Origin of the sequence: Leptolyngbya sp. Heron Island J (assembly GCF_000482245.1) — a bacterium.
Taxonomy (GTDB): domain Bacteria; phylum Cyanobacteriota; class Cyanobacteriia; order Phormidesmidales; family Phormidesmidaceae; genus Leptothoe.
Genome location: NZ_AWNH01000115.1, coordinates 115,344 through 346,029, shown reverse-complemented (window position 1 = coordinate 346,029; position 230,686 = coordinate 115,344). Strand labels below are relative to the sequence as shown.

Annotated in this window: 200 protein-coding genes, 1 tRNA gene, 1 pseudogene, 1 CRISPR repeat array and 1 riboswitch; of the genes and pseudogenes, 89 read left to right on the top strand and 113 right to left on the bottom strand. The window is 48.8% G+C overall.

Features of this window, described 5'->3' with window-relative positions; all coding sequences use genetic code 11:
• The first annotated feature begins 215 nt into the window (after positions 1-215).
• Positions 216-572, top strand: coding sequence for a hypothetical protein (locus N836_RS71835; protein WP_023076997.1), 357 nt, complete (start codon positions 216-218; stop codon positions 570-572).
• Between the two features lie 106 nt (positions 573-678).
• Here N836_RS71835 and N836_RS71830 read toward each other — a convergent pair whose 3' ends face one another.
• The 4 genes from N836_RS71830 to N836_RS71815 form a co-directional block, all read right to left on the bottom strand.
• The gene (locus N836_RS71830) at positions 679-1,158 is read right to left on the bottom strand and encodes a carboxypeptidase-like regulatory domain-containing protein (protein WP_023076996.1); all 480 of its coding nucleotides are present in this window, start codon (positions 1,156-1,158) and stop codon (positions 679-681) included.
• Between the two features lie 113 nt (positions 1,159-1,271).
• Entirely contained in the window at positions 1,272-3,065 is a 1,794-nt protein-coding gene (locus tag N836_RS71825) for a serine/threonine protein kinase (protein ID WP_023076995.1), read from the bottom strand.
• A 183-nt stretch (positions 3,066-3,248) separates the two neighbouring features.
• On the bottom strand, positions 3,249-4,589 hold the full coding sequence (locus N836_RS71820; protein ID WP_023076994.1) for a TldD/PmbA family protein: 1,341 nt from the start codon (positions 4,587-4,589) through the stop codon (positions 3,249-3,251).
• A 148-nt stretch (positions 4,590-4,737) separates the two neighbouring features.
• Positions 4,738-6,216 carry a TldD/PmbA family protein gene (locus N836_RS71815; protein WP_023076993.1) on the bottom strand — a complete coding sequence of 493 codons (1,479 nt, stop codon included), beginning with the start codon at positions 6,214-6,216 and terminating at the stop codon, positions 4,738-4,740.
• A 265-nt stretch (positions 6,217-6,481) separates the two neighbouring features.
• On the opposite strand from N836_RS71815, the gene N836_RS71810 reads away from it, so the two are divergent.
• The gene (locus tag N836_RS71810) at positions 6,482-7,969 is read left to right on the top strand and encodes an adenylate/guanylate cyclase domain-containing protein (protein WP_023076992.1); all 1,488 of its coding nucleotides are present in this window, start codon (positions 6,482-6,484) and stop codon (positions 7,967-7,969) included.
• Positions 7,970-8,189: 220 nt separating this feature from the next.
• On the opposite strand, the gene N836_RS71805 is transcribed toward N836_RS71810, so the two are convergent.
• Positions 8,190-9,014 (bottom strand): M15 family metallopeptidase, encoded by an 825-nt coding sequence (locus N836_RS71805; RefSeq protein WP_023076991.1) that lies wholly within the window; start codon positions 9,012-9,014, stop codon positions 8,190-8,192.
• A 356-nt stretch (positions 9,015-9,370) separates the two neighbouring features.
• Here N836_RS71805 and gcvH point away from each other — a divergent pair, with 356 nt between their 5' ends.
• The 8 genes from gcvH to N836_RS71760 all read left to right on the top strand — a co-directional run bounded on the left by gcvH (position 9,371) and on the right by N836_RS71760 (position 19,582).
• Positions 9,371-9,763, top strand: a complete 393-nt coding sequence (gene gcvH, locus N836_RS71795; RefSeq protein ID WP_023076989.1) for a glycine cleavage system protein GcvH — start codon at positions 9,371-9,373, stop codon at positions 9,761-9,763.
• 193 nt (positions 9,764-9,956) lie between these two features.
• Positions 9,957-12,869, top strand: a complete 2,913-nt coding sequence (gene gcvP / locus N836_RS71790) for an aminomethyl-transferring glycine dehydrogenase (RefSeq protein ID WP_023076988.1) — start codon at positions 9,957-9,959, stop codon at positions 12,867-12,869.
• A gap of 233 nt (positions 12,870-13,102) precedes the next feature.
• Positions 13,103-13,897 (top strand): class I SAM-dependent methyltransferase, encoded by a 795-nt coding sequence (locus tag N836_RS71785; protein WP_023076987.1) that lies wholly within the window; start codon positions 13,103-13,105, stop codon positions 13,895-13,897.
• 70 nt (positions 13,898-13,967) lie between these two features.
• On the top strand, positions 13,968-14,528 hold the full coding sequence (locus tag N836_RS71780; protein WP_023076986.1) for a Uma2 family endonuclease: 561 nt from the start codon (positions 13,968-13,970) through the stop codon (positions 14,526-14,528).
• A gap of 38 nt (positions 14,529-14,566) precedes the next feature.
• Positions 14,567-17,497 carry a GUN4 domain-containing protein gene (locus tag N836_RS71775; protein WP_023076985.1) on the top strand — a complete coding sequence of 977 codons (2,931 nt, stop codon included), beginning with the start codon at positions 14,567-14,569 and terminating at the stop codon, positions 17,495-17,497.
• A 208-nt stretch (positions 17,498-17,705) separates the two neighbouring features.
• Positions 17,706-18,830, top strand: coding sequence for a hypothetical protein (locus N836_RS71770; RefSeq protein ID WP_023076984.1), 1,125 nt, complete (start codon positions 17,706-17,708; stop codon positions 18,828-18,830).
• A gap of 109 nt (positions 18,831-18,939) precedes the next feature.
• Positions 18,940-19,242: a nucleotidyltransferase family protein gene (locus tag N836_RS71765; RefSeq protein WP_235071197.1), complete on the top strand. Its 303-nt coding sequence runs from the start codon at positions 18,940-18,942 to the stop codon at positions 19,240-19,242.
• Positions 19,232-19,582: a HepT-like ribonuclease domain-containing protein gene (locus tag N836_RS71760; RefSeq protein WP_023076982.1), complete on the top strand. Its 351-nt coding sequence runs from the start codon at positions 19,232-19,234 to the stop codon at positions 19,580-19,582. The genes N836_RS71765 and N836_RS71760 overlap by 11 nt, the downstream gene beginning before the upstream one ends.
• 239 nt (positions 19,583-19,821) lie before the next feature.
• Here N836_RS71760 and N836_RS71755 read toward each other — a convergent pair whose 3' ends face one another.
• Positions 19,822-20,472 (bottom strand): hypothetical protein, encoded by a 651-nt coding sequence (locus N836_RS71755; RefSeq protein WP_023076981.1) that lies wholly within the window; start codon positions 20,470-20,472, stop codon positions 19,822-19,824.
• A 685-nt stretch (positions 20,473-21,157) separates the two neighbouring features.
• On the opposite strand from N836_RS71755, the gene N836_RS71750 reads away from it, so the two are divergent.
• Positions 21,158-21,706, top strand: a complete 549-nt coding sequence (locus N836_RS71750) for a hypothetical protein (RefSeq protein ID WP_023076980.1) — start codon at positions 21,158-21,160, stop codon at positions 21,704-21,706.
• Between the two features lie 232 nt (positions 21,707-21,938).
• The gene (locus N836_RS71745) at positions 21,939-24,320 is read left to right on the top strand and encodes an alpha/beta hydrolase family protein (protein ID WP_023076979.1); all 2,382 of its coding nucleotides are present in this window, start codon (positions 21,939-21,941) and stop codon (positions 24,318-24,320) included.
• Positions 24,321-24,398: 78 nt separating this feature from the next.
• Here N836_RS71745 and N836_RS71740 read toward each other — a convergent pair whose 3' ends face one another.
• Entirely contained in the window at positions 24,399-24,992 is a 594-nt protein-coding gene (locus N836_RS71740) for a hypothetical protein (RefSeq protein WP_023076978.1), read from the bottom strand.
• Between the two features lie 49 nt (positions 24,993-25,041).
• On the bottom strand, positions 25,042-26,721 hold the full coding sequence (gene groL / locus N836_RS71735) for a chaperonin GroEL (RefSeq protein ID WP_023076977.1): 1,680 nt from the start codon (positions 26,719-26,721) through the stop codon (positions 25,042-25,044).
• A gap of 775 nt (positions 26,722-27,496) precedes the next feature.
• Here groL and N836_RS71730 point away from each other — a divergent pair.
• Complete coding sequence (locus N836_RS71730) at positions 27,497-27,811, top strand: Mo-dependent nitrogenase C-terminal domain-containing protein (protein ID WP_023076976.1); 315 nt, start codon at positions 27,497-27,499, stop codon at positions 27,809-27,811.
• 45 nt (positions 27,812-27,856) lie between these two features.
• On the opposite strand, the gene N836_RS71725 is transcribed toward N836_RS71730, so the two are convergent.
• On the bottom strand, positions 27,857-28,744 hold the full coding sequence (locus tag N836_RS71725; RefSeq protein WP_023076975.1) for an ATP adenylyltransferase family protein: 888 nt from the start codon (positions 28,742-28,744) through the stop codon (positions 27,857-27,859).
• Positions 28,745-28,997: 253 nt separating this feature from the next.
• Between N836_RS71725 and N836_RS71720 the strand changes: the two genes are divergently transcribed.
• Positions 28,998-29,846: a CPBP family intramembrane glutamic endopeptidase gene (locus N836_RS71720; RefSeq protein WP_023076973.1), complete on the top strand. Its 849-nt coding sequence runs from the start codon at positions 28,998-29,000 to the stop codon at positions 29,844-29,846.
• Positions 29,847-30,036: 190 nt separating this feature from the next.
• Here N836_RS71720 and N836_RS71715 read toward each other — a convergent pair whose 3' ends face one another.
• Positions 30,037-31,233 carry a GTPase family protein gene (locus N836_RS71715; RefSeq protein ID WP_023076972.1) on the bottom strand — a complete coding sequence of 399 codons (1,197 nt, stop codon included), beginning with the start codon at positions 31,231-31,233 and terminating at the stop codon, positions 30,037-30,039.
• A gap of 510 nt (positions 31,234-31,743) precedes the next feature.
• On the opposite strand from N836_RS71715, the gene psb34 reads away from it, so the two are divergent.
• A complete protein-coding gene (gene psb34 / locus N836_RS76215) occupies positions 31,744-31,914 on the top strand; it encodes a photosystem II assembly protein Psb34 (protein WP_023076971.1) in 171 nt (56 codons plus the stop codon).
• 168 nt (positions 31,915-32,082) lie between these two features.
• On the top strand, positions 32,083-34,179 hold the full coding sequence (locus N836_RS71710; RefSeq protein ID WP_023076970.1) for a hypothetical protein: 2,097 nt from the start codon (positions 32,083-32,085) through the stop codon (positions 34,177-34,179).
• Positions 34,180-34,275: 96 nt separating this feature from the next.
• On the opposite strand, the gene N836_RS71705 is transcribed toward N836_RS71710, so the two are convergent.
• The gene (locus N836_RS71705) at positions 34,276-35,226 is read right to left on the bottom strand and encodes a Rieske 2Fe-2S domain-containing protein (protein WP_023076969.1); all 951 of its coding nucleotides are present in this window, start codon (positions 35,224-35,226) and stop codon (positions 34,276-34,278) included.
• 129 nt (positions 35,227-35,355) lie between these two features.
• Here N836_RS71705 and N836_RS71700 point away from each other — a divergent pair, with 129 nt between their 5' ends.
• Together N836_RS71700 and N836_RS71695 are read left to right on the top strand one after the other, a co-directional pair.
• Complete coding sequence (locus N836_RS71700; protein WP_023076968.1) at positions 35,356-36,879, top strand: hydroxysqualene dehydroxylase; 1,524 nt, start codon at positions 35,356-35,358, stop codon at positions 36,877-36,879.
• 214 nt (positions 36,880-37,093) lie between these two features.
• Complete coding sequence (locus tag N836_RS71695; RefSeq protein ID WP_031294724.1) at positions 37,094-37,879, top strand: DUF4058 family protein; 786 nt, start codon at positions 37,094-37,096, stop codon at positions 37,877-37,879.
• Here the strand turns inward: N836_RS71695 and N836_RS71690 are convergent.
• Together N836_RS71690 and N836_RS71685 are read right to left on the bottom strand one after the other, a co-directional pair.
• Positions 37,876-38,922: a tocopherol cyclase family protein gene (locus N836_RS71690; protein ID WP_023076966.1), complete on the bottom strand. Its 1,047-nt coding sequence runs from the start codon at positions 38,920-38,922 to the stop codon at positions 37,876-37,878. The genes N836_RS71695 and N836_RS71690 overlap by 4 nt on opposite strands.
• A gap of 2 nt (positions 38,923-38,924) precedes the next feature.
• On the bottom strand, positions 38,925-40,019 hold the full coding sequence (locus N836_RS71685) for a 4-hydroxyphenylpyruvate dioxygenase family protein (RefSeq protein ID WP_023076965.1): 1,095 nt from the start codon (positions 40,017-40,019) through the stop codon (positions 38,925-38,927).
• Positions 40,020-40,239: 220 nt separating this feature from the next.
• Between N836_RS71685 and N836_RS71680 the strand changes: the two genes are divergently transcribed.
• The 3 genes from N836_RS71680 (at position 40,240) to N836_RS71670 (ending at position 44,712) form a co-directional block, all read left to right on the top strand.
• Positions 40,240-41,121: a methyltransferase domain-containing protein gene (locus tag N836_RS71680; protein ID WP_023076964.1), complete on the top strand. Its 882-nt coding sequence runs from the start codon at positions 40,240-40,242 to the stop codon at positions 41,119-41,121.
• Between the two features lie 6 nt (positions 41,122-41,127).
• A complete protein-coding gene (locus tag N836_RS71675; RefSeq protein ID WP_023076963.1) occupies positions 41,128-42,093 on the top strand; it encodes a homogentisate phytyltransferase in 966 nt (321 codons plus the stop codon).
• A gap of 660 nt (positions 42,094-42,753) precedes the next feature.
• Positions 42,754-44,712 (top strand): sugar phosphorylase, encoded by a 1,959-nt coding sequence (locus N836_RS71670; RefSeq protein WP_023076962.1) that lies wholly within the window; start codon positions 42,754-42,756, stop codon positions 44,710-44,712.
• 32 nt (positions 44,713-44,744) lie between these two features.
• Here N836_RS71670 and N836_RS71665 read toward each other — a convergent pair whose 3' ends face one another.
• The gene (locus tag N836_RS71665) at positions 44,745-45,167 is read right to left on the bottom strand and encodes a hypothetical protein (protein ID WP_023076961.1); all 423 of its coding nucleotides are present in this window, start codon (positions 45,165-45,167) and stop codon (positions 44,745-44,747) included.
• Between the two features lie 366 nt (positions 45,168-45,533).
• Between N836_RS71665 and N836_RS71660 the strand changes: the two genes are divergently transcribed.
• The 3 genes from N836_RS71660 to N836_RS71650 all read left to right on the top strand — a co-directional run bounded on the left by N836_RS71660 (position 45,534) and on the right by N836_RS71650 (position 47,194).
• Entirely contained in the window at positions 45,534-46,448 is a 915-nt protein-coding gene (locus N836_RS71660; protein WP_023076960.1) for a formylglycine-generating enzyme family protein, read from the top strand.
• Positions 46,449-46,585: 137 nt separating this feature from the next.
• Positions 46,586-46,753, top strand: a complete 168-nt coding sequence (locus N836_RS71655; RefSeq protein WP_023076959.1) for a PCP reductase family protein — start codon at positions 46,586-46,588, stop codon at positions 46,751-46,753.
• Between the two features lie 42 nt (positions 46,754-46,795).
• Positions 46,796-47,194 (top strand): hypothetical protein, encoded by a 399-nt coding sequence (locus N836_RS71650; RefSeq protein WP_023076958.1) that lies wholly within the window; start codon positions 46,796-46,798, stop codon positions 47,192-47,194.
• Positions 47,195-47,249: 55 nt separating this feature from the next.
• Here N836_RS71650 and recJ read toward each other — a convergent pair whose 3' ends face one another.
• Positions 47,250-49,586 (bottom strand): single-stranded-DNA-specific exonuclease RecJ, encoded by a 2,337-nt coding sequence (gene recJ, locus N836_RS71645; protein ID WP_023076957.1) that lies wholly within the window; start codon positions 49,584-49,586, stop codon positions 47,250-47,252.
• Positions 49,587-49,858: 272 nt separating this feature from the next.
• On the opposite strand from recJ, the gene N836_RS71640 reads away from it, so the two are divergent.
• The 3 genes from N836_RS71640 (at position 49,859) to N836_RS71630 (ending at position 53,665) form a co-directional block, all read left to right on the top strand.
• Positions 49,859-51,031: an AI-2E family transporter gene (locus N836_RS71640; protein ID WP_023076956.1), complete on the top strand. Its 1,173-nt coding sequence runs from the start codon at positions 49,859-49,861 to the stop codon at positions 51,029-51,031.
• Positions 51,032-51,097: 66 nt separating this feature from the next.
• Positions 51,098-52,633, top strand: coding sequence for an AAA family ATPase (locus N836_RS71635; protein ID WP_023076955.1), 1,536 nt, complete (start codon positions 51,098-51,100; stop codon positions 52,631-52,633).
• A gap of 597 nt (positions 52,634-53,230) precedes the next feature.
• Entirely contained in the window at positions 53,231-53,665 is a 435-nt protein-coding gene (locus tag N836_RS71630) for an FxLYD domain-containing protein (RefSeq protein WP_023076953.1), read from the top strand.
• Positions 53,666-53,776: 111 nt separating this feature from the next.
• Here N836_RS71630 and N836_RS71625 read toward each other — a convergent pair whose 3' ends face one another.
• The 5 genes from N836_RS71625 to N836_RS71605 all read right to left on the bottom strand — a co-directional run bounded on the left by N836_RS71625 (position 53,777) and on the right by N836_RS71605 (position 57,209).
• A complete protein-coding gene (locus tag N836_RS71625; protein WP_023076952.1) occupies positions 53,777-54,070 on the bottom strand; it encodes a YggT family protein in 294 nt (97 codons plus the stop codon).
• 221 nt (positions 54,071-54,291) lie between these two features.
• On the bottom strand, positions 54,292-54,612 hold the full coding sequence (locus N836_RS71620) for a hypothetical protein (protein WP_023076951.1): 321 nt from the start codon (positions 54,610-54,612) through the stop codon (positions 54,292-54,294).
• 12 nt (positions 54,613-54,624) lie between these two features.
• Positions 54,625-55,281 (bottom strand): uracil phosphoribosyltransferase, encoded by a 657-nt coding sequence (gene upp / locus N836_RS71615; protein WP_023076950.1) that lies wholly within the window; start codon positions 55,279-55,281, stop codon positions 54,625-54,627.
• Between the two features lie 90 nt (positions 55,282-55,371).
• Complete coding sequence (locus tag N836_RS71610) at positions 55,372-55,740, bottom strand: response regulator transcription factor (RefSeq protein WP_023076949.1); 369 nt, start codon at positions 55,738-55,740, stop codon at positions 55,372-55,374.
• 236 nt (positions 55,741-55,976) lie between these two features.
• On the bottom strand, positions 55,977-57,209 hold the full coding sequence (locus N836_RS71605) for a DUF790 family protein (RefSeq protein ID WP_023076948.1): 1,233 nt from the start codon (positions 57,207-57,209) through the stop codon (positions 55,977-55,979).
• A gap of 179 nt (positions 57,210-57,388) precedes the next feature.
• Between N836_RS71605 and N836_RS71600 the strand changes: the two genes are divergently transcribed.
• The 4 genes from N836_RS71600 to N836_RS71585 all read left to right on the top strand — a co-directional run bounded on the left by N836_RS71600 (position 57,389) and on the right by N836_RS71585 (position 63,315).
• Entirely contained in the window at positions 57,389-59,878 is a 2,490-nt protein-coding gene (locus tag N836_RS71600) for an endonuclease MutS2 (protein WP_023076947.1), read from the top strand.
• A 98-nt stretch (positions 59,879-59,976) separates the two neighbouring features.
• The gene (gene menA / locus N836_RS71595; protein WP_023076946.1) at positions 59,977-60,912 is read left to right on the top strand and encodes a 2-carboxy-1,4-naphthoquinone phytyltransferase; all 936 of its coding nucleotides are present in this window, start codon (positions 59,977-59,979) and stop codon (positions 60,910-60,912) included.
• A gap of 40 nt (positions 60,913-60,952) precedes the next feature.
• Complete coding sequence (locus N836_RS71590) at positions 60,953-61,936, top strand: o-succinylbenzoate synthase (RefSeq protein ID WP_023076945.1); 984 nt, start codon at positions 60,953-60,955, stop codon at positions 61,934-61,936.
• Positions 61,918-63,315: an AMP-binding protein gene (locus N836_RS71585; RefSeq protein ID WP_023076944.1), complete on the top strand. Its 1,398-nt coding sequence runs from the start codon at positions 61,918-61,920 to the stop codon at positions 63,313-63,315. The genes N836_RS71590 and N836_RS71585 overlap by 19 nt, the downstream gene beginning before the upstream one ends.
• Here the strand turns inward: N836_RS71585 and N836_RS71580 are convergent.
• The 3 genes from N836_RS71580 to N836_RS71575 form a co-directional block, all read right to left on the bottom strand.
• Positions 63,236-63,679 (bottom strand): acyl-CoA thioesterase, encoded by a 444-nt coding sequence (locus tag N836_RS71580; protein ID WP_023076943.1) that lies wholly within the window; start codon positions 63,677-63,679, stop codon positions 63,236-63,238. The genes N836_RS71585 and N836_RS71580 overlap by 80 nt on opposite strands.
• Positions 63,669-65,339: a M23 family metallopeptidase gene (locus tag N836_RS74070; protein ID WP_235071196.1), complete on the bottom strand. Its 1,671-nt coding sequence runs from the start codon at positions 65,337-65,339 to the stop codon at positions 63,669-63,671. The genes N836_RS71580 and N836_RS74070 overlap by 11 nt, the downstream gene beginning before the upstream one ends.
• A gap of 126 nt (positions 65,340-65,465) precedes the next feature.
• The gene (locus tag N836_RS71575; protein WP_023076941.1) at positions 65,466-66,329 is read right to left on the bottom strand and encodes a biotin--[acetyl-CoA-carboxylase] ligase; all 864 of its coding nucleotides are present in this window, start codon (positions 66,327-66,329) and stop codon (positions 65,466-65,468) included.
• A 93-nt stretch (positions 66,330-66,422) separates the two neighbouring features.
• Here N836_RS71575 and N836_RS71570 point away from each other — a divergent pair, with 93 nt between their 5' ends.
• Together N836_RS71570 and N836_RS0139900 are read left to right on the top strand one after the other, a co-directional pair.
• Positions 66,423-66,818, top strand: a complete 396-nt coding sequence (locus N836_RS71570; protein ID WP_023076940.1) for a DUF1823 family protein — start codon at positions 66,423-66,425, stop codon at positions 66,816-66,818.
• An 83-nt stretch (positions 66,819-66,901) separates the two neighbouring features.
• On the top strand, positions 66,902-67,252 hold the full coding sequence (locus N836_RS0139900) for a cupin domain-containing protein (RefSeq protein WP_023076939.1): 351 nt from the start codon (positions 66,902-66,904) through the stop codon (positions 67,250-67,252).
• Positions 67,253-67,349: 97 nt separating this feature from the next.
• On the opposite strand, the gene N836_RS71565 is transcribed toward N836_RS0139900, so the two are convergent.
• From N836_RS71565 to N836_RS71555, 3 genes are all read right to left on the bottom strand, one after another.
• Positions 67,350-67,703 (bottom strand): type II toxin-antitoxin system PemK/MazF family toxin, encoded by a 354-nt coding sequence (locus N836_RS71565; RefSeq protein ID WP_023076938.1) that lies wholly within the window; start codon positions 67,701-67,703, stop codon positions 67,350-67,352.
• Complete coding sequence (locus tag N836_RS71560; protein ID WP_023076937.1) at positions 67,703-67,936, bottom strand: hypothetical protein; 234 nt, start codon at positions 67,934-67,936, stop codon at positions 67,703-67,705. Before N836_RS71560 ends, N836_RS71565 begins: the two co-directional genes overlap by 1 nt.
• Before the next feature lie 294 nt (positions 67,937-68,230).
• The gene (locus tag N836_RS71555; protein ID WP_023076936.1) at positions 68,231-68,671 is read right to left on the bottom strand and encodes a secondary thiamine-phosphate synthase enzyme YjbQ; all 441 of its coding nucleotides are present in this window, start codon (positions 68,669-68,671) and stop codon (positions 68,231-68,233) included.
• A 29-nt stretch (positions 68,672-68,700) separates the two neighbouring features.
• Between N836_RS71555 and N836_RS71550 the strand changes: the two genes are divergently transcribed.
• Positions 68,701-69,129, top strand: coding sequence for a CoA-binding protein (locus N836_RS71550; protein ID WP_023076935.1), 429 nt, complete (start codon positions 68,701-68,703; stop codon positions 69,127-69,129).
• On the opposite strand, the gene N836_RS71545 is transcribed toward N836_RS71550, so the two are convergent.
• The 3 genes from N836_RS71545 to N836_RS76845 all read right to left on the bottom strand — a co-directional run bounded on the left by N836_RS71545 (position 69,126) and on the right by N836_RS76845 (position 72,436).
• Positions 69,126-69,917: a hypothetical protein gene (locus tag N836_RS71545; protein WP_152532313.1), complete on the bottom strand. Its 792-nt coding sequence runs from the start codon at positions 69,915-69,917 to the stop codon at positions 69,126-69,128. The two genes, N836_RS71550 and N836_RS71545, sit on opposite strands and share 4 nt — an antisense overlap.
• Positions 69,918-70,092: 175 nt before the next feature.
• A complete protein-coding gene (locus tag N836_RS71540) occupies positions 70,093-71,862 on the bottom strand; it encodes an ABC transporter ATP-binding protein (protein WP_023076933.1) in 1,770 nt (589 codons plus the stop codon).
• 430 nt (positions 71,863-72,292) lie between these two features.
• Positions 72,293-72,436, bottom strand: coding sequence for a hypothetical protein (locus N836_RS76845; protein ID WP_161635063.1), 144 nt, complete (start codon positions 72,434-72,436; stop codon positions 72,293-72,295).
• A gap of 13 nt (positions 72,437-72,449) precedes the next feature.
• Between N836_RS76845 and N836_RS71535 the strand changes: the two genes are divergently transcribed.
• Entirely contained in the window at positions 72,450-73,223 is a 774-nt protein-coding gene (locus tag N836_RS71535) for an ATP-binding cassette domain-containing protein (RefSeq protein ID WP_023076932.1), read from the top strand.
• Here the strand turns inward: N836_RS71535 and mltA are convergent.
• Together mltA and N836_RS71525 are read right to left on the bottom strand one after the other, a co-directional pair.
• Positions 73,180-74,298, bottom strand: a complete 1,119-nt coding sequence (mltA, locus tag N836_RS71530; RefSeq protein ID WP_023076931.1) for a murein transglycosylase A — start codon at positions 74,296-74,298, stop codon at positions 73,180-73,182. The two genes, N836_RS71535 and mltA, sit on opposite strands and share 44 nt — an antisense overlap.
• 46 nt (positions 74,299-74,344) lie before the next feature.
• Complete coding sequence (locus N836_RS71525) at positions 74,345-74,599, bottom strand: hypothetical protein (RefSeq protein WP_006515131.1); 255 nt, start codon at positions 74,597-74,599, stop codon at positions 74,345-74,347.
• A gap of 184 nt (positions 74,600-74,783) precedes the next feature.
• Between N836_RS71525 and N836_RS71520 the strand changes: the two genes are divergently transcribed.
• Genes N836_RS71520 through N836_RS71510 form a run of 3 tightly spaced genes read left to right on the top strand, consistent with a single transcriptional unit; the run spans position 74,784 to position 76,606 of the window.
• On the top strand, positions 74,784-75,308 hold the full coding sequence (locus N836_RS71520) for a hypothetical protein (protein WP_023076930.1): 525 nt from the start codon (positions 74,784-74,786) through the stop codon (positions 75,306-75,308).
• Positions 75,309-75,340: 32 nt separating this feature from the next.
• On the top strand, positions 75,341-76,228 hold the full coding sequence (locus tag N836_RS71515) for a hypothetical protein (protein WP_023076929.1): 888 nt from the start codon (positions 75,341-75,343) through the stop codon (positions 76,226-76,228).
• Positions 76,229-76,240: 12 nt separating this feature from the next.
• Entirely contained in the window at positions 76,241-76,606 is a 366-nt protein-coding gene (locus N836_RS71510; RefSeq protein ID WP_031294711.1) for a DUF2237 family protein, read from the top strand.
• Between the two features lie 42 nt (positions 76,607-76,648).
• Here N836_RS71510 and N836_RS71505 read toward each other — a convergent pair whose 3' ends face one another.
• The 8 genes from N836_RS71505 to N836_RS71470 all read right to left on the bottom strand — a co-directional run bounded on the left by N836_RS71505 (position 76,649) and on the right by N836_RS71470 (position 91,167).
• Positions 76,649-76,897, bottom strand: coding sequence for a MoaD/ThiS family protein (locus tag N836_RS71505; RefSeq protein WP_023076927.1), 249 nt, complete (start codon positions 76,895-76,897; stop codon positions 76,649-76,651).
• 103 nt (positions 76,898-77,000) lie between these two features.
• The gene (locus N836_RS71500; RefSeq protein WP_023076926.1) at positions 77,001-80,147 is read right to left on the bottom strand and encodes a hybrid sensor histidine kinase/response regulator; all 3,147 of its coding nucleotides are present in this window, start codon (positions 80,145-80,147) and stop codon (positions 77,001-77,003) included.
• 70 nt (positions 80,148-80,217) lie between these two features.
• Positions 80,218-83,406 carry a methyl-accepting chemotaxis protein gene (locus N836_RS71495; RefSeq protein ID WP_023076925.1) on the bottom strand — a complete coding sequence of 1,063 codons (3,189 nt, stop codon included), beginning with the start codon at positions 83,404-83,406 and terminating at the stop codon, positions 80,218-80,220.
• 109 nt (positions 83,407-83,515) lie between these two features.
• The gene (locus N836_RS71490) at positions 83,516-84,034 is read right to left on the bottom strand and encodes a chemotaxis protein CheW (RefSeq protein WP_023076924.1); all 519 of its coding nucleotides are present in this window, start codon (positions 84,032-84,034) and stop codon (positions 83,516-83,518) included.
• 9 nt (positions 84,035-84,043) lie between these two features.
• Positions 84,044-84,418 (bottom strand): response regulator transcription factor, encoded by a 375-nt coding sequence (locus N836_RS71485; RefSeq protein WP_023076923.1) that lies wholly within the window; start codon positions 84,416-84,418, stop codon positions 84,044-84,046.
• Between the two features lie 103 nt (positions 84,419-84,521).
• Positions 84,522-85,640, bottom strand: coding sequence for a response regulator (locus N836_RS71480; protein WP_023076922.1), 1,119 nt, complete (start codon positions 85,638-85,640; stop codon positions 84,522-84,524).
• Between the two features lie 554 nt (positions 85,641-86,194).
• Positions 86,195-88,858, bottom strand: coding sequence for a UDP-forming cellulose synthase catalytic subunit (gene bcsA / locus N836_RS71475; RefSeq protein ID WP_023076921.1), 2,664 nt, complete (start codon positions 88,856-88,858; stop codon positions 86,195-86,197).
• 2 nt (positions 88,859-88,860) lie between these two features.
• Positions 88,861-91,167 (bottom strand): cellulose biosynthesis cyclic di-GMP-binding regulatory protein BcsB, encoded by a 2,307-nt coding sequence (locus N836_RS71470; protein ID WP_023076920.1) that lies wholly within the window; start codon positions 91,165-91,167, stop codon positions 88,861-88,863.
• 854 nt (positions 91,168-92,021) lie between these two features.
• Here N836_RS71470 and N836_RS71465 point away from each other — a divergent pair.
• Positions 92,022-92,777 (top strand): hypothetical protein, encoded by a 756-nt coding sequence (locus N836_RS71465; protein WP_023076919.1) that lies wholly within the window; start codon positions 92,022-92,024, stop codon positions 92,775-92,777.
• Between the two features lie 23 nt (positions 92,778-92,800).
• Here N836_RS71465 and N836_RS71460 read toward each other — a convergent pair whose 3' ends face one another.
• Positions 92,801-93,784 carry a pentapeptide repeat-containing protein gene (locus N836_RS71460; protein WP_023076918.1) on the bottom strand — a complete coding sequence of 328 codons (984 nt, stop codon included), beginning with the start codon at positions 93,782-93,784 and terminating at the stop codon, positions 92,801-92,803.
• Positions 93,785-93,865: 81 nt separating this feature from the next.
• On the bottom strand, positions 93,866-94,576 hold the full coding sequence (locus N836_RS71455) for a hypothetical protein (RefSeq protein WP_023076917.1): 711 nt from the start codon (positions 94,574-94,576) through the stop codon (positions 93,866-93,868).
• 492 nt (positions 94,577-95,068) lie between these two features.
• Between N836_RS71455 and N836_RS74065 the strand changes: the two genes are divergently transcribed.
• Positions 95,069-95,821, top strand: coding sequence for a pentapeptide repeat-containing protein (locus N836_RS74065; protein ID WP_023076916.1), 753 nt, complete (start codon positions 95,069-95,071; stop codon positions 95,819-95,821).
• A 100-nt stretch (positions 95,822-95,921) separates the two neighbouring features.
• Here N836_RS74065 and N836_RS71445 read toward each other — a convergent pair whose 3' ends face one another.
• Positions 95,922-97,106 carry an NAD(P)H-quinone oxidoreductase subunit H gene (locus N836_RS71445; RefSeq protein WP_023076915.1) on the bottom strand — a complete coding sequence of 395 codons (1,185 nt, stop codon included), beginning with the start codon at positions 97,104-97,106 and terminating at the stop codon, positions 95,922-95,924.
• A 122-nt stretch (positions 97,107-97,228) separates the two neighbouring features.
• Between N836_RS71445 and rsmH the strand changes: the two genes are divergently transcribed.
• Complete coding sequence (rsmH, locus tag N836_RS71440; RefSeq protein ID WP_023076914.1) at positions 97,229-98,122, top strand: 16S rRNA (cytosine(1402)-N(4))-methyltransferase RsmH; 894 nt, start codon at positions 97,229-97,231, stop codon at positions 98,120-98,122.
• Positions 98,123-98,128: 6 nt separating this feature from the next.
• Here the strand turns inward: rsmH and N836_RS71435 are convergent, their stop codons facing one another.
• On the bottom strand, positions 98,129-98,971 hold the full coding sequence (locus N836_RS71435; RefSeq protein WP_023076913.1) for a hypothetical protein: 843 nt from the start codon (positions 98,969-98,971) through the stop codon (positions 98,129-98,131).
• 240 nt (positions 98,972-99,211) lie between these two features.
• Here N836_RS71435 and N836_RS71430 point away from each other — a divergent pair, with 240 nt between their 5' ends.
• On the top strand, positions 99,212-100,879 hold the full coding sequence (locus N836_RS71430) for a SpoIIE family protein phosphatase (protein ID WP_023076912.1): 1,668 nt from the start codon (positions 99,212-99,214) through the stop codon (positions 100,877-100,879).
• A gap of 3 nt (positions 100,880-100,882) precedes the next feature.
• The gene (locus N836_RS71425; RefSeq protein WP_023076911.1) at positions 100,883-101,326 is read left to right on the top strand and encodes an ATP-binding protein; all 444 of its coding nucleotides are present in this window, start codon (positions 100,883-100,885) and stop codon (positions 101,324-101,326) included.
• Between the two features lie 13 nt (positions 101,327-101,339).
• Here the strand turns inward: N836_RS71425 and N836_RS71420 are convergent, their stop codons facing one another.
• From N836_RS71420 to fabI, 3 genes are read right to left on the bottom strand one after another with little or no spacing between them, the layout of a single operon-like run.
• Positions 101,340-103,718: a hypothetical protein gene (locus N836_RS71420; RefSeq protein WP_152532311.1), complete on the bottom strand. Its 2,379-nt coding sequence runs from the start codon at positions 103,716-103,718 to the stop codon at positions 101,340-101,342.
• A 40-nt stretch (positions 103,719-103,758) separates the two neighbouring features.
• The gene (locus N836_RS71415) at positions 103,759-104,211 is read right to left on the bottom strand and encodes an SRPBCC family protein (RefSeq protein WP_023076909.1); all 453 of its coding nucleotides are present in this window, start codon (positions 104,209-104,211) and stop codon (positions 103,759-103,761) included.
• Positions 104,212-104,254: 43 nt separating this feature from the next.
• On the bottom strand, positions 104,255-105,031 hold the full coding sequence (gene fabI / locus N836_RS71410; RefSeq protein WP_023076908.1) for an enoyl-ACP reductase FabI: 777 nt from the start codon (positions 105,029-105,031) through the stop codon (positions 104,255-104,257).
• Between the two features lie 414 nt (positions 105,032-105,445).
• On the opposite strand from fabI, the gene ntcA reads away from it, so the two are divergent.
• The 4 genes from ntcA to N836_RS71390 all read left to right on the top strand — a co-directional run bounded on the left by ntcA (position 105,446) and on the right by N836_RS71390 (position 109,148).
• Positions 105,446-106,111 carry a global nitrogen regulator NtcA gene (gene ntcA / locus N836_RS71405; RefSeq protein WP_006515157.1) on the top strand — a complete coding sequence of 222 codons (666 nt, stop codon included), beginning with the start codon at positions 105,446-105,448 and terminating at the stop codon, positions 106,109-106,111.
• Positions 106,112-106,205: 94 nt separating this feature from the next.
• On the top strand, positions 106,206-107,651 hold the full coding sequence (locus tag N836_RS71400; RefSeq protein WP_023076907.1) for a DUF3084 domain-containing protein: 1,446 nt from the start codon (positions 106,206-106,208) through the stop codon (positions 107,649-107,651).
• 481 nt (positions 107,652-108,132) lie between these two features.
• Positions 108,133-108,510 (top strand): PadR family transcriptional regulator, encoded by a 378-nt coding sequence (locus N836_RS71395; protein ID WP_006515159.1) that lies wholly within the window; start codon positions 108,133-108,135, stop codon positions 108,508-108,510.
• Between the two features lie 116 nt (positions 108,511-108,626).
• A complete protein-coding gene (locus N836_RS71390) occupies positions 108,627-109,148 on the top strand; it encodes a cofactor assembly of complex C subunit B (protein WP_036054987.1) in 522 nt (173 codons plus the stop codon).
• Between the two features lie 159 nt (positions 109,149-109,307).
• Here N836_RS71390 and N836_RS71385 read toward each other — a convergent pair whose 3' ends face one another.
• Entirely contained in the window at positions 109,308-109,613 is a 306-nt protein-coding gene (locus N836_RS71385; RefSeq protein WP_023076905.1) for a DUF3155 domain-containing protein, read from the bottom strand.
• A 289-nt stretch (positions 109,614-109,902) separates the two neighbouring features.
• On the opposite strand from N836_RS71385, the gene N836_RS71380 reads away from it, so the two are divergent.
• Entirely contained in the window at positions 109,903-111,225 is a 1,323-nt protein-coding gene (locus N836_RS71380) for a GAF domain-containing sensor histidine kinase (RefSeq protein ID WP_023076904.1), read from the top strand.
• Here the strand turns inward: N836_RS71380 and N836_RS71375 are convergent.
• Positions 111,194-112,672, bottom strand: a complete 1,479-nt coding sequence (locus tag N836_RS71375) for a hypothetical protein (RefSeq protein ID WP_023076903.1) — start codon at positions 112,670-112,672, stop codon at positions 111,194-111,196. The two genes, N836_RS71380 and N836_RS71375, sit on opposite strands and share 32 nt — an antisense overlap.
• A 60-nt stretch (positions 112,673-112,732) precedes the next feature.
• On the bottom strand, positions 112,733-113,140 hold the full coding sequence (locus tag N836_RS71370) for an AbrB family transcriptional regulator (protein ID WP_023076902.1): 408 nt from the start codon (positions 113,138-113,140) through the stop codon (positions 112,733-112,735).
• A gap of 267 nt (positions 113,141-113,407) precedes the next feature.
• Here N836_RS71370 and N836_RS71365 point away from each other — a divergent pair, with 267 nt between their 5' ends.
• Both N836_RS71365 and pyrR read left to right on the top strand, forming a co-directional pair.
• Complete coding sequence (locus N836_RS71365) at positions 113,408-113,839, top strand: Rrf2 family transcriptional regulator (RefSeq protein WP_023076901.1); 432 nt, start codon at positions 113,408-113,410, stop codon at positions 113,837-113,839.
• Between the two features lie 173 nt (positions 113,840-114,012).
• The gene (gene pyrR / locus N836_RS71360) at positions 114,013-114,552 is read left to right on the top strand and encodes a bifunctional pyr operon transcriptional regulator/uracil phosphoribosyltransferase PyrR (protein ID WP_023076900.1); all 540 of its coding nucleotides are present in this window, start codon (positions 114,013-114,015) and stop codon (positions 114,550-114,552) included.
• Positions 114,553-114,558: 6 nt separating this feature from the next.
• Here the strand turns inward: pyrR and N836_RS71355 are convergent, their stop codons facing one another.
• From N836_RS71355 to N836_RS0139890, 3 genes are all read right to left on the bottom strand, one after another.
• Complete coding sequence (locus tag N836_RS71355; protein WP_023076899.1) at positions 114,559-115,851, bottom strand: glycosyl hydrolase family 8; 1,293 nt, start codon at positions 115,849-115,851, stop codon at positions 114,559-114,561.
• A gap of 163 nt (positions 115,852-116,014) precedes the next feature.
• A complete protein-coding gene (locus N836_RS71350) occupies positions 116,015-118,276 on the bottom strand; it encodes a tetratricopeptide repeat protein (protein ID WP_161635061.1) in 2,262 nt (753 codons plus the stop codon).
• Between the two features lie 143 nt (positions 118,277-118,419).
• A complete protein-coding gene (locus N836_RS0139890; RefSeq protein ID WP_152532310.1) occupies positions 118,420-119,853 on the bottom strand; it encodes a hypothetical protein in 1,434 nt (477 codons plus the stop codon).
• A 493-nt stretch (positions 119,854-120,346) separates the two neighbouring features.
• Between N836_RS0139890 and fni the strand changes: the two genes are divergently transcribed.
• The 3 genes from fni (at position 120,347) to N836_RS71335 (ending at position 124,548) form a co-directional block, all read left to right on the top strand.
• Entirely contained in the window at positions 120,347-121,408 is a 1,062-nt protein-coding gene (fni, locus tag N836_RS71345; RefSeq protein ID WP_023076896.1) for a type 2 isopentenyl-diphosphate Delta-isomerase, read from the top strand.
• Between the two features lie 48 nt (positions 121,409-121,456).
• Positions 121,457-123,277 (top strand): signal peptide peptidase SppA, encoded by a 1,821-nt coding sequence (gene sppA / locus N836_RS71340; RefSeq protein WP_023076895.1) that lies wholly within the window; start codon positions 121,457-121,459, stop codon positions 123,275-123,277.
• Between the two features lie 515 nt (positions 123,278-123,792).
• Positions 123,793-124,548 carry a hypothetical protein gene (locus N836_RS71335; RefSeq protein WP_023076894.1) on the top strand — a complete coding sequence of 252 codons (756 nt, stop codon included), beginning with the start codon at positions 123,793-123,795 and terminating at the stop codon, positions 124,546-124,548.
• Positions 124,549-124,779: 231 nt separating this feature from the next.
• Positions 124,780-125,932: direct repeats of the CRISPR family, unit length 35 nt; unit sequence GTTTCCGTCCCCTTGCGGGGTTTTGGAAATGAAAG.
• A 248-nt stretch (positions 125,933-126,180) separates the two neighbouring features.
• Here the strand turns inward: N836_RS71335 and cas2 are convergent.
• From cas2 to N836_RS71320, 3 genes are read right to left on the bottom strand one after another with little or no spacing between them, the layout of a single operon-like run.
• Positions 126,181-126,456: a CRISPR-associated endonuclease Cas2 gene (gene cas2 / locus N836_RS71330; protein WP_023076893.1), complete on the bottom strand. Its 276-nt coding sequence runs from the start codon at positions 126,454-126,456 to the stop codon at positions 126,181-126,183.
• The gene (cas1, locus tag N836_RS71325) at positions 126,456-127,337 is read right to left on the bottom strand and encodes a CRISPR-associated endonuclease Cas1 (RefSeq protein WP_023076892.1); all 882 of its coding nucleotides are present in this window, start codon (positions 127,335-127,337) and stop codon (positions 126,456-126,458) included. Before cas1 ends, cas2 begins: the two co-directional genes overlap by 1 nt.
• 32 nt (positions 127,338-127,369) lie before the next feature.
• Positions 127,370-127,564 (bottom strand): reverse transcriptase domain-containing protein, encoded by a 195-nt coding sequence (locus tag N836_RS71320; RefSeq protein WP_023076891.1) that lies wholly within the window; start codon positions 127,562-127,564, stop codon positions 127,370-127,372.
• A 165-nt stretch (positions 127,565-127,729) separates the two neighbouring features.
• Between N836_RS71320 and N836_RS71315 the strand changes: the two genes are divergently transcribed.
• Complete coding sequence (locus N836_RS71315; protein WP_023076890.1) at positions 127,730-128,443, top strand: CRISPR-associated protein; 714 nt, start codon at positions 127,730-127,732, stop codon at positions 128,441-128,443.
• Between the two features lie 15 nt (positions 128,444-128,458).
• Here the strand turns inward: N836_RS71315 and N836_RS76840 are convergent, their stop codons facing one another.
• From N836_RS76840 to crn3, 9 genes are all read right to left on the bottom strand, one after another.
• A complete protein-coding gene (locus N836_RS76840) occupies positions 128,459-128,620 on the bottom strand; it encodes a hypothetical protein (protein ID WP_023076889.1) in 162 nt (53 codons plus the stop codon).
• A 165-nt stretch (positions 128,621-128,785) separates the two neighbouring features.
• A complete protein-coding gene (locus N836_RS71310; protein WP_023076888.1) occupies positions 128,786-131,098 on the bottom strand; it encodes a TIGR03986 family type III CRISPR-associated RAMP protein in 2,313 nt (770 codons plus the stop codon).
• 13 nt (positions 131,099-131,111) lie between these two features.
• The gene (csx19, locus tag N836_RS71305; RefSeq protein WP_023076887.1) at positions 131,112-131,681 is read right to left on the bottom strand and encodes a type III-D CRISPR-associated protein Csx19; all 570 of its coding nucleotides are present in this window, start codon (positions 131,679-131,681) and stop codon (positions 131,112-131,114) included.
• Positions 131,682-131,731: 50 nt separating this feature from the next.
• A complete protein-coding gene (locus N836_RS71300) occupies positions 131,732-133,207 on the bottom strand; it encodes an RAMP superfamily CRISPR-associated protein (RefSeq protein WP_023076886.1) in 1,476 nt (491 codons plus the stop codon).
• A gap of 4 nt (positions 133,208-133,211) precedes the next feature.
• Positions 133,212-134,816 carry a type III-D CRISPR-associated RAMP protein Csx10 gene (csx10, locus tag N836_RS71295; protein WP_023076885.1) on the bottom strand — a complete coding sequence of 535 codons (1,605 nt, stop codon included), beginning with the start codon at positions 134,814-134,816 and terminating at the stop codon, positions 133,212-133,214.
• Positions 134,813-135,484, bottom strand: coding sequence for an RAMP superfamily CRISPR-associated protein (locus tag N836_RS71290; RefSeq protein ID WP_023076884.1), 672 nt, complete (start codon positions 135,482-135,484; stop codon positions 134,813-134,815). The genes csx10 and N836_RS71290 overlap by 4 nt, the downstream gene beginning before the upstream one ends.
• On the bottom strand, positions 135,477-137,171 hold the full coding sequence (locus N836_RS71285; RefSeq protein ID WP_023076883.1) for a Cas10/Cmr2 second palm domain-containing protein: 1,695 nt from the start codon (positions 137,169-137,171) through the stop codon (positions 135,477-135,479). Before N836_RS71285 ends, N836_RS71290 begins: the two co-directional genes overlap by 8 nt.
• 1 nt (position 137,172) lies before the next feature.
• On the bottom strand, positions 137,173-138,405 hold the full coding sequence (locus tag N836_RS71280) for a DUF1887 family protein (RefSeq protein WP_081717026.1): 1,233 nt from the start codon (positions 138,403-138,405) through the stop codon (positions 137,173-137,175).
• A 74-nt stretch (positions 138,406-138,479) separates the two neighbouring features.
• Positions 138,480-139,409 (bottom strand): CRISPR-associated ring nuclease Crn3/Csx3, encoded by a 930-nt coding sequence (crn3, locus tag N836_RS71275; protein ID WP_023076881.1) that lies wholly within the window; start codon positions 139,407-139,409, stop codon positions 138,480-138,482.
• Between the two features lie 178 nt (positions 139,410-139,587).
• Here crn3 and N836_RS71270 point away from each other — a divergent pair, with 178 nt between their 5' ends.
• The 3 genes from N836_RS71270 (at position 139,588) to N836_RS71260 (ending at position 142,194) form a co-directional block, all read left to right on the top strand.
• The gene (locus N836_RS71270) at positions 139,588-141,030 is read left to right on the top strand and encodes a TIGR03985 family CRISPR-associated protein (protein WP_023076880.1); all 1,443 of its coding nucleotides are present in this window, start codon (positions 139,588-139,590) and stop codon (positions 141,028-141,030) included.
• Positions 141,031-141,070: 40 nt separating this feature from the next.
• A complete protein-coding gene (locus N836_RS71265) occupies positions 141,071-141,292 on the top strand; it encodes a DUF4926 domain-containing protein (RefSeq protein WP_023076879.1) in 222 nt (73 codons plus the stop codon).
• A gap of 113 nt (positions 141,293-141,405) precedes the next feature.
• Positions 141,406-142,194: a DUF4058 family protein gene (locus N836_RS71260; protein ID WP_023076878.1), complete on the top strand. Its 789-nt coding sequence runs from the start codon at positions 141,406-141,408 to the stop codon at positions 142,192-142,194.
• Positions 142,195-142,219: 25 nt separating this feature from the next.
• On the opposite strand, the gene N836_RS71255 is transcribed toward N836_RS71260, so the two are convergent.
• The 3 genes from N836_RS71255 to N836_RS71245 form a co-directional block, all read right to left on the bottom strand.
• Positions 142,220-143,860: a glycoside hydrolase family 3 N-terminal domain-containing protein gene (locus N836_RS71255; protein WP_023076877.1), complete on the bottom strand. Its 1,641-nt coding sequence runs from the start codon at positions 143,858-143,860 to the stop codon at positions 142,220-142,222.
• 55 nt (positions 143,861-143,915) lie between these two features.
• On the bottom strand, positions 143,916-144,338 hold the full coding sequence (gene rbfA, locus N836_RS71250) for a 30S ribosome-binding factor RbfA (protein ID WP_023076876.1): 423 nt from the start codon (positions 144,336-144,338) through the stop codon (positions 143,916-143,918).
• 145 nt (positions 144,339-144,483) lie between these two features.
• Complete coding sequence (locus N836_RS71245) at positions 144,484-144,681, bottom strand: DUF751 family protein (protein WP_023076875.1); 198 nt, start codon at positions 144,679-144,681, stop codon at positions 144,484-144,486.
• A 106-nt stretch (positions 144,682-144,787) separates the two neighbouring features.
• On the opposite strand from N836_RS71245, the gene N836_RS71240 reads away from it, so the two are divergent.
• Both N836_RS71240 and N836_RS71235 read left to right on the top strand, forming a co-directional pair.
• The gene (locus N836_RS71240; protein ID WP_023076874.1) at positions 144,788-145,627 is read left to right on the top strand and encodes a DNA adenine methylase; all 840 of its coding nucleotides are present in this window, start codon (positions 144,788-144,790) and stop codon (positions 145,625-145,627) included.
• A 63-nt stretch (positions 145,628-145,690) separates the two neighbouring features.
• The gene (locus N836_RS71235) at positions 145,691-146,554 is read left to right on the top strand and encodes an alpha/beta fold hydrolase (protein WP_023076873.1); all 864 of its coding nucleotides are present in this window, start codon (positions 145,691-145,693) and stop codon (positions 146,552-146,554) included.
• A gap of 28 nt (positions 146,555-146,582) precedes the next feature.
• Here the strand turns inward: N836_RS71235 and N836_RS71230 are convergent, their stop codons facing one another.
• The 4 genes from N836_RS71230 to N836_RS71215 all read right to left on the bottom strand — a co-directional run bounded on the left by N836_RS71230 (position 146,583) and on the right by N836_RS71215 (position 152,893).
• A complete protein-coding gene (locus tag N836_RS71230; protein ID WP_023076872.1) occupies positions 146,583-148,745 on the bottom strand; it encodes a serine/threonine-protein kinase in 2,163 nt (720 codons plus the stop codon).
• 145 nt (positions 148,746-148,890) lie between these two features.
• Entirely contained in the window at positions 148,891-150,183 is a 1,293-nt protein-coding gene (locus tag N836_RS71225) for a proton extrusion protein PcxA (RefSeq protein WP_023076871.1), read from the bottom strand.
• A 73-nt stretch (positions 150,184-150,256) separates the two neighbouring features.
• Positions 150,257-151,648, bottom strand: a complete 1,392-nt coding sequence (locus N836_RS71220) for a DCC1-like thiol-disulfide oxidoreductase family protein (RefSeq protein ID WP_023076870.1) — start codon at positions 151,646-151,648, stop codon at positions 150,257-150,259.
• 39 nt (positions 151,649-151,687) lie between these two features.
• The gene (locus N836_RS71215) at positions 151,688-152,893 is read right to left on the bottom strand and encodes an NAD(P)/FAD-dependent oxidoreductase (protein WP_023076869.1); all 1,206 of its coding nucleotides are present in this window, start codon (positions 152,891-152,893) and stop codon (positions 151,688-151,690) included.
• Positions 152,894-153,148: 255 nt separating this feature from the next.
• Between N836_RS71215 and N836_RS71210 the strand changes: the two genes are divergently transcribed.
• Positions 153,149-153,907 carry a 4'-phosphopantetheinyl transferase family protein gene (locus tag N836_RS71210; protein WP_023076868.1) on the top strand — a complete coding sequence of 253 codons (759 nt, stop codon included), beginning with the start codon at positions 153,149-153,151 and terminating at the stop codon, positions 153,905-153,907.
• Between the two features lie 131 nt (positions 153,908-154,038).
• Here the strand turns inward: N836_RS71210 and N836_RS71205 are convergent, their stop codons facing one another.
• Positions 154,039-154,554, bottom strand: a complete 516-nt coding sequence (locus tag N836_RS71205; RefSeq protein WP_161635060.1) for a pentapeptide repeat-containing protein — start codon at positions 154,552-154,554, stop codon at positions 154,039-154,041.
• A 358-nt stretch (positions 154,555-154,912) separates the two neighbouring features.
• On the opposite strand from N836_RS71205, the gene N836_RS71200 reads away from it, so the two are divergent.
• Positions 154,913-155,407, top strand: coding sequence for a tetratricopeptide repeat protein (locus tag N836_RS71200; RefSeq protein WP_023076866.1), 495 nt, complete (start codon positions 154,913-154,915; stop codon positions 155,405-155,407).
• A gap of 41 nt (positions 155,408-155,448) precedes the next feature.
• On the opposite strand, the gene N836_RS71195 is transcribed toward N836_RS71200, so the two are convergent.
• Entirely contained in the window at positions 155,449-156,402 is a 954-nt protein-coding gene (locus N836_RS71195; RefSeq protein ID WP_023076865.1) for a M23 family metallopeptidase, read from the bottom strand.
• 148 nt (positions 156,403-156,550) lie between these two features.
• On the opposite strand from N836_RS71195, the gene N836_RS71190 reads away from it, so the two are divergent.
• The 3 genes from N836_RS71190 to N836_RS71180 all read left to right on the top strand — a co-directional run bounded on the left by N836_RS71190 (position 156,551) and on the right by N836_RS71180 (position 158,714).
• A complete protein-coding gene (locus N836_RS71190) occupies positions 156,551-157,078 on the top strand; it encodes an adenine phosphoribosyltransferase (RefSeq protein ID WP_023076864.1) in 528 nt (175 codons plus the stop codon).
• Between the two features lie 175 nt (positions 157,079-157,253).
• On the top strand, positions 157,254-158,306 hold the full coding sequence (locus tag N836_RS71185) for an ABC transporter permease (RefSeq protein ID WP_023076863.1): 1,053 nt from the start codon (positions 157,254-157,256) through the stop codon (positions 158,304-158,306).
• A 3-nt stretch (positions 158,307-158,309) separates the two neighbouring features.
• The gene (locus N836_RS71180; RefSeq protein WP_023076862.1) at positions 158,310-158,714 is read left to right on the top strand and encodes a hypothetical protein; all 405 of its coding nucleotides are present in this window, start codon (positions 158,310-158,312) and stop codon (positions 158,712-158,714) included.
• Positions 158,715-158,778: 64 nt separating this feature from the next.
• Here N836_RS71180 and N836_RS71175 read toward each other — a convergent pair whose 3' ends face one another.
• Together N836_RS71175 and N836_RS74060 are read right to left on the bottom strand one after the other, a co-directional pair.
• On the bottom strand, positions 158,779-160,362 hold the full coding sequence (locus tag N836_RS71175; RefSeq protein WP_023076861.1) for an alkaline phosphatase D family protein: 1,584 nt from the start codon (positions 160,360-160,362) through the stop codon (positions 158,779-158,781).
• Positions 160,363-160,492: 130 nt separating this feature from the next.
• Positions 160,493-161,047, bottom strand: coding sequence for a PEP-CTERM sorting domain-containing protein (locus N836_RS74060; protein WP_023076860.1), 555 nt, complete (start codon positions 161,045-161,047; stop codon positions 160,493-160,495).
• 281 nt (positions 161,048-161,328) lie between these two features.
• Between N836_RS74060 and N836_RS71165 the strand changes: the two genes are divergently transcribed.
• From N836_RS71165 to rpsU, 3 genes are all read left to right on the top strand, one after another.
• Positions 161,329-162,195 (top strand): DUF1350 family protein, encoded by an 867-nt coding sequence (locus N836_RS71165; RefSeq protein ID WP_327058740.1) that lies wholly within the window; start codon positions 161,329-161,331, stop codon positions 162,193-162,195.
• Positions 162,196-162,275: 80 nt separating this feature from the next.
• Entirely contained in the window at positions 162,276-163,724 is a 1,449-nt protein-coding gene (locus N836_RS71160; RefSeq protein WP_023076858.1) for a tetratricopeptide repeat protein, read from the top strand.
• Positions 163,725-164,101: 377 nt separating this feature from the next.
• Entirely contained in the window at positions 164,102-164,302 is a 201-nt protein-coding gene (rpsU, locus tag N836_RS71155; protein WP_031294673.1) for a 30S ribosomal protein S21, read from the top strand.
• A 352-nt stretch (positions 164,303-164,654) separates the two neighbouring features.
• On the opposite strand, the gene gloA2 is transcribed toward rpsU, so the two are convergent.
• Entirely contained in the window at positions 164,655-165,038 is a 384-nt protein-coding gene (gene gloA2, locus N836_RS71150; RefSeq protein WP_023076856.1) for an SMU1112c/YaeR family gloxylase I-like metalloprotein, read from the bottom strand.
• 188 nt (positions 165,039-165,226) lie between these two features.
• A complete protein-coding gene (locus tag N836_RS71145; RefSeq protein ID WP_031294671.1) occupies positions 165,227-166,339 on the bottom strand; it encodes a metallophosphoesterase family protein in 1,113 nt (370 codons plus the stop codon).
• A 46-nt stretch (positions 166,340-166,385) separates the two neighbouring features.
• Here N836_RS71145 and trmB point away from each other — a divergent pair, with 46 nt between their 5' ends.
• Complete coding sequence (gene trmB, locus N836_RS71140) at positions 166,386-167,042, top strand: tRNA (guanosine(46)-N7)-methyltransferase TrmB (protein WP_023076854.1); 657 nt, start codon at positions 166,386-166,388, stop codon at positions 167,040-167,042.
• A gap of 44 nt (positions 167,043-167,086) precedes the next feature.
• Here the strand turns inward: trmB and N836_RS71135 are convergent, their stop codons facing one another.
• The 3 genes from N836_RS71135 to N836_RS71125 all read right to left on the bottom strand — a co-directional run bounded on the left by N836_RS71135 (position 167,087) and on the right by N836_RS71125 (position 170,975).
• Positions 167,087-167,572: a hypothetical protein gene (locus tag N836_RS71135; RefSeq protein WP_023076853.1), complete on the bottom strand. Its 486-nt coding sequence runs from the start codon at positions 167,570-167,572 to the stop codon at positions 167,087-167,089.
• A 266-nt stretch (positions 167,573-167,838) separates the two neighbouring features.
• Complete coding sequence (locus N836_RS71130; protein ID WP_031294668.1) at positions 167,839-168,588, bottom strand: aspartate/glutamate racemase family protein; 750 nt, start codon at positions 168,586-168,588, stop codon at positions 167,839-167,841.
• A 74-nt stretch (positions 168,589-168,662) separates the two neighbouring features.
• Positions 168,663-170,975 carry a glycoside hydrolase family 9 protein gene (locus N836_RS71125; RefSeq protein WP_161635059.1) on the bottom strand — a complete coding sequence of 771 codons (2,313 nt, stop codon included), beginning with the start codon at positions 170,973-170,975 and terminating at the stop codon, positions 168,663-168,665.
• Positions 170,976-171,221: 246 nt separating this feature from the next.
• Here N836_RS71125 and N836_RS71120 point away from each other — a divergent pair, with 246 nt between their 5' ends.
• Positions 171,222-171,629: an NUDIX hydrolase gene (locus tag N836_RS71120; protein WP_023076850.1), complete on the top strand. Its 408-nt coding sequence runs from the start codon at positions 171,222-171,224 to the stop codon at positions 171,627-171,629.
• A gap of 105 nt (positions 171,630-171,734) precedes the next feature.
• Here the strand turns inward: N836_RS71120 and gcvT are convergent, their stop codons facing one another.
• Positions 171,735-172,811, bottom strand: a complete 1,077-nt coding sequence (gcvT, locus tag N836_RS71115; protein ID WP_023076849.1) for a glycine cleavage system aminomethyltransferase GcvT — start codon at positions 172,809-172,811, stop codon at positions 171,735-171,737.
• Positions 172,812-173,009: 198 nt separating this feature from the next.
• On the opposite strand from gcvT, the gene N836_RS71110 reads away from it, so the two are divergent.
• Entirely contained in the window at positions 173,010-173,789 is a 780-nt protein-coding gene (locus N836_RS71110; protein ID WP_023076848.1) for a nodulation protein h, read from the top strand.
• Between the two features lie 108 nt (positions 173,790-173,897).
• Here N836_RS71110 and queG read toward each other — a convergent pair whose 3' ends face one another.
• From queG to N836_RS71100, 3 genes are all read right to left on the bottom strand, one after another.
• Positions 173,898-174,881 carry a tRNA epoxyqueuosine(34) reductase QueG gene (queG, locus tag N836_RS71105; protein ID WP_235071195.1) on the bottom strand — a complete coding sequence of 328 codons (984 nt, stop codon included), beginning with the start codon at positions 174,879-174,881 and terminating at the stop codon, positions 173,898-173,900.
• Positions 174,830-175,399, bottom strand: a complete 570-nt coding sequence (locus N836_RS0139885; RefSeq protein ID WP_023076846.1) for a GNAT family N-acetyltransferase — start codon at positions 175,397-175,399, stop codon at positions 174,830-174,832. The genes queG and N836_RS0139885 overlap by 52 nt, the downstream gene beginning before the upstream one ends.
• Before the next feature lie 98 nt (positions 175,400-175,497).
• Positions 175,498-175,845, bottom strand: coding sequence for a hypothetical protein (locus N836_RS71100; protein ID WP_023076845.1), 348 nt, complete (start codon positions 175,843-175,845; stop codon positions 175,498-175,500).
• 194 nt (positions 175,846-176,039) lie between these two features.
• Positions 176,040-176,152, top strand: a riboswitch (guanidine-I (ykkC/yxkD leader).
• Between the two features lie 115 nt (positions 176,153-176,267).
• On the opposite strand from N836_RS71100, the gene N836_RS71095 reads away from it, so the two are divergent.
• The 8 genes and pseudogenes from N836_RS71095 to N836_RS71060 form a co-directional block, all read left to right on the top strand.
• Entirely contained in the window at positions 176,268-177,446 is a 1,179-nt protein-coding gene (locus tag N836_RS71095; RefSeq protein ID WP_023076844.1) for an agmatinase family protein, read from the top strand.
• A gap of 13 nt (positions 177,447-177,459) precedes the next feature.
• Positions 177,460-177,813: a hydrogenase maturation nickel metallochaperone HypA gene (gene hypA / locus N836_RS71090; RefSeq protein WP_023076843.1), complete on the top strand. Its 354-nt coding sequence runs from the start codon at positions 177,460-177,462 to the stop codon at positions 177,811-177,813.
• Positions 177,814-177,887: 74 nt separating this feature from the next.
• A complete protein-coding gene (hypB, locus tag N836_RS71085) occupies positions 177,888-178,583 on the top strand; it encodes a hydrogenase nickel incorporation protein HypB (protein ID WP_023076842.1) in 696 nt (231 codons plus the stop codon).
• 71 nt (positions 178,584-178,654) lie between these two features.
• The gene (locus N836_RS71080) at positions 178,655-179,692 is read left to right on the top strand and encodes an ABC transporter substrate-binding protein (protein ID WP_023076841.1); all 1,038 of its coding nucleotides are present in this window, start codon (positions 178,655-178,657) and stop codon (positions 179,690-179,692) included.
• A 70-nt stretch (positions 179,693-179,762) separates the two neighbouring features.
• A complete protein-coding gene (locus N836_RS71075) occupies positions 179,763-180,608 on the top strand; it encodes an ABC transporter permease (protein ID WP_023076840.1) in 846 nt (281 codons plus the stop codon).
• Positions 180,609-180,610: 2 nt separating this feature from the next.
• Positions 180,611-181,387: an ABC transporter ATP-binding protein gene (locus N836_RS71070; protein ID WP_023076839.1), complete on the top strand. Its 777-nt coding sequence runs from the start codon at positions 180,611-180,613 to the stop codon at positions 181,385-181,387.
• A 367-nt stretch (positions 181,388-181,754) separates the two neighbouring features.
• Positions 181,755-181,828: transfer RNA gene (locus N836_RS71065), tRNA-Val, on the top strand.
• A 285-nt stretch (positions 181,829-182,113) separates the two neighbouring features.
• A pseudogene (locus N836_RS71060) lies at positions 182,114-183,450 on the top strand (IS4 family transposase); the annotation flags it as partial.
• A 39-nt stretch (positions 183,451-183,489) separates the two neighbouring features.
• Here N836_RS71060 and dacB read toward each other — a convergent pair.
• Genes dacB through fraC form a run of 4 tightly spaced genes read right to left on the bottom strand, consistent with a single transcriptional unit; the run spans position 183,490 to position 187,262 of the window.
• Positions 183,490-184,893: a D-alanyl-D-alanine carboxypeptidase/D-alanyl-D-alanine endopeptidase gene (dacB, locus tag N836_RS71055; RefSeq protein WP_023076835.1), complete on the bottom strand. Its 1,404-nt coding sequence runs from the start codon at positions 184,891-184,893 to the stop codon at positions 183,490-183,492.
• 2 nt (positions 184,894-184,895) lie between these two features.
• Positions 184,896-185,678 (bottom strand): ABC transporter permease, encoded by a 783-nt coding sequence (locus N836_RS71050; protein WP_023076834.1) that lies wholly within the window; start codon positions 185,676-185,678, stop codon positions 184,896-184,898.
• A gap of 22 nt (positions 185,679-185,700) precedes the next feature.
• The gene (locus N836_RS71045) at positions 185,701-186,696 is read right to left on the bottom strand and encodes a DUF5357 family protein (protein ID WP_023076833.1); all 996 of its coding nucleotides are present in this window, start codon (positions 186,694-186,696) and stop codon (positions 185,701-185,703) included.
• Complete coding sequence (gene fraC, locus N836_RS71040) at positions 186,693-187,262, bottom strand: filament integrity protein FraC (RefSeq protein WP_023076832.1); 570 nt, start codon at positions 187,260-187,262, stop codon at positions 186,693-186,695. The genes N836_RS71045 and fraC overlap by 4 nt, the downstream gene beginning before the upstream one ends.
• Before the next feature lie 188 nt (positions 187,263-187,450).
• Here fraC and N836_RS71035 point away from each other — a divergent pair, with 188 nt between their 5' ends.
• Together N836_RS71035 and grxC are read left to right on the top strand one after the other, a co-directional pair.
• Positions 187,451-188,584 carry a cob(I)yrinic acid a,c-diamide adenosyltransferase gene (locus tag N836_RS71035; RefSeq protein WP_023076831.1) on the top strand — a complete coding sequence of 378 codons (1,134 nt, stop codon included), beginning with the start codon at positions 187,451-187,453 and terminating at the stop codon, positions 188,582-188,584.
• Between the two features lie 71 nt (positions 188,585-188,655).
• Complete coding sequence (grxC, locus tag N836_RS71030; protein WP_023076830.1) at positions 188,656-188,922, top strand: glutaredoxin 3; 267 nt, start codon at positions 188,656-188,658, stop codon at positions 188,920-188,922.
• Positions 188,923-189,016: 94 nt separating this feature from the next.
• Here the strand turns inward: grxC and N836_RS76835 are convergent, their stop codons facing one another.
• From N836_RS76835 to N836_RS71020, 3 genes are all read right to left on the bottom strand, one after another.
• Complete coding sequence (locus N836_RS76835; protein WP_161635058.1) at positions 189,017-189,298, bottom strand: hypothetical protein; 282 nt, start codon at positions 189,296-189,298, stop codon at positions 189,017-189,019.
• 329 nt (positions 189,299-189,627) lie between these two features.
• Entirely contained in the window at positions 189,628-189,900 is a 273-nt protein-coding gene (locus tag N836_RS71025; RefSeq protein WP_023076828.1) for a hypothetical protein, read from the bottom strand.
• 290 nt (positions 189,901-190,190) lie between these two features.
• On the bottom strand, positions 190,191-191,435 hold the full coding sequence (locus N836_RS71020; protein WP_023076827.1) for an FAD-dependent hydroxylase: 1,245 nt from the start codon (positions 191,433-191,435) through the stop codon (positions 190,191-190,193).
• 413 nt (positions 191,436-191,848) lie between these two features.
• On the opposite strand from N836_RS71020, the gene N836_RS74275 reads away from it, so the two are divergent.
• The 3 genes from N836_RS74275 (at position 191,849) to N836_RS71010 (ending at position 195,705) form a co-directional block, all read left to right on the top strand.
• Positions 191,849-192,577, top strand: a complete 729-nt coding sequence (locus N836_RS74275; RefSeq protein WP_023076826.1) for a CAP domain-containing protein — start codon at positions 191,849-191,851, stop codon at positions 192,575-192,577.
• A 250-nt stretch (positions 192,578-192,827) separates the two neighbouring features.
• Positions 192,828-195,206 carry a tetratricopeptide repeat protein gene (locus N836_RS71015; protein WP_023076825.1) on the top strand — a complete coding sequence of 793 codons (2,379 nt, stop codon included), beginning with the start codon at positions 192,828-192,830 and terminating at the stop codon, positions 195,204-195,206.
• A gap of 289 nt (positions 195,207-195,495) precedes the next feature.
• Complete coding sequence (locus N836_RS71010; RefSeq protein ID WP_023076824.1) at positions 195,496-195,705, top strand: hypothetical protein; 210 nt, start codon at positions 195,496-195,498, stop codon at positions 195,703-195,705.
• A 335-nt stretch (positions 195,706-196,040) separates the two neighbouring features.
• Here N836_RS71010 and N836_RS71005 read toward each other — a convergent pair whose 3' ends face one another.
• The 3 genes from N836_RS71005 to N836_RS70995 form a co-directional block, all read right to left on the bottom strand.
• On the bottom strand, positions 196,041-196,316 hold the full coding sequence (locus N836_RS71005) for an ArsR/SmtB family transcription factor (RefSeq protein WP_023076823.1): 276 nt from the start codon (positions 196,314-196,316) through the stop codon (positions 196,041-196,043).
• 139 nt (positions 196,317-196,455) lie between these two features.
• A complete protein-coding gene (locus N836_RS71000; protein WP_023076822.1) occupies positions 196,456-197,178 on the bottom strand; it encodes a 16S rRNA (uracil(1498)-N(3))-methyltransferase in 723 nt (240 codons plus the stop codon).
• A gap of 57 nt (positions 197,179-197,235) precedes the next feature.
• Positions 197,236-198,282, bottom strand: a complete 1,047-nt coding sequence (locus N836_RS70995) for a PstS family phosphate ABC transporter substrate-binding protein (RefSeq protein ID WP_023076821.1) — start codon at positions 198,280-198,282, stop codon at positions 197,236-197,238.
• 578 nt (positions 198,283-198,860) lie between these two features.
• Here N836_RS70995 and N836_RS70990 point away from each other — a divergent pair.
• The 3 genes from N836_RS70990 to N836_RS70980 are packed head-to-tail and all read left to right on the top strand — an operon-like array spanning position 198,861 to position 204,132.
• The gene (locus N836_RS70990) at positions 198,861-199,583 is read left to right on the top strand and encodes a peptidylprolyl isomerase (RefSeq protein WP_023076820.1); all 723 of its coding nucleotides are present in this window, start codon (positions 198,861-198,863) and stop codon (positions 199,581-199,583) included.
• A 41-nt stretch (positions 199,584-199,624) separates the two neighbouring features.
• Positions 199,625-202,609 (top strand): peptidase domain-containing ABC transporter, encoded by a 2,985-nt coding sequence (locus tag N836_RS70985; protein WP_023076819.1) that lies wholly within the window; start codon positions 199,625-199,627, stop codon positions 202,607-202,609.
• Positions 202,610-202,611: 2 nt separating this feature from the next.
• Complete coding sequence (locus N836_RS70980) at positions 202,612-204,132, top strand: HlyD family efflux transporter periplasmic adaptor subunit (RefSeq protein ID WP_023076818.1); 1,521 nt, start codon at positions 202,612-202,614, stop codon at positions 204,130-204,132.
• A 93-nt stretch (positions 204,133-204,225) separates the two neighbouring features.
• Here the strand turns inward: N836_RS70980 and codB are convergent, their stop codons facing one another.
• From codB to N836_RS76830, 4 genes are all read right to left on the bottom strand, one after another.
• Complete coding sequence (gene codB, locus N836_RS70975) at positions 204,226-205,491, bottom strand: cytosine permease (protein ID WP_023076817.1); 1,266 nt, start codon at positions 205,489-205,491, stop codon at positions 204,226-204,228.
• Positions 205,492-205,579: 88 nt separating this feature from the next.
• Entirely contained in the window at positions 205,580-206,020 is a 441-nt protein-coding gene (locus tag N836_RS70970) for an FHA domain-containing protein (RefSeq protein WP_023076816.1), read from the bottom strand.
• Positions 206,021-206,225: 205 nt separating this feature from the next.
• Positions 206,226-206,657, bottom strand: a complete 432-nt coding sequence (locus N836_RS0139870; protein ID WP_023076815.1) for a GIY-YIG nuclease family protein — start codon at positions 206,655-206,657, stop codon at positions 206,226-206,228.
• A gap of 164 nt (positions 206,658-206,821) precedes the next feature.
• Entirely contained in the window at positions 206,822-206,998 is a 177-nt protein-coding gene (locus N836_RS76830; RefSeq protein WP_161635057.1) for a hypothetical protein, read from the bottom strand.
• A gap of 615 nt (positions 206,999-207,613) precedes the next feature.
• Here N836_RS76830 and N836_RS70965 point away from each other — a divergent pair.
• Positions 207,614-207,814: a hypothetical protein gene (locus N836_RS70965; protein ID WP_023076813.1), complete on the top strand. Its 201-nt coding sequence runs from the start codon at positions 207,614-207,616 to the stop codon at positions 207,812-207,814.
• A gap of 139 nt (positions 207,815-207,953) precedes the next feature.
• Here N836_RS70965 and clpB read toward each other — a convergent pair whose 3' ends face one another.
• Positions 207,954-210,590, bottom strand: coding sequence for an ATP-dependent chaperone ClpB (clpB, locus tag N836_RS70960; protein WP_023076812.1), 2,637 nt, complete (start codon positions 210,588-210,590; stop codon positions 207,954-207,956).
• Positions 210,591-210,774: 184 nt separating this feature from the next.
• Positions 210,775-211,203, bottom strand: a complete 429-nt coding sequence (gloA, locus tag N836_RS70955) for a lactoylglutathione lyase (RefSeq protein ID WP_023076810.1) — start codon at positions 211,201-211,203, stop codon at positions 210,775-210,777.
• A 256-nt stretch (positions 211,204-211,459) separates the two neighbouring features.
• Between gloA and eno the strand changes: the two genes are divergently transcribed.
• A complete protein-coding gene (gene eno, locus N836_RS70950; protein ID WP_023076809.1) occupies positions 211,460-212,752 on the top strand; it encodes a phosphopyruvate hydratase in 1,293 nt (430 codons plus the stop codon).
• A gap of 48 nt (positions 212,753-212,800) precedes the next feature.
• On the opposite strand, the gene N836_RS70945 is transcribed toward eno, so the two are convergent.
• The 13 genes from N836_RS70945 to N836_RS70890 all read right to left on the bottom strand — a co-directional run bounded on the left by N836_RS70945 (position 212,801) and on the right by N836_RS70890 (position 228,436).
• Positions 212,801-213,439 (bottom strand): ExbD/TolR family protein, encoded by a 639-nt coding sequence (locus tag N836_RS70945; RefSeq protein WP_023076808.1) that lies wholly within the window; start codon positions 213,437-213,439, stop codon positions 212,801-212,803.
• 148 nt (positions 213,440-213,587) lie between these two features.
• On the bottom strand, positions 213,588-214,253 hold the full coding sequence (locus N836_RS70940; protein ID WP_023076807.1) for a MotA/TolQ/ExbB proton channel family protein: 666 nt from the start codon (positions 214,251-214,253) through the stop codon (positions 213,588-213,590).
• Between the two features lie 62 nt (positions 214,254-214,315).
• Positions 214,316-215,554, bottom strand: coding sequence for a lipid-A-disaccharide synthase (gene lpxB, locus N836_RS70935; protein ID WP_200867484.1), 1,239 nt, complete (start codon positions 215,552-215,554; stop codon positions 214,316-214,318).
• A gap of 36 nt (positions 215,555-215,590) precedes the next feature.
• Positions 215,591-216,415: an acyl-ACP--UDP-N-acetylglucosamine O-acyltransferase gene (lpxA, locus tag N836_RS70930; protein ID WP_023076805.1), complete on the bottom strand. Its 825-nt coding sequence runs from the start codon at positions 216,413-216,415 to the stop codon at positions 215,591-215,593.
• 10 nt (positions 216,416-216,425) lie between these two features.
• The gene (gene fabZ / locus N836_RS70925) at positions 216,426-216,929 is read right to left on the bottom strand and encodes a 3-hydroxyacyl-ACP dehydratase FabZ (RefSeq protein WP_023076804.1); all 504 of its coding nucleotides are present in this window, start codon (positions 216,927-216,929) and stop codon (positions 216,426-216,428) included.
• Between the two features lie 37 nt (positions 216,930-216,966).
• Positions 216,967-217,833, bottom strand: a complete 867-nt coding sequence (lpxC, locus tag N836_RS70920; RefSeq protein WP_023076803.1) for a UDP-3-O-acyl-N-acetylglucosamine deacetylase — start codon at positions 217,831-217,833, stop codon at positions 216,967-216,969.
• On the bottom strand, positions 217,833-220,100 hold the full coding sequence (locus tag N836_RS70915; protein ID WP_023076802.1) for a BamA/TamA family outer membrane protein: 2,268 nt from the start codon (positions 220,098-220,100) through the stop codon (positions 217,833-217,835). The genes lpxC and N836_RS70915 overlap by 1 nt, the downstream gene beginning before the upstream one ends.
• Positions 220,101-220,304: 204 nt before the next feature.
• Positions 220,305-221,033 carry a phosphoribosylaminoimidazolesuccinocarboxamide synthase gene (purC, locus tag N836_RS70910; RefSeq protein ID WP_023076801.1) on the bottom strand — a complete coding sequence of 243 codons (729 nt, stop codon included), beginning with the start codon at positions 221,031-221,033 and terminating at the stop codon, positions 220,305-220,307.
• A gap of 98 nt (positions 221,034-221,131) precedes the next feature.
• Positions 221,132-223,714 carry a GAF domain-containing protein gene (locus N836_RS70905; RefSeq protein ID WP_023076800.1) on the bottom strand — a complete coding sequence of 861 codons (2,583 nt, stop codon included), beginning with the start codon at positions 223,712-223,714 and terminating at the stop codon, positions 221,132-221,134.
• Between the two features lie 226 nt (positions 223,715-223,940).
• Positions 223,941-225,461 carry a lysine--tRNA ligase gene (gene lysS, locus N836_RS70900; RefSeq protein WP_023076799.1) on the bottom strand — a complete coding sequence of 507 codons (1,521 nt, stop codon included), beginning with the start codon at positions 225,459-225,461 and terminating at the stop codon, positions 223,941-223,943.
• Between the two features lie 87 nt (positions 225,462-225,548).
• Positions 225,549-226,709: a response regulator gene (locus tag N836_RS74055; RefSeq protein WP_023076798.1), complete on the bottom strand. Its 1,161-nt coding sequence runs from the start codon at positions 226,707-226,709 to the stop codon at positions 225,549-225,551.
• A 199-nt stretch (positions 226,710-226,908) separates the two neighbouring features.
• Positions 226,909-227,796, bottom strand: a complete 888-nt coding sequence (locus N836_RS70895; RefSeq protein ID WP_023076797.1) for a glycosyltransferase family 2 protein — start codon at positions 227,794-227,796, stop codon at positions 226,909-226,911.
• A gap of 307 nt (positions 227,797-228,103) precedes the next feature.
• Entirely contained in the window at positions 228,104-228,436 is a 333-nt protein-coding gene (locus N836_RS70890; RefSeq protein ID WP_023076795.1) for a hypothetical protein, read from the bottom strand.
• Positions 228,437-228,742: 306 nt separating this feature from the next.
• Between N836_RS70890 and N836_RS70885 the strand changes: the two genes are divergently transcribed.
• Entirely contained in the window at positions 228,743-230,413 is a 1,671-nt protein-coding gene (locus N836_RS70885; RefSeq protein ID WP_023076794.1) for a serine hydrolase, read from the top strand.
• Positions 230,414-230,686 lie beyond the last annotated feature (273 nt).

Genomic DNA, 230,686 nt, shown 5'->3' with positions numbered 1-230,686 from the left:
TTCTCATACCTTTTATTATCATTCTTCCATCCTTTGCCATAGCACCGATTTTCTTACTGAACCTTTGCTCAGAATTTTGTTTAATGTAACTGAGGCAAAGGATTCCTCATTAGTACTGTCTTATAATTAGGACATTAGCTGCAGGAAGTGTTTTCCTAGCATCATGCGTTGCTCGCTTAATTGCGTCATACTCAATGCAGATAGCGTTATAGACCATGCTAAATATCGAGTTTTTTAGTAGCGATAAGCAACTAATGTGTCGTGTTGAGGTTGCTGACACATTTTTGCTGTGGTTGGCGCGCACTGATTTTGCCCGAATTGGCGAGGAAGCCGCTACGGATTTATCTATCAATGGTGAGCTGTTTACACTACCGCTGGTGCAGCTAGCTCCAGCAACCCGGAAAACGTTTGTCGAGTTTTTTACCGACTCTGTACTACTCCATACTAAGCAGGTAATTTTGCAACTTGAGCATGATAAACCGCAAGCAGAGCTGGTATATCGTTTGAAAAAACTAATTGAGTTATTGGATTGCTTGAAGAACGAAGAGTACCAGTATTTGCAACGAGTTTGAACTCTAGCATTAAGCATAAGCAAACTGCAGATGAACGGCTCCATCTCTAATGGCAGCCGTTTATCTGCAGTTAATTGAAAATTATTAGAATAGAGTCAGTCGGCAATTACTTTTGAAGACGACGCCAAAGACCAAAGCCAGCCAGAGTAACCAGGGAGACTACCCAACCGAGGTAGGAGCTGCTGCCATAATGAATGTCAGTGTCGCTGCGATCGCTAATCAGCTCTGTCGTCACCCCAGCCTCATCCACAGGTACCGTCAAAATATCCCCATGGCCCTGTTGCCGGATGACCACTTCCCAATCTCCGGGCTTGGTTTGATCAGGACTAAAGCTAAACCGACCTTCACTATCCGTTATCCCTTGCGCCCAGGGCGTTACCGGATTGTTGGGTGAATAGATATTGACCTTAGCCCCTTTGAGCGGTTGACCGTTGCTATAGGTGCTTTGCATTTTTAGCACCTGCTGGGACTGCTCATTGGAAAACCGATCAAGGAAATAATTAGTCTCAATCATATGGGCCGAGGCTTCACTTGCCACTGTTAGCAACCCAAACACTAAAAATGGTGTTAGTTTCCGAAGAGCCATCCCAAAAATCCCTCTTAAAAAATTATGCCTGGATAGACTGCAAACCAGACCAACCAATAAACACCCTAATGCTACCTTGTTAATCCTAAAATGTGCCCCCAAAATGCAACGCCCTAAGGACGAATCAAACTGCGTTCCACATTGCGGCGATACAGGGCAATGGCTTGCGCCCGACGAATTGGCAAGTAGGTCAGCATCGTACCAATGCCAATACCGTTGGCAATTACCCCAAACGTCATCCAGGGATTACTGATGGTAAGACCTTTTATCAAACCGAGCCCGGTGCCCAGGAGACCTGTAAGTAAAGATAGGCCAATGGCAAATTTTGGTTGAAACCCTTGCTGCCAAAAGCGATCAATGGTCAATCCATTAGTCGCACCGACAATGCTGCCACCAATGGCCCCCAGGCCCACAATGATCGCAGTCGTAATGCCATCGGTAGGAGTGATATCCAGCACCAGACATAAGGGAGCAATCAACGCTACCCCCACAGCCCCAATAACGGTGATCAGCCGAGCTGCCGGGGACTTGAGCCTGGCTTCATGCAAAAGCCAGCCAGCAATTTGTAAGCCTAGACTGGTGCCAAAAATAGCCAGTACGCTGAGACCGTTGCTGACACCGGGAATGGACGCGTCATATTCAGGAGCCAGAGAACTGACAATCCAAACTGTACTCCAACAGGCAACTAACAAAACCATCAGCAATGGATAGGCAGTACCTTTAGGGGTAAGTAGCGGCATGGGAGCCGTCTGCACATTTAGATTCAGAGCATAGACCGATTGCTGGGCATTACTTTTGAGCAATAAAGTGCGTTGGTAGGTTTGCCCAGCCATCAACTTGCCGGTATCAATCTGAATCTGAGTGGTGATGTCATTGCCATGAAAATCAGTTGGAGAGAATTGAATCCAGCTGTGATGGTTGGTGTTATTAGGGTCGCTGCTGTGGGGAGCCACCTGCCAACGTCCCGCTAAGTGGGTTTCGGGGACAGCATTATTCAGGGTGATAGCGGCTGTTAACAACTCACCTCGATGGTTAGCGTTTAGCTCGATAGTTGACTGCTTCAACGTGATTTGTGGCTGACGCAGACCATGGTCTGGAATGTTTTCTAGAGCCACACTGGCGTTGGCAAAACGCTCGCCTAAGCGAGGTTCTACCATTTTTGCCAGCCATGCGATCCATTGGCAGCTCAAGTCAGCCTTAAGCTGATTAAAATCCACTTGATAGGTAACATCCACCAGCTTACCGACCTGATGGGCAGGGGTATTGGTCAGCAGACAGATCAAGGTCATGCCTAAGCCATAAAGATCCGAGGCTTCGGTCAGCTGCCGATTAAAAATTTGCTCCGGTGGCATAAACCCCAGAGTGCCTTTAACGACACTACTCATACCGACTTCACCATCACCGATGCGCGCAAAGCCAAAGTCGACAAGATAGACTTGCAAGTCATCACTGACCAGAATGTTGGCAGGTTTAAAGTCGCGATGAATGATCGGAGGAATCCGAGTTTGCAAATAGGTCAGAATCTCTAAACAGGAGATGGCAATCTGACGGATGGCATCGGGGCTAAAGCTGCGAGGTTCAGCCAGGCTTTTAGCACGTTTATATTCCTGGACCATGCAAAAGCCATCGTCGGACTTAAAAACCCCCAAATATCTGGGAATGCCTGGATGTTTCAGGCTTTTGAGCACCTGCCCTTCCTGTAATAAAGCATCGTACCCGGCCCAGTCAGATGACTTGGCAAACTGGAATTGTTTAATAACTACCCGCTGTTTTGTTTTGAGATGGGTCGCGAGATAGGTAACTCGTCCGCCCGCTCGGTTCACCCCTAATTCAGACTCTATTCGAAAACCGTATCTGGAAAAATTAGGCAAACCAGATGTTAGAGAAGAACCTGTAAGGCTTGTCATTCTTACAACAATAGGGGAGTTTATCTACTACCCATATCGCACAATTCTTAAGTGATCTAGACAAAACACAGTGTCTTTAACATGAAAACATTAGTGTCCTCACTAGTATGTGGATATGTCTCCATGCTGAGCACAATTGATACGTTCTCAGCATGGAAATACACATAACCGTGGACCGTGGACTTATTCCCCAGTGATCGATAGTTCATCGATCCACACATGGGGGGCAACACCGCTAGGGGTAATTTCCTCGTCAGGGGAGACATAGACAATTGACTGCAGCAGCTGACGAAAATCTCCAGCGACGGTAGCGGATTCAATGCTAGTGCGCTTGCCCTTTTGGATTAGCCAACCGTCAAAGGGAAGTGAGAAGGAGCCTTGGAGGGCATTGACCCCGGCGTGAAGCGCCTGTAAGTCATCGATTAAGACAACATTGTCGGCATCGTCCAGGCTATAGCTGGTTTCTGCAGGCTGCCCCTGGGTGATATGCAGAAAATTGCTGCCGACGCTGACTTTGGCACCAATGCTAGCGTGACCGGTGGGTTGAGCCCCCATGCGCTTAGCGGTACCAGCGCTGTGCAAAAAATTAGTCAGGACACCGTTTTCAATAATAGGTAAACGGCGGGTGGGTGTGCCTTCACCATCAAAGGTTTCGGGACTCACATTGCCTGAGTGTAGGGCATCGTCATAAATCGAGAGCAGCGGCGAAGCAATGGTCGTATTGAGGCTATCGACGGTGGAAAGGCTACGGTTGTCGAGAACACTCTGGGCATTGTACAGGTTACCAAAGGCCCGAATCAGACTTAAAACAGCATCTGGTGATAAGACAACGCGATATTTGCCTGACTCAATTTTTTGGTAATCCAGGTGGCTCAGGGTTTTATCAGTAGCTTCCTGCAAACAGCCATCGACATCAAGAGTATCAGGACCCACACCCACCCGCACAGCATGGCCAGAGCGAGGTTTACGCCCTTCTTGTTCTGTTTTGGTATATAGGTAAACCGAGGCAGCGGTGCGTTCTGCACTGCGCTGGGCACCGTCACTGTTGACATAAAAGTGCTCGCTGGTGTCTTGGGCAATACCGTTGTAGGGCACACTTGCGATCGCATCATGGGCATTCAATAGTGACTGCTCAGCCTTCACCAAGCGCTCAATCAGCGTTCCCACCGGAGCGGGCTCAGCCAGAGTAATCTCCACCTCCGGCAAGGGAGCCGTCGCCTCGGGGCTAAAGTCAGGAATATTCTCAGTTGCCCCAAAGGCACTGGCCTCAGCCGCTGTTTTGAGAGCCAGTTCCAGACCGCGCTGATCCACATCAGTAGTCGAGGTCACCCCCAACCGACCCTGGTCGTTCCACACCCGTACCGTAATACTGGCTCGGTTAGATGCTTTGACCTGCTTAGGCTCTCCCTTATCCACCTGCACACTAGTGCTATCAGTGGTGGCACCGTAAATATCATATTTAGTAATGCCCAGCCGCTGGGCTATGGATTGAGCGTTTGCAGAAATTTCAGTAACTTTGGACATTATGGGTGAAGAGAATAGGGAATGAAGGTGGACATTATTGCCCACAAAAAAGAATTTTTCTTCCTAAGGTGTCGAGGTTATGGTGTCTTCCAAAAGCTTTGCTCCATAACCAAAAACTCTCCCCTCTTGGGAGGGGCGGCGGGGTAGGTCAACGACCACCTACCGTAATGCTGTCCACCTTCAAGTGAGGCTGACCGACAGTGACATAAACGCTGCCGCTAATGGAGCCACAGAACCCCGGAGCTAAACTCAAATCCTGCGAGCACATGGAAATCTTTTGCATAATATCCACCGCTTCTCCGATCAGCGTTGCCCCCTTGAGGGGACGCGTCACTTTACCATTCTCAACTAAATAGGCTTCATCAACAGCAAAGTTAAACTGACCAGTGGCACCGACGCTACCACCACCCATTTTCTTGCAATAGATGCCGCGATCAATCGAAGCAAACAAATCATCCAGGCTGTAGTCACCAGTATCAATAAAGGTGTTGCGCATGCGGGATGCTGCCGAGAACGTATAGTTCTGTCGACGACCGCTGCCAGTACGGGGGTGACCCGTGCGCATCGCCCCGGCCCGGTCAGACAGAAAGTTTTTCAGCACGCCATTCTCAATCAGCAAGGTGCGCTGGGCAGGCATGCCCTCATCATCCATATCAATGGTGCCAAAGGATTCCGTAGACCGGCCTTCATCCCATGCCGTCAGGTTTTCGTGGGCAATTTTCTCACCTTTTTTGTCAATAAAAGGAGTCGTACCCCGCTCAATCTGAGTGGTTTCCAGCAGGTGGCCACAGGCTTCATGGAAGATCACACCGCCAAAGTGATTGGCCATGATAATGGGATAGTTACCGGACTCCACGTAGTCGGCATAGAGCATTTTGCCCGCCGACTCAGCCAGCTCTGCAGCGGTGGTGCCATAATCCCATGCGGTTAGGAAACTCGGGTCGCTGGTATTACCCAGCCGCTGACCGATGGAAGAACGATGGTCGCCATCAGCGCAGAGAACATTGGCACCCACCGATTGAGTCAGGCGAATATCACGGGCAAAGGTACCATCACTGCTGGCCACCAGCACTTCTTGCCAATCTCTAAAGTAGGCCGTGCGTCGCGCTTGTAGGTGCTTAGCCACCTTGGCAACCGAAGCATTAGCCCCCAACAAAACATCACCCATCACCTGCATAGAACTACAGTTGGTCAGCCAGTTTTCCTTAGTAGCCCCATAGTCCCGAAACATTTCCAGAGTGACTTCGGGCACATAGGCCGAGGTAGCTGGCAGCAGCAGCCCCATAATTGATAGCCCCTTTTCAAGGGCTGCTTTTAGACCCTGAAAAGTAACATCATTGGTACTGACATAGCAGTCTGATTTGCCTTTAAATACTCGAACCCCGGCCCCCGTCGTCAGGCTCGGAGAGATGCTGGTAATGGCATCATCTTCAGCTAGACAGCTGATGTAGTTACGCCGTTCCAGGAAAAATTCAATAAAATCAGCTCCAGCCGCTCGGCCTAGGCCCAAGAGCGTTGAGAGGGGAGCGGCCCAAGTGGCATCAAACCGATCGGTAGCCGACTGGTAAGTCAGGTTAGGAATTTCCTGCAAACGCAGGGATGACAGTGGCGGAACAGCGATAGTCATAGCGGTTGCCTGGCTCTCTTAAACATGGGTGAATCTTCATCAGTCTAGCGCATGGGTTTAGGTAACGATTCTTTTGGGATACCTAAGTCCCTCCTCACGAGATCCTTTGCCAATTTTCAGGATTGGTCCAGAGAGATTTTGTATGATAGGCCACTAAAGGGGCTAACCCACCATGGGTCTGCCACAGCATCAGCGAGCGTCTGTCCTTATTGATGGGTATTACATCTATGTAGCTATTTCCAGTTGTGGTAGTTGACCAATCACCATGGTTAGTGTTTTGCAGACGTCTTTGGGGTTACTAAAGTCCCGGCTGTCTCGGAAAATTGTGACGTCGATTTTTCTGAGCCTGGTCGTAATTGAATTTGTAGTTTTTATCCCGTCCTATCGTCAGCGACGGGCGGACAAATTGAGGGAGCTAGAAACACTCTCTCAAGAGGTGATCGCTACCATTAAAGCGAACGTGATGTTAGATATGCTGTCTACGTCACTTTTGGTAGAAGCTCAGACAGCTTTGAAGACCGACTCGATTATTCTGGGAGCTGTCCTCTACAGCGAGGCGGGAGAACTCATTGACTCTTTTGGAGAAATGCCGTCATTAGGGGTGCCAGCCAGTGGCTTAAGCCGGGTTGAAACACAGTTAGTAGAATCAGGTACCCGTTACGACGTGGCCTGGCCCAGCCAGCAATTTCAGGATCGCTACATCCTGGTTATTCGCCATGACGCCAACTCTGTTAAACGCTACATGGTTCAGTATTCTCTCCTGATTTTATTGATCGTCATCATTATTGCGGCCTTTGTCACTTTGGTGACAATTTTTATGCTGGAGCGGATGCTGATTAACCCGTTGCTATTGCTACGGGATGATCTGTGTCAGGCGGCGGCTGTGGTTGATCGACCCCAGATAGCTGAGTTCAAGAGTCTCAAACACGTTCAACAGGATGAGCTGGGAGAGGTGATCCGCGCGTTTGCTTGGATGTTTGGGCAAATCTCTCAGGAGGTGCAGGAACGACAGGCCGCAGAAATTGCCCTCAGGGGTGAACAGGAGAAAACAGAAGCGCTGTTACGGAATGTGTTGCCGGTTGCGATCGCAAACAGACTTAAAAACGATCTCTCCAACCGTACCGCCATTGCCTCTCGATTTGAAAATGTCACCATTTTGTTTGCTGATATTGTCGGCTTCACCCAGCTAGCCGCCAAAACAGCCCCCACCGATTTAGTCTGTCAGCTCAACGATATCTTTTCCATATTCGATGCCCTGGCCGAACGCCATGGCTTAGAAAAGATTAAAACCATAGGCGATGCCTACATGGTAGTAGGGGGAGTGCCTGCCCCCATGGAAAATCATGCCGCAGCCGTCATGGCCATGGCCATTGATATGCAAGCCGCCGTCCAACAACACCCTTTCAAACTGCGGATTGGCATCAATACTGGTCCCGTGGTGGCCGGCGTTATCGGTAAAAAGAAGTTTAGCTATGACCTGTGGGGAGATGCCGTCAATATTGCCAGCCGCATGGAGTCCCATGGGGTCGTGGGTCGGATTCAGGTCAGCGCCGATACCTACGAGCTCCTCAAAGCCAAATACTCATTTGAAGATCGCGGCTGTATTGATATCAAAGGACGCGGTCAGGCTCGCACATACCTCTGGTTGCCCGCGTCTGTTCATACTGGCGAAGCTGTGATTAAAACAACTGCCAACAATGACCCTCATTTTCAACAGAGTTTAGACCGAGTCTTGTGGGGCAGTGGAGAATAAGCCGTTGCTGATTTAGGGAAGGAACCGAGCTACTCAGCCGGGCCATTCGCCCAGACTTGACCGATGAAATCACACCGAGGATCAGCAACTAGTGCAGTGTCCAAAGCTAAAAATGGGGATTCTGACCTTGATGAAAGGTGAAGGGTAAGGAGTGACGCTTCATCCCTTTTACCCTTCACTCTTTACCGACATCATCCCCAATCTTAGGCTTGACAGATCACTAGTCCTGATAAAACAGCTCTAGACTTTCCTGGTTACCCACATAGCGCCAATGCCAGGGCTCATAGGCAACATTTTGATCATTGCCCTTGGGGAAAGACAGCTCAAACCCGTAGTAAGCGGCATTCTCTTCTAGCCAGCGAAAGGCTGGAGTCCCTTCAAAGGAGACCTCCAGATCGGTGGCGGGCTGAGTGCCATCGATAAAATCAATCGCATAGCCCGTGTGGTGTTCGCTATATCCAGGAGGAGCACTGACCTCAGCACGGGTCTGTGTGGTCTGCCCCCGTTCGGCCTTGAGGTCAAAAAAGAGATATTGCTGATCCTCCAGGGACCGAAATCCAGAAATAACATCCAGGTGGGCACCCGCTGCTTTTGCATCCGCAATCATAGCTTCCACTTTTTGAGCCGCTTCCGGTTTGAGCCGCACCATGGCGTTCGTGGATATGGCCACCAGACTGTTGGTATCGGCCAGGGCGTACTGGCGGTGCCCCAGGAGACTGACTGGATCGTTGGATTCGCTATTCTCTGATGCGCTGTCTGTCGAGGCGCTGTCTGGGGCGGGGGGGGCTGCAGTCTCGCTAGCAGCGATCGCCTGTTCGGCAGCCACGGCTGACCCTGTAGCGGCAGGCTCAACCGGCTCAGGGATATCCACCACTGAAGTCCAGGGTTTGAACCACCAAATGCCAGCTCCTGCCAAACCCAAAATAGCGATCACAAGCAAAATCCAAGCAGTACTATTCGATGCAGGTTTTGCTAACGATGGCTCAGGGCTTGAGATCAGGGTTTCACGCCTGGCTTCAGGAATATCGTCAGTAAAATTTGCCATGGATTTGCCGGGGAAACAGGTCACTCATAGGTTCTGCGGCTAGTGTATGGCATCAATGTTTTTTTGAGGCAAGTTAACCAAAAAAAACCTGTAAAAACCAAGAAAAAGTCTAAAACCCCTATCAATTGGGCCAACTTCCGTGGCAAACTTTCATCAACGAATGCTATCCATCAGGGAGCACCATGCTTAAGGCCTGTGATCACAGGCACTGGGCGACTCATTTTGGCGTTGCTGAGCCTTGATGTGATTTGATCTGTACAGTCTGGTCTAATGGCCCGGTTGAGCAGCTCGATTCACCTTTGAAAATCAGCAACGGCTTATTGTTCACACGTTATGGATCGTGCTGAGGAACCCCCATGGCCTTTGAATATCCTGACAATTTGCAATACACTGATACCCATGAGTATCTAAAGATCGACGGTGACATCGTTACTATTGGCATTACAGAATTTGCGATTGACCAACTGGGTGATGTGGTGTTCTTGGAACTACCAGAGCTGGGTGACAACGTAGAAACTGGTGAAAAGTTTGGCACCATCGAGTCAGTTAAAGCAGTAGAAGACCTGAAATCCCCTGTGGATGGCGAGGTGCTTGAACGCAACGATCAGCTGCTGGATGCTCCAGAGCAGATTGCCGATGATCCCTATGGCGATGGTTGGCTAATCAGGGTTAAGGCCGATGATCTAGATAGCATAGACGACGATACGATGACTGCGGAGGAGTATTCCGAGCAGGTTGAAGGGCTCTAACAGCCACGTGGCAATTCATTGCTAGTCGTCTGAGACGCGGGGCCATGAATTGCCAGTGAAATCCCTAATAAAATAAGTCAGAATAAGTATTTATAGCCATCAGATACCTTCTGATGGTTTTTGCTATGGGGATTAGCTGATGTCCAGCTGATTGCTTTATTAGTTAAATTGTGTGGCCTCACTGGAGCTATTGATGTCCTACGAACAGTCTCAGTCAATGTCTGCAACCCTTTCGAATACCTGGAAAAGTGAATTAGCGGTCCCTAATGATTTTCCTCAACGACACATTGGTCTGACGGAGACGGACATTGCTCAGATGCTGTCAGTATTGGGCTATGACGGTTTATCAACCTTGATTGATGCAGCCGTTCCGGCTGAGATCCGCTTGTCTGAGGCCCTAGCTGTGGGGGATGGCCTGAGTGAGCATAAGGCCCTGCAAACAATTCGTGCGATCGCAACCCAGAATCAGGTCTTCACCAACTACATCGGCCTCGGCTACTACGGCTGTATCACCCCACCGGTGATTCAGCGCAATATTTTAGAAAACCCCGGCTGGTACACCCAATACACCCCCTACCAGCCCGAAATCTCCCAGGGTCGTCTAGAAGCCCTGCTCAACTACCAGACCCTGGTCAGCGACCTGACCGGACTAGAAATTGCCAACGCCTCCCTACTCGACGAAGGCACCGCTGCCGCTGAGGCCATGACCCTGAGTCTGGGCGTCTGCAAAAACAAAGATGCCAAAAAAGCCAAAATCTTTTGGGTATCGGCAGACTGCCACCCCCAGACCATTGAAGTAATTCAGACCCGCGCCCTCCCCCTGGGCATTACTGTAGTGGTCAGCGAGCAACCCGACTTTAGCCAGCCATTCTTTGGACTGCTGTTACAGTATCCCGCCAGCACTGGGGCAATTTACGACTACACCGATGCGATCGCCGCTGCCCACGAGGCGGGTGCCCTGGTCACGGTTGCCGCTGATCTGCTGAGCCTGACGCTGCTCAAGTCCCCCGGTGAGATGGGAGCCGATATTGCCGTTGGGAATACTCAGCGCTTCGGCGTACCCCTGGGCTATGGCGGTCCCCATGCCGCCTACTTTTCGACAAAGACAGCCTATGCTCGCAAGCTACCCGGTCGGCTGGTGGGCGTTTCCAAAGACAGTAAGGGCAGACCGGCACTGCGTCTGACCTTGCAAACCCGTGAGCAGCATATTCGTCGAGACTCAGCCACCAGCAATATTTGTACCGCTCAGGTACTACTGGCAGTAATGGCCAGTATGTATGCGGTTTATCACGGTCCCGCCGGGCTCAAGGCCATGGCGACCCGTGTGCATCGGCTGACGGTGGTGCTAGCAGAAGGGTTAAGCAAGCTCGGCTTTGGCATTCCCCAAACACCATTTTTTGACACACTGGCAGTGGACGCTGGGGAGCAGGCTGGAGAAATTTGCGATCGCGCTCTGACCCAGAAAATTAACCTGCGCCGCATTGACGCCTCCACCATTGGCATTTCTCTGGACGAAACCACCACACCCGAGGCCGTTGTCCAGCTGCTGCAAGTCTTCGCTGGCGACCTGCCAATGCCAGCCATAGAACGCCTCAAGTCTGAACCTGCTATCCCAACAGACTTAGCCCGCACCAGCGACTACCTCACCCATCCTGTATTTAACCGCTATCACTCAGAAACCGAGATGCTGCGCTATATGTACGCGCTGCAAATGAAGGATCTCTCCCTGGCCTCCGCCATGATCCCCCTCGGCTCCTGCACCATGAAGCTCAATGCCACCGCCGAGATGATGCCGGTCACCTGGCCCGAATTTGGCCAGATTCATCCCTTTGCTCCGCTGGATCAAACCAAAGGCTATCAGGTGCTATTTAAGCAGCTCGAAACCTGGCTAGCTGACATCACTGGTTTTGCTGGCATTTCCCTCCAGCCCAACGCCGGCTCCCAGGGAGAATATGCAGGTCTGCTGGTGATTCGTCAGTACCACCAGTCGCGAGGTGACGACCACCGCAACATCTGTTTGATTCCCCAATCCGCCCATGGCACCAATCCAGCCAGTGCAGTGATGGCCGGGATGAAAGTGGTGGGTGTCAAGTGCGACAACGACGGCAATATCGACGTGGCCGACCTGACAGCCAAGGCTGAAAAACACAGCGATCAGCTAGCGGCCTTGATGATCACCTACCCATCTACCCACGGCGTCTTTGAAGAAACCATCCGCACCGTGTGCAACCTGATCCACCAGCATGGCGGTCAGGTTTATATGGACGGGGCCAACATGAATGCCCAGGTAGGTCTGTGCAGTCCTGGAGACATCGGTGCTGATGTCTGTCACCTGAACCTGCATAAAACATTCTGCATTCCCCACGGTGGCGGCGGTCCCGGCATTGGCCCCATCGGTGTACAGCCCCACTTAGTGCCCTTTTTGCCCAGTCATTGTCTGACACCCATCTTAGGAACTGAGCAATCTGTCGGTGCAGTATCAGCGGCCCCCTGGGGTAGCGCCAGCATTCTGCCCATTTCCTGGATGTACATTCAGATGATGGGAACAGCAGGTCTTACCCACGCGACTGCAACCGCAATTCTCAGCGCTAACTACATCGCCAAGCGGTTGGAAGGTCACTACGACATCCTTTACAAAGGTAATGCGGGGTTGGTGGCCCACGAATGCATTGTGGATCTACGCAGCTTTAAGAAATCCGCTAACGTCAACGTGGATGATATTGCCAAACGCATGATTGACTATGGCTTCCATCCTCCCACCATGTCCTGGCCCGTAGCAGGCACCATCATGGTAGAACCCACCGAAAGTGAATCTCTAGCAGAGCTAGACCGCTTCTGCGATGCCATGATTGCCATCCGGGATGAAATTCGCCAAATCGAAACGGGTGAGCTACCCCAGGACAATAATCCGCTGGTCAATGCGCCCCATACGACGGTTGACCTCACAGCAGAGTGGGAGCGGCCCTACAGCCGTGAGCAGGCAGTGCATCCCACCCCGTGGACCAAGGAACGTAAGTTCTGGCCCACGGTTAATCGGATTGATCAAGCCTATGGCGATCGCAACTTAGTCTGCTCCTGCCTACCCATGGAGGCCTACGAGGCTTAGTCCAGCGCTTTGCCAAAGTCTAGCTAATCATCACTTTCACGCAATTTACAAACTATCGTCTGGCAATCTCTCTTTTGTTTGCCCTGGGCTGCTTGCGATCGCTAAAAGCGTTCACTAGCAGCTATGTATAACGCAATCTGCCGAACATATACGGCAGATTGTTGTGTCTTGCCAAGGGAGACCAGAGATTTACCAGACGTGCTTGATAGTGGTTTTTAGCCAAGCTGGCATTTATGGGCACCAGAAACGCAACAACTTACGCTGCCGCAGATATCGTTAATTACTATGCACAACTGAATCGTTTACAGCCAGCCGAGTCTGCTCTTTTGGAGCGACTGCGAGACCAGTTGCCTAGAATGAAAATGTTAGATATCGGTGTGGGCGGTGGTCGCACCGCCCAGCATTTTGCCCCCCTCGTGGAACAGTATGTTGGCATTGATTATTCATCTGAGATGGTAGCCGCCTGTCAGCAACGGTTTAGAAAACTGAACCACCCTATGAGCTTTGCAGTCGCTGATGCCAGGGATTTAAGTCAATTAGATAACAACTCTTTTGACTTTATTTTGTTTAGCTACAATGGCATCGATTACGTATCCCATGACGATCGGCTCAAGATCTTGCAAGAGATTAAGCGCGTGGGTAAGCAAGGATGTTATTTTTTCTTTTCTAGCCATAACCTGCAAGCGTTAGAGAACGAACTTACCTGGCAAAAACAAATTGGAGCCAATCCTCTTAAAACCTATGAAAATCTAGTGATGCTAGGTTTATTTCGGCTATTCAATCGTTCCATAAACCGACAAATACTAGCAAAAGCGAACTATCTCATTGTTCGAGATGAATCTCATAATTTTCGTTTGGAAACGTATTACATCCGAGCAGAGCAGCAGATTAGACAGCTGTCTAAAGATTTTAGTCATGTGGAAATTTACCCATGGCAAAGTACAGAAAAGGTTTTGGACCTGGATGCTGCCGCCATGGGAAGAGATCTCTGGATTTATTACCTATGTCGAATAAAAACTGTCAATTGATTAGAATAAATGTATGAGTCTAGGCCAGTAAGCACTGCCCACCGTCCAAACTTTTTCAAGAACAGCGGTCATGGTTGCTATCCCCCATTACATTAGTCCTGAAGAGTATCTTGCTTTGGAACGCCAAAGCTCAATTCGCCATGAGTATCAGCGGGGTCTAGTGTATGCCATGGCGGGGGGTACGGATAACCATGAGCGAATCGCGTTCAATCTGCTGAAGCTTATTGATAATCATTTGGGTGACTCGTCTGATTGCCGGTTTCATGCAGGTAATGTAAAGGTCAACTATGCAGATGAGTTTTACTATTATCCAGATGCGTTTGTGACCTGTGATCCAAGAGATCGGGAGAATCGTTATATTAAACGCTATCCGAAGCTGATTACGGAGGTGCTGTCGCCCAGTATCGAAGCATTTGATCACGGTGATAAGTTTAAGGATTATCAACAACTGGATTCTCTAGAAGAGTATGTTTTGATTTCTCAGGAGAGCCAGCGGGTGGAATGTCGGCGGCGCATAGCATCTGATGTTTGGCAAACGGTAGTTTATGAAGGTAGCGATCTGGCTATGCTGACCAGCATTGGATTGGAATTTTCGGTGGCTGATCTTTATCGTGGTTTGGATGCTACATGATTAGAATAGGGGCGTGAATCTCTCAATGGCAGTGCCCTATGTCTCCGCCTGGAAATCAGCCCGATGGTAAATCTCTGGAAGAAAAACTTGCCGATGTTTTGACCAAGTGTTTGGTGCTGGGCGGTGGCGGTTATGGCCTATACAACCTCCTTTATCTAGAGGATATTCCAAGAGCAGCTATCTCGTTTGGGATTTCTTTGACGACCAGTTTAGTTACAAGTTTTGGGCAGCCGATTATTGACAAGTGGAAATTTGGACTGAAATCTTCTGGTGAAAAGACGGCAGATGCTATTAATGAAGAATTTGGAAAGGCGGCTTCACGGGTTCTAAATCGTGGCTTTGATAAGCAATATTTTGAAGCTTTGAAGGTGCAGTGCGATCGCATTGAGCTAGAAGGTTTTCAAAACTTGCAGCCTCTAGCTTTGGATAAGGTTTATGTGCCGCTGCAGATTCAAACCCGTGACCAGCTGGATCTATCGGGTCAGAAAACGATTTGGGATTTTTTGCCCAAGCGATATCAATCGCCGAGCCAGTCACCCCATCGACGTATCGCAATTTTGGCAGCTCCGGGCTATGGCAAAACGACACTGATGCGCCATTTGACCCGTACTTATGCCATTGACCCACCGGAAGATACTCCGCAGTTTATTCCAGTACTGCTGCGCTTGCGAGAAATTTATGGACTATTACGGTGGATAGATGAGGACGAACAAAGGACTTGCTCCTTGAGTGAGCTGATTGTGGAACATATTCCAAAACAGAGAGGCTGTAAGAATCTGAAGCCTTCAAAACATTGGTTTGATCAGGTACTGAAGGATGGAAAATGCTTGGTGTTGTTTGATGGGTTGGATGAAGTACCCAAGGCCCAGCGGCAGATAGTCCGGCAGTGGGTGGATACTCAAATGCAGGATTATGGCAATGTGCAGTTTATTTTGACATCGCGGCCCCATGGCTTTGACCTACGACCTGATGAGCCCAGTCATCCGATTGAAATTGATACTCGGTTAGAGGTGCTGAAGTTTAATAATCCCAAAAAGGAAACCTTTATCAATAACTGGTATCGGGCGTTGTATGAGCGGGAGTGGGGCAGTAATCAGCAGGAGCGCGGAGAGCAATTAGATCCTGAACAGGTCAGTGCTCACATTGAGGATGAGGTGGAGAAAAGTGCAGCTGATTTAAAGAAGCAGCTGTTTGCAGATATTCAACTAACGGCCATTGCCAGCAATCCTTTGTTGCTAACATTGATTGCTAATACTCATCGGGCAGATACGTTTTTGCCAAAGCGGCGGGTGGAGCTGTATGAGCGCATTTGTAATTTGTTTTTGGGGACTCGGCCCTATGTAAAGGGGACAAAGCTGAGTCTGACTGCAACAGAGAATCAAGCTCTATTGCAGTTACTGGCATGGGAGTTGGTTCAGAATGAGACTACTCAGTTTACACTGACAGAAGCGACACGATGGATTGCAGAAAAACTTGCCCGATTTAATAAAGAACAGCCTGTAAGCTCTAAGCAGTTTTTGGAAGAGATGCGGGATATTTCAGGGCTGTTGGTGGAGAAAGAAGTGGAGCTATATGAATTTAGCCATCAGACGTTTCAAGAGTATTTGATCGCTTGTCATGTTAAGGAATTGGGAGAAGCAGGGGAGAAGGTACTGTTTGAGAATTTAGCTAATGATCGTTGGCGAGAGGTGATTTGCTTTTATGCGGCACAGCTGGATGCGACACGTTTGATAAATCAGATATTGGACACTTACACTTACTCAGAAAAAAATAATTTAGATTTGCTTGATCTGGCAGATTGGTGTCGAGTTCAAGGTCGAGAGATCTCGCAAGAAACTTTTCAAAGATTAGATGAGCTGTTATTAAGTATTCCATCTATGGCCAACCAGAATGTTGTCAGTATCTCTGGCGATATTCCGATTAGATCTTCTAACACTCCAATCATTTCTATTAAAGAACAAGCAAGGACTTTTGAAAAATTCAAATATTTCTTTTTGCGGGGAATGATTTCCCTCAATGAAAACATTGATATTAGTCAAGCATTAGTCTTCTGGAAAGATTTTCAACTATTTTTACAAGATGTCTCTAATGGTCAATTCCATGCAACGTTGGAGTTGAGTGAGCAGAAGCGATTGATCCCTGCGTTAAGTGTAGAGTTTCGAATCACCTGGGGTGCGGCACAGTGGTTTTGTGGGTGGTTAAGCACACAGGCTGAAATAGCACCAGATGAGGGTACATATCACTATCGATTGCCTACGGAAGGGGAGTGGCAAAAAATTTCGGAGGATTTTCCCCTTGAGCCCTTCTTGGCAAGGGGCGCTAGAGGGAATCTCCAACCCTTGACTCAATCTGCTGACATCCCTGGTAATGCTCTCTGCATTGTTCGAGAACAAGTACATCCCCGTTATGCAAACCTGATTAATTACCTAGCTAATGCTCGTTGGCAAGAAGCTGATGATGAGACTCGAAATATTATGCTAGAAGTCACAGGTAATAAGGACTATTGTCTATATCCAAAAGATTTGAAAACCTTTCCTTGCCAAGATCTACAATTGCTTGACCAGCTTTGGTCAAAATTTAGTGGAGGACACTTTGGCTTTAGTATTCAAAAAGACATTTATGTAAGCTGTGGAGGTGTGCCTGATCATCAGTTTTATGCAGAAGCAGAAGAAAAATTCAAGAGCGCAGTAAATTGGAAAAAGCAGGGACACTATTGGCCTCTAGAATTTCGGATAAAAGGAGAGAACGCTGATCCACCTGGTTGCTTACCTTATCAAGGGCTAGTTGTTTCCGTGCCTAGATCTTTTTTTGAAAATACACTTAAAAATAAAAATAGAGTATCAATTGTTGAAGCACTTGATAACTTAGCTATTAATGATAGTGAAATTGATGTCGAGAATGATGAAACGATTGCCTCAATGCCTCTGATTTTTGGTGTTGCTTCCAGATTAGTGGCTTGTGAAGAATAAATCTTCCTTAATAAAAATAACCACGAATTTACATATTCCTGTTGCATCAACTTTAGAGCAAAAAATTGGGTCTACTGGTGAGCATTTTAAGTACTGGCTTTTCCATTGTCTCGATGAATGATAGGCATCTCAGCATGTACATGCTCATTATGTCTTACCCTAAAAAAGTTCAGATAAACTTCATTTAGTAAGCAGGGTGTATTTCTAAATGAGTGAATATCAATACTACGAATTTCAAGCCATTGATCGCCCCCTCACAGCCAAAGAACAGACCAACATCCAAAAACTATCCAGCCGTGTCGAGCTGACACCCCACCGAGCCGTATTTCTCTACAACTATGGCGATTTTAGAGGTAACCCAGAAGAAATCGTTACCAAGTACTTCGATATAATGTTCTACATCGCAAACTGGGGGACCCGCCAGCTAATTTTTCGATTTCCCAAGGCTATCGTAGACCCAGGCTGGTATGAACCCTACGAGTTGCCCTATGCCATTACCAGCAAACAAACCAAGGAATACGTTGTACTAAACATCAATATCAATGATGAGGATGGCAGCATGTCTGGTTGGGTAGACGGGGAAGGTTGGCTGCCACAGTTACTGCCATTGCGCGATCAGCTTCTAACCGGAGATGTCCGATTACTTTACATAGCCTGGTTACGGGCGGTGCCTAACTGCGCTGGCTATGACATTGAGAAGGACCCAATAGAACCTCCAATTCCACCTAATTTAGGCAAGCTATCGGCTCCACTGGAGACATTTATTGACCTTGTGGAACTGAACCCAGATTTATTTGCTGCTGCTGCCGAAGCTAGTCAAAAAACGTCTGCTAAATCCAAATCACCTTCGTTAGAAGCTGGCTTAGCTAATCTGCCTGCATCAGAAAAGGAAAAGTTTCTGTTGAAACTGGTGCGGCGTGAACCCCACGTGGATTTGCAGCTGATCAACCGCTTAAAGCAATTGGCAGGACCAGCTGATGACGCCCCCAGATCTGTGCCAGGTTATCGTAGATTGTCTGAACTGACTGAGATGTCGGATGCAGCTTATGCGAAACGACAACAAAAAGAACAAGAAGCAGCTCAACGCAAGCGAATTAAAGAATTAAAAACTTTGGCATCTAAAAAAGAACAGCTCTGGCAACAGGTGGTAGTTTTGATCGAAACAAAACAAGCCAAGCCCTATGATGAAGCCACAGCTTTGTTAAAAGATTTGCGGGACTTAGCGGAATATCAGAAGAAGCTGCCTGACTTTATTGAACGTTTTAACGGGTTACAAGACGAGTATCAAAACAGACCAGCTCTTATGAGGCGTTTTAGAACAATTGAGTTGTAAGCTTCTTTTGGGATGTTCGTAGGTAAGGGCATGCTGATACTCTAGAAAGTAGCCAGTATCATTGAAATGCAGTATTGAAAGTTAATCTGTGTCCCCTAACGACTTTTCTGTGAAACCTATTCCCACTAGAGACGAAGTTCTGGAGCAGCTCAAAGCCCAACAGTCAGCACTGCATGAGCTAGGTGTTGCTTCCCTACAGATATTCGGTTCAGTTGCCAGGGATCAGGCTACTGCTGATAGCGACATCGATTGTCTGGTAGAGTTTTCCCGTCCAATTGGGTTGTTTGGGTTAAGCAAAATCAGGCTATTTCTTCAAGACCTACTTCAGCACCCCGTAGATATTGGCACCGAAGATGCCCTGAAAAAACATTTAAGACAGCCTGTTTTAGAGGATAAAATTCGTGTCTTCTAGAACTTGGAAATTACGTGTTCGAGATATTTTAATCGCTATTGAAAGCATTAGACAGCGCACGTCAGGGTTGACCTATGAAGCATTTTCTAAAAATGAAACCCTGGTTGATTCAATATTGTACAAATACGTTGTTATTGGAGAAGCTGCCAGGCAAATTCCAGAGGAAATTCAAAAACTTGCACCAGATGTACCCTGGCGTTTAATGAACGATATTCGGAATGTGATTGCCCATGAGTATTTTCAGGTTCGTTTGGATATCGTATGGCAAGGTATTCATGAGGAACTTCCTCTATTGGTAGAACCGCTGCAGCATCTACTAGAAAGTGAAGCAGAAGATTAGATATAGCGAAGAATTTTTTTTTCCATGTAGCCAATGCGTAGGTTGGGAGGAATATATGAAACCCAACAAATCCAACCGTCGTGTATTTCCCGATCCACTTTATGGTTCGTATTGTGGGATTTTGGCAATGTTGGGTTAATCAGGTTGTTGTGTCCAGGCGAGAGATTTTGGTGGGGTGGAACCCAACCTACGATGGCGCGATCGCAACCCACTAATCCACCCTTACATCTACGATTTGTTCAAGTACAAACAATGCAGCTAAAAAGACCAACTAGACTACCATTTTTAGTCAGTGCCAGCACCAACCTAGGAAACACAGAGCCTACCATAGACTCGTCATCATCGTCACCTCTTTCGTCTACACTCACAAACACAGGAGCTTGTAACTCTGGTGTTTCACCAAACCATTTCTCTAGAGCTTGCCAAGCTTTGACATAACGATCTTCACTTTGCCTGTACACTTTATCCTGATCATCTTCGCCATAGTCCACGTTTGAATTGTCTTCTACCCAACTGACGATTCCGTCTAATGGCTCAACTGTGATTTTGGCAGTATGGTGAATGGTGCCACCAAAGGCTGAACGCATTAAGTCTTCTGTAATCTCTGCTGGACTATTAGAGCCACTATTCGCAACAATATAGAATGATGAAAAGTGATGATCGCTTTCATCTCCCATATTGATATATATGCCATCCATAATTTCAGCTGCTTCCTGTGATAGACGCTGACATAGACCAAACTCGGTCGGATGATGGTTGTGTTCTACAACATCTCCATCTCGACAAATGGTCCCACAAGCATAAACAACCGCTCTTTTTGAGATGATATTCCAGTCCCACTCATCTTCTGGAACAGAATCAACTGACTCACTGATATCCATGATATCCATGCATTCTGTCATGGGTTCAAGTCGGGTTGGATCGATTTGACAATTTTGGATCACACTAAATACCTCTTGGAATTCTTAAACGACAACCATTGATAAAGCAACGGCTTTGTTTAGAATGTCTAATGAACAGAATTTAGATAGTATATTCAGACTGCCAGGCAAATTTCCATGACAAATGTCATCCACTGCCTTGGCTAATCTCCATGGTAGAGTTGAAATGCTATGTAGCCTTTAGTAACAGTGATTTCAGCCTCATGGGTCCATTAGTTAAAATGAGAAAATTTAATCTAGACTAATTCCACATCATCGGTTGGGTTGCAAGAGGCTCAATCCGACTTGCGCGATCGCAACTCCCTCTCCCAACCTCTGCAAAATCCGCAACACATCCCACAGCTCATTTCCCGGATTCACCAACGAAAACAACCGCGAATTACCATACTCTTGTTACATCGCCTTCAAAAGCAATAACTCAGTACCGTCCGATTTTTATCAGATAAGTGCCTATGCAGAATCATTTACAAAACAGGTTTTGAATAACCACCTAAAATCAAGCCATTTAGCCAAAGTCTTTTGTAAGAAAATTTGCGTATCTACTTATTTGTAAGAAATATAGGGAAAACAGACTGTATCGCACATTGCCATACAGTACTCACGCTTGCCCAATCAGCAAGCCCCTGCAATTACTATGACCCTAAGCAAATGGAAAACCTGTTCTCTGCTGTCTCTGGTTCTACTCAGCTCCCCAAGCTGCACTCCAAAAGCGAACCTGCCATCAGCAGAAGCAACGACATCGATTCCAGAAAACTCTGCCACCCTCCACAAAACGAGCCAGCAGCCGGAGACTGCAGTATTCCAGCCTATCAAAACCGCACCAGCCCAGCCCCGATCCAATCAACCAGTTGAAAATCAGGCTCCTCTGATCGCACAGCAAGCCCCCGATCCAGACTCCCTACCTGAAATTATCGATGGCATGACAGTGGGGATGCCCTATGCCGAGGCTCGTGCCCTGATTGATCAAAACATTTGGGCACCGAAGACCTATCCCCCCGTAGTGTCTGTCAGTACGACGGTGCAAACCATGCGCGATCTCGGTTATGAAGAAGTACAAGACTGTGCCGGCACCGGCCTGGGGCTATGTCGAATGGAATTTATCGAACGTGAGGGTTTAGTACTGGCCATCATTGTCACCACATCTGAAGCTGAACCCATGGTGTGGAGCTGGTTTTTAGAATAGGGCTACCCATGAGTCAGGTTTCACCTTATCCCTTTCTTAGCCAAAGAAAACTATCAATGGCTGCAGCAGATGCTACTTGAGAAAGCGTGAGCATTTTTAACCCAGATGTTGAGTTTTTAGGTTTTATGACAGATTAACTTGATTGAACGGGAAGTATCTAAACTCTAGGTTCCAGCTAAAATGCGCCATGTTTCGACACTTGCTCCCACTTGTCGTTCTGCCTCTAATCACTATGCCTGTCTCTGCCCAAACCGATCAGCCCTCATCCCCATGGCAAAATCCGCCGGAACCGATTGTGTCGATGTTGGATGTGGACCCGCTACCAGCGGTGTCGATTTCGCCGAACAATCAGTGGTTGGTTGAGTTTGAGCGTCGCTCGTTAATGCCCATTGAAGAACTGGCAGCCCCCTGGGTGGCGATCGCAGGTACCAAACTCAACCCTAATACCTGGGGACCAGCCCAGGAAGGATCATTTAAGGGAATTAAAATTCGGCCCCTGGGCGCGTCGGAAAGTACTGCCATCTATTTACCAGCAGATGCCCGTATACGAAACCTGCGCTGGTCCTACGACAATCGCTATCTGGCCTTTACCCTCACCGAAGCTGACGGCATCGAGCTATGGGTGTTGGATGTCGCCGAGGCCAAAGCTCGCCCCCTGAGCGACCCGATTCTCAACGGCGTCTATGGAACTCCCTGTCGCTGGTTACCGGGAGATGAAGGATTAATTTGTAAAGTGCGGCCCCAGAACATGGGGGTACCACCGACTGAGCCAGCAGTGCCGTCAGGCCCTGTGATTGAGAGCAGCCAGGGGCGGGTAGCGGCAACACGCACCTATACCAATTTGTTGCAAAGCCCCCACGACGAAGACTTACTGGACTATTATTTCTCATCCCAGCTGGCCCACATTAGTCTGGATGGAGAGATTACCCGGCTGGATCAGCCCAGTCTAATTCGCAATTTCTCAGTTTCTCCAGATGGACAATGGCTGTTGCGGTCTACTGTTCAGCGTCCTTTTTCCTACCAGGTCCCCCTATCTCGGTTTCCTGTGCGTCATGAGATCCTCAACCGTCAGGGGCAAGTCATCCATAAACTGGCTGAGTTACCCCTGGCTGATGATATTCCCATCGCCTTTGACTCAGTCCGTCAGGGGAAACGGGGCATTGGCTGGCGAGCCGACCGGCCTGCCACTCTACATTGGACAGAAGCGTTAGACGGTGGGGATGCTAGCGTTAAAGCAGAGCATCGTGATGGGCTCTATACTCTGGCGGCCCCCTTTGATAGTGAGCCTACCGAAATATGGCGATCTACCCTGCGGTTTCGTGGCATTACCTGGAGTCATGACAACTTGGCGATCGCAACCGAAGCCTGGTATGACACAAGACAGCTAAAAGCCTGGGCCATTAACCCAGCTACCCCTGATGCCGAGTCGGTGTTGCTCGATGCAAGAGACTTTCAAGATGCCTATGCTAATCCCGGTAATCCAGTGACCGTACCGGGAGCCTATGGCCGGTCAGTCCTGATGCTGAGCGAGGATGGCAACAGCATCTACCTGAATGGGGGTGGCGCTTCGCCTGACGGTGTCTTTCCCTTTTTAGATCGGCTCAATCTAACTAGTTTAGAAACAGACCGTCTGTGGCAAGCTGAGGGAGGAGCCTTTAGTCGAGTTACCCGCTTATTGGATACCAATGCTGACAATATTATTATTCGCCGAGAATCACAAACCAGTCCGGGTAACTATCATCAGTTAAATTTAACCAGTGGTGACGAGAGGCAATTAACAGAATTTGCCGATCCGCTGGCCTGGTATGCCGATGTCCAAAAAGAGATTGTGCGCTATCCCCGCGCCGATGGAGTCATGCTGACGGCGACTCTATATCTGCCACCAGGATATGATCCGGCCAATGATGGCCCATTACCCACGGTCTTTTGGGTCTATCCACGGGAATTTAAAGATCGCGAAGTTGCCAGCCAGAATACTCGCTCAGAATATACCTTTACGCGCCCAGGGCGAGATTCAGTTTTGTTTTTGTTGACCCAGGGCTACGCGGTTCTCAATGGGCCTACTATGCCAATTGTGGGTGAAGGTGAAAAAGAGCCCAATGACACCTATATTGAACAACTGGTATCCAGTGCTGAAGCGGCAATTAATCTTTTAGTGGAACGAGGGGTGAGCGATGGTCAGCGGTTGGCCATTGGTGGTCACTCCTACGGTGCATTTACAACCGCTAATTTGTTAGCCCACAGCGATTTGTTTCAAGCAGGGATTGCTCGCAGTGGTGCTTATAATCGCACCTTGACGCCCTTTGGATTTCAAGGGGAACAACGTAATTTTTGGCAAACACCGGAGACGTATTTGACGATGTCTCCCTTTATTGCAGCCGAGAAAATTAATGAGCCACTGCTGCTGCTCCATGGGGCTGAGGATAACAATCCAGGCACCTATCCGATCCAATCGGAACGGCTATATGAGGCGATGAAAGGGTTAGGCGGGACGGTACGCTATGTGTCATTACCGGCAGAGGGCCATTCCTATCGGTCGCGGGAAGCCGTCGGCCACGTACTGTGGGAAATGGTGTCGTGGTTAGATGAACATGTCAAAGGTGGTGAACCATAAAACCTAGGAACTAGGTCAACCACAAGGGATTGTCCCTACGGGATATCCCTTGAAATTTGTATGCCGAGAAAAAACGCATTACCCCTCCAATAACGACCCAACCAACAATTTTTGTAGCATCCAGACCAGGCTAACGGCCAAAGATGCACTCCAGATGGTGGCGGCTAGGGTGAGCTTGCCGTTGAGTACACAGAGACTGCCGCTGATTAATAGGGCGATCGCAACTCCCCCCGACACCCGTACCAGAATCTGTACAGCTTCGGTGAGTTTGCGCAAACGGGTGGCGACATCATCGTTGGATACGGGCGAGATTGCTGATTCCAGAAGGGTTTGAAAACTATCGTATTGCTTGGGATCAATCTGATAGTAAGTGCCCAGATCGGTATCGCGGAGGGCTGGATTCGAGCGGAGACCAAACTGTTTGGCGGTTGCGATCGCAGCCCGCACCTGACGTTTGCTCGCCACCCCACTAAATGTTTCAAATAGCGACTCGCGGTAGACACCTGCCTTGGCCATTTCTAAAATTCGCTGGCTGAGTTCCACCTCATGGAGCTTGGCTAGGTCAGACACTTGAGTCACTGGCTTTTTCCAATCACTAAGTAAATATGTACTATTTAGAATATAGCCGATTAATATCTCTGCGCCAATCAATAATAAAAAACGTAGGGGCATTCCATGGAACGCCCCTACAAAATATGGCCTAAAAAAGGCAGGATGGATGTTACATCATGCCGGGCATACCCATGCCGCCCATGCCGCCCATGCCGCCCATGCCACCCATGCCGCCCATGCCGCCCATGTCACCACCGGGAGCAGCAGATTCAGGCTCAGGCTTCTCAACCACCAGAGCTTCCGTCGTTAGCACCATACCCGCCACAGAAGCAGCATCCTGTAGCGCCGAACGTACGACTTTAGCAGGGTCGACAATACCGCTGGCCATCAGGTCTTCATACGCACCCGTGAGAGCGTTGTAGCCCTGATTAAAGGGTAGGTTCCGTGCCTTCTCAACGACAACAGTGCCTTCATCACCAGCATTGTCAGCAATCTGACGCAGGGGTGCTTCCACCGCCCGCATCACGATATCCACACCAGTTTGCTCTTCAGAGCTGAGGCTAGCTTTAACGTCATCGAGCTTCTGGGCCAAATGCAGTAGCGTAATACCACCACCAGGGACGATGCCCTCATCCACAGCAGCTTTAGTAGCGCTTAGCGCATCTTCAATACGCAGCTTGCGGTCCTTCAGCTCAGTTTCAGTAGCCGCACCGACTTTGATCACGGCAACGCCACCAGCTAACTTAGCCAGACGCTCAGAGAGCTTCTCCTTGTCATAGTCAGAGTCAGTCTCACTCAGCTGTCTGCGGATCTGACCAATGCGCTCGTCGATGTCTGACTTGTTACCGCTTTCAGACACAATGGTCGTGGTGTCCTTAGTAATCGTGATCTTATCGGCAGTACCCAACATGTCAATGGTGGCCATTTCTAAGCTGAGACCGATATCTTCAGAAATAACCTGACCACCTGTCAGTACAGCAATATCCTGCAGCATAGCCTTACGACGATCGCCAAAGCCAGGAGCCTTAACAGCCGCCACATTCAGCACACCACGGGCCTTATTAACCACCAGCGTTGCCAAGGCTTCACCGTCTACATCCTCAGCAATAATGACGAGGGGCTTACCGGCACGGGCAATATTTTCTAGAACACCTACCAGGTCCTGCATAGAACTGATCTTCTTATCAGTGATCAGCACCAGCGCACCTTCAAGGTCAGCGATCATCCGCTCTTGATCGGTGACGAAGTAAGGGGAGATATACCCCCGGTCAATCTGCATCCCTTCAACCACATCGAGTTCGGTATTGAGGGACTTAGATTCTTCAACGGTAATGACACCGTCCTTAGTGACCTTATTCATAGCCTCGGCAATCATGCTGCCAATGGCTTCATCACTACCAGCGGATACCGTAGCTACCTGGGCAATCTCTTTACCTTCTACAGGCTTAGCAGCCGCTGCAATCTCATCAACCAGTTTGGCCACTGCTTTTTCGATACCGCGACGTAGACTCACGGGGTTAGCACCGGCAGCTACGTTCTTGAGGCCTTCACGGATAATTGCCTGAGCCAACACAGTGGCTGTGGTGGTACCGTCACCGGCTAAATCCTTAGTTTTAGAAGCTACCTCTTGGATTAACCGTGCCCCGGTGTTTTCATAGGGATCAGACAGCTCAATTTCCTTAGCAATGGTGATGCCGTCATTGACAATCTGAGGTGCGCCGAATTTCTTTTCAAGAACAACATTACGACCCTTAGGACCAAGGGTGATTTTGACCGCATCGGCCAGGGCGTTAACGCCTTGTTCTAAAGCCTGGCGGGACTTTTCATCAAATACTACCAGTTTCGCCATAGTCAGCTCGTTTAGCTCTGCAATGAAAGACCTTAGCACTCTCTGAGTCAGAGTGCTAATTAAGCGTATATCACGACATGGTCCTACTTAATTCGGGATAACCGATCCTTACGGGTTGCCGGTCGTTGTCGTGGGTATATCCCATAAATCAAATGGAGTGAGAACAGCGCCCCTCGTGACTATCAACAGCTGTCTTCTGCAGGCATCAACTTTTATTGAGTTTATTCAACGTTATAGAAGAATATTGCAGGGATTTTACTCAACCGGTGAATGTCTGGCCTGGTCTGCATTATCAGCCAATCTACTGATACGAGTAATGATGATCACATTAACTACGTAGGCGATATTAATGGCGTTCGGGGAAATATGATCTCAGCGTTGGCGAATTCCTTAATTTTCTACTAACCCTTTTAATCAAAACTATAAACCTGGACCTGAGAGCAGGTGAGTATCCGGAAAGATAAAGCCCAAATGCGTATTCTGCATCAGACGTTGAAAAATGTCTTGCTCGTAACACACAAACGCAGATCTATCTTCTAGCATTTATCTGGACTTAAATTTAGATGGGATTCTCTGTTCTGACAGTTTCTGGACTTTATTAGACCTTTAGAAAACTTTCGCCAGGGTTATTCCTCGCTTTACCTAGACACAATTTTAATTGCTTAACTTAGAGGGGATTTATACACCACTCTTCGCATCCTTATAAACGCATATTTAACGGTTAACGCTTCTAACAATCTGTTTTCCTGAAAAATTACGTCTTTTTATTTAACTCATGTCTTCTGCCACTGCATTTCTGAAGAATCATGTCTTTCATGGCGTCAAGTTTCAGTTTCAACCCCTACAGCCCATCAGACGTTGGATTGATGCTTTAGAAGTTAATGATCCCAGGCTGGCTCATCGTATTGCACGGTTTGTACCTGCCCAATGTCCATTTGAGCGCGATGTTGTTCTATTTGGTCGTACGGTCGCTCATATTCCACCGATGTGTAAGCTCAATCCTTTATATGACGAGGTCGTTGGGCTGCGATTTCGGGCTCTGTGCTTTCTAGCCGATGAATGCGGCGAGGATATTTCGGCTTGGATTTAAGATTTCTTGTTTGTCGGGGTGTTCTAAGGAATATTCCGACAAACCCTATGATTGGATTGCTTTACCTACTTCCTTTAATAGCTGCATTGGCCCAAGCTGCTTGAGCTGCTCCATCTGGTCTTGGTTTTTTACCAGGAGCGAACCGGCAAAGCCTAAGGAGTTGACCGAAATGCCCAGGTAGTCGTCCTGGCGACGGGGAACGGCCATTAGCCAGTGGCGTGTACCGAGTAGGTTGTAGGCTATTCGTTGAGAGCCTTGCCACTGACCGGTTGGATCGTCGATGTCTAAACTACTCAACAGTCGTCGATAGTGTTGAAGCCATTGTTGGGGGCCATCGTCAGGTTGGATTTGGACGATCCGATGGGCATAGGGCAGTTGGGGAGATTGGCCCATGCCATCGATAAAGGATGTGGTGCGAATGGCTGTTTCAATGGGCAGGGCCATTGATTGCTGAGGCACAAGCTGCAGATGTTTATGGGGTTGGCTAGCTCCAGCAGCAGGGCCACCGTTATAGAAAAATAGACCGGCGACTTCATTGAAGCAGCGACACAGGGCTTCAAAATCCGTCAGGTTAAGCCAGTCGAGCTGTGATTCGAACTGACGGGTAACAATTAAAAAGTGATGGTCAACGACGTTGAATTTGTTGAGCAGACAGACATGGGTATCGGAAACGTCTGTGACGTACAGATTAGGATCGTAGGGTAAAAAAGGGTTGGTCTTTTTTTTTGCCTGTACTTTACGGGCTTGGGCCTTACGGTTCAGGTTGATTAAAATCCGTACGATAAATTCCACACCGCCATCAGCAACTATTTCATGGTTGGTGTCAATGGGTTTTAGGGCCTCAGTGGCTAAGCCATGCTCAGTTTGAGTTTGTAGCTTAGACCATAGGGTGCTGGGTTGCCAGGGTTTGCGGGGAGGTGTGCGATCGCACATATGTCTATCCTGATTGCCGCTTTACTGCTATGCAGTTTTAACATAGCTCTAGATGGCCCTAAGGCAAATCCAACAAGCCCTCTGGTTTAGAGTAAAGTTACAAACCTATGAACTGAGACAGCCCAAACCCTTAAACCGTCTGGCCAGGCTCTTTGCCAGTCACCGTCAGACCAAAGCAGCTCAAACCACAGCAGTGCCCCAATTATTCCATCTGCTTTACAATTAAATGCGTCCTAATTATTAGACTGTAAGCATGGGTAGGAACCCCTTCGAAGTACTTAAATTCCGCACCCATGTCCTTGTCGCCTTCATCATTAGCAATCTGCTAGTGGGTATCGTCTACGGTGTCCTCGAATATCAACAGCTATTGCCCTGGCCTCTAAGTGACAGACTCTGGATGCCGATCCAGTTCATGATCATTTTTGGCCTAGTGTGCGGTGTTCTACTAACCACCGGACGTCGGGCTGGTTTGCGGTTAACTCGGGTATTCGGTCCACCACCGCGTTTTCCCTGGGCCTATGGCATCTTGCTAATCGCCAGTATGCTCATTTTTTCGTTTAGTAGTTTTTTACTCCTGTTCTATCCGATCTCACTGTTTGCCCCCGGTTTTGTCGAAGAACGCTTGACCGAGCAGCTGCTGAATGTAGAAACGGCCGCCCCTGAGCTATACCGCTACTTAATGCTGTTTGTCGTTCTGGTCTTTGCACCCATCACCGAAGAATTTGTATTTCGCGGGGTCTTGCTACAGCGCTGGGCTGTCCGTTGGAACTTGCCCGTAGGGGTGATTATGTCATCGGTGTTGTTTGGTATGTTACACATCAACAATCCGATGGGCCTGACAATGTTTGGGGTGATTATGGCACTGTTGTATATTCGTACCCGCAGCCTGTGGGTTCCGATCATTGCCCATGCCCTCAACAATGTCGTTTCAGTTACTCCAGAACTGTTCTCCACTAGTTCTCAAACGTTTAATATTGAAGACTTTCAGCAAACCTGGTGGATTGGCTTAGTTGGGGTATGTTTAGCGGCACCAACTCTGGGACATTTTATTTACAAAAGTTGGCCTCAAAAGAATACGCAGCCACCCTACTTTAGAGAATAAAGAGCTGCCTTTTAGGCGTTTTCTCGAAAAGACTATACCAGTTGAAGGCCCCCCTTTTATGGAAATACCTGTGTTTTCCCAGTTAGGCATCCTGGAGTTTCCCCAATCCTGGGGAGGACAAGACTAAAAGCCCCCAATTTTGGGGGTTTGGGGGCCTGGATAACTGGTAGTTTTTTTGTCAGAAATGTCCTTAGCTAGCACCATCTTTGTGACGAAACCGCTCCTTAGCCGCCTTAAACGCTTCTTTCATCACTGCTTGAATTTTTTCAGGATCAGGCTTCTTGCCACCCATGAGATCACCAAAATAAACACAGGCTCCTTCACCTAAAGCCCAAGTGTAGGCTGCCGCCCAAGACGCAGCAACGACACTGCCAAATCCAGGCACCAGTTTGATTAACTCTCGTCCAATGGCCTGAGCTAAAAAGCCGCCAGCAATGGTGCTAGCAACACCACCAGCCTGAGAAAAGCTGAGGCGCTGACCATAAAGTTGACCCAGCGCCACAATCATCGATACCTGCAGAGCAGTGATGGCAGGCATGGTGGCAAAAGGTAAGGGCACCGCAGCCAAGGTAGCCGCAATCACGGCAAAGGCAGCAATATAGCGTCGAGCAACATCTCGATAAATGGCCCCTAGCTGGGTTGTGGCATTGTCTGTCTGGTCAAGCAGCTGATAAATCGCTTTAGATTCGGCCTCAGGCAGCTGCTCAGAGAGGACATGCAGCAACGCATCTAGTCCATAAAAAACAGGCTGGTAGCTATCTTCTTCAAGGGTAAAGTCAATCATGACGGCACTGTCGTACAGACCGTCAAAACTACGTTTGAGTTCACCAAAGGCCCGTTGAACAGCAGTTTGAGTAGGGGGGTAGGGCGAATGCTCAGCGCCTGTGGGATAAAGTTCGTGGAGACAAGTGACAATCAGTACCACTGGCACAGACGGATTTTGGGCTCGCACCTGGCTTAAAATCTGGTGCAGACTGTCAACTGCAAAGTCGTTGACCTTAATCGTGACCAATAGGATCCTGGCTCCCCGTGCGGGTTGCGCCAGGTCTGTCTGCAGTTCTTGGATAATACTGTCCACACTGCGGGCCACATCTCCCAACCCCACAGTGTCAGTAAATAGTAATAGGGGCAGTTCTGCTGAAGGGTAGGCATAACGCTGGGTATGCTGCGTGTGAGGTCGAAACCCCTGGCCGATAATATCTGCAGATACTCTAGTTAAACCGCGTACTACCGAGCTTTTACCTGATTGCGGTTTGCCAATTAGCCAGGCTTCTGTGGTAGGTAGCTCTGCCTTGATTTTTTCTAAAATACTGGCAACTTGAGTGTCATCAACTATGAACCATTTCAGCAAACGCCGGGTGACCTGATCTAGTGATAAATCGGTCATCGTATGCCCTCACATGCAGTCTTCGATGCTATTGTACCGATTGCTCTTTGGTTGCCTGGGGGGAACCTTACCCAAATCAGGTGATGATTACACTACACTCGCCCATCAAACCGATAACTCGCTGAGCGTTTTTATCTGTTTGTTAGCCTTTGCTAAGGGGATGTAAACCAAGGCTATAGGCTAGCCCACAACAGTTTTTTTGAGGCTTATATTGCGGGTATCTTAAGGTTTTCGAGGGATTATCAATTCTCTTCCAGATTGTGCTTTGTTCTTTAAAGCGTATTGATTACGTCATCTCGGTTGTGTCATTTTGGCACAATGGATAGTTGGCTCAACAGAGCTGCAACGATACTCTTTCTTTTTCTCCAATTTCTCTAAATATCCAAGCTGATGCCTTTGCAGAGGGTGGAGATATTGCTAAGTACTTTTGCAAAATGTGTCAAATATGATAATTATCTACATCAACCTTTGCTAAAGTAAAATATAAATGTGCAGCAAGAGTCAATATTTATGCCATATACCACTGAAGAAGGTGGACGCCTTAACAACTTTGCTTCTGAGCCCAAGATGTATGAAGCTGAACCACCCACAGCGGGTGAGAAGCGTAACTACCTTATCCTAGGAGGTCTAGGGGCTGCCCTGGTGGTTGGCTTGATCGCTCTAACTACCGTAATTTCTTAGATAGGCATGCTCCGTTCGGAGTCAGCCAATGTTGATATTGTTTGAATGAACTACCTAGGGCTCGCCAGCGGTGAGTCCTTTTTGCATATCGGCCAATTGGGAAACATGTTTTAGAAGCTACGCTAACATCAGATGTCATCTCCGCAGATATTAAGGAGGGGATCTGAGGTGACAGCAACATGGGTATGGATTACAGGGGCAACTCGCAATGGCAAAACTCAGCACCTGATTGATTGGTTATCGCGTCAGTCGGCCAATGTAGAGTGTCCCTGGTTGGTATTTGCGGCCAATGGTGATAATCGTATGGCCCTGGCGCAGCGACTGGCGGCTGTTATTCAGGATCGAGTGCCCTATACGACCACCACACCAGCAGGGTTTATCCAGAGCGAAGTGATTCTCTTTTGGCCATTGCTGGTGGATGTCATGGCGCTGAAGGCGCAGTTTCCTCTGAAGCTGCGGCCTGAGAATGAACAGTTACTGGCTTTACAGCTGTGGGAGCCTTTGTTAGATCAATCGCTGCAGGTGGAGGGGTGGTCAGAGTCAAAAACGGTGCGACGCGCCCTAGACTTATTGCAGCTAGCGGCCTCCGCAGGTATTCCCACCGAGGAGATTACCCAGCGGTTACGGGCCGGGATGATGCCTAATCTGGTTCCCATGGATACTTGGAATGTGATGGGGACCGCGCTACTGCAGTGGAGAGCCTGGTGTTTAGAACGAGGATTTCTGACTTATGGTTTAATGACGGAACTGTATTGGCGGTATTTGTTGCCGCTGCCTCAGTATCAGGCTCAGTTGTTAGACCGATTTTCCGGGACGGTGGCTGATGATGTGGATGAGTATAGTGCGATCGCACCCTTCCTATTCCAAGTCTTCAAAACCGCCGATCGGCCCCAAGCCTTTACCTACAATCCCAACGGACAGATCCGGCTAGGTGTGGGAGCCGATCCAGCAGCCACTCTGGCATTAGCACAAGGATGCGAAAGAATACAGCTGCCCCACACCAATAGCGACAGCCTTGGCCATGCCATAGCCGATGACATCGTGCAGTGGGTGCAAGATCCATTGGCCATTCCCGAGCTACCTGAGCCGATCCAGCTAATTACAGCCACCACCCGTGGCAAAATGCTACGCCAGACCGCTGATTTGATTGCCGATGCCATTCATCGTGAGGCCGTTGCTCCCTCAGACATTGCCATCATCGGTCCAGGTTTAGACGCCATTGCCCGCTACAGTCTGATCGAAATTTTAAGCAGACGCGGGATCATCGTTGCCTCTCTCAAAGACCAGCGTCCCCTCATTAGTTCACCCTTTGTCCGAGCATTGCTGACTCTGCTGGCCCTGGTCTACCCAGGATTAGGTCGGTTAGTCAATCGCGATGCCGTAGCTGAAATGCTAGTGGTGCTCAGCCAAACCCCAGAAAACGAAGCCAGTTTACCCTGGTTTGACCTCACCCACATTGACCCGGTGCGCTCAGAGCTAATTGCTGACCACTGCTTCGTACCTGACATTGACCACCCTAGGCTGTTACCCGTAGAAAACTTTCCCCGTTGGGACCGTCTGGGCCATCAAGCAACAGCTGCCTACAATCGCATTTTGGCCTGGCTTAGCGAGCAAAAAAAACAGCAACAACAGCGTTATCCAGTCAGTCCCGTAATCACCTTGGATCGGGCCGTACAAGACTTTTTGTGGCGTGGCAACTATTTACCCACCGACCAGCTTTCAGCTCTACGAGAACTGATGGAAACAGCCCAGTATTTTTGGGATGTAGAACAGCGATTAGCGCTCTATGGCGGCATACCAAGAGAAGACACCCTAAGCGATGTGGGACGTTTTATTCGGTTGCTGCAGCGTGGGACGGTATCCGCTAATCCCTATCCGGCCAGAGCGTTAGATGGGGAACGGCAGGGGGTAACGTTGGCCACCGTATTTCAGTATCGAGCCCAGCGACTTACCCATCGCTGGCAGTTTTGGTTGGATGCCGGGTCTCCCCGCTGGCTAACCGGCCGCGATGAACTATTTGGCGCTGAGATTTTCTTAAGCAGCTGGCCCGAGCGACCGGTGACGGCTGCCGATACAGAGACCATGCATGAAGCCAGATTAGAGAGAATTTTGCGAGATCTGCTGGGACGGACCACCGAGAGGCTTTATCTTTGTCATAGTGAGTTGGCCCTAAACGGACAGGAACAAGTGGGACCTCTGCTGGGTTTAGTCAGCGCTATTGAGCCACTAGAAACCACAGGCACAAGCGAGGTGCCAGGACGATAGCGCACTTACTGGAGTTGAGACGGTTAATGGGCGAAGCAACGTTCGAAACACTATGGCTGTTGGCTAGTTCCCATGATCAGCACTAATGCTTGTGATTTACCAATCACGATAAAGCCTTTCAGCATATGCCAAGATTTCTTCATTGGGCAGACGAATCTTGGGTATCTGTCGCGGATAGCTCATTTCAATAGCTGCGGCATCCTGTTCAACAACCAGAGCAACACCTTTAAGAATGGCACTACTAAACGCTTTTAAGAAACTATATTTAAATTGAGCAAACACTAGAACAATGGTGCGGGTCACATCAAAACTTTCTGGATATAGCAGATGCATCTGAATTAGGTTACCAGTTGGCAGTGACGTTCTCACAACTGTAGTCGAAGGAAACTCATAGTCCAGATGGATTTCATATTTTTTAGGTAATAACAACAACGCTGGGTTACCCACAAGTTCTTGCCAGGAATTATCGGTGCGGTTAAGTCCTTGAATCACCGTTGCCTGGTAACCATCTTGCTCAAAGAGAGAAACGTAGTTGTCTTTAATGCGTAAAACGTCTCGGTGAGTGCCGTTCTGGTGATTGTAGTCATAATTGATCAGAACGTTGCTCAGAAAATCCCCCTGGATAGCTCGGGAAACGGCAACGCCTACAAATTCATAGTCTGAGACTAACTGTTGATGGAGTTCAGGGATGGGTAATCTCGGTTCATGACCACCGTAAGTCCAGATAAAATCATCTTTGACGATTAGCTCTAAGGAATTTACCAAAGGTCGTCCTTCAGGTTTACCATCTCGACAAAGTTGACCTTGATCGTTAAATGTCAGGGTATGAAATGGGCAAACAATCACATCATGATCTGGACAAATCCATCCATTGGATAGGGGAGCTTGTTGATGAGGGCAAACATTACTCAGAGCCTTAATTTTGCCTTTGGTAGTTTGCCACAATACATAATCTTGATGGTTGAGCGTCAGCTTATAGGGCTGGTTAATGCCCAACATAGACCGATGGGCGATTAGCCAGGGCGCACCCGGTAGAACAGAATTCATAGACACCTACACTCGAATAAAACGTTGACATCACATAACAACGCGATGTCAACGTCCACACTTCTCAGGATATCGCGGCACCGAATAAGTTTCTGATCTACAGTACAAAGGTAGTTGCGTGAGTCATCTATGAGTTCAACCGCAAGCGTAAGCCAGAAAAAAGTAATCGTCGTGGGCGCAGGCTGGGCCGGACTAGGAGCCACTTATCACCTAGCCAAGCAAGGCTACGATGTGACATTACTAGAAGCTGGACCTCAGCCTGGTGGTTTAGTTGCCGGTTGGAAAACGCCGGGCGGACGTTCTGTAGAGGCCGGTATTCATGGTTTTTGGTATCCTTACAACAATATTTTCTCGCTCGTGGATGAGCTAGGCATTCAGCCATTTACGCCCTACACCCGGTCATCTCAGTATTCGCCTGCTGGGCTGGAAGTCGAATCGCCTCTATTTCAGGCAATGCCGTATCTACCCAGTCCCATGGGTACCTTTGTCTACACCCAATTTAAGCGGTTACCCCTAGCAGATCGACTGTCGGCATTGCCATTGCTATACGCAGTGGTCGATTTTGATAACTCTGATGATGCCTGGAAGCGCTACGACGGCATGACCGCCAGGGAGCTGTTTAAGCAGTATGGTGTTTCAGAACGTCTGTACAAAGAATCCTTTGAACCCATGCTACTGGTGGGGCTTTTTGCTCCCGGTGAGCAGTGTTCAGCCGCTGCCGCCCTGGGCATGCTCTACTACTTTATTCTGGCCCACCAGCCTGACTTTGATGTGCGCTGGTGTCGCGGTACAGTAGGCGAGATGATCTTCCGCCCCTGGGTAGAACGAATTGAGTCCCTGGGAGGTAAGCTACTGGCCAATAAGCGGGTGAGCGATATACAGGTGGAGGACAACCGCGTTACCGGGGTGACCTGCACTGGTGTGAACGGTGACGAGGCATTTGCAGCGGACGCAGTGATTTTTTCCGTCGGGATTACCGGCATGAAAAAGATTGTTGCGGGTAGTGACGCCCTACGCAACCGGTCTGAATTTAGAGATTTGCAAAATTTAGGCGGGGTTGACGTACTAGCCACACGACTGTGGTTTGACCGTAAGATTGAGGTACCCCTGCCGTCCAATGCCTGCTTTGGTTTTCATCAGACCACAGGCTGGACATTCTTTGATCTCAACGCACTCCAAGATGAATATAAGCATGAGCCAGGTAGCGTGATTGAGGTGGATTACTACCATGCTAATCAGCTACTACCTCTGAGTGATGAGCAGGTTGTCAAACTGACGCAGCAAGATTTGGCGGGCTGTATTCCAGCGTTTGGCGATGCCCAGGTTGTGGACCAGGCGGTGGTCAGAATTTCTCAAGGAGTTAGTCACTTTGCCCCAGGTAGCTATCAGTATCTACTGCCAGGAACAACTAGCTTTAGCAATGTATTTATGAGCGGCGATTGGATTGTGACTCGCCATGGCTCCTGGTCTCAGGAAAAAGCCTATGTCACCGGGTTAGAAGCCGCCAATCGGGTCATGGACTTGTTAGGCACTGGCACAGCTGCAGAGATTATTCCGATCGTGCCAGATGAACCTCACATTCAAGCTGCCCGGACAGTTAACACAACGGTACGGCAGATAGTAAGTCAGGTATTCTCGCAGTTATGGTCTTAACCCACATCTAATCCCAAATCGGTGTCTCTAAACCCGATTAAAATTGATGATCTCCTAGAGGCTGCCCTGGGTCAGCATTGAAACCCCGAGGGCTATTAGAGAGAATTTTGTATGAGTTGAACCCTATAGTTTTCTCTACAGAAAAACCAGCACTAGGCTCTGAATCTGTAACCGGGTGCTAGGCTGTGAGTAGTTAACTAGATTCTTATCAGCAATGCCATCACCTTTCCCTGGTATGGATCCTTACCTGGAGAATCCGGCACTGTGGTCCAATGTCCACGGACGGATGATTGTGGCGATTGCTGACACCTTGAGCCCTTTGCTGCTACCAAAATATCAGCCGATTATCGAAGAATCTGTATATCGAACCAGCGACTCAAGCTCAGTTATGGTTGGTATACCGGATATTGCCATCCAAAAAACAGGATCAGAGACTCAAGAAACAAACATAGCGACTGCTGTTGTGGAATCAAGCACCTCGCCCATCATTGTAGAGATTCCTGTTCCTGTGACCCTTCGTCAGCGTTTTATCGAGATTCGCAACACAGCTAGTCAAGAGGTTGTTACTGTGATTGAGGTGCTGTCACCGGTCAATAAGCGAGGCGATGGGCGATTACGATATTTACAGAAACGAGAGCGTATTTTAGAAAGCCAGGCCAATTTAGTAGAGATCGACTTGCTGCATAAAGGCGAACCAATGCCGACTGTCCAGGGCAATGTAGTCAGTCACTATCGGATTTTGGTAAGCCCTGTTCAGCAACGCCCTCAGGCACTACTTTATCCCTTTAATCTGTCACAAACGTTACCTCAGGTAGCTATTCCACTGAGAGAAGGTGACAATGAGCCTATCGTCGATTTTCAACTATTGTTAGAGCAGATATATAGGCTTTCTGGATATGAGTATTCAATTGACTATAGTCAGCCGCCAAAGCCAGGTTGGGAAAAGTTAGAGCTAGCTTGGATAGCCAACTGTGTAAACCAACAAGCCTATAACTCTTAACTTGAGTGTTGCCATAGAGTATGCCAATCCTCACCACCGACTTCTAGTCCGGCCTGTTTGCTGTGGGCGCGGAGAATGGGTTGATGCGATCGCACCCCCTTTTGCCAAAGACTCACCAACAGCTCTCCCTGGGTTGTATCTCGGCATAAAAATTCTAGTCCTTTGGCAGTAGGTACTCGAATCGGCACACTAGCCAATTCTGTTTTTCCGCTGAGTTCCACTCTATAGTCTGGGTTTTCAGCCCACACCTGCCAGCAGCCCCAGGGAGATACCTGCCAAGAGACTTGCCCATTCCAGGGAACAAACTCATAAAATTGGCCTCGGTGATGAATTCCCACCATGCCCACAGATTCTTGTTGGCCTAGCATCTGTCGAATACCACCGCCGGAGGTCAGGCTCAGGTCAGGCTCATGCTCAAAAGCATTACACTGAATCCAAAACCATTTTTTGGGAAAGGCTCCGCCCCAGTTTTTTTCGGCGTAGGCAGGGGCCTGCTCAAAGTCAAACCGATCAACAACCTGACCAGCGGCATCGACCCACTCAAACCAGCCGGTTGCCAAACCATGGGCCATCAGGATTTGCCAACCTGGCTCAAAAATCTGGAACTGGGACAGCCAGCCTGCAGTGGACTGGGGCTGCTGGGGGGCTCCCCAGCTATAGACAGGCTCTAAGCTGTAATGCCAGCGGACGGTTCGTGCTAAAGCCGGGTTCCAAAATTGGCCTTCATGGGAGGTAGCCGTCACCCGATAACTTTCTACAATGGGGCCGTTGCGGCTGTGACCGTGTCCTAGCCGATGCTGCCAGGCCCAAAACCGCGATAGGTCTGGTAGAGAACGACAAAAGTATTGCTCATCAGGGCCTAAAATTTGCACTGCGCCACCGCTGGCTGGGGTGGGCCGGGCTGGGTCTTGCAGTGAATACATAAAGGCAATGGTTTGGTTACCCTGTTCTGGGGGAAGGGTTAGCCGGTAGTACCATCCTTCAAAAAAGGGGTGTTGTCTGCCATTCCAGTGGTAGCCACTATGGGGGGTGGGACGGGGCATAGTTAGTTGCCTCCTTCTGGAGAGGCAGCGCTAGCGTACTGTTGCTGGCTGTTTTCTGCAGCTTCGATTGCTTTGTACAGTGCTAAGAAATTGCCTTCACCAAAGCCCTGGACCGCCTGACGGCGTTCAATAAATTCAAAAAAAAAGTGATTACCTTGAAAAATAGGATGTGAAAAGATTTGTAGCAGCAGTGACTCTGGTTGTTTTGGCTGCCAGTCAATTAAAATTTGCTGCTCTACAATTTGTTGCCATTCTTGATGCTGTACGGGCGCGATCGCACCCAGCTGCAGTCGCTGCTGTAGCTGGTCGTAATAAGCCAATGGCACTGACAGCAGCGGTAATCCCCGTTGGCGCAATGTCCTCACAGTGGGCACAATAGGTTCACTCTGCAAAGCAATGTGCTGAATCCCAGCACCACGATTGGCATCCAGAAAGGTCTGGATTTGCGAGCTAGCAGAGGTGGGTTCGTTAATGTTGAAATACAGTTGGCTGGCAGGTGCAAACAAAACCTGACTGCGTAGTCCAGACTGTATGGTTTGAATATTAAAACTTTGTTGTTTTTCTAGCTTAAAAAGACATTGATAAAACTTGACAGCAGCCTCAAGTTCCCCAGTTGGAACATTGAGAACAATGTGGTCAATGCCTTTAGAAACACAGGGGCACACAGATGTTGGAGCCGATTTGGCCAAAGGCTGACGCTCAATTAGGGTATGCTGTAACCCGCCCCAGCCCTTAATTCTGGCCCAGGCTGAAGGCTCTTGTTGCTGGCTGGCACTAACCAGTTTGGACAGCAGCGGGGAGATAGTTTTTTGAGGTTTAGGGGGGGTATCTAAGTGATGTAGGGTAGCCGCGAGATTTGGCACCTCAATCGCCACGTCTGCAACGCCCGGCGGATGCTGACGCAGATACTCGGCAACGGGACTATTGGCTGTCAGCGGAGACGACACCACGAACACAGTATCTCGATAGCGGAGCACTTCTACTGTGCGATCTGAGCAGTTAATCTGCTTAACCCATGTCCACCCCAGATGCTGCACCAGCCAATCTCGTTGGCAGGTGGCATCTTCAACAAAAAAGTGAATGTGGTCAATTTTCATAAATGAGAACAGACAGAAGATGCTGGGTTAGAGAAAACCGAGGAATTTATCCTCTTGGTGCCTAGGGTAATGCGATTTTTAAGAACTGTACGTTTCCTTAACAACAGGCTTGGAGGTCTTAATAAATTTAGAAATACGCCAGTGAAAATTCAAAACCGGCTTACCCTTTCACCAGTGCTTCTAGTGATAAGCCCCCGTTCACGTTGTTAACCCTGCTGCCATGACCACTCAAACAACCGACGCTGCTGTCAAATCCTCTTTTACTCAACGTATTCAGGTGTTCTATGACGAATCTTCTCAGCTATGGGAACAGGTATGGGGTGAGCACATGCACCATGGTTACTATGGCCCGGAAGATCAGACAGATAGTCCTCAGGAGGCCCAACGACTCTTAATTGAAAAGATCCTGGACTGGAGTGGTGTATCCCAGGCACCGTCGGCCCTGCTGGATGTGGGCTGCGGCATTGGCGGTAGCACCCTGTATCTGGCAAGTAAGTATCGGGCAATGGCCACTGGCATTACCCTGAGTCCAGTACAGGCTAACCGAGCTCAGACTCGAGCCAGCAGGGCAGGGCTGAAAGAACACGTGCAGTTTCAGGTGGCTGATGCCCTGGCTATGCCCTTTGCAGACGACAGCTTTGATTTAGTCTGGTCCTTAGAAAGTGGTGAGCACATGCCCGATAAAGGACAGTTTTTACAAGAGTGCTGCCGGGTGTTAAAGCCAGGAGGGCGGTTAATCGTGGCAACCTGGTGTCACCGTGTTCCTAGCCCACCTTTGACCACTGTCGAAAACGACCATCTGGCCCAACTTTATCGGCTCTATCATTTGCCCTACGTTATTTCCCTGGCCGAATATGAAGCATTAACCCAAACATTACCGCTACAGGAGGTGAAAACAGCTGACTGGTCTAGGGCAGTAGCTCCCTTCTGGCAAGACGTGGTCAAGTCGGCACTCAACCCCCAGGTGCTCTGGGGCATTGTCACAGCGGGTTGGAAAACTGTAGAAGGGGCGATGGCGATTCCGCTGATGATGGAGGGTTACCGTACAGGACTGATTCGCTACGGACTATTGACGGGTGTTAAACAAACAGGGGGACAATAAGCAGTTATGGTGACAAGATCAAACCAGCATCAGCCGTTTTCCTGGGGCAATTGGTTACGGTCTCTGTGGGCATTTTCTCGACCCCATACTATTGTTGGCACCACCTTGAGCGTGGGCGCACTGGGGGTGATGGCTTGGGTGTTAACAACCGATATTGAAACCGCCGGACTGCCGGGCGCGCTGGTGGCGGCGCTGGTGCCTAGTCTTTGTGCCAATGTATACATTGTGGGGCTCAATCAACTGACTGATATTGCCATTGATCGGATTAATAAACCACACCTACCGTTAGCATCTGGGGCATTTTCTGTGGCCATGGGGCGCAGGATTGTGACGGTGCTGGGGTGTTTAGCCATGGGGCTGGCAGCGCTGCAGGGACCGATGTTGTTGGCAACGGTGGGACTCAGTATGGCCATTGGTACGGTCTATTCTCTACCGCCGCTGCGTCTGAAGCGGTTTCCTTTTTGGGCAGCGCTGTGTATTTTTGGGGTGCGTGGAGTCGTAGTGAATTTGGGCTTTTTTGCTCATTTTCGTCAGTGGCTTAATCCGGGGGTCACTCCCTGGTGGTGGGTGCCAGCGGAAGTGTGGGCACTGACGGCGTTTATTGTGTTGTTTGCGTTTGCGATCGCAATCTTCAAAGATATTCCTGATCTAGAGGGCGACCGCCAGTTTCAGATCCGTACGCTCACAGTACGGCTTGGCCCTCGGTTTGTATTTCAGCTCTCGCTCTGGGTGCTGACCCTTTGCTACGGGTTATTGATGGGGCTAACGTTGCTGGGATTGTTGCCAGCGGTGGAACCAGCATTTTTATTGACCACCCATGGCGGGCTGCTAGCAGTGATGTGGTGGTTAAGTCGTCAGGTTAACTTGCAGGAAAAAGCCCAGATCAGCCGCTTTTATCAGTTTATTTGGCGACTGTTTTTTCTAGAGTATTTGTTGTTTCCCATGGCCTGTGTAATAGCCAAATTGGCCTAGAAATGGCAGATAAAAATCCTTGTTAGAACTTCACGTGATCTTTATCAGTCTCTATCTGTAGGCAGCTAACCCATGGCGTATGTGTAGCTGAAGGCCTTGGAGAACTGACTATGAATACCATTATGCTGCTTGCAACTATTGAAATCTGCAACTTTATGGGTTGCAGCTGGTTGGAGAGTGCGATCTCATTCGTTCAAGAGTGGGTATCTAAAATCACTGTCTAACACTGTCTAACTATTTGGTCTGATTAGTCTGACCATTCAATTTCCTACAACTTAATATCTCAATCCAGATAGAGGCTGTTTGAAGAGTCCCGGTGGGGTAACCCACGGTGCTTTTTGTACAGCCTTTGTCTATAAAACGAAGAACGGAAAAATGAGGACAGAAGCAGGCAGAGGATACTCAAAGTCGCAAAGTTTTGGGGCAATCAAGGATCTTAACCAGACTATCCCTGTTATTTTTGATACAAAATTTCAATTTTTATCAAGAATCTAACGCTAATCTTTAGGAGCGCTTGAAATCTTGATTGTGGGTTGGATACACCTAAAATTGAGCCTTTCTCCTATGGCTATCAAATGGTAACGGGCAACGTTTTTTGATGCTCGATGATGCCTGACTCTTGGAGAATTCAGGCAAGCTGTTATCGAGACACCAAATTTTATGTCAGACTTTGATTTGCCCAGGGAAAATGGCTACAGTCCTGCCCCAGACTACACCCAACCGCTTTTACAAATCTCTTTAAAACAACGGCAGCGGCTGTTAGGACGACTAACATTTCTCTATGGTGAAGCAGTCGCCGAGCAATATTGGCCAGAGTTAGAACGATTGCTCAAGGTCCACGATGCCCATAAAACCCCAAAGAAGAAGGTTCATAATGGTCATTTTCATCCCGCCAATCGTTTCACACAGCAAGATATTGCCTTAATCACATACGGTGATATTTTACTCAGCGAAACAGCATCCCCCCTAGCTACCCTGGCTGACTTTTTGGAATGCACTTCTGGCCTCAGGGGAGTTTTTAATATCCTGCATATTTTGCCGTTTTTCCCCTACAGCTCCGATCGCGGGTTTTCCATCACCGACTTTAAGACCGTTGACCCACATCTAGGTTCCTGGAAAGACATCGAATCCCTAGGAGAGCGATATCGCTTGATGTTTGATGGTGTGTTTAACCATGCCTCCTCCCAGAGCATGCCCTTTCAAGAAATGCTCAACGGCAATCCCAACTATCAAAACTTTGCCACGGCCTATCGCTCTCCCGATGAACTCACCCTCGAACAACGAGCGATGATTGTCCGTCCTCGCACATCCGATATTCTGACCCAGTATCAATCAATCAATGGTCCTATTTGGGTCTGGACGACATTTTCTCCCGATCAAATCGATCTAAATTTTACTAACCCCAAAGTTCTGTTAGAAGTCATTGATACCCTGCTGCTCTATATCCGCCGGGGAGCCGATATTATCCGTCTGGACGCCGTCACTTACTTGTGGGAAGAGCCGGGCACCCCTTGCGCCAACCTGGCCCAAACCCATGAAGTCATTCGGTTATTTAGGGACGTACTCGATATTGCCGCCCCCCAGGTAGCCCTGACAACCGAGACCAATATTCCCCACGAAGAAAACATCACCTACTTTGGTAACGGCTATGATGAAGCGCAAATGGTCTATAACTTTGCCTTACCACCGTTAGTGTTATATACCTTCTACCAAGAAACAGCCACAGAACTCTCTAAATGGGTGCAGACCCTGGAATATCCGTCTGATGCCATGACCTTTTTTAATATTCTTGATACCCATGATGGGGTAGGGTTGTTAGGTGTCAAAAATATTTTGTCAGAACAACAGATTAATTTTATTATTCGCTGTGCCAGAGAACATGGCGCACTGATTTCTTACCGCACTGCAGAAGGCGGGGTTGAAGAACCCTACGAGATTAACTCTACCTGGTTTAGTGCGCTGAATCTGGATAGTGAAGATGAGGATCTAGAGCTGCAAATTAAACGGATGGTCGCCTCTCGCAGCATTGCGTTAGTCCTTCGAGGTATCCCTGGCATTTATTTACATGGCCTGGTGGGCACCCGTAACAACATTGAAACCGTCTTAAAAACAAAAGTAAAACGCGATATCAATCGCGCAGTCATTCACGCATCTGACCTCAAACTAGACTTAAAAAATCCAGAATCTAGAATCTCTCAGATGATTACTCAGCTGAGTCGACTGTTGGATGTACGTGTTAGCAATAAAGCATTTCACCCAAACGGAGAGCAAAAAGTATTTCATCTAGACCCGGCCATTTTTGCGCTGCTCCGGATCTCACCGGATTGTGAGCAACACATTTTGACCCTGACCAATGTGACGCCTCGACGCTGTCAGGTCAGCATTTCCCTAGAAAAACTCGGTGTTGCTGGTATTTACACAGGATTAGAAGACCAGTCTGACTCAGAGCCTACCACGACAGATAAGCCTTTCTGCGCAATTCCTCAAGATAACTATTGGTATGATCTGATGGGGCGTCGAGGATGGCGGATTGTGGATAATCAACTTAACGTTACCCTGGCCGGTTACGATGTTGCCTGGTTAATTCCTCTGATTGAGCTAGAGCAAATGATTGAGTAAGTAAGGATGATCTATTGAGTAAAGACAGTAGCCTACCCAGCTAGGGGAAGACTCTTACCGGCATGCCGCCTGTTAGAGGGAGACGGTTGCAGCGGTGAGTTGTCTTGAAATTGGCCATAAAAACTAGCCACTGCTCGCTTAACGACTAATGACAACAGATTACCATTGCTAAGATTTTCTAGGGAACAAGGCCCTTCAGTCGGAAAAATAATTTGGCTAGGAGAGACTCCCCATTCATGGTGAGACCATCTTTGTAAGTAATAGAGATCACCCTGATATTCCAGCGGCACATATTGGAACCGAATATGCGCTAATTTAGGTCGTTTACGCTGGTATTTCAACAAAGTACATCCTTCGGTGGTCAAGGCCCTTTGAATAAAATCAGGCACAGCTTTCCAGGTGATGGGACCAGGCTGATTCGACCGTTGGACTGGCTGACTGCTTAGGGTTTGCATAGTCATCTCACTCGATACTTTCTTACGTACAAATACACCTTACCTTCCTTACGTACATACCATAAAGGATCACCTTGAGGATGTTATGAGGATCAGCAACGTCACAGTGCAGGGATTATTTACGGGAACCGGCTGTAGTTGATGTTGCTGGCGTCCTGTCCTAGAAAAGACGTTGGTATAATTGTAACGTTTCACTATGAAACGTTTCTAAGGATCTGCGAAAAGTCTCTATGTTTAGGTTTCGGGAAGAAAAGAGATGTAAAGCTTTGTATTTATTTTGTTGAATGAGATCGCTGTAGACATTGCACCATGACAAACAAGCACCTCTTATTATCTTGATCAGACGTTTTGGTGAGAGGAGCCACTATGACGAGAACAATTTGGAGAAACTTAAGTTTGTTGTCATTGCTGCTGGTCAGCTGTCAGAATGTTGCGTCTGAGCCTGAGATCACCCCAACAGACTGTGAGGCCATGCCAGGATTTGCGTATGTGGGTAGAGGTGAGTTTATTGCAGGGAGCGATCGCACCGAACGCGACTACGCCTATCGCATTAGCGCCGAAGGATTTGCCGACTCGCCAGATGAGGTAGCGGCTGCCGAAGCAGGTTACCGCCAACGCGGTTGGTTTGAACGTGAGCCAGAGCAACGTACCGAAAATCTGCCATCATTTTGCATGAGCCAACACCTGATTACGAATACCGACTATCAGGCGTTTGTACAAGCAACAGGGCACCGTGCACCAGGAATTTCCGCAGCAGATTACCAGCAGCAGGGCTTTTTAGTCCATAGCTACAACGAAGTAGAGCCTTATTTATGGCAGGGTGAACAGTATCCAACCGGGCAGGCAAACCACCCTGTAGTATTGGTCTCCTATGGGGATGCTGTAGCCTATGCCGATTGGCGCTCAGGTCAAGACGGTGTGAACTATAGGCTACCGACCGCGTTGGAATGGGAGAAAGCCGCACGGGAAACAGACGGACGCTATTTCCCTTGGGGTAATGATTGGCAAGATGATGGCACCAATTGGGCAAAACATGGTCCCTATGGCACCAGTGAGGTGGGCACCTATCCCCTGAGCCGCAGCTCCTATGGTATTGAGGATATGGCAGGCAATGTGTTTGAGTACACCAGCACGTTGGTTCAAGGTGGGTCTGAAGTATTACTCAAAGGCTGCAGCTGGGATGATTTTCCAGGCTTTTGCCGCGCTGCCTATCAGCATGATCGCCCCATCGAGTCGCGGCACATTTTATTTGGGTTTCGCTTGGTAATGACAGGTGGTTAGAGCTTAATCACAGTAGAACCAAAGCACTAATCTTTGCCGCCGAATTAGCAGTAACAGAGCCAACAATCCCCCGGTCGTCGTACTATAAATAGGGCACTTTTGTCCTTACATAGTAAAAACGTTGCGATCGCACCCCCATGAGCACTGCCGTCGAGTGGACCCCTGAAGCTAAAGCCCGTTTAAAGGAAATTCCATTTTTTGTCCGTCCAGCTGCCCGCAAGAAAATCGAGAGATTCGCCCAGGAAGCAGGAACTCCCCAAATTACCGTTGAGGTCTACGAACAAGCCAAGCAAAGATTCGGCTAGTCGACCGTAGATAACGTAAACGTTCACAGTGGATGGATAACGATGGGTTTCTTACGTTGGGTATGCCTACTGGGTCTAGTGTTGCTATTACAAGCCTGCAGCAGCTTTGGCACTGTACCGCCTCAGTCCGTGATAGAACGGGGGTTAGCCATCAAAATAGCCCAAACCCAGCAGGCACTAACTGCCCATTTAGCCCCCAAAGTACCTCAGCTACCTAACTTCAAGCTCCGTCAGGTAGAAGTCACCCTGAGAGAAGCCCAAGACGATGACACCTTTCATGTGCAAGGCACCTATCAAGCCATTATGCAGCTAGCCAGTCAAGAGAAAAAAGAATCAGGTCCTTTTGATATCTACCTTGCTAGAGAAAAGACAGAAGACACCGTTAGCTGGTTTTTGTTGTCTGATCATAAAAGAGAATTATTGGTGACCAATCCTACATAAAATGACTCTTGTGCGAGTTTCTATTGAACAATGAGATTTTCTAAGCGACATTCTCTTAATCTCTCATAACCGTCTGAGCAACACTCACGGGTACATTAGCAAAGTATCGTCGCTGAAACTGCTCTTCTTTTAAACTTGCTAAAAACAATCGTAAACTTGCCTGCTGTTGTGCTGTTGGAGCGGCCAAATCTGCCTCATACACAAGGGTTATCGCTGTAGATGGCAACAGCGATTGAAGATCAGCTGTTACACTTTCTCTATTTCGGAATCCTAGACTGCCTAATGCCGCCAGCCCAAAGCGCAACGAAACTCCTCCCAGTCTGAGCTTTTTCATTAACTCTGCTGCTGTTACACTTGTCTCTGTCCTTGCCAGATACTTGGCAATTCCCACCAGCTGTTTCCACACGTCCACCGGAGCGACAGTTTCAGGACGGTCATAGGCTAATACTAACGATGTTTGTTGCTGAGTTGCCTGATGAAACCAGGGACGCAATTCTTGCCATGTTGTTGGACATTGGGTAACAACCAGGGCATCGGAGATTGGCTCCAGGGCTGATGCACGGGGCTGAGCGCGACGGTCAATCAGAGGCTGTTGCGGTGTTGCGATCGCACCCTCCTCTGCACGCACATCAATTAATCGCACTTCATAGCCGCCATATTGCGGCTGTTTTTGCCGGGAATAAGCATTAAAATCCAGCTCTACCACCACATCGCAACGTCCCACGGGCAGATCATCTTTATAATGGTCCCACCATAGTCCGGGAAAGCCCGCTGTAGAGGTATCGTCCTTAATCAAAAAGTGAGTTTTAATAAATCTGAGCTTACGTTTTGAGACCGGGTCTTTAATTTTTTGATGCCAGGTCTGATCAAACCTGGCATTGCGAATTAGCAAACGTGGAACCGGATTACCCATGCCATAGGGTTCCAGTAGATTTAGCTGCTGAAACAGCTCTTTGCCCAGCTCACAAACGCTCACCTCCAGGTCCACCCTGATGATCGGTCCAGACGTTATGCCGATCTGTCGCAGCTGTCGATTCAGGGCATCGGCAAATAGACCCACATTCTCCACAGGCAGCGTCATGCCAGCAGCAAACGGGTGACCACCAAAGCTGGTTAACAGATGGGACTGGTCCGTTACCAGCTGATAGAGGTCAATCTGATTGACTGACCGGGCTGAACCTCGGGCCACATCGCCATCAATGGTAAGTAACACAGTGGGTTTGCCATAGTCTTGAGCCACCTGCCCAGCCACAATGCCCAACACCCCCGTTGGCCACTGGGCATCCGCCAGCACAATCACCTGGACTGTTGCCAGATCTAACTCGGTTAGACGTTGGCTGACCTGGGTATACACGTCTTTTTGCAATGCTTTGCGTCGAGTATTGGCCCACTCCGTTTGCTCAGCCAGGGTCTTACAGTGATCTGGATCTTCACTGGTGAGCAGCTCAACGCAAAACCGAGCATCGCCATGGATACGGCTAACCGCATTGATACGGGGACCAATGCCAAAGGAAATATCGGTAGGTCGATCCCCCGTGCGACGGCATAGCTGCAAAAGCTGGGCAACACCGGGGCGAATTGGGGTTTTGGTTTTGAGATGTGTCTGCAGCTGCCGAATACCAATTTGTGCCAGATAGCGGCAGTCACCCCTGAGCTGTACTAAATCGGCAATTAGACCAATGGCCACTAAATCAGTCAGTTCTACCAGCGGTCGTGTGGGATTTAGCCGCTCATACAAGGCTTCTACCAGCTTAAAGGCAACAGCCACACCGGACAGATGGGCCAGAGGGTGAGCGGGGTCAAAATAGCGCGGGTTGATAATGGCGACCACCGGGGGCCGTTCATCCGGTAATGTGTGGTGATCGGTGATTATCACATCCAGCCCCAGACTATGAGCGTGGTCAATTTCTGCGAGATTTGTACTGCCGTTATCACAGGTAAGCACCAGGCGGGTGCCCTGGGCCGCCAGGTCATCCAGACCATGGCAAGACAGTCCATGGGAATCGGTTAAACGATTAGGAATAAAGTAGTTAAGCTTTCCATCTAAGAAAAACTGCCGTAGACCATCCCAAAGCACAGCCGTAGAGGTGATGCCATCAGCGTCAAAGTCCCCCCAAATAGTGACCGTTTCCTGACGTTCTAATGCCTGCAGGATACGCGCCACCGCCTGGGTCATTTCTGCCCCAAAGGCAGCAGCGGAAGTCGGCTCATAAGCATCAGGATTGATAAATGCTGTCAGTTGCTCAGGGGTATAAATTCCTCGTTGCCACAGAAGCTGAGCGGCTTTCCCTGGAGGATTAGACAGCTTGGCAATAGTTTGTACAGTGGCGACCCAATCGGTGGAAATTGTTTCGCTACCGGGTAGCTGCCACTGGGGAGTCGGTATAGTCAAAATAATGAAAAGATGCGACTAGAGGTCGGACTTAGTTTTTCTGGCGTTGCTGATCCTCGGAATGATTTTATCTGAAACACCTTGAACTATTGGATGACGGGTTGATCGGGTTATACCCTACATCAGCAACGGCGTTTTTCTTACGGATAAAATATATTTCCCTTGAGATTGGCTAAAATGGCGGAATCTTACTCGAAGGGTGTGATGTAGCTCAAGGGTAAGGATTAGACCGGTAGGACATAATTAGCTGTGGTGATAGTCAGGAGTAGCTTGTGAAGCTTGGTGAATGGATTGGCCTGATCAGCATCTTAGCGACTTTCTATATTCTTTGGAGTATTCGCGCCATTGTGCTGCTGGTGTTTATGGCGGTGGTGGTGGCGATCGCACTCAACAGCCTTGTTCGTCGTCTACAGCAGACGGGTATACCTCGACGCTTCGCTGTACCCATTGTTCTGACCATTAGCTTTTTAGTCATCACCCTCTTTTTTCTTGGGGTGGTCCCACCCTTTATTGAACAGTTTAGTGATCTAACCCAGCTGATTATTAACGGGGCTCGCACCCTCCCAGAGACTTTAAATGACCTGGAAGCTCGCTTCCTACCTGAACAGCTGCGCTTTCCTGACTTGGACGAGTTTCTGGACTGGGCCACATCCCCCGACTCAGCTCTATTAGATGTTTTTAATAACTTCTTTTCATTTTTTAACTCTTCACTGCGGGTCTTACTCCAGGTTCTTCTGGTCTTGATCTTGTCCCTGATGTTTTTTGGGAATCCCACCATCTACCGCAATTCTCTGTTGCGCTTAATGCCGTCCTTCTATCGACGGCGAGCAGACGGCATCTTACAAGATTGCGAAGTTGCCCTCTGTAACTGGCTGGGAGGAATCGTTCTTAACTCAGTGTTTATCTTCTCCCTTAGCTTTATCGGGCTATGGCTGCTAGGCATCAAACTGGTCCTGGCTCACGCCCTCATCGCTGGCGTGCTCAACTTTATTCCCAACGTCGGACCGAGTCTAAGCGTTATCTTTCCAGCCACCGTCGCCCTGCTCTCACCCGATCCCTGGAAAATTGTTCCAGTAATTGTGTGGTATGTGATTATCCAGCAGATTGAAAGTTACTGGCTAACACCGACGGTCATGGCCCGTCAAATCTCGCTTCCCCCTGCATTTACCCTGATTGCCCAGATCTGTTTTGCCACCATATTTGGCTTTCTTGGCCTGGTACTGGCCTTGCCCCTAGCCGTTGTTGCCAAAATCTGGATGCAAGAACTCTTGATCAAAGACATTTTGGACCGATGGGAACTATCTGCATTTACTCCCTGGAAAACCGCTTTAGTGGAGGCACCAGAATCACAAGACTCTCTCCCAGAACATGCTGAATCCTCCTCTGGAATCACACCAAGTGGGAGTGAAGTTAGTGAGACGGGCAGCCCTGTTAATAACAGCTAATCCATCACTTGTCTTTTACTTTTTTAGCTGGGCATCCTAACCCTAAAGATTTTCAAATCGTCACCCATGCCCTTTGCCGCCAGCGTTCGCCATCTGCAAACCTTAATCATGTCATTTCATCCGATCATTGTGATCGAAACGGTGGAAGAAGAACGCATACAACAGCTGATCAATAAGGCCACCCTGGATCTACAGCTGCCTGTTTATGAATGGAGTATTGCCCAAGGCTTGGTGCGTTTAGAAGGGAATCGCTATAACCGTTGGCAAAATGAATATGCACCACCGGGCGCTAGCCGTGCTGCCATTGATACCGATACGGCTGAGCCAATTGATGCCCTGCGCCATATGCAGGCAATCAGTCACCGGGCTATTTACTGGCTCAAAGATTTTTCCAGTCACTTTGACGATGTGGTCGTCACTCGCCTCTTTCGCGAAGTTGCCCAGCAGTTTGCCCACAACCAGTCCACATTGTTGATCTCAGGTGAACAGGTCTCGCTATCACGGGAGATTGCCCATGAGGCGGTTTACTTTGATATGCCGTTACCAGACTGGGATGAACTCCATAAAGCGATTGTGGAAGCAGTACAGGCTCTCAGAGGACGCATTCGGGTAAAACTGAGCCCCGAAGAAATGCGCACCCTGGTTAGCACGACCCAGGGCATGACCCTCAACCAAACCAAAAAGGTGATTGCCTATGCGGCCCTAGAAGATGGTCATCTTACAGCTAAAGACATTGGTCGAGTGCTAGAGCGCAAGATGCAAATTATTCGTGAAAGCGGGTTGCTGGACTATATTCCAGTGGAGAAAAACACCGCTGAGCTAGGTGGTTTTGACGGGCTCAAGCATTGGTTAGCTCAGGCTCGCATGGGGTTTAGTCCCCAAGCCCAGGCACTCAATCTCACACCGCCTAAAGGAATTTTAATTGTGGGTATCCAGGGCTGTGGCAAATCATTAGCTGCTAAAACCATTGCCCGTGAGTGGCAGATGCCCCTGCTCAAGCTGGATGCTGGGCGACTTTATGACAAATATGTGGGCAGCTCCGAAAAGAATTTTCGTCAGGCTGTTTCCCTGGCCGAAAAAATGGCTCCAGCGGTGCTGTGGATTGATGAAATTGAAAAAACCATGGGTGGCACCCAGAGCATGGATACGGATGGTGGCTTGAGTCGTCGTTTGTTTGGTTCGTTTTTAACCTGGCTACAGGAAAAATCTCAGGAGGTTTTTGTCGTGGCCACCGCTAACGATATTTCTCAAATCCCCCCCGAGCTGCTGCGTAAAGGTCGTTTTGATGAGATTTTCTTTGTGGATTTACCGGATGCTCAAGATCGGGCCACCATCCTCACCATTCACCTGAATCGTCACCATCAAACCCCAGCTGACTTTGATATGGCAGAACTCGTCGAAGCCACGGCAGGCTTTAGTGGTGCAGAAATTCAGCAAGTTATCGTTTCAAGTCTGTATCAATCCCTCCATGAGCAGTGCTCCTTGGACACGGTGCTGCTGGTCCGAGCCATTAAAGCCACGGTTCCACTATCAATTTCTCGACGGGAGGATATTCAGCATCTGCGTCAAATGGCTGCCGATCGGTTTGTCCAGGTGAAGTAATCCGACTGTCAGAAACAGCGTCGAATGTTGCGATCTATTAACCGAGCCAGCGGTGCGTTCGCCTGTAAGTCTTACTTTATCGAGAGAATATGTAAACGCTTAATAAGCAGATCTTACGGTTTCTAACAGACGAACATTATTGTGGGGAATCCTCTGGACAAGCTCTGTAACCTTGAGTACTTGCTATGGGCTCACAGAGTTTTTGACACACTTACTTTTGTAGAGGAACGGATTATGACACCTGCTCAAGTTCAAGGTCTTTGGATTTGCTTTAGCTTTTCTCTGGCGATGGTTTTGCTGACACCCATCTTAGTTTGGGTATTGCCTAATCGTCAGCAACCTGTGTAGGGGATTGCTTAGGCAATCAGGGTATGTTTTTGGCACCGTAGACCCGGTACCATAACCATAGGTTAGTAGTACGGATTGCTACTTAGCAGTCTGGTACTGACTAATGCGATCGCACTTTAAATTGCCGCTGCTGATCCTTGGTATGACTTGATCTGAAAGATGCTGGTATATGGCACTTCCAACAGATCAGTTCATCCTCTAAATCAGCAACGGCTTTAGATTTACCCTAAACCTACCCTGATTCTTGCAATGGCTTTTCGTGCAACCCTAATCGCATTCATTATTATGTGTTTCGGGCTGATCGCTGCTCCGGCGCACGCGATGACACCTCTGGATGTATCCAATCTTGCCTATGACACATGCCCCGCCGAATATGCAGAAGGCATTGTCGACTCAGGTAGCCTGGGCAAAGCTACCTGCTATTTGGTCACAGGCACGCTAACCAACAATTCTGGCAAACCTATCCTCAACGCCGATATCTTTGGCCGCATTTATGACAAAAACAATAATCCAGTCATGCAAAATCGGGGCAGGCTAGGGGGCGTAGACTATGTTCCTCCCGGTGAAAGTGACTTCAAAATTCGGGTATCAGTCGCCGCTAACCAACCACCGCCGCTAAAGTTGAAAAACTTTAAAGCCTCTGGGTTTGTTGGCAAGGTACGTCGACAAGGACGGATAGACTAAGGTCTCAAACTTCAAAGAATGCTGAAGGGGTGGAGCTGATATCAGTTCCACCCCTTTTCAGTTCTAAAATTCCAATTAACAACCCGCTAACACCAACAGCCTACACCAGCATTAAAAAGATGAATAAGCTGCATAGCTGGTACCCAAAGTAGCGACAGCACTGCTAAGGGCAGACTGGACTACCTGTAGAACGATAAAAGCAAGAATTGCTGAGAAATCAATTCCGCCCAAGGGTGGAATGACTGAACGAAAAATATTGAGATAGGGATCGGTAATTTGGCTTAAAGCAGAAAACGCCGGATTACTCCAATCTACATTTGGAAACCAGCTCAGCAATACACGGACGATCAGTAAAACCAAATAGATACTGATGAAGCTAGCGAGTGCCTGGAAAACTATAGTCATAGCTGTATGTCTTACGGTGAACTAGAGCTTGCTTTGAAATTCTCAGCTTCTAGTGTAGCTGATGAAACGTTGTTGCCTCAAAGGATGAACTGATTTGAAGCCACATCGTTGTAATCACCATGATAAAAAGCCAGTAACAACCCTTGAGCACAAATTTAGATGACTCATACTTATGCTTAAAAATCTCTTCTAAGCATAAATTTTTACGATCTCTTTATGCCTCAAGAATCCATCGTCGAAGTTTCATAATCAGTCATATGACCATTGGTGCTGCCTAGCTGCTGACGCACCTCTTCAATCGCCGCATTCAGTTCAGAAATTTTGTCCTCAAGACCGCGGCGGGCAATTTCCATACGTTCATCGTTACTCATATCAGCCAAATTTTGTCTGATATCGTCCGAAAGCTGATTGAAGTTGGCAGCTTCGTCAGCATCTGTACGGCTAATTCGATTAGCTGCCAGTACGCCAGCTACGCCGCCCACAAGCCCTCCCAATAAGGCTCCTACAAAAAATCCACTGGTAAAATTACCCGACTGACTCATGATGTGAAGTGATTAGTTAGTACCAAATGTGCGATCCCCAGCATCTCCTAACCCTGGCACGATAAAGCCATTTTTATCTAATCCTTCATCGATGATGCCCGCATAAATCACAAGCTGCGGATACGCTTCAGCAAGTTTCTGGAGCGCTGGAGGAGCCGTGACCACTGAAACCACCCTAACCAGAGACGGATCAACGCCACGCTTCACTAATTCTGCCATAGTGGCCATCATTGTACCGCCGGTTGCCAACATTGGTTCACTAATCAAAATACGGGTAGTCGGATCAATCTGATGCGGCAATTTGTTGAGGTAACAGTTGGCTTCCAGAGTTTCTTCATTACGAACAAAGCCCAGATGATAGACTGAGGCCGTTGGTAACGCCGACTGTACTCCTTCCATCAAGGCTAAACCGGCCCTTAAGATGGGAATGACCATCAGCGGCATTTCAGGATTGATGAACGTGGCAGGGCAAGGAGCTAACGGCGTTTCTATCGTGGCATCCACGGTTGGCAGCCAATCATGACGAATGGCTTCGTAAGTCAGCCAGCGGCCTATTTCGGTCATACCACTACGAAACACAGCGGAGGGTGTGTTAACGTCCCGTAACACACCGAGCCAATGTTTGATTAACGGGTGAGGTGGAACGTGAATCCGCAGCTGCATTGCCATAGGAAAACTCTAAGAGAGACAGTAAGATGGGCTGAAATTTGCCCAATCATACGTCTTTGCCATCTAAGCGGTCTAGGGTCAGATGAACAACTATCGCCCTCGCAGCAAATGTTTAACGGTTTCTACCATTTCCGCCGGTCGAAACGGCTTGGCAATGTAAGCATCCGCTCCTTGCTTCATACCCCAATAGCGGTCGAACTCTTCATTTTTAGATGAGCAAATTACAACGGGTACATTTTTCGTAGGACCATTATTTTTGACCCATCGGCATAGTTCGTAGCCGTTCATATTAGGCATGACAATATCAAGCACCACGAGATCCGGCGGCTTTGATGTGATCATGTCTTTGGCTTTTTCACCATCTTCAGCTTCTAAAACAGTCATACCCGCTTTGATCAAGAGACCAGAGATCATCTCCCGTAGGGTTGAGCTGTCATCCACAATCAAAACCGTGGTCATAATGCAGGGAATAGGTAGAGTTCCTTAAGTGTTGTTATTGAGCCCAAATTTGAGGACTAGATTAAACGTAACCAGCTAATAATACGGATTTAGTTTGGTTTCAGGCAACAATTTTGGTTAGTAGCCTATTGCCAGAGGGCTAACTAGGGGAAGTCACGCAGCAAGATAACCTCAGTAGCTATCCCTACCGTACTAAGTATACGAAGAAAGATAAGAAGCGTCCGCTATGGATAACTTCACAGTGATTCCAATAAGTTCAGTACGGGTTTGGTTTGGAGCTTATCTTTGAACCAAACTATTTTGGCAGGTACCTTTTTGACATCGATGCCTGACTTGGCTAAGTTCAGCCGCTCCGAAATCGCTAAAATCAGGTTTGAACAGTCTGATTTCTGTACCTGGGCAAACTTTTTGCGCAGATAGTCTGGCCGCCAATATCCTACTATTTCCAGCAAATAGACCCGACCATCGGGATGAACCAGTCGAAAATCAGGAATCATAACGCTGCCAGGTATGGGGATCAGTTCTACTTCCCGCTCCAGCTGCCACTGGGTTTTACTTTTTTCTACCAGGCTGGCCCAGCGTTCGGCAAAAGCAGCTTCAATCATGCTGTCATAGGGCTTTCCGGGTGGATAGTGACTGACCAAGGAGCACTCGGAATCCAGAGTGTAGCTTTTTTCAGACAGTTTTTTGGTGTAGGTGTCCTTCCATTGCAACGTGGCGCTAAGGTGCCAGCGGGTTACATGCAAAATGGCTGGCACTAGCTTGGCAATATCGAGACCGTACCGGGTGCTAGCTTTAAACAAACTAGCGGGACCATCAATGGTGATGGTAAAGCCTTGATCAGCTTCCCCTTCGATATAGGTCATCAGCCGAAATAGTTTCAAATAGCGGAACATCAGCTTATATTCGCCGGGATCGTTACGGTGCAGATTAAGAACGACATGACTGGCTCTGTAGAAAATGCCCTGAACTTGGGAGAGGTTATAGCGGTGAATGAGTGCTTCTGGGGTAGGGGCATCAAACTGGGTCAGGATACGATTTTCTTTGAGATCGGCGTAGAGGCCCTGCTGGATGTGAGTGGGTTCGACATCCTTATCCAGTTCTTGGGTGAGCTGATTGGCCAATGTTTGCAGGTTTTGCTGGGCGGCCACTGGGGACGGTGCACTGGCTGAGGCCAGGGAAAATACACGCTGGCGTAATGTTTGGGGATCGAGGGGGCTAATAATTTCAAAGGTGCTAAAACTGCTGCGCAGAATATGGGCTAGACCTCGCTTGATGCGGTAGTCGGTGTTGTCACCTTCGATGGCCTGCAGTTTTTGGTTAAGGTTGCCCTGGGTGTCGCCCACAGTGGCTTGGAAAAGGGCAATTAGACTGGTTGCGATCGCAATCCACGCCTCAGTCAACGGCAGTTGTTTAGCATCAATAGAGTCACCCCGAGGGCGATGAATCAGTAAGTCAGAAGGAAGCATCTTCCTAAGATAGAGGCTATATAGTTAATTAAGATCGCGATTACCTTTGAGTTTTGAATATCCAGGTTTGAGCTTCAAGCTGAAGTTTTTCTTACCGTGAAAATACTAAGTCTGTCTCACTCAAACTGCAAAACTTACAACTTGTCCCCTCCAGAGCATCACATATCCCCCATCCAACCTTGATCCAGTCCGAAACCCTCGACCTCCTAGAATGGCCCCGTTTATGCCAGCAGTGGGCCACCTTCGCTGCCACTAAGCTAGGTGCCCTGGCCGCCCGCCATGGGCGGATCCCTGAGCATCAGAGCGAAAGCGAACGGCTATTAGCCCAGACCCGTGAGGCTTATCAGTTAGAAGAAAAAGCGCCACTTAATTTTCGGGGTGTTCAGGATATGGGAGATGCCCTGGAGCGGGCTAAACGCCAGGGTATTTTGTCTGGGGAAGAGTTGCTGGAAATTGCCACTACCCTGGCCGGTGCTCGTCAGCTCCGTCGCACCATTGATGCCCAGGAGGAAAAGGATTTTCCAGTTCTACAATCGTTAGTGGCCCAGCTGCGCACGTATCCAGAGCTAGAAAAAGAAATCCATCACTGCATTGACGATCGCGGTAAAGTCACCGACCGGGCCAATCCCAAACTGGCCGGTATTCGTAAAAACCTCAAAAATAACCACGATCAGCTCCATGCCAAGCTGCAGCGGATTATGCAGCGCCATGGAGGGGCGTTACAAGAAACTCTGATTACCCAGCGGGCCGGACGGTTTGTGGTACCGGTTAAAGCACCACAAAAAGATGCAATTCCCGGCATTGTCCATGACGTTTCCACCAGTGGTGCCACCCTATATATCGAGCCCCAGAGTGTTGTGGAATTTGGCAACCGTCTGCGGCAGTTAGAACGCCAGGAAACCCGCGAAGAAGAACTGGTGCGGCAGCAGCTGAGCGGTCAGGTGGCGGAGGTGAGTGAAGACCTGGAACAGCTGATGGCCATTATCACTACGTTGGATTTGGCCACGGCTCGTGCTCGCTACTCGCTCTGGTTGGAGGCAAATCCACCCCGGTTTAGTACTGCTGAAGAACGTACCGTTCTACGACAGCTGCGTCACCCCATATTGGTATGGCAGCAGCGCCATGAAGAGGGAGCAACCGTAGTACCAATTGACATTACCATGCGCCCTGATATTCGGGTGGTCGCCATTACCGGCCCTAATACGGGGGGTAAAACGGTGACCCTCAAGACCCTGGGCCTAGCAGCTCTCATGGCTAAGGTCGGGCTGTTTGTACCGGCCCGTGAGCCAGTGGAACTACCCTGGTTTGATCTGATACTGGCAGATATTGGGGATGAGCAATCGATTGAGCAAAGCCTGTCTACGTTTTCGGGGCACATTCGTCGGATTGGTCGGATTTTAGAGGCGATTGGTGCAGAAGGCGATGCTAATAATCCAGAATCTGTGGGCGATGCCCATCCTGCTACTACCGCGCCCACCCAAGCAGATGCCTCTGGCAATAATGCGTTAGTGCTGCTGGATGAGGTCGGGGCCGGGACCGATCCAACAGAGGGCAGTGCGCTTGCGATCGCACTACTTCAACACCTAGCCGACCATACCCGTCTTGCAGTCGCCACCACCCACTTTGGTGAACTCAAAGCCCTGAAATATCAGGATGAGCGCTTTGAAAATGCCTCAGTAGAATTTGACGATGTCAGTCTGTCCCCCACCTATCGACTGCTGTGGGGCATTCCAGGTCGCTCCAACGCCCTCACCATCGCTCGACGGTTGGGGCTAAATTCTGATGTGATTGACACCGCCCAAACCTATGTCGGCGTCAGCAAACAAGAGGATGTTAACCAGGTGATTGCCGGGCTTGAAGCCCAGCGGAAGCGGCAGGAAGACCAAGCTGAGCAGGCCGCTTGCATTGTGGCCCAGGCAGAAGCCCTCAAAGCAGACATTGAGCGTAAATCTTCCGCTATCAAAGAATGGGAACGTCATCAAAAGCTAGAGCAAGAAAAAGCCATTCAAGCCGCTGTAGCTCAGGCTAAAACCGAGATTGCTACCGTTATTCGTCAACTCCAAAAGGGGAAACCCACCGCCCAGGCTGCCCAAAAGGCAACGGAGCTAGTGGAAAGCATTGCCCAACAGCAGTCCGTGCCGAAGGGAGACCATCCCGCCAAAAAAGTCATCACCGACTACAAACCCAAACTGGGCGAAAAAGTACGGCTGATTGGTCTTGGCGGTCAGACTGCCGAGGTGGTGGAAGCACCCGATGCCGATGGTAAGGTTATTGTTCGCTTTGGCCTGATGAAAACCGTTGTCGAGTTGAGCGACATTGAATCCCTGACCGGGCAAAAAGCAGCGGTGTCCAAACCAGCGGTTGAAAAAGTAGCTGAGAAAAAACGTACTACAACTGCCAAAGTGGCCAAAAAAGAACCTGCAGCCCCGGCTGTACGCACCTCTAGAAACACCATCGACCTTAGGGGGATGCGTGTCGCAGAAGCGGAAGCCGATTTGGAAAACTTTATTGCCAAATCCACCGGTCCTATTTGGATTATCCATGGCCACGGCACCGGCAAACTAAAGCGCGGCGTACGGGAATTTTTGAAGCGTCATCCCCAGGTTCGCAGTTTTGAGCATGCCGAACAAGCTGATGGAGGCACCGGCGTCACAGTCGCTCAGGTTTAACCATTCTCCTGGTTTCTCTGCGATTTATTACCCCCTGCCTAACATCCACCCTCGCTATGCTAACTGTGGATTTATAGTTATCAAAGAATTACGTCCACATGACCATCCCGACGGTTAATCAAGAGCGTATCCAGTTTGCCGATACCCGCAAATCTCTTTGGCTAGCCGCCATTAAACCTCCTATGTACAGTGTTGCTGTCATCCCTATTCTGGTAGGCAGCTTGCTCGCTTATTTAGAAACAGAACAGCTGGATGGGCGGATCTTAGCCATTTTTCTGCTATCGGCTGTATTGTTGCTGGTGTGGGAAAACCTGAGCAATGATGTTTACGACGCTGACACTGGCATTGATAAAAACAAGCATCACTCCCTGGTAAATCTGACCCAGAATCAGGCTTTGATCTTCTGGTTAGGCAATCTCAGCTTAGCTCTGGGAGTGGCCGGAGTCAGTACCATTACCCTGATGCAGCGGGACGCGACTATTTTGGGTCTGATTTTGGTGTGTTGTATCCTGGGCTATCTCTACCAGGGTCCTCCTTTCCGACTCGGTTACCAAGGATTAGGTGAGCCTCTCTGTTTTGTCAGCTTTGGTTTAGGTGTAGGTGCGGCTTACTATGCTCAGACTCAGACTTTTTCTCTATCCTGTTGGGCCCTGGGTGCTGTAATCGGCATGGCCACTACTTTGGTGCTGTTTTGCTCCCATTTTCATCAGGTGAGTGATGATATAGCCGCTGGCAAACGCTCACCCATTGTACGATTGGGCACCCTGGGAGGGGCAAAACTCTTGCCCTGGCTATGTGGCAGCATTTTTGTGATTTTGGGGGGGGGATTACTAGTAGGGGTATTTCCCAACAGTTTAGCCCTGGCCTTGGCCAGTGCTCCATTTGCCATCCAACTTTGTCACCATGTAAATCGCTATCACGATCAGCCGGAGTTGGTACAAAATGCTAAGTTCGTGGCTATCCGTTTCCAGTTTTGTTGTGGAATACTCATATGTCTGGGGCTGTTGTTGCCAATCACCCTTAGATCACTCTAGTCAAGCGGTTCTCAATTGAATCGACTTAGCGTCTACCGCCATGTCCTACCGGTTTGAGTTTCGTCCCTATCAACGTCGGTTTCGACAGCCGGTTCGTACCCATCACGGGGAATGGCAAGTGCGTCAGGGATTAATTCTCAAACTGACCGATGAGGATGGCCGCTGCGGCTTTGGTGAGGTGGCACCGCTCCCCTGGTTTGGGTCTGAAACATTTGAGCAGGCCTTAGATTTTTGTCAGCAGCTCCCCGCTGAGCTATCTGACCATGTGGTGCCGTCTTTATTGCCTACATTACCCGCCTGTCAGTTTGGTCTGGAGTCAGTCTTTAGTAGCTTGGAGCGTAAATTACGCCCCATCGACCTACCCAATGCGCAATGTGGTGTCCTGCTGCCCAGGGGGCAGGCATCCTTAGAGCAGTGGCAAACCCTATGGCGACAGGGCTATCGCGTGTTTAAGTGCAAGATTGGTGTTGGTCCTATAGCTGAAGAGATGGACTGGCTCGATCAGCTACTGGGTCAACTGCCCCTAGGGGCAAAGCTGCGTCTGGATGCTAATGGGGGGTTGAATGAGCTGGCGGCACGGCAGTGGTTAGATTGGTGCGATCGCAACGATCAGCGCATCGAATTTCTAGAGCAGCCGCTGCCTCCCAAGGACTTTGATACCCTGATGCGATTGAGCTATCGCTATCACACCCCCATTGCCTTGGATGAGTCCATTGCCAGCCTGGAACAGCTCAAAGCTCACTTTCACCGAGGCTGGGATGGCATCTATGTAATCAAAGCAGCGATTATGGGGTCTCCCCAACGATTACAACACTTTTATCACAAGTACCCGATTGATCTAGTAATTTCATCGGTGTTTGAAACCGCCGTTGGACGTCAGGCCCTGATTCGTTTGGCCATCGACTTAGCCATGGCCTACCCGGATATTCCCCACCGGGCCTTAGGATTAGGCACCCAGCAGTGGTTTACCAACGATGGTCTGAGCCAAACCAATTGGCAGCAGCTATGGCAAAGATTGGGATAAGCGCGGCGAGTGACTATCACCTCAGCCATCAATTCTGCCAGCCACAAAACCTCTGGCCTACCCTCACCGAACCCTGGTGTGAGCTGATTCAAACGATTCCAGCCAGGTCCGTGGTGCTGATTAACGAAACCAACCCCAGCCGGTTTCTAGCCTATCTTTGGACCGGACTGCTGGCGAACGCTACTCTGGTGCTAGCCAATCCCCACTGGAAACAACAGGAATGGCAGCAGGTTGCCCAACAGCTAACTCCCGATGTGATTTTGGGTGAGACGCCGCCTGTCTCTTTTGGCCTCTCTACACAGCAACCAGAGCCAGGCCATATTCTCATTGCCACTGGCGGCACCTCTGGACAGATCAAATTTGTCATCCATACTTGGGCAAGCCTCATTGCCTCCGCCCAGGGATTTTTGACCCATTTTAATCAGCAGCCCGTTAACAGCTATTGTGTTTTACCGCTCTACCACGTCAGCGGTCTGATGCAGGCAATCCGGGTGTGGCTGTCTCCAGGGAAGCTAATTATCCAGCCCTTTAAACAGCTAGAAGCAGGACAGCGGTTGACGCCACCAGACCGGACCTGGTTTATTTCTCTGGTGCCTACCCAGCTGCAGCGGCTGCTCAAAAACGACAATACTCAGGCGTGGCTCTCGCAGTTTCGAGCCATTCTCTTGGGGGGCGCACCTGCCTGGCCTGCCTTACTGACGCAAGCGGCTCAGTTACCGATCGCGTTAACCTATGGCATGAGTGAAACAGCCGCTCAGGTGGCCACCCTGTTGCCCGAAGAGTTTCAGCAGGGGATACGCAGCAACGGCCAACCACTCCCCCATGTCACTCTGGCAGTGCATGCTCTGCACTCTTCTCAGCCTCTGCCTGTGGGCACCGTGGGGCGGGTGGCGCTGAAGTCATCCGCGTTGGGACGAGGGTATTGGTCAGGGACAGAATTTTCCTCACACCATGGCTGGTTTTATCCAGACGATCTCGGCTATCTGGATCAACAAGGGCATTTGCACATTGTGGGCCGCAACAGCCAGAAAATAATTACCGGCGGTGAAAATGTTTTTCCCGCAGAGGTCGAAGCCGCGCTACTGGCAACGGGATTGTTGCAGGATGTGTGTATTGTAGGTTTGCCCGACTCAGTATGGGGGCAAACGGTGGCAGCACTTTGTGTCCCTGGGGATGACCGTCAGTCTACCCTTACGCCAGCCATGGTGAAGGCGGCTCTAGTGCCCTTGCTCAGTGCCTACAAACATCCTAAACAGTGGTGCTTTGTTGAGATAATTCCCCGTAACGCTCAAGGAAAGGTCAACCGGTCTCAGGTGGTAGCGCAGTTGACTGCATCCATTGCTCTAAGTCGGGACTCAGTGGATGACGCTGATGGCTAGTGCTGTCAATACATACGTGGCGGGTGAGGGCCGTGGCTACTGTTTTTTCAGCAGCATTGCGCAGACAATAGCGAATTTCAAAGCTGGTGGCGTTGAGACGCTGAGGTGTTAGTGCGATCGCAACCTGATCGCCACAATACAGCGGTTGGCGAAAGTCCACAGCAGCATGGACCACTGGAACCGCCAATGTTGCACCGCTAAAAAAGTCCCGCACATTGATACCCGCCTCAGCCAATGCCGCTTCATAGGCCTCATGACACAGGCTCAAAATATTGGCAAAGTACACCACACCAGCCGCATCGGTTTCATGGAATCGAATGCAGCGGTCATAGGTAAATCGCCAATCTTGATCCTTACTGGGCATGGGGTTGGGCAGGTCGGAAATGGGGGGCATCCTTCACCAAGGTTTCAGTCTTGACTCCCTTAGGTAAAGCCGCCTGAGCCGAAGCCGCGTGGGCCGGATGAATAATATTTAGCGCCTGTAGCGATCTGCCATTCATCTGATTGTTGAGATTTGCTAGGGCATATCTCAAAACATCGTCAGGATTAATCGCTGACCATCCTTGGCTAGTGAGCTGGCGGAGCTCAAAGTGGAGGTGTGGCCCAGTAGAATTCCCCGTAGACCCCACCAAACCAATGACTTCGCCCTGCTCTACCCATTCGCCAGGCTGCGCCAGAATATGAGACATATGGGCGTAGCGGCTTTCCAGGGTGTTGTCATTGTGCCGCAAAATAACCGTTAGACCATAACCTCCTAAATAGTCGGCTACAGATACCTGACCCGATTGAGTCGCTAGAATCGGAGTCCCCTGGGGTGCTCCCAAGTCGGTTCCACTGTGAAAACGATAGTCATGATGGATGGGATGCCAACGCCAGCCAAACAACGAAGTAATTGGAGATGGAGCCGCCAGGGGAAAGACAAATGATTGACCTGCCTGGAGCTCAACTAGGGGTCGGGCCACCGTATTATAAAATTCACGCCCGGCGGCAGTAGTGGCACCGCCAGAAAAACGCACACCCGAGCGGCTAATGCTTACTGGCCCGAGCTTGACGGAGGTTTCAGGAGCATTCGTTTCAGGGACACTGGCTACCGCTTCAGATTCTTCGCCAGCCTCTTCACAGCCGCCGACATGCTCAGCATCAACCGTATACTCACATCCGGTCGAACGCTCTGAAACAACGACTTCTGGTCCATCTGACTCCAGCGTTTCTTTTTCTTCTTTTTCTCCTTCTTCTTCCTCACTGGGGTCGACAAATACCTCGCCATCTTCAGAGGCCAAGTCTTCCCCTGTGGGTATGGCACCGGGAACGACATCGCTGGGGGTGACAATCTCTACTTCGGGGGTGACGTCTTCTAACTCGGAGACAGCGCCATCCGCACCTTCTCCATCAACGCTGACGTCTTCTCCATCAGTACTGGCATCTTCTGCCTCAATGCTGTCATCTCCCCCATCAGCGTTATCGTTTTCTACGTCAGGGATCTCCACGTCTGTTGCCACCGTCGCAGTATCTGTTTCTTCTACGGTGGCGTCTATTTCTGTTATTTCTTCTACGGCTTCCTCTACATCGGCAGCCGTAATTTTTAGCTCAGTCGGAGCCGCCTCTGCTTCTGAAGCCGGGTCAGCAGCCGGAACAACAATTTCGATTTCTACCTGGGATGTAATCGCTTCTACAGCACTAGATGCAGCTGGGGTGGGCGAAAATGAAGGGGGAGCCGCCTCTGGTGATACAACTACCGGCGGCGTTACCAGCGCAGACGCTGCAGGTGCATCTGGAGTGGCCGTAACCAAAGGAGCCGCTTCAGCAGCCACGGCTGGTGCAGCCGTTTCACCCGTCGGGATATTAATCTGAGCCAGCACTGGCTGGCTACCCATGACAGCTACTGAACCGACGATGCCGATTTTTTTCCACAACTGCCCAGATTTTTGATTAGTAATAATTACCTTGGATTTAGCATGACAGGAATCAGCGTTAGACTCAGCAGAATTAGACGATACCGAAGATGAAGGGCAGAAGTCAGCCATAGGAAGATAAATAAATAATTTGGGTGACGATTTAGTTAGTAATTAAGGAAAGTAATGTAAAAAGAACACAATAAATAAATTATTAGGAAACTGAATCGAGGCTATGCTGCACAATAGGAGTACGCGCTATTCGATTTCAGATTGGGAGTACCCTAGGGATAGCTCACCGGGCTTGATGTAGACCAGTTGTTCAACCGGCATAGTGGTTTGCCTTGAATCTTGTGACGAAGACTTTAAAATTAAGTGTCCCGCTGCCGTGACACCCACAACCTTTAATGCCTTTCCTTCCAGAACTACAGGCATATTTAGGTTGGTCAGTAGACTTTGATAGGCATCCGAAAAAGTTTTGTCATCTGTTTGACTCCGATAAAAAATGCCCCGCCAGATGCCTGAGAGTACAGCTGCAGCTACTTGGCTTAAGGTGGCAATCGCTTGGTCGTGTTTGTTTTGGGTGAGTTTTTGCCAGGTGATACCGGTGGTCGGCACCGGGTTGTAAACATTAATACCAACTCCAATGACAGCCCGAGCTATGGTTCCCTTTTCAAGCTTGCTTTCACTCAAAATACCGCCAAGCTTTTGCCCCGCCACTACAATGTCGTTGGGCCATTTGATTTGGGCTGGAATGCCTAAGCATCTAAATTGACTGACAATTCCCCAGACACTGCAAAGGGTAAGTTGAGCTGCCTGCTCTACAGGCCAGTCAGGCTCTAGCATCAGTGATAAATAGACTCCGCCTAGTGCGGATGCCCACTGTTTTCCTCGCTGACCTTTGCCAGCGGTTTGAGTATGTGCGATCGCAACCGTTCCGGCCTGAGCTTCTGCCATGGCCCAAAGAGTTTCATTGGTTGACGCCACCTGTTCAAATACATGAACATCGAACCTGGGCCGCATACACTTTAGAAATGCCGGTATTGCTGGCACGGGCAACTGAGCCAATGCCTGATTGACTGACTGTCGGTCAAAATTGTCTAATATCAACCGTGCTGCCAAAATTCCAAAACCACTGCACCCATCAGCACAAACCAGCTCATTTTACCGGTCAACCGCTTGCTATCCTAATGCTCTGATGCATTACTACCTGCCATGACTGATTTGCCTACCCTCACCGAAACCACCCTCTGGGCTATCCTCAATGAAGAGCTTGAGGACGATATCGTCAATCGACTCGTCTGGTACCATTTGGGCTATCGCTATGACACCTCCACCGAGCAATGGGATGCTAGCGGTGTCAGGGAACCCCTGCGGGAAAAATTTCCTGAACCACCCAATTTTATTGAGAGTCGTCCTGCAACGGTACAGCTGACCCGATCGATTCCCAAACCGAATAAGCAATTACTCAAAACGTATCTGGGCTTTAAGGGCTACAGCATCGATCAGCTGATACCTCGCCTCACTCGCCGAGCTACCATGACCAGCTGGTTACTCAGCCATATGCAGCTTCAAGGCTTACTCAAGGATGAACCCCAAAGTGAGACATAAGCCATATAGTACGCACGAACCAATTAAGTGTGCTATCACTGATGTGTCAGGTTTTAAGATTGGGTGTTAGCCCCCCAGCTTCTATGGAAATCAAAAATATCTACGCTCAACTGGCGGCCCAGCCTGAGGGATCTTTTCTAGACGTTGTCGCGTTTAATGGCAGCCATGTCAGCGCATGTAGCATCACAGGCGTCTCACCTGTGTGGGAAATGCATCCAGATACGGATGAGTGGTTTTACATCCTTGAAGGAGAATTTGAAATAACGTTGCTGGAGGGTAAAACACCGCAACACGTTGTTGCTGAGGCGGGTTCAACGTTTGTAGTTCCCAAAGGAATTTGGCATAAGCCGGGCGCACCGAGGGGCTCTAAGTTTATGTATTTTACTCCTGGTCAGACGCTGCACTCGGATCAGGACGATCCACGTAATTTGTAATGGGATATGGCACCTTAAAAATCTAGACCAGAGGACATTTCGATACAAACCCTGCAAACTCAACTAAAACGCTTGCAGGGCAGAGGTTTTAAGAATTTTATAACTCGTATCCTAGAGTTACTAAGACTACTTCTTCAAGTTCAGTAATTGTCTTTGGCTTGAGTTGTCCCAATCGCTTAAGTAAGCGTTTTTTATCTAGCACTCGAAGTTGAAAACAAAGTGCCACAGAATCTTGTGTTAGTCCACCATCTCCTCGTTCAATCATCACGCAAATAGGTAAAGAAGCACGACGCTTATTCGTTGTAAGGGGAATAGTAATGGTTGTTGTGGAAAATCGTGAAACGATGTCATTCTGGAAAACTATGACAGGGCGAATACCTGCTTGTTCAGAACCTTGAGTCGGATCAAGATTTGCTAACCAGACTTCTCCGCGTTTCAACGATTTGGGCATTATTGATCTTCCTGAGCAAGCATGTCCCCATAGTCATCCATCCCTGATTCTGCAAGAGCACGGTCTTCCTGTGCAAACTCATTCGTAAGAGGAGCCAAAAGTGCTGGATTGAGTTCTATGCGTCTTCGTTTTTCTTGAAATCGAAGAAAAGCAATAAATTCTGCAACTCGCTGAAGCTGATCGTCAGTGAGTTTTTCAATATCTTGTTTTAGGGATTCACTGGTGACCAGCATAGATAAATATCAATAGGTTGAAAGCTACAGTTCAATTATAGAGAACCCATATTCTATAGCTATAGAGGGGGGCAACGTTGATCTACTCGCACCTGTGACAAATTGAAATGGTTACTTAGATACGGAGAAGATATGGAGAATTTTGAGCCCTAATAAACGCGCGGCATTGCTGATTCTCGGGATGACTTTAGCTGGGAGATACCATCAGATAGCAATCGCTCTAGACCGGTTCATCCTTTAGCTCAGCAATCGCAAAAACGCTAGTTCAATATATTTGCTTTCTACGAAATCGATCTACACACCACAAATTTGTATCAATACCTGCCGCCCCTGCCTCGGCCCATCCAAGTCCACCAGCATCACCGATTGATAGGTCCCCAACGCCAACTCACCATTGACAATCGGCACGGTTTCACTATTGCCCAGAGTCATGGCCATCAGGTGTGAATGGGCATTGATGGGTTCATCAGGAGGGACATCTCGTAAATGCAGGTCATTGTGTAAATAGCGGTTCTGCGGTGGAGCCAGCTGACGTAAATAGGTTTTGATATCGGTCAACAAGCGCTCTTCATGTTCATTCACCGTTAATGCTGTGGTGGTATGACAAGAAAAAATCACCACATGTCCCTGGCGGATGGCAGCCACCTCGACTTGTTGCTGAATGGCTGAGGTAATGTTGAGGATATCAATTGTGTCAGCTGTATCAAATTTCAGATAGTGAGAAACAATTTGCATAGGCCCGCGATACTTACGAGTGAGATGTCATGAGCACGTCCTATCGAGACCCAGCTGTGATTGAACGTGTGCTGGCCAAAACGAAGTATATCGCTGTTGTGGGTCACTCTCCTAAACCCCAGCGCCCCAGCTACCAGGTCGCTCGCTACATGCGTCAGCAAGGGTACATTGTCTACCCGGTTCACCCTGCGGCTAAAGAAATCGATGGTCAACGCTGCTACGCCCGTCTGGCTGATGTGCCAGGCCCCATCGACATGGTGAATGTATTCCGTCGTAGTGAGTTTCTGCCTGACTTGATGAACGAACTGCTGACGATAGGGACGATGTCTGAGGTGAAGTGCTTGTGGACCCAGTTAGGTATTTACGATGCTGCTGTGGCCCACCAGGCTGTGGACCATGGCTGGCAAGTGGTCATGGATGCCTGTTTGAAAATTGAATTGCAAAAAAATCAGCGCTAGTTTGCAGCGATCGCAACCAAGGTATCAGCCAGGGTCTGTTGACGAGCATTCAGCTGATGTCGCTCGTGAGTATGTTCCATCAACCAGCGCAAGGATTGTCGATACATCGGCTCTTGCCATAGGCCCAGGGTAGAATTCGTCTGAGCCTGATCGATATAGCGCTGCAGCTGGGTCTGGGCAATCTGCCGGAGTTCTCTATCAGTCTGATCCAAACGATTTTGCAGCTGGCTCAGCGTTGCTGCATCAGCTTGCTTCATCGCTCCATGGAGTTCTGCTTCTAGCGTCTGTAACTGCTGTAATTTAGCCTGATAGGCCGCATCCTCCGCCAGGAGTCGATCGGCAAAACTCTTGCCATAGGCTTGGATGGAGAGCAGCTGCTGTAACCCTAATAGCTGCGATTCAACTTCATTGGACCGCCGATGCAAATCTCGACGATGGCCTTCCAAACGTTCAACCGATAGGGTTGGAGCCGTTGGGGACTGCGATCGCAACAGTTTTTGAGCCTTTAGTTTTAGGCGAGAAAAGCTGGGCCTTAAAGCCGCAGGTTCTACAGCAGCTGCCTTGGGAGGATCAACCTCTGTAGTGCTATCGTTTACACCTTCAAGTTCATTGGCAGGAGCCTCAGGTGTAGCGAATGTTGCTGGCAGCTCTGCCAAAGCATTGGCAGCCGACCCTGACAAGCCACAGGTGAGCGCTAACATACCTGAGGTGACAGGTAGCCAGCCAGGGGATTGAGCGGATATCGGATGATGGTTGACCGCTATAGAGTAAGCTCTATTTCTTTCCATGGATAATTAAGGAAACACACGGATGACGCCAACCTTCAGATCGGTTAACGCTACTCCCCTATCCCAATTGCCATGATTAAGTCCGGAATTTACGGGGCGCTTGTAGAAGTCTACAAGTTAACTCTGTAGAGGTACATTGAGCCTACATATACTGGGATCAGCTCAGTGTCATCGATCACACCAGTACCCGCTCTCCCATTTGTACGCGCCATAGATTTGCATAGATGCCATCGCGGGCCAAAAGTTCCTCATGGGTTCCCCACTCTGCTAGCTGTCCTTGATCCATGACATAAATACAGTGGGCATTGCGGACCGTGGATAAACGGTGGGCGATCGCAATCGTGGTGCGATCGCAGGTGATTTTTTCTAAGGATCGTTGAATTGCCGCCTCAGTTTCGTTATCCACCGCCGATGTCGCCTCATCCAAAATTAAAATCGGCGGGTCTTTTAGCAAGGCACGAGCAATGGCTAGCCGCTGACGCTGGCCGCCTGACAGTTTCTGACCACGCTCTCCCACGATGGTGTCATACCCCTGGGGAAGCTGCTGGATAAACTCATGGGCTTCTGCTAGTTTGGCCGCTTTCTCAATGTCAGCAGGTGCAGCACTAAAGCTACCGTAGGCAATATTTTCAGCCACCGTTCCATGGAATAAAAATACATCCTGGCTGACTAACCCAATGGCCTGACGTAAATCATCTAGATGCAGCTGTCGCAAATCGTGACCGTCCAGAGTAATCTGCCCATTGCTAATTTCATAAAAACGCAGCAACAGCTTGACCAGCGTACTTTTGCCAGATCCTGTTGCGCCAACAATAGCCGTCGTTTTGCCCGCCGGGACCTTTAGGGTCAGATGCTGCACCACCGGCAGGCGGTCATGGTAGGCGAACGTAACATCTTTGAAGGCGATCTCTCCACGCACGTTGCTGACCGGCAGCCGGTAGTCACCAGGACGAATCGCGACAGGAGTATCCAGTAAATCCATGGCGCGATCAATGGAGGCCATAGCCCGCCGGTACTGGTCCAGAGTTTCGCCTAAACGAGTCAGGGGCCATAGTAGCCGCTGGGTTAGAAATACCAGCACACTGTAGGTACCCACAGCCAGATTGCCAGCTACCGCTTCCAAACCGCCGTACAGCAAGGTAGCCGTAAACCCGATCAAAATCAGAATGCGAATCAGGGGAATAAAGGCCGAACTTAGGGCAATCGCCCGACGATTACTCTGGCGATAGGCTTCACTGTCCGCCGCCACCCGCTGATTTTCATAGGTTTCAGCGGTATAGCTCTTAATGGTGGCAATACCAGTCAGGTTATTGGCCAGACGACCGTTGAGCAGTCCCACCCGTTCACGCACTTCAGCGTAGCGGGGAGCCAGATATTTTTGGAATGAGATCGCACCCCACACAATAAACGGCATCGGTAGCATCGCCATCCATGCCACCTTAGGAGCCATGACAAAAAAGGCTCCTCCAATCAGCAGTACGGTGGTCACCACCTGCAGTACTTCATTGGCCCCCCGATCAAGAAACCGCTCCAGCTGATTAATGTCGTCATTGAGAATAGACATTAACCCGCCGGAACTCCGCTCCTCAAAAAACGCTAATTCCAGGGACTGCAAATGGGTGTAGGCATCCAAACGCAGGTCGTGCTGAATCGACTGGGCCAGGTTACGCCACATCCAGTTGTAGGCATATTCAAAGGCTGACTCCAAGGCCCAAACAATCACCGTCAGCACCGACAGCCACATAAACTGTCCGCGAATGCTGGATACCCCCCAATTGGCGATCAGCGAGTCCTGTTGTTTGACCACTACATCCACCGCCAAACCAATCAGCACGGGCGGAGCCAAATCGAAGAGTTTATTAAAAATTGAGGCTAAACTGGCCAGCCAAATCCGGCGACGATAGCGGCGGCCATAGGTCAACAAACGTTGGAGCGGGTAGGTCATAATCCCTGATTCTGAAAATAGTGAAAAACGGCGATATTTTCAGGTTGATCCATTGTGAACGATCATCGTCGCCGCTCGCTGACAAAAAAACAGTCTACTTCTGTCAAAAGTGTGTCAAAAGTGATACAGAAGTCCGGACATCTAGTTTAAAGGCTTCAAAAAGATCCCGCTGACTGAGCACTGGAATCAAATTTTTTCAGGTATTCTACTGAGATGGGTGCTACACATTGATTATCAGTAGTGGTGTATTTGCAGCTAGAGTACTAGCAATTTTTTACAGAGGCCACGGATAAAGCTCCAGGGTAATAGCCTGGCCCATAATTTTTTTCAAATTTACGATCCGCGCTGTTGCTAATTTGAGGGCTCGCTGTGTCCTCCATGGCGACCAACTAACGACGCAGGCTCGCTCTAAACAACAGGCAATTATCGCTCAGGCGCGACCAGGGCGATAGCTGCCATTGATTAAATTTCGGCATTGCTGATCCTCGCGATGGCTTGAGCTGTAAGCAACCGTCAAATAGAAAAAACCGTAGATCAACTCATCCCCTAAATCAGCAATCGCTAAATTTCTCACCTCAGCACCTCCTATGAAAACTCCTTTTGAAATTCGCTATAACAACATCAAACTCAAAGTAGAGAGACTTTATAAAAGCGCTGCTCAGCCTGGTGAAGAGCGCTTTCCAGGTCTAGAAGATATCTCCTTTACCCTCAAAGGTGGAGAATGTGTTCACTTACATAGCAATGTCCCATCAGCCAACAGATTATTGCTAGATGCTCTGAGCGGGCATATTCGCATCGACGCTGGCGCTATTTGGGTCGATCACCAGGGGCGATGGCTCAACTTACCCCAACTCTCCCATCGTCAAATCGACCAAATCCAAGCCCGCACCATTGGCTATCTGGGCCAGAGTGAGACACTGCGCCGTGAATCTACGGTGCTCGATTGCGTATCCCGTCAATTACTTGAGCTAGGTCTGACTCGTACACAGGCTGAGGCTCAAAGCCGTCATGTTTTAGATTGGGTGGGTCTAGCGCGACGTCTGTGGCACCAAGCGCCTAAACACCTGACTCTTAATGAACTGCATCAAGTCAATCTGGCGCGTACATTTGCCATTGATTACAGCGTCATTGTGATTGATGGGTCGATCAATCGTCTGGAACCAGAAAATCAGGAGCGTCTGATCACGTTAATTGAATATCGCAAGGCTCAGGATACGTGTTTTATTGGCCGGTTTGATCAGGATGACCTGCGCCAACAAATTTGCGAGCGCCACCTCTCCATCCACGTCCCCACGTACATCCCGAAGGACATTCCCCCTATTCACGCAGTAGCAAATAATATAGCTGCCCACTCGTATTAATCAGACCTGCCTGTTCTCCAGCCTCAATACCTGTACCCACAAAAATATCCACCCGACCGGGACCACGAATCGCCCCACCAGTATCTTGATCCAGCACATAGCGATTGACGGGTATGGACTGCCAGCTATCGGCTGTAGTCGGTATCGGCAGCTCCAAACTAATCAAAGCCAATGCTCCGGGTGGCATCAGAGTTTTATCGGTCGCGATTGAGCGCCCCGCCGTCACCGGCACATTCAGATTGCCAATTGGTGGTGAGCCCCCCGTGGCCTTAAAGAATACAAACCGATCGTTTTGGGGTAGATAGCGATCCAGAGCCTCTGGCTGCTGCTCAAAATAGTCCAGTAACACGGGCAGGGATAACTCTGATTCTTCCACAATGCCATCCTTCACTAAGGCTCGGCCAATGCTGATGTAGGGATACTCTGTGCGCCCGGCATAGCCCACGGACATCACTGAGCCATCCGTTAGCTGCAGCCGTGCTGAGCCCTGTACTTGCACCAAAAATGCTTCTAGTCGATCTCGCAGCCAGACTAGTTCTAAACCCGCTAACGGCCCATTTTCACCCTGCAATCCATCAGTGCCTTCTAGTTCAGCCCGGGTGGGGTGGGGTAGTGGCCAGGTATCGAGATCCGTCGGTAAGCCGTATAGGGGATAACGATACTCTGCTGTGGGTACGGCACTGGCGGTGTAGGTAGGCTCAAAGTAGCCGGTAAATTCCACCTGACCCTGACCGTCATTACCCACGGAGCGATAAAACTCGAACTCCTGACGCACGGCTTGCTGCAGCTGCTGCGCCGAATGACTGGTGGCCACCAGCTGACGAAACCGCACCAGACTACGCTGCACCCGTTCGCGAGTAATACTCGATATCGGATACTCGGCATAGGCACTTACAGCCGCGTCCGTATTCAAATAATCCAGGCTGTAATCAATGGATTGGAGCAAGCGAGTGCGTTCTTGACCAAACTGAGCGTCGTACCCCAAACAGAGCTCAGGGACAAACTCAACGTGACAGTTGCCCCGAACCAGTGGTACTGCTGCTGCCGATACTGGATAGCAAACCGCAGCTGCCATCAAGGCTGTCCGTAGCCACCGTCCACTCAGTATCACTATCCGTCACCTAGAAGCGCTCTACACTGGAGCTAAACTGTGGCTCAACTCGAATCGCCACTAGCCGAGAAGGCCGAATCACCATATATTCGCCTGGATTAATCTCTGGCAGTGGCACCTTAATAAAGTCGTCTGAAGAAGATTTGGGCATCAGCTCATTGCTGTACCACTTTTGAAAGTCTTGAATCGATGAAAACCTTACTTCCTCATGGTGGCCACCATCAAACAGCAGATGGACAATAAATTCGCTTGGTTTCCTGGGCATAACGGCTCGTCGATTTAAGTCATCGCCCTATTATGGACCTCCAGCTGTCAAAAATTGCATCTAATAACGATACGAATGCTTACAAAATATTCACCGGTTATCTGACGTTCGACAAATGGCGATAGAGTTTATCTGTATTTTTGGTCCTGATTCTGTTTCGTAGTTAGCAATACTTCCTGATCCCATGTTGCGTAAAGTTTCCATCGCCATCGGTACTCTTGTGCTTGTCGGGCTGCTGGTTGTCGGTGGCTGTCAGTTCACCCAGCTCAATGCCTCTCAACCCAGCGACACGGCAAAATGGGAGCAAATTGAAGCACAAACACCTGCGATCGCAGTTGATAAAAAAGCTGTTATCAATGGCGGTGAGTTCAACAAGTTCTTCCCCACAGCTGACGGATACGAGAGGGTTTACACCCAAGAGAAGGATGGCTTTGCTGAAGCTAAGATCAAGCAGGATGGGAATACGTTAGCGATGGTGTCCGTATCGGATACAACCTCTAATCCCAGCGCTGCTGCCAAATATGAAAATAGCGATCGCACCTTGTCAGGGTATCCCGTCGTGGAGGTTGGCAGCACAGCCACGAGTCTCCTGGTTGCCGATCGGCTGCAGGTCAAAGTCCTCTCACGAGATCCAGCATTTACCCCAACTGACCGTGAAGCCTGGCTCGAAAAATTTGACCTTGCTGGTCTTGCTCAGCTCGTCAATTGATATCGCCTGCGCCACTCTACGAGGACATCACCATGAGCAAGTCAATTTATGAGCTAGTTAACGAGTTACCGCAGAAAAACCTCACGGTTTTTGCCCTCCGCTCCCTGGACAGAATTTTGCCTGGAGAATGGGAAAACCTGGTTGGCTTTGAAAACACTATTCGCCAGGTAACTGGTGAGAGTGACACCGCCATCATTGAACAAATCGGTGCGCGAGCCCTTCAGCTTTATAACGATAAGTCTGAAGGGTATCAAAGAGCGATGTGGCTCTATCAGACAATTGATTCTACTGGGCGAGCGTTAGGTCAAGCCGCTCTGGCCAACAAAATGACCGAAAATGTGCGCTTTCTGTCAATTGTCAACCGCCTCACGCCCAAGGCTGACAAAGCTCAGACCATTGATCTGTGTATGAAATTAGTAACCGAAATTGTCGCTTTTTGCAAAATCAATGGCATTCCTGGTGACAGTGTTGGGGATTTTGTTAAAGCCCTGGGAGACTATGGCGGCGAGTCGTTAATCCGGATGGCAGCCCTGGTGTGCTTTGACGGTCTCGTGCCCCTGGGACCTAATTTTATTAAGCAAACCGAAACCGTATTAGGAAATCTCACCCCTAAGGACCTGGACAACAATCCAGCGTTTAAGGCCATTAAAGAAGCTGTACCTGGCGCTAAAACCGCCGATCAGCTGACCTTTATTGGTGCTAGCTTTGAATCGGTCAAAGGCTGGATGGGCAACTTTGTGGAGTCTAAAGGTATTACACCCCAAAGCGTTGTTGCTAACCTCAAAACATTTGTGGACATCGCCGACGATAAGATGGACTACTTTGGTGCCTTCTTAGATATTTCCATCAATTATTATGAGCATACAGGGGTACAAACCCTGACTCGTCGCCTGGTTGAGCGGGCTGTTGCTGAGATTTAGATTTTTCAAACTATGGCAATTATAAGAAACGTTCTGGGTGAGAATTTACAAGTGTGCTGTACCAGTCCGATGACCGGATTTTACCGTGATGGTACCTGTAATACAGGCCCTAATGATTTAGGCTCCCATGTTGTGTGTGCTGAAGTTACAGAAGAGTTTTTAACCTATACCAAGGCCCAGGGCAATGACTTAAGTACACCGATGCCAATGTATCAGTTTCCGGGTCTCAAGCCAGGGGATCGCTGGTGTCTGTGTGCTAGTCGCTGGAAGGAAGCCCACGAGGCCGGGTTTGCTCCTAAGGTAGTGCTAGCAGCAACCCATGAATCTGCCTTGAAAACAGTTTCCCTCGAAATCTTGAAAAAATACGCCACAGAGTAAGTGCGGTCATTATTAGCATACTCGCGAGCCTCTGCCAATGGGTTAACCACCACTCACTGGTGGAATTAGAACAACTTCGTCGCCATTGTTCAGGGTAGTATTGGGTTCAACAAACTGTAGGTTAATGCCAAAGCGGGTGAGGTTTTGCCACTTTTTTAGTTCAGGGTGTTGATTGCAGATGCGATCGCACAGCCCACCAATCGTTGTTCCTTCAGGCAACTCCATGGTCATTTCAGGACATCCCAAAACATCCTGATATACCGCAAATAGCTTCAAGGTAATGACGATCATGCCTGTTGCTCACTCTAATCTGTGCCCATAAATCTTAGGCTATAGGGGTATGACCTGTCCCTTCAGGACGTGCAAAAATTGCATGAGATCTTGGCACTAAATCCTAATTCAAAGGAGCAGCTGTTGCTTGAGCTAGGGTATCAAGCAACAGCTGCTCCCGATAGGGTTTTGAGAAATAAGCATTGGCTCCCAGCTTCATTGCCAGTTGACGATGCTTATCGCCTGTCCGGGATGTCAGCATCGTTATGGGAATATGCGAGCAACGTTCGTGGGACCGAAGTTTTGCCAAAAAGCCATATCCATCTAAACGAGGCATTTCGATATCACACACAATCGCGTTAATATCCAAACCAGCATCCAGTTTTTCTAGCGCGTCCAGACCGTCCTTTGCCTGGGTGACCCGATACCCCTGCTTTTCTAAGGTTAAGGCCAGCAACCGTCGAACATTGACCGAATCATCCACCACCATGATCGTCGGCTGTTTAGCAGCATTCGCGCCTGAGTTAGGCTGTAGGTCACTGAGCTTGCCGCTGAGTAGAGGATTACCATATAGCACAGCAGCTTCTTTAATATTCGAACCTTCACAGCTCAATATCCAGCGCAGAAACTCTGGTGCGTTGAGCAACGGAACGACTTGACCGTCCCCAAAAATAGTACAGTTATTAAAGCCTGTCGGCATCGGCACCGTTCCTTCGACTCGTCGCAGCGCTACTTCTTGTTCTCCCCATGAGCGGTCAATCTGGAAACCAAACCGCTGCTCGTTATAACGGAATACTAATACCGTTGGCACGGTTACATTAGGACTCATCTCCAAGCTCTCAATGTGACGCGCACAGTTGAAGGCAAGCCATTTAGCCATACGAATTAACCGGATCGGCTGACCGTTACGAGTAAACATTTCGCGACCGCCATCGTCATACACTTCTTCATCAGAAACTACAGTAATTTCCTGGAGGTTATCCGTTGGAATAGCCATTGGCAGACGATTACTCTCAGCTAATAAAACCCTGGTAACAGAAAGGGTATAAGGAACTGAAATGGTAAAGGTTGAGCCCTGACCAGCCTTAGTGGAAACACTGATATCACCACGAATCTCTTCAAGATTGTTGCGAACCACGTCCATGCCCACACCACGGCCAGAGAGCGTTGTCACTTGACTCGCCGTACTAAAGCCAGGTTCAAAAATCAATGAGAGTAGATCGGTTTCACTGGCCGTGGCTAAGAGAGACTCATCTAATCCCATTTCCTTAGCACGGGCACGAATTTTATCGAGGGGAATACCGCGACCATCATCTTGAATTGTAATCACAGTACGGCTACTACGTTGTTGCGCATTGATGGTAATAGTGCCCTGCTCTGGCTTATCAGCAGCTATACGTTCAGTGGGTGTCTCAATGCCATGGTCAAAGGCATTGCGCAAAATATGCATCAACGGATCGTTGAGCGACTCTAAAATATTGCGGTCAATCAGCGTCTTATCGCCTTCTACTTTAAGTTCTACCGATTTACCAAATTCCAGAGACAGCTCGCGTAATGCCCGAGGAAAACGATTGGTAATATCCGATAGGGGTCGCATGCGCAGCTGGTTGAGATTGCGCTGCAGCTGACGAGTAGTGCGCTGTAAATTTCGCGACGATTGTTCTGCTGTATCGACGCTAATTTCAATATCATCGGCAACTTCTCGCAGTCTTACCGCAGTTTCCATCATGTCACGGAAGGGCAAGTGTCGCTCGTCGTAGCGATCCATCTCCAGCGTGTCAAACCCTGAGGTATTGCTACTACCCAATCCCTCATTAGATAACGTCAGGGCAACGGCATCACTGTGACCATTGGTGGCAGCCGGTAGCATCATTTGATTGCCACTAGATGTTTTGTCGTAGACATCGCGCAGATCTTCTTCGGATGCTTTTAAAGAACGTAGTCGCTCGTGAAGCAGCGTAACTAATGTTCTCAAGCGTTTGACTTCACTATCGAGGCGATGACGCTCAATGGTTAGATCACCAAAATAATCGTTAAGTTCATTGAGCTGTCGTACTGAAACTCGTACGGTGGTATCGTGACCCACATCTGAGACTGCGTTAGTCTCACCACTGGTTTTGCTAGAGAAACGAAATTCTGCTTGAGACTTGGTTGTATCCTGCCCCGTAGGCTGTTCCCCAACAGGTTCTACGACTGGTGTCACTGGTTGAACAGTCTCTTCTGGTTTAGTTTCTACCGTTTGAGCAGTAGCAGGTTGAACAGTCGTTTCTATCGGTTGAACATCTTCTGAGGCAAGTGATTCCACAGATTGAAAGATGTCTGTCGTTTGAGCAAAAATATCCTGGTCAGCTGGAGTATTTTCTGCTTGGGCAAGAATCGTAGCCCAATCATCTTCTGCATCCGGTTCTATGCCTGGCATAGAATCAGCGGGTAAAAGCTCGTCAACTGCACTCACTTCACTAAAGAGATCGGCAGCAACAGTCGTCGCGGGCACCTCGAAACTTAGCCCTGATACTGCTGTGGGCAATTGGTCAGCTTTGCCTTCTAGAATCAGATTTTGGGATTGTCTCCATATACTCAAAGCCGCTTGGGCGACTTCCATCACCTGAGCATTGCTGGCACCATGGATAGCTTGCCCAACTGAAGTACATAGCTCACAAAAGGAGGATAGCTGTAGCATCTCTCCTAGGCCGCCTAACTCTTGAGCAAGGATATCGACTTCTTCACGTAGCTGTGGACTTTGGCTGGAAATGGCAGATTCTAAACGAGTCAGACAACCTTCAACTTCAGTACCAAATAAGACTGGGATAATATCTTGATTTTCATCTGATGACAGCAGGATATTCTCGTCCTCAGGCTCAGTCTCTCCCAAGATCTCGTAAAGCTGCTCAAAAATAGGTAGGGCTGTGCCATTGAGCCAAGTTTCATCAGGAGGTGTCTGTCTGCGATCGCACTCAATTACCTGACGCAACACATTCACCGCTGACAATAGCAATCGTTCTAAGTCATTATCTACTACCAGCCCATCACGTTGGACCTTAAGCACCTTCAATGAGTCTTCAAGCCGATGGGCAAAGTCACTCAGCAGCGCATATCCCATCATGGCGGCACCACCTTTGATGGAGTGAGATGAGCGTAAAGCGGCATCAATATCACTACGCAAGACACCCTTTTGCGCTAAATCCAATAATGCCCCATCCAGGGTTTGTAGATACTCATCCGCTTCGTCTAGGAACTGAAGCTTAATTTCAAGTTCTTTATCAACCGCCATGATGTCGCACCTTTTTGGAAACCTGCCTTATGTGACTGCTTATTACTCAACAAACAACATGTTATTGCCTTTAAGGTGCACTCGAAACTCCATTATCGTCCACCTTAAAGGCAGCCATAGACAGCTCCAGTTCCTTAGCGACTCCCACGGTCTGTTGCAATGCTTCTGAAACCGTCTTCGACGAACTGGATGTCCGCTCAGATACCAGGGAGATTTCCTGCATCAGCGTAGAGACATTCGCCGCAGTTTCGACCTGAGAAACCGTTGCTGCCGAAATTGTCTGGACCAGCGCATCAATCTGCTGAGAGACCTCTACTATACGAGCTAAACTCTGCTTGGCTTCATCCACCCGGCGGGTTCCTTCAACCACTTGAGACGTACTACTTTCAATGGCATCCACCACATCAGCAGTCTCTCGTTGGATACTATCTACAATACGTTCAATATCCTGCGTTGCCGCTGCTGAACGTGCAGCTAACTCACCAACCTCTTCAGCAACAGCCGCAAATCCTTGGCCCTCCTCGCCAGCACGAGCTGCCTCAATACCGGCATTAATAGCCAGTAAATTTGTTTGGGTTGCAATCTGATTAATCAGAGAAACAACCTTAGAAATTTGTTGAGAGGACTCACCCAGACGCTTCACCTTCTTAGCCGTTTCACCAACAGTGGTTCTAAGTTCCAAAATATTTTGTACTGTTAAATCCATGGCAGCTCCGCCAACTTCAGCGGTCTGTGAAGCTTCACGGGCCACTACAGCCGCCTGCTGAGCACGGTCAGCCGCCTGGGTAATCGCCATGGTCATGGTTTCCACAGAATCCAGGGTTTTGATCGTCCGTTCAGCTTGCTGCAGTGCATCTTCGGCTAGAGCCTGCATAGCAACTTTATTGGACCCCAGAGAGGAGTTTACCTGAACCGCTGAAGCTTTAACCTGAGTTACAATCTGGCGGAGACTCTCAATAATGGCGTTAAAGAAGTCCGCAACAGTCCCAATTTCTCCTGCCGAGACATCAGCACGTACAGTCAAATCACCACGAGCAGCACCTTCTACGTCATCCAAAAGACCCAATAGTTCCATTTGCAGGGTCTCTTGACGTTGTCGCCGCTCTTCGGATAAGGCCTCGGCTTCTAACTGTGCCTGTTGCTTTTGGTTAAACAAACTGATTTGATCAACCGATAGACCGACCTGTAAAGCTGCCTGCTTAAAGAAGCTAATATCTAATTCACTCCAATCCCTTGAACCTGAACACTGATGGGCAACCAGTAAACCGATGAGTTCGTCATTGCCTAAAATCGGGGCCACCAAATTGGCCTGCACCTTAAACGGCCTTAGCTGGCCCAAGTGACATTCAGTTAATCCGGCTGCAAAAATGTTACTAGTTGCTTGCACACGTCCTCGACGATACTGTTCAACATAGTCAGACGCAAAGCAAGGATCGGCAATATTGACACCCAAGGCAGTCGGCCATCCCATCCCTACTGACTCAGAAACAACATCACCACTCCAATCCTCGTTAAAGCGATAAACGATCACTCGGTCTGCTTCTATGGCTTTGCGGACATCATTGACAGCAATACTATAGAGACGTTCTTCATCAAGATTATTTTTGCGGAGATCGCTGGTTAGGCTGGCTAATTGATTGGCCCGCTGTGCGGCTTTTGCCTGCGAACTAGCCTGGTCAATCAGAGTTCCCTCAGAACGGAGAACCGTGCCGGTTAAATCGTTAAAAGCTGTTGCTAACTGTCCTACCTCGTCCCTGGCAAAGATATCAGCTTTTGCCTGGCGCTCTCCTCCTGCAAAGGCCTCAGTCGCCTTCTGTAGTCGTTTAATTGGATTAGCAATCGAACGCCCTAATAGCTGGGCTAAAAAGATATCGGCTAAAATAGCAAGCAGTGCAATCAGAAATTGGATCTGTAAGCTTCTGTTAATCAGCTGTTGCAGCTTCACTTCTGAGGTACCTCGGATTAAAACTCCGATCGGTTCACCATTAATGTCACTTAAGGTTCTAGCAGACATGGCGTAAGCCTCGCCGTCAGGCTCCACAAGACGCTGCGACACCACCTCACCTTGATTTTGTAGAGCACTCGTTAGCAGGGCATCGTCGTAAACTTCTTCATCCACTTCAATTTCATCCTCACCTTCATCTAAATCAGCCGATGTAGCGAGTTGAAAACTATCGGCAGCATCACCTAGATAAACTGCAGCATAACCAGTGCCAAACGCTTTTACACTGCTTTCTACAATAGATTCTTTGCCATTGACCACATCACCGGCAATCAAAACGCCAACCAGCTGATTGGCTTGGTTTTGGGAAAATACAGGAGTCGCCACATAGCGAATCAATGCCCTATCCCCGTCAGTGAGTAGTTCTACACTTTGACGCTGGAGTTCACTGCGCTCGACTAAACCGTTAGCCTTGAACTGTTGTCGTTCAGCAACAACTCGCGAGACCAGGCCATAGGGATCAAATGTTTCACCGACTCTATCAGTCTGAGCATTAGCTATAATTTTGCCATCAATACCGACAAGTGTAGAGTATTCAATATTTCTGGCTTCAATTTCCCCTTGTAAAATCTCACGGACAACAGCTCGCTGATTAGCGTTCACTTCAGCATTGTTAGTAACGCTTTCAGCTAAGTTGACAATCGCCGTATTTTCAGATTGTCCACGAAAACCAAATCCCATTTGGTCTACTTTGATGTTGTATTGAAGGCCGGTGACCGCTAATTCAGCCTCAGCTTGTTTTAACAACTGCTGACGAGCACCGCTAATAATTAATAACGACCCGACTCCAACTAAACCAATAACTGAAATAACTTCCGATGAAATCAAACCGATTAGCTGTTTACTGCTAACAGGTAAATCGTAAAACCACTGTAGTAAGGTACTACCACCAGAAACAGTCAGATTTTCAGGAGCATAGCGACGTTCACCTTCGCCATATTGAACTCCCCGATAGGACAAAACAGGTTCAGACTGATTGTCTAATGCATTCTCTGCTGAGGTATTGTTGGGAACTGCAGCGATTGAAGCATTTTGACGACTAGACGCAGCCAGCTCTTTTAGCTGAGCAGCCAGCTCTAGATTTGGATCTTGCTGTCTACTGTTTTCTAGTTCGTTGTTATTGCCCGCAGATTTCACCACAACACCTTCCAATACTCGATCGTTTTTAGAATTGCTTGCTTGAGTAGGGATACCTTCCGCTGCGTCTACCTCAGACTGTGGCTCAGCACTTGAGTTTGGATCAACATCCATAGCCATAAGAAATTTCCTTTAGATAGCGTTTCAATAACAATTCTTAAAACGATTAGAGCAGATAAATATAAATAGCCGACAACAAACAGTGGGTTACTTCAAGTAACTAAGGCGCTTAGCTTGTCTGCAGAACTGAAGATTGAAGAAGGGATTCAACGTCTAATATAAAAATCGTTTCGTCTTTGTGAGTAACACAGCCTGTTAGGTAAGGCAAAATGATACTGCTTACATTGTTCGGAGGCGGGTGGATAGCTTCAGGGGAAAAGCTCACCATACCGTCAATTGATTCCACTTGTAGCGCCAGGGGAGTGGAGCGCCCTTGAACAATAATTAAGTTGTACTGTTGACTGTGCTTATCAGGGATAGGTAGCCCCAATAAGCGGACTAAATTAGCTACCCAAAATACACGTCCACGACGGTTGATGAGACCTAACAAAGCTGCAGGCATATTGGGCATTGCCATCACTCGACGCGTTGCTAAAACAACGGCTTCTTGAACATCACGAGCAGGCAGCATGGCTACAACATTCGGAGCCAACTGAAATTTCAGGAATGACTTCGCTAGTACAGGGCTATCTTTTTTTAGGGATAGAGCAGACAAAATAATGACCTCATGAACAACATGCGATCGCACATTAGTAATTTACAGTACCGACTTAATTACCTTAAGTAGTTCCTCACGTTCAAACGGCTTTGTAAGATAGGCATCTGCTCCCTGTCTCATACCCCATAACCGATCAATAGCCTGATCTTTGGAAGAACAAATAACCACTGGTACCTTTTCAGTTTCAGGCGCACGCTTTAAGCTACGACATAGTTCAAAGCCACTCATTCCAGGCATCACCACATCCGTGACAATCACACTAGGTTGACTAGCAATTGCCTTGGCCAACCCTTCTTTTGCAGTCACAGCATGGATGACACTATAGCCCTCCTCCTGCAAATAATGGCTGATTAATTCTCGTTCAGAGGGTGTGTCCTCAACAATTAGCACCGTAGCTGTTTGAATTACTGTCATACTCTGCCTATCATCCCCTAAATGTGTTCAACTAACCTGAGTTAATAATAGTGACTATTACAAATTTGAGTAACCAAAACAAATGAACTATTGAACCCACTCATTAGTTAGGCTCTACAACCGGCAAATGCATGAACACCATTTTTAGAAGCTCTGACTGACTAAAAGGCTTCGTCAGATAACCAGAGGAGCGGACCAATTTAGCCTTCGCTCGGTCAATAAATCCCGTATTTCCTGTCACCATCACAATAGGCGTGTTTCTAAAACTTGGATGCCTGCGCAAGAGAGAACACAGTTCGTAACCATCTAAATTAGGCATGGTCACATCCAACAAAATTAAATCTGGCCGACAGCGCATAACCTGCATTAATGCTTTAACAGGATCGTTAATCGGCACAACATTCAGACTTTTATCATTCAAAAACTCTTGGATAGCGTTCAAAACAGTGGGACTATCGTCAATGCAGGCAATCGTATAAACAGCTCGGCGAACATCCGGAGATGCTGACGTACCAGCCATACCACTTTTGGGTTTTGATACCAGGCTAGCAGTAGCAGACTGAGTAGTTTTATTGGATTCAGCCAACCCTTTAGTAGAGGTTGGCGCAGGTGCCACAGCATTACTAGATGTGGTAGCACTAGTGTTCGGCATCACGGCTGTTCCACCGGAAACAACGGACGGTGATGCCATTAGGTTTTGTCGCCGGTTGCGCTGACAAATTTCAACAATGGGGCGCAAGTCTAACTGACAAAGCACTGGGTACTCACCAATGTCATCTAGTCCCAATAAATCATAACTACCTTCTTGTACTCCTAAAAAAGACTCAATCACTTCTATCGCCATAGCACGAATCAAACTACTCGCTTGATCTGGCGTCAAATGAGATTGCTCTACTAGCCAACTAATGGCTTGATAATCGGGTGTTAAAGGAGCTTGTTTAGGGGACTGTTCAAACATCAACCGTAGCTGCACTCGAACGGCACCAACCAAGCCGGAAACTTCACTACTTAAGGCCTGAAGATGACGATCTAAGCGATCAAACGGTGCCTCTGTATCCGTGGCAAAATTGAGTTTTCCTTGGTTAAGAAAAAGTGACCATGAGTTTGTCCCCGAGTACAACTTGAAGTGACCACTCACCTGACGGCTAATCAACTGAGCCAGGAAGCTTAGAGGATGTAACTTCTGGGTTGCACCATAACCCACAATCGAACGACTGTTCATAACTGAATGTTTAACGATACAGCAAAAAGCCAAAACCCTTTGGGGTTAAACAGACCAAAGCAAAAGGATATGTCCTTATCACACACGGCCATAAATACACATATAAACTCTCGACTCAATAACCATACAAATGGTTTCTTCCCTATGGGAAAGGATTATGTAGAAATGGAGATGAGTTTATGCGCTATCTTCACTATGAAGAAATTCCCTCCTTTTCTTGCTCAGTCCGGACTGTATACCTTTAAGAATTACAGTTGAAACTCGATATTTATTAAACGTTGAATAAACCTAGAGTATCATCTGAATTAGCATCTTAAAAAAGAGCAAACTTATAACTTTTAATTTGAAATTAAAAATTTAAGTTAACAAATTAATTAAGCCTTATATACCTAAATTTTCTCCCTAAGTAGAATATCAATAAAAATATAGTGAATAGCCCCAGGGTATTCATTTCCTAAGGCTAAATTAATTTTTTAGTTCTTTTCAATAGTGACAGCAGCGCTTGCACGTACAGCAGGGAAAGGATTAGTCAAGTCCAACAGAGATAGAGAATTTTAGGCAACCTGTCTGAGTAAGGTTTTAATTTGGTTTTGCTGTTGCTGATCGAGAGAGGCGGGAAATGAGAGTTCCAGGGCCACGCGATAGTCTGATAGCTGACCAGGATTTTCTAAAGAGGTTGATGAGTTAGCGCCATAGGTAGACGAAAGTTTAGGAACCAGCTCAAGTCGTTCTACTTGGGCCATCAAATCGTAGGAGTGAACGCTGTCAACTTGGGGGTAAATTTGCAAATGCAACAAGGGATGGTTATCCTGAAGCGCTATCGCCGCCGTGCTAGCATCACCCAGCAACTCCAAGCGCATATCCCTTGAGCCCAGCTCGGTGATCATGGCAGCTTGAACATAGCTACCCCATCCTTTCCATCTGAGATCACTCATCACTTCTACCTGCTTGCGCATTTTCACGCTACTGGCTGGACGCAGCTCCTGGAACGCTCGCCTCAAACTCAACAAAATAAAGCTAAGTGACTGCCAGGGATTATCGCTAATCTCACGAGTCTGAGAGTACCATTTACGCACATCTGAGAAAATTACAGTGGTCAGATCGTCTTTCTGCCGCTGGGTCATCTCAATAAAATTGAGCGCTAACTTGGTCTGTAAAGTGTCTGTCGCACTAGCTCTAATAATTTCTCCATCCAGTAAAGCAACGGCACCATAGTCACCAAAAAGCTCAACCTTTACTCGATCAGAAACATTGGGCCAAACATCTAGTAAAACTTGGGCTCCGGTCTCGCTAACATCGATCGTTGTGCCTTCCCAAGCCTGGCCATCATCACTATACACTCGCGCGATTAGCTCACGTGGCAAACGATGAGACTGTCGTAGTTGGGGTTGCTCAAACGCTACTAGACAGGCCGCTAGGACAAGTACCAAGTTAAAAACACACCATAGGGTATTGATAAATACGGCCTGTCTATCTAAAGGGCTAAGAATTAACCAGATGGGCACTGTTAGCAGTGATGCTGCCGTAACTGCGCCTAGAACAACAAGATAGCGCACACTATCGATGTCAAAACTACGCGATTCTACCGAGACTCCCTTATCGGTAACGTTAAACGATCCTAAATTTGGATTAATCAACGCTAGCAAGGTGACGATACCAGCCTGAAATGACATGGCAAACTCATAGATCTCATTCCAGAAGGAAAATCGCACATGCTTATAAGAAATATGGTTAGCGTGCATTGACAACACAATGTGGGGCAATGCGTAGAATAATGTCTCGATACCCAGACCTTTTACGGGGTTGATCCCAAATAACAAAAATAGGTTAGGGGCAACAGCGTACATCAATCGAGGAAAGCCAAAAAAGAAATGAGAGGTGGCGCTGAAGTAGCACAACCGTTGAGACAGACGTAAATTTAGCTTTCGATTAAATAGGGGGTTTTCAATCCGCAAAATTTGGGCCATGCCTCTGGCCCAACGGACTTGTTGTCCGACATAGGACGAGAATTTCTCAGGGGCTAAACCGGCTACCATGATTTTGTCATAGTAGACGGTACGATAACCCAGAGAGTGGAGTCGTAATGATGTATGGCAGTCTTCGGTTACTGTTTCAGTGGCAATGCCACCAATATCCAGTAGATATTTACGACGGATAACCGCAGCAGAGCCACAGAAAAACGCTGCGTTCCAAAAGTCATTACCTTTTTGCAACACCTTATAGAACAGTTCGTTACCTACAGGTATCTGTCCTTGGGTCAGCAGATTGCGCTCAAATGGATCGGGGTTATAGAACCAGTGAGGGGTTTGTACCAAGGCGACTTTTTTATCAAAGAAGAAGCCTATAGTCTCTTGTAAAAATCCACGAACTGGAATGTGATCGCAATCTAGAATCAACACCAATTGGCCATCAGTTTTGTCTAGAGCCGTGTTAATATTGCCCGCCTTAGCATGGTCGTTATTGTCACGGGTGAGCATCATACACCCCAGTTCTTCACACATAGCCTTGAGTTCAAGGCGACGTTCTCGATATTTCTCGGCCCGACCGTCATCTAGGACATAAACAACCTTTTTATCCGCTGGATAATCAATGTTGAGAGCCCCTAAGACCGTACTGCGTACGATAGAGACATCTTCATTATAGGTAGGAATATAGATGTCAACCTTTGGCCATTTTTCTTCTGGCCAATGATCAAGGGGAATAGATTTGCGATCGCGAATCCTGAGAGTCTGAAAATAGGAAAGAACTAAGGTTGCGATCGCATATAGTTCGGCCACAAACAGCAAAATTGAAAAGAAGCCATCCAGCCAAGAATCTAAGTTCAGCGTGTAGTTAGAACGATAATAGAGGTAGCGTAGCGTCGTAATTGTACTAATCGCCACCAACAGCAAATGCAAATATTCACTGACACGTTGACTGGTCTGCCGATCCTCTAACCGCAACAATACCTGACCAACCCCTAGTAGCGCCAGGGCGACCAATCCCTGTTGTAGAATAGTTGGCCGCGCTGTCATGATTGGCCAAGCAAACATTGTTAAGCACAAGGCCAACACCAGCAGCTGTGATTTATTGAGCCACTGCAAACTACGGTCAAACCAATCAGGTAGTGTAATAATCAGCAGCTCGATTAGTAACGGTCGAACTCGTTTAGATAGGTATGTTTCAACCGTCTGCTTAATGTCTTTTAAGCGGTGCGTTCTAAAAAGTTGTTCAGCCATGATTACAGTTCTCCTGGCGCAGATGGGTCAGTCATAACGCCTGGTGCAGCTATTAGCGCATCATTTCGCTTTAAGTATGCTTGAAGAACTCCGTAGAGCAGAAGTGACAACACAATGATGCCAGGGATTAAGAGAAACCAATTGCCTTGAATTACCGTGATCGCTCTTTGAAATGCACCTTCTTCTTGAACATCTCGTTGAGCCGAGCGTTGCAAGAATTCCAAGTTATAGGCGTTTTCATCGTAGGGAGAGGGGGTTTCATTGTTCGCACTAATCAAAGCCGTATCACCCTGCAACTGGAAAAATAGAGAATCCAGACCGAGTAAGTCACGTAACTGTTGTAAACCAACATCATTTTGGGCAGTCATCGTTAGGAGCACCCGTGATTCATTCCAAGGAGATAACTGTTGTTGGAGAACTCCTTCAGAATCAGGCAGGGTTCGGACCTCACTGTCGCCCCACTGTCGCCCCCCGTCTTTCAGATTAAATTCGGCAGCCTCCAATGCCTCAACCAGGGGAAATTGAGATCGCAATCCTATCGCCACCAAATGCTGTGATTCTTGAATTTCCGGTGTTAGCTGACTCACCGGATAAACCTCAACCTGCACTGCTTCCGAGCGACTTAAACGACCCAGACGCTCACTAAACTCCAGCATGACAGCCAGCTCATTTAGGTCAGGCTGGTCGGGTACAACAATAGCAGTACGAGACAAATCCTGAGGCGATGCAAACGGATAGCCTGCTTTAAGTAGATTCAAATCCGGCAGTTTCGCCACCTGCTGACGATTCAAATTAAACGTACTATCACTGTGAATCGTTCCCCACAGCTGGTGATCGGTCACTCGACTACAGGAACGGCGTTCTCGTGGATCAAATCGTAAATAAACCTTGAGTCGTGACTGCGGTGTGATGTGCTGCTCTGGCAATTCTACTTTTAGGGTTGCGCGGCGCTGACCATCAACCGAATCAAGGCGTTCACCTGCGACTGTAATGCCGTCCAGCTGCACTTCTACCAGAGAAGTGAGTGGATTCACCTGAGGCCCGTAGGTATAACGCAGAGTCATTGTATTGCCCGGCAAGAACCGATCGTCTGGCAGAGCCTTAAAGTCAAATTCAAACGGGGGCGCATGGGCACCTCGAATGGCCACATCATCAAACGGCTCATTATTAAATCCAGTCAGGTCACCCAGCTCAAAATTATCATTCAGGGGTAAGTATCGGGGCCAGTCACGAATATCCGGCGACTCAATCTCTTCTACATCATTGACCAAAACAACCTGACCGGCACCAATCTTGCGATCCTGAGATTGGGTTAAAAACTGTACGGCTTTAGTAACTGCTGTAGGTCCATTCCCCGTCGCCACTAAAACAGGAGACTGTTTATCTTCAAGCACAGTCCACATTAAAATGCCAGTATCAGATGAAATCAAAGTCTGCTTATTATCTAACCAACGGTCATTTTTGAGGGTTAGGGGCAGATCCAGGTTGGCCAATATGGGTTGCTCAGTCGGAGTCCCAACCACAACAACTCGGTTACCATCAGCCACATCATCCAGGTTTTTAACTAAATCTGTCTCTAGAGGACGATAGTCAGCAATGCGACCTAGGGATGTCTGTAGTCGGGCAAGCGATGTTAGCCACGTTTGGTCCTGCTCAGTAGGGACAATGTAATCAATGTGATTTGTCTCTAGACTCAACACATCAATTAATGGATAGGGATAACTATTGAAATCTAACTGAAAAGGTTCAGCCTCATAGTTAAAGACTAGTTTTGAGTCCGGTAAGATTTCTGTCCAAAGTGAGGGATCAAAAGGGTCTTGAGTACAGGTAGGTGAGTTATTCTGTAAACCAGCAATCACTAACTCGTTATAGTCTTTGAGAATACGCGTAGGAATATCAAAAATGATAGTGCCGGTATCACCTTGCTTGAGATTGAGCGGCACACTTCCCACATTATTGTCATTGACAATTACATTGAGATTGGAACGAGTAGCATACAGTGCTCCAGAATGGCGATACCGTAGCAGAATCTTGACGGACTTGACCGACCAGTTGCGTGGCCGCGTAAATCTCAGTCGAGACTCGTTGTAAATACCCTCTAAACGCAGCCGCGTTCCTACCACTGGACTGCGATTGAACTCAAGGATATATTGACTGCCATCTTCCTGTTCTAATTCAGCAGCCTGCGCATCCTGGATAAGATCTCGGCCAACTGTTGCACCGTCCACATCACGATTTCGACGATCAACGGCTGTTCCTGCTTCTGCTGGATCATCAGAAGCCCCTGGTGATGATGTCACCTGGGCCATACTGGGGCCTAATGTTGTTATAGATAACAGAACAGATAAAAATAGCGAAATAAATAGACGTTTTCTGATTACCCTTAAAAACACTGCTGTAAGCACTCCCCCCAGATATATACCTAGGTCAAAATAATCAAATAATAATTAGTTGGCTTTTTGCCGTTTCAAAACATACACAAACCCTGATCGCCCCTTAGAAGGGTGTTCAGTCAAGTTTTACTCAGTTAAAGAATACTTTGCAAGGGTTTGTTCTGTAGCTTATTGATTTGCACATAGTTGATTCTCACCCTAAGCCATCAGCATGAAGGCTGGTATTGTTTTTAAGGAATAATGCATCTGACAAACTTTTACAAGCTTTCAACCTCTAATTACTAGGCGCAATCGTCAGGATCCGGCAGAGTTAGGTCAAGTTGTAGTGTAGATAAGATTATCTGTGTGAATGTTCCGTAGACATATCAATCTCATAACCCTTACCCATCTCCGATAGCTATATTGACGAATGACAATTAAATCCACCTATAAAGCAAGCCTTAAAAACACTAAATTTTCTATGTATTTTGTATGAAAATTGTTGGCCTAATGATTTAGGAACAACCCTATCGTTCAAACGTTCTCTAGATTAAATAGGGATTTATAAAAATAAGATTGTGATTAAAACCACTCACCAAAGCACAAATCAATTGTCGCTACGAGTGAAACTTTCCTGTTAAACGGGCAAATTCATCGTACTCGATTTTATAGCATCGTTTTGATTGCTTGAGAGTTAAGCCAAAAAGTATCTGAAAACCATATAGGTAAGTGGAAATTACCTTAGATCGCTCCTAACCAACAAGTTACACGATTTTTTATCTATACCAACTATGTCTGCAAACTCAATCAAGCACTCTAGTCTCCGTAGCTTGAAATTGTTCTGTCTGCTTGGTGGTTTGGGTGGCCTGTTAGGTGGCTGTGGTTTTGCTATTGAAACTCCCAATAATCCTGTTTTGATTAACCGTTTGCCTGTGGCTGAAATGGATTTTACTGTGGAGCCAGGTAGAACTAGTTACACCTATGAGCTGCAAGGTACTGCTAATTTCCCAAACCAAACAGAACTCAATGTGTTGGCCATTCGTCAGCTTGCATCTACTGATGAGAAATTGGAACCTAGGCCAACGTTCTCGGTATTAGATTACCAGGTCGTGACGGTTCAAAATGGACGCTGGCAAGGTGAACTCACCCTCAAACAGCCAGCAGCTGATGGTAGTCGTCAGGAAACTTGGCAGCTGGATCAAACAGAACTAGGTCTAGATGTGGAGCCATTGGATCAAGTTGTTATTATGGCCACCTATACTCCCCTAGACCAGCTCACCACATTAGAACGAATTCTTGCCCAGCAGGGTCTCAAGGTATCGTCTGAGTTATTGCAAACTACGATTGATGGACGACGCTATCTGGAGATGCAAAAAGTACTGGATATACCTGTGGATAATCAGATTAGTGAACGTCCTCAGCTATATAACGACGGCTGGGGAACACGGCATATCTTAATTGAGGAGCCGCCATTGCCGTATCAGGTTGACTTTCCTAAGGAACGGCAAAGCAATCGACCTCCAGAACATACAGAGTTCTTGTATTAAGCTAGTCTATTGCTAAAAAATTCCTAGGAAAGCATTGCGGCATCGAGATTAGCCGTATCCATTTCGGCACCGGTCAGGTCTGCATCTATCAGGTTGGCTCCCCACAAATTGGCTCCAGACAGACAGGCATCTCGTAAATCACATCCCTGTAGATTGGCTCCCCACAAGTCGGCACCAGTGAAGTTAACACCAACAAGGTTAGCTCCACTGAGATCGACACCAATCAGTACCAGGTTACTTAAATCAGCTGCCCATAAAGATTGGTTTGGTCCTAAACAGTATACGCCTGCCCATTCCCAATCAAAATCTTCAGGCCATTGAGTGGCAGGATCACAGACAGCTCCAGATAGACAGGTGTCTGTGAGATTTGTTTTACTTAAATCGACACCAAAGAGAATTGTTTTTGACAGATTAGCTCGGGTAAAGTTAGTTCCTTTCAGCTTTGCCCGTTGTAAATTGGCATTGGAAAGATTACTTGAATTGAGGTTTGCTTTACCTAAATTGGCTTCGGTCAGCTGTGCACCAACTAACCAAGCTCCCAACAAATTTGCCTGGATGAGTTGGGCTCCTGCTAAATCACTATGACTGAGATCAATACCCCCTAAATCACGCTGACTGAGGTTGCAGTCAATTAATGTGGCTTTTGGCCCCAGGTGATAAATGCCTGCCTGGCTCGGTTCAAAGTTGTCGGGAAACTGAGTTTGGTAGTTTGCGATCGCATCCTGAAAATTAGCATCCTCAACCTGGGCATCCCTGAGACACGTGTCTCGTAAATCAGCCCCCTGAAAATTTGCTCGCCGCAAGTTGGCCCGTTGCAAATCAGCCCCACGTAAATTGCTACCACTAAAATCCACATCGGCCAGATGGGCATCAGCCAAATTACAGCCCCATAAATCAATCCCAGTTAGCGCATACTGAGACATCCGAATAGCCTGCATCTGACAGTAGCTAAAATCTCGCCGTCCTTGGCCGTAGGCAGCAATTACCTGGGAAGATAAATCAGTCATACGCCATTAAATTAAAAAACAAAATAATAAATATAAGAACCTAACGATTCACTTTCTCGATTAATTCGATATAGCTCTAATTTATCTAAGCTGTTTTGGAGGAACGTACCAAAGCGAATATTGAGACTCCGTATTTTGAGTCACAATCACATCTCGATTTTGTCGAGTCAGACGTCGTGCCCATCCCATCACCTGCTCTAAGTCCGATGTACTGCGCCATAAACAGTAGTACTTATTCTGATACCGTACACCAAATACCATGGCATCACCGGTATCTAAATGAGCCGGCTCCACCTGCTCCAAAAACCTCAGAATAGGAATATCAATAGAGGGAGCATCAGTATCTAACTGCATCAGCTCATCCAATGCAATAGGTGTCAACTCTAACCCATCAACATTACCGTTTTGGGTATACCCTCTAAAATGAACAACCGTTTGCCCAGGGGCAGACTTTGTTGCCAATAAACTTTGTCCATTTAATGTCATTGAACTGCCTACGCCCATAGCAGCTGGCAGTTGTTCATCTAACCCCTTAGATAACGGTGGTTTCTCTTGACGTGTAGTGGTATCGCTGACTATAGAGGCATCAAAAGGAGCAGGGACTGCAGACAGAGCGCGTTGTCGTCGATAAATGCGCCGCAATATATCAGCTGTAATCATGCCAGTGCCAACACTACCCAGAATGGCTATGCCAATGTAACGAATGATGGGTTTAGCTGAATTATCTAGAGGGCTGACTAAAGCGCCCCGAGATTGACTAGGCATCACCCAGGTGGGTACTGAATTCGCCATTGACAAAGGTAACGTGATAACAGCGAACGCTAATCCCGACGAAACCAACGATGGTAAGAAAATGCTACGAAAGGGAGATGAGCCCATGGAATTCAATCTGTAATCAGTGTATGTAACGTAAAGTTAAGCTACCGACTGTACGGTCCCCCTAAACCATCCATCCAAAACCATTAACGTCAGGAGGCTGTTTTAGAAAGCCATGATAGATAGACACCTCTATTTCAGACATTCTAAAAGGATAATGAACTGAGATGGCAGGGAAACAAGCGTCAGGGTATTAATCTAAACATTAGGGCCAAGCATAATTAAAACCAAATTTTATTGATTATTAGATAGGTAAAATCTATGACTATGGACTGAATGTTCTGTAATGCGTCCATTGGAGTAGGACAGGTATAAATGGTAGAGGCTTTTATTCTTACTCTGGGTCCTAAAACAAACCCAAGATTCTGATTTTTTAGACAACTTTTTATTATCGGCAGTGCATGGCCTATGAAACTTAACTTTCTGCTAACCCTGTTGATTCTATCTGCTGCCATGGCTCCACTAATTGTGCGTTTGCCACAGGTCAATAAAGCACTGTCAAGGTCAAGCGATCCGGCGGCAGCAGTTACTCAGCGGGGTAATTCCCTAGATGCTATGACTGATCCACAGCATCCAAATTACACCTGTGTTAGTTGTGATCTGCGGGGCAAGGATTTTAGCAACCAAGATTTGAGTCGGGCCAACTTCTTTGGCTCTGATTTAAGGGGTGCTAATTTTAGCAATAGCCTGCTGATTAACACGATTTTCCGCGAAGCCAAACTAGATGAAGCTGATTTGAGTTACACCAATATGCGAGGGGCTGATCTAGAAGAGGCAAGTTTAGTGCGGGCTAATCTACGCAATGCCAAGATTCTCCAAGGCACTCTAGAATACAGCAACCTTGAGCGTGCCGACCTGACAAACGCTGAATTGAGGGATGCGAACCTGTGCTCCGCTCGGTTAGTCAATAGCAGCTTTAAGAATGCTAGCCTCTACGGCACAATTTTACGCGCCGCCGATATGACTGGAGCTGATTTTAGCCAGGCTTATATGCGCTACGCCGACATGTATAACGCCATTACTAGCAGTACCCGATTTGATCAGGCTGATATGGCCTTTGTCACTTATCCCGATGGTTCAACAGCACATGAGGGTTACATTAACTCTGTCAATCAAGTCACTGACTGCAACATTGATGATGAATCCAGCAGCTCAAAATAGCGATCAACTCCTAAAAATGAATTAGGGAGTGCAGAAGCACTCCCCCGTAATAGATATTTTTATTGTGACTTTTGGCCAAGTGGCTGTGCTCGCTGACGCTTTAGCGATCAACTGAGCCCATAATCACATCAATGCTGCCTAGGATGGCCATGATGTCTGCTAGCTTCACCCCCCGCAACAGGTTGGGTAAAATCTGCAGGTTATTAAAATCAGGTGCACGAATCTTCCAGCGCCAGGGATAAATACTGTCATCACCGACGATAAATACGCCTAATTCACCTTTGCCACTTTCTAAACGCACATAGTGCTCACCGGCTGGAATCTTGAACGTTGGTGCAATTTTTTTGCCAATAAACTGATAGTCGAAACCATTCCATTCAGATTTCGGACCTTCGGCCATACGCTTGGCTTCAAGATTCTCGTAGGGGCCACCTGGTAAACCCTTAAGAGCCTGGCGAATGATCTTTACGGATTCCCGCATCTCTCGTACTCGAATAATGTAGCGAGCAAAGCAATCGCCAGCAGTTTCCCACTGTACATCCCAATCAAAGTCGTCATAGCACTCGTAATGATCAACTTTGCGCAGATCCCATTTCACCCCAGAACCTCGTAGCATGGGCCCCGAAAGCCCCCAGTTGATAGCATCTTCACGGGTAATGGTACCCACACCTTCAACCCGACGCCGGAAAATGGGGTTGTTGGTGATCAGCTTTTCGTACTCATCAACCTTGGGTAAAAAGTAATCACAGAAGTCTTCACACTTATCTACCCAGCCATAGGGCAGATCGGCGGCTACTCCCCCAATGCGAAAATAGTTATTATTGATTAGTCGAGCCCCTGTAGCGGCTTCCCACAGATCGTAGATCATCTCCCGCTCACGGAAAATGTAGAAAAATGGGGTCTGGGCACCGACATCAGCTAAGAAAGGGCCTAACCACAGTAAGTGATTGGCAATACGGTTTAACTCGAGCATGATTACTCGAATGTAGCTAGCTCGTCTGGGTACCTCAATATCGGCCAGCTTTTCTGGAGCGTTGACGGTAATTGCTTCATTGAACATACCCGCTGCGTAGTCCCAACGACTGACGTAGGGAACAAACATGACGTTTGTGCGGTTCTCGGCAATTTTTTCCATGCCGCGATGCAGATAGCCAATCACGGGCTCACAATCGATTACATCTTCACCATCAAGGGTGACGATGAGTCGTAACACACCGTGCATTGAGGGGTGGTGAGGACCCAGGTTGATTACCATGGGCTCTGTTCTGGTTTCGAGCCGTGTCATAGAAACTATGCCGTATTATTCTTTGATTTACTTTAGCAAGATTCTTGGCTGAAAGCTGGCCAAAGAACTAACTAAAGAACTAACTAGGGTATGATGCGATTTCGATTTCAACGAGGTGTGTTGTGAATAATGCCAGTGCTGATGATACGTCAAAGTCGGCACCTATCTTTGCTCATCAGCCTGTACTGGCAGAGGATGTTCTGACGGGTTTGGCTCCTAAACCCCATGGCTATTACCTGGATGTCACTGTAGGCGGGGGCGGTCACAGTCGCTTGCTGCTGGAGGCTGATCCTACAATTTGTCTGATGGCGCTAGATCAAGACCCGATTGCCTTGGAGGCGGCCCGGCAGAACCTGAAAGAATTTGGGGACCGAGTGACGTTTTGGCATGGTAATTTTGCCGACTTTTCTCCCACCGAGCCATGCTTTGATGGGGTGCTTGCCGATTTGGGGGTGAGTTCTCCCCAGTTAGATCGTCCTGAACGGGGGTTTAGCTTTCGCCATCAGGGAGCGTTGGATATGCGGATGAATCCTAGCCAGTCCTTAACGGCGGCTGACCTGGTTAATTACCGATCGGAGCGTGAACTGGCGGATATTTTTTATCACTATGGTGAGGAGCGGCTTTCGCGTCGGATTGCGCGTCGGATTGTAGAGCGGCGGCCATTCCAAACCACAACGGCCCTGGCAGATGCGATCGCAGCCAGCGTGCCGGGTAAATATCGCCATGGTCGCATTCATCCAGCTACGCGAGTTTTTCAAGCACTGCGAATTGCGGTTAACCGGGAATTGGATGTACTGGAGCGGCTGATCGAAGTCGCACCTGAGTGGCTAGCACCGGCTGGACGATTGGCTATCATTAGCTTTCACAGCCTTGAGGACCGGCGGGTTAAACACGGCTTTCGAAATCATGAGCAGCTTAAGGTGCTGACCAAAAAGCCGATCACGGCTAGCCCCGATGAAATCAGACGCAACCCCCGGTCCCGTTCGGCAAAATTACGCCTGGCAGAACGGATTTAGCTACCCCTAGGGGAGTAAGGCCTGATACGGGGTAACACCAGTCAGGGTGAGGGTGTAGTCAAAACGATTATTGCCACCAGTAGTTTGCCAATCTATCAGCTGTCCTTGACTATCTAAGATGGGTGTAGTGCCCTGGGGACTCACAGCAACAAAGTAGACATCTGTTTTAGAAATGACAATGTCTTGCATGTATACCTGTGAGGCAGCGTTGCCCTGCTGGGTTAGCAGACGTCCACTTTGATCAAACATAAACACCTGGAGGGTGCTGCTCAAATCTCCCCGAGTCACATTGGCCTCCAGGGATACTCGATCGCCAAAGCGGGCTAAAACGCTGTAGACCTGTTGATTTCTGTCTAAACTCCCACCAACTACCGTAAACCCATCCCTTGTGTCCATGGGGCTGGCAAAATTTGTCAGAGCATCTGGACTACTGACCATGAGTTCCAGCGGAATGATAGTATCGGTGGGCTCAAATTCATTGTCTAGCTGAATAATCGGGCGCGGGTTGCGCAATGTGGCCAGGGCGCGATTCCAATCTAGGGGCTGCGGTTCAGGGGCTGCCGGTTCAGCCAGGGTTAAAAACAGGGGCAGGGTGCGATCGCAACTAGCCTGAGTCGAAGGAGGCGTTGGCTGTATGCTCCATGTCTGCAACTGACGCCTAAAACTCAGTAATTCTTGGCGGTAAGCGGGCGAGATATTTGCCGTCGCCATCAGCTCACTGGTAACCCCAATCGCTTGCTCCCACTGCTGTAAACAAATGGCTCGATCTAATCTGGCCAATCCCTCAGAGACAGGAGCAGGCACTGACTGACCGTAGGCCTGGCCCCCACGCCATAAGGCAAGCGCCATCGAAAACCCCACTGCAAAAGTTAGCCCAGTAGACCGGAGTATCGTCATAGCTTCTTAACGACTAGCAGAAATCTTTAGATAGACCATAGTGCAACGCTCCCCTAACGTCCATTATTCCCCTAAAAATCCCATCAAATTGGATTGAAATCGAGATATCGTCCAAGTATCTCCCTGGGCACACTACTATTGATGAGTAAATATGGGTGAATTGGTGATTATCTTGCCCAGGTTGGTCCCAATATGCCCCAAGAACCAGATATCCTACAGGATGATATGAGTTCCATCGTTCAGGAACAACTTAAGCTTCTAGTTGTCGATGATGAACTCGATAACCTAGAGTTACTGCATCGTACCTTCAGACGTAATTATCGTGTCTATCGGGCCAGCAGTGGCCAAGAGGCTCTAGAGTGCCTGGAAAAACATGGCGAGATGGCCATTATAATTTCCGACCAACGCATGCCCAAAATGAATGGGACGGAATTTTTAAGCTTGACCACAGAAAAGTACCCTGACACCATTCGCATCGTCCTTACCGGTTATACGGATGTTGAAGATCTAGTCGATGCGATCAACTCAGGCAAGGTGTTCCAATACATCACCAAACCTTGGAAACCCAATGAGCTACGCCAGGTCATTGATGAAGCCGCTAAAACCTATCGCATCGTCAAAAAGCGGATTTACGACCTCTCCCAAGCCCTGCGCAAAGAATCGCTCTATAACTCAATCATTACCACCATTCGGAGTTCATTAGACTACGCCAATACCCTACAAACAGTTGTCAAGGCTCTAGGAGAAGCCTTTGAAGCTGATTATGCCGTTCTCTATCCGGTTGACTCAGCTGATGTAGGCAGACCGCCACAGCCCGTCACATACTCCCAATCAGGTGAATCAGTAGCTGACCTGGCAGCGATGGGAACTCCTTGCCAGGAGCTAGTTTTAGATAAATTTCCTTACGGTGACGTGTCTTTAACTCGTCTAGCAGCAAAGTTGACGTATCGTGCTGAGCCCCTAGCCTCCATTGCTCTCTATCAAATTGACCACACATGGGACAGCAACACCATCAAATTGTTCCAAAGCATTGCTGAGCAGGCTACGATCGCCATCTCCCAGGCCAAATTACACCATCGCATCCAGCGACAAACCGAGCAGATGAGTTCTGAGCTGGAAGTGGCACGGCAAATTCAGCATAAGTTACTCCATCAAGTCTGGCCTGAAATTCCTGGTCTAAAAATCCAGGCCAAGTGTCAGGCCGCTCGCGCAGTCGGTGGAGATTTTTATGAGGTTTTTATCCATCCCCAGGGAGATATTTGGTTAGCCGTCGGCGATGTCTCTGGCAAAGGTGTCCCGGCTGCTCTATTTATGGCAAGCGCCGTTTCACTTTTGCGGCGAGAATTATCAGCTAGCCAATCACCCAGTCCCGAAACAGTTTTAGCCAATCTCAACCATGCGCTCAATGCTGATCTTGTCAACAATGAACACATGATTACGATGGTTCTGGTGCGATATAACCCAACTAGTCGAGAGCTGACCTATGCCAATGCCGGTCACATCTATCCTGTAGTGTGGTCACAACAAAATCTTCAACAAGGCAATGTCAAATCTCCTCAACCTACGTATCTAACTGAAGGCCAAAATGTGCCGCTTGGGATATTACCTAGATGGCGAGCGAAGCCTGGTCATTTGCGTCTGAGCAAAGGCGATGCTCTGCTACTAGCCAGTGATGGGATTACTGAGGCATTAGTGACCATTGATGGACAACAAACCATGCTGAACCAAACTGGCCTCTGGCGGTTGCTCCTGGAACAAACCACCGGGTTAGTCCTTGAAAATCTATTAGCACGTCTCAATACGGTTAATAACGAACAGCATGACGACCAAACTATCTTGTCTTTGGAGGTAGCGTTTTAACTGATGAAAACTGAACTTGCTATCCCGAGCGACTTAAAGTTTTTGGCCGTGGTCGAAGATTGGTTACTCAATTCACTAAAAGCTGAAATAGGTGGCGATCTGGATATCGATTGGAAAAAAGTCGAAAGTCGACTACGGCTTGTGATTGTCGAAGTCTACTCAAACATTGTGCGCCATGCACATCAAGATCGCCCAGATATTCCAGTTGTTTTACGCCTTGGTGTTGAAGGTAGGTTTTTATCTCTAGAAGTGTGGGATGAGGGGCATGGTTTTGATATTCGTAGTTACCATCCTCCTTCTCCCAATGCACCCCAAGAAGGTGGCTATGGTTGGTTAATTCTGCATCAGTTGATGGATCGAGTGGATTATCAACTCAGGGTAGGAGACGGTCGTAACTGTCTAACGTTAGAAAAAGACTTGAGCCTGACGCTGGATTATTCCAAATAAGATGCCCCTACTCTCAGGTTTTACAAAACCAAACTAAACATTGGTCAGACGACGGTAATAAGCCAGGTAGACCGATCAAGTCACTGTTAGTTTGGTTCTCTAAGAGACTCCGAAGTGCTACCCCCCTGGGACTATCTTTAATGTCATTGGAGACCACTAGTCCACAGATTCCTTGAGGAGCCAAGAGATTAAAACATCGCTCAATAAAGAGCCAGTGTCGACGCAGCTGAGTGCGTTGACGTTTGCCTTTGAGTAAAGGGCTTTGGTGATCGTACTGGGGAGACCGATAAAAGTAGTCAGTCATCAGTGAATATTGACTCTGATATGAGAGCCAGGCGTTCGCTATTTCGGTATCAGCGTTTAGTAACGATTGCTTAGCCGTTTTGAACGTATTGACATTTATATTTTTACGATTAGCCAAATCATAAAATCGCTGAAAAAATTCTTGGGTGGTGGGACGAAACACGCCCTGAGGAAGTCTCGATAGAATCACGTTAAAACCACCAGACTGTTCTAGCACATGGCTAAAGTGATATCCCCAATGAAAAGGTCGTAAAATCCTGATATCTTCTATCCGTAATAGTCGTCGCTGGGGGGCAGCGGTCAATTGAGCCGCCCGAAACTGGATACCGAGTGTTTGACTAAATTCAGCTAACAACAGCTCATTTAGTTTGATTTGAGCCATTTCGTCTAGACGATTGATCTGCTCTCGAAAAAATTCCAGCTGAGCGTAGTGGGGAATATCTTGTCGGAGTTCTTCTAACAGATAGGATTGAGAGCGGTAATGTTCGAGGGCAATGTTTTTTGCTGAGAGGATGGTGCGATAGCTCTCGGCTGCTAGGGGCTGCAGCAGATTACCCTGAAGTAGGGTCTCTGAGGCTCGCAATCGATCAAACCCAGCCTCATCTACTCGAATAAAGCCTATGAGGCTATCACCGGTAACAATATTGAAATCAAGGTTGGGCAATGGTTCAATGTCTTGTGGCTGCTGAGCAATGGCTACCAAACTTAGCAGCAGCTGAAGACGTGTAATATCAACCACTGCTGGGTTGATGTCTACACCATAAAGACCATATCTAAAAATCCGGCGATAGATGGTTTGCAAAAGAGAAGGATGCTCTGTGCGTAGCCCCTTAACCCAAATATCTAGCTGACTATCGGAATGATGGGTTAACTGTCCAATCAGTACGCTGTAAATGTCAACCATCCGCTGCTGGAGGGCTACCAGGAAAGTGCCTGTACCGCAAGCTGGATCAAGCACGGAAAATTGCGGCAGGATGGTTTGGACGAGCTGACGCAGGTGTTCAGGGTGGCCGCAAAAAAGGATACTCCAGAAATCTGGGGCTGCCGCGGTTGGTTCAATGCCAAGTTGACGCAGCATAAATTGATTGAGTAACAGCTCACAGCAACCGCCTAAGGCATCTCCTGCTTCCTTAGTATTTTTAGGAGATTGGTCAGTGATGAGCTGTTCAAAGGCCAGGCTGACTGTGTTGGCCTGCCAGCTATTGCTTACTTGCTGCCATAAAGGTGATTCAAACCAGACTAGGATGGCTTCAAACGGAGCATCGGGAATATCGACACGGGAGTATTTTGCTTCTAGGGGATGGGTGTAAAATACATCTCCCAAATATGGAACCTGGCCTGCCCAGCTGATGGAGCGAGGACGTTCCAGGGTTGGCAATGAAAATCCCTGAATAAATAAAGGCTGTAGTACTGATTTAAAGAAGGTATTGGGCTGGCGTTGCTGACTGCGCCCTAACTGGTTGTGGAGATACCAAATGTCGTTATTTAGGAATCCATTGCGTTGCAATAGGTGGATGATGGTTAAACGTAGAAGCAAAACAGTCGTATACCAGCGTCGATCATGGCTGTCGTCAATACCGTTGATATTGTCGCTGAGCTGAGTTATTTGCTGTTGAAGCTGTTGGGTAAATTCGCCATACCCAACCGATTGTGGTTGTAAATTAAGTGCTCCTGATGCGGGGCTGTAATTGGCTAGATAGTGCAGACGGGGACGCCAACCTGCTATGGGCTGCTGGGAAATAAAAACCAGTGACTGCAAGCAATCAGCAGGGCTTTGCCAATGCCAAAGACTGCGATATCGCTGGCGATCGGTAAAAATCAGCAGGGGGCACGGATGTTTTTTGTGGATGGTTTGGTAGAGCCTGGTTTTTAGCTTGATGCTCAGATTGATGGGGGTGTTGAGCTTGATTTCCCAAACTCTGGCATCGTCTCGCTGAGCAATGCAATAAGCGCGATAGGGCTGGTTGAATGCTCTAGTTGCGATCGCACGTCCCTCTGACGGAGCTGCCCACCCCAGCACCTCCCTAAACAACGTAACCAGGTCTAGAGAGTGCAGACATGTCTCCGCCTGCTGCATATCGAAGCTCATGATCGGGGGTTAAAAAACCAGAAATATGTAGCCAGCAAAATTATCCAGCGGCCCTAGCTTCCTGCTCAGCTTTTTGGCGAAACCGCTCTAGATCAGCCTGCAGAGTGGAGTTAACAATCCGACGTAGCCACCCATTCTCCATAAATCGAGCCAATACACTAGGGACCGAGTAAGCCAGCGTCATTTTGACAGTACTGTTCCCAGCGTGATGGCCATAAAAACGAATGGCACCACGATTGGGTAACCCATCAACTGACTCCCATTGCAAAATCTGATGGGGCACAACCTTGACCGTGCGTGATAGCCAGGTAAATTCCCACACACCGGAGGCCAACTTCCACCGAGATATATCTGGCTGATCTGTCAACAACTCCACTGAATCAATCCACTTCATCCACTGGGGCATCTGCTCTAGATCCGACCAGAGTGCCCAAACTAACTCTATGGGAGCTTCCACATCAACATACACGCTGTGCTCAAGCCAATTTGACATGGGGGATAGGGGCGATACAAAGAACTAGGAGCTTGCCAGACAGCTACATTCCCATGATTTCGTAACCAGAGTCAACGTACAGAATTTGACCGGTTACACCCGAGGCTAAATCGCTACACAGAAATGTTGCCGCATTCCCCACTTCTGCCTGAGTAACTGTACGGCGTAGGGGAGCAACCTCTTCTACATGGTGAATCATATCGAGAATTCCGCCCACTGCTGATGATGCCAGAGTCCGAATTGGCCCCGCAGAAATTCCATTAACGCGGATCTGATCAGGTCCTAACTCCGCTGCCAGATAGCGAACATTCATCTCTAGGGCAGCCTTAGCAATGCCCATGACATTATAGTTGGGGACCACACGGACACCGCCTAGATAGGTCAGGGTGACAATGCTGCCGCCATCACTCATCAATACTTTGGCCTTTTGAGCCAGCTTCACTAGCGAATAGGCGCTAATATCCAGGGCAGTTTGAAAGCCCTGACGCGATGTATCGCTAAAACTGCCTGTCAGGTCGTCACGATTGGCAAATGCTAGACAGTGGACCAGGATATCTAATTTTCCCCAGTCATTCTTAACAGCATCAAAGGTTGTCTGCACTTGTTCATCATTTTGAACATTGCAAGGCAGAAATAAACTGGGATTTAAGGGCTCTGTCAGATCCCGAACCTTCTTTTCCATCCGCCCTTTTTCATCGGGAAGATAGGTCACACCGATATTCGCGCCCGCCTTGCTCAATTGCTGGGCAATGCCCCAGGCGATGGAACGATTATTGGCAATACCAGTTACTAGGGCGTTTTTTCCGGTCAGGTCTAGCATGATAGTTGGATGGGCTGTATCGAGAATTACTTAGCTTAGGTTGGGTTACACCGTTAGAACGGCCCATAGGAGCATACTGAAAAATGACCCCTATGGGTAGCTTTGCTCTCAGCTGCGTTGAATAGCAGGTAGCGCGTTAAACCATCAGCAAAGCAGAGTTTTGTATACAAAAATACAAAAAAACCGACGAAGTTAGGTTTTATTGATCTAAAGTCAGGAAATCTTATTACTTACTGATTACTGATGAATGTCGTCGCTGTGCCGGTCAGCTGAACCTGTTTTGGACAGTTTTCGATAGGTTAACCTGACTGACTGACTGGTTTAAACTCTGAAATCTTGATTTGACTCTTATAGTTTTCAGCTAATCTTATTAGCATCCTTACCATAGCCTTGCGATCGCACACACCCACTATCGTGACTACAGAAAAACCTCTTGCCAACCTGCTAAGGCAGCTATCCACAGGCTCATTTCCTCCTGTTGCCGAAACCTACGAGCGCGGTAAGACAATTTTCTTCCCTGGTGATCCAGCCGAGCGAGTTTATTTTTTGCTCAAAGGTGCCGTCAAGCTTTCCAGGGTTTACGAAGCTGGTGAGGAAATTACCGTCGCTCTATTACGGGAAAATAGCGTCTTTGGCGTTCTTTCTCTACTCACGGGCAATCGTTCCGATCGTTTCTACCATGCCGTCGCCTTTACGCCGGTGGAACTGATGTCCATGCCAATTGAGCAAGTTAAACAAGCACTTGAAGAACATCCAGAACTTTCGATTATGCTGCTGCAGGGATTATCGTCTCGAATTTTGCAGACCGAAATGATGATCGAAACCTTAGCCCATCGTGATATGGGTTCTCGCCTCGTTAGCTTTCTGCTGATCCTTTGCCGTGACTTCGGGGTGCCCAGTACCAGCGGCATCACTATTGATTTAAAGCTGTCCCACCAGGCCATTGCTGAAGCTATCGGCTCGACCCGAGTGACGGTCACTCGCCTGCTAGGGGACCTGCGCCAAGACACGATGATATCGATTCATAAAAAGAAGATCACAGTGCACGATCCCGTTGCTCTCAGTCAGCAGTTTGCTTAGGGCAATCACCCTTGTCGTCACCATAGCGGCAAACAATCAAGTAACCTATACGAGAGCCCGCTCAGGTGCTTCTGCTCCGTTGGATGGACGTTAGATGGACGTTGGTCTAATACTGATTGCGACTGTGCTCGTCCTCGGTGGCCTGATTGCCACATTGGGCGATCGGATTGGCATGCGTGTGGGTAAGGCTCGCCTCTCGCTGTTCAATCTGCGCCCCCGGCAAACCGCTACTCTCGTCAGTATTTTGACCGGGGGGGTGATTTCAGCATCCACCTTAGGTTTGCTGCTAATTGCCAGTGAGCAGCTGCGTAAAGGGCTATTTGAGTTTGAAGAAACCCAAGCCAACTTATCAGAAGCACGCGCTGCCCTAGAAGAGACTCAGACCGCCAAGGCTGAAGTAGAAACTGCTCTTGATCGCGTTACCCGCCAACAAATTGAAGCTGAAGGGGAACTCACTGAGGTGATTACCTCCTTGGAAGAGGTAACCGAGCGTGAAACGGTGATTCGCACTCGTCTTGGACAAACACAAAATCAGCTGAGTGTTGTCTCCCAACAGGCCGAACAGCTGCAGACGGAAATCAGTCGTTTACAGCAAGATCGGCAAGTGTTACAACGCCAGCAAGTCGAGGTAAAACGACAAATTGCTCAGCGCGATCGGTCCCTGGCCCAGCGGGATCAGGAGTTACGACAGCGAGACGAAGCCATTGTTCAGCGGGACGAAGCCATTGCTCAGCGGGAAGTTGCCCTTGAGCGCCTTAAAACAGAACAGGCATTTTTGGAAGATGAAATCCAAAATCTAGAATCTGAATTTCTTAAATTGCGAGCTGGCAATGTCGCCATTAGTCGTAACCAAACTCTGGCATTGTTAATTACGCGATCGCAATCGACCGCCGCCGCCACCGCTGAACTTGACCGGCTTTTAGCCGAAGCGAACCGCTTAGCTCTAAACGCAATTTGGCCCGATGCCCCCAATAAAGCCATCCAGATCTTACGCATCGATCCCCAAACAGTAAGAGGAATTGCCAGAACCATTACGGATGGTCAGCAATATGTAATCCGCGTTGGCGTCTCTGGAAACTATGTAGTTGGCGAACCCTGTGTTGTCCAACAAGAAGAGCCCCCCTGTGTTGAAATTTCACTGCAAGCCAGAGTTAATCGCATTGTTTTCGAACAAGGAGAGACTCTAGCTCGTGTTCCCCTTGAGACTGCCTATCCCAGCACCTCATCTTTGGTAGAAGCCTTACGGACAGTGGTCACTAGCGCCCAAATCAGAGCCAGTTTAGAAGGCGTCATCATCGTAGACAATCCCCGGTTAGCCGGTGGCTTTAGTGACCCTCGGTTGGCCGGTTTTAGTGAATCCGTCATCGACTTTCTCACCGAGGTCCAAAACTATGGTGCCCCCTTGGAAATTGAAGCCGTTGCAGGCAGGCAAATTTTTACTACGGGCCCCTTAGCCCTCGAACTCGTGGCTAGCCTGAACGGCCAACCTCTATTTCAAACTCAGGCCTCTGAACCAAACTCGCCACGAGAAGAGCCATAAGCACGGATTCAATAGACTTATCAGAACTAACTGACTCTTTTGAGCCTAGTTAACCGCTCCAAACAGGTAGTTATGATCAAATCTCAAGCAATTCTATATTTTGTTTGCGGATAGTAACTATATAAGGCGGTGATTCCACTAAGCATTTTTTAGCGTCTAAAATAAAGCTTAGATTTTTTAATAAAATCCTTTAACGAAATACCAAAGTGAGAACAGTGCACTGCGGGTTTTAACTTAATTTCAAGGAACATTCCCAAAAGTGGGTGTTAATGTTGAGTTTGATATTCAAGTCAGATTTCTGTTGCCCCCTTCTGAATCAAGGAATCAGTGTCAGTCATTGAGCTTGAAAAGGGCAGAGTCCTTAAAAGTTCAATTTATACCTCCATCAGGTGGGACCAATCATAATTAACGCTCCATCCAATAAATTATCGGTAATTAAGCTGTTTTAAACCCATCCCTATTGCAGCCGGAGCAATACACCATGAAGTTTGAGGACATTTATCAGTTTTTTGAAGATCCCCCGCCTCTATATCTCAATAAAGAGTTAGCGGTTTGTTATGTGCTGTCAGTGCTCATACGTCGCGATTCTTACGGCACTGAACTTATCCATGCCATAGAGAATGAGTATCCTGACTATCGTTTGTCAGATACAGTACTCTACAGCGCCCTCAAATTCTTAGAAAACCAGGGGGCCATCATGGGCTATTGGAAAAAGGTTGAAGGTCGCGGTCGTCCTCGCCGAATGTATCGCTTGCGTCCTGATTGGCAAACAAAAGCAAGAGAACTTGCTGAACTTTGGCAGCGCTACATTCTAGGTCAGCGAAACACTACGCCTAGGCGTCGAGCTATGAGTTCGTAATTTTAGCGGCACCAGTATTTTACTGGTGAAACGTATCAGCAACAGCTACTGAGCAGCTACTGGGGTATAGTCAATGTGGCTCAGTAGTTGTTTTTTGTTTGCTAAGGATAGCTGTTGTGGAAAGTACAGTCAGTCAATCAACCTTTTTCCTAACTATGCTGTTAGGAGTTGGGTTGTTCTTTTTTATTAAGGCAGCTACTAAAGATCGAACCGAAGTAGCCGAATTTTTAACGGAGCAATCACCAGATGTCTTGCACCAAAAGCTACTTAATTATTTTCAAAATCGCGCCTATACATTAGCCTCAGCAACTCCAGATTCAGATGACTGGATAACATTGACAGGCTTAGTCAGACCCAGCGTTTTTCTGGCAATTTTTCTAGCTTTTCTAGCCGCTGTTGCACTAATGTGCTTTGCCCTGGTGTTAACCACTCTATTTAGCGGTTATGGCGCGCTGTTTTTCATTCTGGTCTTATTAGCCCCAGTGGCCGCTATTGCCTATTGGAAACAAGCTAAACGGGAAGAACAAATTGCTTTTCGCATTGATGATACTGAACAGGGATGTACACTAACTGTCCGTGGTCATCGGGATGAATTGATTCAGCTGAGGTCTCAAGCTCCCTTCAAATCTGAGCCATAACTTCAACTAAAATTTGAATGACCTGCTGCAAAACAGAGCAAAATACCTATTAGCAACATCTCCACTAAAAAGGGAGGCACAAATGTTACGCCTCCCTGGTAATCTTTTAGAGGTTTTGTTTGAACTGGTGAAGTACTATCTCGTACTTCACCTTCCCTTCTAGCCAAGAACGACTTCTTCTTCCTCGCCGATCAAGGCTCGAAGACTAGGAAATAAGAAGTGGTTTTCTTCGACATACTGAGCACCGAATAATCCCTTTTCTGCCCAGAAGTACCGGTCGGTGGTATGCTCGTTACGCTTAACCAGTAATACAGCAGGTGGTTGAATACCCTCAGAATGGATAAAATTACGAGCCGCCGTAACCGGCTTAGCTTCTCCACTCTCGATACTGTACTGAGGAACTGATTCTAAAATACGACGCCCTTCGAGGCGACGACGGCTTTTACGCTTGCGTCTCCGTGCCAAGTTGCTTGACCTCCCATCGATAGTTTGAGTAGTGGATTCGTGTATTGATAGTTACAAAAACACTTAACCCAGCAAAGTATATCGGTTGTGCCTTAGATTTTCAACTTCTTTTAAAATTGTGGTGTGTATTCTGAAAGTGTGCTGGTCACTACCATCCTCCAAAGTTAAGGGCAATACGACCCTCTATAAAGTTTCTGATTATCTTGATAAAAATTAAAATTTATGTAAATTTGTCCGGACGGGGAAAATAACCTAAGGACTGCTCCATTGACCGATTCAAGGCTAGACTATGCCAGCCAGTGCCGAATTAGTAGATTTATGTCAGGCTCACCTGGAATTACTGCGCCGCACGTTTGGCGAGGTGTCGTCTGTTGTTTATCTTACCCTGGGTGTAAATCAGGAGTCTGAGCCAATATTGGTTCCCATTGCTCAGGTGCCAGAGTCCAGTGATTTTCAAGATTTACTAGATCCAACCAGCCAACAGATTGCGCTGCCTCCATCGGTAATCAATACCTTATCTCCAGGGGAGTTAGCTGGAATTGAGCGCCCTGATCCAGATATGGGTGTAGAGCGACTAGTAGTCCCTCTTATGCATCAAGAGATCGTCATGGGCGTCCTGGTGATGCTGCGTTCTGATCGCCCCTGGCAAGCCAGCGAACAGCAGTATTTACAGACGGTTTCGACCGGCTTGGCGGCTGGCTGCTTTTTGGATCGGCAAAATCAGTGGCTACGTCAACGACTAGAGACAAAGCAAACCTTACAGGGAGAACAATCGGAAGTTTTTCACAACCTGTTGCATCAGTTTCGCAATCCTTTGACGGCTATTGGCACGTTCGGGAAATTAATGCGGCGGCGGCTTTCTCAAGATGATCCTAACTATCGGCTCGCAGATGGCATAGTCCGAGAAAGTCAGCACCTGAATGAACTAGTGACCGATTTTGATGCAGCCGTTGATATTGGAGATGCTGATATCGCTCAGGAGGCTAATCCTCCGTTGTTATCAGACGGAAATGAAGCTACTCCAAAGCCGCTTTTACCGGCATTAGGCCGTTCGTTGGAACCTGGTCCCCAGTTTTTGGGAGATGTGCTGCACCCCCTAATTATGGTGACTGTGGCTGCCGCTAGTGAGCGCAATCGGCAGTTTTGGCATTCACCTATCGAAAACTTTTCTGAGCAGTTAGTAATGGTTGATGCTCAGGCACTGCAGGAAATCGTTGCTAACTTATTAGATAATGCGTTCAAATATTCGCCTCCTAATGCCTGGGTCTGGCTGTTAGGCGGCGTGGAAAAGGAAGGTTATCTAGGAATTGTTATTGGTGATGGTGGCCCAGGCATACCGCTTGAGGATCAAGAGCACTTATTTTCTCGGCATTATCGGGGCATACAGTCCCAGGGCACCATTTCTGGTACCGGTCTGGGGTTGGCAATTGCTAAGGATTTGGTCACTCAAATGGGGGGGGCAATAGATTTGGTCAGCCCCATTTTCAGTCAAGACCCTCCTTTGCCATGGGTCCCCCCCCCTTTACATCAATGTTTATCAATGGATGAGAGGGGGACAGTTTTTGTGGTGTGGTTACCGGTTATGGACGATCAGCAGTCGTCGTCGAGGTAGTCGGTTTAGCCCCTGACGACCGGACTGATGTCACCCGTCGTAACGCATCAAACCAGAAATTAGATCCCATGGAAATGGCTACTCCAGTGACCACCCAGCCTAGCCAGTGTCGGGGAATCGGAAAAGGCCAGTCAGCTTCTAGAACCGCTTGGGTGGCCAGTAGCTTGGGTGAACGACCAATGGGCAGTGCATAGTCTGAAAGTGTGGTTTGTACGGCATTACCCAAGGACTGGAGGTCATCCCTGAGGGCACCGCTATCCTCTGATGGCGATGCCATTGCCTCTAGGGATACCTGATTAACCGTTTGGATAACACTGGTGCGGACCGCTTCATCGACGGTTAGTCGATTGGCGATGTAGAAGGTATCGGCATTGACAATGGCCGCGATCGCAACCCCAATCAAAATACCCACAATTTTTGAGTTGCGACGGTATACCCCCGAAGCGCGATCCATACCCCGGTCGTACCACTGCTCTACTTCGGTCTGAAACATTTTGAGCTGATCTTCTGCAGCATCGGTACGACGGCTAACCCGTTCGGCTAACAGGCCAAGACTTTCCTGTAGCTTGAGGGGCAATTTACCTTCAAGGTTTTTGCGGATGTAAGCCAGCTCGTTAGAACGAGGATCGTTAGGGTAAGTGAGTAGGGACAGTAATTCTTTGAGATTAGGCTGCAGCTGTCGGACCAGCCCTTCAGCCAAATCCATACCGCCGGATAACTGCGATCGCAAATACCCCAGGCGACGAACAAAAGCCTGAGTTGCCCCATAACTCTCAGGTAACACCTGAGCCCCCTGATCAGCAAAATGATCCAGCTCTGCTAGCACTCGATCAGCAATTTGAGTTAGCTCTGTACGCCCGGTGCGATAGTCGGTAAATATTTTTTCCAGGGATGCCTCCAGGTTACGCAACTCCACATCCAACAGAGCACCATCGCCAACAGCTGCCCGCAACGTGTGAAGCGTATCCCCCAAAGGCAGCATGATTCGTTCCTGCAGCAACCGTTTAAGACGGGCCTCGACAATTGACTTCTGCAACCCTTCCAACTGCAGCGTATCCATCAATGTTGTCGCAAACGCCTCTGACGGAATATACGAGGGACCAGATGTTTCGGTCCCAAATACATTACGGGTACGGCTAACAAGCCGATAAATACGACCCGCAGCATGGATTAACCGTCGGGCAGAACGAGCAATGACACCTTGAGCCTCATAGTTTAAGTCACGCACCATAGGGCTGCTATAAAGCTGATCGGCTAGCTTTCTTGCCGCCCGTCGATCGGCTAGCTGCCCCCCTGCCAACAGCTGTTCAATCGAATACTTGAGATGTTCGGCTCTCCACTGCAAGAGAGTACTCACAATCTCGTGTACCTCACTAGCAATCAAACCCAGGGCCATATAAACAAATATCAACCCCAGGGCCACATCTAAAACTACTGGCAACCCCATAATATTTCTGAATTAAAGCTAGAAATTCAGCCTACTAATGATGACATGATTAACCATCACTTATTCATCATCATCGTCATTATCATCATCGTCATCGACATTGAGCTGCTTCAAACGAATATGTTTACGACCTAGGGAAATTTCAAATTCATCCCCAGGCCTTAAACCCATCTGCTTTGTGTAAGCAGCCCCAATCAATAAATTCCCGTTCGATTGCACAGTAATTCGATAGCTGGCGCTACGACCGCCGCGACCATTACCTGTTTGAATACTGTCTAATTGAATACCTTCAGCATCAATCAGCGCATTCATAAATTTCATCATATTCACACGGACAACATCATTCTTAGTCACCGTGTAATAGCCACAGGCTTTGGCTTTCTCCTCTCTAGAGAGATGCTCTAAGTCTTTAACTTTCTTGAGTAGTATCTTACCAGTTAATGGATTCGAATTTGACGGTTTAGCCATTCACCCACATCTCTAACGCGAACACGTTTAGAAAACATATAACGAGCAGAATCATACATGATTCAAATGCGTTTTTGCACACTGTTTGAATTTATTTCTTGATAATTGTATTAAGAGTTGATTTACCTAGTAATTTCTTTAGAAGAGAATCATTAGGCAGGCTTCTTATGTTAACTTTTCTCTGATTCTCCCTGGCCTATCCTATTGACCTCAGTTCAGATTCACACGTTTCTAAACCTTAAACTTGGCTGAGTCTCCGCCCTAACCATGAAACTTACAACCCGCGGACACTACAGTGTAAAAGCCATGCTCGATTTGAGTTTGCAACCCCATTTAGCACCGGTCAAACTAATTGCTCAGCGCCAAAATCTACCCGCTCCCTACTTAGAAAAATTACTAATTCAGCTACGTCGAGCAGGCCTAGTTGAATCGGTGAGAGGGTCACGGGGAGGTTATCGCCTGGCCAAGGCACCCAGCCAAATTTCTCTCGGTCAAATTCTAGATGCGGTTGGCGAACCAATTACCCCATTAGAATTGGCAGCGCCTGAAAAAGCAGAGGATTGGGTAACACTTACCCTGTGGCGGCGGCTCCAAGAAAAGCTACGGGAAACACTCTACAAGATTTCGCTTGAAGAGCTATATTACGATGCTCGCAGTTGGCAAGCAGCTCAAGGTGAAGACACAAATTTTATGGTTTGAGGCTTGCCAAGGGTGGAGTCTCAGCTATGGTTATTAAACTAGGTTTTGCCTAGCCGCTTGAGGCCTGAATCCGTGAGGTGCTGATTTATCCTCATCCCAGCCGTAACGGCTATTTTTAGTTATTTTTTTGAAATAGCAACCGTATAAACCGCTTTCACTTTGTGCCTTACACCATGGCCGATCAGGTAGTTGAAATTCTTTCCGAAGAGGCGATTCGCCGTACCCTAAACCGTTTGGCCTCTGAAATCATTGAACGTACAGACCATTTAACCGATCTAGTACTGGTGGGTATCCATACCCGCGGAGTGCCCTTAGCCCACACCATGGCCCAGCAAATGGAACGGCTGGAGGGCATTCAAATACCGGTGGGAGCGCTCGATATTACCTTCTATCGCGATGATCTCGATAAAATCGGGACCCGCACACCCGCCAAAAGCAAGCTGCCCTGTGATTTGACTGGGAAAAAGGTTGTCTTGGTGGATGATGTCATTTTTAGTGGGCGGACCATCCGCGCCGCCCTCAATGCTGTGCTGGAGTATGGTCGACCTGATCTGATCCGCCTGGCCGTGTTGATTGATCGAGGCCATCGACAGCTCCCCATTCACCCTGACTTTATTGGCAAATCGTTACCCACCGCCCGAGAAGAACTAGTGAATGTGCAGCTAATGCCAATGGATGCCAAGGATACGGTAGAGCTGTTAAAGCCAATATAGGGGGATTCAGGTCGGCGAGTTGAGCCAGTCTGTTGGTACCCACTCTGGGGGATATAAACCCAGCCAGGCCAGATTTTGGGTATAGTACGCGGAATCTCCATCCCAAAAATCGTTAGGATCTGCCAGGGCTAATGTGTTAGCGCGGATTGACTCAGCGGCGTCAGTGTCTAGATGACGCGCAGCCTGATAAACCATGGCATATTGGGACGTGGCTCCATAATCAACCATGGCCTGACCGGCTAGATCAATTTGAGCCGGTAGCTGTTGAGACTGTCGCCACATGTCTAACAAGGACGGTAAATGATCGCTCAAATAGTGACCGGCTGGTGCCGCTTGAAACCAGGCTAAATCTAGGGCCACCCGCCACCAAACACGATAGGCATCAAAGCCATAGATACTTTTGATCAAGGCGGTGTCGGGTAACTCTCGGTAGTGGGGAGCTTCACTGTGGAGTAAAACCCAATCGCTGGGTAATCCTAGCTCCGAGATTTTGGCACTCTCTTCCAGCATGCGGTAGCCGGTGTGTACGAGTTCTAACCAGTCTCGTTGGTCGTCTATTTGAGCAAAGAGACGAAAGGCATAGGGAGCGATGTAGGACGGGTTCAGGTACCAAACTTCGGGAGATGGATGGAACGCCTCCAGCGGACCAGGTAACAGATAGCGCCCTGATAATTCATCCTGCAAAGAGATATCAGCAGTCGAAAACTCCCAAATATCGTTGAGTTTTATTTGAGCCAGATCCAAATAGTCAGGCTTTTGCCAACGGCGGGCAGCCATGATCAAGGCAGTTACCGCATCGATATCGGCATCAGTGGCAAAGTTGGGATCTAAAATCCCCCAGGTTTCCGCCTCACCAGGGGCTCCATCCGGTCCCCACTTCCAGGCCCAAAGATGATCGATCAAGGCTCCGTCAGCATCATATCTGGCCAGGTTTTCTTCGCCCCATCGCAGTACCTGATCGAAGGTCTCTGGATCATCAATCAACAATGCTCGGAGCATGGCATAGGCCTGACCTTCGGAGGTTGTACGCTGATCGTCATTTTCCCAGTCAATGACGCGACCATCGGCTTGAATAAAGCGATCGCGATATCGCTGCCAGGTTGTTTCAAAAAAAGGACGGTCAACCCCTAAGGCCGCCGTCGCAACCTTAATTGTGGTGGGCATCTGGGTGGGCAGCTCATAGGCAGCTTGCGATCGCACCGGAATCACACAGCTAGAAATCAAAATACTAACAATAAACCCCACAAGCGCCAGACAGCCCCAGCGCTTTATCCATCTCAAAACCGCTCTAGACAACATTTTCGTCCCATCCTTTGGTCTGGCCTGGTGTTACTGTCTTAACAAATAAAAATGGTTCTCAGCGTCATTAGTTGCCACTTAGCCCAGTGTCAGACCCTAGGACAACGTCCTCGTGCTCGCACACTGGCCTCAAGCTCAACTGCCGCCTGGGTGCCCCCCACCATTAATAACGCTCCCACACAGGCTGGAACCCTCGATGCAGCAACAGCCTCTCCTGAATCAATAGCTCCTGGCGTTCTAAACCAATACTGTTGGGCACCCGACTCTGCAATGCACTAATCTCTTCTAGAGCCTGCAATGGCCGATCTTGCGCCACCGTTAAGCTAATGGAGGCCTGACGTAGATTGATATCATCCGGAGCCAGCTCAATCGCCTGATCATACAAGCGCCGGGCTTCTTGATAGCGCAGCTGACGGAATCGCACCCCAGCCAAGCCCACGATGGCATCAAACTGCTCCGGGTTACGCTCCAGCAGAGTATTGTATGCCGCAGCTGCCGTTGAGAGATCGTCAGTATCTTGAGCAATCTGCCCCTGGAGCAAATAAGCCTCTGGAGCATCAGGATTATCAGCCACCAGTTGCGCTGCCGCCTGATTCGCCGCATCTGGATCGGTCATGGCCAGAACTTGGATTTGCCGCTGACGAACCGCAATCGATCTGGGGTTGATAGCCAGTAAGGTGTCATACAGCTGACTACGGGCCGGATCAGCTGGCAGGGAACCCACCAAGCTGTAGAGTTCAGGGGGAGTATCATTGGCAGAGTGACTGGCTAACCACTGGTTTAGAACCGATTCCGCCGTCTCCACCGCAATAAATTTACCCTGGTAGGCCAAACTGGTTTGCCCCAGAATTTTGGCATCATTGCCAGGATTGAGGGCAATAATCTCTTCATACAGGGCTAGCGCCTCGGCATAACGTCCCTGTCCCTGATAAATGCCCGCCAGGCCTTGTAGGGCACCCGTCACCACCTCATTGTTACTGGTAGGGTCATTAATCAGCTGCTGATAGATCGCAATGCTGGTGTCGATATCATCCTGGCGGCGAGCCTGTTCAGCCTGGAATAGCAGCACAGCTGGATCATCCCCGGCATACAGCTGCAGCTGCTCCTGGGCCAGGTCTAGCTGATTTTGCTGCAGGTAAATCTGCCCCAGACGATAGTGCAGAAAGGGCTCGGCTGCAGTCACGGCCAGCACCTCCTGATAAAACGTGATCAGCTCTGCATCAGGGGGATCAAGACGGGCTAAGCTACTGGCAACGTACCGCAGCTGGATAGGGTTCTCAGGTAAGTTGACAGCCAACAACCGCTGTCGCAGTTCCTGAGCCGAAATTTGAGCCAGCTGCCTCTCCCAAATACTGGTCTGTACATAGAGACTCACGTCGTCGGGGTACTGGGCTGCCAGCTGTCGATAGGTGGCCAAGGTAGTCGGCTGGCTGCTGGGATAGCTACCCAGGGCCGCTGCTGCCTCACGGGCCGTTCCCACCGTCAGACTAGAACTGGAGAGGACCGCTTTATAAGCCGCGATCGCCCGCTGCTGCACAACTGGCGTATCAGTATAAAACGTCATCCCCCGCAGCGCCCGCGCCACCACTAACGGCTGTCCTTGGATCGTATCCAGCAAGGCTAGCCCTTGCTCATATTCGCGATTAGCCGCATAGGAAGTCGCCAAGTCTGCTTTAATCTGGGCCTGCTCAGTTGGATCACCATTGGCATCTAGAAATGCTGTGAGCACTGCGATGGCCTGGCCAGGATTATCCTGCCGCCGCAGGGCAAAACTATAGGCCTGGGCCTCAAAAACCGTCAGACGTTGGCCCGCATTGATATAACTTTCAAACAACTCAACCGATTGGGCAGAGCGGCCACCATAGGCAAATACCTGGGCGGCACCCACCTGAGTCGCCCAGGTCGGATTTTGCTCCAGGGCAATGTCATAGTCAGCGACGGCCTCAACTAGGCGACCCTCATAGAACAACAGCAGGGCACGTTGCGATCGCACTTCCCCATTTTGCTCGTAGCCCGGCTGGGCCAGCAATGTCGTCAGCGACTCAATCCCCACACTGCGCCACTCTGGTCGATAGGTGCCCAATACTCCCAAAGTCTCCAGGGCTTCAATATTAGTAGGCTCCAACACCAGCAACCGTCGAAATGCCTCAAACGCATTCGCATCCTGGCCCAGTTTCAAATAGGACCGAGCTAACCCCAGCTGCGCCGGCACAGAATTAGGATACTGCTGAACCGCCTGACGAAACGTCTCCAGAGCCGGAGCAATCCAGCCCCGCTCAAACAGCACATAGCCTTCTTGCACTAAAGCAGGCTGATTTTCCAAATTAGGCAGCTGAGCCAATGCAGGTTGAGCCAACATCAGCGGCGTAGCAGTCAATAAATTCAAGCCCAGGCATAACCCTAGCGTGCGACGATACCAGTTCATAACAATCATGCTTCCTATATTTTGGCGGAGAGACGTTGCAAGCAACGTCCGTACGTTGAGAGAGGTAGGGTGGGCATAGCCCACTAAATCCTTAAGCCCACCGCATCCTTAAGCAGTAGGACAGGGAGCCAAAACCCACAAGATCAATCAAAAAGCTCTAATAAATCCCAATCAGCCCGAATGCGGACGCCCAGAATCGCCTCAGAAAACTCATCCCGCAGTTGTAAACTCACAGCAGCCCTGGCATTGGGAGCCAGCCGAATGTCGTAGAACGTTTCCAACACATCAGGCCGATCTCCCTGTCGCCGATCATCATCGCTGAGCTGACGACCATAGCCGATGCCAAAGCGATCATCGTCTATAAACAAATCCAGGAAATTAACCCCAAAACTATAGGTATCTCCAGAAATATCTAAATCCGTATTGCGGTGATGACCATAGCGACCAAATAATCCCGCATTCAGTTCGGGGATAAACCACTCAGCATTAATGCCATAAGACTCTTCACGATCCCCTTCCTGGGGACCAAAAACACCATTACGGCCCAGCTGAAAACTCTCGGGGATGCCATCACGGTCACCATCATCAGTGGCCGTCACATAGGTGCCACGCACAATCAAATTGCCAACGTTAATACCCAGTTCACCGGCAAAGGCATCAAAGTTTAAATCATCAAAACCGCCTGATGAAAAAGTAGTCGCCTTGAGAATGACCTCATCAATGGGTCGCCAGTGCAAGAGGGCAGCGGGCTGGGACTCTAGTTGGGTTGCCGCCAGGGCAGGATTCGTCTGAAAAACCGGATTAATAAAGTGGGTCAGACTATCTTTAGCAAAACTATTACGATCAAAAAAGGACGTCAGCTCGATCAGACCCACGGCCCCGCGCAGACTGGGCAAATTAGGAGGCGAAGCAACGACATAAAGTTCGCTGACATTAAACCCTGTGGAGTCAGTATCCGAAAAGGCATTTCCTGTGGACAGATCAACAGCCCCAACCACCGCCACATTGGACTCAAAAAAATAGTGACCATATACCCGCGCTCGGGCCGAAAAATCATCCCCCTCTTGAATGGCCGCAGTTTGTAACTTTAGAGAGGGAGGCGTTAAAGGCCCCTCAAGCTCCACCAATTCCCCCTCTGTCATGCCATCCGTTGGTGATTCTGAACCCGAGAGCGGAGCCAGCACCCCAGGTTCCTGCTCTCCGACGGAGCTGTCATCAAAGAAAAAAGGAGCTGACGGTGCAGCCAGTTCACTGGTATCTTCCTGGGCCAAAAAGAATACATCGGTAGCAGTCTGCGCCGCCGCATTTTCAACCACCCCGCCCTGCACCGTTGCAGCCTCGCCCTGATCAGGCGCTGTCTCATCAGGTACGGTCTCATCAGACTCTGCATCAGCGGGCGCTTGGTCTTTGATACCCGCCAACAATTGGGATAATAAAGTAAGATTTTCGGACTCTGCCGATTCTGGAGTCCCTTCTACAGGTAAGGCCATCACTGGAGCTGCAATTACCGCTACGGCCATCCATATCATCCAGGACACCAGCGGTAGTGCCTGAAAGTTCCTAGCGATATCCCTCATAGTCCTTTCCAATAATTGTTCGTGTCTAATAATTTTTGGCATCGCCACATCGTGAAACCGCTTGACCTTAAGCACTGGTCAAACCATTCCAAACAATCAACAACCGCCTTTCTAGATAGTTTTTGTAACCCTGATATCGATGATGGATAAGCATCTACACATCGGGTCACCATCGGTATTCATCCCATAGTTGGCCCATCGGGTTAAATCACTAGCCTTACCCTGGAATAACAAGATGCTTAATTCACCATCTTGTTCCAAAGCAGGCATAAACTCTTGCTTTGAGCTGTATTGTTCTTATGTAAAGACATTTAGGCTTCATCTGTGCTTTACACAACAATTGTTGAATTCTGAGTAAGAAACGTGGGGGCCGCCTGTAGATGTAGCCAAAATACCCTGGCATATAGCATGAATAATCGTTGACTAACGATTATTGATTCAACCGAGGGATTACTTTAGATAAGGAAAGATAAGCAAAAAGTAAGCATACGCCGTGGGCCAAACTATCAGCGTGGACAAGACGAACCCTGGAACCATTCAGGATCGCAAAGCGGACCATCTGCGCATTTGTCTGGAGGACAATGTGCAATGTCATCAGATCACCACTGGTCTCGAAAAATATCGCTTTCTCCACTGTGGACTGCCTGAACTGCACTATGACCAGGTGGACATTAGTACGACATTTCTAGGCAAACCTTTGGCCACACCGCTATTGATTTCCTCCATGACCGGTGGTACGGAACAGGCCCGTTTGATTAACCAGCGTCTGGCCGTTACGGCTCAAAAATTTGGCTTGGCCATGGGGGTGGGCTCTCAGCGAGTGGCGGTGGAAAAGCCAGAATTAGCCTCCACCTTTGATATCCGTCGCTACGCACCAGATGCGCTACTGCTGGCTAATTTGGGCGCAGTGCAGCTCAACTATAGCTATGGGTTAGACCATTGTCAGCGAGTGGTAGATTGGCTCAAAGCGGACGCACTGATTTTGCACCTCAATCCGTTGCAAGAATGTGTCCAGACCCGAGGTGATACCGACTTTAGCGGGCTGATGACCAAAATTGAAACCCTCTGCGCCCAATTGCCGGTGCCGGTGATCGCCAAAGAAGTCGGTAATGGCATTTCCGGCAGTCTGGCCCAAAAACTCATTAATATTGGCATCTCAGCCATCGACACCGCTGGAGCGGGGGGAACCTCCTGGGCCAGGGTAGAAAGCGAGCGGGCCGAGGACGTCAAGCAGCGTCGCTTGGGGCAAACCTTTGCCGATTGGGGCATACCCACAGCTGACTGTATTCTAGGCGTCCGGGCGATCGCACCCGACATCCCCCTGATTGCCTCCGGTGGACTTCGCAACGGTTTGGATGTGGCCAAAACCCTGGCCCTGGGTGCAGACATCGCCGGTATGGCCCTACCATTCCTCAAAGCCGCCGACCATTCCGAAGCCGCCCTGGACACCCTGGCCGATATCCTGATTGCCGAACTCAAAACAGCGCTTTTTTGTACCGGACAAGGAAATCTTAAAGCCCTTAAGCACAGTCAGGTTCTACAGCGCTTACCATAGAATAGTCAGGCTTAAGCCAGACTTCCTAACCATTGCCCACATCCCACCATGCGAGACTTCTTCAAATATGCAGCAGCTAGTGCCCTTGGCACCCTAGTTGGTTTGTTCAGCCTAGTAGCGCTGCTAGGAGTGGGGGCATTTGGACTGGCAAGCTTTTTCATCAACTCCGCCACCACTGAGGCTGAACCTGAGGTTGAGAAAAATTCGATATTGGTCTTTGACCTATCCACCGACATTGTTGACGCGGTACCTTTCTCAGGCCCCGGTGTTGTTCTAGAGGAAACCCTTTACGGCAGCACCTATCGAGCCATTTCTCTCAACAGTGCCTTAAAAGCAATTGAGATTGCCGCCAAGGATAGTAATATTACCGGCATTTACCTCACCGGCAATACCAATGCTGGTTTTGCCACCCTCAAAGAAATCCGGGCAGCCTTGGAAAAATTTAAAGCCGATTCCGGCAAACCGGTATTAGCCAACAACACCGTCTGGGGTGAACGCGACTATTATTTAGTTTCGGTGGCAGACTCGTTATATCTAAATCCAGCGGGCCTGATTGAATTAAACGGATTCAGCGCCGAGATTCAGTTTCTCGCCGGAGCCCTAAGTAAATATGGTGTGGGTGTGCAGGTGTTGCGGGCCGGTCGCTATAAGTCAGCCATTGAACCCTTTACCCGCTCCACCAGCAGCCCAGAAGAGAAACAACAAACCCAGGCCTTGCTGACGGATCTGTGGCAAGAGTTTTTAGCCACCTCCAGTGAGGCCCGAGAAACCACTCCTGAGACCATGCAGGCCATTGCTGAAAATCAAGGGTTGTTGCCTGCTGCCGAGGCCGAGACCGCTGGGTTAATTGATGATGTGGCCTTTTATGATGATGTTGTATCCGAACTGAGGGAACTGACTAAGCAAACCAATGCAGACTGGGTAGAAGACGAAGACGATTTTACCCAAATCAGTCTTTATCGCTACAGTCAGATTCTCCGTCCGGAGACCGGCAAAGACACGGTAGCGGTGGTCTATGCCAGTGGCGAGATTGTGGATAGTGATAGTTCTGCACCGGGGCTGATTACCTCAGGCGGTCTCTCCGACACGCTGCGTCAGGTGCGCCACGATGATGATATTCAAGCGGTGGTACTGCGGATCAATAGCCCTGGGGGCAGCGCGATCGCATCCGAGATCATTGCCCGTGAGGTAGAGCTTTTAGCTGCCGAAAAACCCGTCATTGTTTCTATGGGCAACTTCGCCGCCTCAGGAGGCTATATGATTGCCGCCCCTGGCGATCAGATTTTTGCCACCCCCGGTACCATTACGGGTTCAATTGGTGTTTATGGTCTACGGCTCAACTTTAAAGAGATCGCCAACCGTAACGGGGTAACCTGGGATGTGATCAAAACAGCCAAACTGGCAGATATCAACACCATTAGTCGCCCCCAGAGTGAAGATGAACTGAAGCTGCAGCAGGGCTTTGTCAACACTCTGTACGATCGCTTTTTAGAATTAGTTGCCGACGGGCGTGAACTACCTAAAGCAGAAATTGACCAGGTCGCCCAGGGTCGGGTATGGTCAGGCACCGATGCCCAAGCGGCGAATTTGGTAGATCAGATAGGAGGATTGCAGGATGCGATCGCAGCCGCTGCCGAAGCAGCCGAATTAGACGACTGGCAGGTAGAAGAACTGCCCAAGCCCCCCAGCTTTGAAGAACAACTATTTGAAAGCATCTTTGGAGCAGGGATAGTGGCCAAGCTACCCTGGGCGCAAGACCCCATTTCTCAAGAATTGATACAGCTCCGGGAAGATCTCACGTTGTTAAAGACTCTCAACGATCCCCAGGGTGTTTATATGCGACTGCCCTTTACTACCGAGATTGAGTAAACAATCAAGATGAGGTAAGGCAGGAGCAGTTAGTCTTGCCCAAATAACAAGCCGCCCATCCCTGAATGCCACATTCTTGTTGCAGAAAATAGCGTGTGCTGTACCGTTTACGAATCCAAGCTCCCGTGGAACAGTAGGTGGTTTTGTAATGACGTCTTATCTAACACCATCGCAGTGCTCCGCATATCCCCAAAGGATTAGGGTGAACCGTAAAGGTTGGTTGAGGAGCGAGATCTCACTGAGTGGCTACCGGATAATAAGTCCTGATGTGTAGTGTTTGCTTCCTAAAATTGCCAGCCTAGCCTCCAACATCAATTTTTGGTGAAGATTAAACGACAAAACCCTCTAGAGAAATCGTGAATCTTCTGATGTCTACAGTAAGAAGATCACTCTACGATTAGTAGAAATATCGTGAATCAAAATATCCCCGCTTAAGGCAGGGATGAATGTAGATATGCTCCCACATCTATTTCATCCCTTGAGTAAGTAACGTCTTTACTTGGAGGTTTTATAATATGCGTAACAGCTTTAGGCTGCTTTTGGGCAGCCCAATCATTGCAATACTACTCGGAACAGGTAGTGCTCAGGCGGGAACGATTATACTGGATGACTTTTCAGCCACACAAGATGTTGGGCTTCTAGATATTTCTGGTTTTATACCCTCTAGTAGTCAGACTGGTCCTAATAGCAGTATTTTAGGTGGATTTCGGGATCTAGAAGCATTGGGAAATGCAGACAATTTTCTGGAAACCCGCTTAAGAGTAGATAATGGTGTACTCAGTTTTAGTAATAATGTAGACACTCTTGGAGCTGGGTCAATTGTTTGGGACGGCAATGACGATCCGACTACAGTTGATTCAATAGGCTTAGGTGGGATTGACATTACCCAAAGTGGGGGTACGGACCTAGACGGGATTTTTCTAGATATTCTCTCTGCTGACCTTGCTGGCTTAGAGCTTGCGTTTACAGTCTATGATACCAATAACAACACCTCAAGCCTTGCCCAAATCTTTGATACTCCTGTTGCTAACTCCTCTCCCTTAACCGCAGGATTTCTCTTTTCTGACTTTGTTGGCAATGCCGACTTCACCAATGTGGGTGCCATTGAGCTAGCGATTGCCGGCCCTGAAGAAATCGATGCTACCATTGACTTGATTGAGATTGCCCCATCTGAATCAGCTGATGTGCCAGAGCCCATGCTCTCCATCTTTGCCTTAGTAGGAATCTCTATCCTTGGCGGCAACTCTCTTAAGCACAAGACTCAGGCATAACTATCAATCATTGCCCATAGTCAAATCTTTCGTAATAATGACGCGATCGGAACGCTGTTGTATTGGTGGTGTCTCGTAGGTGAGTGAGTATTGGAGTTGCTTGATAGGGGTGTACGCAGTGCGTATGCCCTATTTTTGATGCAACCAGTTCTACGCATTTTGCCCCCTTGCGAGGTTTTAGAAATAAAAGACTGACTATCTCTAAACCCTTCGACCATGGGCTTCCCAACCAGTTCCATCCCCTTGCGGGGTTTTTAAAATGAAAGACGTTTCGGGAGAGTTTCCCATTGTGGGTAATAGCTCTGGGTTTCCGTCCCCTTGTGGGGTTTTGGAAATGAAAGAAGTACTTTCTCAAGACCCTGGTCAAACTGGAACTTCTAGCATTTCCGTCCCCTTGCGGGGTTTTGGAAATGAAAGTAGCAGCCCTTTTCCTAACCCCTTGGGGGTTGAGTTTTGAGTTTCCGTCCCCTTGCGGGGTTTTGAAAATGAAAGACTAATGCAACTAATGCTGCCTATGGCAATTTAATTCTCGTTTCCGTTCCCTAGCGAGATTTTGGAAATGAAAGATGCCTTGAAGCCGCTATACAACAGCAATATGTTGGTTTCCGTCCCCTTGCGGGGTTTTGAAAATGAAAGGCGAGACACTCACAGTTGGCCTAGTTGATGGTGTTCCGAGTTTCCGTCCCCTTGCGGGGTTTTGGAAATGAAAGTGGGCACTTCCTTCTGAGATCCCCATCACAGGAATCTATAGTTTCCGTCCCCTTGCGGGGTTTTGGAAATGAAAGAACCTTGGCACAGTTTTTTGATGTACCTGCCGACGATTATGTTTCCGTCTCCTTGCGGGGTTTTGGAAATGAAAGACTTAAGTTCGTTGCCACTTTTCTTGTCGGCTTCGCGATCGCGTTTCCGTCCCCTTGCGGGGTTTTGGAAATGAAAGAATAATTCCTACCTGCGCGGGGCAACCATGGTTGTTGATGGTTTCCGTCCCCTTGCGGGGTTTTGGAAATGAAAGGTCAATGCAGCCTTAGAGGACCGGACCAATACGCTTGCAGGTTTCCGTCCCCTTGCGGGGTTTTGGAAATGAAAGAGGACCTAGACCTAGACCTATACTTGAGTGATGCATTCTTTGTTTCCGTCCCCTTGCGGGGTTTTTGAAATGAAAGGTTGACAAAAGGTCTAGTGGGTATTGCTGTTATTACTGTGTTTCCGTCCCCTTGCGGGGTTTTGGAAATGAAAGTGCTGTTTTACTATGGGTTGATGTGTTCAATAACTTGCGTTTCCGTCCCCTTGCGGGGTTTTGGAAATGAAAGTTATGAAAGAGGAACTAATCAAACTGTTGAGTTACCATTGTTTCCGTCCCCTTGCGGGGTTTTGGAAATGAAAGGCACTTTTTCAGAGCCTTTGCCAGCCGGTCATTCCAATATAGCAAAACGCCACTTCAGAAATCTACAGCTTAAACCACACTCAAAAAAAGCATGAAGCCCAATTATTGCCTAGCGAAACCCTGACGAAATAAGGTCCCGCCACTTCACAACGAAACTATAAGGTTTTCAAGGTCCAACCTGAAGTGGCCCGTGGCCCATATAGGCAACATAATAACGTACAAAAAAGCCACTAGCCGAAATTTAACATTTAGATAATATACGCACTGGGCAGTGGCTCAGGCGGTGAACTCCCAATAGTCAACGTCCTAGGTAACGCATCCTTAGCAATCCAATACAACCTAACATCATCCTCATCTGCATTGACCCGCCATTCTATCGCCTGATGTAATCCCTCCATTTCTCGAAGCGTCAAAAAACATTCAAATACACTGTACTGCACCCTACGACCATAGCCCTCCAAAAACGCAGCCAGCTTAGTTCGCCGCTTATCATCAGGAATGTCATATACCACCAGCACTAACATCAATTTGGCCTACGATAAACGCCATAGCTTGTATTATTCAAAACAGCTTGTTTATATCGCCTCACCTGAAGCTGTATCACCCGCCGATAAGACACCATATCTACAACATCTTCATGCAAGACAGGCTGACTCAGTCGATCCTCAAAACGCTGTAAAAATAACTTTCGAGCTGTTCCCTGTAAGTAAACGCCCCCTTGCTGATTGGGCCAAGTAAAGTCCGTCGGGCTAATCGATTTTCGATTAATTAACCGAATGACAAGGGCATCTACAATGACAGACCGAAACTCCTCGATCAAATCAAATGCCAAAAACGTTTGCTTGCGTTCAGACCCGTGCAAATTCCCCAAATACGGAGTTAACCCTTCCGCCAAAATCAAACTCAAAATATAATTATGCAGCAGCGTATAGCCAAAGCTTAACAACGAATTCGTCGGATCTATCGGTGGCCGACGATGACGCCCCTTAAACCCAAACCCTGGATTCACAATCAGCTGGCCCAATGCCTTAAAATATCGCGCGGCAGCTGCACCTTCATGCCCGCGCAACCCATTGATTTCATTTGCGATGGCCACCGCTTCCAGGTCATTATTTAGCCCTTGAATTATCTCCGCAACGATGTCTATTTTTCGCTTGCGATTCAACCGTAACAACAATTGTCTGGAATTTTGTACCTTGCCAGTGACAATGGCACGGGCCGTCTCCAGACAAAATACCGGATCTTGCTGCCGCTCAAACTGCGCCATCACCGCCTGCATCCCTGCCGCCTCAGCACTCCACAAATGGCCCTTATAATCCCCCATCTGGGTCAAGTAGACCACCGTAATCCGCTGTTCCAAACACACCGAAATTACCTGGGTAGTCAGCTGACAATTACCAAACACTAAAATCCGTTCTACCTCCCGAATGGGTACTTCTACCGTTTTTGTCTAAGGTTTTTGACAAAGGTATGACCTAAAAAGCGAAAGCCTCGATCAAAATTCGTGATTTTGGTTTTCTCTGGATGGAGCTGTAACCCGATCGCATCCAGTAGTTTAGCCACCTGCCCTTGAGCCTGCTCCACCTGCCGCTGAGAACGCCCCATCACCACAAAATCATCGGCAAACCGCACCAGCTTAAACCGAGTTTCCTATAGCGTCTCATCAAAATCATCCAGATACACAGCCGATCTACCATGGCATCGTTTTATCTACTCTCCTCTATTAAGCCATCAGCTTGGAAGAGGGGTCTTCCAAGCTAAGAGTAGACTGGGTATATCGTTTGATCAGAAAATTCTATGCGATCGCCCTTTTCCAAAGCTGCGTCTATTTTCTTTAATCCTGAAACCTTGTTACCCTTTCTAATTGGGTCTATTTTTCTAGCGGTGTTGGGAAGTGCTGTTTGGGAGGTTTTGTTTTCCCTGGTTACTGACCTTAACGATAAGAATGCGTTAGCCGCCGCCATCCAGTTGGCGATCGGTTCCCTGTTAATATTTCTCTTGTCGGTGCTGTTATTTGCTAGAGGTCTAAAACAACTAGAGCCTGAGACGCTGGCTGATGCTCGCACCCCTATCAAGCATCGTGGTTTGATTTTGCTGGTTAGTCGCGAAGAACCTTGTCGCGTTGCTATCCAGCATCATGCTGATCGCTTAGAGCGTTGTTGGCTGCTGCATTCAGACCAAACTAAAGCCATGGCAGTTGCAATTGCTGATACGTATTCTGGTAATCGCATTAGTTTCAAACTGATTCATGTGAATGATATCTATGACCCGATGGAGTTTTTTCAACATATTCGCCGTATTTATGGCCAGCTACCCACTGGCTGGACGCCACAGCAGGTTATGGCTGACTATACTGGCATGACGGCTCATGGTTCGGTCGGTATGGTGCTGGCTAGCCTCTCACCGAAGGCTCCTTTGCAATATACGCCAGTCAATCCCAATTGTTCGAACGAGTCCATGACACCCATCGAGATTGCTCTTAGATCCAGTGTGAAATCAGCGAAGCGCTAAAGGGCTTCCTAAGCATTACTGCAGCGGCAGAGGTTGGTGTTCGAGCCAGGATACTTGTTTTGCTAGTGTTTCGATTGCGATCGCGACCACCATTACCCATTGCACCAACAACTTTGGCAAACCGATTTGTTGCGCTAACCAGCTAGCCAGGTCTTCTAGAATCAAGCTGGATACCATCGCCTAGGATGCCCAAGCCCAAAATACCGACCAGGAAATACATCACCCAGTTTTGGCCAGGATCATTAGCTTTTTCTAAAAAACGACTACCTTTCATATCGTTATAGTGAGTTTAAGGCTATTAAGCAATATTGCTCTCACAAACGCAGGCACTAGGATAAGTAGCTATTCAATAGTCCTGACAAACTTAACGTGATTAATGCTGCCATCTTCTTTCAAGGACCTGATTTCAACTATTACCATCCCTTCATCTGGAATTTTGCTAAAAGACTTTTTCTCTCCCTCATTATAATGTTCATTGAAAATTTCGTATTTAACCTTACTTCCCTTTTTCTTTTTTTCTAACACTCTAGCTTCCAGTTTCATTCCCTCTGTAAAAGTTTTAGGTCTTGTTACTTCTCCAGCCACTTGGAGTGGATTTGGCAGTATCGGGCGTTCACTATACTCGTTGATTTTTGCATCATTTGGTTTTGGAGAATTAACGATAATATGACTCTCTTTACTATCACGCTCAATTTCCATATACCGTTTTTGATTCTCTTCATCCTCAGATAAAGTTTCTTTCCACTCCAACATGGTTAGAAGCATTTTGATGCGACGTAGTTGACTCAACTTTTGCCATTTATCAGATTGTTCAAGCGCTCTTAGCACATGTTTCTCAAAGGCTTGAGTATGTTCATCTAAATCTGATTGACCAAGAACGTTACTATAGCCGGAGAACCATCCACCGTTATCTTCAAATAATGATGTATATCGAGATTGAGATTTTTCGATTTTGGCGCGATCGCAAAGATATACTTCATGAGTAAGTTTAACTGCTCCCATCCCCAAGGGTTTTCCCATGCCAAGGGATAGACGATATTGGTCTTGCTGAGCAACATCTAAAATCCATAACAATGCTCCCAACTCTACAGAACTTAGATTTTCAAAGTCGATCTTGAATGTGAAGACCTTGTTGGGTTTTATAGGTCGAATGCGCGTAATTTGGGTTTCTGACGCATTCTTTGAATCTGGATGCCATATATCAGGAGCTTCACCTTTGTGCCAATATAGTTTGTGCCCCCGAATTACAGTATCTTTTTCAGGCATACTGGCATAGTGTTTTAGTTTTTTCTTTTCAGAACTAGTTTGTACAAGATAATGCTGAAAAGTAGTTGGTTTTGGGCTGGCAAGGATTCTTGGAACTTCTCCAGCTTTATTTACCATGAAAATATCTTCTATATTCTCTTCTTGACAAATGCCATCTGAGAAGAAAACTTTGCCTGCACGTGCCTGTTGTTCATCAGAACAGCTTGTTTTCTTGTTTCGAACATAACCAAAGATTGATTCAGCAATATCTACTTCAACGACATCTGAACTTTTAAGCTTTTCCGGAACGAAATCAGCGGCAGAAGCAGATTCTCCAGACTCTTTAAAGGAGTAAGCAATTCTAAAATTAGGGCTTTGCCCAAATAAGGTTACATCCTCTCCCTCCAATGGTTCACAGTAAAAAACACAACGTCCTTTCTTTAGAAAGCCATCTTTTTCACTAAACGGAGAATCTGTATTTTCATCCTTTTGATTACTGCCATACTTCTGAAAAGTAGTGAGTGAATTTCTGTAATCTCTAATGGCAATATCACTAATTTTCAAGCGTTGAGGTTTTGAATCTGGTTGCTGGATTAAGTAGTGATACTTGCGATCAGTCTTACCAGAGGACTGATCGCCTGTTTCTTTCATGTTACCGCTGGTAACCAAAGTCCCTACATAATCTAATTCATTAGGATTCGCACTCAACTCGGTAGCCTTTTTTTTGCCTTCGTCTACAGAAAAACTAATGTTAGAAAAATATTGTGGCTTGTATGCAGGATCATTCATTGAGATGAAGCCAGGTAAGTTGATATTTTTATCCTCAATACGAACAAATGTCTGATCTCCAATGAGTCTAGCTGGTTGAATAAACCATTGCCCATTCTCATGTCTTAGATATCCAGCTTTTACATTCTTAGAACTTAATTTATTTTTGTAGAGACTACTCGTAGGATCGTCATTGAATGCTGCTACAGCTCGAAAAAAGAAGCGCTGCTGCTCGGAAACCTTGGAAAATTTGGAAAAACTAACGATTTCTATCAGCGATCTCATTATGCCTCTTAGACTGCTGCCTGGTAGTACAGGTTTTTGAGTGTCAGGATCGGTGTAATAGAAGCCAGGTAAATCTTTAGCCTCTTTCTCTTGCTGAAACTCTTCTAAATTTAAACCAGTGCGAATGTATAAAGGCGAAGCTGTAGTCAAGGTACAGTCGATACAGCCTGAGTGAAGGTCAGAATGATATTGATTCTGAGGCTTTGAGATGACATCGGCTTCAGCACTAACGACTTTGTCTGGAAGCTCCACAAAGTTATATGCTGCAACAGCTTTTCGTGAAATAGAAATTTCACCAACTTTTTCTCTTTGTATTTGAGCAGTTTCAGAGACTTTAGAGATATGTTTTGGATACATTTATTAATTCTCGTTAAACAGTTGTCAAATCAACAAGACGGCTACGATTAATTCGAGCTAAACCATCTTCGTCATAGTCAATGTAGTGATGAACTTCTAGCCTTAGGGGCCGTTTAAGCTTTTTACGATCGTTTGAAAAAGGAATGTCTACACAAGGCACTGCATGACGTAATCCTTCCGAGCCGTCTTTCACCAAGGTGAAACCGTCTTTTTCTTCAACTTCTTCAACTTTTTGAGTACCCCAAAGCATCTGTTTTTCCGAAATATAATCACCATCTAGATTGCCGGTAAAACAATATTTCCAGTCACTACGAGATTTCCATAAAAGTAATTCGCCTGCTTGACTAAACGCTCGACAGCGCTGAAGCGTAGACAATCTTAATGTGGGTAATTTTTGAGATAGATCTGTAAAGACCTGATCGGCAGTAATCAGACTTTCCTCATCAAATCTTCCCCAGATTACGCCATCTTCTGCATGGGCTAGCAGATACTTGAGCTTGTAGTGTTTAGCCTTAGCTACGAGCCATTGTGGTAGATTCTCCAGATCTTTGATTGAAGCTATTTTACAGTCTGGTTGATTCATTAATATGCCTCTCACTTATTTCATAAGTACACTCACTGATCGTGTTTTCTCTAGGCAGCGTTCAGGGCACTGACAAAGTCTTCTAATTCTTGCCTGGTTGTTTCTTGTTCTTGAGATGGATCTTGTAGGTTACTGACTTGAAGTTGACCAGATTCTTGTATGATTTTCCACTGCTTTAGCTCACTACCTTTCTGAGTAATAGTTGCATCCTTTCCTCGTAGCCTTCCTCGACCAATACTGCTAGTTCCACCTATAGGTAAATCGCCAGTCCAAAGATCTTTTAGTAACAATAGGAGTAAGCCTATCTCTTGCTTTTGTAAATCCTTGTCTCGATCATAAGGATTACGTAACTCCAAGTTCAACGTGACTTCACCTCCAAATACAGGCTGTTCATCAAACAAGGCCCCATCGAATGCACCTCCTGTAAACCGATCAATGGCGATACGATTTTGTACCATAGACGCTGAATCATGAATCGGACTTTCATGGACAACCAAACGGCTGGCTCTGGCTTGTTTCTCTTGAGCTGTATCAATACGCTTTTCGGGTACCTGTCCAAAAATACACTCTAAGAGTTCTGTCCCGTTCTGACCTTTCTCCAAAGTATTTAAGATCCGCTCAGCTCGATGTCGCAACACCCCTGTCCAGCTAGTGCCAGAGATGATGGGTTTCACTTCCCCATTATCTTGTTTGGCAGTCAAATGCACTACGTCAGGGACAATACCCATCGCATCTTGTCCAGACCGAATTAGGCCCCCTCCTTGTAGTTCAAATGTGGCGCTAAGGGTAAACTGACTGCGTTCGTCAGTTAAATTGCTTACGTCTAATTGTGTAGCAATATCGGGCGGTTGATTTACATCTGGAATAATGGAGACTTCATTGTTGTAGTTGAGCCAATCCTTTAAATGATCAAGATTGGTTAGGTTAAATTCATCGACTTGCCAAGTGGTAACTTTGCATTGGCCAAAGCCACGTGTTTTTTTGATGCCAAGGGAAATTTCGCTGTTTTCTAATCCTTGTAAAGAGATCGCCAGCCCTTGTTTAAGCTCAGCTAAATTGGCATCGTCTTCGACGAGTAGCTCTATCATCAATGGGAAAATGGTCCCAGCAGCAACCAACTCTAGGTCGTATTTTGCTCCATCAACAGCGGTACCTGTACGGCTATCAATTTTGACGCCATCACGAAATTCTATTTTTGGAGGTTCGTGGCTGATAGAGTCATGGATTACTAACGCACTTTGTTCTCCATCTTCGTCACCTCGTTTACCACCGAAGAGTTGAGTCAACAGCTTCACTTTCTGTTCTTGACCATAACCAGAGAGACGTTCTTGAAGGTAGTTGCGTAGGGCACCGCCTAGAGATGTGCCTGGTAATAAAGCCCGCTCGGTAATGCTATCCCGCAGTAGCGCCATATCGGTTAGGCTATCTTGATCGCCACTGCCTAAACAGGTAGGGGTGATCAAATGTAAGTTGCCACGAATAATCAGACGCTTAATAATCTTTCGATGGTCGTCTCGAATCACCATAGGGCTATCCCTCCTGTTTGGCTGCTTGCTTGATGCCTTTGCGTGCGATCGCAATAATTAGTCGCAACGCATATTCTTGCCCCAAGGCCTGAGTCACGTCTGCTGTTGTACCTGCGATTGTGATGGTCAGCCTTTGATCAATCCAGAGGGTATCTTTAGGCTTTTCAAGCCAAGTCTGACAACGTTTTTGAAGTGGTTGAGAACCTAATTTAGGAGATTCAAATTTAGTCTTGGCATTAGAACGGAGATTTGCAAAAAACTGATTGATCAGATCTGGCTGTTTTTCCACTAAGGCTTGATTAGCCACCAACATTAGTCGAGAGAGTTGGCTATTAGTTATCTCTCCACTCAGGGGCCATTCTGTTAACTTTTTTTCCAACGCCAAATCCAGTTTTTGGCGGAGTAATCGACTGGCCATCTTTTGAGCTAATGTTTCACTAGTTGACGATAGTTTTTCTAAGGGCTTTTCCCTTAACGTTTGGGTTGGTTTTTCTACCCTAAATTCAGACATTTCAGGCAGCCAATTTACTGCCACCCGGCCAAATCCTTCATTGCGTCGCTCGCCAATCCCCTGCCACTCTAGCTGACGAGCTTGTTCTGGAGTAATGTCTAAATCTGGAAAAATAAATACGCTACCAGCTGCAACGGCTTGAACCTGAGGCAGCGGCAAGCCCCATTTACGATTAAAGCCACCAACAAAGGTACTGCCCATGTAGATCTTAGGCGTTTGGCTGATCTGCTCAACTCCCATTGCATTAGCAATTGCCTGAATCGGGGCTTCAACCACATATTGACCATAGTCGTTACAGATAATTGCATCGCTGAGCAATGTGATGGCAACATTTTTTCTGATGCGGGATTGAAAAGGTTTACCCACTTCAGTCCAGTTGTCCGCATCTGTGCATATTGTGTCGCTGATTGTTACTTTGCCATACCCGGCTGTTCTAGATCCGCCAATGCGAGCTGTTTGAGATCGCTTCAATAGTTGCTCAAGTACTGTGGCATCAGCCCCTTGATTGCATAAAATAATAGCCTCAAAACTTTGACCCGCCTCCAAAGATTCATATCGATAAACTTGCCCCTCTTCCTTAGTCGCTCGCCCCCGTTTTCGACTACGCCGGTTGTGAATATTAATCCGACGCTGGGGACGATAAAGAATAACTTTAGGGTGTTCGCTAGACGGTCTGACTATCTGACAAAATTTCTGACCGATTCTGACTAGCTTCTTTGTATCCTGTGATCTTTCATTTTCAGTATCTTCATCCTCGTTTATTGAGGAATAGCTTTTATCTAAAATGTAATCCTCATATCCCTTTTCATGCCGCCAAGTGAGCGGCGCAGGTAAACTGCGTAGATGTTTCTTATCTCCTGTGCTTAGGTAAGCATTCAAAAACCGTGTCTCTGTTTCAAAAAAGAGAGATCGCACCGTCTTATCAACTAAAATGTCTTCCGTTAGCTCAGGATGGGCTCTCAAATACCGACTAATCAGGAAGCCTCGAATAGTGCTACCTGGAATGTAGTCATAAGAAACATCGCTATTAGGGTCGCCTTGAAAAGATGTAACTAAAACGGGTTCCTCATTGGTAATCTGAAATTTAATCACTTTCATGCTGCACCTATCTCCCGAATTCTGTCAAAGAAGAGATCGCTATAGTTCAGAGTCTCAGCCTCAGTCTGAATCCAGCATTTTACATGACCTTTCCCTCGGTTACGTCCGCTGCCAACTCGGCGTAGTGCTTGAGCACCTGCTGATAGTAGTGAAAGACTATCCTCCAGACAATCTTGATCGACATCTAAATCGAGGGACGCTGCAAACACCAATTCTCGTAAAATCACACGGTTGGTACGAAGGCTATTATCAGAAGCTACACCCGTTTCAATGTCAATGGCTGTCTGCCGACGCAGCGTTGTCAGAGAGTTCAGAACCTCTGAGGTAGTCAATTCCTTCTTCTGAATTTGAATCGCTACAGCTCGACGTAAGTCAACTGGTAACTGGGCGTCACCCACCTGCATTTTTCCTATGACTTTTAGATCACTACCAGGGACACCAAACAGCAACTTCAATGAGTCTTGCCAAAAGTCCTTTTGACTTTGGGGTAAAACATCGACTAAATTATCGCATTCTTCTCTGAGCAATCCTTTTAGCGTGCGTCCCCGTAAAAAAGGAAAACCATCGCTATCATGCTCGACTTCTTGATCGATAATACCTGCAATCCCATCTCCTCGACCAAAGGTGCTGTCACTGAGTAATTTAAGATAAAAGCTATAGTTACTCATGCATATCCTCCCCTGGCGAAGCGTTCTCTGTTTTAAGCTGTACGTAAAAATCTATGGCTTCGATTGCATCAAAGTAGCCACAAATAGGGTTTCCCTCATCGCTATCCCAACCGCCCTGAACGAGTTGAGATGATTTAGAATCAAGCCCTGGCAATTGACCAAGACGATACAGTTTTAGAAAATTTTCAGTGGCCTCTGGTCCTGCTCGCAATTCTTCTCGCAGTGCAATGACCTTATTGCGATTCCACTGTTCACTGGAATCACTATCTGCGCTATTAGCCTTAGAGCTAAATGCTTGAACCACCTGCTCAAACTGCTGCCAGTTGCGCCACGGATGCTTATCTTCTGTAACCCAAACTGGGCGCATATAAAGCCTGCCTGGCTTGGATCTGTCTAACGGAACAGTGTATTCGCGATCGCGAATTTCATCTAAAGTTCCTAATAAACCGGTAGAGGCAATATGCCAATCAAGGGCTGATCCGGATGGAGTGTTGTCCTGTTGGTTCTGATTGAGCTTTTTAGCAGATTTACACAGTCGTTCACTCATTTCATAAGAACGAGCAAAAGGATAGTGCGCTTTAGCAATACTGATCCCAGCGCAGGCTGTAAGATTTTCACCCTGAGCTAACATCTCTTGCTCGAACGTTTCAAGGTAGACTTTAGCCAAAATAATGCCTAATCGACCATCGCAGATAAATGTCGTATCATCGCCACCAAAAACAATCGGACGAAATGGCAGAAAAATTTGTTCTGAGCCTTCTTTGACATTTTGCAGTTGAATCTCACCGCCATCAGCAAGCCATAATTTTCCCTGAACAATTGAAGCCAGTAAGCACTCCACCACTGATTGGAGAGCTTTTATGTTTGCTGCTTGGATGCTTTGGGATAACGCACGAATGTCCGTAATAAATTTACGGTTATTCTTACCTTGACCACATTGTTTAAACCGTTCCCCCATTGAGTTACCATCGGCATGAACAATAGCAACATAGCTTGATTCGTTATGGGTGCGACCCACATCGTCTAGCCTTAGTGGAAAGTCAAAACTAACTTGATTGGGATTTTTAAGTTGCTTAAATACTGCCTGGAGTTTTTTATTAGCCTTGTTATTCGCGTTGATTTTACACTTAACTTCCCGAGAAACCCTATAGCTATCACGCTGACCAACGTCTGAATCACTCATCGCCACTGCGGGTAAACGCGTGGAAATACAATCAGCAGTAACACCTAATCCCAATTGGGGAACTGAGGGACGACGCTCATTCTTCTTGGCTTCTACCTCAGTCTTTCTCAGGTTATCTAAAATATCTTTGAGCGTGGGTGTTTTTTGATCCCAATCAAAGGTTTTATGTACCACGATTATATTGATACCGGGAGCCTTTTGCAAAAGCTTAAAACTGAGTCTCTTAACAAATGCAATTGCCTGCTCCCGTTCTTTGAACAGAATGGCACTGTTCCCACCTGCGGAATAAATGACTTCTACATTAGCACCAGATTCAATCGTTTTGACCTCTACCTCTGGATCAGGGATTTTGCCTCCCAGGGATTTAAGCTCTGCTTCCACCCAAGTGGTGCTAAATTCTTCAACTAGAAAGGAAGCTCCTATATTTTCGCGCAGACGATTACTGTTGAAAATATAAGGCTGAATACCCGTTGTGTCGATAAAAGTCAAGGTAACTTCTCTCATATTAATTCTCAATGTTGCGTTCAATCCACGCTGCTAATTTTTCTGAAAAATCTTCTGGCTCCAAATCATAACTACAGAAGATTTCAATTTTCCGATCATCCCCCATCAGACTGACTTCTTCTCGCAAATCATCAGCATCTCGGTATCCACAGACTAGAGCAATTCGAGCTTCATCCCCACCCAATTGTCTTGCCCTAAGACAAGCTTCAATCAGCTTATGTTTACAGAGAGAACGTGAGTAATCTGTCGTACAAGCAATTCCAAAAAGCTGATACCCACGTAAAAAGCAAACATCAAGCTCAAAGCGTTCCTCTTTGGGGCTCTTATTTCTTTTATTAGGATCCTGAGGTTTCAGGGAACTACCAATTTCTTGTAGACCATATTGAGATGATGTTTTTTGGACATGAGATAAAACATAATCCTCAAGCCATAACCCATCCAACCATTTTGCAAGTAGTTTAAGAGATGAGAAGCCACATTGAGTTTTAGCATTTTCTAAGTCAATCTGCTCATTATTACTTCCTAAATGAGTATTCAGAACATCGCGAATTGAGGTGGGTAGATCAGCAATGTATAGTGTTCCTCTTTTCTGAAGAAATTTTTCTTTTTTCCAGTCTCCTTGTTTCAAAGTATTGTCACACCATTTTCTCCACTTTTTGATGAGTTCTTGATCAGTGTAGAATTGCGTAAATTCAGTGGCAATTGCTGCATTATGAGGCTCTATCTGCTTATCAAGTATCTTTAAATTATGCAGCTTCAGAATTTTCTCTAGCGTAATCGATTCAACATCTAATGCAGGCAAAGAGATTACATGGCGGTTTTCTTGAATCTCGATACAAAGTTCTAAACGCCTAGGGTTTAGATAGCTGAAGACTGCTGCAGGTTTGCTTTGAAGTAACGTTTGGTACGCATGGATAGCCATTACTTTGGTACCCCCTATGTAGTTGAGACCTATGGATAGATCACCAATAGTTTCAAGATGCTTTCCAAGCTCACTAGAAATCTTAAATCCATCAGATTCCTCATCCAAAATCTGAATGCGCTGATATTGAAATCCTTCAGATTCCAGCATTTTACCTAAGCGCTTGGCAGTTTCATGCGTTGCTGTTGAGCACATGAGATGTGCTGTACCACCGGGGAGTAGCAACAGCTTTGCAGAGACATAGTTGGGAAGAGGGTTTTCTCCTATTAGAAGAATGATATGTCGCCTTCTAAAATCATTGAGTGTAGGCATCTTAAGTCTTAAGTGAGTAACCAGGAACTATTTTTATCTCATTCATTCATGACTTCTCTTAAAGAAATAAGGAATTACGTCACGCTTGTTATTAGAGATCGCACCTGCCCTTCTAACACCTCAGGCACTCCATCGGTCTCCCCCTGTACCCATGGTCCACAACGCACTTCCAAAAACGGCTCACGCTGCAACACTTCGATCATGGTCTCTAACGTGCTGTGAATCACTGCAATCGGCTGTACCCCCCCCTGACTTCCACAAAACTCATGCCAGGGCTCAATCTCTTCAGGCTTTGAGCTAATAATCAAATAATGAGTACAAGCATCCAGAATCGATTGCTTTTCCGGTTGCACCATTCCCCCAGCATCGACAATCACTAACGACTTTTGTTGCCGCAGGTTACGAATCACCTGCCCCTGATACGGAAAAAATCGCTCTGTCAGAGTGCCTTTGTTAGCCAACTTAAATGCCTCTCGCTCGGATGCATTTTCCGGCAGATCTAATGTCCAATTACCCTCACCATCCCATTGAGCGCGTTGTAAATACACATCCGGATAATCTTTAACCAAAGTTACAAACAACTGGTGAGACAAAACACTCTTGCCACTGTCCGGCGGCCCCACCACCAATAGAGCAGGCCCCAGCTTATCAGGTTGAATAGACGGTACTCCCAAATTTAAATCCTCAAGCGGGAGCACCTGCCCAACACTGACAAGTTTAGAATGAGTTGTCGTCACAACCGCCCCCAAGCGTGGGTCAAAACAAGCAACCCACACCGTCGGATGACATTCATGCACCAGATACGCATAGAGCCAGACCGGAGCCCGTCCAGAGAGCACCACACCCAAGCGTGGATCTAGACCCGCCGGTAAACGCAATGTTGCTAACTCTTGCGGTTCAATAATGCGATCGCGACTCACCAACTCAATTGTTACCAACTGATACGCCAATCCTTGAGTCGTTTGATGATGGCTCAGCGTCAGTTGAATCGAAGCATCGGCCACAGATCACTCTCCAAAAGCAAACATTAGATATATAAACACAACACTTTAATGTCATTGAGATGTAGCAGATGCATTGTGGAATCTTTTCACCACTAATCCCGGTATATGGTTTCCTCTTGCCAATTATGCATACACTTTAGAAGAGGGGTCTTCAAAACAAGCTTTCGTTAAGGTTTCAATGGTCTTTAACCACCTGCCTACACCTGAACTGTTACATAGCTTAGCCAAGGGTCGATTAGCAGATCGACTGTTACGGGCAGTACGTCTGTGGGTATTGCTGCATCAGCTTTATGGACCTGATGCTTGGGCACAGCAGCTACCGCAGCCATTTCGCTATGGTGATTTACGCAATCTTCTATTTGCATCCAGCCATGGCCGTAGTGAAACAGCGAAGGTGACAGAGCTAACGGCACATTGCGACCTTGATTGTTGTTGCCAGCGTTCCCTATCAACCTGGTTAATGGACAGTAATCCTGCCTTTTCGTTAATAGATTGGCAGCACAAAATCATGAGTCTGAGCAATCTGCCAAAAGCAGCCATAGACACGGCTTTGGCCACCTGTCCATTTGCCACCGTGCATCGCTCGATTCGAGATGATCTATCCCATTTGGTAGAACTGGGCTGGCTGGCTGGGGAGGGCAAGGGACGATTTCGTAAGGTAGAGCCCCAAAACTGGCCGTTGAGTGAACGGTATGCCCCGATGCCATTGGGTAATTTGTCGGTGGCGCAGACGTGGGAGGTGTTGCGATCGCTAGAGTCAATTGCCTTTGTGCAACCTAATCTAAATGTAATTGTGCAATCCCTATGGGAGCAGCTGACCCATCAACAACCAATTGCTTCACCAGAGCCAGATCGGCAAATCTTTATCCATCTGGATTACATTTTGTCGGAAGAAATGCAAGAACAAGTCGATACGCTGCAAGAACAAATCGAACAGCTATGGCGCAGCGGCGGCGGTGTAATTCAGTTTGACTATTGGCATAGTACAGATGATGTGACAACAACTATTACGGTTTATCCAGTGTGTTTACACTATTCTCGACGAGCCAAATACCTGAGTGCCTACGGCAATGATCCATCGGGTATATTTGGCTGGCATAACTATCGTTTAGATCGAATTATGTCATCGCGGCTAACGGTATTTGCCTGGGGTGATCCGCAAGTGCCTGAAGCGTTACGGCAGCTACGACGCAGAGGACAACTGCCAACTTCCGAGGATGTGAGTGCTGCTTTAGATCAGGCTTGGGGGTTTAATTTTTATCTACCTCGGCGTTTGTTAATTATGCGGTTTCCTCCTGAGTTTGCTCGCCGGTATGTGGCCCAAACTAAACGGCATAAAACCTTTGAGACTGTTGATTATGATGCATTGCCAAAGTTAATTAAACAGGAAATTGATGATGTCAATGAGCAAGCCACTGCATTAGAGATTTTGGCCCAGCGCAATCCGCAGGATGCTTACTATCGAGCCTGGATACGCTTGGGGGATATCAATAGTGTGATGCGGCTGCGAGACTGGCGACCGATGGGGGAGGTGATTATGCCGCTGGAATTGCGCCAGAGAATGCGTGAGGAAGCTGTAGCTGAGTTGCAACATTACTATCCCAGTTTGCTACAGGCATAATAATTCTGGCTTATTAGATTGTTACTCTTAAACCACAACGATGAAGAATTCTACAGTCAAACTTTACGATCGCATCTCGCTCAATCGAGATTTTCCCGAATACAACCTCAAACAAGGTGACATCGCCACGTTTATTGATACTATCCCCGATCCTGAGGGCCTCGAAGAAGGTTATATCCTTGAAGTTTTTAATGCCCTAAGCGAATCCATTGATGTCTTGACAGTACCTAAGTCTGCGGTCGAACCACTTCAGCCCAACTAAATTCTTTCCGTACGCCTAGTGCAGGTATAAGAAAGCTGGGTCTATTTGCATGGGATACAACGCTCAGTTTCTCCAGGCTTACAATAGGATAAGTTCCATTTTTCACCGCCACCATGCCCTCACCATTTCCAGGGATGGACCCGTATCTAGAACAGCCTACATTCTGGTCGTCTTTTCATAGCCGACTGATTGTTGCCCTTGCTGATACTCTAGCGCCTCAACTTCGTCCTCATTACTTTATTGAGGTTGAAACCCGCACTTACAATGACACTTCTGACGGTGAATTACTGGTGGGTATTCCGGATGCAGTCGTTTTAGCGGGTATTGCTCCAAGTCATTCAAAGACAACTGATTCAACTTCAACACCTACGACAGCAGGACAGTTTCAGCCTCAAATCGTGACGCTACCCATGCCGGTTGAAATCAAAGAACGCTATCTAGAGGTGCGTGAAGTGGGTAGTAATGCCGTAATTGCAGTGATAGAAGTGCTGTCTCCAAAGAACAAACGAAAAGGCAAGGGTCGGAGAGTTTACGAAGAAAAGCGACAAACCATTCTAAGCAGTGCTTCTCACCTAATTGAAATTGATTTGCTGCGCGGTGAATCTCCAATGCCAATGCAGGGAGCTGTACAACCTGCCCACTATCGTATCTTGGTGAGTAGGGCTGAACAACGTCCCCAGGCCAAGCTGTATGCAGCCACTATTCGTGAGCCATTACCTGAGTTTCCAGTACCGCTAAAAGCTGATACCGAGTCAGTCCTGGTCAACTTGCAAGCTATTCTTGCAGGAGTCTATGAACGGGCTAGTTATGATTTACGCATTGACTATTCGCAGCCGCTGCCGCCACCAAGTTTTTCTGACCCTGACAAAGATTGGATTGCTGCATTGATTAAATCTGCATGACTTGCTGGATTGTTGCAACTGCAGGTTAATCTGTAAAACTTTGATCTACCGTTCCAACGGCAACGGCTTCACCGACCAAACTTTCTAGCGCTATTGTTTGCGCCATGGGCATTTGCCCATAGCTAAACACCCACGGCATAGTATCTGGCAACGACAGTTGTTCTAATACATAGGGACTGCCATAAAAAACAACTGCTTGCAACTCTTTGTCAGCCATCAGCGTATCCAAATACTGACGGGCCAACTGCACCAGATTCTGACCGCTGCGAAACGGATTACCTCGAATAAACAACTGCACCAGTGTGGGTAACCCTGTTTTGGGTACCTGTGACGACCGACTGTCCAACAGCGTCAGTTCATAGCCCCACTCCATGGGTACCGTAATTGCCGGAGCCGTTCGGGGTAAATATCGACAGTGCAAAACATTATCTATCAGGATCACATTCTGCCCCGGTCCCGTCGGTCTAAAATTAGCCTCTCCTCGACGGCTCGATGCCTGCAAAATATCCTGTGCTAATCCTAAGGTTTCTGGCTGTGCCAGCTGCCGCACCTGAGTTACTGGCTCTGCAGGCTCCCAATTGTGACAGGATGGCCCAGCACTGAGGGGACCTGACACCTTATGCTTGGCCCGCCAGATCCGCTCCACTGATGCTCGAATCTGAGCCTGATCCAAACGACCCACTCGCACCGCTTCGCAAATTGCCTGAATGCAGCCTTCCACATCGGCAGGCATGAGCACGACATCGGCACCGGCTTCTACGGCTAAGACAGCGGCCTCATAAGGGCCATAGGTTTCTGTAATCGCCCCCATCACCAACGCATCGGTGACAATCAGACCATCAAAGCCTAGTTCCTGGCGCAATAATCCGGTCAGAATCGGCTTGGATAGGGTGGCGGGATGCTGCTGATCTAGAGCACTCAGACAAATGTGAGCCGTCATCACACTGTCCACTGATTTTGCTATCTCAGGGGAAATCGCTCCCTTAAACGGTCCTAACTCCACTCGATCCAGTCTGCCTAGGTCGTGGTCAATCACTGGCAAACTCAGATGTGAGTCGATGGACGTATCGCCATGGCCGGGAAAATGCTTGGCTGTTGTGAGGATTGGATACGCCTGTGCCCCTTGAATAAAGGCTTGGGTGAGCTGCGTAACAATCTCGGGGGTTTCTCCAAAGGCTCGCACATTAATCACTGGATTGGCTGGATTGTTATTCACATCCACCACCGGAGCGAGTATCCAGTTCAACCCAACGGCCAGGGCTTCACCAGCGGTACTCTGACCAAACTGATGGGCAGCGGTTTTTGCCTGGTCTAAATCTGTGCGGGCAATTTCTGCCAGGGCCATGGGGGGTGGAAACCAGGTGGCTCCACTAAACCGCTGACCCACACCTTCTTCAATATCAGCGGCTAGCAGCAGGGGAATATCTGCCAGAGCTTGCAGTGACTGACAGCGCAAAGCAACTTCGGCAGCACTCCCCCCTAGCAGGATGACGCCGCCCACCCCCAAATCGGTGATGTAGTGTTCCATCTGGGCCTGGGTCGCTTCCCAAGCGGGATATTCAATTTCGTGATCGAATAGGTGACCGGTGGTGCGAACAACGATCATTTGGGCCACGAGCTGAGATAGGGAAAGACTATCTGGGTCGGGCAAAATTGGCTTGAGCATTGGGGGAGCTGCGTAAAAATGGAAGGGTCCCCGTCAGCGGCGTACTGACAACAACCTAGGCGTCATCCTCATCCTCAACAGCACCCGGCACTACTGCAGGAATGCCGTTTTCATCCAGGTTGCTACGCTCATGCTCCAGTTGACTCAGTAGGTTTAATACCTGGGTGCCCTGCTCAAAGGAGACGTCTTCTTTGAAAATGATCTCCGGTGTCCGTCTCAGGCGCAGTCGTCGCCCCAAGGCTCCACGTACATAGGGTGTAGCCGCTGCCAGCCCTGCCATGGTTTCGGCTTTGGCTGCTGCGGTACCGTAAATGCTGACAAAGACTTTAGCGTGCTGCAGGTCACCGGAGACGTCAACGGCGGTGACACTAACCATACCGGCCCCCACGCGATCATCTTTGATGTCTGACATGAGCATTTGACTGATTTCGCGCTTAATCGATGCGGATACTCGCGCTACTCGACGACCTGTTGCCATCGGTTTCTCCTATCTATAGGGTGTGGGTAGCCTTACGGTGGGAACTACCCACTTTCTGGGTTGCTGGGAAATGCCATGGATTTGCTTGATTTTTGGGCAATCCTATGGGGTTTGCAGCCATTGGGTAAAACTACAAGGGATGGGCCTAGGCCAGTCCCATCATGGCGCGTAAGGTAAAACTTAGAAATATAAAACCTGCAATAACGGCTCCAATTAGCGCGATCGCAGTTACTCGATTTTCAAACAGCGGTAGCAGGGGCTTAATGGCACTGTAGAAGACGCCCAGGGTAAATGTAATCAAGTATCGCGGATAGCGCAATACATTGGAAAAAAAGTCTTGCATCGTCTAAACTTTCATCGTCACGCGCAATCAACGAATGCATCCGTCAATTACTGTCTATCCTATCGTAGGTGCTCAGGGCTCCTGAGCGGAAAAATCTTAAGAGTTTATGGTTCACCTGTCTTCCCCATCCGCACTACGTCCATTTTTGAAATGGGCTGGGGGTAAACGGCAGTTAATCCCTGAATTGCTCAAGTATGTGCCTGAGTTTGGCGGTCAATATTATGAACCGTTTATTGGTGGTGGTGCATTGTTGCTGACCTTACAGCCGGAACGGGCAACGATTAGCGATCGCAACGCCGAACTGATTAACTGCTACCAGGTAGTCAAAGACGCTGTCGAAGACTTAATTCAAACCCTGCAGCAGCATCGGAATGAAGCAGCCTATTTCTACGAAGTGCGCAGCTGGGATCGACACAGCGATTTTGCGACTAAAACCGCTGTCCAGCGGGCGGCTCGTGTCATTTTTCTCAATAAAACCTGCTACAACGGGCTGTTTCGAGTAAATTCCAAGGGCCAATTTAATGCCCCCTTTGGCCGTTACAAAAACCCCACCATTGCCAATGAAACCGTTTTAAGAAAGGTGAGTGCTTATCTCAATCAAGCAAACGTCACTATCCGTCAGGCGGACTTTGCCACAACCATGGCCGCTGCCGGTAGGGGTGATTTTGTCTATTTTGATCCTCCCTATGACCCTGTTTCCACCACCGCCTCGTTTACTGGCTATTACAGAAATGGCTTTGATCGAACTGAACAGCAGCGTTTAAAGGCGGTGGTGGATGAGCTGACACAGTGCGGTTGCCAAGTGCTGCTGAGCAATGCCTATACGGATTTTATTCAGGACCTGTATCGGGACTATCGGTGTGTGCGCGTCAGTGCCAATCGGGCGATTAATTCAAATGCGACCAAACGTGGCAAGGTGGATGAGATTTTAGTGATGAACTATTGATGGCTATACCTGCCCCTACCGACAGGGCTAAAATGAGCACCGACTGTATTATCAATGGGGACTATGGCGGTCTATCGCTGGCAGGATTACACCTGCACCTACGAGGCGCATCATACAGAGAGTGACGCGACACCGGTATTGTTGATTCACCCTATCGGGGTGGGGCTGTCTAAAAAGTTTTGGCAGCCATTTATTGGCCAGTGGCAAGGGCCGCCGCTGTATGTGCCGGATTTGCTGGGCTGTGGTGAAGGCGATCTGCCCAGGCGACCCTACAGTCCTCGCGACTGGGCTGAACAGCTGCATTACTTGATTGCCGAAATTATTCAGCGTCCGGTCATTGTAGTGGTGCAGGGGGCACTGCTGCCGGTGGCGCTAGAATTGATGGCCGATCAGACCATGACCCGGTGGGTGGTCGGAGCCGCTCTGTCAGGACCACCGGCCTGGCGCTTGATTACCGAACCGACACTGCCCTGGCGGCAGCAGCTGAACTGGTCGTTGTTTGCATCACCCCTGGGCTGGGGGTTTTATCAATATGCAAGAACTCAGAAATTTCTGAAATCATTTTCTGAACGGCAGCTGTTTGACCAAGCTGACGATGTTACCCAGGAGTGGCTAACGATGCTCAAAGAGGGCTCGCGGGATATGGCCACACGCTATGGGGTGTTTTCGTTTTTGGCTGGATTTTGGCGACAGGATTATCGGGCTGCGATCGCATCGATTCAACAGCCTATCCTGGTGATTATGGGCAAAACCGCCTCCACCATCGACCGTACTGCTCAAGACACCAGTGCCCAGCAGCGGCTTGATGATTATACCCACCACTTTGCCAATGCCCGTGGGGTGTTTATTCCAGGGCGCAACGTTTTACCCTACGAGTCAACCGCTGAATTTATTCAGGCACTAACGCCCTTTATCAATAGCCTTTAAGCCAGCTGCAGCCTTAAACTATCCCAAACTATGGGGTGATAAATTCAAGCAGACCTCCTGAATCATCTTCATCGGTGTCCTGGCCATTGGTTTCATCCTCAGACGGTGTATCGGTTTCAGGTGACTCTGTTTCAGCTGGACTGTCGGTTGCTCCATCGTCATCGGGCGTTGTCCCATCGTCGATGGGCTGTTCAGAGGTATCCTCCTCGGCAGGCTCTTCTTCAGGCGGGGTGGTGCGTACATTCTCGACGGCCACACTCAGGGCGTAGTTAAACGGATTAGGGGATTTGGATGCGATCGCAATTTCATAAAATCCTGATTGCGGTAATCGCCCCGACCAGGTGGTCTCCGACGCATCAGATAGCAAGAATGGCAGCTCCTGGGATGGTTCCGGCAAATAGAGAGACATGTGAGTACTCTCCGGCGGAGCCTGCAAGTTGATCCGTAAATTCTGACCAGCCTGCAAATCTAAAACAAACACCTGCCCCTCACCTGCTGCCAACTGACCCGACAGGCGCTGTCTAAAGGCTCCTGGTTCAAACTCAACTCGGGTCAGCGTGTCACCCGCATCCAAAGCCTCTAAACTATCCTGCGCCAGGGCATACCAGATCTGACCAATCGGCTGATCTAAAATCTCATCGCGCTGTTGCTGGGGAAAAATAGCCGCAAACTTAGCATCCGCCAGATCATCCAGCGCCCGACTACTAACATTCATCTGGTTGACAGTTCTGCCCCAGCTTTCCCGGTCATCGGCCCCATAGGCCCCCAACCCCCGACGCGCTGGCATACTCAGATGTAGCTCTAAGATATCTAGCGCATCCATCGCCAAATTATCCCACCGCAGCCGTAGGGGAGCATCCTCCACCGCCGCCGTCAAAGGCCGCCCTTGCAGGTTTGGATACTGCTGATAAAAACGCTGATTTACCCAACGATTCAGCCATCCTTCGTTGACCCCCAGCGACTCACGTCGCTGTAGTAACTCTTCCCGACGGGCAACTTCATCAGCAGTCAGCGCATCTGGGACATTCTCTGGCTGTTCTGGTTCCGGAGCCCGTTGGCCAAAGGGCAAACGGGGGCGTAGGCCCAACCCAAATAAAAGTGTCAGCAGCAAACTACTGACCCCTAATAGCGCCAGTAAACCAATGGCCGCCTGAATAAAACCGTCCCTGTCACCCGCTTGTTTGCTGGGGCTAACCGCCGTAGGGGTTTCTAATGCAGCTGTGGTCGAGGAGGGCGAAACCACCTGAGTCGCTTCCGTCGGATATACCTCCGCATCATGCATGGGACCAGGACCGCCATTATCATCAGCATAAACGGGGGCCACACTCGCAGAAGGTTCATCCTCTGTCGGCATTTGTCCCTGCAGTGCCTGGATGACTTCAGCTGCCGATGCATAGCGCTGAACTGGAGAGGGAGCCAGCATTTTTTTGAGCACTCCATTGAGGGGTGCCCCCAGGGTAATTAAGGTTTCCCAACGCCAGACGCCTTCATAGGCATCGTAAAGTTCCATAGGCTCTTTGCCTGTGGCCAGCACCACCAGCGTTGCTGCTAAGCCATACAGATCGCTAGTGGCATCCACCGTCCCTGACTGAAACTGTTCTGGAGGCACATACCCGGCTTTACCAATGCGGGTTTTATTGGCTTCAGCGGCCAGTTCCCGCTCTACAGTTGCCGCAATTTGTTTGACACTGCCAAAGTCAATCAGCACGGGCCGACCATCCTGCGTCCGCAAAATCAGATTCTCAGGTGAAATATCACGGTGGATAATATCCAGGCCATGGATGTAGTCCAACACCGGCAGCAACTGATATAACAGCTGAGTGATCTCGGTTTCACTAAAATGGCCCCCGTAGTCCTGGCGATTTTGTAACAGGTGCCGATACGTGGACCCTTCCACATAATCTTGGACCAGAAAGAGCTGGCCCCCTTCGCGCATCAACTCACGAAATTTTGGAATCTGGGGATGCTCCAGCTGATAGAGCACCTTAGCCTCCCGTTCAAACAGTTCCTGGGCTTTTGCCAGCAGGCTCGGTTCATCAATTTGTGGCACAAATTCCTTGAGCACACAGAGTTCCTGAAACCGATGCAGGTCTTCGGCTAAATAGGTGCGACCAAACCCCCCTTCTCCCAGTTCTCGCAGTATGTTGTAGCGTGCGCCCAACCGGGTGCCAGGTTCCCAGGATGTGCTCATTGATAGGCTCCTTCACAGGTGAGTGTGCGCCCCACTAAACAGTTTATCGGGGAAAGTATCCCTCGACTTATCGGGACTAATTGGTCAGTGTAGTGGGTTTTTCTACGGATGCAACCACTCCTGTCAATTTTTTTTAATAGACCCTCTATTCATTCATATTTTTGTAGGTTGCCACAGCGGAGGGCGAGATCCGATTGAGGTAGCGGAAAATCCAATATTTAAACACCGTGTCCAAAATCACGGGAAATGTAGCAATGAATAGGAAAATAAAGTCACGATTGGCAGGGAATCCCAGGTGACGTGACATCCCTTCTAACAAAACTTCCCAGCCGTGGGGGGAGTGAAATCCTACAAATATATCGGTAAAAAGAATGATGATAAAGGCCTTGGCACTGTCGCTGAGGCCATAAACAATTTCATCAATAAAGGCCTTGAGTGTGGCTACCTGACGTTTACAGGTGCTCAGGAGTATGGAAAATGCCAGCACAGCAAAAATATCAGCAAAGACATTTTTGACTGAATCAGCACTGCGTTCACGATACTCTTCTTCAATGTCCAGGGCTTTGTCTAGTACCCGTTCTTCTAACTGGGTTTCACTTAAAGCCGCGACTTTACCCAAAATCACCTCAAACCGCAGCCGTTCTTCAAACTGCTGCAGCTCATGTAGGGCTTCTTCCTCCATTTCATCGTTGAGAAATACTTCGGCTTCGGTGGTTTCACGCGCATAGTCCACTACCGGCCCGACGATAAAATGCTTGGTCAACTGCTGGGTCAATAAAGGCACAATCACCAGCAGCAGTACAAATCTCAAGGCAAGTTTGGTCTTCCCCTGGGATTTGCGGAAGCTGCGCATAACATCTGCTTCCGCCTTGGGATCGAGATCTTGTTTCACTCGATCAACCGTACGCAAAATCGAGCGGGGTAACACACTGCTGCGGGCCGCTAAACCGGCTCGATTTTTAGCGGATTTGCCGTTGCCATTCTTGGTATTGGTTTGAGGGGCATTGAGCTGACCAGGAGTGTTGATGGCGGCAGGCGCACTGGATAAATTGTTGTAGCGTTCTAGAATCTCATCAATAAACCGTAGTTTTTTGAATATGATCGCGGACTGATCAATCAGATCGAGGGTATATTCATCTTGCTGATCGTCGTAGGACTGCACTTCCATTTGCCGCCCTGGTGACAGACTGGAGCGGGACGCTTCAAACACCTCCATTCGCTGTCTGATCACAACAATGTTACGTTCAACCTCTCCCTGAATATAGCGGTAAGCACTATCCCCATACTCACTATTCTCTGGACAAATCGATTGACCATCAAAATAGTCGTCTTCTAATTTTTTAATGGCTAAAGCAGCTTCGTATGCCTGCTCAAGTGATTGGTCAGGGGAGTTAAAGAGCCATTGCCCTGGGTTGCGAAAAAATGCCCGAAGCTGCATGGATATACATAGTGCGCTGGAATGCCAGAACTATAGTATCAAGTCCAGACGAGTGGGGATGGGTCGTCGGCCATCAGTCGGGCGCTGACCGGGAGAAAATATGCCAGGACTGATCCAGACGGGTAATTTGTCCTAAAGGTGCTACCGTTTGCACGGTAGTGCTGGTGGCTATTTGACGTAACAGACCTATGGCTGGCTGCTGACTTTGGGCAATGACGTTGTAATCAGCGATGCTCCGCAGGTTCAAAAGGGTGACCAGCAGCAGCGCTAGCAGTGCCGCCCCATTGAGAAGACGCGGAGAACGGACAGTAAAGGACTGATATTTGAAGGGTTTGGTAAAGTTACCGGCAAAGCGACGATTGTTGGCAATGGTTTCGTAAAGGCGGGTGCCCAGGGCCATCAGGGGCGGTACACGTAATACGTTAGCTAACGGATAAAATATCGGTGAGAGACTAACGACATAGGCAATGCCACGCCACTTGTAATGGTGTTTACCTTGCCAATCGACAATCACCCAAGAGTTCTGGGTTTCCATGGCTGTCTGAATTACCGGATCGCTCTGGGCAATTTGCAAGGGGACTCGCTGCGGTAATACCAAAAAGGTACGGAGCAGATGCACGACTTTTTTGCAAAAACCGCACTCGGCATCGTAGTAGATTTTTAGCCCTAGCTGTTTGGGGGTAAATGCTCGCTCCGCCCAACCATCCCACACCGATGAGGGGATAAACGCTAACCAGGTAAAACAACTGATAATCGGTAGCAGCCCCAGATTTAAGGTGAATGCCCCCAGGATATGAAAAAGCATAAACAGCACCACTACCAGCAGCCGACAGAGGTCTGTCTTAATTGGGCTCCATAGCAACAACGGTCCCACCCATGCCAGCACCGTGGCTATGACTGCCCCACTGCTGAGGGTTGGCGATAGGGCGGAAGCTATGTAGATGTAGCATTGCTGGGCCATTAATCCGAGGGTGGCCCCGGTGAGGATACGTTTTGGCTGGGGCTGTGGGGATATATTTAATGCCTGATCCACTGAGTAGCAGCTGCCTAAGGGTAAAAATATCCCCCAGAAAACCATGGCCCGCAGGACGTCATCGGCGGCTCCTATGACCAGGGGGTTACGGTTGTGTAACGAGATCAGCATTAGCCAGCTGATCAGCGTGGCCCAGCGGGTGCGGTAACCGATCAGCATTAGGAAAGCGCTCAAGGCTGCGATCGCAAAACATACCACCTGCCAGCCAACGGCCCCACTCCAGGCATGAATTGACCAATAGCCTGGCAACCATAGTTCTCCCAAAGCACTCCGGGGCAGCCCCCCCTGATCGCTATAGTTGAGCGTCAAAGTCCCTAGACGCCATCCCAAATCGACCAGCATCACCCCTGCCAATCCCACACGCAACAGCGCCAAAGAGCGCAGATCAAGGCCATAACGAGGTTCAAGTGATTTTAGCCAGGAAGCAAACATGACACCAAAAATGAAGAAGGTCTCTATGGAGCAGTTAAGTTATTTTCTCCGAAACGGCCAAATCGCGCGACCCAGCTGCCGCAGAGCCCGACGAGCCACCTTAAGTCGATGATGATTAGTCGGTAAGCGATGAATATATACAGCCCGACGGATGAAGCCGCCCAGTTTACCTCCCAGGCTAATGCCAAAACTCCATACCCCTCCAGTTCCTTTTCCCAGGGCCAGCATGTCGCCCAGATGGAGGTATCGAAACGGCTGAGGCTGCCGCTGTCGAGTCATATTCGCCAAATTACTAGCAACCGTAGCAGCGGCTTGATAAGCGGCCTGGGCCGTATTGGGAATCAACTGCTGGGGAGCTGCCACATCACCGACCACAAAAACATTGAAGTAGTCTTCTAGCTGTAGCGTAGAACGCACCAAAACTTGCCCACGGTCATTAGTACTCACTGGTGTGCCCAACCATGGCACCGGCTCAGCACCTGTAGCCCATAACGTTAGATGACTGGGGAGCTCCACATGATCTAACTGCACCGTCTGGGGACCTACTTGGTTCACCTGAGTTTGTAAGTAAAGCTCTACATTACGTTGCTTGAGAGCAATCATTGCCTGACGCTGCAACCCTGGCGGAAAAGGTTTAAGAATTTGATTACCCCGATCCACTAACCGCACCTGTGCTTGCCCCCCCAGGCGATCGGCTACCTTAGTCGCTAGCTCAACTCCGCTGGCCCCAGCACCAATCACAGTAACGGCCACCGGTTGTGACGTTTGAGCCAGATGGTCGAGCCGCGCTTTAACCGTAATCACATCCTCCAGGCTACGGAACGTCATCCCATGCTGATTGATGCCGGGTATCGGCAGCTGTCGGGTTTGAGCACCGGTCGCCACCACTAAATAATCATAGTGAAAACTATCGCCCTGACACAGGGTAACTCGCTGTCGTTCTAAGTCAATATGGTCGGCCCGATCTTGCTGCCACTGAATGTTAGTCCCCATCAGTAGATTCTGATAGGTGGGTGCCACTTCCCACAGCAGTAACTCCTCGGTCAGCACTTCGTATAGTAACGGAGTAAATAGAAAGCGATCGCGAGGTTCAATCAGCCTGATGGAACACTGTTTAAGATGACGATATTTTTGCAAATATAACGCCGTATACAAACCGCCAAATCCACCACCAACAATCACAATGCGCGGGCGATAGGCGGCTGGACGCTCTAGAGAAAAAGTCTGCGTAGGAGATTGGGTCATATTAACTATTTACCAATAGCAATCGCCGATAGCAATTATTTTGAGTGGCCACCCCCAAACACCCTGTTTTGTCCATTGTGACAACCCCACTGCAAAAGTGTCGCCCACCCAGAAGCAAAATTATGTTTGCCAGCGACCACCGCAAACTATTGATGGAGTCCTACAGACGGCTGACAGAAAAGCCGGATTCAACAACAAAATTTGATTCAACAAAACGGCTTATGGGACACACACGATTAAGATGAGGAGAGCCCCATGGAGGTATCTGGCGGTCCCACAACAGCGATGACACAGCATCCCAAAAACTATCTTGACCGTGGCCCATGGGTACCAGCCACCGCTGATTGCTACCAAACCCTTGCTCCAAGCACCTTAGACCTCTGGCGCATCTCCCTAGAGCAACCAGCCCAGATAGATATCCTGTCAGAGGATGAACTAGATCGTCTCAATCGCTATCGTTTTGCGGCGGATCGACGCAAATTTGCGGTAGCTCGCAGTAGTCTGCGCCAGATTCTAGCCAGGTATATGCAAACAAATCCTGCCGACCTGATTTTTGACTACGGCCCCTATGGCAAACCCTCACTACACAACGAGAACTCGCTACAGTTCAACCTCTCCCATTCCGGTGAATATGCTCTGTGTGGGGTGGCCACACAGGTGGTCGGTGTGGATATTGAGCAACTACGTTCGATGGAGCGTTTGGATGGCTTGATTAAACGATGCTTAGCCCCCACTGAACAGCAGGCACTCGCCAGTGTCCCATCAGTCCAACAAAGTGCAGGATTTTTAAGATATTGGACTTGCAAAGAAGCCTATCTCAAGGCCACTGGGCAAGGTATCAGTGAATCCTTAACAGCTATCGAAGTGGAGCTAGAGCCCCAACCACGATTGAAAGGACCGCAACAACCCTGGCAGCTGCAGGTATTCACTCCTTGTAAAGGCTACACAGCCGCCACGGTGGTCCCAACAGGAATCACCCACACACGACTTTGGACCTATAAAACGTCGCTGTAGCCGATATTGGCTAAATTTAGGTAGCAGACCAGGGGCTAGTCAGAACACTTTAGAGCCTTGCAAAGCTTTTCTTCCAGCCTCTTTTTCCAGCCTCCGTTCTCATGCCTCCGTCCTCATGCCTCCGTCCTTCTCTACACCAGGACTGAAGGCACAGTTGATTGGGGAATAGTGCCTTCAAGGCAGACGCCATGCCAGTTAACACCGTGCAAAATGGCCCCAGTCAGATCCGCACCACTCAAATCCGCATGGGATAGATCCGCACCACTCAAGTCTGCAAAGCAAAGTTTTGCCCCCTGCAGGTTTGCCCCTTGTAAATTAGCCTGTCTAAAATCACTCAACCGTAAATCAGCCTGCTGGAAGCACGCTTCAGTCAAGTTGGCAAAGGTCAAACAACTACGCAATACCAATGCTCGACACAGATCGGCCTGATGCAAATTGATCCAGCTCAAATGAGCCCGCCAGACCATTGCGCCCACCAGCGTAGCCTGCTCTAAATTAGCCTGACTCAAGTTCGCCCACGTCAAGTCAGCACAGTTCAAACAAATACTATTCAGGTTGACTTCAGGCAGCTGAGCTTCTCGCAGATCGGCCCGTTCAAACTGCCGCTGACCGATGCTATAGCGTTTGATTAAATGAGATGCTTCCACAAATAACTCCCTAATCACTAGTACAGGGTCAGACAGGATTGCATCGACCGCCGATAGCTCTATCCACCAGCACACTGGGATGCTAGTTGATAAGAATCTAGGATTTGTAAACTTATATTAATGTGAACTAATGTAACAACTTATGGGGTGTTCTGCAAGCTTTGATGGCCGCCGGGATTTTTCCAGGTAAATCATGAAATATCGATATAGCAGCCGGGTAGCCTGGGTTTGCAGTTTTTATCAGCAGTGCTCTACTCCAACCTCAATATCCTGTAAGAAATCTCAGGGGTCAGGTGGGAGGGTTTGTAGCAATCCGTGGTAACAATAGCGAAAAGATTAGAGGTCACCGAAATAGTCCATGGTTAAGCAGTGGTTGTGGGGCTCACTTTTAGGATTAACGATGGTTTTGCCTGGGACAATTGCCCTGGCCCAGACTGAAGCTCAGCCTGCGTTGGAAGATGCCTATACCAGGGCGATGAATTTAGGCTACTCCTATGCCAATCAGTTTGATTATCAAACGGCGCTGATTAATTTTCGTCGGGCATTAGAAGAACGACCTGATGATGTCTATGCGACCAATGCGATCGCAAACATGGAGTTTTACATCAAACGCAATCGTGTTCTTGCCCTGCAGGCTGAAGTTAATACCCTGCAGGCCCGCTTAAACCTGGCAGCTCAAGCCAAAGACTGGGTTTGTGTGATGGCGACCGTCGATGAACTCATTCCCTATGCCGAAGGCCTAGAAAGAGAACGCCTCACCGGCTACCGGAGTCAGCTAACCGGCGTCCTCGACTCCCGCACAGACATCGACTCCTGGTCCACAGTGTGCAGTCCTGATAGTCCTCTGCGATAAAGCACTTCCAGCCGAGTATCAAGCCCACCCCCAAGAACAGCTTAAAATTCGGATAGCTTACCATCACGGGCTAAAGTCTTACCCGTCAGGGCAGCTTCCACAAATTGTTTAGGTGGGTCAATATAGCGGCCATCGAGCTTGACCCTAAAGTCATAATGCTCACCTGAACCCAGGCCGCTATTGCCCGTTAAAGCGATCACCTCACCACTGGTGAATTTACCGGAGCGGCATTCATTTTCCAGTAAATGCAGCGATTGAAAGACCAACTGCGGATAAGACTCTGTGGTTTGTTCTGCCACCCAGCCACCACCGTCCACATCCCACCAGCACTCCACAGTCACCTGATCGCCCGTCACCCCCACCGCATACACCGGGGTGCCCGAGGGTGTGGCCAGGTCGACACCATCGTGAGGCACATTCGCGGCTCCTGTTACCGGATGCACTGGACGAATACGCATGTGATCGGTCACGTCATACCCTGCGATCGTATCCCCAGTTTTTAATGTGAGCGCCCCCTCAAGATCAACCGTGGCTTTAGGCGAACCCGATAAACGCAGGTCTAGAACATAGAGAATCGGCAACACAATCAAAGAAGCACAGGTGGCCGTCAGCACCAGTTTAGGTAGTTTCCCCAGGGAAAAACGAGAGCGGACCGTTTGAGGCAACCAGGCCTTAGATTGAACAGGAGATTGAGCGGGACCACTGTAGCCATCAGCCGCATCCAGGGGCCAGGCCGTTACCACCTGAGCCGACGCTGACGCGCCCTTAGTAGCACTTGCCGTAGGCACAACGTCCTGCTGACCGTCCACGGGTGGCCCCACTTCATCAGCCAGCACCACCGCTAGCTCACCGTTACCCAACTTCTCCAGCAGCTCAGAGATGCTGCCACAGCCCACAGACTGTGCCGCTGCTTTTGAGCCATGCCAGGCCCTGGCAGAAACAGTTACAGTACATCGACGCTTAGTAGGAGTTGCAGACGGAGTAACGTCATTCACGATGGGTCAGGCGTTAAAGACATTTTCTGCACCCTATCCTACTGGAATCCTGCCGGAAGACAAGGCAAAACCAGCACACAACATGCTAAGCCCCGCAACAACAGGCCCGCACAGTATAGAATAAGGCCGTCCTGCATCAGAGCCAGCCGTGAAGTCCACCGCAGATATCCGGACATTAATCCGTGAGATACCCGACTTTCCCAAACCAGGCATCCTCTTTAGAGACATTACAACTCTGCTCCAAAATGCCGATGGTCTCCGAGCAACCATTGATCTGATGGCAGAACAGGTCAGCAGCTATCAGCCAGACTGTATTGTTGGCATTGAATCTAGGGGCTTTATCTTTGGTATGCCCCTGGCCTACCAACTCGGTCTGAGTTTTATCCCCGTACGCAAACCCGGCAAACTCCCCGCTGCCGTTCATCAGATATCCTACGACTTGGAGTATGGTCAAGATAGCCTGGAGGTACATCAAGACGCTTTACACAAAAGCCATCGCCCCCTAATTGTGGACGACCTGTTAGCCACCGGCGGCACAGCCGCTGCGACCGCACAATTGATTCAGCAAACCGGCGCAACGATTGCAGGCTTTAGCTTTGTCATTGAACTCAAGGAATTAAACGGTCGCCAAAAGCTGCCCGATGGCATACCGGTTAATACGCTCCTGTCATATTGACATTACGCTAAATTTTAAGTATTTGATCGGGAGTAACCCCCAGTCAGGTTCTGGCCATAAAAACCAGTGAAAACTGCACTAATCTTATCCCTCAGCCTTTACTTACCCTTGTAATATCAAAAGCTCAACGTTACGTCCTTAATCCATATCAGAGCCTACTTTAATTGCGTTGCCAATGACTGCAGAGCCCACCTCCACCCCATCCCGTTCTCCGCTGCAAACACTGCAGATGGTATTCACCAGTGAGACGACTCTATATGTCCTCAAGCGCATTTTGCAGGCATTGTTGACCCTACTTTTAGCGTCAGCCTTTAGCTTTTTTATTATCCAGCTGGCCCCTGGAGACTTTTTAGACGCCGCCCGCCAAAATCCCCAGGTTTCTCCAGAAACCATCCAGCAATTTGAAGAACAGTTTGGGCTCAACAAACCAATTTGGCAGCAATACTTTCAGTGGCTTTACCAGGTAGTGACCAAACTCAATTTTGGCGAAAGTTTTGCTTATCAGCGGCCAGCGGTAGAAATTTTAGCAGAGCGTATCCCCAATACCCTATTACTATCCATCGCATCGATTGTTGTCACCTGGGCCATTGCCATCCCCTTAGGCATTATTGGTGCCGTTAATCACAACCAGCTCACCGATCGCATTTTGCGCGTGCTGAGCTACATCGGCCAGGGGTTTCCTGCCCTGATTACCGGTTTATTACTGTTATTTTTTGCTCAGCTGACTACTCCGCTATTTCCTGTGGGTGGCCGTACCAGTATCAACCATGACGACCTCAACTGGCTGGGTAAAGTGCTGGATGTAGGCTGGCATATGATTTTGCCGACCTTAGCTCTGAGCATCACTAGCTTTGCCGGACTACAACGTCTGATGCGGGGACAAATGCTAGATGTGCTACGTCAGGACTATATTCGCACTGCCCGCGCTAAGGGCTTGCCAGAAGATCGGGTGATTTATACCCATGCTCTGCGCAATGCCGTTAACCCATTGATTACCCTGCTAGGATTTGAGTTTGCCAGCTTACTGAGCGGTGCCTTTATCACCGAATATTTCTTTGGTTGGCCAGGGTTAGGCCGATTAACCCTACAGGCTGTGCAGTCCCAGGACCTGTATTTAATTATGGCCAGTCTAATGATGGGAGCCACTATGCTGATCATTGGTAACCTGCTAGCCGACCTGGCGCTATCCTTTGTGGACCCGCGCATCAAACTCTCAAAGATGAATTAGACCATGCAGCCGTTTAGGTCTTACAGCGGTCTACTGGTCGGGTTTATTATCTTTGGCATGGTGATTTGGTTGGCGAACCGAGTCCATGGTGAGTTAAACGATCCGGGTTTTGCTCAGACAATACTAATTGCCGTTGCCGGTTGGGCAGGCGGTTGGCTGGTCGGGTTCTTAGTGGCTCCTAATACCAGTCATGAACTCAAAAATCTCTCCCAGGCCACATCTACCATTACTGCCTTTGTCGCCGGGTTCATTTTGGCCAAAATAGAACCGTCATTTACCCCCATCTTTGCTGACGGGCAGCTGATGAATGAGCCCATCTACGGCATTCGCCTATTGATCTTCATCATCTGCTTCGTAGTGGCCGCTATTAACATGTACGTATTCCGCGAATTCAACGGGCGCTATTGAGCAACCTTAAGTACGCTGTCGTTGCTCTAGAAAAATTCAGTCATAGGGTATGAGCACCACCCCTCTATGCAGGCTGAACTCCAGGTCGTCCATTTTCAACCACAAAGGAAGCTAGCGTTTGTACCGCAGATGTTGGTGACTCAATAGTGTCTACCGTGCGATAGTCCGTTTGCCAGGTGTTTGGTGTAACAGTACAGCGCACATATCCTCGATTCAGGCCATCAAAAAACTTGGTGTGTGGGTTGCCAGGTACTGCCAGCGACACAACCGCGTTTGTTTCTGCCCCATCGCCAAAGCTCGACGAAATTGACGTACCCACAAATTCGGTCCCAATAGTTGCAGAGGCCGGATTGTCAAAATCGGCTTTAATGTCGTGGACCCAGCTCGAGTGGATATCACCTGTAATCACGATGGGGTTGGACGGTCTGCGAGCCTGCAAAAATTGGATAACGCGATCGCGCTGGGCTACATATCCATCCCACTGATCCGGGTTAAAGAAATCACCTGGTAAAACCTGGGTATTACCAAAGTTAAATTGAGAGAAGATAGTTTGCTGGGCTAGCACATTCCAGCGGGTGTTTGAGCGATTTAACCCGGAAAATAGCCAGTCTTCTTGACGTTGGCCGGTCATCGTAGCGGTCTCGTTAAAGGCTTCTACACAGCGGGGACCAAACTGGTCGCCGCAGGGCTGGTCGGTGCGGTACTGCCGGGTATCGAGAATGTTAAAGGTCACCAGGTTACCAAAGCTTAATCGGCGATATAACTGGAGAAAAGCACCGCGCGAGGCAGACAGTCGCCGCAGCGGCATATGCTCATAGTAAACCTGGTAAGCAACAGCACGCCGAATGGCAAAATCTCTGGCGCTCTGTTCATCCTCAGGGACAAAGTTGGCGTAGTTGTTGTCGATTTCGTGATCATCCCAGGTAAAGGTCCATGGAAAGGCCGCATGGGTAGCCTGTAGATTTGGATCTAGGCGATAAAGGGCATAGCGATTACGATACTCTTCCAGGGTAATCACCTCGTCGCTGTTGTGCTGACGCACTGCATTCGAGCTAATCCCACCTTCGTAGATGTAATCGCCCAGATGGATCACTAAATCGAGGTCTTCTCTGGCCATATTTTGGTAGGCCGTGTAGAAGCCATTTTGGTATTCCTGACAGGAGGCAAAGGCAAACCGAAACTGATTGAGGGGTGCTCCTGGTGCGGGTGCAGTGCGCGTCCGGCCCACCGGACTCTCCTCACCACCTGCTTCAAAGCGATACCAGTAAACTCGATCGGGCTCTAGACCAGATACTTCTAGATGAACTGAGTGGCCCATCGCTGCACGAGCTACGGTAGACTCTCGCCTGACTACATTGCGTAGGGCCTCGTCAGTGGCGATGGTACAGGTGACCGTCACATTGCCAGGGGGCATGCCGCCACCGTTAAGGGGGTCGGGAGCTAGCCGTGTCCACAAGACAAAACCGTCTGGGAGTGGGTCGCCAGAGGCAACACCCAACGTAAAGGGATAGCTGGAAAACCGAGTCTGAGCTAGCACGCTGGTGTGTTGTCCCGCGAGCATGAGACCGGTAAACGCGCCCATGCCTGCTAACAGTCCACGTCGATTTAACTGGCTATACATTAGACGGTCAATGGATGAGCGTTTCATGCGGATATCCCTGGTAGATGCTTAAGTTTGAAGATGTGGCATTGCTAATCTTCGGGATGGTTTCATGGGTGAGAGGCTGTTAAATAGCGATGGCTCAGCCCATCCCCTAAATTGGCAAATGTCTGTTGAGTTATTGACGACGGCGTAGCGCCAGACCCGCGATCGCAATCAATCCTGCGAGTGCTGCTGGTTCAGGCACAGCTGTCGGCTCAGCAAATGCAACCGTGCCAGTGTTGAGTTCAAATGTGGAGAAATTATCGGTGAAAAAGCCAAACTCGCCGCTACCTAGAGGCTCTTCACGGAACTGAAAGCTTAAGCCTGAGGCAATGGCGACAGCATAATCGAGACCCACTAGCGCACCGTCTTGAAAGATTGCTAGGGGAAAGCCACTGTCGATGTCGTCGTCGTTTTCTGTATAGGTAACTGGGGTGCTTAAATCGGCTGCAACATAGTCAAATGTCAGCGAGAGCAGTCCCGAATTGGGATCAATTAGCTCCAGACCTGTGCCACTCAGTAAGTCATCATCGTAGATAACCTGTCCAGTAAAGGTATCGCCCACCAGAAAGTCACCGTTGATGATACCCACCAGAAAGTTAGTCTGAAATTGTGCCGCATTAGCGGAGGCAGTCCGTAGAAAACCTGAGCTAATTGTTGCGATCGCAGCTATCAAAACGGCCCTTTTCATGCCATAAGCTCCCAGCGTTTAAACATTACTTAATCTCTTAAGAGAAAACCGATGATGTGGCTTTAGAGAAGATTCTTCTGAACTATCTGTTGGAGTCACCCAAACGATGGCTGTAAAGGCATTACCCTCAACAGAAGTTGCTTCTAAAAAGAAACACAGGCAGGTTAAGGAGATTCAGAAATTCTGTCTAAATATAAAGCGACAATACCCTTTTCGACCGACAAATGTATGTTTGCCAAAACACATAGAAGCAAGTCATTTTTGTCCTTATTCCCGGTTGGGTGTTTGACGATTTAGCCTTGGTCAGGTCGCTGTCTAAACCTTCAAGGCTGCAGTGTATCCGTCAGACCGTTACGATAAAACAGCAGTTTTCCATCCGTACCGTATTTATGATCTGGCAAGAAGTCTCTGGTAACTGGCTTCTCGTTCCTGACCGGCCTAGGGCGATTATTCATTTTTTAGGGGGAGCTTTTATTGCAGCTGCGCCTAACCTGACCTATGGCTGGCTTTTGGAAAATTTGTCGCAGCAGGGCTACATCATTGTGGCGACGCCGTTTATTAATACGTTTGATCACGACGCGATCGCAGCAGAAGTACTCACCACCTTTGACCAGGCCATGATCTATCTGCGGCGTCAGGTGATTGGCGATCGCTATTTGCCGATCTATGGCATGGGCCACAGCATGGGGTGCAAAGTCCATTTACTGATCGCCAGTCTTTACAATGTTGATCGCGCAGGCAATATTTTGATCTCGTTTAATAATTATCCCGCCCGTAAGTCGATTCCACTGCTAGAACAATTTGTCCAGTTTGCCCCCGACTTTGATATCGAATTTACTCCCAGCCCTGGCCAGACCCTGGATTTAGTTCGCGATCGCTACACCGTGGGTCGCAACCTATTGATCAAGTTTCGCAAAGACACTATCGACCAAACCTACGATCTCAGCGACGTTCTGTTTCAGCGTTTTCCCCAGTTCACAGCCATTCAAATTCTTCAAGGCACCCACACTACGCCCGTTGCACAGGATGTTCGTTGGCAGCCAGGCAAATCGTTTACGCCCTTTGATGCCCTCGGGCAGTTTGTGAAACAAGAATTTTACAGAGATTTGGGTCAGCTCAAGGCAACGGTGCTGCAGTGGCTAGGGTAAAAATTTGGCCTAGCCCACGGCGACGTCTCTAACATTTGCTGCTAGGGTGGATAGACTCTTGCTCTGATTAGTGCCACACTATGCTGCTTCGCTTGTTGACTTTCGGTACTGCCGCTCTGCTGTTTACTTACCCCAGCCAGCTAGCTTGGGCCAATACACCTGACTTAGTTGCCCAGGCTGATGCCGAGCCTGCAAATACTGAGGATAGGAACGAAAGTTCTGATGCTGATTCTGAACCAACCCCTGAAGCATCTGATGCAGAGGAGTCACTGCCTCTAGACGAGGTGGATCAGCTGATTCTTGAAGGGCTAACCCTTTATGAACAGAACGACCTGGCAGCGGCAAGAACGACGCTAGAACAAGCACTGGCAGCGGCCCGAGCAAATGAAAATCCTGCCCAGGAGTCCTTTGCCTTGACGACGCTGGGGCTAGTGACGGTGAACCAAGGGGACTATGGGTCGGCCTCTGCCTACAGTCAGCAAGCGCTGGCTGTGCTTGAAGATGTGGATGATCCTGAATCCAAGGTGGTGGCCTTGAATGTGCTGGCCCTGGCTACCCAATCCCAGGGTGATTTTCCCAATGCGATTCGCTATGGACAGGAGGCTCTCAGACTAGCAGAAACGATTGAGTTTGACTCCGGTAAGCTCAACTCTCTGAGTATTTTGGCGACCAGCTATCGAACCCTGGGTGAATATCCCCTGGCCTTAGAGGCGACTCAATTACTATTGCCCCTGGCTCAATCGGAGCGTAATGGTCAGGCTTTGCTGAGTGCGCTGAATGTGGCCAGTTCTTCGTTGCTGGCTCTAGAAGAGTATGAAACAGCCCTGACGGCGGCTCAAGATGCGCTCACGGTTGCTACTGAATTGGATAGTCAGCCAGGGCGGGCCTTGGCACTGAGTAATGTGGGGGTGGCCCACTACCGGCTAGAGAATTTGGATGAGACCATCGAGACTCAGACTGAGGCTCTGGAACTGGCTGAGGAGATCGGCGCGTTGGATGTGCAGTTTACGGCATTGTATGTACTGGCGCTGGCCTACTATGACCAGGGAGACCTGGAGACGGCGGTTGATTTGTATCAACAACGTCTGGAACTAAGCCGTGAGTCGAATGCAGTGGGGGCTGAATTGCAATCGCTGTTGGGGTTGAGTTCAACCTATTTGGATAGCGGTCAGTATGAGGATGCGATCGCAGCGTTTGATGATCTGCTAGCTCTCTCAGAGGCGCGTAACCAGCCGCTATTTCAAAGTCTCAGTCTGTCTGGGCTGGGCTTTGCTAACGTACAGCTAGAAAACTACCCTGCGGCCCAAGGCCATCTGGAACAAGCCCTGGTGATCGCGAAAGAAATGGGCGACCTCGAAGCCGAATTCGGACTGCTAAGTTTGTTGGCTGAGGTGCATCAAGCCCAGGATGATCCGCAACAGGCAGAAGAGTACGCCGCTGAAGCCGCTGCCCTACAAGCAGAAGCAGAGGCCGCTGCTGAAGCTGCTGCTGAAGAGACCGCCACTGAGGAAACAGAAACCCCAGAATAGACAAATTAAGATGCGGTTTGCATGAGTAGCCACCCACGCAATTATGTCGGTTGCTTTACCAACCTAAATTTGTCGCATCAGTTGAAATATATTAATATTCAAAGCTGTTTGGAACGTCGTCTTCGAACAATTTTTTTGATGTCATAAACTCTTGAACATTGTGTAGGGCAGTTAGTTAGACACGGTGATTTACCAGTCGATTAGAGATAGGGTGCCTTGGGCTGCGTCCATTCCTACGACTCTCTAGCTGTCAATGGGTTGTACTTTAATCGGGGCTGAAACCAACTCAGCCTACTTTTAGCGATTCTGCCTTACCGTCGACGCACGTATTTATACAACGCTTACATCTAGTGATTATTCAAGGAGTGTTAGATCAGATGGCCCAGGTCATTGTTGGTGAAAATGAAGGTATCGAGTCCGCGTTACGGCGTTTTAAGCGTCAGGTATCAAGGGCTGATATCTTTTCAGATATAAAAAAGAAACGTTATTTTGAAACTCCTATTGAAAAGGCCAAGCGCAAAGCTATTTCCCGTCGTCGTAAGCGCCGCTTTAAAGCCAACGCCAATGCCAGCAGCTAGGCATCCTGTCTGAAATCTGAAGCAGCCCAACAGCAAAGGGGCAATGACGTAACGTCATCGCCCCTTTGCCATAGTTATAGCGTCAGCCTTAGGTGGCTCTGCCAATCATAGGACCAAACCCTTACGGTTTAGATTGCTTTCGTATATGTCCTAACTGTACTCCGGTATCAGACCCCTCAACTGTGCGTGAGATCACATAGTTTTAAGTTTTGTGTCACACTGAAGCTGCAAACCCTGGTAGAGACGTACGTCAGCCTGAAGTAATAGCGCAGAAAAAATGTGGTTCAGCAGAGACTAGCAAGGCTCAATCGCTGAACCGATTGTGAGATCGGGTGAATCAACGCTGGGCTGGCTAAGCTTCGTAAAGTTCTAGGGGTAAGCCATCGGGGTCTTGGAAAAAGGTAAAGCGTTTGCCAGTTAGTTCATCTAGACGAATAGGTTCAACGTCAATATGATGATTTTGCAGATGGGTGATCTGTGTCTCCAGATTTTCAACAGCCAGGGCTAAGTGCCGCAAACCGCAGGCTTCAGGACGGGTGGGTCGAGGCGGTGGCCCTGGGAAGGAAAATAACTCTAGCTGCCCGTTACCTAAGCGCAAATCGAGCTTGTAGGACTGCCGCTGCTCGCGCCAGGTTTCACAAATAATGTCAGCGCCTAAAACATCAACATAAAACTGCTTTGATCGCGCGTAGTCTGAGCAAATGATGGCAATGTGGTGAATGGCTTTAATGTGCATAAGTAGTCGAAGATCCGTTTATTTACGGTTTTCTTGTGGGAATTCTCATGATTTTTTTGGGAGTCCCTTGGTAATTTAAAGATGGCTTAAGAAATGCTTGGCGCATTTAATCGATTACAACTAACTTGGCAATCGCCCCGACCTGATTCAGGTCGGGGTTTCACTTTTAGGGGGCAACGCTAGGTAGTTTAGTGTGTTTGCAGCCATAGGGTGGCATCGTTGTCGATGTAGCGGGGTTGCCCATCGGTATCAAGAGCGCTAAAGCTATGGAGATAGCGCTGCAGCTGCGGGGGCAGTTCGGAAAAATCAAATCGGGCATCGCCAGCGGCAATGGTGGCCCAAAAGTCCCGTAGGGCTGGGGCATACTGCTCGGCTTCCACTGGGGATAAATACAGCGGTGAACTGGTGAGCAGCTTCATCATAAAGGGGAAGGAGCGATCGCCCATCCATTGCTGGGAAGTGGCTTGTAATGTAGGCCAGTCTGGGACTGCCTCAATCCGGTGAGAGGTAATATCCAGGCAGTGGGCGTCATTGGCTGTGGTTAGTTCACAGATGCGATAGGGATGGGGATAACTGACTAAAGACCCAGTGGTGACCTCGTAGAGCTGATCAGCCTGGGCAATGTCCTGTACATGCAAATGGCCAGTAAACATCACGGGTAAATTGGCTGTCTGCAGACGCTGGGTCAGGTCAGAGGCGTTTTTCACCATATACCGCTGTCCCATAGGACTGCTGGCCTGGCGTGGTAAATGTTCTAGGGCATTATGGTGCAGCATAACCAGGGTTAACTGGTCTGTTAGCTGGGCCAGCTGCTGGTCCAGCCAATCTAGCTGCTCTGGGTCCAGCCAGCCGGTGTAAAGGGGATCGCCGTTAGGTTCAAAGCCGTTGGAGTTGAGCCCGATCAAATGGAGACCGTCTAAAATTTTGTGGTGATAATATGGACGGCTAGGGTCGCTATAGCCGAAGTTTTGGTACATGAGAATAAATTCATCTAGGGAAATGGTGCGATCGCATCCTCCCTGCCGGATCACATCGTGATTACCCGGCACCACATACACCGGGTACGACAGCTGCTCCAGCCGACGAATCAGCCATTCATGGTTTTCCCGCTCACCATGTTGGACCAGATCCCCAGGCAGCAACAAAAAGTCGATACCCACCTGCTCCAGGTGATCCAAAATCTGTTCAAAGGCAGGAATACTCACCTCCACCAAATGAAAACGGCTGGGGGAATCCCACACGGTATGGGGTAAAGCAATGTGGAGGTCGCTAACCACCGCAAAACGCGCCAAAAGAGCCATAGGAGTTGATAGGGTAGATAGGCTTCTATCATCTCCTTTTTCAACCATGTCCCGTGTGCGCCAGCACGTTAATCCTTTAAATATTCGCTACGCAACTCCAGCGACACCGCCCTGTTGGGCTGACGTATATGCTCAGCCTGAACAGCCTTTACACATTGATATTGGCTGCGCCAAGGGCTATTTCATCAGCGATATGGCTCAAATCTGCCCAGATTGGAATTTTCTTGGCCTTGAGATTCGAGAACCCCTGGTGGAACAATGTCTGAAACGTCGCGACCAGCTGGGGTTAAACAACTTGCATATGCTCTTTTGCAATGCCAATAACTCCTTGCAAGCGCTACTCGCCAGTCTGCCCAATCCTCCCCAGCGAGTCAGTATCCAGTTTCCCGATCCCTGGTTCAAAAAGCGTCACCAAAAACGGCGAGTCGTTCAACCACAGCTGGTGGCAGACCTGGCAGACCATATGCGGCCAGGGGCCTGGATATGGCTCCAGTCCGATGTCGAGACTGTAGCTGAGGATATGGTTGAGGTGTTTGCCGCCAATGCCTCATTTCAGCGGTCCTTTGCACCGCTCAATCCAGCTCCATCTGGGGCTACAGGCCCCTGGCTAGCAGACAATCCCCTCCCCGCCCAAACCGATCGCGAACGAGTCACCCTGGACCAGGGAAAACCCGTATACAGGGCCTTGTTTATCAAGGCATAACCTGCTTACAAGCGCGTTTTTGAGAGTGAGATCGCCTCTCTTCTCTATTCTGTAATCGTCAGGTTGTAACGGTGACGGCCTTCTTGCTCAAAGGCACCGACCCAAACTCGATAAGTCCCTTTAGCAAACGTGTCTTGAATTTCAGGATCGCGATCGCGACGGCTGGCGTTATCGTTACAGCGCACAGTCGTGTTATCGGGGCCTTGAATCAGCAGGGTTGTATCCTCGCCGCCGCTATCTACGGCGATGGTCAGCTGAGTAAAGTCTTGTTCTAGGGTTAAAACATGATCTGGCGTGCGATCGCCATAGCCCAGACAAAATTCACCACTGCTGTCGCGACTCGCAATGTTGGATAGGCTATAGGAACCAACCGTTTCGCCGCCAGCCTGAGTCGACGCAAAGCCCAGGGCCAGTCTCATCTCACTCGAAGCTTGGGCCGCCGTTACCAATAGTAAGGGTAGAGCAACGATACCGGTCAGTTTCAATATTGTTGATTTAGCTGTTGATTTAAAGCGTGTTGACTTGAACATAATCACACCTCAGGAGCACACAAGGAAAACGCCCATAACAGGCTTCTAGCAACCATCCTGGGACGGTTAGGACGTTGCGCATCCGATCGATCAGAACCTAAATTACTGATGTCCTAATCCATGGGATGCCATAGCTAGTTATTTCTAGCGTCCTTACACTTTTACAATATCTCTTTTACCCAGACCGGAGACCGCTATGATGACGCTTTTTGTTATTGGTACAGACCACAAATAATCAGGAAAAAATTAACAATCCTATCTTAAATTCAAAAATTCTTAGCCTGAAAATGGGGCTTATAGCCTTTAATAGTCTTAAGCTCCGGGAAGCGATAGGTTAACCGTTTGCTAGTTGTTTTTCCTAAACTCACCAGAGATTCCGCCATTTTCACAGCCGCTGCAACCGCATCAATCACAGGCACACCCAGATGATCTTCTAACTGTTGTTCCAGGCCACTCATGCCAGCACAGCCCAAACAAATCGCCTCAGCACCATCTGCTTTGATTGCTAATTGACTGGCCTCTATCAACACCTTGAGCGTGGCTGTCCGATCCTGTTCTGTGTCCAGCACGGCGAGGGTGGTAGTGCGAACCGATGCACATCGCTCTGTTAGTCCTGTTTTTTGGATTGTTTTTTCGACCATGTCACGTACCCGGTGCAATGTTGTTACCACACTCCATTTAGCCGCCAGCATATTCGCCATGTAGAGACTGGCCTCAGCAATACCAACAACAGGTTTAGATGTAATTTCACGGGCGGCTTCCAGCCCAGGATCGCCCCAACAGGCCAAAATAAACGCGTCAGAGTCGGCATCAAGAATAATCTGTTCTAGAATCCCAGGAATGGCCAGATACTCATCATAAAAACTCTCAATGGATTCTGGCCCTGTTTGAGGGTGTACTGTCACGATTTCAGTGTGAGGGAACTTAACCGCCTGGGCTGAGGCATTGATATTAGCCGTCATCGGTTGGCAAGTATTACCATTGATAATTTTGATCCGACAGGTTGGCAGCATCATGGGGCAAAAGATATTTAACTCCAGAACTGTAGTGTTACCGTGCAGGAAACTCAAGCCACTGGAGACAACCGCTCCTAATTTTGATCGCTTGCGGCTATGTACCCCCAGGAGTATGCCGTAGGACCAATGGACTGATGTACCGTAAATTCGGTGGCAGGCACATAGTAATAAAAATCGAAGTAGGCTTCAGACGTGGGCCATTGCCAGGGAGATGGAGTCATTTCTTTAGCAAACATGTTCACGGCCCATTCCCATCCTTTGATATGACCTTCGGGGTCTTGGACGTCCACCGGACCATAGATGGTAATTCCTGGTGGGGGTTCTTGCCCCAAGGCACGAGCGTCGGCAATTAAAGGCATTTGGGGATTATTATGACCGATGCCGATGGTGTAGGAGATATTGCTGGGATTCGCTCCAGCGGCAAACTGGGTGGCCAGCAGTCCAGCTCTCAAATAGGCTTCGTCCTGGGTCAGGGTGTGGGCATGGAAAAGGGTTTGGGTTTTAGGTGTTGTCATCGCTCCCCAGCCCACTAATTCGCTGGGATCAGGATTCCACTTAAAGCCAGTGCGTTCGATATTTTCAATATCGGCCTTCGCTGTTCGCAGGATAGTATTGATAGCATTCTGCTGGATCGTGCGGTCAACCGTTGGCCGCTGAGTACGCCCATAGACAAAGGCGGCATGGCTATGGTTGTGTTGGTCCCATGCCATTAGAGGCGCGTTGGCATCTTTAAAAATGGTGGTATCTAAAAAGAGCTGATGCCACTGCTCATCACCGGTTAGACGATAGAGTTCTGCGGCGGCCAGGTTTTGTTGATCGTAGATAGCCGATGACAAAAAAGAGTTAAACCCCTCTGGCTTTTTGGCAAGTTCTGCATTGGCCCAGTTCATAGCTCGAATTGCCGTGTCTTGATAGGTTTGAGCTAAAGTCTGGTCATAGTCAGCCAGCACGTAGGCGGCGCGAGCGGCCACATTGGCATAGTAATAGCTAGACCAAATGCCTGGGCCGTATGCCATTACGGTTTGAGATTCTTGCCAGCTACCTTCAGGGCGAATTGGGTGTCCTGCGGATTCAACGCCCCCTGGAATTCCACCCTCTGCGGTTTGTAGACGCCGGAAAAAATCTAAACCCCATAGGGCCTCGTCTATGATGTCGGGCAGACTGTTGTTGGATTCAGGAATGTTCAGGTCAATGGTGGCAAAGTACTCTGGGTAGAGCTCAATTAGCTCTAGAAATGAGCGGGTAATTTGCAGGTGTGAAATCCGGCGGTCCCAGTCCCCTGCGTCCATCCAGCCTCCCCAGGCGTTGGGTACTTCCTCCTCAGTGCGAGTGGCGACTAGAGCAGCAAAGGCATCTACCTCACTAGCGTAGTTAAACCCCATACTGGTGTCCATTAAGGGCACGGTGGAACGATAAACGACTACACCATCATCAGGATGGAAGGAACGGGGGCGTTCATAATCGGTGTAGGGTTGTTCTAGGGCAATGCCGCTACGTTGGTGATACATCCCACGGGCCGAAACATAGAACGCATCGCGCCAGGTGTTTTCGCCAATTGCAAATTCATAAGATGTTCCCACACCGTCGACGTAAACTTTATAGCTACCCGGTGGTGAGAAATCACTAAATTCCATGATGTAAACATCGGTTTGATTATGATTTCTCCCCCGCTGATTTTTATCATCCTTTGATTGGGAAAGTGCTGTCACCCCTTGATAGACTTTCTCCCCCGTTGCTGTATCAATTAGCCAAAACGGTTTCCCTGCCCCATAGCTCAAACTGCCACCACTACCCATCCAAGTTGATAGAAACGCTACTTTGGCGACATCATCAGGCTCAAACCCCACATGGGATATTTGTACGGCCTCACTACGGGTCTGCTCAGGTTGGTAGACAAACTCAGCATCCTGGAGAAAATCCTTGGCAAAGTCAAATTGATAGGTTTCACCGACGGTTAGCGCTGCGGGCAGCTCTAGAAATACGGTATGGACCATCGGCCAATCAAATGCCCAGCTGTCAGTTTGGACGACGCTATCAATTTTGCTTTTGCGATAGATTTGGGTGGGTTTAATCTGAGTGCCGTCGCTGGTGGTGATTTGGTAATAGTCTAGGGTATCAGCACATTTCGTATCGAGCCTGGGACCAACATATTCGTCTACCAGCCAAATCAAATCAGGTTGTTTGGGTAGCCGCTGACCCAGGGCTTTACCATCACGATAGACCCAGCCATCTTCTTTCACGACATCATCGGGTTGCGCTGCATAGGTCACTTGTCGACCGCGAACAACATCACCAGTCTTAATCTGCAACGCCACTATATTTTCACTGACCGTGTAGATGTGGGTAACCGGTATGTTCAATGTATCAACATTTTTGCTGGCACCCATGTTGATGATCGCTGGAAGCTGAAAAAAGGAGAGTCTAGCATTGCACTGGCCAGCACTCGTCCAACTAAGCAGAAAAGATAGAAGATTTTCTAGCATCTGAATACGAAGGGGGTTGGACAAAGGCATTGCGTAAAACGTCTAGGCCAGTGCCAGAAAAGTTCCTTGATTCAGGCAGTAGGCTCAAGTCTTGACAATCAAAGGATTTGAGACGCTAGGATGACCTCAATGTCTATCGGGTTTTAAGCCGTGTCTGAATCGGTGCTCCATGTTGTTGCCTATGCGGTTGTGGACAGTCAGCAATTGCTGACCGTCCGCAAGAAAAATACCCATAAGTTTATGTTTCCTGGTGGTAAGTTCCAACCGGGTGAAAATGCAGAAGCAGCTATTCAGCGGGAGGTTAGGGAGGAACTCAGCTGTGAGGTTGCCCCTGGTTCGATGAAAATGCTGGGAAAATATGTCACTACTGCGGCTAATGAAGCAAATACTCAGCTGGTAGCCACTGTTTTTCAAGGTGACCTGCTGGGTAGACCGGTGGCCTCTAATGAAATTGTCGAATTGAAATGGATACCGATTGTGGCTGCAGAGTATTCTGTTGAGCTAGCTCCTTTGTTGATTGATTGTGTTTTGCCGGATCTTAGAGATCAGCAGGAATGAGGTTGATTTAGAGCGGCTGAAAATCCCTATCAGGTGCTAGATAGCCGTCTAACGCCCCGAAACTTCAAGGCGTTAGGCGGTTAAATGCGTTTTGGCAGCGTTTTCTTAGGTTGATGCCTTGTAAAATGGCTTTTTAACCACCGTAGCAGGCACGGTTTTTTGACGGATTTGAACATTGACTACTGTGCCAACTTTCGCCAGTTCAACCGGTACGTAGGCCAACGCCACTGGATATCCCAATGTAGGTGATAGGGTGCCACTGGTGACAATGCCGATAGATTCACCGTTTTGGACAATTGGATAATCATGGCGAGCGATGTTGCGGCCTTCTAGCTGTAGACCCACCAGGCGACGGGGAAGACCATTTGCTTTTTGTTGGGCCAGAACATCTCGACCGATAAAATCTGGCACCTTGTCTAAATGTACCAACCAGCTCAGGCCACCTTCTAATGGCGTGGTTTCATCATTAATGTCCTGACCATAGAGGGCCATGGCAGCTTCAAGCCTGAGGGTATCTCGGGCTCCCAGACCACAGGGTTGGGCACCATGTTCTTGCAATGCCTGCCAAATCTCAGGTGCGGCGGCAGCCTCTACCATCACTTCAAAGCCATCCTCGCCAGTGTATCCTGTGCGAGCAAGGAAAGCTTGATGGTCAAGTACATTGCCGTAGGTATGGTTGTAGCGAGGAATGGTTTTGAGATCGATGTCTGTGAGCAGCTGTAGGGTGGCCACGGCCTGAGGGCCTTGGACTGCGATGAGACCATGGGTTTGGGAGAGATCCTCAAGTTCAATGTTGGTTAAGTGTTTGAGCAGCCAGGATTTGTCTTTATCGGTGGTGGCGGCATTGACAATTAAGCTCACCTGGTCGCCTTCGTCATAAATAATCAGGTCATCAATGATACCGCCTTGGGGATTGAGCAATACGGTGTACTGGGCTTTGCCGGGGGAGAGTTTGCCTAGATCAGAGGGGACCAGCTGCTGAAGCGATCGCAACACATTATCTCCTCTCAAAATAAATTTTCCCATGTGGGAGATATCAAAAATCCCCACTGCGGTACGAACAGCGGCATGTTCTTGTTTGATGCCACTAAACTGCACTGGCATTTCCCACCCAGAAAATGCGGTCATGCGGGCCTTATTTTGAACACATAAATCGTAGAGCGGGGTACGTAGCAGACTCATGACAAACGAAGAGACAATATAGATAATCCTACTCTCTCCTTTACCTTGATTATTCATCCATCAAGAAGTGTCTATGAATACAGAATGGCTTACTCTATGAAGTGGCGATCATATTGTTTACTTGAAGTGACTTCACGGCAATTGATTGCGATAGATCTCTAGGGAATACTGGAAGCTCTTAAGGTTAGCGATCAGTCTATGCCATCTACATACTATTCTTCTTGGTTTACCCATCAGTTTCAGGGGCTGATAAGTCGTGGCGATCGCAGTCATATGCCCCTGTCGCATCCTACCCATCGATTTGTTTTATTTGGTGCTGAGTTTACGGGAGCTCGACTAGTCACCGAGTTACTACGTAGGGTGGCGGTTGATGCGCAGCAAAGTCCGTTGTCATCCACCTGGGCAGTAGCCTCCCTGTTAGAACAGCGTCATTTTTTTCCACTGCGACATATACAGCGCCAGGAGATGGCCAGTTCAGAATGTGTATTTGGATTCAAACTATCGGCGACGGATCTGATGACAACCCACAGAATGAGTGAACCGTCGCGCTTTATAGCCATTCTCCATGGGCAAGGCTATCGGGTGATCCACCTGCAGCGTCGTGATTTGATGCGCCATGCGATCGCAGTGCTCAAAGCCCGTCAACCCCACAGCCGCCATCTCAACCCATCAGACCTGATTGCCACCCTCAAACACCTGGATGAACAACGAATTGCCGAAGCCGCCATTGTCTCCCAGGTGCCCCACTTAACCATTACCTACGAAACTGACCTGATCGATCCTAACGTCCACGATGCGACCGCCCAGCGTCTGTGTAGCTTTTTAGCCCTCAAGCATCAGCGGGTTACATCTTCCATAAAGCTAGTGCATCAGAGAATTTCCGATCTCATCGCCAACTACGATGAAGTGCGCTCCACACTGGAACACTCGGACTATGCCTATGTTTTAAATGAGGCCACAGCAAAGTTAGTAGTTTAAACGGATTGCGATTGCTGATTTAGGGAATGAACCGATCTAAAGCCATGGCCATCTAACGGTATCTCACAACTTAAGTCATCCCGAGGATCAGCAATGCCAAAGAATTATTCATTCACCCTGGTTTGCTGCCGCTGCCGCATTCCGTCGCCACATAGCCGGTTTAATCCGTCTAAGGGCCGATGCGGGAAATCGCTGATCCCAGTCTTGTTCACTCAGGTTAGCCAGCTCTTTTAACCTGGGAGCAACATTTCCTGGATAGGGGGCAAATTCCTCCACATCGGTGGGTTGGGCAAAGCGTTGATTCCAGGGACATACATCCTGACAGATATCACAGCCCGCTACCCAGTTATGCAAATGGTGAGCAACGGGTGCAGGCAGCTGTTCGTCTCGATTTTCAATGGTGTGATAGGCAATACAGCGATTAGCATCAACGACACCAGGAGCGCGAATTGCTGTGGTGGGGCAGGCCTCAATACAGCGAGTACAGGTACCGCAGTGGTTTGTATGGGGACGAGATCCGGGCAGCGCTACGTTGGTCAAAATTTCTCCCAGAAATATCCAGGAACCATAGTCACGGGTGATGACATTGCCATTTTTAGCGACCCAACCCAGCCCAGCTTCCTGAGCCCAAAACTTATCCTGCACTGGTCCAGTATCCGCATAGTAACGAGTCAAGATCGGCTCTCCCTGAGGAGAGGTTTGGGTCTGCAACCATAGGGATAGCTGCTTTAGTTTTTTGTGCATCACCCGGTGGTAGTCGCGTCCCCATCCGTAGCGGGCAATTTTTCCATACTCCGCGCCTTCAGGCCGCTGATGGGGCGTGTAATAATTCAGCACCACACAGATAATTGACCGGACATCTGGCATCACCTGGCGAATATCCTGGCGTTTAGGATTAGCCATCCAGGCCATGTCTGCCTGATAGCCCTGGTTCAGCCAATGCTGCAACCGGGCCTGCATGATCTGTTCTTGGGAAGTGGGCTCAGCAGGTATAGCCACAATGCCAAGCCGATGGAAGCCCACTGCCCGAGCTTGGTGTTTTAGCTCTGTGAGCAGGGGGGTAGCGATGGACCGAGACGTAGAATTTGACACTGCATCACTGCCCGCACCTGACGACTAAAGCCATGACGTTCTTCATGGTCAACAATGGTGCGGATGTTTGGAGTGTAATCTTCTGGAACAACAATTTCAAATCCTAACCGCTGATAAAAGGGCATGGTCCAGGGCACATGGCGGAAAGTGGTTAAGGTGACCGTGGTTAACCCTTGGACCCAGGCACTCTGCAACACTTGTCGGATCAGGGCGGAGCCAATACCCCGACGACCATAGGTAGGTAGAACATCCAGCTCGATGATGAAATAGCCGTCGGGTAGACGGTCAACGACAATAAAGCCGACGATGGTAGGTGGCACTGTTGGCCACACGGCAACCCACAAATGGTGCTGACGCAGCGCCTGGTATAGAAAATCGACCGAGACAATGTCTTGTAGCTGATTTGGCGTCAGTCCCAGCTGGGGTAAATAGGCCAGGTAACGTTGAGCAGCTGCTTTTTCAATAGCTGGTAGATACTCAACATCAGAGGATTGCGCTAACCGAATGAAATAGTTCATGACACGACTGACGCCTGATAAGTCAGCGCTGGCACAATGGCAAGGCTAGCATGACATCACGCTCAACTTTGGGGGCAGAGGAGAAATCGTAAAACCCGCTAGTTGCCCTCAATCAAGCGTTTAAATGAAGAGAGCCAGTGCTCCAGGGTGGTTTCTATAGTATTTTCGGACGCGTCAGGTGTAGAGGGCTTAGCCCGTTCAGCTGGCGTCAATGCATAACTATCAAACCCGGTAAATAGAGAAATGGGTTCAGACTGAACCTCAGTCAGCGGAATTTCAGCCGGATTGGTGAGTTCCGGTGCAATGGTCAAGGCTGAGGAAGCGTCTTCACCGTGGGTCTGAACGGAGGAGCGTACATCGAAGGATTGATCAGCGATCGCAACCGGTATGGTCAGCCATACACTAATCAGCAAACCCACCAAAACTGACTTAATTAACCCGACCATCGCCCTCTTTTTCAGACTCTAGGACACACGTTTTAATCTTCAAACCGTATTTTATCCATCGACTACGTTTTGGACTTTTTACATATAATCTTTATTTCTCTTCTTGCCAAAAATAATACGTCACAATTGAATCCGAAATTTGGTAACACAAGATACTCCCTCCTGGTTGCTGAGCTTGAATACTAGACCCAATCAATACAGGTTTCTAGGGTTCCGGTTTAACATTCGAGATGTTTTGAGGTTGAACGTCTGGACCGAGAGAAACCGCCAGTTTTCTGGTACACGGCGGGATAAAAGCCCGGGAGAAGTCGTTCAGCAGTCTCTGTCTGCTCAACATTCTCTCGGGTTTTCGATTTTGTAATCTTCTTTTAGGTCAATAGTGATTCAATCTTCCCGCCTCGTTAGCGTTATGCACCAAAAACATGAGTGATACACCTACCTTTCGTAACCCAGCTGATTCAGAAGCTAGTCGTGCTTTGGAGCGTGAGGCGCAATTGCCGCTGACAGGGTGGCAACAGGAAGTGGACCAGGGGTTGGAATATGGTTTAGAGGCGGCGGCTAGTATTCGCGATCGCACCATTCCCACCTTCTCTCGCGGCGAACTCCCCCACTACGCCGGGATTAATACCTTTCTCAAAGCTCCCTATATAGAGGATGTCCGCAAGGTTGGTAACTATGACGTTGCCATTGTCGGGGTACCCCATGATTCTGGCACCACCTATCGCCCCGGTACCCGGTTTGGTCCCCAGGGTATCCGGCGTATTTCTGCGCTCTACACGCCTTACAACTTTGAAATGGGGATTGACCTGCGAGAGCAGATTACCCTTTGTGATGTAGGCGATATTTTTACCATTCCAGCCAACAACGAAAAATCCTTTGACCAAATTTCCAAAGGGATTGCCCATATTTTTAGCTCTGGTGCCTTTCCGATTATTCTTGGCGGTGACCACTCCATTGGGTTCCCCACTGTGCGCGGCGTCTGTCGTCACCTAGGCGACAAAAAAGTCGGCATTATCCACTTTGATCGCCATGTCGACACCCAAGAAACGGATTTAGACGAACGCATGCATACCTGTCCCTGGTTTCATGCCACCAACATGAAAAACGCCCCCGCCAACAACCTCGTACAGCTGGGGATTGGCGGCTGGCAGGTACCTCGCCAGGGCGTGAAAGTCTGTCGCGAGCGGGCCACCAACATTCTCACAGTCACCGATATTACTGAAATGGGGCTGGATGCAGCGGCTGATTTTGCCCTGGAACGCGCCCTTGACGGCACCGACTGCGTTTACATTAGCTTCGATATTGACTGCATTGACGCCGGATTTGTCCCTGGCACAGGCTGGCCAGAACCAGGAGGGCTCTTACCGCGTGAGGCCTTATATCTATTAGGCAAAATTATCCGTAATGCGCCCGTCTGCGGTTTAGAAGTCGTCGAAGTGTCTCCCCCCTACGACATCAGCGATATGACCTCCCTGATGGCCACCCGCGTGATTTGTGATGCCATGGCCCATTTAGTGCAATCAGGCCAGCTGCCCCGCACCAGCACCCCCGACTATATTCACACCGAGGCCAATATAGACGTCGGTAGCGACTGGCAATAAACCATATCCACCCATGCACGAAACCGATATGACCAAAGCCTTAATTGGCACCATTCGAGAATGGTGGGATTCTCAGCCAGAGCAGCCCACCATTCAAAAGGTGCATCTAATTGTTGGCGCGTTTACCTGTGTCGAGCCCGCTAGCCTACAGTTTGCCTTTGATGCCCAGACCCAAGGCACGTTTCTGGACGGTGCCCAGTTAGTAATTAAGGATGTGCCCCTGGTGGCCCACTGCCATACCTGCCAGGCTGATTATCGGCCTGACTTTGGTAACCAATATGGTTGCCCCACATGTCATAGCCCGATGGAGGATATTCGCTCTGGTCGGGAATTAAAAATTGACCGGTTTGAATGCGTTAATGCCTAAAAACCAGCCCGTGTAGGAGCCTTCCATGCAATGCCCCTACACAATCATTGCCCATTGCTCACCGCCTAATAACAATGCACCAAACCTTTGACGCCGCTTTAGAAATGAATCTGCTCCATGCCAATCAGCAGGGCGCAGACCATAACCGCGCCCATTTTGATCAGTGGGGAATTACCTGCATCAACCTGATGAGTAGCCCTGGGGCGGGTAAAACCCAGCTGCTTGAAAGTACCCTCAAAGGGTTACAAACCCTCAAGATTGCCGTCATTGAAGGTGACATGACCACTGAACTAGATGCCAATCGGCTACGTCAGTACGGTGTCCCAGTCGTCGCTATCAATACCGGTCGTTCCTGCCATCTCGACTCACAAATGGTGGCTGGCGGCATTCATCAGCTGCAGCACCAGCATGACCCAGAGAATCTAGATTTAGTCATTGTTGAGAACGTAGGCAACCTGGTTTGTCCCGCCGAATTTGAGGTGGGCGAACATGCCAAGGTGGCCCTGCTTAGCGTGACTGAAGGAGAGGACAAACCGCTGAAATATCCAGTCATGTTTCGAGAAGCCGATTGTTTACTGATTACCAAAACAGATTTGGCTCCCTATGTGGACGTCGACCTTGAGCAGATTGAAGCCAATGTCAGACAAATTAATCCTCACGTCACCATATTTCGAGTATCGGCCAAAACTGGTGAGGGACTGGCAGCCTGGTTTGAATGGGTTGCTCAGACCGTTACTAATCGGCCAAACCGTTTACAGCTCACAGTATGACGCTGCAGGGTCTTGTATAAAACAGGGTAACTACTAACTTCGAAGAGTTCTCCAATTGAATGAGGTACGTGATGCGACGACAACAATTTTTATCGACATGTTTAGCATTTGTCTTCGGTTTGGTGGTTGCCGTTGGCTGCGCAAACAATACACCAGAAACAGTGAGCGAGTCAGCAGCACCAGCGGCTTCTAGTGCTCCTTTGGTGATTGGGTATAGCAACTGGCCCGGTTGGTTACCCTGGGCGGTGGCCGAAGAGAAGGGCTTATTTGCGGCCAATGGAGCTAACGTAGAACTTAAATGGTTTGACGGTTATCTCGCCTCCATGGAGGCATTTGCCGCTGGCCAACTGGATGGCAACAGTCAAACTCTCAACGATACGATTTCATTTGCGGCGGATGCTGTTAATGGTGAAGTAGCTGTTTTAGTCAATGACAATTCGGCAGGCAATGACAAAGTTGTTGTGGCTGAAGGCATCAACAGTATTGAAGATTTAAAGGATAAAACCATTGCCTTAGAAGAAGGTGTGGTGGGTGACTTTATGTTGACCCAGGCCCTGGAACAAGCAGGCATGTCCCGTTCGGATATCACCATTAAGAACTTGGAAACTGGCGCGGCAGCAGCGGCCTTTGCCTCGGGGCAGGTTGATGCATTTGCCGGTTGGCCCCCTTTCTGGGGAGTTGCTCTGGAACGGCCAGGTAGCAAGGAACTCCTGTCCTCCAAAGAGTATCCCGGCATCATTCCTGACCTATTAGTCGTTAGCCAAAAAGTCATTGATGAGCAGCCTGATCAGGTACAGGCGCTAGTCAACACATGGTTTGCCACCCTCGACTACATTGCTAAAAATCCAGAGGAGTCCAATAAAATTATGGCCGCTCGCTCTGGTGTTTCTGTGGAGGAATACGAGGAGTTTCAAGCGGGGACTCGAATTTTTACAATTGAAGAGAATTTGGAAGCATTTACTGAAGGCAATGGCATGAAGCATATGCCGTTTGCTGCGCAGAAGATGAATGATTTTATGGTCGATGTGGGCTTTATTGAGGCTGGCCCTGATGATTTAGGGGCCATCTTAGATGACAGTTTTGTCAAAGCCTACGCCGAGGGCCTTTAGAGCAACCGTGGGGGTGCATGGCTATGCGCCCCTGATTATTTTTTAACATTCGTTTTTATACAATCAATTCATGACCCAGGCATCGGAACCATTTAAAGATGATTTTGAGCCAGCACCTCAGAGCTTAAGACCCACGGTGTTTTGGCGCATTGCAGAAGATATTCCCGATGCTCTCAACTGGGCGTTGATGGTAGCTTCAGTCGTAGTACCTTTGACAATTTGGTGGCTGCTGTCTAACTATACGAATGTCAATCCTAATTTTTTACCCAGCCCTCAGGCTGTTATCAATGCCTTTCAGCGTCTTTGGGCACAGGGATTTGTCACCCGAGACATCATGGCAAGTTTTGGGCGAGTGGCGAGTGGATTTGCGCTAGCTGCGGTGCTTTCCATACCGCTGGGTATTAGCATGGGCGCTTTTGCCAGTGTTCGTGCCATGATGGAGCCGATTATTGGCATTCTGCGATACATGCCTGCGCCTGCCTTTATTCCGCTACTAATCATCTATTTAGGTCTTAATGAAGAGCCTAAAATTGCGCTGATTTTTATCGGCACAGTGTTTTATAACACTCTGATGATTATGGATGCGGTTAAGTTTGTTCCGAAAGACCTGATTGAGACTACATATACGTTAGGGGGAAAGCGCTGGCAGGTGTTGCTATCAGTGATCACTCCTTATATCGTCCCTAGCATTATCGATACGTTTCGCATTAATGTGGCGGTGTCCTGGAATCTGGTAGTCATTGCTGAGCTAGTAGCTGCAGAAGAGGGCTTAGGACGGCGGATTTTGTTAGCCCAACGCTTCTTCAAAACCGATGAGATTTTTGCTTGTTTAATTATGTTGGGGGTGATTGGCTTTGCCTTTGACCTACTTTTTCGTTGGGTGCTCAAGACACGCTGTAGATGGGCCTTTGATTAATTATGCATCTTGAAATTTCTAACCTTTATAAACAATTTCAAACCAAGCAAGGGCCGTTGCTGGCGCTCAAAGACATCAACATGCATGTTGAAACTGGAGAACTGGTGTGTGCCGTCGGTGCTTCTGGTTCAGGTAAGTCGACGCTATTGCGCTTAGTGGCCGGATTGGATATGCCCACAGGCGGTGAGATTACGGTGGATTTTGCGCCGGTTACCGGCCCAGGTGCGGATCGGGGCATGGTGTTCCAGAAGTACACGCTTTATCCCTGGATGACGGTGCAGCGCAATGTTGAATTTGGTCTAAAACTTCAGGGCATGGCTAAAAAGCTGCGGCGTGAACGAGCGAGCTATTATTTGGATGTGGTGGGGCTAGCTAATTTTGCTAAGTCGTTACCTAAGGAGCTGTCGGGGGGGATGAAACAACGGGTTGCGATCGCACGTGCCCTGGCCTGTCATCCCAAAATCCTACTTATGGATGAACCCTTTGGAGCCCTGGACGTACAAACTAAAGAAGCTATGCAGTTATTTCTGTTAGACCTCTGGAAACGTACCCGCTGCACCATTTTAATGATCACCCACGACGTCGAAGAGGCCGTTTTTCTCTCCCAAAGGGTCTATGTCATGACAGCCCGTCCAGGCACAATCCAGCGAGAGATTATTGTGGATCTACCTGAAGAACGGACCTACACCATGAAACGCGGCGATCAATTTCAAGCCTATAAACACGAAATCACCGACCTGTTAAGAGGCAAGCAAGACGTGGGGTTGGTGACGGCATAACCAAGAATCTGCATTTGCCGTGTGCGATCGCAATCTGCTTGAACCGGAGCCACACCCCAAGCGGCCAATACAAAAAGCGGATGGATAAACCCACCCGGCCTAGAAACTTATTATCGAGCTTGCCCTGATGAATGGCCTGGAGTTTAATATGAAACTTTCTTACTGCGATCGCATAGGGATGTGAAACATCACCATCAATAATCGTCAGATTATGCCACGCGTTTCCCCTACACTTTTTAGTGAATTAGGGGAGTCAGCTGCATTTTTGAGCTATAGTATTACAGCACCCGTTCAGGGTAAGTTAATTTGCTTCAAGTCCTTATATAACTGGATCTGAAGCAATACCCTTAAAGAGTGGGAAGGTTGAGGACGTATAGCTCAGTTGGTTAGAGCGCATCGTTGACATCGATGAGGTCCGCCGTTCGAGTCGGCGTACGTCCATTTATGATTCATAGTGACAAATAGTCATTCACTGTGAATCTGGATATGGATTTAGAAGTTTTGAACGCTTTCGGCACCAGCGTCTCATTTATTAGCATTTTGATTCGAAAAATGCATCATCCATTCTGAAGCTGACTTTTCCTACTAAGTGCTCAAACCCTTGATAGACATTGCTTCTAGCTCATAACCTCAACATCCGTTAAAGTGAGTGCACCGATATCCAGGAAGTTACCGATGAGTACAGAGCGTTATGAGCAGAATTTTGGAACGTGCGCATGAGGAGATCGCCGTTTGACCCGTCGCGCGTTGAGTATCGGTCAAGCGCTGAGTGAAAAATTTGGACAGGGCCTATCGAGTGTCTTTGAGAGTGCAAAGGAACTGAAACGGGCGTATGCGTTTTCGCCAATCCGAAAACCCGCTTTGAAAAGATCATTCAGCCTCATTGCCAGATGAAAACCGAGCTTGTGAGTTGCCAATCCATAGTATTGAGCGTTGGAGACACCACCTATTTGGACTATGGCTCGATTCTAGAAAAACGAGAAGGCTATGACCCCCAAGGCAATGGTGGCAATGGATTACTACTCCACAGTGCGCTTGCGGTTGAGCCAGACCAAGGTCAACCCTTGGGATTGTTGTGGCAAAAGCTCTGGAACCGTGAGCATCGTGCCAAGCCTCCAGCCAACGAAACACCACAACAGAAAAAACAACGTCGGGCTGAAGCCCGCAAGGCGAAGCGCGCTCGGCCTTTTGAAGAAAAAGAATCGTATCGCTGGGTCGAAGCGATGATGACACTGGAGCAAGAAGTCGCTGCCTCAACGCGCGTTATCCATGTCTTTGACCGAGAAGGAGATATTGCTGAAGTGTTCGACCAAGTCAACGAGTTGAGCCATACCGGTGTCGTGGTGCGGGCCGCTCACAATCGCAGTCTTGAACATGCTCCCAATCGGTTATGGGACAAGCTGGAGATTCAGCCAATAGCGGCCTATCATGCAGTTGACTGACCGGCCACCAAAACTCGAAAGGCCCGTACCGCTAACCTGGCCGTGCGATTCTGTCGGGTTCAGTTACGGTCTCCAGTCCGCTTAGGCACGGATAGCCAACTTCAGGTTTATGCGGTCTATGCTGATGAAGTCGATTGTCCCGAGGGAGAAGACTCGGTTTCCTGGATGTTACTTACCAGTGAACCGGTGACCACCGTTGAACAGGCACTGACCATTCTGAGATGGTATGGCTATCGGTGGCACGTAGAAGAGTTTCACAAACTCTTGAAATCGGGCTGTCAAGTGGAACGCTATCGCCTCGCTGCTGAAGGGATGAAACCCTGACTGGGCTTTTTGTGTATCATTGCTGCTGATTTGTTGCGATTGACTTACTTAAAACGCACTCAGCCAAAGCTACCGGCTGAAACTGTTCTCTCACCCGTTCAAATTCAGGTCCTCAAAGCGAAGGCCACTCGCCTACCCAAGACATTGACTGTCCAATGGGCTATTGAATCGATTGCGCGTTTGGGCGGCTATTTAGAACATCGACGGAAAACTCCTATCGGGATTCAAGTCCTTTGGAAAGGATGGGCAAAGTTACAGGACCTGGTTGAAGGGTGGCAACTAGCGAACCAGACTTAGTAGGAAAAGTCAGGGTGAGGTGAGCCCAAAACCATTTGACTAGCAGTCATTTAACTGAGCGACAGATTGGACGATATTGTCTATGTTGTGCCGTAAAACGCTACCACGCTGGTCCAGATTATTGATGATGATGCTTAAGATTAAAGGCTGGCCGCTAACAGGAGTGAGATAGCCAGAGAGAGAGGCATTGTGGCTAACGGCTCCGGTTTTGCCGACAAAGCGAATACCGCTTAAACGATTGCGGAGAGTGCCGCTGGCACCCGCCACGGCCAAAGAGTTACGGTAAATGGCAGCATGGGGAGATTGGGCCATGGATTGTAGGGTATTAACAAAAGCCTGAGGTGTAGCTAGGTTATGCCGTGATAGACCGGAGCCATCAACGATTTTGTAGAGTTCTGGGTTAACCCCTGCTCGTTGGAGAATAGTTTCTACCGCCACAATACCGGCAGCAGTAGCATTCTCAGTATTTTGCCCGGCCAGGGATTTGAGCATGGCTTCGGCGTAGATATTTTTGCTATTGCGGTTGGTGCGCACCATCCATTCGGCCAGGGGTGGGGAGGTGACAGCCGCTAGCTCTGGACCACTGGGAGCGGCGGTGGTGAGACCACTCTGGGTAACAGTAATGCCCTGGCGGTTAAGAGTTTGGCGAAAGCGACTAACAAAATACTCGGCTGGATTTGGCACGGCGACTGAAGCGGTGTCGGGAGCCGCACCAGCCATCAGCTGACCGTAGACTCTAAGAATAGGACGACTAAGATCGCGACCAATATCGACATATTCTGGTTGCCCAGCAGCGACTGAACGGGAAAAGTTTTCGATTTGCCACTGGCGTTGGAGAGTTGGGTCATCCCATTCGACCCGCAAGGGTTGACCGACGGCCTGGGGATACAGGGTAAACCCTAACTCATTGGCATTGATAATCAGGCTATTGGCAGGGGCTCCATACCCGGCTTGGACATCTTCCCACTCCCAATTAGGGTTAACGATAGGGCCAGTAAAGTGGGTGTCATTGCCCAGCAGATTACTAATAGTAGTGATGCCCTGAGTTTTGAGCTGGCTGGTTAAACTGTTGAGCTGGTCGTCACTCAAGGTAGGATCGCCGCGACCGAAGACTTGGAGGGTATTCTGTCCGTTTTGCTGCTGGCCATAGACTGAGGTGCGGATGGTGAAGTTGGGTCCCAGGCTAGAGAGAGCGGCAGCGGTGGTTAACAGTTTAACGTTGGAGGCTGGCACGAAATAGCGATCGGCGTCACGGCTATAGATGACTTGCCCAGATTGGGTTTCGATCAGCACACCGAGGCGGGCTTTTTGGAGTGAGGGTTGTTCTGCAATGGTGTCGATTTGTCTGGCGAGATCGGCACGGCAGTAGGCAGTGGCGCGGGTAGGAGAGAGGAATAGCGATAGGACGGCGGTGACAACGACCCAAGGGTTGAGGTGCTTCATGCTTAAAACTGACGGCGGCTAAAAATATTGCCTGCAATGACTAATAGTAGGGCAGCGTAGATCAGCCCGTACAAAGCGTTTAGGGCCAGGGTGCCAGGGCTGGGTAACAGCGCAGCGCCATAGACGGCTTCGTTTTTCAGATTGAAGCGTTCTAAGTTGGGGAGAACCAAATACATGGCTTCTACAGTCCGTTGGAATCCTTCGGAGTCAGCGAGCTGACTGAGCTTGAGCAGATCGGTGCTGAGGTGCCCGACGAGATAGGTACCAAATGAGAGCAGTGTGGCTAGTAGAGAGCTAGTAAAGACGCCAAACAGAATAGTAATGGCGATGATCAGCAGCATTTCGAGGTACATAAATGCGATCGCAACCAGCATGCTCCCGGCAGGAAACTCAAACGACCGGATAGTGAGCAAAATGATAAAAATACCGGTCTGGACCAGCATTAGGAGACCAATCACAGCGGCCAGTCCCAGATATTTGCCCAGAATAATTTCAAAGCGGCTGACGGGTTTAGCAATCAGCACTAGTACCGTCTTTTTCTCAATCTCTTTATTAACTAGCCCGGTACCGACAAAAATGGCCACTACCAGGGTAAAAAGATTAATGGCGGCCAGTCCCACATCTAAAAAAATCTTGTTGCTGGCACTCACAGCTACCTGCGGCAGCATCACCGCAGCCAAAACCATAAATAGTGCAAACAACCCAGCCAGGTATAGAATGCGATCGCGAATGACTTCTAAAAAGACATTACGAGCCACCACGATCAGGCGAGTGAGATTTAGCATAGGCGATAATTCAAACTTCAAACTACGTTGCCGATTCCTCTAGGGTGACGGGACGTTCAACCTCGGTGGTTTGATCGGAACAGTTAACCTGAGCAACCGGGGTTAGATCCTGGGAGGGTTCTTCACCCGTACGCGGCTGCAATGTCCGGGGCAAAATGGTACACACTTTTTCAACGTAGTAGCCATTTTGCTTAGCAGTGGGTCCTAGCCAATTGGCCCGTAACCTAATCTGATAGCCATTGGACATGGATTGAGGGCGGGGGGCATCCAGGCTCCAGAATACGCTTTCATTAATAGCATTGAGAATAATACCCTCAGCCACAGAATTAATGCTGTTATCCAGGTTTAGCAGCCACCGCTCCACCCGAGGCCAGGGAGTATTATCAAGCTGTTTAACCAGATTATCCGCCGCGCTGGTCAACAGGGCATCGGCCTGGGAATTAACATTACCATTGTTGCCAAACCGATAGACAAAGGCACTATTGTCTAAATTTTCAGCCAGCAGGCTAGGATATTCAAGAAACCAATTCTGGACCCGAAAGTAAAACATAATCCAGCTGCTGAGTAATAAATTGATCAGCAACAGAACAATCAGATCCTGGCGGACAGCCGGTTTAGGTAATGATAAATCCAGTTTCCAGTTACAAAACTTAGGAATAGCCACCAGAATTGTGGCCACAATTGGCCAGCTGGCCATCGCTAACTGCAATCGTTCGGTGGTCCAGGGACGAAATATAAATACACAGATAACGGCGGCTGTAATCCAGGGGCTGATGGAAATATAGCCCAGCCTGACCGGATTGTCAGTCAGCCCCCACCAAATGGCAATGGTCAAAAATAGCCAGCTGCCCGTACTGAGGATGCCAACGGTAACCGGCGTGGCTTCACTGGCTTCAGCCAGGGTGGCCATTCCCCAGGAAAACAAACTGAGGAGCAACAATGTTTGCCAGGATAAATAGCGAGGGGGAGTGATTAACCCACGCAGATTATTAATGGCATCCTTGAGTACGTCAATCATGCGACACTCCCGAGAATGTAAGACCGCATTATCAACAGCAGCAGGATGGCACTAAAGCTCAGCGCATTGGCCTGCAGTACTGCGATCGCAAATTGGGACGCCGCTTCTTTATATAGTGTGGTGCCGGTCCGAGAGCGGCTATAGCGTTCTTTCCGGCTTAAATCCTTCGGCTTATCCGGCAAATTCCAGGTACCCAGGGCTCTCATAATTAGTTCCAGGCCTTTGAGCTTGATAATCAGGGTCATAAAAAAAGCAACCAGCCCGATCACTAAAATGATCCATCCCATTTGAGGTTTGAGGCTATTGTTGATCAAATTATCAAACAGCACATAGCTAATCACCTGGGCCTGCAGGCGAGGTTCAAATAACGGCTCGATGGCCAAGAAGGCAAACCAGCCCACCACCACCGCCAGCAGGTTAACAGCCGCCGCGTAGCGAATGCTAGGTCTATAGCCAAGACGCAGCCTCTGACGTAGCACCATAGCTTCTAAGGCAATGGCAACCAATAAAAATAAAAGTTGAAAGATTACCGCTTTGAGCGGAAACACCGGTTCAAGTTCGCCCATAGGCCTGTCCGAGAATCTCAGACATTAGGGTATACCTAATTTGGAAAGAAGAACATCTAAATACTATGAATGCCGTATTTAATTTTGGCGATTTTGGGATATCTCCGTAGGGACATTCCACGGACCATCCCTACGGAGATGCCTAACGCTACAATTAAACACGGTCCACCTATACCCCAAACCCTCCCATGGTTCGTTCCGGCATCGGTATTCGTACCGCTCAAAAAACATCAGAACGTATGGTGGGGCAAATTCATGTATACGACGGTGAGGGTAAGGGAAAATCCCAGGTAGCGCTAGGGGTGGTGCTGCGCTCCATCGGGTTAGGTATCCAAAACTTTCTGGAAAGTCGGGTGCTACTGCTGCGGTTTCTGAAGGGACCAGGGCGCACCTATGACGAAGATGCGGCGATTGAAGCACTGCAGCGCGGCTTTCCCCACCTGATTGACCAGGTGCGCACAGGCCGAGCCGAGTATTTTGGGGCCAATGAAATCACCAAATTTGATAAACAAGAAGCTCAGCGAGGGTGGGATGTGGCTAAAGGTGCGATCGCATCTGGCCTCTATTCCGTAGTGGTGCTAGACGAGTTAAACCCGGTGCTTGATTTGGGCCTACTGGACATTGACGACGTGGTCCGTACCCTGCGCCGTAAACCCGACTACCTAGAAATCATTGCCACCGGGCGTAGTGCCCCCACCGCCTTGCTAGAGGTGGCCGACTTGCACTCGGAGATGAAACCCCAGCATTATGCCACCTCCGAAATTCCAGGATTGAGCGGCATTGAAATTTACACAGGAGACGGTAAGGGTAAATCCACCAGCGCCCTGGGTAAAGCGCTCCAAGCCATCGGCATCGGCATCAGCCAAGACAAGTCTCATCGGGTCATGATCATTCAGTGGCTCAAGGGCGGTAAGGGCTATACCGAAGACTCAGCCATTGCAGCTCTGCGACAGAGCTATCCTAACCTGGTAGACCATCAACGCTGCGGTCGCGATGCCATTGTCTGGCGAGGGCAACAGCAAACCATTGACTATGTTGAAGCTGAGCGCGGCTGGGAGATCGCTCGTACGGCGATTGCGTCCGGGCTATATAAAACGATTATTCTTGATGAGCTTAACCCCACTGTCGATCTGGAGCTGCTGCCAGAAGAACCGATTGTGCAGGCGCTATTGCGGAAGCCCAAGGATACAGAAGTGATCATTACTGGACGCTGCAAAAATCCCCCGGCATATTTCCAACTGGCCAGCGCCCATTCGGAAGTTTTTAACCATAAACACTATGCTGAACGCGGTGTAGAGCTAAAGCGCGGCGTAGACTTTTAATCCTGGCCACTTTCTGCCATATAGATGCGTTAGGATCGCACCAGCAGTTTTACTTTAGGTCTCTAAACATAATGGCAAAGGTTGAAATCTACACTTGGACGACCTGTCCCTTCTGTATTCGTGCCAAACGACTGTTGGACAGCAAGGGTGTTGAATATACCGAGCTCGTGATTGATGGCGACGAGGATGCACGGGATGCTATGGCTGCCCGCGGCTCCGATGGTAAACGGTCCGTCCCCCAAATTTTTATTAATGATGAACATGTTGGTGGCTGTGACGCGCTGCATGCGCTGGATGCTAGTCAGAAACTGGATGAGCTGCTAGCGGTATCAGCGTAACAATTAGTAACAACATTTGCAGGAACGTTCCCTGGAACGTCTTTGATTTTTGTGGGGGGCATTGTATACAATACCTCCCACAAAAATCAACATTCTAGCCACCCAGCAACAGTTCTAAACGCCATAGCCCAACAGCACAGAGATGCTGACAGTAGCGGCCAATCAGGCGCTTTTCTTTACCGGATGGACGACAGTCGAGATGGCTATAGCGAACGACTGCGATCGCGATTTCTTTAGCATGATCCTGGGGTACCCCAACTCTCATAAGCTGACACCAATACCTGGCACCAAGGCGCTTAAGCTTTTCTCTTTTGGAGATTTTCCTAGGAGTTGATGATGGGTTTCTCTCTAGCAAAACAGTTGCGGATGACTGCATAGTAATCCCCCCTCCATATAAGCGGGTTAATGTGACTCAGGAAGCAACAAATCTTATCGAACATGGCCAATCTGTTGATGACGATGTTCGACCCAAGAACAGCAGTTTACAAAAACAACTGCATTAGTAAAACCATCAATCCCCTTGGTGAATATGCTGACCCTATGTAAAGTCTCTACAGACAGTGAGGAGACTATTTCAACTGTATTCAAGTTATGAGGGATTAGGTGTGATTTGCTCCCTACTCCTTTGTTTGTTTGATCACACCTGCGATGTGCACTTCATCAATTTATGCCTAAAACCTTTGAAAAAAAGGTAGGATTTCCTGCCTAAAGCTGCAGCGAGGACAGGCGGGCAGCACAGATATGCTCATGGTATTGACTAATCAAATACTTCTGAGTTGGTGATGGGCTGCTGTCTAAATAAATAAAATGAATAATTGCGATCGCCAGCTCTCTAGCATCTTTAAAGGGCACTCCTTGGTTTACCAAACGTTGCCAACAGCGAGCCCCCATTCGCTGCATATTCGCGGCTTTAACCGTTGGCATTGGATAACTGTTGGACTGAGGCTGAACAGGAGTGGGTAGAGACAAAGACTGCATGATGTGACGCTCTTAAACAGGTGTGGCAGTTAATGTGTAGATTCAGACCGAGCAAGTCAGCAGCTTTAATGATGTCCATCTGTGGCCAAAGATGAGCTAGCTAACTCACACTGTTGTTTTCAACACCCTTATTAGAAGAATAAAAAAATCGCGCACACAAGACCATCAGCAATCCTAGTAAACGTCTACGCCAAAAAGCGGAATAGGCGTTCTAGACTACGGCAAAACCAACATAGTTACGATGGAGACATCCATCCTCAGTCACTTAATCAGGGATGGACTCCCCAGGGCTAGACGATGGGTTGTCGCCCAAAAAAGCCGGTCATCACCCGTAAAATCATCCGCTTAAGGGGGATCGTATGTTCAATTAGCCACAAGCCTGTACGACGTAACCACACAAGCGGTAGCAGACGATTGGAAAAAACCCGATTTAGCAAGTCGGTCATGGCTAAAATCAGCCAGTTTTCAGTCCGTCGCCAGCGTTCGTAACGCTTAAGTACACGTATGTCGCCAATGGATTCTCTGCGAGTGTGGGCCGTCTGCAAAATTTTTGCCAGGGCAGCTGCATCCCGAATGCCCATATTGAGGCCCTGACCACCCACCGGGTGGCAGCAGTGGGCCGCATCACCCACCAGGGCAATACCAGGCTGGACATAGCGATGGCTCTGCATCAGCCTTACCGGAAACATCATCGGCGGTCTCAGCATCTGCAACTCACCCATGTCGTTGCCATACCGGCGGCGGAGTTCTGCCATAAACTCATGCTCGGGGAGAGCTAGCAAAGCCTTAGCTTCTTCATGGGGAGCCGTCCACACGACCTGACAGCGATTACCTGGAAGCGGCAAAATAGCAAAGGGACCACTGGGCCAAAATCTTTCATAAGCGGTGTTTTGGTGCGATCTCGCTGGGGCTAGCACTGTCGTAATGCACGATTGCCAGTAAGCCCAGCCTGAGGTTTGAATGCCAGCATAGTCCCGGATTGTAGATCGGGCTCCGTCAGCACCCACCAATAGCCGGGTATGTAATATCTGCCGCTGACCGTCACGCTCCAGGGTCAGCTGTGTGCCTGTTGATGTGGCCTGTACATCCACCAGAGTGGTTTCGTAATAGAGAGTAAGCCGATGGATATTCGTAGCGAGTCCCTGGAGCGCCCCGAGTAACACGTGATGCTCTGCACCATAACAAACAGCGGCAGCAGGGCTATCGGTTGGATAAAAGTTAACGGTTTTACCATAGTCTGCATCAGACATGCGTACGCGCTGAAAATGGGTAATGTAAGGCCCCACCTGTTCCCAGAGCCCCAGCTGCTGGAAAATACGCGCCGACATCAGAGAAAACGCATAGGCGCGATCGCGAGCTATAGTCTTTGCCCGACTGTTGACCTCAACAATCGTCACAGTCAGACCACTGTTACGCAAAGCACAGGCCAGGGTCAAACCCACCACACCAGCTCCCACAATCGCAACGTCTGTGTGAGAAATTCGCTGTTGCTGAATGGGAGTTTCGTTCAGATAGCTAGCGGTAGAAGCGTTCAAAATAGCTCAATCATTGCAAAGTTATCTTTTTATTTTTACGCGTTCGTCTAAACGTGGCAACTTAAAACATACCGGCCATCACAATGGACCAATCCACAAACTGACTATCGTCCGTAACACATGGGTAGGATGCCTCAAATTATTGGGCCTGGCGGCACTCACATCCCCTGAAGAGCAAGCATATCGCCAGTGTATAAATCTTGTTTTCCCGTCAGCAGTCGTCTCTGATGCACTGATAAAGCCAGCTAAAGAGTGGTGTGACAATCAGGCGGGCGGTATGAATATGAGCTTTGAGCTGGGCACTCTACTCTAGGCTATTTTGTGGCCACGGAATTAATCTACCGTACCGTCAATCATCGGTATCAAAGGGTGCAGCCGATTTCTAAAAGAAAATGCACTAAAAAAACGCACTGATGAATCGAACTTCAACATCATCTGAATTTGCGCAGGAAGTTTTAAGTCTAACCAATGAATTTAGAGCTGAGCACGGTTTATCACCGTTGACGATGAGTCAAGAGCTCACTATCACGGCTCAAAATTATGCTCAACTGATGGCTGAGCAGGATTTTTTTAGCCACATCGGCACAGATGGTTCTGCCCCATGGGATCGAGCAGCCGCCCAAGGCTACACAGCCAGAGCTGTGGGGGAGAATATTGCCGCTGGCCAGGATACACCCGCAGAAGTAGTGCGGGAATGGATAAGGAGTGACAGTCATCGTCAGAATTTGTTGAACCCCGACTATACGGAGCTGGGAGTCGGATACTTTGCCCTCGAAGACGATCCTGGCCAAGTAAACTATGGCCACTATTGGACCCAGCTATTTGGCAGTGGTAATCTAACCGCTACTGGAGCCTTGGAGGAAGAGGACGCCATTGCGGTAACGCCCCGTGCCCTAGAAAACAATGAAGATAATTTAGTAGTCAGGGTTCTAACCTTGACCGACGAGGGGACAGTAGAATTGGGTGACTCAATGCACTATCGTCTGGAGCCTTGGAGCAGAGAGCCAGATATCCAAAGCCTGTTGGTTGATAGCAACCATGCCCCCCATGCGGCGATGGCGTTGATCCAAGTAAACAGTCATTCAGCATTAACAGACTATTTACTGAGTCCTGCATCCACAAACTTAGCGATCGGTGGATAAGTAAATTAGAGAAACGCACAGTGGTCAGAAAAGCTGAGTGTTTAGTACCACAAAGCCCTGACCACTGCGTATAGAGTCTCCTCTATGGGCAAAGCATAAAATCAGAACGCAACTGCGCTCGAAAAGACACTTGGCCCCAATGTAGACACTACACACGCCATCACCCAATCAGCGTGCAAAACGACTGTAGACAATGGCGTCTCCCCTAACAGGCTGATGGGGTAGTGACTTGCCTGAAAGAGGTTTAAACATGGATACTCGACGGAAAATTAGACTGTGGGGTCAACGCTGGTTGGCTATCGCTTGCTTGGGCAGCCTGGGCTGGTTGGGGCTAGTTCCACCACCAGCCAGAGCGCAAACCCAGCAAATGTGCATTGATGAGACCAGCTTTTACCTACGAACCATTAGCGAACGAGCAGAGTGGGGACGCACTGCCCTCAAAAACGGGTACATCCAACCAGCCGTCGAACATCTTACAAAGAGCTTAGAAATGACCGGCACCCTCGATGTCGGCTTCAGGGCAACCAGTTTGGAACACTTTATTGAGGCAAACAGTGCCAGTACCGGTTGGCTGATCCATGAAGTAGATCAGCTGATTGCCCTGGGAGAAACAGACGCCGTCCGCACTGTGCTCACAACAGCCAGTCAGGTGGTCCAGGGCATGCCTAATGGCTACAGTGCTTTAAAGATTCGAGCCTTAACCACAATCGCCAGAGATTATGCAGCCATTGGTGAGCAAGCTGCTGCCCTTGAGCTGCTTTCCCAGGCCCGGCAGCTTGAGACTACCGTGCAGGGATCAGAATTTAAAGCCAACGCTCTGATAGCCATTGCCCAAGCCTATGGGACCATGGGAGAAGATGCTGATGCGATCGCAACTGCCAGCCAGGCATTACAACAGGCTGAGACCGTTAACTATCCAGACACAATCAGACGGGATAGAGCCCTGGAGGCTATTGCTATTGTTTATACTCAAGCAAACAGGCTGGACCAGGCTCTACAGCTGGCTCAATCCATTGAATACCCTTACTTTCGAGAAAACGTAATCGGCAGAGCAGCCCTATCAGCCGCCAAGGCAGGACAGATGGAGCAGACAGCCAGTTTAGTCCAGCAGTTAACCCTCGATCAGCCAACCGTTCAAACTCTGAAAGAGATTAGTATATATCTAGCCAACCGTGGAGATGAACAACAGGCCCAGCTATATTTTGACCAGACCATTGCAGCAATTGAAACCTACGGTTATCCAGGACCCAGCTTTACTCAAACCATGCTTGACGCAGGGTTGGCTGACACTGCCCTCAAAGCCTTAGAAGTTGCGCCACCGGGGCGGATTAGGGCAGATGGTCTGATGGATCTTTTCAACCACTACGCCAATGGGGGTAACACAACTGCAGCCAGGGATGTGTTGCATCAGGCAATGACAGCGACGCTTGAGGTAGAACAAGACTATGCCCAGCAAGAACTGTGGGAGACGATTCTTCGACATGCTATTCAGCTAGAGGATTATGAATTAGCACTCTCGACCGTTGAAACCCTGGTGGCCAGAGGCATAACATTTAACCAAATATCGGACTACACCAAAATTGCTGTTGCTGCCGCCAAATCGGGGCAAACTGATTTGGCCCTCAAAGTTACCGAGCGCATTGACCCGAGTTATACGGCCAATAAGCGGCGAGTCTGGGGTGAGATCGCGGTAGCCGAATCTATGGCTGGGAACTTTGATACCGCTTTTACCATGGCAGAGAAGACAGAATCTCCCTACTCACCTGAGTATGCCCGAGTCTTGGTGAGAATTGGACTACAGCAGCAACAGGCTGGTCTATCGGAAGCATCAGCGACAACAATTAATCAAGCGATTCAGGTAGCAGAGACTTTAGAGTACACAGCAGATCGTTTGGCAGCAATTAATACCATTGCCGTAGAACAGTATCAGGCTGGCTTGAGTGAACCCGCCAATAAATTGTTAGACCAGGTATTGATCCTGATCCAGCAATCGGTCGATTCAGCTGATTCCTTTGATTCCTTTACATTTCAGATGGTTGCCGAGAAGTGGATTGAGATAGGAGAGGAGCAAGTAGCATTGAGGGTAATGGATGCAATTGCAGAAGTCCAACCTGAAAATCCTCTCTGGAAAACACTGCTAGTTGATCGATTAATTAATCAAGGAGACTATGCCACTGCGTTAGACATTATTGAATCCCGTGCTCCATCTACCATTCAGGCTGAAGAAATAATACGCATTGCGGAACTCTACTTAAAAGCAGGACAACCTAACCTGGCATCACGGCTTTTAAACCGCATCTACACTACTTCTGATGTCAGTGTAAATCAGCTGTTACGCATAGGTGAATTATATTCTCATATAGGACAGGTAGAGTCTGTTTCATCAGTTTTAGATCGTGCATTTGAGATCGCGCAAACGATTCCTGGTGAAGAATCACAGATAATCTACGTGCGGGAAGATCTCGCAATTGACGACAACCAAGATCGGGGCAGTTTCTATGAAGAGATTGCCATTGCCTATGGTAGAATCGGGGCCTTTGATCGGGGACTGGCCGTTGTTCAGGCACTACAGGATAGTACGACTCGAGAACAAGTAATGACTCGACTAAATTGTTATCGTGATTTTTGATAAAACGTCATTACGGCAAACAACGCTTGAGCCCTAAGAGATAATGTTTCACTACCAGCCATCTCTGTTCTAAATCAACTTAAAATTTAGGTGCTGTTGAGTGCATGGGTGGACAGTGGTATCTGATACATCTCTACGGCAGCCCCATAATGGGATAGTGCCAACGCTCTTTTGCATGTTTCTGCAATCAAATTTAGTATTTTCCGTAGCTCATTTGGCTGGTTTCATGGCTGTATAAAACTGACAACTTTCTTACAGTAAAGTCAAACCTGCAAAAGAGCTTGACACCATGCAACTTGATAACCTCACTGACCTGATTCAAAAAAGCGTTCTACTAGCGTTAAACTTTATCGATGAGTTGGCAATCTTCACATTAACCCGGTTCGGCTTGCACTGGCCTTGGTTGCATTGGATCAGCACTATTCTGTTGGTCATTACTATTGCGTATTGGGGTATTCGTCTGTGGCGCTACTGCTATCGACTACAGCAGCAAGGCTGAGCACAGCTTTACCATAGAAATCAAGCTCTCATTTGCTACGGTGTCATTAAACGTAGACGTCCCGCTAACACACTAGAACTGGTCAGGCGTAGAAGCATCTTTTTCATTGGATGCATAGACAAAGGAATGAGCACGGAGGCATGAGAAACATACTGGCAGTAGCCAATTTCAGGATTCTAGATTGTCCTCACCACCGCCATCTAGAGTAAAGCTAATCGATACAACAAAACCGTCGTGTCAAGCTTGACACGACGGTTTTGTCTTAGGAGAAACACGCACGCAGACTACTTATCCTGAGTATCGTTATTCTCCCGGCACGTAGCTGGTGTGGTCAACTAATAGTTAGAGAGATAGGTTTCCAAAATACTGAACTGCTCAGGGTTGAGGCTGTAATACATCCAACGTCCCTGTTGCCGAGCCGTCACTAGGCCCGCTTGCTTAAGTGTTTTGAGATGGAAAGACAGTTTTGACTGAGCAATACTTAGACGTTCACACATATCGCCAACACAAAACTCTCCTTCGCGCAGAAGTTCTAATACTTGAATGCGAATGGGTTCTGATAGCGCATGAAATCCTGAAAATACGTGTTCCTGATTAACTGAACTGTGCATGGTGATCGATTGAATAAAAACTAAACCCCGTATTCAAATGTTGGTAGGCTGAATAACACTTACCTAAATCATTTGAATTTTTTTCCAAATTAGCTAAGGTGTCGACAGCAGGCCATCCGGACAAATACGCGAGATTTGTTTACATCAACTGTTCTCTAATTGATGAGATAATCGCTAAGGCAATCAGCGCAGCTGTTGTTGCGCGTAATATTCCGGAACCAAGAGAGGTTTCTTGGTAGCCATGTGCGATCGCAACCGCGATTTCCCCAGACGTCCAGCCCCCTTCCGGACCAATCACCACTCGAATCGATTGCTGAGGAGAATCATTCAAAAGTGCTTGTGCACAAGGCAATAGCCCAGGTGCCTTGACCCTGGCAACACAGAAATAGTTCCCTGCAGAGACAGACTCTGATGCGATCCAATCCGCAAATTTTAGTGGCGATTTGATCGTCGGCACATAGCCCCGCTCACATTGCTCCGAAGCTTCCTGGGCAATCCGCTGCCACCGATCCAACTTTTTGGCACTTGGGTTCAAAAGCGTACGCTCACTCAGCAAAGGTTGCACATCCGTCACCCCCAGCTCAGTCGCCTGACGGACCACGTCATCAAATCCAGTTTTAGGCAAGGCTGCCGCCAACTCCAAGGTCACCGGGCGCACCGACGGCACCAGCGTAGAAAGGATTTGCGCACAGTCTGAGGTTTGCGTTAGTTGACTCTGCCACTGTTGCCCCTGACCATCCTGGGCAATAAACACATCGCCGGGTTTTAACCGTAGCACCCGGCGCAGATAATGAATTTGCTCGCTGGTCAGTTGCAACGTGTCGGCCACCCGTTGGCTTGAACTAATGGTAATGCGCTGCATTCGCTAATTTTGAGCTGCTCCCCACTAAACTAATCAAGAGTTTAAGTCGGATCAGGGTCAACGCACACCAATAAAACCAGACTGTTCGATCAATGATTGCCCTTCCGGCGATAGCAGCATATTGGCATAGGCTCGCCCAGCCATCTCATCCGTATCGCCATCTGCTTTCACAATCACAAACAGTCGCCGAGTCAATGGGTATTCACCACCACGAAACCCAGTCTCATTCACAGTGTTTTCGTTATCTAGACACTCACTGCCAGTGCGCCAGGGAGCTGTAAACGGTGGAACAAAATTATCAGGTTGATTTTGGGATGCGAGAGGGATAGCATAAATGGAACATTGATTGACGATTTCAGGAGCCGAAGCGTAGTAAATTCCACCTCGATTGCTCAACACCTGACGCAATCCTGTAGTGGTATCACCGACAAAGGTTACGTTTTCTCCATAGGCAGGTGCATCAATAATCGCTTCCAAAAAGTACTGGGCTGTACCAGCGGCCTCAGGCGAACGACTATAGGCACTAATTGGCAGATCAGGACCACCCAGTTCTAACCAATTGGACACCTCCCCTCTGTAAATTGCCTGCACTTGCTCAACCGTCAGCCCCTCCATGCCCAAGTCTGGATGAACTGCTAAAGCAATGCCATCAATGGCCACTGGAATTTGCTCCAGGCTATAACCACGTTGCTGGGCCACCTGATATTCATCATCTTTGACCGATCGAGACGATTCGGAAAAAGACAGCTGGCCATCTAAAAGCATCTGAATCCCAGTGCCTGAGCCAGGTGCCTCTGTAGCCGGCAGTGTATATCGTAATTGAAACTCGGGAAATGTACTGGCAATAACCTCGTTCACAGGATTATGTACCGGAATCCAGGTGGTGCTGCCTCCGTAGTTAAATAGCCCCTGCGGCACATTTTGAATGTCTTTTAATTGATTTGTCGGCGCAGGGATGCTGGTGTTGTCACTATCAGAGGTTGCCACTGGCGCTGAGCCACCCCCACCCCCAACCACCCATGTGAGTAAGCCAAATACCCCACCAACTAGCCCCAGACCGGCCAGGGTAATTACCATAAGCGTTTTAGTTTGCTGTTGCTGCATAGCGATAGTAAATATGTTGACTGACAGCCGTGATACCTCGACGGTGCCCCTGAAGTAGCCACCATCAGGAAATCTATAATGAGTTTTAATAAATTCAAAATTTATTGAAACTTTAGTCTACGCCAGTGGTGGAGAAGCCCGCGCAACCATCGGCATAAATGTACGGAAAACCAACCGGAACAGTCAAGCTAGTTACGAAGAATTAGTTAGAGCCACTGACCCAGCCTGTCAGCAAGGTTTAACTATACTTACCATTGATTTTTAGCTGTTATCGATACATTTACTGACCTACCTGGGCACACCTGCTGATCAATGTCCTTGAGTGTGAAATTTAAACGAGAAAGCTTAAGCCGCCGCCGTTTTATGAGTCTGTAAAATTATCTCAAATATATAAAATATAAAAACTATGACGAATTTTCCTGATGCTAGTTTGGAATTGTTTGAGTAATGGTGATTACTATCTGAGGCTGAGTTTGAGCGCCCTGCCGTTCAGATCAGCAGGCTCAAACAGGCACTGATCCCTTAGTTACTTCCGTTAGAAAAAACGCTACAGCATTCAGTCCATCAGGGTTTTCCTTATGTCAGCAGTTTTGAAAATTGGCGATTCAGAACTTGATATTCGCACATTGCTAGAGCGATTACAGCAGCACCAGCTTTTGCCCAGGCTGGTGCAGGAAATCGTCGTGGACCAAGCCATCGCATCCATTAACTGCGATCTCGAGGAGGCCTACAAAACGTTTTGCCATCAGCGTAACCTTGTGACTGAGCAGCAGCAGCAGGCGTGGCAGGCGCAAAACAAGCTAACCCAAGACCAGATGTATATGATGGCCCTGAGAGAGGCTAAAATCGCCAAGTTTAAGCAAGAGACCTGGGGACATCAAATAGAATCATATTTCTTGGAACGCAAGGTTAGTTTAGATCGGGTGCTCTATTCGCTGATTCGGACTAAAGATCCGAGCTTGGCCCAGGAACTCTATTTTCGTTTGAACGACGATGGTGAGTCATTTGCCGACCTGGCCCGACGATATTCTGAAGGGCAAGAGGCTCAAACAGGCGGATTGATTGGCCCGGTTGAACTGAGTGTGCCTCATCCGATGATTGGCCGGATGCTTTCAGTTAGTCAGCCGGGACAGCTGTGGTCCCCCACTCCTATCGGTGAGTGGTACGTAATTACTCGTCTAGAAAAGTTCGTACCGGCACAGTTTGATGAATCCATGCGTCAGCGTCTCATGGATGAACTCTTTAAAACATGGCTTAAAGAAACAACGCAGGCGACAGCGGTCCAACCCCTTGTGTCTTGATCAAGGCATTAGCGCTTATGCACGCATAGCTCTTATAACTTATGACTTATACCGTTAATCCTATACAGCAACAGCTAAGCGATACCGAGCCCTTTAACTGCTTGCCAACGGAGGTATTGCAGAGTTTGGCTGATACGAGCCAGCTGCTGAGATATCGCATGGGTCAGCCTATCCTCAGGCGTGAAACCATGCCGCACCAGGTGATATTGATTAAAGAAGGTCAGGTGCGGTTGCTGGGCTATGACCCTTACACCAAAAATCCGATCACTCTGGATTTATTAGGGCCTGGGGATATCTTGGGTCTAGCAGGGCCAGCGCGGGGAGTGGCGTGTGAAAGTGCGATCGCATCCACTGAAATCGTTGCAGTTGCCATCCCCATCACGACCATCAAGCAGCTGATTCCCAACCATCCTCAGTTTGCCAACGCCGTCCAAAATCAAGGCTACTTAGCCGAGCTTTTTGAAATTCTGAGCCAATACTTCGAAAAGCAGGCCCATAATATCGGAGACATTGCCGAAATCACTACCACCATTCGCAATGAAGGGATTGCCATTCAAGAAGTACCCGCTGGCCCCCTCAAGCACAGCGACCTGGATCAACGGCATCTATGGTTTATCAGCCGTGGTAACATCGCCTTTCATGAACAAGGCAGTCAGCTAAGTCCCACTGCCGCCTCCACAGAAGTACTGAGCGCTAACGGTGCTCGTCTAGTCGGGATTCCCCACGTTACCCTGGCAGCCCAGGTAGAAACTAAGGCCGCCGAGGCTCTCGATGCCGACCTCTGGGAAGACACTTCCACAGCATCCGCCCCCGAAATTCCCTACGCAGATGCCATTCCCCAAGGCTTCGACCGCGATTCTGAGCAGCAAAGCAGTAACGTAGACTATCCCCATATCCGGGCTCGCGGTGAAATGGATACCCTGGTGGCTTGTTTTGAGATGCTGGCCAAGCACTTCAACATGCCCTTTAAACGCGACGTCGTCCGACGAGTGTTAACCAACCAAAAAGCACGTTTGGGGCAAGTCTCCCTGGCATCCTGCGGAGCCGTGGCGGACATGCTAGGGCTAAAACCCCAACTGGCCAAAGTCCCTGCTAGTGCCATTGGTCGGTTACCAAAGTTGGCCCTGATCAGGTGGCGTGATAGCTACGCCCTGCTATATGAAACCTCAGCTCGACAATATATCATCGGCTGTCCGGAAGATCGCGAAATTGTGCGCCATTCCCCCCAGGCCTTCGAGGAAATCTGGGGCTCTGACGGTGAAGTACTGCTGCTAGAGACCACAGCGCAGACACCCCAGCAGCGATTTGGGCTGTCATGGTTTGTGCCTTCCCTACAAAAATATAAGTGGGTGCTAGTCGAGGTACTGGCCGCATCGTTTTTCTACCAAATCTTTGGTCTGGCCAATCCCCTGATGATTCAGGTGATTATTGACCGAGTAATTGTGCAGCAGAGCGTAGATACGCTACATGTGCTTGGTATTTTCCTGGTGATTGTGGCCGTCTTCGAAGCAATTCTCGGCAGCCTGCGCACCTATCTGTTTGTCGATACCACCAATCGGATCGACATGACCCTGGCCTCCCAGACCATCGACCATCTGCTGCGACTGCCGCTTAAGTATTTTGACCGGCGTCCGGTGGGTGAACTGTCCAGCCGTGTGAACGAGTTAGAAAACATCCGTCAGTTTCTCACCGGTACGGCCCTCACCGTTGTGCTGGACGCTGTTTTCTCGGTGGTGTACATCATCGTCATGTTGATCTATAGCGTCAAACTGACGGTGGTTTCTCTGGCGACCATTCCTCTGTTTTTAGGACTAACCTTTTTTGTTTCGCCGATTGTTCGCCGTCAGCTGCGGGCCAAAGCCGAGCAAAACGCGAAGACTCAATCATTTTTGGTGGAAGCCCTATCGGGTATTCAAACGGTTAAGGCCCAAAACATTGAACTTAATACCCGCTGGAAATGGCAGGACCGTTATAGCCGCTATGTCAGCGATGGCTTTAAGACCGTACTAACGTCCACAACAGCTAGTTCTGCCAGTAATTTCTTAAATAAGATTTCTGGTCTGCTGGTGCTGTGGTTCGGAGCCTTCTTAGTGCTCGAAGGTGAACTCACCCTAGGTGAGCTCATCGCCTTCCGCATTATTGCGGGCTATGTCACCCAGCCACTGCTGCGTCTGACCCAGCTGTGGCAGAACTTCCAAGAGACGGCGCTGTCCTTGGAGCGACTCAGCGACATCATCGACCATCCCCAGGAACAAGAAGAAGAGCAGCGCAGCCAGATTCCGATGCCGGATATCAAAGGCCATGTGCGTTATGAAAATGTTTCCTTCCGGTTTGGGGCCTCCGGTCCGTTGCAGCTCTCCAACATCAACGTTGAGTTTCCAGTGGGGCAGTTTGTGGGGCTGGTGGGTCAGAGCGGCTCGGGTAAAAGTACCATGATGAAACTGCTGCCGAGGCTGTACGAGCCCAATTCAGGTCGCATCCTGATCGATAACTACGATATTAATAAGGTTGAACTATATTCCCTGCGGCGACAGGTGGGAATTGTGCCCCAGGATAGTCTGTTGTTTGAGGGGACGATTCAAGAAAATATTGCCCTGACTAACCCCGAGGCTACGACTGATGAAGTGATTCAGGCTGCTCAAATTGCCTGCTGTCATGAGTTCATTATGGGGTTACCAGTGGGATACAACACTCGGGTGGGCGAGCGGGGGTCGTCCTTATCGGGAGGTCAGCGACAACGAATTGCGATCGCACGCACCATTTTACAAAATCCCCGTCTACTAATCTTGGACGAGGCCACCAGCGCCCTCGACTACGACACCGAGGCTCAAGTATCCAACAACCTGATGAAGTGGGCCAAAGGCCGCACAGTTTTCTTTATCACCCATCGACTTGGAGCCTTACGTACAGCCGATCACATCCTAGTCATGGACCAAGGATCGATTGTCGAAGCAGGCACCCACGATCAACTCCTAGCCCTCCGGGGACGTTACTACTGTCTAAATCAGCAACAAGGGAACGGTTAGTCATGACATCTCAACAAGTACAAGGTAGCGGTGCCAGCCAACCCCAACCCTTTGATCAACCCGTTATCTTGCGGCAGTCTCCCGTGTGGTCACGGGCCATTGTTTGGGCAATTCTGGGTGTTACCAGTATCAGTATTCTCTGGGCATTTCTCGCCAGAGTCGAAGAAACCATCCCAGCCCAGGGCAAATTAGAACCCGTAGATGTAGTACAGCCGGTCCAAACCCCCAGCGGTGGCGTGATCGAAAAAATCCATGTCAGAGAGGGCGATTTAGTCGAAAAAGGTGACGTCCTCATCACCTTCAATCAGTCAGCCGCCAACGCTGAACTAGAGTCATTACTGCAGATTCGAGAATATCTCTCAGAGCAAACTGAAATCTATCGCGCCCAAAATGGCAACGGCGATGGCAATGCTGTTAGCGAGATAACCGCCGCCGATCTGCAACAGCGGCTAGAAGAAAGGAATCAGTTAGAAGCGAGCAATCGCATCTATCAGGCCCAAATTAATGGTGATACGGCGGACTTATCCGCTGAGGCCGCAGCCGATGTCACCATTGCCAGGGGAGAAATCCAAACACGACAAATCCAAAACCGTGAGCAAATTAAAGACTTGGAGGGTCGTCTGAGCCAGGCCCGCTCTGAACTGCTTAATGCCGAAAATGATTTAAGAACTAACGAAGAAATTCTGAGCCGATTAGAGTGGCTAGAAACCGAAGGAGCCGTTGCAGAGCTGAGCCGATTACAACAAGAACAAGAAGTCAGCACTCGATTAACGCGGGTCAACACCTTAAAGGATGAAATTAGCCGTCTCAATGCTCAAATCAACCAGGCTGAAGCTGAAATTGAGCGGGCTGAACTCGAATTTGAACGTACCCGTCGCGATCAAATTCGCAACAATCGGGAACGCATTTCCGCCATCGACAGCACCCTGGGACAAACCGTCTTACAAAATGAAACCCAGCGGCAAGAACTGGGTAGTCGCATTGCCCAGCTTGAAGAACAGCTACGATTTCGCGAGTTAACGGCCCCAGTCCGCGGGGCCGTCTTTAACCTCAGGGCCAACCAACCTGGCTATGCCGCTAACTCCACCGAACCGATTTTAGAAATTGTCCCCCAAGACAATCTCATTGCCCGCGTCTTTATTCCCAACCAGGATATTGGTTTTGTACAGCTGACTGATGATTGTCAGGTTGCCGTCCAGAACGATAACCAGGCAGGGATTGAAGCCGAGTGTCAACAAGTTGATGTGCGGATCGATGCCTTTACCTACAGTGAATACGGTGATATTGATGGGTATTTAGTCCATATTGGGGACGATGCCTTGCCCCCAGATGAGATTTATCCGTTCTACCGATTCCCCGCCGAGATTCAGCTAACATCTCAGGTGCTCGAATCTAGAGGTGAAACCTATACGCTGCGGTCTGGGATGTCGATCAATGCCAACATCAAGACCGAAAAGCGTACGGTCATCTCATTCTTTACAGACCTGTTTGTGCGCAAGAAGGATAACTTCTTCTCTAGATAAGAGCATGAGGTAGGGCCTCTCTAGTAAACCCAGTGCAAAAGGGAGCATTCTGTAGGGCAGGCCTTGTGCCTGCCCTGATGTGTTGGCTGCTCTCTATCGCAGCACCCGGCAAAAGATGCCATATATAATGGCCGCTGTCGCAATACCATTGACGGGTCCAATCCCCAAACCCGCATTGCCAGTGGTGTAGGCCACCACAGAACCAATTAAGTAGGCAATCACACCTGCCCAGTTAAACGCAGGCAGTTTGGATGATAGCTTCGGGAAACGTCCCCCATGACGCAACCAAAAGTCCACCATGATGATACCGCCCACGGGTGGAATGACGGTGCCCAAAAAAATCAAGTACTGAGGCAACAGCTCGTAGATACCTGACAGGGTAAAGACCAAGGCTAGGGTGGCCCCACCCAGAACAAACGCATGCCGTTTGCGGGTACGAAACATATTGGCCCCTGCTACGGAGAACGCGTAGATCGTATTGTCTTGCGTTGTCCAAACGTTGAGGATCAAGAGGATAACGCCACCAGCCAGAATCCCTTGGGTCGCCATCGCTTTGATCAAGTCTTCAGAACCGTAGACCAAGGTACAAAAGGCTCCAGCAAATACCAGAATACCGTTGACCAACATAAAGGCGCTGAGGGTAGCAATGACCGCACTCTTGCCTGAGTCCGCAAAACGACTCCAGTTGGTTGCCTGGGTTCCCCCGGAGATAAAGGTGCCAATCACCACAGCTAAGGCTGCTCCCATATTCATCCCCCCGGTGGGTTCTGGTAAGGCTCCATTAAAGTCTCTAAAGGCTAGAAACAGACTAATGGCCACCAAAATCAGCATGGCCGGTACCGCTAATCGACTGAGCCAGTCGATTGCTCGATAGCCAATGTAAGCTGTAGCGCAAAAGGCATAGTTAAAAAACAGTACCAGTACCACATAGATCAAGCCTTGACTAGGAACACCCAACAGCTCCAGCAGAACCTGCACCACAATGGCAGTGGTAAAGGCATACCAGCCAATTTGGGTAAAGCCCATAATGAAATCGACCCAGCGAGAGCCCACATTGCCAAAGCTAAAACGGGCCATGAGTACTGTGGTCAAACCGCTTTGGGAAGCAATGTAGCCCAATGCCGCACAATAGCAGCCGAGAATGAAGTTACCGATGACAATAATGGTCATCAGCTGCGGAACGCTAAATGCAGGCCCCAGGGCACCGCCTGCAAACAGGGTGGTGGATGTCAGAGCAAACCCCATCAATAATAAGCATAGGGACCAAAAGGGTTTACGGGCCATTTTCGGCACCGCACTCAGGGGATAGTCCTCGGTAACCGAGGTTTCTAATACATTGGGTTCTGTGGATAGAGACATTCAGTGACCTCACCGGTAAAGCGTGAAGGTGGTTTAGTCTCTATTCATAGGGGTTTTTACGGATTGGGATAGTATCCTTTGCAACGGTCTACGGAAGACCCCTAATTTCGTCGTCTGAAATAGCCTTGGTGCCAAGCTCAGGGTCAACTGGACGGGGATTACGGGGTGTATTTGCACCAGAGGCTCGCTGAAGCTGATAGTAAATAGCCCGTGCCTGAGGACCAAAGACAATTTCATCTTCGTTGGTCAGATCGTGGTGAGTTTTAAGCTTACGACCGTTGATGAGTATACCGTTCGAGCTAGCCTTGCCTTCGAGATTGCCATCTAAAATCCGGTAGTGAGATGTGCCATCGTCTTGAGAAATCTGTATCAATGTAGCGTGGTGCCTGCTCATAAATAATGAGGCTACGCGAATATCACATTTCGCATCACGCCCCATGGAATAAATAGGATTTTCCAGGACTATTTTTCTGCGTCCCTGGCTATCTTCAACAATCAGAATACTAGAGAGATGACTATCAGGCTGCATTAGTACCTATTGTTGACATCTAAACTGTATTTACAGACTTACAAGCCTAAACGTTCCCTTCAGCACACTCTTCGGTTTTGATAACAAATAATATTTGTCTAAAGGATGTATGAGCGGGCTAAAGGGAGGTTTATCCAGTGCTGAATATGACTCTTAAGGCACTTTCTAACAAATTCACTCAGCCATCAGCGATATTTAGATAGATTTAGACTCGAAATAGCGCGATCGCAACTACCGCAGCTACCATCCCTAAAATCAAACTACGGCTTGAAATAAACAGCACCCACACACAGGTTGCTGCCATCAACACTCTTTGCCACCAATTCACCTTCAATGCGACAGGTACCTTTGAATAGTTCCAGGGTGGGCTGTACTGAGTGATTAATTGCTTCTCCAAGGTTTTTGCATCGTGCTTGGGCAATAATACGTAGTGCAAACGAGAACGCCCTAGTTTCTCAGCCTGGGCAAATCGATGATGGCCCTTGCCCTGCCATCTACGATTGAGATTAATTGAAACCCCGATATAGTAAATTTTCTTGCGTTTAATAACTGCATAAACCCCCGGCTTTTGGGGCAGTTGGCGTCGATCGTCAAGCGGAACGGAGACCCAACGACTGGGGTGATGACGCTCCCTCATGCAGCAGGTGGGAATAGGTGTATCGTCATCATTGTAATATCCTCAATCAAAACGGCCTTAGAGCCTTTATCGTAAAGCCCCCAGACCGTTTTGACTCGCAGCTCAGCTGCACTATACCTATACCAACAAAGCTTTTTAACGCTTATCCTTGGCGCACCAACCGCCTACCATTCTTCACGCAGAATAACCTTTGAGCGTACCCAAGCTGCCCATAAGAAAGGCTGTAGAACGACCCGTACCACCCATCGCCGCCAGGGGCTAGGTTGCCGCTGGAGCTGAGGCTGATCGACTACAACAAGCATTTGATCTTGAGTTGAGGGTGAAGCTACTGTCGTTATCATTTGCTTGAAATTCCTTGTCTATAGAACTTAAGTCTTGGTTGATAGGCCCCCTCAATGATTAGCGTTTCAACGGAGTCAAGCTGATCTTAGAACAGGTGTAAAACCTTAGCCCCGTGATTGTGAACGCCCCATTAACGTATCAACACCTCCAGGCGTCAATGGGCCACCTTTGGGGTATTGGTTTAAGTGGCACACTGGATTCCTTTGCATCAACTTTACAATTACCTAGGGGATGCTCATACACCGATCACCAAAAATCCCGGCACGTCCTTGATCAGACTGTCATTTGCAGCACCGGGTATAGTGCATAGCATTGCGATCTCGCTGATTAAGCCACCCGATATCAACTTAAATAAGTGGCACATTCTTTTCCTGACTCAAATATCATTTCCATCCCTGGCAAACGACTGATTACAGCCGGAAAATCTAAGATCTTTCTGTAGTTCTCAAATTGGCTGCTTAGCCAATCTGGGCTGTAATGTCCGTAGGGCCTGACATTAAACACATGAGTAAACATTTAGTTTAAATTTCCGGATAAGAATCTAGTTAAATTGGCTGATGTTTTTTACTTCTTTCACAAAGATTATGTGAATATGTTCCCTAGATTACATTTACATGTGGATAATCGACACGATCTTGCAAGGCGGCAGCATTGAAGAAGCCATTACCAAAGCGATGACTATGAAAGCTAAGCGTCCAAACTACTTGCCTCCCCAGGGATTTGTTCTGACTATGTTGGAACGTTTAAGTCAAGCACAGCCAGGGCTAGAGGGTGCCATCGATGTGTGTGTGGTTGAAGGCGCTCGTACCTCTTAAATCAACACTCAATCAAAATCAAGGATCGTTCAAAGCGCTGCATTTACCACTCGATCAATGGTTCTACCAATCTTCAATAATTGCAAAGCCCTGGCGTCTTACAGATACTAGGGCTTTGTTGAGTCAGGGTAATTTTGGCCTAAGCAGCCTTATCGTCTGTGGCATCCGCTTTTTTGACCTGAAATTTGAGACGATCTTCAATGTAGTCAATGACAACTTGGCTACCTTCCACAAAGGTATTTTCTAAAATCTTGGTTGCAATCGGATTTTCTAATTCTCTTTGAATGGCCCGCTTTAGAGGGCGAGCTCCGTAGACAGGGTCATACCCTTTATCTGCAACATAATCAATGGCTGACTCTGAAATGTGGAGAGCAATTTTTTGATCCGCCAGCAGCTTATACAAACGCTTCAGCTGAATCGACACGATAGAACGCAGTTCATCCTTACTCAGGGGATGGAAGATAATTAAATCATCCACCCGATTGAGAAACTCTGGGCGAAAATGCCCGCGTAAAGCTCCTAGAACCCGCTCCTGCATTTCAGTAAACTGTGATTCATCACCGGCTACATCGAGAATGTGATCGCTGCCAATGTTGCTGGTCATCACAATCACCGTATTGCGGAAGTCCACCGTGCGCCCTTGGGAGTCAGTGATGCGGCCATCATCTAGCACCTGCAACAAAATATTAAATACATCTGGGTGAGCTTTCTCCACCTCATCTAGCAGCACCACAGAATAGGGATGACGGCGCACTGCCTCAGACAGCTGCCCCCCTTCTTCATAACCGACATAGCCAGGAGGTGCACCAATTAGGCGAGCGACAGAATGCTTCTCCATGTATTCCGACATGTCCACCCGCACCAGCGCTTCTTCGGTGTCAAACAAACAGTCAGCCAAAGCCCGCGCCAATTCTGTTTTACCGACACCAGTTGGCCCCATAAACAAGAATGAGCCAATCGGTCTCCCGGGGTCTTTCATGCCCGCCCTTGCTCGGCGAATCGCAGCCGCTACAGCCGTTACGGCTTCACTTTGACCGACTACGCGCTGATGTAAATACCCCTCTAACTGCAGCAACTTTTGTCGCTCAGTCTCCATCAGCCGATTTACGGGGATCCCGGTCCAGTTAGCTACAATCTCAGCAATATCGGCTTCACTCACCTGTTCTCGCAACAGGGTAGAGCCTTTATTCTGCATCTCTTGCAGCTGCCCATCTAAGATTTCTAGCTCTTGTTGAACAGCTTCTAAACGGCCATATTTGATCTGAGCCGCCCGGTTGAGGTCATAAGCTCGTTCCGCCTGTTCTACCTGAACCCGCAGCTGATCCTCTTCTTGTTTCAGGGCTTTAATTGCATCTAAAGCCTGTTTCTCGGATTGCCACTGGGCTGTAAATTTCTGTTGTTTTACCGAGAGTTTTTCAATCTCTTTACTGATCCTTGACAGTCGCTGTTTTGAGGTGCGAGATGTGGATTCTTCTCCTTGTAAAGAGAGTTTTTCCATTTCTAGCTGACGTAGTCGCCGATCGATAGTTTCTAGCTCTACCGGCTTGGAAGTAATCTCCATTTTGAGCTTAGCGGCGGCCTCGTCAATCAGGTCGATGGCTTTATCAGGTAAAAAGCGATCGCTAATGTAGCGTTCCGATAGCGTCGCTGCCGCTACCAGTGCTGAGTCAACAATTTTGACACCGTGATGCGCTTCATAGCGTTCTTTCAAGCCCCGCAAAATCGAAATCGCATCTTCAACGCTGGGCTGACCAATATAAACCTGCTGAAAACGACGCTCTAAGGCAGCATCCTTCTCAATGTGCTTACGATACTCATCCAATGTGGTGGCACCAATACACCGCAGCTCCCCTCGGGCCAAAATCGGCTTGAGGAGATTACCGGCATCAACATTGCTATTGCCACCGCCAGCACCGACAACAGTATGCAGCTCATCAATAAACAGCACCACTTGACCGTCTGATTCAGCCACTTCCTTCAGGACTGAACGCAGCCGTTCTTCAAATTCACCCCGATATTTAGCGCCAGCAATCAGGCTACCGATATCTAGAGAAATCAGCTGGCGTTCCTTCAGGGATTCAGGTACATCGCCATTGACGATCCGCTGGGCTAAACCTTCTGCGATCGCTGTTTTACCAACACCTGGTTCACCGATCAGAACAGGATTATTTTTGGTGCGTCGTGACACTACCTGAATCATCCGGCGAATTTCTTCATCCCGGCCAATCACCGGGTCGAGCTTACCGTGCTTGGCCTCTTCAGTGAGGTCGCGACCGTATTTTTCAAGTGCTTCGTAGGATTCCTCTGGATTTTGCCCCGTAGCTTTTTGCTTACCACGCACCTGATTAATGGCTGCTCTCACATGGGAAACATCCAATTCAAACCCACGCAGCAATCGTCGACCAATGCGTTCGTCTTCGGCAAACCCAAGGAGTAAATGCTCAACAGAAATAATGTCATCCTGTAGCAACTGGCGAGCCGCCTCGGACTGATCAAGCATGCGGTCCAGGCTTTGCCCCAAGTACAAACTGCTATCCGCCGAAGCCCTTGACCGCGACTGACGCTGCGCAAAGGTTTCTAATTCCTGCAACAGCAGCTCTGGGTCTAGATTGGCCTTGGTTAAAATCGTATCTGCCAGCCCTTGCTGCTCAATCAGTGCCACCATCACGTGCTCAACTTCAAGGTACTGCTGGCGAAAACGCCGGGCTACGTCCTGAGCTTCAACAATGGCATCCCATGCCTTGGCGGTAAACTTATCGGGATTAGATGGCTGCATGGGGTCTGAGTGGGTCTGGCAGAGAACGATTAATCAGTATATCAATTGGGGGAGTGGGGAGTTCGCTAGGGAGTAGGGGGTTCGCTGCAATGGGAAATGGTAGCTTAAAGACCCTGGGATGCTGGGTGAGGCGAACCATCATCGGTTCCGGCTAACGATCGGGTTACTCCACTCCCCTACGACCTTAAACCTTAGCTGTTGCCGCTGGAGTTTCATCAGCGTTGGTCTGATTTTTTAGCTGAATTAACTCCACTTTGTAACCGTCGGGATCGCTGACAAATGCAATTACTGTAGACCCATGCTTCATGGGCCCTGGTTCTCGCACAACTTTACCACCCCGTGCTTTGATTGCTTCGCAGGTCTGGTAAATGTCATCTACTCCAATGGCAATATGGCCATAGCCTGCGCCCAGGTCATAGGCATCAACACCCCAGTTATAGGTTAGCTCTAGCACCGTGTGATCGCTTTCATCGCCGTAACCCACAAACGCTAGGGTAAACTTACCTCCGGGATAATCTTTTTGACGTAGCAGGGTCATACCTAGAACGTCGCAATAAAACTGGAGGGATTTTTCTAGATTGCCAACCCGCAACATGGTGTGCAGTAAACGCATTGTTTTTTCTTCCTTAAGCTCTGCTGGTAATCATCCTAGCGTTGGTCCAGTCTCTATGATGGCCTAGACGTGGGTATTTGGCCCATTGATGTGCTTTTCCTTACATTTTTACTTTGTAACCCTATCGTTGATGCAAGATAGCACCGTATGCTGGGTTATCGTGCGATCGCTATGCAAAACAATTGCCATAGCGACCAGTGAGTCCGACACAGCCCCGTTGTTTACTCTTAGTTAATCCACAAGGAAACGTAGATTGATGATTGACCTACTCGAAACCACTATTGACGAGATTCGTGCCCGCGAAATTTTGGACTCCCGAGGTCGACCTACCATTGAAGCCGAAGTTTATTTATCTGTGGGTGCCGTAGGTCTAGCCCAGGTGCCCAGCGGGGCATCAACAGGTACCTTTGAGGCCCATGAACTTAGAGATGGTGATGAACGCTACGGTGGCAAGGGAGTACTCAAAGCTGTCAACAATGTCCATGAAACCATTGCTCGCGAACTGATGGGGTTAGATGCCCTTGATCAAATGGTGATCGATAGCACCATGATCGCGCTAGATGGGTCTGAAAACAAATCCAACTTAGGGGCTAATGCCATTCTGGCAGTATCGTTAGCGAATGCAAAAGCCGCAGCCCAAGCCTTGGGATTGCCTCTCTATCGCTACCTAGGTGGGCCATTGGCCAACGTCCTGCCGGTCCCTCTAATGAATGTGATTAACGGCGGTGCCCACGCCAATAACAACGTGGACATTCAGGAATTTATGATTGTCCCCAGCGGTGCTAGCAGCTTTAAAGAAGCGCTGCGTTGGGGGGCAGAAGTCTTTGCCAGCTTGAGTAAAGTCTTAGCGCAGAAAGGTTTGCTTGGCGGTGTCGGCGATGAAGGCGGCTTTGCCCCCAATTTAGGATCAAACCAAGAAGCATTAGAGATTTTGATCGCAGCCATTGAATCGGCAGGCTACAAACCCGGTGAGCAAATCTCTCTGGCGTTAGATGTCGCAGCTAGTGAATTTTATCAGGATGGCAAGTATATCTTCGATGGCACAGCCCACTCTCCAGCAGAGACCATCGACTATCTCGATAAGTTAGCAAGTCAATATCCCATTGTTTCCATTGAGGATGGTCTCCACGAAGAAGATTGGGATAGCTGGAAAGCATTGACTAACAAAATCGGCAGCCGCGTACAGCTCGTTGGCGATGATTTGTTTGTCACCAATCCCACTCGTCTACGAAAGGGAATTGATCAAGGCGCGGCAAATTCCATTTTGATCAAGCTCAATCAGATTGGTTCTCTCACAGAAACCCTGGAAGCCATTGACTTGGCGACACGGAATAAACTCACTTCGGTCATTAGCCACCGTTCTGGAGAAACTGAGGATACAACCATTGCTGATTTGGCCGTAGCTACCCGAGCCGGTCAGATCAAAACCGGTTCTCTATGTCGCAGCGAGCGGGTTGCAAAATATAATCGCCTGTTGCGCATTGAAGACGAATTGGCGGGTCAGGCGATTTATGCCGGTACCATTGGCATGGGGCCTGGTCAGGGATAGGGCAATCACCTAACACCAGGGGCACCCGCCAGGAGTGCCCCGATTAGATTAATTGTCGTCGGTGGATGATGTTGGCGAGGGCGAAGCCTGAGTGTCTGGGTTATTCGGTGTCGTTGGAATAGGAGTCGTTGTCGATGGATTCAACGGATCGTTCAGTTGTGGTAAGTCCCCCCCTGGCAAACCCGAGCCAGAGTTGTTGAGCAGATCTTGAATATCAGCGGGAAGCTCACCCGGTACGGCATCCTGTGAGGTGGGTGCCTGGGTGCCTGCCGGTAACGTCGCCAGGGCAACCCGATTACCGCCTACGGATCGTAAGATATCCAGCACTCTGACAACATCGTCATAGCGAGCATCCTTAGCCGCATACAGCACCACAATGCCATTGGGATTACCGGTATAAAAGTCGCCGACCAGACCCAATAGGTTTTGCTCCAGAATGGGATCTTGGTCTAGATAAATGCGACCAATGGGATCAACGCTGATGTAAAGGCGATCGCGACCAGTAGTCAGTGCCGCTGGGGGCAATGCCGACCCTGTACTAGCATTGGGCAAATCTAAACTGATCGCCTGCTGCCGACTACCGACTGCCGCCAGAATAAAGAAGGTGAGAATACAAAAAACGACATCGACCAGAGGTAGCAGTTCGATGACAATGCCGTTTTGTTGCTCGTCTAGGTCTAACTTCATGACGATACTGAGGGTGGGGGATCAGAGGATGGAGGTCGTAGATCGTTTAGAGAAACAGGAGAAGGGAGAGTTTTAAGTTTGGAGTTCCTTGTCGCCGTTAAGCAGCCATTAACTTAAAACAACCGGTCATTCAGAACTCCCTTAGAAATTAGTTGACAGAAGCACCGAGCTGGCTAGGTTTACCATCGGTTAGGGACCAAGCTTGGCGGTAGAGTAGCTCTAGCTCACTGCCGGACTGACGAAAAACTTTAGCTTGACCAAAGACCAAGCCCTGGAAGAGACGATAAAACATCAGGCTAACAATGGCGATAATCAAGCCAGTCGCCGTGGTAATCAGGGACTGTCCAATACCAGCGGCGGCACCACTGGTGGCGCTACCAATGGCTAAATCGTTGAGATCAAGGGAACCCAGGGAACTCATCAGACCCAGGACAGTTCCCAACAGCCCTAACATCGGTGACACGGCTATCACGAGTTCTAACACCTTGTCACCTCGACGCATGGCGGCAAGTTCTTCGTTGGCGGCGGTCTCTAGAGCCAGTCGAAAAACTTCAGGTTCTTGGTCTTTGAGCTTGAGGGCAGCATAGAGAAAACGCCCCATGGGTAAACGGTGGGCTCGCTGGGCAATGTCGGTGGCGGCGGTCCATTCACGTCGGGCAGCTTCTAGGACGCGACCTGCCACCTCACGCTCACGGGTAATGATGCGAGACCAAAACCAAATCCGCTCAATAATTGTGCCGAGGGCAATTACTGATAAAACTAGCAGGGGCCACATGGCCACCCCACCTCTGGCAAATAATTCAGTAATGTTCACTCGTTATTCTCCCGTACGCTTTCTCAGACGCATGTTACCCTGCTCGGGTCCTAGATCGGCCACTATCTTTCCGCACAAACGGCGTTGCTGATGGCCAACTCTAGAATTTCATTAGCGGCGCGATCGCAAACACCCACAGAGCCTAAATGCCCTCGCATCGCTCTGTAGCCCTCCACCATTTTTTGCCGCTGATCCGGATTGTTCAGCAGATTTAGGGCCATTTGGCTAATGGCCTCAGGAGTGGCCTCCCACTGCACAAACTCCGGCACAATCGGCTCCATATTAACCAGATTTACTGGCGAAACGTAGGGGGCTGAAAATTTCAGCACAAACTCAGCAACCCAGGCCGTTAACCGATTGAGTCGGTACATGACCACCTGAGGCACTTCCATCAGAGCGATTTCTAGATTGGTAGTTCCGGATTTAGCAATGGCCAGATCCGCTGCTGAAATCGCCAACATCTGCTCATCCTTAGCCACCGCCTGCCCGGTTAAACCATATTGTTTGAACGCTGTTTCTATGGTTTCGCGAAAAGCTTCACGGGCTAAGGGCACCAAAAACTTAAGCTCAGGTATCTGGGTCTGGAGCTGTTGGGCCGCCGTAAACATAATTGGCAAGACATAGGTCAGCTCTTGCTGGCGAGAGGCCGGCAGTAGGGTGATAACGCGATCGCTTGGGGCCAACCCCAGCCGCTGCCGCGCCTCTCGTTTAGCCAACTCTGGCCGATAGTCAGCAAATCGATCCAACAGAGGATGCCCCACCCAGGAAACCTGTCCCCCCTTAGATTGGTAATAGCGAGCTTCCTCTGGAAAAATTGCCAGGATGCGATCAGCAATCGAGAGTACTTTAGCCGTATCGCCTGGAATCGTCGCCCAAACCCAAAGGTGGGGCGCAATGTAGTATGCAATGGGCACCTTTGGAAACTGGCGACGGATAAAGTTACCAATGGCCACGTTAGGCCCCATGTAGTCAATCAGGACGACCACATCGGGAGGTGCAGCTTTTAGATGTTGCCTGGCTTGTCGATTGAGCTTGAGAGCCTTCCTGACATGGGGTAGTGCCTCAAAGAAACCAATGGAACTGATCGACACTGTATCGCCAATCAGCTTAGCCCCAGCCGCCGCCATGCGACTCCCCCCCATGGCACTAATTTCAACCGCAATTTTCTGCTGCGCCCCTTGCCGCTCTAAAGCTGCCACCAGCAGACTACCCTGCATATCACCAGAGACTTCTCCAGTATGAACAAATATCCGCAAGGGGCGTTTAGGCAAATTGTGAGTACTGATATCGTTACACTGCATAGTAAAAACGGCCTCTAGAGCTAGAAAAACTGAGCACTAAGACCGAGAAATATGCCGCCCTGGAATCACACCCCGTCGACCTTCTTTTTGGGAAGCTACCAAAAATCGATGGAGGTGTTGCACATATTCGTTATTGGCAACAGAGTCTAACTTATTGAGAGCCTCGCTAAATGTGAGTCCTGAACGATAGAGCAAGCGATAAGCCTGCTTCAAACCATCGTATACACGACCCGCTTCTAAATCACCAATACCGGAGCGTTTTAAGCCCACCTGGTTGAGACCCCGTACCCGTGATGGATTTCCCTCCACCATCATGTAAGGAGGAACATCGCGCTCAATTCGACTCATGCCACCGACCATGGCATGGCGACCGATATGAACAAACTGATGAATGCCAACCAAACCACTGATGCGGACGTTGGACTCAATATGGACATGACCGGCTAAGGCAACTGAGTTCGCAATGATAACGCTATCTTGAATAACACAGTTATGAGCGACGTGAGCATAGGCCATCAGGAGATTGCCATTCCCTAAACGGGTAATCTCACCAAATCGAGTAGGTCGATTAATGGTGACATATTCCCGAATGTTGTTGTCATCGCCGATGGATAGCAAGCTTTCGGAACCATCATATTTGAGATCTTGGGGCTCTAGACCAATGGCGGCTCCGGCAAAGATACGATTGCGCTGGCCAATTTCAGTGTGACCATCTAACACCACGTGGGGACCAATTTCGGTGTCTTTACCAACGCTGACCTTTTCCCCAATCACAGCATAGGGTCCCACTTTCACACTGGGGTGGACATGGGCCCTCGGATGAATGACCGCTGTGGGATGAATCAGAGCAGTGGGAAGCATTGGTTACGTTTTACTCAACCACAGAAAACATCAGGGTGCCTTCACACACCAATTGATCATCAACTTCAGCCTTGGCTTGCATTTTGCCGAATTTTAGCCCGCGTACGCTGAGCAACTCTGTTGTGATAACCAGCTGGTCGCCTGGCACAACTGGTCGACGAAATCGTACTTTGTCGATACCAGCAAACATACATAGCCCATTAACACCAGGCATTTGGGTCAGCACAATGCCACCCACCTGGGCCATGGCTTCAACAATCAACACCCCTGGCATGATGGGACGCCCCGGAAAGTGTCCTTGAAAGTGGGGTTCATTGAACGTGACATTTTTTAGACCAACTGCCTGTTTACCAGGAACATAGTCAATGATGCGATCAACCAGGGCAAATGGATAGCGATGGGGTAACAACGCCTGAATCTGCTCTAGATTAAAGGTAATAGGGGTAGAACTCTCGGCGGTGGCCGGTTGAGACTCCTGATTGGTGTGAGCTTTATCTTGAATAACGGTGGCCATAGACGTTTTATGACAGCAACGGCGTAGGTGTTCTCGGCTAAGCGGAAGCCGATGTTTCTGCAACGCAAAGGGCAGTTAACTGACGAGCTAACTGCACGTGCAGACTGTGACTGGCTCGATAAGCGGTCACATGCATCGTAGGGAGAACACCTAATAAACTGAGATCCCCTACTAAGTCTAAAAGTTTATGACGTGCCGGTTCATTTGCAAATCGCAGCGGGGGATTAAGCCAACCCTCTTGATCGCAAACTAAAGCATTTTCCAGACTGCCACCTTTGATTAAACCTTGCGATCGCAACCCGTCAATTTGGTGCGCCATCGCAAATGTTCGTGCCGGTGCCACCACCTCGGCAAAGTCTCCAGCGGCCGGAGACCAGCTATGCCATTGATTACCAATCGCCGCTATAGGAAAGTCAATACCATAGCTAAACCGCAACTCTGAGGCAGGTAGCGCCATCACATAGGCATCCCCATCCCTGACAATGATTGGCTCCTTGAGCGCTATGCAGGGACGACGTGGCGCAGACTGCGCCGCTATGCCGACCGACTGGATCAGGCCAGTCCAATCACGGGAAGAGCCATCCAGCAAAGGGACTTCTGGGCCATCGATCTCGATGCGAGCATTGTCTACACCAGCGGCCCACAGCGCCGCCAGCAAATGCTCCACCGTACGCACCTGTGGCCCTTCTTCTACACCCAGCTGGGTCGAAAGACGAGTCTGGCTCACCGCTGCCACACTGGCTGGAATAAGATTAGGCCCCGAGTCTGTACGAACAAAATGGCGACCACTGTTGATAGGCGCAGGGAGCAAAGTGACTTGCGTTGTCTGCCCCAGGTGGAGCCCCACCCCTGTACATGAGACAGGGGCAGCCAGGGTATGTTGAACGTCTGCTTCGTCATCCATCAGAATCGTTCCCCGATGCCAAAGTGAATGCGGCCATCGCCACCATCACCCAAGCCATAATCGAGACGCAGGGCTCCTAACGGTGTCTGTACCCGGATACCGGCACCATAACCAAAACCATCACCGGGCTTATCACGAATGATCGCCGGATCCCCTGGCACATTATCACCGGAGCCTAAATCAGTTCCGTAGTCAACAAACAACGCCCCACCCAAGAATGAGGTAAATAGCGGGAAGCGATATTCAGCGGTGGCCTGCACAAAGGAACGACCACTACCGAGATCTCCCTCATCAAAACCACGTACCGAGTTAGTACCACCAAGAGAGAACGCCTCATAGGGAGGTAAATCTCCAATGACCGTTCCCCCCTGTACATTTAGAGCGATGGTTTGAGGCCCGTCACCAAAGCGGAGGAAATTCACTGGTAAATAACGACTGTAGCTGGCCCGTACTCGATTAAAGAAAATTGTCCCCTGACCGACAGGGATAGTTTGTTCTGTCCCCAATCGCAACAGACTACCGCTCGTTGGCGCAAACGAATCATTGCGCTGATCCCAGACAAAATTGATCGGAATGCTCAGGAGATCGTCTCGGCCATCACCGCTAAAGCTCAAATCGTTACCTAGCTGATCTTCAGGTGAGAGATCACCATCACTATCACGAATTGAAACTCGCTGATACTCAAGACCAGCCGAACCACTCCAGCCGTTATCCAGGGGTCGGCCAAAGGTCACCCCTCCTCCGAGGCGATTAACCCGAGGAGTATCACCATTGGGCAAGTCAATATCGGTATCGCCGCCATCAAAGATAAGAGAAATCGAACGACGGTTAAAGCCATTCACTGTGTAGGATGTCCGATTTGGATCGCCAGCAATCCAGGGATCAGTGAAGCTCACATCAAACAGCAGTTCCCGCTCGCTCAGCTGCACCTCGGTACGCAGGGTCTGGTTGTTCCCACCCAGGTTATCCTGCTGATAGCTGACGCTACCAAACACGTCACCACTGAGGTTAAAACCAACTGCAGCCCCCACAGAGCCAGTATTTCCCTCGTCAACGTTGACTACAACCTTAACCTTACGAGGATCTTCCTCGCCGGGGTCCAGAGAAAGACGGACATCATCAAAAATGCCCAGGCCAAAGACTCGCTGCAGGTCTTGCTGAATTCTTTCCTGCTGAAAAACATCCCCAGGCTGAGTCTCAAATTCTCGCGTGACAATGAAGGGGCGGGTTCTACCGTCAATGGGCTCTCCATCTTCATCAACGCTATTGCCATCCTCGTCGATGTAGCGCACTTCAATGGACTCAATCACCCCCTCGGCTACGATCAAGGTGGCAACACCCTCGTCTGAAACCTGAGGCGCGGCAGTCACCTGGGCCAATACATAGCCTTGTTCACGGTACCAATCGTTCAGCTCTAAAATACCGTCTTGGAAGTCAATCAGATTGAGGATTTTTCCGTACTGATCGCTAAAAATTTCGTCTACGATTTCGTCCGGCAGAACGCTTTCTGATACACCATCAGTGCGAATAGTAACGCCAGTTAGAATGGGGTTAGGCTGCACTAAAAACGTCACCCGCACCCCTAGATCTGTATCTTCGGGTTGAGCGCGAACATTAGCAAAAAAGCCGGTAGCAAAAACATTGTTGATGTCTTCTTGTAGCTCACTGCGGGTGGCCGGTCGACCGGGGCGCAGCATGATGGCTTGGTAAACAATATCCTCTAATTCTGGATCAAGGACACTACCATCTAGAGTTACCACCTCAAGCTCTGCCACCTGCACCTGAACTTCTTGCGGTTCCTCCTCGACCACCTCATCGTCAGCGGGTTCATCATCGTCAGCTGGACTTTCAGAGGCGGGGGTCTCCGGCGCTGGTTCAGGCGTTTCCACTGGCTCAGTCGGTGTCGTCGGCTCAGACGGTTGGCCAATGCCCTCTAGAAGACGCTCAAGGGCTTCCTGCGGGGTCTCTTCGGCAGTATCCGTAGTAGTATCTTGAGCCAGCAGTGTGTCGTCATCGAGCGCTGGCTCAGTATCGGTTGCTGATAGCTCAACTGATTCCTCAACACTGACTGTCTCTAAAGTATCGGTCTCTAAAGTATCGGTCTCAGGCACTGGCTGGCTGGACTGCCCAGCCGCCAACACGGCATCATCTGTCCAAGCATCAGTTGTTGAAGACTCCACCACGTCAGCCGCATCTACTGAGAGTACGGGCAACCCAAACAATGTTGCAACGGTGCAACAGGCCAATAGAGTCGGCGAAAAGCGCATAGGCGGAAAACGTACTCCTTACACCACATGGAAACAGCAGCTAGAACCGCTGTTAATGACATACACTAAATCCGGCTTAGAGGTCTATAGCTCATACTCAAGCAAAACCTGCATTTTTCTAGCACCATACAAGCCGCGTCTAGAAAAATGTGAACGGAATTTAATATTTTCTGGAAAATTCTACCGCACCGTTTCCCTCAGTGCTCATTTTGTGTGTGCCAGAATTCGATCCAACACCTGCTGATAGCCTGATTCCACATTCCCTAAATCCTGACGGAATCGGTCTTTATCCATCACTCGACGAGCTTCATCGGTTTCATTTTGATTCCATAGACGACAGGTGTCAGGGCTGATTTCGTCAGCTAGCACCAAAGTACCGTCGGCCAGGGTGCCAAATTCTAGCTTGAAATCCACCAGGGTAATGCTGCAGCTGTTGAAGAAGTCTTGGAGCATTTGGTTGATGCTGCGGGCCATTTGCTCTAGCTGAGTCACGGTGTCATCGCTGGCAATGGCCATGGCTCGGATGCGATCGCGAGTCAGTAACGGATCACCCAGGTCATCATTTTTATAATAAAACTCCACCAAAGGCGGCAGCAGCAGTGTCCCCAACTTTAGACCCGTTTGCCGACACAAACTACCCGCCGCCAGATTTCGTACCACCACTTCCAGTGGCACAATCGTCACCGGCTTCACCCACATCTCCCGCTCATTGGGAGAATCGATCCAATGGGTGGGAATCCCCTGGGCTTCTAGCAGCTTAAACAGGTGAGTGGATACTGCATTATTAATCCGTCCCTTGTTGGCAATCGTCCCCCGTTTCTGAGCATTAAAGGCCGTAGCATCATCCTTGAAATAGGTGATTAATACCGCCGGGTCCTCAGTGGCATAGAGAATTTTTGCCTTACCTTCATAGAGCTTCTGTCGCTCAGCCATGGGGCCTCCCAGGGAAAATTTGCATCGCCTATTTTAGCGTGGGTAGGGTGGGGATTTGTAGAGGCGTTCCATGGAACGCCTCTACAAATTTCAATCAATTATTTGGTGGTCATCACATAGACGCCATCCCAATCCGCCGCTGGTGGATTCGCCAAATAGGAATGGATACGACCAATGTGTACATCCACAGCTTTATCCTGGGGACGCATCACTTTTGCCCGCGTAAATATCTCCAAGGCCCGCGTAAACTTCTGAGAGGTATAGGCCTTACGACCTTGATGATAGAGATCCAAAAAGTCTTGAGTTTTGGGATCTAACTGATGATTTTGCCGACTGCCGATCAGCTCATAAATTTTGACGGGTCTTGTCTTACCCTTTACCCGCGTCAGGTCTAACTCTCTAACCCAGACCAAATCACGGCAGCGCTCATAGGTATGCTCACTCATGACAATGTCACAGCCGTACTGCTTTGTGACCCCCTCTAACCGGGAGCTGAGGTTAACACCATCCCCAATCACCGTGTATTCCATTTTGCGGCGAGAGCCAATGTTGCCGGAAACTACCTCCCCAGAACTCAACCCGATCCCAATGTTGATCTTGGGCTGACGGTTGGCCTGGCGCGAGCGATTGAAATGAATCAGCCGTTCTCGCATATCTAAGGCCGCTTCCACCGCTGACCAGCCATGGTTTTCGAGCGGTAACGGCGCACCAAATACAGCCATCAGGGCATCGCCAATAAATTTATCTAGAGTGCCTTGATGGTTAAAAACCGCTTCCACCATGGTCTCAAAATATTCATTGAGCATTGACACCACCTGGGAAGCCTCTAGCCTCTCGGTCAGCGTGGTGTAGCCGCGAATGTCGGAGAACAATACCGTGACATCTCGACGCTTGCCCACCATCAGAGAATCTTCCCCAAGGGCCATCACCTGCTCGGCCACACTGGGGGTCATGTAGCGATACAAAGTGGTCTTCATCCGCTTTTCTTGGCTGATGTCTTCGAGCACGACTAGACCGCCTCGGACACCGCCACCGGGATTAGTCAGCGGATTCACGGTTAGATTAATGCTGTGCTCTAACGGATGTAAATCCGGTGGTGGTTGAACCGTATTGGCGACTTGTCCCCAAAGATAATAAGTCTGGCTGGTATTGACATCGTCTTGGGGCATAAACGTGGATGATTTGCGACGAATCTCCACGGGCACGAGTAAGGCTTTTTGGTCCTCAACTGTGGCTGTGGCTACTTGCAGGGTTTGCTCGGGAACATATTGCTCAGTGCCAAACTCTAAACTATCGGCCAGGCGCGATCGCAAATTCTCAATCGGCACCACTTCCCAAATAGCACGACCCACCAGTTTTTCTTCCCAGGTCCTTTGGGACTCATCTAGAACGGCTTCCTCCCCGACCACCGGCACATCCATCGGACAGCCCAACAGCCGCAGTGCCGCCTCGTTGATGGTCACAATCCGACCACCCATATCCGTGGAAATCACCGCATCCGAAAGGCTTTGGAGAATGTCTTTTTGGTACTGCTTTTCTAGCAGCACATTTTCATACAGCTGAGCATTTTCCAGAGCAATACCGGCCTGCGTATTAAACGCCCGCATAAACGACTCATCTGAACGAGTAAATGAGCCTTGCATCTTATTGATCAGCTGGGTAACCCCCATGATCTTGCCTGAGGAATTAAACACAGGCATACACAAAATGCTGTGGGTACGATAGCCGGTTCGATCATCTGCCGAGCTATCAAACCGACTATCCTTGTAGGCATCAGGGATATTCAGGGTCTCACCAGTGGAAGCCACGTAGCCCACAATACTGGCCTTGTCATTAGACTGACGCAGTTCTACCAGTTCAGTGCCATCAGCACTTTGCACCTTAGACCACAGCTGATTACCATCCATCAACCACAGAGTGCTCCGGTCTGCCTGCATCAGCTTACGCGCCTCAGCCATCACCGACTGCAGCGTCACCTCTAGTTCTAAACTCTGCTCCAGGGATGAAATCGCATTGAGTAGAGCATTTAATCCCTTCTGGGTACGGGCCGCCGTATAAAACGAGTTACAGCTCTCTAGCAATACACCAATAGAACGGGCAAAGGATTCAAACTCTTTTTCATCCTGGAGAGTAAATCGAGTCTCACCAATTTTATTTAACAGCTGTACGACAGCAACAACCTTGACATCGTTGCTAAAAATGGGCATGCACAAAATATTCTTAGTACGGTAGCCCGTTTCCTCATCAGTCGCCCGATTAAATCGAGGATCATCGTAAGCATTGGGAATATTCAGGGTCTTTTTGGTCTCAGCCACATATCCAGCAATACCTTTATTCATCGGTATTCTGATCTCGACCGCTTTTTCTCCCGCACCCTGAGCAATTTTTGACCAAAGTTCTTGATTCTCCTCATCAACGATGAAGATAGTAGTGCGGTCGGCCTGGAGAATCTGACCAATTTTAAGAGTAAACGCCTCCAGCAACTCCTCTAGCAGCGTCTCTAGCGATTGATTATTAATTAGGTTGATCGCCTTGAGAAAATACTCAAACTCTTGAATGATCAACTCCAGAAGCTCAATAAATCTGGGTTTAGATAAATGCTGAACCTGAGCCTTGAGACGCCCAGGCATAGTGCCCTGCGACAAACGGGCCAACGTACTATCTGCAGACGATTGAGCCATAGTTTTTTATACGGGTTAGCCAAAATTATAAGTTAAGTCAGAATGGCCACACTGCTACAGTGCAGCCAGATAGAGAATGCGTTTCGCCTCCTCCTGAATGCTTACATATGAGTGCGACTACAGCAGTTTGCCCTCAACAGCCACCCCTCTAGTGTAATCAGTTTAGTCCGATTGACTAATCACTCTGCCCGAGGTCCACTGTCAAACAACACCTACCTCCAGGGGTTTATTCGGGCTTGAGCAACGGAAATGCAATCACATCTCGGATGCTGGGTGAATCAGTCAAAAGCATTACCAGACGGTCGATCCCCATGCCCATACCACCAGTAGGCGGCATGCCATATTCCAAAGCAGTCACAAAATCCTCATCCAGGCTGTGAGCCTCCAGATCCCCTGCCGCTTTTTTAGCCGCCTGAGCTTCCAAACGCTGGCGTTGGTCAATCGGGTCTGTCAGCTCTGAGAAACTATTAGCTGTTTCTCGACCCACGATAAACAGTTCAAATCGCTCCACCAGACCAGGCTTACTGCGATGGGGTTTAGCCAGTGGGGAAATTTCTACCGGGTAATCAATGATAAACGTAGGCTGAATTAAGGTGGTCTCTACGGTTTGCTCAAAAGCTTCATTCAGAAGATGGCCAATACTAGCACACTCACCAATGCCCTGCAAACCGGCCTGCTTAGCCGCATCTTTAGCCGCTGCTAAATCAGTAAACTCAGCAAAGTTCAGCCCCGTCTTTTCTTGAACAGCATCGTGCATGGTGATGCGTTTCCAGGGGGTGCTCAGATCGATGGCCTCTCCCTGATAGGTAATCTGCGTAGTCCCTAACACCTCTTCTGCAGCGTTGACAATCAGGGCCTCGGTAATGTCCATCATGTCGTTATAGTCAGCGTAGGCCTGGTATAGCTCAATCGAGGTGAATTCTGGGTTATGACGGGTGGAAGTACCCTCATTGCGAAAAATTCGACCCATTTCGAAAACACGCTCAAAGCCACCGACAATCAGCCGCTTTAAGTGCAGCTCCGTGGCAATTCGCAAATAGAGCTGCATGTCTAACGTGTTGTGATAGGTGACAAACGGGCGCGCATCCGCACCGCCTGGCTCCGTCTGCAAAACCGGCGTTTCAATTTCAATAAAGTTTTGCTGGTCCAAATAGCGTCGAATCGCAGCCGTAATCAACGCCCGTTTTCTAAACGTATCCCGGACCTCAGGATTGACAATCAGATCGACGTAGCGCTGACGATAGCGCTTGGCCACGTCGGTCAAACCGTGCCATTTATCGGGCAGGGGCAGCAAGGACTTGGTAAGAATAGCGTACGTACTGACCTTGACTGAGAGCTCACCCTTATCAGTGCGTTTGATGATCCCCTTCACCCCCAAAAAGTCGCCCACATCCGTCAGCTGTTTGAGGTGAGTAAATGCCTGCTCATCTGTAGCCGCCATGGCCGCCTGGATTGTCTTTTTATCCAGAAAGAGCTGAATATTGCCGGTTTCGTCCTGAATCGTAAAAAAGGCAAGCTTACCAAACACGCGCCGTGTCATAATCCGACCGGCAATACTGACTTCAAAATCGGCCTCTTCGCCATTGGGTAAATCAGTAAATTTCTCCTGCAGTGCCGCAGCTTGATGGGTGACATCCCAGGTGTAGGCATATGGATTAAGACCCAGCTGTTTCAAATCGCTTACTTTTTGTAAGCGGGCAGCGCGAATCTCGCGGGGACTTTGATCGTCGGGCTGGGAGCTGGCCATGTGTTCACGGGTCAGTAGTAGTTGTGCAGGTGTTAATTGTATGGGGGCGCTGGGGAATGGGCAACATCTGCTTTTCTATAGGCTCTTCTACAGATCTGATGGCGGCCCATTGGCAATATATTTATCGAGAAGTTGCGCAATTTTATCCGGTGTTGGAGGCTTAGCGAGAAAGTCATCTGCCCCTGCCATTTTGGCCCGCATCCGATCGATGACACCATCGCGGCCCGTCAAGATGATGATGGGTGTTTTGTAAAATGCATCGGTGCGACGCAGAAACTTGCAAAGCTCATAACCGCTGATATTGGGCATGGTGATGTCTAAAAAAATAAGGTTAGGTCGATGCTGGGTGAGTACAGAGATTTGCTCTACTGGCTTTGTCACCGACAGCACTTCGTAACCCAGGGGTTGTACAAATTCGGCCATCACTTTGCTGACTAGAGGGCTGTCGTCAATACACGCGATAAGTCCCCTGGTGCGCCCACGGGGATTTTCAACGATGGAGCGTGGTGGAACGTAGGGTGCAGGAATATCAGGAATTGGCTGCAGGTCTACCCAACCCTCATAAATCAACGGCAGTATCAGCTTGATCGCATCGGGGAGAGTGCGATTGGTCTGGGCCGCGATATCCCAGATAGTGATGTTGCCCCGCATCCAACGATTTAACCGTTCATACTTAGCGGCAGATAGGCGCAGCTGTAATCCCCGTGCATTGATCACAACGGGAGACAGATAGGGGAGTTCATGGGGCACCAGGGTAGGTAGATGTTTTCCTTCTAAAGCAGGCAAATCATTGTATAGCTGTTGCGATCGCACCAATGCTCGCTGCACCGATAAAAACACTACCTGCTGCGCCACCATGCGATTCGGATACCATTGCACATCAGTCGTAGGATGGGCTATTAGAGTCAGCATCACCTCATCGACAATGCTCTGAATCACTGCTTTGGCCTGGTTTAGAGAAATATAGTCACGCTGAATCGCCTGATTAATAAAATCTACTTCCCAATAATCATCAGGCATCCGCATATCGGTGAACCAGCTACCGGCAAACTGCTCACAATGGCGGCGTAGTGAACGATACCAGCGCCGAACCGAGTGTTGCCCACCAGTCGCATAAATTAAGCGGCCTGAATAGAAATAAAGCTTCCAGGGTTGATTTGTGCCCACTCCTAGCACTAGTTCACCGGTGCGATGTTGTTGAGCAAGAGCTAAAAAGTACTTAGATAGTGATTGGGCCTGGGTCAGCATATCAATATACCTTGAGGCTTGATGCTTGCCCCGAGTAATGCGTCAAGCTAAGAAACGTTGAACTAGGGAACGAGCACCACGGTATCGGGTACACCTAGTTTTCCCAGAGTTAGACAAACACAGCTATCCTGCGCCACCATGGCCCTGCTGGCCTAAACGCCTTTGCTCAATGTTCTATTGACGTCCGGAGCCAGCGCAGTTACGTCGATCTAGCTAGCTCTTGAGATGCCTGGTTTACAGCTGCTTTATCGGCAGATGCATCGATATCAGTTGTATATCCATGCCGTAGCTCCCAAACTTTGAGGGTAATCAGATACTCATAAAAAGCCTGGAGCAGACACCAGGTAAAGCCAGCTCGACCATCCAGGATGCCGCCCAGGAAAAAATACATGTAGATAAATCGCACCAGGGGCCGTAGCGGCATCCGCAGGGATAAATCTTTGAGCGCCCGTCGCCGCTCCACCTCAGAGCGTCCCAGGAATAGGGCTCGCCAGTTAATGTCATGATCGGCTAGCTGCTTAATCGTCTCGGCAGCTTCGTCGCTAGAATACCGATTGTGTTTTTCAATCCACCGTTCAAAGCCTTTGCTGCAGGTGTAGTGGGGATAGGTAGCCTGGAGAAACCCGGTGGACCCATTGCACACCTCACGTTCGGTATGGCCATAGTCGTCAAACCATACCTTATGTTTGTCGAACAGCCGTAGCTGATAGCGCGGATACTGGGTGCTGTAGCGAATCCAGTGATTCATAAACATGACACGCTCAGCGGCATAGTAGCCAACATGGTTACCAGACTGAGCAGCCGCTATGGACTCATCAAACAGTTCCGGTGTCATCCGTTCATCGGCTTCTAAGATGTACACCCACTCATATTTGGTGGAGACATTACGTAGCATCCAGGTACGCTGTTTGCCATGGCTTTCAAAGGCATGGCAAACAGTACGCACAGGATAGCGCTGAGCAATTTCTAGGGTGCGATCGCAACTAAACGAATCAACCACAATGATATCGTCCGAAACCAGAGCTGACTCAATACACGCGGCAATGTCTCGTTCCTCATTGTGAGTCAAAATAAAAATCGAAATCATTGCAATGTCCTAGAAACCACCCAGCGATCCAACCATCAAGAAACACTCAACCAGCCTTTTATCAGCTCTTCTGACCAGCATGCCCGGTTTTATCTACGGGCATATCAAAAAGACGAACTCACTACAGAATATTTGGTTTAGTTTGAGTAGCCAATAAAGGACAGATTAAATTCAGGCAAAATTAATCTACACAAGCTAGGGCTTCAAAAATGGGAAGTTTTCGGTAGCCCTGCCCGTTCGTTAAAACTTCCAGACAGGCTCATCATCAGCATAGGGCAACGCTCACGCCATATGCCATCCAAAGGGCTTAGTCTGAAGCTGTCAAACGCTCATGGGCAGCCAATATCGGGTTAGCCGTTTCAAAATCCAGACAGCCGATCGCATCTTCTGACAGCGCCTCCGTGGGATGAAGCGGGCACTTCAGCACAGCCTGGTTTGTAAAAAAAGCACAGTCTGTGCAAGGGATACGATGCATAGTCTGAGCTCGCTGGACGCTATCGCGAGCAGTCACAATCACCTGCCAGATACCCAAGGCAACGACAGACCAGGCTAAGACAAAGCAAATTGGCGCTAGAAATGGCTGCAGCCATTTCATTAGATGCAGCAAAATCAGCTGAACCAGTTGCAGTAGTTGATACATAAAGCCCTGATAATTCTTTGGATATCAGTTACGAGGGTGGGCGCTACAGGCCAGATTAGCTATCAGATTAGGCGGCATTAAAATTCACTGCTCAGAGAGAAAAGTTTTGTAGCAAAAGGAAGCATGGGCATTCAGTGGTAGTCAGGGCGTTCAACTGGAACAACTCTCTCAAAGACTACAACACTCTGACAAGGTGATTGAAACAAACCAAATAGAACAACGGTTCACCTGATTGGGTGAGCCAATGGCAGGAGGTGAAAGCGGTCTTGTTATTGCGAAACTAACAATCGCACATACCGCAAGTTCATGCTATTTATCCCTGCAATACCTCCAACTGCCACACCCCCCGTCGTAGTCAGTGCTGAGCTACTCCCCTCAATAACAGCCCATGATGAATTGTTGGGCCGAGCTGTTCACGCGCAGCAGCTAGGGAGCCGGGGTGATGATTATCTCCACGGTGGGGCAAACAATGATCGACTGCTGGGAAAAGCGGGCCATGATCAGCTCAGCGGCGGCAGCGGCAATGATATCCTCCTGGGCGACCGAGGAAATGATCGCCTATTTGGGCAAGCGGGTCGCGATCGCATACGCGGTGGTCTCGGTCACGATCGGCTCGACGGTGGCACCGGACAAGACCGTCTGTTTGGGGGGTCCGGTCGCGATCACTTGATTGATCGTGATGGCGGTGATGTCCTCGTGGGCGGAACCGGAGCCGATGAATTTTGGATCGGCAATGGTACCCAGGGTATAACTCGAATCCGAGATTTTCAGATAGGTCGCGATCGCATTAAATTTACCCAGTTAGGCATTACCTACGACCAGCTTACGTTTAACCGCCAGGGTCGCCACACAATCATCTCCCACCAGGACCAGCCGCTGGTAAAACTCAACAATATTCGCCATCATCAGCTCAAGGCCAACAACTTTGAATTTGGCGATGCCGATCTGATTCCCATTCTGCAAGCGGCTCTAGAAACCACTGAGGCCCCCGGTGCAAACATGTATATAACCACAGGGGATGGTTCCGTTTGGCATGGTGCCTTTGGTCTTGCCAACCTGGAAAATGGCACCCCTATGCCTGCGGATGCGGCCATGGACATCGGCAGCATTACCAAATCGATGGTGGCTGTCATCACGTTGCAACTGATGCAGGAAGGCAAACTAAGCTTGGATGATACCCTCAGCCAGTGGTTACCCAACACCATCGGAAAGATTGAAAATAGCGAAACTATCACCCTGTGCCAGTTGCTTAACCACAGCAGTGGTATTCCAGAATTTTTGGATGAGGATTTTGCAGAGGTAATCTTGTCAGATCCTCATCGCATTTGGCAACCGGAAGATTTTTTGCAGCTGGCCTATGGAGAACCTGGCAACTTTCCACCAGGAGAACGCCACAGCTATAGCAACACGAACTATACGCTGTTGGGACTGGTTATTGAAGCGGCGACCGGAGATACCCTGGCTGAGCAGTTGCGATCGCGTCTCTTTGAACCCCTAGGCATGAATGCGTCTTCAGTGGTCTATGACAATGACATGGCCCCCAACGTGCTACGTGGGTATGTTGACATCCAAGAAATCGACCCATCCGCAGAATCACAACTTGTTCCCATATTCTTTCATCCCACTGCCCAGGGCTTTGGCGAAGGCGGCGTCATCTCATCGGTAGCAGACCTGGCCCGCTTTTCTGGGGCCCTGCACGATGGAGAATTGTTAACTCCCGACACCTTTAATCTCATACAACAGGAGAGTCTGCTCATTGATGAGGAAGATGGAGATCGATATGGTCTCGGACTAGAACTACACAGTACCCCTGGCGGTCCCCTTATTGGTCACAGTGGTGGTTTTCCAGGCGCTGGCAGCTTCATGTACTTTCTGCCAGAACAGCAGCTCACCATCGTCACTATTGAAAACCAAGAGGAAACAGCAGGGAAACCATTCATCAATCTGTTCAAGACATTGTTAGCAGCAGACGAATAATCTTCCCCTGTAGGGGCATTACAAAATGCAATGCAGGTATTGCATTTTGTAATGCAGGGCGTCACGAGACGCGCCTTCTTATTTCCAGGATGAAATTTTGGTAGTGAGTCAGCCCACTGTCAGGAACTTAAGATATGTAAAGATGTTAAGTAAATATTAAGCACTACGTTTGATAATGAGGACAAATCATTTGGAAGCCATTTAAAATCTGCAGTGTTGGAGCAATCTTTAGATTACTCACTTGTGTAAGCTACTCCATTTGTTCGGGAGTAG

Coding starts and splice junctions, on each gene's coding strand:
- N836_RS71835 (WP_023076997.1), top strand. CDS start 216: ATGCTAAATATCGAGTTTTTTAGTAGCGATAAGCAACTAATGTGTCGT.
- N836_RS71830 (WP_023076996.1), bottom strand. CDS start 1,158: ATGGCTCTTCGGAAACTAACACCATTTTTAGTGTTTGGGTTGCTAACA.
- N836_RS71825 (WP_023076995.1), bottom strand. CDS start 3,065: ATGACAAGCCTTACAGGTTCTTCTCTAACATCTGGTTTGCCTAATTTT.
- N836_RS71820 (WP_023076994.1), bottom strand. CDS start 4,589: ATGTCCAAAGTTACTGAAATTTCTGCAAACGCTCAATCCATAGCCCAG.
- N836_RS71815 (WP_023076993.1), bottom strand. CDS start 6,216: ATGACTATCGCTGTTCCGCCACTGTCATCCCTGCGTTTGCAGGAAATT.
- N836_RS71810 (WP_023076992.1), top strand. CDS start 6,482: ATGGTTAGTGTTTTGCAGACGTCTTTGGGGTTACTAAAGTCCCGGCTG.
- N836_RS71805 (WP_023076991.1), bottom strand. CDS start 9,014: ATGGCAAATTTTACTGACGATATTCCTGAAGCCAGGCGTGAAACCCTG.
- gcvH (WP_023076989.1), top strand. CDS start 9,371: ATGGCCTTTGAATATCCTGACAATTTGCAATACACTGATACCCATGAG.
- gcvP (WP_023076988.1), top strand. CDS start 9,957: ATGTCCTACGAACAGTCTCAGTCAATGTCTGCAACCCTTTCGAATACC.
- N836_RS71785 (WP_023076987.1), top strand. CDS start 13,103: ATGGGCACCAGAAACGCAACAACTTACGCTGCCGCAGATATCGTTAAT.
- N836_RS71780 (WP_023076986.1), top strand. CDS start 13,968: ATGGTTGCTATCCCCCATTACATTAGTCCTGAAGAGTATCTTGCTTTG.
- N836_RS71775 (WP_023076985.1), top strand. CDS start 14,567: ATGTCTCCGCCTGGAAATCAGCCCGATGGTAAATCTCTGGAAGAAAAA.
- N836_RS71770 (WP_023076984.1), top strand. CDS start 17,706: ATGAGTGAATATCAATACTACGAATTTCAAGCCATTGATCGCCCCCTC.
- N836_RS71755 (WP_023076981.1), bottom strand. CDS start 20,472: ATGGATATCATGGATATCAGTGAGTCAGTTGATTCTGTTCCAGAAGAT.
- N836_RS71750 (WP_023076980.1), top strand. CDS start 21,158: ATGACCCTAAGCAAATGGAAAACCTGTTCTCTGCTGTCTCTGGTTCTA.
- N836_RS71745 (WP_023076979.1), top strand. CDS start 21,939: ATGCCTGTCTCTGCCCAAACCGATCAGCCCTCATCCCCATGGCAAAAT.
- N836_RS71740 (WP_023076978.1), bottom strand. CDS start 24,992: ATGCCCCTACGTTTTTTATTATTGATTGGCGCAGAGATATTAATCGGC.
- groL (WP_023076977.1), bottom strand. CDS start 26,721: ATGGCGAAACTGGTAGTATTTGATGAAAAGTCCCGCCAGGCTTTAGAA.
- N836_RS71730 (WP_023076976.1), top strand. CDS start 27,497: ATGTCTTCTGCCACTGCATTTCTGAAGAATCATGTCTTTCATGGCGTC.
- N836_RS71725 (WP_023076975.1), bottom strand. CDS start 28,744: ATGTGCGATCGCACACCTCCCCGCAAACCCTGGCAACCCAGCACCCTA.
- N836_RS71720 (WP_023076973.1), top strand. CDS start 28,998: ATGGGTAGGAACCCCTTCGAAGTACTTAAATTCCGCACCCATGTCCTT.
- N836_RS71715 (WP_023076972.1), bottom strand. CDS start 31,233: ATGACCGATTTATCACTAGATCAGGTCACCCGGCGTTTGCTGAAATGG.
- psb34 (WP_023076971.1), top strand. CDS start 31,744: ATGCCATATACCACTGAAGAAGGTGGACGCCTTAACAACTTTGCTTCT.
- N836_RS71705 (WP_023076969.1), bottom strand. CDS start 35,226: ATGAATTCTGTTCTACCGGGTGCGCCCTGGCTAATCGCCCATCGGTCT.
- N836_RS71700 (WP_023076968.1), top strand. CDS start 35,356: ATGAGTTCAACCGCAAGCGTAAGCCAGAAAAAAGTAATCGTCGTGGGC.
- N836_RS71695 (WP_031294724.1), top strand. CDS start 37,094: ATGCCATCACCTTTCCCTGGTATGGATCCTTACCTGGAGAATCCGGCA.
- N836_RS71690 (WP_023076966.1), bottom strand. CDS start 38,922: ATGCCCCGTCCCACCCCCCATAGTGGCTACCACTGGAATGGCAGACAA.
- N836_RS71685 (WP_023076965.1), bottom strand. CDS start 40,019: ATGAAAATTGACCACATTCACTTTTTTGTTGAAGATGCCACCTGCCAA.
- N836_RS71680 (WP_023076964.1), top strand. CDS start 40,240: ATGACCACTCAAACAACCGACGCTGCTGTCAAATCCTCTTTTACTCAA.
- N836_RS71675 (WP_023076963.1), top strand. CDS start 41,128: ATGGTGACAAGATCAAACCAGCATCAGCCGTTTTCCTGGGGCAATTGG.
- N836_RS71670 (WP_023076962.1), top strand. CDS start 42,754: ATGTCAGACTTTGATTTGCCCAGGGAAAATGGCTACAGTCCTGCCCCA.
- N836_RS71665 (WP_023076961.1), bottom strand. CDS start 45,167: ATGCAAACCCTAAGCAGTCAGCCAGTCCAACGGTCGAATCAGCCTGGT.
- N836_RS71660 (WP_023076960.1), top strand. CDS start 45,534: ATGACGAGAACAATTTGGAGAAACTTAAGTTTGTTGTCATTGCTGCTG.
- N836_RS71655 (WP_023076959.1), top strand. CDS start 46,586: ATGAGCACTGCCGTCGAGTGGACCCCTGAAGCTAAAGCCCGTTTAAAG.
- N836_RS71650 (WP_023076958.1), top strand. CDS start 46,796: ATGGGTTTCTTACGTTGGGTATGCCTACTGGGTCTAGTGTTGCTATTA.
- N836_RS71635 (WP_023076955.1), top strand. CDS start 51,098: ATGCCCTTTGCCGCCAGCGTTCGCCATCTGCAAACCTTAATCATGTCA.
- N836_RS71630 (WP_023076953.1), top strand. CDS start 53,231: ATGGCTTTTCGTGCAACCCTAATCGCATTCATTATTATGTGTTTCGGG.
- N836_RS71625 (WP_023076952.1), bottom strand. CDS start 54,070: ATGACTATAGTTTTCCAGGCACTCGCTAGCTTCATCAGTATCTATTTG.
- N836_RS71620 (WP_023076951.1), bottom strand. CDS start 54,612: ATGAGTCAGTCGGGTAATTTTACCAGTGGATTTTTTGTAGGAGCCTTA.
- upp (WP_023076950.1), bottom strand. CDS start 55,281: ATGGCAATGCAGCTGCGGATTCACGTTCCACCTCACCCGTTAATCAAA.
- N836_RS71610 (WP_023076949.1), bottom strand. CDS start 55,740: ATGACCACGGTTTTGATTGTGGATGACAGCTCAACCCTACGGGAGATG.
- N836_RS71605 (WP_023076948.1), bottom strand. CDS start 57,209: ATGCTTCCTTCTGACTTACTGATTCATCGCCCTCGGGGTGACTCTATT.
- menA (WP_023076946.1), top strand. CDS start 59,977: ATGACCATCCCGACGGTTAATCAAGAGCGTATCCAGTTTGCCGATACC.
- N836_RS71590 (WP_023076945.1), top strand. CDS start 60,953: ATGTCCTACCGGTTTGAGTTTCGTCCCTATCAACGTCGGTTTCGACAG.
- N836_RS71585 (WP_023076944.1), top strand. CDS start 61,918: ATGGCAAAGATTGGGATAAGCGCGGCGAGTGACTATCACCTCAGCCAT.
- N836_RS71580 (WP_023076943.1), bottom strand. CDS start 63,679: ATGCCCAGTAAGGATCAAGATTGGCGATTTACCTATGACCGCTGCATT.
- N836_RS74070 (WP_235071196.1), bottom strand. CDS start 65,339: ATGGCTGACTTCTGCCCTTCATCTTCGGTATCGTCTAATTCTGCTGAG.
- N836_RS71570 (WP_023076940.1), top strand. CDS start 66,423: ATGACTGATTTGCCTACCCTCACCGAAACCACCCTCTGGGCTATCCTC.
- N836_RS0139900 (WP_023076939.1), top strand. CDS start 66,902: ATGGAAATCAAAAATATCTACGCTCAACTGGCGGCCCAGCCTGAGGGA.
- N836_RS71565 (WP_023076938.1), bottom strand. CDS start 67,703: ATGCCCAAATCGTTGAAACGCGGAGAAGTCTGGTTAGCAAATCTTGAT.
- N836_RS71560 (WP_023076937.1), bottom strand. CDS start 67,936: ATGCTGGTCACCAGTGAATCCCTAAAACAAGATATTGAAAAACTCACT.
- N836_RS71555 (WP_023076936.1), bottom strand. CDS start 68,671: ATGCAAATTGTTTCTCACTATCTGAAATTTGATACAGCTGACACAATT.
- N836_RS71550 (WP_023076935.1), top strand. CDS start 68,701: ATGAGCACGTCCTATCGAGACCCAGCTGTGATTGAACGTGTGCTGGCC.
- N836_RS71545 (WP_152532313.1), bottom strand. CDS start 69,917: ATGGAAAGAAATAGAGCTTACTCTATAGCGGTCAACCATCATCCGATA.
- N836_RS71540 (WP_023076933.1), bottom strand. CDS start 71,862: ATGACCTACCCGCTCCAACGTTTGTTGACCTATGGCCGCCGCTATCGT.
- N836_RS71535 (WP_023076932.1), top strand. CDS start 72,450: ATGAAAACTCCTTTTGAAATTCGCTATAACAACATCAAACTCAAAGTA.
- mltA (WP_023076931.1), bottom strand. CDS start 74,298: ATGGCAGCTGCGGTTTGCTATCCAGTATCGGCAGCAGCAGTACCACTG.
- N836_RS71525 (WP_006515131.1), bottom strand. CDS start 74,599: ATGCCCAGGAAACCAAGCGAATTTATTGTCCATCTGCTGTTTGATGGT.
- N836_RS71520 (WP_023076930.1), top strand. CDS start 74,784: ATGTTGCGTAAAGTTTCCATCGCCATCGGTACTCTTGTGCTTGTCGGG.
- N836_RS71515 (WP_023076929.1), top strand. CDS start 75,341: ATGAGCAAGTCAATTTATGAGCTAGTTAACGAGTTACCGCAGAAAAAC.
- N836_RS71510 (WP_031294711.1), top strand. CDS start 76,241: ATGGCAATTATAAGAAACGTTCTGGGTGAGAATTTACAAGTGTGCTGT.
- N836_RS71505 (WP_023076927.1), bottom strand. CDS start 76,897: ATGATCGTCATTACCTTGAAGCTATTTGCGGTATATCAGGATGTTTTG.
- N836_RS71500 (WP_023076926.1), bottom strand. CDS start 80,147: ATGGCGGTTGATAAAGAACTTGAAATTAAGCTTCAGTTCCTAGACGAA.
- N836_RS71495 (WP_023076925.1), bottom strand. CDS start 83,406: ATGGCTATGGATGTTGATCCAAACTCAAGTGCTGAGCCACAGTCTGAG.
- N836_RS71485 (WP_023076923.1), bottom strand. CDS start 84,418: ATGACAGTAATTCAAACAGCTACGGTGCTAATTGTTGAGGACACACCC.
- N836_RS71480 (WP_023076922.1), bottom strand. CDS start 85,640: ATGAACAGTCGTTCGATTGTGGGTTATGGTGCAACCCAGAAGTTACAT.
- bcsA (WP_023076921.1), bottom strand. CDS start 88,858: ATGGCTGAACAACTTTTTAGAACGCACCGCTTAAAAGACATTAAGCAG.
- N836_RS71470 (WP_023076920.1), bottom strand. CDS start 91,167: ATGGCCCAGGTGACATCATCACCAGGGGCTTCTGATGATCCAGCAGAA.
- N836_RS71465 (WP_023076919.1), top strand. CDS start 92,022: ATGTCTGCAAACTCAATCAAGCACTCTAGTCTCCGTAGCTTGAAATTG.
- N836_RS71460 (WP_023076918.1), bottom strand. CDS start 93,784: ATGACTGATTTATCTTCCCAGGTAATTGCTGCCTACGGCCAAGGACGG.
- N836_RS71455 (WP_023076917.1), bottom strand. CDS start 94,576: ATGGCGAATTCAGTACCCACCTGGGTGATGCCTAGTCAATCTCGGGGC.
- N836_RS74065 (WP_023076916.1), top strand. CDS start 95,069: ATGAAACTTAACTTTCTGCTAACCCTGTTGATTCTATCTGCTGCCATG.
- N836_RS71445 (WP_023076915.1), bottom strand. CDS start 97,106: ATGACACGGCTCGAAACCAGAACAGAGCCCATGGTAATCAACCTGGGT.
- N836_RS71435 (WP_023076913.1), bottom strand. CDS start 98,971: ATGGCGCTTGCCTTATGGCGTGGGGGCCAGGCCTACGGTCAGTCAGTG.
- N836_RS71430 (WP_023076912.1), top strand. CDS start 99,212: ATGCCCCAAGAACCAGATATCCTACAGGATGATATGAGTTCCATCGTT.
- N836_RS71425 (WP_023076911.1), top strand. CDS start 100,883: ATGAAAACTGAACTTGCTATCCCGAGCGACTTAAAGTTTTTGGCCGTG.
- N836_RS71420 (WP_152532311.1), bottom strand. CDS start 103,718: ATGAGCTTCGATATGCAGCAGGCGGAGACATGTCTGCACTCTCTAGAC.
- N836_RS71415 (WP_023076909.1), bottom strand. CDS start 104,211: ATGTCAAATTGGCTTGAGCACAGCGTGTATGTTGATGTGGAAGCTCCC.
- fabI (WP_023076908.1), bottom strand. CDS start 105,031: ATGCTAGACCTGACCGGAAAAAACGCCCTAGTAACTGGTATTGCCAAT.
- N836_RS71400 (WP_023076907.1), top strand. CDS start 106,206: ATGGACGTTGGTCTAATACTGATTGCGACTGTGCTCGTCCTCGGTGGC.
- N836_RS71395 (WP_006515159.1), top strand. CDS start 108,133: ATGAAGTTTGAGGACATTTATCAGTTTTTTGAAGATCCCCCGCCTCTA.
- N836_RS71380 (WP_023076904.1), top strand. CDS start 109,903: ATGCCAGCCAGTGCCGAATTAGTAGATTTATGTCAGGCTCACCTGGAA.
- N836_RS71375 (WP_023076903.1), bottom strand. CDS start 112,672: ATGGGGTTGCCAGTAGTTTTAGATGTGGCCCTGGGGTTGATATTTGTT.
- N836_RS71370 (WP_023076902.1), bottom strand. CDS start 113,140: ATGGCTAAACCGTCAAATTCGAATCCATTAACTGGTAAGATACTACTC.
- N836_RS71365 (WP_023076901.1), top strand. CDS start 113,408: ATGAAACTTACAACCCGCGGACACTACAGTGTAAAAGCCATGCTCGAT.
- pyrR (WP_023076900.1), top strand. CDS start 114,013: ATGGCCGATCAGGTAGTTGAAATTCTTTCCGAAGAGGCGATTCGCCGT.
- N836_RS71355 (WP_023076899.1), bottom strand. CDS start 115,851: ATGTTGTCTAGAGCGGTTTTGAGATGGATAAAGCGCTGGGGCTGTCTG.
- N836_RS71350 (WP_161635061.1), bottom strand. CDS start 118,276: ATGAACTGGTATCGTCGCACGCTAGGGTTATGCCTGGGCTTGAATTTA.
- N836_RS0139890 (WP_152532310.1), bottom strand. CDS start 119,853: ATGAGGGATATCGCTAGGAACTTTCAGGCACTACCGCTGGTGTCCTGG.
- sppA (WP_023076895.1), top strand. CDS start 121,457: ATGCGAGACTTCTTCAAATATGCAGCAGCTAGTGCCCTTGGCACCCTA.
- N836_RS71335 (WP_023076894.1), top strand. CDS start 123,793: ATGCGTAACAGCTTTAGGCTGCTTTTGGGCAGCCCAATCATTGCAATA.
- cas2 (WP_023076893.1), bottom strand. CDS start 126,456: ATGTTAGTGCTGGTGGTATATGACATTCCTGATGATAAGCGGCGAACT.
- N836_RS71315 (WP_023076890.1), top strand. CDS start 127,730: ATGCGATCGCCCTTTTCCAAAGCTGCGTCTATTTTCTTTAATCCTGAA.
- N836_RS76840 (WP_023076889.1), bottom strand. CDS start 128,620: ATGGTATCCAGCTTGATTCTAGAAGACCTGGCTAGCTGGTTAGCGCAA.
- N836_RS71310 (WP_023076888.1), bottom strand. CDS start 131,098: ATGTATCCAAAACATATCTCTAAAGTCTCTGAAACTGCTCAAATACAA.
- csx19 (WP_023076887.1), bottom strand. CDS start 131,681: ATGAATCAACCAGACTGTAAAATAGCTTCAATCAAAGATCTGGAGAAT.
- N836_RS71300 (WP_023076886.1), bottom strand. CDS start 133,207: ATGGTGATTCGAGACGACCATCGAAAGATTATTAAGCGTCTGATTATT.
- csx10 (WP_023076885.1), bottom strand. CDS start 134,816: ATGAAAGTGATTAAATTTCAGATTACCAATGAGGAACCCGTTTTAGTT.
- N836_RS71290 (WP_023076884.1), bottom strand. CDS start 135,484: ATGAGTAACTATAGCTTTTATCTTAAATTACTCAGTGACAGCACCTTT.
- N836_RS71285 (WP_023076883.1), bottom strand. CDS start 137,171: ATGAGAGAAGTTACCTTGACTTTTATCGACACAACGGGTATTCAGCCT.
- N836_RS71280 (WP_081717026.1), bottom strand. CDS start 138,405: ATGCCTACACTCAATGATTTTAGAAGGCGACATATCATTCTTCTAATA.
- N836_RS71270 (WP_023076880.1), top strand. CDS start 139,588: ATGGTCTTTAACCACCTGCCTACACCTGAACTGTTACATAGCTTAGCC.
- N836_RS71265 (WP_023076879.1), top strand. CDS start 141,071: ATGAAGAATTCTACAGTCAAACTTTACGATCGCATCTCGCTCAATCGA.
- N836_RS71260 (WP_023076878.1), top strand. CDS start 141,406: ATGCCCTCACCATTTCCAGGGATGGACCCGTATCTAGAACAGCCTACA.
- N836_RS71255 (WP_023076877.1), bottom strand. CDS start 143,860: ATGCTCAAGCCAATTTTGCCCGACCCAGATAGTCTTTCCCTATCTCAG.
- rbfA (WP_023076876.1), bottom strand. CDS start 144,338: ATGGCAACAGGTCGTCGAGTAGCGCGAGTATCCGCATCGATTAAGCGC.
- N836_RS71245 (WP_023076875.1), bottom strand. CDS start 144,681: ATGCAAGACTTTTTTTCCAATGTATTGCGCTATCCGCGATACTTGATT.
- N836_RS71240 (WP_023076874.1), top strand. CDS start 144,788: ATGGTTCACCTGTCTTCCCCATCCGCACTACGTCCATTTTTGAAATGG.
- N836_RS71235 (WP_023076873.1), top strand. CDS start 145,691: ATGGCGGTCTATCGCTGGCAGGATTACACCTGCACCTACGAGGCGCAT.
- N836_RS71230 (WP_023076872.1), bottom strand. CDS start 148,745: ATGAGCACATCCTGGGAACCTGGCACCCGGTTGGGCGCACGCTACAAC.
- N836_RS71225 (WP_023076871.1), bottom strand. CDS start 150,183: ATGCAGCTTCGGGCATTTTTTCGCAACCCAGGGCAATGGCTCTTTAAC.
- N836_RS71220 (WP_023076870.1), bottom strand. CDS start 151,648: ATGTTTGCTTCCTGGCTAAAATCACTTGAACCTCGTTATGGCCTTGAT.
- N836_RS71215 (WP_023076869.1), bottom strand. CDS start 152,893: ATGACCCAATCTCCTACGCAGACTTTTTCTCTAGAGCGTCCAGCCGCC.
- N836_RS71210 (WP_023076868.1), top strand. CDS start 153,149: ATGGAGGTATCTGGCGGTCCCACAACAGCGATGACACAGCATCCCAAA.
- N836_RS71200 (WP_023076866.1), top strand. CDS start 154,913: ATGGTTAAGCAGTGGTTGTGGGGCTCACTTTTAGGATTAACGATGGTT.
- N836_RS71185 (WP_023076863.1), top strand. CDS start 157,254: ATGACTGCAGAGCCCACCTCCACCCCATCCCGTTCTCCGCTGCAAACA.
- N836_RS71180 (WP_023076862.1), top strand. CDS start 158,310: ATGCAGCCGTTTAGGTCTTACAGCGGTCTACTGGTCGGGTTTATTATC.
- N836_RS71175 (WP_023076861.1), bottom strand. CDS start 160,362: ATGAAACGCTCATCCATTGACCGTCTAATGTATAGCCAGTTAAATCGA.
- N836_RS74060 (WP_023076860.1), bottom strand. CDS start 161,047: ATGAAAAGGGCCGTTTTGATAGCTGCGATCGCAACAATTAGCTCAGGT.
- N836_RS71160 (WP_023076858.1), top strand. CDS start 162,276: ATGCTGCTTCGCTTGTTGACTTTCGGTACTGCCGCTCTGCTGTTTACT.
- rpsU (WP_031294673.1), top strand. CDS start 164,102: ATGGCCCAGGTCATTGTTGGTGAAAATGAAGGTATCGAGTCCGCGTTA.
- gloA2 (WP_023076856.1), bottom strand. CDS start 165,038: ATGCACATTAAAGCCATTCACCACATTGCCATCATTTGCTCAGACTAC.
- N836_RS71145 (WP_031294671.1), bottom strand. CDS start 166,339: ATGGCTCTTTTGGCGCGTTTTGCGGTGGTTAGCGACCTCCACATTGCT.
- trmB (WP_023076854.1), top strand. CDS start 166,386: ATGTCCCGTGTGCGCCAGCACGTTAATCCTTTAAATATTCGCTACGCA.
- N836_RS71135 (WP_023076853.1), bottom strand. CDS start 167,572: ATGTTCAAGTCAACACGCTTTAAATCAACAGCTAAATCAACAATATTG.
- N836_RS71130 (WP_031294668.1), bottom strand. CDS start 168,588: ATGATGCTGCCAACCTGTCGGATCAAAATTATCAATGGTAATACTTGC.
- N836_RS71125 (WP_161635059.1), bottom strand. CDS start 170,975: ATGGGTGCCAGCAAAAATGTTGATACATTGAACATACCGGTTACCCAC.
- gcvT (WP_023076849.1), bottom strand. CDS start 172,811: ATGAGTCTGCTACGTACCCCGCTCTACGATTTATGTGTTCAAAATAAG.
- N836_RS71110 (WP_023076848.1), top strand. CDS start 173,010: ATGCCATCTACATACTATTCTTCTTGGTTTACCCATCAGTTTCAGGGG.
- N836_RS0139885 (WP_023076846.1), bottom strand. CDS start 175,399: ATGAACTATTTCATTCGGTTAGCGCAATCCTCTGATGTTGAGTATCTA.
- N836_RS71100 (WP_023076845.1), bottom strand. CDS start 175,845: ATGGTCGGGTTAATTAAGTCAGTTTTGGTGGGTTTGCTGATTAGTGTA.
- N836_RS71095 (WP_023076844.1), top strand. CDS start 176,268: ATGAGTGATACACCTACCTTTCGTAACCCAGCTGATTCAGAAGCTAGT.
- hypA (WP_023076843.1), top strand. CDS start 177,460: ATGCACGAAACCGATATGACCAAAGCCTTAATTGGCACCATTCGAGAA.
- hypB (WP_023076842.1), top strand. CDS start 177,888: ATGCACCAAACCTTTGACGCCGCTTTAGAAATGAATCTGCTCCATGCC.
- N836_RS71080 (WP_023076841.1), top strand. CDS start 178,655: ATGCGACGACAACAATTTTTATCGACATGTTTAGCATTTGTCTTCGGT.
- N836_RS71075 (WP_023076840.1), top strand. CDS start 179,763: ATGACCCAGGCATCGGAACCATTTAAAGATGATTTTGAGCCAGCACCT.
- N836_RS71070 (WP_023076839.1), top strand. CDS start 180,611: ATGCATCTTGAAATTTCTAACCTTTATAAACAATTTCAAACCAAGCAA.
- dacB (WP_023076835.1), bottom strand. CDS start 184,893: ATGAAGCACCTCAACCCTTGGGTCGTTGTCACCGCCGTCCTATCGCTA.
- N836_RS71050 (WP_023076834.1), bottom strand. CDS start 185,678: ATGCTAAATCTCACTCGCCTGATCGTGGTGGCTCGTAATGTCTTTTTA.
- N836_RS71045 (WP_023076833.1), bottom strand. CDS start 186,696: ATGATTGACGTACTCAAGGATGCCATTAATAATCTGCGTGGGTTAATC.
- fraC (WP_023076832.1), bottom strand. CDS start 187,262: ATGGGCGAACTTGAACCGGTGTTTCCGCTCAAAGCGGTAATCTTTCAA.
- N836_RS71035 (WP_023076831.1), top strand. CDS start 187,451: ATGGTTCGTTCCGGCATCGGTATTCGTACCGCTCAAAAAACATCAGAA.
- grxC (WP_023076830.1), top strand. CDS start 188,656: ATGGCAAAGGTTGAAATCTACACTTGGACGACCTGTCCCTTCTGTATT.
- N836_RS76835 (WP_161635058.1), bottom strand. CDS start 189,298: ATGCAGTCATCCGCAACTGTTTTGCTAGAGAGAAACCCATCATCAACT.
- N836_RS71025 (WP_023076828.1), bottom strand. CDS start 189,900: ATGCAGTCTTTGTCTCTACCCACTCCTGTTCAGCCTCAGTCCAACAGT.
- N836_RS74275 (WP_023076826.1), top strand. CDS start 191,849: ATGAATCGAACTTCAACATCATCTGAATTTGCGCAGGAAGTTTTAAGT.
- N836_RS71015 (WP_023076825.1), top strand. CDS start 192,828: ATGGATACTCGACGGAAAATTAGACTGTGGGGTCAACGCTGGTTGGCT.
- N836_RS71010 (WP_023076824.1), top strand. CDS start 195,496: ATGCAACTTGATAACCTCACTGACCTGATTCAAAAAAGCGTTCTACTA.
- N836_RS71005 (WP_023076823.1), bottom strand. CDS start 196,316: ATGCACAGTTCAGTTAATCAGGAACACGTATTTTCAGGATTTCATGCG.
- N836_RS71000 (WP_023076822.1), bottom strand. CDS start 197,178: ATGCAGCGCATTACCATTAGTTCAAGCCAACGGGTGGCCGACACGTTG.
- N836_RS70995 (WP_023076821.1), bottom strand. CDS start 198,282: ATGCAGCAACAGCAAACTAAAACGCTTATGGTAATTACCCTGGCCGGT.
- N836_RS70990 (WP_023076820.1), top strand. CDS start 198,861: ATGTCAGCAGTTTTGAAAATTGGCGATTCAGAACTTGATATTCGCACA.
- N836_RS70985 (WP_023076819.1), top strand. CDS start 199,625: ATGACTTATACCGTTAATCCTATACAGCAACAGCTAAGCGATACCGAG.
- N836_RS70980 (WP_023076818.1), top strand. CDS start 202,612: ATGACATCTCAACAAGTACAAGGTAGCGGTGCCAGCCAACCCCAACCC.
- codB (WP_023076817.1), bottom strand. CDS start 205,491: ATGTCTCTATCCACAGAACCCAATGTATTAGAAACCTCGGTTACCGAG.
- N836_RS70970 (WP_023076816.1), bottom strand. CDS start 206,020: ATGCAGCCTGATAGTCATCTCTCTAGTATTCTGATTGTTGAAGATAGC.
- N836_RS0139870 (WP_023076815.1), bottom strand. CDS start 206,657: ATGAGGGAGCGTCATCACCCCAGTCGTTGGGTCTCCGTTCCGCTTGAC.
- N836_RS76830 (WP_161635057.1), bottom strand. CDS start 206,998: ATGATAACGACAGTAGCTTCACCCTCAACTCAAGATCAAATGCTTGTT.
- N836_RS70965 (WP_023076813.1), top strand. CDS start 207,614: ATGTGGATAATCGACACGATCTTGCAAGGCGGCAGCATTGAAGAAGCC.
- clpB (WP_023076812.1), bottom strand. CDS start 210,590: ATGCAGCCATCTAATCCCGATAAGTTTACCGCCAAGGCATGGGATGCC.
- gloA (WP_023076810.1), bottom strand. CDS start 211,203: ATGCGTTTACTGCACACCATGTTGCGGGTTGGCAATCTAGAAAAATCC.
- eno (WP_023076809.1), top strand. CDS start 211,460: ATGATTGACCTACTCGAAACCACTATTGACGAGATTCGTGCCCGCGAA.
- N836_RS70945 (WP_023076808.1), bottom strand. CDS start 213,439: ATGAAGTTAGACCTAGACGAGCAACAAAACGGCATTGTCATCGAACTG.
- lpxB (WP_200867484.1), bottom strand. CDS start 215,554: ATGCAGTGTAACGATATCAGTACTCACAATTTGCCTAAACGCCCCTTG.
- lpxA (WP_023076805.1), bottom strand. CDS start 216,415: ATGCTTCCCACTGCTCTGATTCATCCCACAGCGGTCATTCATCCGAGG.
- fabZ (WP_023076804.1), bottom strand. CDS start 216,929: ATGGCCACCGTTATTCAAGATAAAGCTCACACCAATCAGGAGTCTCAA.
- lpxC (WP_023076803.1), bottom strand. CDS start 217,833: ATGGATGACGAAGCAGACGTTCAACATACCCTGGCTGCCCCTGTCTCA.
- N836_RS70915 (WP_023076802.1), bottom strand. CDS start 220,100: ATGCGCTTTTCGCCGACTCTATTGGCCTGTTGCACCGTTGCAACATTG.
- purC (WP_023076801.1), bottom strand. CDS start 221,033: ATGGCTGAGCGACAGAAGCTCTATGAAGGTAAGGCAAAAATTCTCTAT.
- N836_RS70905 (WP_023076800.1), bottom strand. CDS start 223,714: ATGGCTCAATCGTCTGCAGATAGTACGTTGGCCCGTTTGTCGCAGGGC.
- lysS (WP_023076799.1), bottom strand. CDS start 225,461: ATGGCCAGCTCCCAGCCCGACGATCAAAGTCCCCGCGAGATTCGCGCT.
- N836_RS74055 (WP_023076798.1), bottom strand. CDS start 226,709: ATGCTGACCCAGGCCCAATCACTATCTAAGTACTTTTTAGCTCTTGCT.
- N836_RS70895 (WP_023076797.1), bottom strand. CDS start 227,796: ATGATTTCGATTTTTATTTTGACTCACAATGAGGAACGAGACATTGCC.
- N836_RS70890 (WP_023076795.1), bottom strand. CDS start 228,436: ATGTATCAACTACTGCAACTGGTTCAGCTGATTTTGCTGCATCTAATG.
- N836_RS70885 (WP_023076794.1), top strand. CDS start 228,743: ATGCTATTTATCCCTGCAATACCTCCAACTGCCACACCCCCCGTCGTA.